General features: G+C 67.8%; 213 protein-coding genes and 2 tRNA genes (2 of these 215 cut by a window edge). 79 read left to right on the forward strand and 136 right to left on the reverse strand.

Translation table 11 applies throughout. The features are described 5' to 3' along the window. Positions 1-363, forward strand: partial view of a histidinol-phosphatase gene (gene hisN / locus ACW171_RS10775; RefSeq protein ID WP_492093187.1) — the 3' end only. It extends 423 nt beyond the left edge of the window; the window shows 363 of its 786 coding nt (coding positions 424-786); its start codon lies beyond the left edge, outside the window; its stop codon occupies positions 361-363. Between the two features lie 51 nt (positions 364-414). Here the strand turns inward: hisN and ACW171_RS10780 are convergent, their stop codons facing one another. After that, the gene (locus ACW171_RS10780; protein WP_492093188.1) at positions 415-1,029 is read right to left on the reverse strand and encodes a DUF1134 domain-containing protein; all 615 of its coding nucleotides are present in this window, start codon (positions 1,027-1,029) and stop codon (positions 415-417) included. A 124-nt stretch (positions 1,030-1,153) separates the two neighbouring features. Between ACW171_RS10780 and ACW171_RS10785 the strand changes: the two genes are divergently transcribed. Continuing rightward, positions 1,154-1,699, forward strand: coding sequence for a hypothetical protein (locus ACW171_RS10785; protein WP_492093189.1), 546 nt, complete (start codon positions 1,154-1,156; stop codon positions 1,697-1,699). A 187-nt stretch (positions 1,700-1,886) separates the two neighbouring features. Here ACW171_RS10785 and pheT read toward each other — a convergent pair whose 3' ends face one another. Genes pheT through pheS form a run of 5 tightly spaced genes read right to left on the reverse strand, consistent with a single transcriptional unit; the run spans position 1,887 to position 6,614 of the window. Further along, the gene (gene pheT, locus ACW171_RS10790) at positions 1,887-4,316 is read right to left on the reverse strand and encodes a phenylalanine--tRNA ligase subunit beta (protein WP_492093190.1); all 2,430 of its coding nucleotides are present in this window, start codon (positions 4,314-4,316) and stop codon (positions 1,887-1,889) included. A 4-nt stretch (positions 4,317-4,320) separates the two neighbouring features. Next, the gene (locus tag ACW171_RS10795) at positions 4,321-4,710 is read right to left on the reverse strand and encodes a hypothetical protein (protein WP_492093191.1); all 390 of its coding nucleotides are present in this window, start codon (positions 4,708-4,710) and stop codon (positions 4,321-4,323) included. Continuing rightward, positions 4,710-5,126, reverse strand: a complete 417-nt coding sequence (locus ACW171_RS10800) for a hypothetical protein (protein ID WP_492093192.1) — start codon at positions 5,124-5,126, stop codon at positions 4,710-4,712. The genes ACW171_RS10795 and ACW171_RS10800 overlap by 1 nt, the downstream gene beginning before the upstream one ends. Next, positions 5,123-5,533: a hypothetical protein gene (locus tag ACW171_RS10805; protein WP_492093193.1), complete on the reverse strand. Its 411-nt coding sequence runs from the start codon at positions 5,531-5,533 to the stop codon at positions 5,123-5,125. Before ACW171_RS10805 ends, ACW171_RS10800 begins: the two co-directional genes overlap by 4 nt. Before the next feature lie 4 nt (positions 5,534-5,537). Further along, entirely contained in the window at positions 5,538-6,614 is a 1,077-nt protein-coding gene (gene pheS / locus ACW171_RS10810; protein ID WP_492093194.1) for a phenylalanine--tRNA ligase subunit alpha, read from the reverse strand. Between the two features lie 108 nt (positions 6,615-6,722). Between pheS and ACW171_RS10815 the strand changes: the two genes are divergently transcribed. After that, positions 6,723-7,115, forward strand: a complete 393-nt coding sequence (locus ACW171_RS10815; RefSeq protein WP_492093195.1) for a RidA family protein — start codon at positions 6,723-6,725, stop codon at positions 7,113-7,115. A gap of 3 nt (positions 7,116-7,118) precedes the next feature. On the opposite strand, the gene ACW171_RS10820 is transcribed toward ACW171_RS10815, so the two are convergent. From ACW171_RS10820 to ACW171_RS10840, 5 genes are all read right to left on the reverse strand, one after another. After that, on the reverse strand, positions 7,119-8,135 hold the full coding sequence (locus ACW171_RS10820; protein ID WP_492093196.1) for a polysaccharide deacetylase family protein: 1,017 nt from the start codon (positions 8,133-8,135) through the stop codon (positions 7,119-7,121). 109 nt (positions 8,136-8,244) lie between these two features. Beyond that, a complete protein-coding gene (gene rplT / locus ACW171_RS10825) occupies positions 8,245-8,598 on the reverse strand; it encodes a 50S ribosomal protein L20 (RefSeq protein ID WP_309627258.1) in 354 nt (117 codons plus the stop codon). Positions 8,599-8,711: 113 nt separating this feature from the next. After that, positions 8,712-8,909 (reverse strand): 50S ribosomal protein L35, encoded by a 198-nt coding sequence (gene rpmI / locus ACW171_RS10830; RefSeq protein ID WP_003166435.1) that lies wholly within the window; start codon positions 8,907-8,909, stop codon positions 8,712-8,714. Between the two features lie 159 nt (positions 8,910-9,068). Continuing rightward, a complete protein-coding gene (locus ACW171_RS10835; protein ID WP_492093197.1) occupies positions 9,069-10,994 on the reverse strand; it encodes an alpha/beta hydrolase family protein in 1,926 nt (641 codons plus the stop codon). Positions 10,995-11,091: 97 nt separating this feature from the next. After that, complete coding sequence (locus tag ACW171_RS10840; RefSeq protein ID WP_492093198.1) at positions 11,092-12,357, reverse strand: MFS transporter; 1,266 nt, start codon at positions 12,355-12,357, stop codon at positions 11,092-11,094. A 168-nt stretch (positions 12,358-12,525) separates the two neighbouring features. Between ACW171_RS10840 and ACW171_RS10845 the strand changes: the two genes are divergently transcribed. Continuing rightward, positions 12,526-14,133: an ATP-binding protein gene (locus tag ACW171_RS10845; RefSeq protein WP_492093199.1), complete on the forward strand. Its 1,608-nt coding sequence runs from the start codon at positions 12,526-12,528 to the stop codon at positions 14,131-14,133. A 75-nt stretch (positions 14,134-14,208) separates the two neighbouring features. Here ACW171_RS10845 and infC read toward each other — a convergent pair whose 3' ends face one another. Both infC and ACW171_RS10855 read right to left on the reverse strand, forming a co-directional pair. Next, positions 14,209-14,730, reverse strand: coding sequence for a translation initiation factor IF-3 (infC, locus tag ACW171_RS10850; protein WP_492093200.1), 522 nt, complete (start codon positions 14,728-14,730; stop codon positions 14,209-14,211). Between the two features lie 122 nt (positions 14,731-14,852). Further along, positions 14,853-15,812 carry a glycosyltransferase family 9 protein gene (locus ACW171_RS10855; RefSeq protein ID WP_492093201.1) on the reverse strand — a complete coding sequence of 320 codons (960 nt, stop codon included), beginning with the start codon at positions 15,810-15,812 and terminating at the stop codon, positions 14,853-14,855. 153 nt (positions 15,813-15,965) lie between these two features. On the opposite strand from ACW171_RS10855, the gene ACW171_RS10860 reads away from it, so the two are divergent. Beyond that, positions 15,966-16,751, forward strand: a complete 786-nt coding sequence (locus ACW171_RS10860; RefSeq protein WP_492093202.1) for an alpha/beta fold hydrolase — start codon at positions 15,966-15,968, stop codon at positions 16,749-16,751. On the opposite strand, the gene ACW171_RS10865 is transcribed toward ACW171_RS10860, so the two are convergent. Continuing rightward, the gene (locus ACW171_RS10865) at positions 16,748-18,109 is read right to left on the reverse strand and encodes a M23 family metallopeptidase (protein WP_492093203.1); all 1,362 of its coding nucleotides are present in this window, start codon (positions 18,107-18,109) and stop codon (positions 16,748-16,750) included. The two genes, ACW171_RS10860 and ACW171_RS10865, sit on opposite strands and share 4 nt — an antisense overlap. Positions 18,110-18,504: 395 nt before the next feature. Here ACW171_RS10865 and ACW171_RS10870 point away from each other — a divergent pair, with 395 nt between their 5' ends. From ACW171_RS10870 to typA, 5 genes are all read left to right on the forward strand, one after another. Further along, complete coding sequence (locus ACW171_RS10870) at positions 18,505-21,681, forward strand: intermembrane phospholipid transport protein YdbH family protein (protein WP_492093204.1); 3,177 nt, start codon at positions 18,505-18,507, stop codon at positions 21,679-21,681. Positions 21,682-21,757: 76 nt separating this feature from the next. Continuing rightward, positions 21,758-21,955: a YnbE family lipoprotein gene (locus ACW171_RS10875; RefSeq protein ID WP_492093206.1), complete on the forward strand. Its 198-nt coding sequence runs from the start codon at positions 21,758-21,760 to the stop codon at positions 21,953-21,955. Beyond that, positions 21,955-22,332, forward strand: coding sequence for a YdbL family probable chaperone protein (locus ACW171_RS10880; protein ID WP_492093207.1), 378 nt, complete (start codon positions 21,955-21,957; stop codon positions 22,330-22,332). Before ACW171_RS10875 ends, ACW171_RS10880 begins: the two co-directional genes overlap by 1 nt. A 214-nt stretch (positions 22,333-22,546) precedes the next feature. Beyond that, positions 22,547-24,595: an OPT family oligopeptide transporter gene (locus tag ACW171_RS10885; RefSeq protein WP_492093208.1), complete on the forward strand. Its 2,049-nt coding sequence runs from the start codon at positions 22,547-22,549 to the stop codon at positions 24,593-24,595. 219 nt (positions 24,596-24,814) lie between these two features. Continuing rightward, positions 24,815-26,647: a translational GTPase TypA gene (gene typA / locus ACW171_RS10890; protein ID WP_492093209.1), complete on the forward strand. Its 1,833-nt coding sequence runs from the start codon at positions 24,815-24,817 to the stop codon at positions 26,645-26,647. Between the two features lie 107 nt (positions 26,648-26,754). Here the strand turns inward: typA and ACW171_RS10895 are convergent, their stop codons facing one another. Continuing rightward, positions 26,755-27,495 (reverse strand): HesA/MoeB/ThiF family protein, encoded by a 741-nt coding sequence (locus tag ACW171_RS10895; protein WP_492093211.1) that lies wholly within the window; start codon positions 27,493-27,495, stop codon positions 26,755-26,757. Between the two features lie 31 nt (positions 27,496-27,526). Beyond that, complete coding sequence (locus tag ACW171_RS10900) at positions 27,527-27,916, reverse strand: BLUF domain-containing protein (RefSeq protein ID WP_492093212.1); 390 nt, start codon at positions 27,914-27,916, stop codon at positions 27,527-27,529. A gap of 143 nt (positions 27,917-28,059) precedes the next feature. On the opposite strand from ACW171_RS10900, the gene hslV reads away from it, so the two are divergent. From hslV to hslU, 3 genes are all read left to right on the forward strand, one after another. Then, entirely contained in the window at positions 28,060-28,614 is a 555-nt protein-coding gene (gene hslV, locus ACW171_RS10905; RefSeq protein WP_492093213.1) for an ATP-dependent protease subunit HslV, read from the forward strand. A 137-nt stretch (positions 28,615-28,751) separates the two neighbouring features. Next, a complete protein-coding gene (locus tag ACW171_RS10910) occupies positions 28,752-29,606 on the forward strand; it encodes a DUF4440 domain-containing protein (RefSeq protein ID WP_492093215.1) in 855 nt (284 codons plus the stop codon). Positions 29,607-29,806: 200 nt separating this feature from the next. Next, entirely contained in the window at positions 29,807-31,105 is a 1,299-nt protein-coding gene (hslU, locus tag ACW171_RS10915) for an ATP-dependent protease ATPase subunit HslU (protein ID WP_492093216.1), read from the forward strand. Positions 31,106-31,136: 31 nt separating this feature from the next. On the opposite strand, the gene ACW171_RS10920 is transcribed toward hslU, so the two are convergent. The 3 genes from ACW171_RS10920 to ACW171_RS10930 form a co-directional block, all read right to left on the reverse strand. Continuing rightward, the gene (locus ACW171_RS10920) at positions 31,137-31,862 is read right to left on the reverse strand and encodes a M48 family metallopeptidase (protein ID WP_492093218.1); all 726 of its coding nucleotides are present in this window, start codon (positions 31,860-31,862) and stop codon (positions 31,137-31,139) included. Beyond that, entirely contained in the window at positions 31,816-33,096 is a 1,281-nt protein-coding gene (locus ACW171_RS10925) for a polyhydroxyalkanoate depolymerase (RefSeq protein ID WP_492093220.1), read from the reverse strand. Before ACW171_RS10925 ends, ACW171_RS10920 begins: the two co-directional genes overlap by 47 nt. Before the next feature lie 182 nt (positions 33,097-33,278). Further along, positions 33,279-33,902, reverse strand: coding sequence for an SCO family protein (locus ACW171_RS10930; RefSeq protein ID WP_492093222.1), 624 nt, complete (start codon positions 33,900-33,902; stop codon positions 33,279-33,281). A gap of 49 nt (positions 33,903-33,951) precedes the next feature. Here ACW171_RS10930 and ACW171_RS10935 point away from each other — a divergent pair, with 49 nt between their 5' ends. Both ACW171_RS10935 and ACW171_RS10940 read left to right on the forward strand, forming a co-directional pair. After that, entirely contained in the window at positions 33,952-35,427 is a 1,476-nt protein-coding gene (locus ACW171_RS10935; RefSeq protein ID WP_492093224.1) for an ActS/PrrB/RegB family redox-sensitive histidine kinase, read from the forward strand. Positions 35,428-35,553: 126 nt separating this feature from the next. Beyond that, a complete protein-coding gene (locus tag ACW171_RS10940; RefSeq protein ID WP_492096622.1) occupies positions 35,554-36,099 on the forward strand; it encodes an ActR/PrrA/RegA family redox response regulator transcription factor in 546 nt (181 codons plus the stop codon). Here ACW171_RS10940 and mmcB read toward each other — a convergent pair. Genes mmcB through thpR form a run of 3 tightly spaced genes read right to left on the reverse strand, consistent with a single transcriptional unit; the run spans position 36,096 to position 37,658 of the window. Beyond that, positions 36,096-36,542, reverse strand: coding sequence for a DNA repair putative endonuclease MmcB (mmcB, locus tag ACW171_RS10945; RefSeq protein WP_492093225.1), 447 nt, complete (start codon positions 36,540-36,542; stop codon positions 36,096-36,098). The two genes, ACW171_RS10940 and mmcB, sit on opposite strands and share 4 nt — an antisense overlap. A 31-nt stretch (positions 36,543-36,573) precedes the next feature. Further along, the gene (locus ACW171_RS10950) at positions 36,574-37,119 is read right to left on the reverse strand and encodes a GNAT family N-acetyltransferase (protein ID WP_492096623.1); all 546 of its coding nucleotides are present in this window, start codon (positions 37,117-37,119) and stop codon (positions 36,574-36,576) included. Positions 37,120-37,121: 2 nt separating this feature from the next. Beyond that, positions 37,122-37,658 carry an RNA 2',3'-cyclic phosphodiesterase gene (gene thpR / locus ACW171_RS10955; RefSeq protein WP_492093227.1) on the reverse strand — a complete coding sequence of 179 codons (537 nt, stop codon included), beginning with the start codon at positions 37,656-37,658 and terminating at the stop codon, positions 37,122-37,124. A gap of 149 nt (positions 37,659-37,807) precedes the next feature. Between thpR and ACW171_RS10960 the strand changes: the two genes are divergently transcribed. Then, positions 37,808-38,557 carry a Bax inhibitor-1/YccA family protein gene (locus ACW171_RS10960; protein WP_492093229.1) on the forward strand — a complete coding sequence of 250 codons (750 nt, stop codon included), beginning with the start codon at positions 37,808-37,810 and terminating at the stop codon, positions 38,555-38,557. A 58-nt stretch (positions 38,558-38,615) separates the two neighbouring features. On the opposite strand, the gene ACW171_RS10965 is transcribed toward ACW171_RS10960, so the two are convergent. The 4 genes from ACW171_RS10965 to ACW171_RS10980 form a co-directional block, all read right to left on the reverse strand. Continuing rightward, positions 38,616-38,957 carry a DUF2794 domain-containing protein gene (locus ACW171_RS10965; protein ID WP_492093231.1) on the reverse strand — a complete coding sequence of 114 codons (342 nt, stop codon included), beginning with the start codon at positions 38,955-38,957 and terminating at the stop codon, positions 38,616-38,618. 508 nt (positions 38,958-39,465) lie between these two features. Beyond that, positions 39,466-40,812: a trypsin-like peptidase domain-containing protein gene (locus tag ACW171_RS10970; protein ID WP_492093233.1), complete on the reverse strand. Its 1,347-nt coding sequence runs from the start codon at positions 40,810-40,812 to the stop codon at positions 39,466-39,468. Between the two features lie 31 nt (positions 40,813-40,843). Next, positions 40,844-42,292 (reverse strand): sensor histidine kinase, encoded by a 1,449-nt coding sequence (locus ACW171_RS10975; protein ID WP_492093235.1) that lies wholly within the window; start codon positions 42,290-42,292, stop codon positions 40,844-40,846. Beyond that, a complete protein-coding gene (locus ACW171_RS10980) occupies positions 42,289-43,098 on the reverse strand; it encodes a response regulator transcription factor (protein ID WP_492093237.1) in 810 nt (269 codons plus the stop codon). The genes ACW171_RS10975 and ACW171_RS10980 overlap by 4 nt, the downstream gene beginning before the upstream one ends. Before the next feature lie 187 nt (positions 43,099-43,285). Here ACW171_RS10980 and ACW171_RS10985 point away from each other — a divergent pair, with 187 nt between their 5' ends. Further along, a complete protein-coding gene (locus ACW171_RS10985; RefSeq protein ID WP_492093238.1) occupies positions 43,286-43,738 on the forward strand; it encodes a nuclear transport factor 2 family protein in 453 nt (150 codons plus the stop codon). A 15-nt stretch (positions 43,739-43,753) separates the two neighbouring features. On the opposite strand, the gene ACW171_RS10990 is transcribed toward ACW171_RS10985, so the two are convergent. Beyond that, a complete protein-coding gene (locus ACW171_RS10990; protein ID WP_492093239.1) occupies positions 43,754-44,599 on the reverse strand; it encodes an SAM-dependent methyltransferase in 846 nt (281 codons plus the stop codon). 90 nt (positions 44,600-44,689) lie between these two features. Beyond that, a complete protein-coding gene (locus ACW171_RS10995) occupies positions 44,690-45,880 on the reverse strand; it encodes an acyl-CoA dehydrogenase (RefSeq protein ID WP_492093240.1) in 1,191 nt (396 codons plus the stop codon). Positions 45,881-46,009: 129 nt separating this feature from the next. On the opposite strand from ACW171_RS10995, the gene ACW171_RS11000 reads away from it, so the two are divergent. Together ACW171_RS11000 and ACW171_RS11005 are read left to right on the forward strand one after the other, a co-directional pair. Further along, on the forward strand, positions 46,010-46,276 hold the full coding sequence (locus tag ACW171_RS11000) for a DUF6356 family protein (protein WP_492093242.1): 267 nt from the start codon (positions 46,010-46,012) through the stop codon (positions 46,274-46,276). A gap of 1 nt (position 46,277) precedes the next feature. Further along, complete coding sequence (locus ACW171_RS11005) at positions 46,278-47,468, forward strand: CaiB/BaiF CoA transferase family protein (RefSeq protein ID WP_492093243.1); 1,191 nt, start codon at positions 46,278-46,280, stop codon at positions 47,466-47,468. Positions 47,469-47,715: 247 nt separating this feature from the next. Here the strand turns inward: ACW171_RS11005 and odhB are convergent, their stop codons facing one another. The 9 genes from odhB to ACW171_RS11050 form a co-directional block, all read right to left on the reverse strand. After that, positions 47,716-49,251, reverse strand: a complete 1,536-nt coding sequence (odhB, locus tag ACW171_RS11010) for a 2-oxoglutarate dehydrogenase complex dihydrolipoyllysine-residue succinyltransferase (RefSeq protein ID WP_492093244.1) — start codon at positions 49,249-49,251, stop codon at positions 47,716-47,718. Between the two features lie 80 nt (positions 49,252-49,331). Further along, a complete protein-coding gene (locus ACW171_RS11015; RefSeq protein WP_492093245.1) occupies positions 49,332-52,337 on the reverse strand; it encodes a 2-oxoglutarate dehydrogenase E1 component in 3,006 nt (1,001 codons plus the stop codon). 354 nt (positions 52,338-52,691) lie between these two features. Beyond that, positions 52,692-53,594 (reverse strand): succinate--CoA ligase subunit alpha, encoded by a 903-nt coding sequence (sucD, locus tag ACW171_RS11020; protein ID WP_492093247.1) that lies wholly within the window; start codon positions 53,592-53,594, stop codon positions 52,692-52,694. Between the two features lie 13 nt (positions 53,595-53,607). After that, the gene (locus ACW171_RS11025) at positions 53,608-54,030 is read right to left on the reverse strand and encodes a PIN domain-containing protein (protein WP_492093249.1); all 423 of its coding nucleotides are present in this window, start codon (positions 54,028-54,030) and stop codon (positions 53,608-53,610) included. Beyond that, positions 54,014-54,271: a DUF6364 family protein gene (locus tag ACW171_RS11030; RefSeq protein ID WP_492093250.1), complete on the reverse strand. Its 258-nt coding sequence runs from the start codon at positions 54,269-54,271 to the stop codon at positions 54,014-54,016. Before ACW171_RS11030 ends, ACW171_RS11025 begins: the two co-directional genes overlap by 17 nt. Positions 54,272-54,333: 62 nt before the next feature. After that, on the reverse strand, positions 54,334-54,915 hold the full coding sequence (locus tag ACW171_RS11035) for a hypothetical protein (RefSeq protein ID WP_492093251.1): 582 nt from the start codon (positions 54,913-54,915) through the stop codon (positions 54,334-54,336). Then, positions 54,915-56,105, reverse strand: a complete 1,191-nt coding sequence (sucC, locus tag ACW171_RS11040; protein ID WP_492093252.1) for an ADP-forming succinate--CoA ligase subunit beta — start codon at positions 56,103-56,105, stop codon at positions 54,915-54,917. The genes ACW171_RS11035 and sucC overlap by 1 nt, the downstream gene beginning before the upstream one ends. A 236-nt stretch (positions 56,106-56,341) precedes the next feature. After that, complete coding sequence (locus ACW171_RS11045) at positions 56,342-57,847, reverse strand: spinster family MFS transporter (protein WP_492093254.1); 1,506 nt, start codon at positions 57,845-57,847, stop codon at positions 56,342-56,344. Between the two features lie 116 nt (positions 57,848-57,963). Further along, on the reverse strand, positions 57,964-60,168 hold the full coding sequence (locus ACW171_RS11050; RefSeq protein ID WP_492093255.1) for a TonB-dependent receptor: 2,205 nt from the start codon (positions 60,166-60,168) through the stop codon (positions 57,964-57,966). A gap of 181 nt (positions 60,169-60,349) precedes the next feature. Between ACW171_RS11050 and ACW171_RS11055 the strand changes: the two genes are divergently transcribed. Then, the gene (locus ACW171_RS11055; protein ID WP_492093257.1) at positions 60,350-61,072 is read left to right on the forward strand and encodes a TetR/AcrR family transcriptional regulator; all 723 of its coding nucleotides are present in this window, start codon (positions 60,350-60,352) and stop codon (positions 61,070-61,072) included. Here ACW171_RS11055 and ACW171_RS11060 read toward each other — a convergent pair. After that, the gene (locus ACW171_RS11060) at positions 61,069-61,461 is read right to left on the reverse strand and encodes a DUF2141 domain-containing protein (protein ID WP_492093258.1); all 393 of its coding nucleotides are present in this window, start codon (positions 61,459-61,461) and stop codon (positions 61,069-61,071) included. The two genes, ACW171_RS11055 and ACW171_RS11060, sit on opposite strands and share 4 nt — an antisense overlap. 98 nt (positions 61,462-61,559) lie before the next feature. On the opposite strand from ACW171_RS11060, the gene ACW171_RS11065 reads away from it, so the two are divergent. Further along, positions 61,560-62,336, forward strand: coding sequence for a LytTR family DNA-binding domain-containing protein (locus tag ACW171_RS11065; RefSeq protein WP_492093260.1), 777 nt, complete (start codon positions 61,560-61,562; stop codon positions 62,334-62,336). 27 nt (positions 62,337-62,363) lie between these two features. On the opposite strand, the gene ACW171_RS11070 is transcribed toward ACW171_RS11065, so the two are convergent. Together ACW171_RS11070 and ACW171_RS11075 are read right to left on the reverse strand one after the other, a co-directional pair. Continuing rightward, positions 62,364-63,830: a carotenoid oxygenase family protein gene (locus tag ACW171_RS11070; protein ID WP_492093262.1), complete on the reverse strand. Its 1,467-nt coding sequence runs from the start codon at positions 63,828-63,830 to the stop codon at positions 62,364-62,366. Positions 63,831-63,844: 14 nt separating this feature from the next. Further along, entirely contained in the window at positions 63,845-64,261 is a 417-nt protein-coding gene (locus ACW171_RS11075; protein ID WP_492093264.1) for a DUF2141 domain-containing protein, read from the reverse strand. Positions 64,262-64,523: 262 nt separating this feature from the next. On the opposite strand from ACW171_RS11075, the gene ACW171_RS11080 reads away from it, so the two are divergent. Together ACW171_RS11080 and ACW171_RS11085 are read left to right on the forward strand one after the other, a co-directional pair. Next, positions 64,524-64,766: a hypothetical protein gene (locus ACW171_RS11080; RefSeq protein WP_492093265.1), complete on the forward strand. Its 243-nt coding sequence runs from the start codon at positions 64,524-64,526 to the stop codon at positions 64,764-64,766. Positions 64,767-65,143: 377 nt separating this feature from the next. After that, on the forward strand, positions 65,144-66,307 hold the full coding sequence (locus ACW171_RS11085) for a zinc-dependent alcohol dehydrogenase (RefSeq protein ID WP_492093266.1): 1,164 nt from the start codon (positions 65,144-65,146) through the stop codon (positions 66,305-66,307). On the opposite strand, the gene ACW171_RS11090 is transcribed toward ACW171_RS11085, so the two are convergent. Together ACW171_RS11090 and ACW171_RS11095 are read right to left on the reverse strand one after the other, a co-directional pair. Next, on the reverse strand, positions 66,297-66,965 hold the full coding sequence (locus ACW171_RS11090; protein WP_492093267.1) for an SOS response-associated peptidase family protein: 669 nt from the start codon (positions 66,963-66,965) through the stop codon (positions 66,297-66,299). The two genes, ACW171_RS11085 and ACW171_RS11090, sit on opposite strands and share 11 nt — an antisense overlap. 45 nt (positions 66,966-67,010) lie before the next feature. Continuing rightward, positions 67,011-67,355 carry a GIY-YIG nuclease family protein gene (locus tag ACW171_RS11095; RefSeq protein WP_492093269.1) on the reverse strand — a complete coding sequence of 115 codons (345 nt, stop codon included), beginning with the start codon at positions 67,353-67,355 and terminating at the stop codon, positions 67,011-67,013. A gap of 237 nt (positions 67,356-67,592) precedes the next feature. Between ACW171_RS11095 and ACW171_RS11100 the strand changes: the two genes are divergently transcribed. Next, the gene (locus ACW171_RS11100; RefSeq protein WP_492093270.1) at positions 67,593-68,798 is read left to right on the forward strand and encodes a type I restriction endonuclease; all 1,206 of its coding nucleotides are present in this window, start codon (positions 67,593-67,595) and stop codon (positions 68,796-68,798) included. A 536-nt stretch (positions 68,799-69,334) separates the two neighbouring features. On the opposite strand, the gene clpB is transcribed toward ACW171_RS11100, so the two are convergent. After that, positions 69,335-71,920, reverse strand: a complete 2,586-nt coding sequence (gene clpB, locus ACW171_RS11105) for an ATP-dependent chaperone ClpB (RefSeq protein WP_492093271.1) — start codon at positions 71,918-71,920, stop codon at positions 69,335-69,337. A 125-nt stretch (positions 71,921-72,045) separates the two neighbouring features. On the opposite strand from clpB, the gene ACW171_RS11110 reads away from it, so the two are divergent. Further along, complete coding sequence (locus ACW171_RS11110; RefSeq protein ID WP_492093272.1) at positions 72,046-72,690, forward strand: LysE family translocator; 645 nt, start codon at positions 72,046-72,048, stop codon at positions 72,688-72,690. 16 nt (positions 72,691-72,706) lie between these two features. Here ACW171_RS11110 and ACW171_RS11115 read toward each other — a convergent pair whose 3' ends face one another. Further along, on the reverse strand, positions 72,707-75,025 hold the full coding sequence (locus ACW171_RS11115; protein WP_492093273.1) for a TonB-dependent receptor domain-containing protein: 2,319 nt from the start codon (positions 75,023-75,025) through the stop codon (positions 72,707-72,709). A gap of 363 nt (positions 75,026-75,388) precedes the next feature. Here ACW171_RS11115 and ACW171_RS11120 point away from each other — a divergent pair, with 363 nt between their 5' ends. Beyond that, complete coding sequence (locus ACW171_RS11120; RefSeq protein WP_492093274.1) at positions 75,389-77,290, forward strand: BCCT family transporter; 1,902 nt, start codon at positions 75,389-75,391, stop codon at positions 77,288-77,290. 47 nt (positions 77,291-77,337) lie between these two features. Next, entirely contained in the window at positions 77,338-78,987 is a 1,650-nt protein-coding gene (locus ACW171_RS11125; RefSeq protein WP_492093276.1) for a serine hydrolase, read from the forward strand. A gap of 165 nt (positions 78,988-79,152) precedes the next feature. Here the strand turns inward: ACW171_RS11125 and ACW171_RS11130 are convergent, their stop codons facing one another. The 9 genes from ACW171_RS11130 to ACW171_RS11170 are packed head-to-tail and all read right to left on the reverse strand — an operon-like array spanning position 79,153 to position 86,702. Then, the gene (locus ACW171_RS11130; protein ID WP_492093277.1) at positions 79,153-80,349 is read right to left on the reverse strand and encodes an FAD-dependent oxidoreductase; all 1,197 of its coding nucleotides are present in this window, start codon (positions 80,347-80,349) and stop codon (positions 79,153-79,155) included. Positions 80,350-80,351: 2 nt separating this feature from the next. Then, entirely contained in the window at positions 80,352-81,002 is a 651-nt protein-coding gene (locus ACW171_RS11135; protein ID WP_492093278.1) for a DUF4893 domain-containing protein, read from the reverse strand. 36 nt (positions 81,003-81,038) lie between these two features. Further along, on the reverse strand, positions 81,039-81,434 hold the full coding sequence (locus tag ACW171_RS11140) for a Tat pathway signal protein (RefSeq protein WP_492093279.1): 396 nt from the start codon (positions 81,432-81,434) through the stop codon (positions 81,039-81,041). Between the two features lie 53 nt (positions 81,435-81,487). Then, positions 81,488-82,405, reverse strand: a complete 918-nt coding sequence (locus ACW171_RS11145) for an aspartyl protease family protein (RefSeq protein WP_492093280.1) — start codon at positions 82,403-82,405, stop codon at positions 81,488-81,490. 10 nt (positions 82,406-82,415) lie between these two features. Further along, positions 82,416-83,753, reverse strand: a complete 1,338-nt coding sequence (locus tag ACW171_RS11150) for a metal-dependent hydrolase family protein (RefSeq protein ID WP_492093282.1) — start codon at positions 83,751-83,753, stop codon at positions 82,416-82,418. Between the two features lie 60 nt (positions 83,754-83,813). Beyond that, positions 83,814-84,101 (reverse strand): hypothetical protein, encoded by a 288-nt coding sequence (locus ACW171_RS11155; RefSeq protein WP_492093284.1) that lies wholly within the window; start codon positions 84,099-84,101, stop codon positions 83,814-83,816. Then, positions 84,073-84,297 carry a colicin E5-related ribonuclease gene (locus ACW171_RS11160; RefSeq protein WP_492093286.1) on the reverse strand — a complete coding sequence of 75 codons (225 nt, stop codon included), beginning with the start codon at positions 84,295-84,297 and terminating at the stop codon, positions 84,073-84,075. Before ACW171_RS11160 ends, ACW171_RS11155 begins: the two co-directional genes overlap by 29 nt. A 12-nt stretch (positions 84,298-84,309) precedes the next feature. Next, complete coding sequence (argJ, locus tag ACW171_RS11165; protein ID WP_492093288.1) at positions 84,310-85,713, reverse strand: bifunctional glutamate N-acetyltransferase/amino-acid acetyltransferase ArgJ; 1,404 nt, start codon at positions 85,711-85,713, stop codon at positions 84,310-84,312. After that, the gene (locus tag ACW171_RS11170) at positions 85,710-86,702 is read right to left on the reverse strand and encodes a peptidylprolyl isomerase (RefSeq protein WP_492093289.1); all 993 of its coding nucleotides are present in this window, start codon (positions 86,700-86,702) and stop codon (positions 85,710-85,712) included. The genes argJ and ACW171_RS11170 overlap by 4 nt, the downstream gene beginning before the upstream one ends. 232 nt (positions 86,703-86,934) lie before the next feature. Here ACW171_RS11170 and secA point away from each other — a divergent pair, with 232 nt between their 5' ends. The 4 genes from secA (at position 86,935) to ACW171_RS11190 (ending at position 91,595) form a co-directional block, all read left to right on the forward strand. Further along, on the forward strand, positions 86,935-89,790 hold the full coding sequence (secA, locus tag ACW171_RS11175; RefSeq protein WP_492093290.1) for a preprotein translocase subunit SecA: 2,856 nt from the start codon (positions 86,935-86,937) through the stop codon (positions 89,788-89,790). A gap of 72 nt (positions 89,791-89,862) precedes the next feature. Next, entirely contained in the window at positions 89,863-90,132 is a 270-nt protein-coding gene (locus ACW171_RS11180; RefSeq protein ID WP_492093292.1) for a hypothetical protein, read from the forward strand. Further along, a complete protein-coding gene (locus ACW171_RS11185; RefSeq protein ID WP_492093294.1) occupies positions 90,129-90,422 on the forward strand; it encodes a type II toxin-antitoxin system RelE/ParE family toxin in 294 nt (97 codons plus the stop codon). Before ACW171_RS11180 ends, ACW171_RS11185 begins: the two co-directional genes overlap by 4 nt. Before the next feature lie 6 nt (positions 90,423-90,428). Then, entirely contained in the window at positions 90,429-91,595 is a 1,167-nt protein-coding gene (locus ACW171_RS11190) for an aminotransferase class V-fold PLP-dependent enzyme (protein ID WP_492093295.1), read from the forward strand. A gap of 23 nt (positions 91,596-91,618) precedes the next feature. On the opposite strand, the gene ACW171_RS11195 is transcribed toward ACW171_RS11190, so the two are convergent. The 4 genes from ACW171_RS11195 to ACW171_RS11210 form a co-directional block, all read right to left on the reverse strand. Beyond that, positions 91,619-92,536, reverse strand: coding sequence for a hypothetical protein (locus tag ACW171_RS11195; protein ID WP_492093296.1), 918 nt, complete (start codon positions 92,534-92,536; stop codon positions 91,619-91,621). Positions 92,537-92,635: 99 nt separating this feature from the next. Beyond that, a complete protein-coding gene (locus ACW171_RS11200) occupies positions 92,636-94,138 on the reverse strand; it encodes a CoA-acylating methylmalonate-semialdehyde dehydrogenase (RefSeq protein WP_492093298.1) in 1,503 nt (500 codons plus the stop codon). A 106-nt stretch (positions 94,139-94,244) separates the two neighbouring features. Next, entirely contained in the window at positions 94,245-94,817 is a 573-nt protein-coding gene (locus tag ACW171_RS11205; RefSeq protein ID WP_492093300.1) for a cob(I)yrinic acid a,c-diamide adenosyltransferase, read from the reverse strand. Positions 94,818-94,821: 4 nt separating this feature from the next. Next, the gene (locus tag ACW171_RS11210) at positions 94,822-95,025 is read right to left on the reverse strand and encodes a twin transmembrane helix small protein (RefSeq protein ID WP_492093301.1); all 204 of its coding nucleotides are present in this window, start codon (positions 95,023-95,025) and stop codon (positions 94,822-94,824) included. A gap of 150 nt (positions 95,026-95,175) precedes the next feature. Between ACW171_RS11210 and ACW171_RS11215 the strand changes: the two genes are divergently transcribed. Continuing rightward, on the forward strand, positions 95,176-96,300 hold the full coding sequence (locus tag ACW171_RS11215) for a hypothetical protein (RefSeq protein ID WP_492093303.1): 1,125 nt from the start codon (positions 95,176-95,178) through the stop codon (positions 96,298-96,300). A gap of 3 nt (positions 96,301-96,303) precedes the next feature. On the opposite strand, the gene ACW171_RS11220 is transcribed toward ACW171_RS11215, so the two are convergent. The 8 genes from ACW171_RS11220 to ACW171_RS11255 form a co-directional block, all read right to left on the reverse strand. Next, entirely contained in the window at positions 96,304-98,082 is a 1,779-nt protein-coding gene (locus ACW171_RS11220; protein ID WP_492093304.1) for an SLC13 family permease, read from the reverse strand. Between the two features lie 163 nt (positions 98,083-98,245). Next, complete coding sequence (gene ahcY / locus ACW171_RS11225) at positions 98,246-99,637, reverse strand: adenosylhomocysteinase (protein WP_492093305.1); 1,392 nt, start codon at positions 99,635-99,637, stop codon at positions 98,246-98,248. Between the two features lie 105 nt (positions 99,638-99,742). Continuing rightward, a complete protein-coding gene (locus ACW171_RS11230; protein ID WP_492093307.1) occupies positions 99,743-100,105 on the reverse strand; it encodes a hypothetical protein in 363 nt (120 codons plus the stop codon). A 103-nt stretch (positions 100,106-100,208) separates the two neighbouring features. Continuing rightward, positions 100,209-100,994 (reverse strand): DUF3313 domain-containing protein, encoded by a 786-nt coding sequence (locus ACW171_RS11235; protein ID WP_492093309.1) that lies wholly within the window; start codon positions 100,992-100,994, stop codon positions 100,209-100,211. Between the two features lie 198 nt (positions 100,995-101,192). Beyond that, positions 101,193-102,350 carry a dual-specificity RNA methyltransferase RlmN gene (gene rlmN, locus ACW171_RS11240; RefSeq protein WP_492093311.1) on the reverse strand — a complete coding sequence of 386 codons (1,158 nt, stop codon included), beginning with the start codon at positions 102,348-102,350 and terminating at the stop codon, positions 101,193-101,195. 98 nt (positions 102,351-102,448) lie between these two features. Beyond that, positions 102,449-104,548, reverse strand: a complete 2,100-nt coding sequence (locus ACW171_RS11245) for a transglycosylase domain-containing protein (protein ID WP_492093312.1) — start codon at positions 104,546-104,548, stop codon at positions 102,449-102,451. Between the two features lie 142 nt (positions 104,549-104,690). Continuing rightward, entirely contained in the window at positions 104,691-105,302 is a 612-nt protein-coding gene (locus ACW171_RS11250) for a class I SAM-dependent methyltransferase (RefSeq protein WP_492093313.1), read from the reverse strand. Then, on the reverse strand, positions 105,299-106,252 hold the full coding sequence (locus ACW171_RS11255) for an alpha/beta fold hydrolase (protein ID WP_492093314.1): 954 nt from the start codon (positions 106,250-106,252) through the stop codon (positions 105,299-105,301). Before ACW171_RS11255 ends, ACW171_RS11250 begins: the two co-directional genes overlap by 4 nt. A 151-nt stretch (positions 106,253-106,403) precedes the next feature. On the opposite strand from ACW171_RS11255, the gene ACW171_RS11260 reads away from it, so the two are divergent. Further along, positions 106,404-107,531: a Rieske 2Fe-2S domain-containing protein gene (locus ACW171_RS11260; protein WP_492093315.1), complete on the forward strand. Its 1,128-nt coding sequence runs from the start codon at positions 106,404-106,406 to the stop codon at positions 107,529-107,531. An 18-nt stretch (positions 107,532-107,549) separates the two neighbouring features. Here the strand turns inward: ACW171_RS11260 and ACW171_RS11265 are convergent, their stop codons facing one another. Both ACW171_RS11265 and ACW171_RS11270 read right to left on the reverse strand, forming a co-directional pair. Next, positions 107,550-108,197 carry a TetR/AcrR family transcriptional regulator gene (locus ACW171_RS11265; RefSeq protein ID WP_492093317.1) on the reverse strand — a complete coding sequence of 216 codons (648 nt, stop codon included), beginning with the start codon at positions 108,195-108,197 and terminating at the stop codon, positions 107,550-107,552. Positions 108,198-108,384: 187 nt separating this feature from the next. Then, positions 108,385-110,226 carry a cation:proton antiporter domain-containing protein gene (locus ACW171_RS11270; RefSeq protein ID WP_492093319.1) on the reverse strand — a complete coding sequence of 614 codons (1,842 nt, stop codon included), beginning with the start codon at positions 110,224-110,226 and terminating at the stop codon, positions 108,385-108,387. Between the two features lie 167 nt (positions 110,227-110,393). On the opposite strand from ACW171_RS11270, the gene ACW171_RS11275 reads away from it, so the two are divergent. Together ACW171_RS11275 and ACW171_RS11280 are read left to right on the forward strand one after the other, a co-directional pair. Then, positions 110,394-112,514 (forward strand): M13 family metallopeptidase, encoded by a 2,121-nt coding sequence (locus ACW171_RS11275; protein WP_492093321.1) that lies wholly within the window; start codon positions 110,394-110,396, stop codon positions 112,512-112,514. An 845-nt stretch (positions 112,515-113,359) separates the two neighbouring features. Beyond that, positions 113,360-113,539, forward strand: a complete 180-nt coding sequence (locus ACW171_RS11280; protein ID WP_492093323.1) for a hypothetical protein — start codon at positions 113,360-113,362, stop codon at positions 113,537-113,539. A 218-nt stretch (positions 113,540-113,757) separates the two neighbouring features. On the opposite strand, the gene hisS is transcribed toward ACW171_RS11280, so the two are convergent. From hisS to ACW171_RS11305, 5 genes are all read right to left on the reverse strand, one after another. Further along, complete coding sequence (hisS, locus tag ACW171_RS11285; protein ID WP_492093325.1) at positions 113,758-115,242, reverse strand: histidine--tRNA ligase; 1,485 nt, start codon at positions 115,240-115,242, stop codon at positions 113,758-113,760. A gap of 96 nt (positions 115,243-115,338) precedes the next feature. Next, on the reverse strand, positions 115,339-116,583 hold the full coding sequence (locus tag ACW171_RS11290; protein ID WP_492093327.1) for a DUF418 domain-containing protein: 1,245 nt from the start codon (positions 116,581-116,583) through the stop codon (positions 115,339-115,341). 74 nt (positions 116,584-116,657) lie between these two features. Continuing rightward, positions 116,658-117,215: a phthalate transporter gene (locus ACW171_RS11295; RefSeq protein ID WP_492093329.1), complete on the reverse strand. Its 558-nt coding sequence runs from the start codon at positions 117,213-117,215 to the stop codon at positions 116,658-116,660. Then, positions 117,215-118,096, reverse strand: a complete 882-nt coding sequence (locus tag ACW171_RS11300; RefSeq protein WP_492093331.1) for a 3-hydroxybutyryl-CoA dehydrogenase — start codon at positions 118,094-118,096, stop codon at positions 117,215-117,217. The genes ACW171_RS11295 and ACW171_RS11300 overlap by 1 nt, the downstream gene beginning before the upstream one ends. Positions 118,097-118,206: 110 nt before the next feature. Beyond that, complete coding sequence (locus ACW171_RS11305) at positions 118,207-118,512, reverse strand: YggT family protein (protein WP_492093332.1); 306 nt, start codon at positions 118,510-118,512, stop codon at positions 118,207-118,209. A gap of 154 nt (positions 118,513-118,666) precedes the next feature. Here ACW171_RS11305 and ACW171_RS11310 point away from each other — a divergent pair. The 3 genes from ACW171_RS11310 to ACW171_RS11320 all read left to right on the forward strand — a co-directional run bounded on the left by ACW171_RS11310 (position 118,667) and on the right by ACW171_RS11320 (position 120,515). Beyond that, positions 118,667-118,742: transfer RNA gene (locus ACW171_RS11310), tRNA-Ala, on the forward strand. A gap of 73 nt (positions 118,743-118,815) precedes the next feature. Further along, complete coding sequence (trhO, locus tag ACW171_RS11315) at positions 118,816-119,805, forward strand: oxygen-dependent tRNA uridine(34) hydroxylase TrhO (protein WP_492093334.1); 990 nt, start codon at positions 118,816-118,818, stop codon at positions 119,803-119,805. Beyond that, entirely contained in the window at positions 119,802-120,515 is a 714-nt protein-coding gene (locus tag ACW171_RS11320; protein WP_492093336.1) for a RipA family octameric membrane protein, read from the forward strand. The genes trhO and ACW171_RS11320 overlap by 4 nt, the downstream gene beginning before the upstream one ends. Here ACW171_RS11320 and ACW171_RS11325 read toward each other — a convergent pair. The 5 genes from ACW171_RS11325 to chvI form a co-directional block, all read right to left on the reverse strand. Continuing rightward, positions 120,512-120,799: an HPr family phosphocarrier protein gene (locus ACW171_RS11325; protein WP_492093338.1), complete on the reverse strand. Its 288-nt coding sequence runs from the start codon at positions 120,797-120,799 to the stop codon at positions 120,512-120,514. The genes ACW171_RS11320 and ACW171_RS11325 overlap by 4 nt on opposite strands. A gap of 5 nt (positions 120,800-120,804) precedes the next feature. Further along, positions 120,805-121,209, reverse strand: coding sequence for a PTS sugar transporter subunit IIA (locus ACW171_RS11330; RefSeq protein WP_271084494.1), 405 nt, complete (start codon positions 121,207-121,209; stop codon positions 120,805-120,807). 109 nt (positions 121,210-121,318) lie between these two features. Further along, a complete protein-coding gene (locus ACW171_RS11335; protein WP_492093340.1) occupies positions 121,319-121,741 on the reverse strand; it encodes an HPr kinase/phosphorylase in 423 nt (140 codons plus the stop codon). 6 nt (positions 121,742-121,747) lie between these two features. Next, positions 121,748-123,373, reverse strand: coding sequence for a two-component sensor histidine kinase ChvG (chvG, locus tag ACW171_RS11340; protein WP_492093342.1), 1,626 nt, complete (start codon positions 123,371-123,373; stop codon positions 121,748-121,750). After that, positions 123,342-124,046 (reverse strand): two-component response regulator ChvI, encoded by a 705-nt coding sequence (gene chvI, locus ACW171_RS11345; protein ID WP_492093344.1) that lies wholly within the window; start codon positions 124,044-124,046, stop codon positions 123,342-123,344. The genes chvG and chvI overlap by 32 nt, the downstream gene beginning before the upstream one ends. Before the next feature lie 186 nt (positions 124,047-124,232). Here chvI and ACW171_RS11350 point away from each other — a divergent pair, with 186 nt between their 5' ends. After that, the gene (locus ACW171_RS11350) at positions 124,233-125,945 is read left to right on the forward strand and encodes a hypothetical protein (protein WP_492093346.1); all 1,713 of its coding nucleotides are present in this window, start codon (positions 124,233-124,235) and stop codon (positions 125,943-125,945) included. Between the two features lie 27 nt (positions 125,946-125,972). Here ACW171_RS11350 and ACW171_RS11355 read toward each other — a convergent pair whose 3' ends face one another. Both ACW171_RS11355 and ACW171_RS11360 read right to left on the reverse strand, forming a co-directional pair. Then, entirely contained in the window at positions 125,973-126,287 is a 315-nt protein-coding gene (locus ACW171_RS11355; RefSeq protein ID WP_492093348.1) for a TFIIB-type zinc ribbon-containing protein, read from the reverse strand. Positions 126,288-126,398: 111 nt separating this feature from the next. After that, positions 126,399-128,381 (reverse strand): CASTOR/POLLUX-related putative ion channel, encoded by a 1,983-nt coding sequence (locus tag ACW171_RS11360; RefSeq protein WP_492093350.1) that lies wholly within the window; start codon positions 128,379-128,381, stop codon positions 126,399-126,401. A gap of 176 nt (positions 128,382-128,557) precedes the next feature. Here ACW171_RS11360 and ACW171_RS11365 point away from each other — a divergent pair, with 176 nt between their 5' ends. The 4 genes from ACW171_RS11365 to ACW171_RS11380 are packed head-to-tail and all read left to right on the forward strand — an operon-like array spanning position 128,558 to position 133,783. Next, positions 128,558-128,998 (forward strand): VOC family protein, encoded by a 441-nt coding sequence (locus ACW171_RS11365; protein ID WP_492093352.1) that lies wholly within the window; start codon positions 128,558-128,560, stop codon positions 128,996-128,998. A gap of 2 nt (positions 128,999-129,000) precedes the next feature. Continuing rightward, positions 129,001-129,621, forward strand: a complete 621-nt coding sequence (locus tag ACW171_RS11370) for a DUF6655 family protein (protein ID WP_492093354.1) — start codon at positions 129,001-129,003, stop codon at positions 129,619-129,621. 54 nt (positions 129,622-129,675) lie between these two features. After that, on the forward strand, positions 129,676-132,597 hold the full coding sequence (polA, locus tag ACW171_RS11375) for a DNA polymerase I (protein ID WP_492093356.1): 2,922 nt from the start codon (positions 129,676-129,678) through the stop codon (positions 132,595-132,597). Further along, a complete protein-coding gene (locus tag ACW171_RS11380; RefSeq protein WP_492096624.1) occupies positions 132,593-133,783 on the forward strand; it encodes a BaiN/RdsA family NAD(P)/FAD-dependent oxidoreductase in 1,191 nt (396 codons plus the stop codon). Before polA ends, ACW171_RS11380 begins: the two co-directional genes overlap by 5 nt. Positions 133,784-133,786: 3 nt before the next feature. On the opposite strand, the gene ACW171_RS11385 is transcribed toward ACW171_RS11380, so the two are convergent. After that, positions 133,787-134,023, reverse strand: coding sequence for a zinc-finger domain-containing protein (locus ACW171_RS11385; protein WP_492093358.1), 237 nt, complete (start codon positions 134,021-134,023; stop codon positions 133,787-133,789). A 75-nt stretch (positions 134,024-134,098) separates the two neighbouring features. Here ACW171_RS11385 and ACW171_RS11390 point away from each other — a divergent pair, with 75 nt between their 5' ends. Continuing rightward, positions 134,099-135,073, forward strand: coding sequence for an ABC transporter ATP-binding protein (locus ACW171_RS11390; protein ID WP_492093360.1), 975 nt, complete (start codon positions 134,099-134,101; stop codon positions 135,071-135,073). Here ACW171_RS11390 and ACW171_RS11395 read toward each other — a convergent pair. Further along, a complete protein-coding gene (locus tag ACW171_RS11395; protein ID WP_492093362.1) occupies positions 135,054-135,947 on the reverse strand; it encodes a LysR substrate-binding domain-containing protein in 894 nt (297 codons plus the stop codon). The genes ACW171_RS11390 and ACW171_RS11395 overlap by 20 nt on opposite strands. Positions 135,948-136,043: 96 nt before the next feature. Here ACW171_RS11395 and bla point away from each other — a divergent pair, with 96 nt between their 5' ends. The 3 genes from bla (at position 136,044) to ACW171_RS11410 (ending at position 139,595) form a co-directional block, all read left to right on the forward strand. Continuing rightward, positions 136,044-136,970 (forward strand): subclass B3 metallo-beta-lactamase, encoded by a 927-nt coding sequence (bla, locus tag ACW171_RS11400; protein ID WP_492093364.1) that lies wholly within the window; start codon positions 136,044-136,046, stop codon positions 136,968-136,970. A 141-nt stretch (positions 136,971-137,111) separates the two neighbouring features. Then, positions 137,112-137,774 (forward strand): ribulose-phosphate 3-epimerase, encoded by a 663-nt coding sequence (gene rpe / locus ACW171_RS11405; protein WP_492093366.1) that lies wholly within the window; start codon positions 137,112-137,114, stop codon positions 137,772-137,774. After that, positions 137,775-139,595, forward strand: a complete 1,821-nt coding sequence (locus ACW171_RS11410) for a heparinase II/III family protein (protein WP_492093368.1) — start codon at positions 137,775-137,777, stop codon at positions 139,593-139,595. On the opposite strand, the gene ACW171_RS11415 is transcribed toward ACW171_RS11410, so the two are convergent. The 3 genes from ACW171_RS11415 to ftsY form a co-directional block, all read right to left on the reverse strand. Beyond that, complete coding sequence (locus ACW171_RS11415; protein WP_492093370.1) at positions 139,592-140,200, reverse strand: MarR family winged helix-turn-helix transcriptional regulator; 609 nt, start codon at positions 140,198-140,200, stop codon at positions 139,592-139,594. The two genes, ACW171_RS11410 and ACW171_RS11415, sit on opposite strands and share 4 nt — an antisense overlap. Positions 140,201-140,281: 81 nt before the next feature. After that, positions 140,282-140,968: an inner membrane-spanning protein YciB gene (locus ACW171_RS11420; protein WP_492093372.1), complete on the reverse strand. Its 687-nt coding sequence runs from the start codon at positions 140,966-140,968 to the stop codon at positions 140,282-140,284. A 3-nt stretch (positions 140,969-140,971) separates the two neighbouring features. After that, positions 140,972-141,925, reverse strand: coding sequence for a signal recognition particle-docking protein FtsY (ftsY, locus tag ACW171_RS11425; protein ID WP_492093374.1), 954 nt, complete (start codon positions 141,923-141,925; stop codon positions 140,972-140,974). A gap of 213 nt (positions 141,926-142,138) precedes the next feature. Between ftsY and ACW171_RS11430 the strand changes: the two genes are divergently transcribed. Together ACW171_RS11430 and ACW171_RS11435 are read left to right on the forward strand one after the other, a co-directional pair. Beyond that, positions 142,139-144,184, forward strand: coding sequence for an NAD(+) synthase (locus ACW171_RS11430; RefSeq protein WP_492093376.1), 2,046 nt, complete (start codon positions 142,139-142,141; stop codon positions 144,182-144,184). A gap of 9 nt (positions 144,185-144,193) precedes the next feature. Next, positions 144,194-144,418 (forward strand): alkylphosphonate utilization protein, encoded by a 225-nt coding sequence (locus ACW171_RS11435; RefSeq protein ID WP_298158631.1) that lies wholly within the window; start codon positions 144,194-144,196, stop codon positions 144,416-144,418. Here the strand turns inward: ACW171_RS11435 and ACW171_RS11440 are convergent. Together ACW171_RS11440 and ACW171_RS11445 are read right to left on the reverse strand one after the other, a co-directional pair. Continuing rightward, positions 144,415-145,287 carry an alpha/beta fold hydrolase gene (locus tag ACW171_RS11440; protein WP_492093379.1) on the reverse strand — a complete coding sequence of 291 codons (873 nt, stop codon included), beginning with the start codon at positions 145,285-145,287 and terminating at the stop codon, positions 144,415-144,417. The genes ACW171_RS11435 and ACW171_RS11440 overlap by 4 nt on opposite strands. A gap of 70 nt (positions 145,288-145,357) precedes the next feature. Further along, the gene (locus ACW171_RS11445; RefSeq protein WP_492093381.1) at positions 145,358-145,912 is read right to left on the reverse strand and encodes a D-glycero-alpha-D-manno-heptose-1,7-bisphosphate 7-phosphatase; all 555 of its coding nucleotides are present in this window, start codon (positions 145,910-145,912) and stop codon (positions 145,358-145,360) included. 131 nt (positions 145,913-146,043) lie between these two features. Between ACW171_RS11445 and ACW171_RS11450 the strand changes: the two genes are divergently transcribed. The 4 genes from ACW171_RS11450 to ACW171_RS11465 all read left to right on the forward strand — a co-directional run bounded on the left by ACW171_RS11450 (position 146,044) and on the right by ACW171_RS11465 (position 150,222). Beyond that, positions 146,044-147,204 carry a DegT/DnrJ/EryC1/StrS family aminotransferase gene (locus tag ACW171_RS11450; protein ID WP_492093383.1) on the forward strand — a complete coding sequence of 387 codons (1,161 nt, stop codon included), beginning with the start codon at positions 146,044-146,046 and terminating at the stop codon, positions 147,202-147,204. 4 nt (positions 147,205-147,208) lie between these two features. Beyond that, positions 147,209-148,147 carry a Gfo/Idh/MocA family protein gene (locus tag ACW171_RS11455; RefSeq protein ID WP_492093385.1) on the forward strand — a complete coding sequence of 313 codons (939 nt, stop codon included), beginning with the start codon at positions 147,209-147,211 and terminating at the stop codon, positions 148,145-148,147. Next, complete coding sequence (locus tag ACW171_RS11460) at positions 148,144-148,728, forward strand: GNAT family N-acetyltransferase (RefSeq protein WP_492093387.1); 585 nt, start codon at positions 148,144-148,146, stop codon at positions 148,726-148,728. Before ACW171_RS11455 ends, ACW171_RS11460 begins: the two co-directional genes overlap by 4 nt. Positions 148,729-148,827: 99 nt before the next feature. Continuing rightward, complete coding sequence (locus ACW171_RS11465; RefSeq protein WP_492093389.1) at positions 148,828-150,222, forward strand: NAD-dependent succinate-semialdehyde dehydrogenase; 1,395 nt, start codon at positions 148,828-148,830, stop codon at positions 150,220-150,222. Here ACW171_RS11465 and ACW171_RS11470 read toward each other — a convergent pair. The 3 genes from ACW171_RS11470 to ACW171_RS11480 are packed head-to-tail and all read right to left on the reverse strand — an operon-like array spanning position 150,219 to position 153,350. Continuing rightward, a complete protein-coding gene (locus ACW171_RS11470; RefSeq protein ID WP_492093391.1) occupies positions 150,219-151,874 on the reverse strand; it encodes an MHYT domain-containing protein in 1,656 nt (551 codons plus the stop codon). The two genes, ACW171_RS11465 and ACW171_RS11470, sit on opposite strands and share 4 nt — an antisense overlap. Positions 151,875-151,890: 16 nt before the next feature. After that, positions 151,891-152,346 carry a MaoC family dehydratase gene (locus tag ACW171_RS11475; RefSeq protein WP_492093393.1) on the reverse strand — a complete coding sequence of 152 codons (456 nt, stop codon included), beginning with the start codon at positions 152,344-152,346 and terminating at the stop codon, positions 151,891-151,893. After that, positions 152,343-153,350 (reverse strand): threonine ammonia-lyase, encoded by a 1,008-nt coding sequence (locus tag ACW171_RS11480; RefSeq protein ID WP_492093395.1) that lies wholly within the window; start codon positions 153,348-153,350, stop codon positions 152,343-152,345. The genes ACW171_RS11475 and ACW171_RS11480 overlap by 4 nt, the downstream gene beginning before the upstream one ends. A 49-nt stretch (positions 153,351-153,399) precedes the next feature. On the opposite strand from ACW171_RS11480, the gene glpK reads away from it, so the two are divergent. Continuing rightward, positions 153,400-154,914 (forward strand): glycerol kinase GlpK, encoded by a 1,515-nt coding sequence (gene glpK, locus ACW171_RS11485; RefSeq protein WP_492093397.1) that lies wholly within the window; start codon positions 153,400-153,402, stop codon positions 154,912-154,914. Next, positions 154,911-155,987 carry a phosphotransferase family protein gene (locus ACW171_RS11490; RefSeq protein WP_492093398.1) on the forward strand — a complete coding sequence of 359 codons (1,077 nt, stop codon included), beginning with the start codon at positions 154,911-154,913 and terminating at the stop codon, positions 155,985-155,987. The genes glpK and ACW171_RS11490 overlap by 4 nt, the downstream gene beginning before the upstream one ends. Positions 155,988-156,046: 59 nt before the next feature. On the opposite strand, the gene ACW171_RS11495 is transcribed toward ACW171_RS11490, so the two are convergent. From ACW171_RS11495 to ACW171_RS11520, 6 genes are all read right to left on the reverse strand, one after another. Then, complete coding sequence (locus tag ACW171_RS11495; protein WP_492093400.1) at positions 156,047-156,739, reverse strand: hypothetical protein; 693 nt, start codon at positions 156,737-156,739, stop codon at positions 156,047-156,049. Positions 156,740-156,865: 126 nt separating this feature from the next. Next, positions 156,866-157,612, reverse strand: a complete 747-nt coding sequence (locus ACW171_RS11500) for a DUF1223 domain-containing protein (protein WP_492093401.1) — start codon at positions 157,610-157,612, stop codon at positions 156,866-156,868. A gap of 59 nt (positions 157,613-157,671) precedes the next feature. After that, entirely contained in the window at positions 157,672-159,870 is a 2,199-nt protein-coding gene (locus ACW171_RS11505) for a prolyl oligopeptidase family serine peptidase (RefSeq protein WP_492093403.1), read from the reverse strand. A gap of 151 nt (positions 159,871-160,021) precedes the next feature. Next, positions 160,022-162,202: a prolyl oligopeptidase family serine peptidase gene (locus ACW171_RS11510; RefSeq protein ID WP_492093405.1), complete on the reverse strand. Its 2,181-nt coding sequence runs from the start codon at positions 162,200-162,202 to the stop codon at positions 160,022-160,024. 101 nt (positions 162,203-162,303) lie between these two features. Beyond that, positions 162,304-163,104 (reverse strand): potassium channel family protein, encoded by an 801-nt coding sequence (locus ACW171_RS11515; protein WP_492093407.1) that lies wholly within the window; start codon positions 163,102-163,104, stop codon positions 162,304-162,306. Between the two features lie 67 nt (positions 163,105-163,171). Further along, entirely contained in the window at positions 163,172-163,573 is a 402-nt protein-coding gene (locus ACW171_RS11520; RefSeq protein ID WP_492093409.1) for a host attachment family protein, read from the reverse strand. Positions 163,574-163,695: 122 nt separating this feature from the next. Between ACW171_RS11520 and dapF the strand changes: the two genes are divergently transcribed. Together dapF and ACW171_RS11530 are read left to right on the forward strand one after the other, a co-directional pair. After that, complete coding sequence (dapF, locus tag ACW171_RS11525; RefSeq protein ID WP_492093410.1) at positions 163,696-164,538, forward strand: diaminopimelate epimerase; 843 nt, start codon at positions 163,696-163,698, stop codon at positions 164,536-164,538. Between the two features lie 82 nt (positions 164,539-164,620). Beyond that, positions 164,621-166,981, forward strand: a complete 2,361-nt coding sequence (locus ACW171_RS11530; protein WP_492093412.1) for an NADP-dependent malic enzyme — start codon at positions 164,621-164,623, stop codon at positions 166,979-166,981. A 4-nt stretch (positions 166,982-166,985) separates the two neighbouring features. Here ACW171_RS11530 and ACW171_RS11535 read toward each other — a convergent pair whose 3' ends face one another. From ACW171_RS11535 to rdgB, 9 genes are all read right to left on the reverse strand, one after another. After that, a complete protein-coding gene (locus ACW171_RS11535) occupies positions 166,986-168,680 on the reverse strand; it encodes an AmpG family muropeptide MFS transporter (protein WP_492093413.1) in 1,695 nt (564 codons plus the stop codon). A 48-nt stretch (positions 168,681-168,728) separates the two neighbouring features. Beyond that, complete coding sequence (locus tag ACW171_RS11540; RefSeq protein ID WP_492093414.1) at positions 168,729-170,315, reverse strand: response regulator; 1,587 nt, start codon at positions 170,313-170,315, stop codon at positions 168,729-168,731. Positions 170,316-170,408: 93 nt separating this feature from the next. Continuing rightward, positions 170,409-171,986: a YifB family Mg chelatase-like AAA ATPase gene (locus tag ACW171_RS11545; protein ID WP_492093415.1), complete on the reverse strand. Its 1,578-nt coding sequence runs from the start codon at positions 171,984-171,986 to the stop codon at positions 170,409-170,411. A gap of 59 nt (positions 171,987-172,045) precedes the next feature. After that, the gene (gene gshB, locus ACW171_RS11550; RefSeq protein WP_492093416.1) at positions 172,046-172,996 is read right to left on the reverse strand and encodes a glutathione synthase; all 951 of its coding nucleotides are present in this window, start codon (positions 172,994-172,996) and stop codon (positions 172,046-172,048) included. A 190-nt stretch (positions 172,997-173,186) separates the two neighbouring features. Further along, entirely contained in the window at positions 173,187-174,002 is an 816-nt protein-coding gene (locus ACW171_RS11555) for a SirB1 family protein (RefSeq protein WP_492093417.1), read from the reverse strand. Positions 174,003-174,043: 41 nt separating this feature from the next. Then, on the reverse strand, positions 174,044-174,460 hold the full coding sequence (locus ACW171_RS11560) for a YraN family protein (RefSeq protein WP_492093419.1): 417 nt from the start codon (positions 174,458-174,460) through the stop codon (positions 174,044-174,046). Continuing rightward, complete coding sequence (gene rsmI, locus ACW171_RS11565; RefSeq protein ID WP_492093421.1) at positions 174,457-175,332, reverse strand: 16S rRNA (cytidine(1402)-2'-O)-methyltransferase; 876 nt, start codon at positions 175,330-175,332, stop codon at positions 174,457-174,459. Before rsmI ends, ACW171_RS11560 begins: the two co-directional genes overlap by 4 nt. A 26-nt stretch (positions 175,333-175,358) precedes the next feature. Next, positions 175,359-176,498 (reverse strand): radical SAM family heme chaperone HemW, encoded by a 1,140-nt coding sequence (hemW, locus tag ACW171_RS11570; protein WP_492093423.1) that lies wholly within the window; start codon positions 176,496-176,498, stop codon positions 175,359-175,361. Continuing rightward, the gene (gene rdgB / locus ACW171_RS11575) at positions 176,491-177,093 is read right to left on the reverse strand and encodes an RdgB/HAM1 family non-canonical purine NTP pyrophosphatase (RefSeq protein ID WP_492093425.1); all 603 of its coding nucleotides are present in this window, start codon (positions 177,091-177,093) and stop codon (positions 176,491-176,493) included. The genes hemW and rdgB overlap by 8 nt, the downstream gene beginning before the upstream one ends. Positions 177,094-177,661: 568 nt before the next feature. Here rdgB and ACW171_RS11580 point away from each other — a divergent pair. The 3 genes from ACW171_RS11580 to ACW171_RS11590 are packed head-to-tail and all read left to right on the forward strand — an operon-like array spanning position 177,662 to position 179,092. Then, a complete protein-coding gene (locus ACW171_RS11580; protein ID WP_492093427.1) occupies positions 177,662-178,270 on the forward strand; it encodes a DUF2975 domain-containing protein in 609 nt (202 codons plus the stop codon). Further along, a complete protein-coding gene (locus tag ACW171_RS11585; protein WP_492093428.1) occupies positions 178,270-178,509 on the forward strand; it encodes a helix-turn-helix domain-containing protein in 240 nt (79 codons plus the stop codon). Before ACW171_RS11580 ends, ACW171_RS11585 begins: the two co-directional genes overlap by 1 nt. 4 nt (positions 178,510-178,513) lie before the next feature. Continuing rightward, the gene (locus ACW171_RS11590; protein ID WP_492093430.1) at positions 178,514-179,092 is read left to right on the forward strand and encodes a Smr/MutS family protein; all 579 of its coding nucleotides are present in this window, start codon (positions 178,514-178,516) and stop codon (positions 179,090-179,092) included. A 217-nt stretch (positions 179,093-179,309) separates the two neighbouring features. Here the strand turns inward: ACW171_RS11590 and ACW171_RS11595 are convergent, their stop codons facing one another. Continuing rightward, positions 179,310-180,320: an adenosine kinase gene (locus ACW171_RS11595; protein ID WP_492093432.1), complete on the reverse strand. Its 1,011-nt coding sequence runs from the start codon at positions 180,318-180,320 to the stop codon at positions 179,310-179,312. An 82-nt stretch (positions 180,321-180,402) separates the two neighbouring features. Between ACW171_RS11595 and ACW171_RS11600 the strand changes: the two genes are divergently transcribed. Next, on the forward strand, positions 180,403-181,275 hold the full coding sequence (locus tag ACW171_RS11600; protein ID WP_492093434.1) for an ATP-grasp domain-containing protein: 873 nt from the start codon (positions 180,403-180,405) through the stop codon (positions 181,273-181,275). Here ACW171_RS11600 and nth read toward each other — a convergent pair. Then, on the reverse strand, positions 181,272-182,012 hold the full coding sequence (gene nth, locus ACW171_RS11605) for an endonuclease III (protein ID WP_492096625.1): 741 nt from the start codon (positions 182,010-182,012) through the stop codon (positions 181,272-181,274). The two genes, ACW171_RS11600 and nth, sit on opposite strands and share 4 nt — an antisense overlap. Then, positions 182,009-183,301 carry a flavin monoamine oxidase family protein gene (locus ACW171_RS11610; protein ID WP_492093435.1) on the reverse strand — a complete coding sequence of 431 codons (1,293 nt, stop codon included), beginning with the start codon at positions 183,299-183,301 and terminating at the stop codon, positions 182,009-182,011. The genes nth and ACW171_RS11610 overlap by 4 nt, the downstream gene beginning before the upstream one ends. A 139-nt stretch (positions 183,302-183,440) precedes the next feature. Between ACW171_RS11610 and ACW171_RS11615 the strand changes: the two genes are divergently transcribed. From ACW171_RS11615 to ACW171_RS11635, 5 genes are all read left to right on the forward strand, one after another. Continuing rightward, positions 183,441-184,553 carry an HlyD family secretion protein gene (locus ACW171_RS11615; protein ID WP_492093437.1) on the forward strand — a complete coding sequence of 371 codons (1,113 nt, stop codon included), beginning with the start codon at positions 183,441-183,443 and terminating at the stop codon, positions 184,551-184,553. Then, positions 184,550-186,139, forward strand: a complete 1,590-nt coding sequence (locus tag ACW171_RS11620) for a DHA2 family efflux MFS transporter permease subunit (protein ID WP_492093439.1) — start codon at positions 184,550-184,552, stop codon at positions 186,137-186,139. The genes ACW171_RS11615 and ACW171_RS11620 overlap by 4 nt, the downstream gene beginning before the upstream one ends. Continuing rightward, positions 186,139-186,732 (forward strand): TetR/AcrR family transcriptional regulator, encoded by a 594-nt coding sequence (locus ACW171_RS11625; protein ID WP_492093441.1) that lies wholly within the window; start codon positions 186,139-186,141, stop codon positions 186,730-186,732. The genes ACW171_RS11620 and ACW171_RS11625 overlap by 1 nt, the downstream gene beginning before the upstream one ends. A 74-nt stretch (positions 186,733-186,806) precedes the next feature. Then, positions 186,807-187,559, forward strand: a complete 753-nt coding sequence (locus ACW171_RS11630) for a creatininase family protein (protein ID WP_492093443.1) — start codon at positions 186,807-186,809, stop codon at positions 187,557-187,559. 23 nt (positions 187,560-187,582) lie between these two features. Continuing rightward, the gene (locus ACW171_RS11635; protein ID WP_492093445.1) at positions 187,583-188,086 is read left to right on the forward strand and encodes a phasin family protein; all 504 of its coding nucleotides are present in this window, start codon (positions 187,583-187,585) and stop codon (positions 188,084-188,086) included. Positions 188,087-188,098: 12 nt separating this feature from the next. Here the strand turns inward: ACW171_RS11635 and ACW171_RS11640 are convergent, their stop codons facing one another. The 3 genes from ACW171_RS11640 to tsaD are packed head-to-tail and all read right to left on the reverse strand — an operon-like array spanning position 188,099 to position 190,622. Continuing rightward, the gene (locus tag ACW171_RS11640; RefSeq protein WP_492093446.1) at positions 188,099-188,485 is read right to left on the reverse strand and encodes a Rieske (2Fe-2S) protein; all 387 of its coding nucleotides are present in this window, start codon (positions 188,483-188,485) and stop codon (positions 188,099-188,101) included. Further along, positions 188,482-189,480: an NAD(P)H-dependent glycerol-3-phosphate dehydrogenase gene (locus ACW171_RS11645; protein ID WP_492093448.1), complete on the reverse strand. Its 999-nt coding sequence runs from the start codon at positions 189,478-189,480 to the stop codon at positions 188,482-188,484. Before ACW171_RS11645 ends, ACW171_RS11640 begins: the two co-directional genes overlap by 4 nt. Positions 189,481-189,488: 8 nt before the next feature. After that, the gene (tsaD, locus tag ACW171_RS11650; protein ID WP_492096626.1) at positions 189,489-190,622 is read right to left on the reverse strand and encodes a tRNA (adenosine(37)-N6)-threonylcarbamoyltransferase complex transferase subunit TsaD; all 1,134 of its coding nucleotides are present in this window, start codon (positions 190,620-190,622) and stop codon (positions 189,489-189,491) included. A 43-nt stretch (positions 190,623-190,665) separates the two neighbouring features. Here tsaD and hemC point away from each other — a divergent pair, with 43 nt between their 5' ends. The 3 genes from hemC (at position 190,666) to ACW171_RS11665 (ending at position 192,398) form a co-directional block, all read left to right on the forward strand. Then, the gene (gene hemC / locus ACW171_RS11655; protein ID WP_492093449.1) at positions 190,666-191,595 is read left to right on the forward strand and encodes a hydroxymethylbilane synthase; all 930 of its coding nucleotides are present in this window, start codon (positions 190,666-190,668) and stop codon (positions 191,593-191,595) included. 1 nt (position 191,596) lies between these two features. After that, entirely contained in the window at positions 191,597-192,277 is a 681-nt protein-coding gene (locus ACW171_RS11660; protein ID WP_492093450.1) for a uroporphyrinogen-III synthase, read from the forward strand. Positions 192,278-192,322: 45 nt separating this feature from the next. Next, positions 192,323-192,398 (forward strand) — tRNA-Thr (locus ACW171_RS11665). Positions 192,399-192,454: 56 nt separating this feature from the next. Here ACW171_RS11665 and ACW171_RS11670 read toward each other — a convergent pair. Then, positions 192,455-193,039 (reverse strand): DUF922 domain-containing protein, encoded by a 585-nt coding sequence (locus ACW171_RS11670; protein ID WP_492093451.1) that lies wholly within the window; start codon positions 193,037-193,039, stop codon positions 192,455-192,457. Between the two features lie 164 nt (positions 193,040-193,203). Further along, positions 193,204-194,172 carry a TauD/TfdA family dioxygenase gene (locus tag ACW171_RS11675; protein ID WP_492093453.1) on the reverse strand — a complete coding sequence of 323 codons (969 nt, stop codon included), beginning with the start codon at positions 194,170-194,172 and terminating at the stop codon, positions 193,204-193,206. 90 nt (positions 194,173-194,262) lie between these two features. On the opposite strand from ACW171_RS11675, the gene ACW171_RS11680 reads away from it, so the two are divergent. The 4 genes from ACW171_RS11680 to trmB all read left to right on the forward strand — a co-directional run bounded on the left by ACW171_RS11680 (position 194,263) and on the right by trmB (position 197,913). Further along, entirely contained in the window at positions 194,263-195,300 is a 1,038-nt protein-coding gene (locus ACW171_RS11680; protein WP_492093454.1) for a hypothetical protein, read from the forward strand. A gap of 89 nt (positions 195,301-195,389) precedes the next feature. After that, positions 195,390-196,589, forward strand: coding sequence for a methionine adenosyltransferase (gene metK / locus ACW171_RS11685; RefSeq protein WP_492093455.1), 1,200 nt, complete (start codon positions 195,390-195,392; stop codon positions 196,587-196,589). A gap of 167 nt (positions 196,590-196,756) precedes the next feature. Then, entirely contained in the window at positions 196,757-197,122 is a 366-nt protein-coding gene (locus ACW171_RS11690; protein ID WP_492093457.1) for a hypothetical protein, read from the forward strand. 65 nt (positions 197,123-197,187) lie between these two features. Beyond that, positions 197,188-197,913: a tRNA (guanosine(46)-N7)-methyltransferase TrmB gene (gene trmB / locus ACW171_RS11695; RefSeq protein WP_492093459.1), complete on the forward strand. Its 726-nt coding sequence runs from the start codon at positions 197,188-197,190 to the stop codon at positions 197,911-197,913. A 75-nt stretch (positions 197,914-197,988) separates the two neighbouring features. On the opposite strand, the gene dapB is transcribed toward trmB, so the two are convergent. The 3 genes from dapB to dnaK all read right to left on the reverse strand — a co-directional run bounded on the left by dapB (position 197,989) and on the right by dnaK (position 202,025). Beyond that, positions 197,989-198,738 (reverse strand): 4-hydroxy-tetrahydrodipicolinate reductase, encoded by a 750-nt coding sequence (dapB, locus tag ACW171_RS11700; RefSeq protein WP_492093461.1) that lies wholly within the window; start codon positions 198,736-198,738, stop codon positions 197,989-197,991. A gap of 38 nt (positions 198,739-198,776) precedes the next feature. After that, positions 198,777-199,958, reverse strand: coding sequence for a molecular chaperone DnaJ (dnaJ, locus tag ACW171_RS11705; protein ID WP_492093463.1), 1,182 nt, complete (start codon positions 199,956-199,958; stop codon positions 198,777-198,779). 162 nt (positions 199,959-200,120) lie between these two features. After that, positions 200,121-202,025 carry a molecular chaperone DnaK gene (dnaK, locus tag ACW171_RS11710; RefSeq protein ID WP_492093464.1) on the reverse strand — a complete coding sequence of 635 codons (1,905 nt, stop codon included), beginning with the start codon at positions 202,023-202,025 and terminating at the stop codon, positions 200,121-200,123. Positions 202,026-202,347: 322 nt separating this feature from the next. Here dnaK and ACW171_RS11715 point away from each other — a divergent pair, with 322 nt between their 5' ends. The 3 genes from ACW171_RS11715 (at position 202,348) to ACW171_RS11725 (ending at position 204,377) form a co-directional block, all read left to right on the forward strand. Beyond that, positions 202,348-202,761, forward strand: coding sequence for a hypothetical protein (locus ACW171_RS11715; RefSeq protein ID WP_492093465.1), 414 nt, complete (start codon positions 202,348-202,350; stop codon positions 202,759-202,761). A 15-nt stretch (positions 202,762-202,776) separates the two neighbouring features. Continuing rightward, the gene (locus ACW171_RS11720; RefSeq protein WP_492093466.1) at positions 202,777-203,403 is read left to right on the forward strand and encodes an alpha-ketoglutarate-dependent dioxygenase AlkB; all 627 of its coding nucleotides are present in this window, start codon (positions 202,777-202,779) and stop codon (positions 203,401-203,403) included. Positions 203,404-203,477: 74 nt separating this feature from the next. Next, positions 203,478-204,377, forward strand: a complete 900-nt coding sequence (locus tag ACW171_RS11725) for a dienelactone hydrolase family protein (RefSeq protein ID WP_492093467.1) — start codon at positions 203,478-203,480, stop codon at positions 204,375-204,377. Positions 204,378-204,423: 46 nt separating this feature from the next. Here the strand turns inward: ACW171_RS11725 and grpE are convergent, their stop codons facing one another. Then, on the reverse strand, positions 204,424-205,047 hold the full coding sequence (gene grpE, locus ACW171_RS11730) for a nucleotide exchange factor GrpE (RefSeq protein ID WP_492093468.1): 624 nt from the start codon (positions 205,045-205,047) through the stop codon (positions 204,424-204,426). Further along, complete coding sequence (gene hrcA, locus ACW171_RS11735) at positions 205,044-206,114, reverse strand: heat-inducible transcriptional repressor HrcA (protein WP_492093470.1); 1,071 nt, start codon at positions 206,112-206,114, stop codon at positions 205,044-205,046. The genes grpE and hrcA overlap by 4 nt, the downstream gene beginning before the upstream one ends. A gap of 125 nt (positions 206,115-206,239) precedes the next feature. Between hrcA and rph the strand changes: the two genes are divergently transcribed. Together rph and ACW171_RS11745 are read left to right on the forward strand one after the other, a co-directional pair. Continuing rightward, entirely contained in the window at positions 206,240-206,974 is a 735-nt protein-coding gene (gene rph / locus ACW171_RS11740; RefSeq protein ID WP_492093472.1) for a ribonuclease PH, read from the forward strand. Between the two features lie 297 nt (positions 206,975-207,271). After that, a complete protein-coding gene (locus tag ACW171_RS11745; protein ID WP_492093474.1) occupies positions 207,272-207,664 on the forward strand; it encodes a hypothetical protein in 393 nt (130 codons plus the stop codon). Positions 207,665-207,736: 72 nt separating this feature from the next. On the opposite strand, the gene pnp is transcribed toward ACW171_RS11745, so the two are convergent. The 13 genes from pnp to coaBC all read right to left on the reverse strand — a co-directional run bounded on the left by pnp (position 207,737) and on the right by coaBC (position 221,926). Continuing rightward, complete coding sequence (pnp, locus tag ACW171_RS11750) at positions 207,737-209,971, reverse strand: polyribonucleotide nucleotidyltransferase (protein ID WP_492093475.1); 2,235 nt, start codon at positions 209,969-209,971, stop codon at positions 207,737-207,739. Positions 209,972-210,219: 248 nt separating this feature from the next. Further along, positions 210,220-210,489: a 30S ribosomal protein S15 gene (gene rpsO, locus ACW171_RS11755; protein ID WP_492093476.1), complete on the reverse strand. Its 270-nt coding sequence runs from the start codon at positions 210,487-210,489 to the stop codon at positions 210,220-210,222. Positions 210,490-210,522: 33 nt separating this feature from the next. Then, a complete protein-coding gene (gene truB, locus ACW171_RS11760; RefSeq protein ID WP_492093477.1) occupies positions 210,523-211,455 on the reverse strand; it encodes a tRNA pseudouridine(55) synthase TruB in 933 nt (310 codons plus the stop codon). 2 nt (positions 211,456-211,457) lie between these two features. After that, positions 211,458-211,913, reverse strand: coding sequence for a 30S ribosome-binding factor RbfA (gene rbfA / locus ACW171_RS11765; RefSeq protein WP_492093478.1), 456 nt, complete (start codon positions 211,911-211,913; stop codon positions 211,458-211,460). 170 nt (positions 211,914-212,083) lie between these two features. Further along, a complete protein-coding gene (locus ACW171_RS11770; RefSeq protein WP_492093480.1) occupies positions 212,084-212,791 on the reverse strand; it encodes a DUF2459 domain-containing protein in 708 nt (235 codons plus the stop codon). Continuing rightward, positions 212,791-213,288: a hypothetical protein gene (locus tag ACW171_RS11775; RefSeq protein ID WP_492093481.1), complete on the reverse strand. Its 498-nt coding sequence runs from the start codon at positions 213,286-213,288 to the stop codon at positions 212,791-212,793. Before ACW171_RS11775 ends, ACW171_RS11770 begins: the two co-directional genes overlap by 1 nt. Positions 213,289-213,420: 132 nt before the next feature. Beyond that, entirely contained in the window at positions 213,421-216,456 is a 3,036-nt protein-coding gene (gene infB / locus ACW171_RS11780) for a translation initiation factor IF-2 (protein WP_492093482.1), read from the reverse strand. A gap of 132 nt (positions 216,457-216,588) precedes the next feature. Beyond that, positions 216,589-217,269 (reverse strand): RNA-binding protein, encoded by a 681-nt coding sequence (locus ACW171_RS11785; RefSeq protein WP_492093483.1) that lies wholly within the window; start codon positions 217,267-217,269, stop codon positions 216,589-216,591. Between the two features lie 15 nt (positions 217,270-217,284). Further along, positions 217,285-219,036 (reverse strand): transcription termination factor NusA, encoded by a 1,752-nt coding sequence (gene nusA / locus ACW171_RS11790; protein WP_492093484.1) that lies wholly within the window; start codon positions 219,034-219,036, stop codon positions 217,285-217,287. After that, positions 219,036-219,629: a ribosome maturation factor RimP gene (gene rimP, locus ACW171_RS11795; RefSeq protein ID WP_492093485.1), complete on the reverse strand. Its 594-nt coding sequence runs from the start codon at positions 219,627-219,629 to the stop codon at positions 219,036-219,038. Before rimP ends, nusA begins: the two co-directional genes overlap by 1 nt. Before the next feature lie 154 nt (positions 219,630-219,783). Then, positions 219,784-220,152: a hypothetical protein gene (locus tag ACW171_RS11800; protein ID WP_492093486.1), complete on the reverse strand. Its 369-nt coding sequence runs from the start codon at positions 220,150-220,152 to the stop codon at positions 219,784-219,786. 83 nt (positions 220,153-220,235) lie between these two features. Then, positions 220,236-220,685, reverse strand: a complete 450-nt coding sequence (dut, locus tag ACW171_RS11805) for a dUTP diphosphatase (RefSeq protein ID WP_492093487.1) — start codon at positions 220,683-220,685, stop codon at positions 220,236-220,238. Positions 220,686-220,696: 11 nt separating this feature from the next. Beyond that, on the reverse strand, positions 220,697-221,926 hold the full coding sequence (gene coaBC, locus ACW171_RS11810; RefSeq protein ID WP_492093488.1) for a bifunctional phosphopantothenoylcysteine decarboxylase/phosphopantothenate--cysteine ligase CoaBC: 1,230 nt from the start codon (positions 221,924-221,926) through the stop codon (positions 220,697-220,699). Between the two features lie 110 nt (positions 221,927-222,036). On the opposite strand from coaBC, the gene ACW171_RS11815 reads away from it, so the two are divergent. Next, the gene (locus ACW171_RS11815; protein ID WP_492093489.1) at positions 222,037-222,537 is read left to right on the forward strand and encodes an S-type pyocin family protein; all 501 of its coding nucleotides are present in this window, start codon (positions 222,037-222,039) and stop codon (positions 222,535-222,537) included. A 104-nt stretch (positions 222,538-222,641) separates the two neighbouring features. Here the strand turns inward: ACW171_RS11815 and ACW171_RS11820 are convergent, their stop codons facing one another. The 6 genes from ACW171_RS11820 to miaB all read right to left on the reverse strand — a co-directional run. Beyond that, a complete protein-coding gene (locus ACW171_RS11820) occupies positions 222,642-223,049 on the reverse strand; it encodes a helix-turn-helix domain-containing protein (RefSeq protein WP_492093490.1) in 408 nt (135 codons plus the stop codon). Between the two features lie 135 nt (positions 223,050-223,184). Next, the gene (locus tag ACW171_RS11825) at positions 223,185-223,682 is read right to left on the reverse strand and encodes a helix-turn-helix domain-containing protein (RefSeq protein WP_492093492.1); all 498 of its coding nucleotides are present in this window, start codon (positions 223,680-223,682) and stop codon (positions 223,185-223,187) included. Continuing rightward, entirely contained in the window at positions 223,679-225,274 is a 1,596-nt protein-coding gene (gene lnt / locus ACW171_RS11830) for an apolipoprotein N-acyltransferase (protein ID WP_492093494.1), read from the reverse strand. The genes ACW171_RS11825 and lnt overlap by 4 nt, the downstream gene beginning before the upstream one ends. Then, the gene (gene ybeY, locus ACW171_RS11835; RefSeq protein WP_492096627.1) at positions 225,264-225,722 is read right to left on the reverse strand and encodes an rRNA maturation RNase YbeY; all 459 of its coding nucleotides are present in this window, start codon (positions 225,720-225,722) and stop codon (positions 225,264-225,266) included. Before ybeY ends, lnt begins: the two co-directional genes overlap by 11 nt. Before the next feature lie 11 nt (positions 225,723-225,733). Further along, positions 225,734-226,723 (reverse strand): PhoH family protein, encoded by a 990-nt coding sequence (locus ACW171_RS11840; RefSeq protein ID WP_492093496.1) that lies wholly within the window; start codon positions 226,721-226,723, stop codon positions 225,734-225,736. Then, positions 226,707-227,607: the 3' portion of a tRNA (N6-isopentenyl adenosine(37)-C2)-methylthiotransferase MiaB gene (gene miaB, locus ACW171_RS11845; RefSeq protein ID WP_492093498.1), read on the reverse strand. 497 nt of this gene lie beyond the right edge of the window; 901 of the gene's 1,398 nt are visible here — the last part of the coding sequence; the start codon falls outside the window, past its right edge — the gene reads right to left on this strand; the stop codon is at positions 226,707-226,709. Before miaB ends, ACW171_RS11840 begins: the two co-directional genes overlap by 17 nt.

Genomic DNA, 227,607 nt, shown 5'->3' on the forward strand with positions numbered 1-227,607 from the left:
CCCCTCCGCGTTCGGGCGTGCGAAAGGCTGACCGACGCGGTCATCGCCACCACGGCCCCTGAAATCTTCACCCCGCCGGAGTTCGGCGCCTGGACCCAGGTGATGGCGGCCGCGCGCCTGGCCCGATACGGGTGCGACGCCTACGCCTACGCCATGGTGGCCATGGGCAAGATCGACATGGTGGCCGAGACGGGCCTGAAGCTGTGGGACTGGTCCGCCCTGATCCCCGTGGTCGAGGCGGCCGGCGGCGAGGTCACCGACTGGCGCGGCGAGGCCGTGTCAGGCGATGGCCGCATCATCGCGGTCGGCGACCCCCGCGTGCGGGAACAGGCGCTGGTCGCGTTCCGACGGGGCGCTCAGTAACGCTTGTCATCCCGGCCGAAGCGAAGCGGAGAGCCGGGACGACAAGGCTGATCAGAACGGCAGGATGTTGCGCTGGCGGCTGTAGGACATCGTGCCGACATTGGCGCCGAGGCGCAGGCCCACGCCCGTGCGGACCGGGGCCAGGACGATGCCGTCGGCGCGCTGATAGTTCACGCCCAGACCCGCGATCAGATAGGCCGTGCCCTCCACGCCCGGATAGCGGCGATAGATCGCATCCGGCGCATAGAGGCCATAGACGAGGGTGAAGACGCGCGACGCGTTGCCGCCGACGTCCCAGCCGATCGAGGTTCCCTGCCAGAACACGTCCTGCGAGGCCGAATGATCCTTCATGTGCAGGGCGCCCCGGCCGTAGCGCAGGCCGATGACGGCGGCGCCGGCGCCCTCTTCGCCCGCGATATAGGCGGTGGGGGCATCGCCCTGATCGCGGAAGATGCGTTCGATGGCCGACCCCATGGCCTCGGCGGCGATGCCCAGCTCGCGCGAACCAGCGGCGACCAGTTCGTCGGCGGTATAGGCCTGGGCGTTGGCGTCCGAGGCGATCGGATAGTTCGGCTCGGTCGGCTGGCGCGGCTGGGTCGCGCAGGCGCCCAAGGCCGTCACGGAGGCGGCGGCGAAACCGGTCTGGATCAGTTGGCGGCGGTGCATGGCGGTGTCCCGAATGTCATGGCCCGTCCCTGTCGAGCGTGGCCGCAAGGTCGCCGGGCTTTGCGTCAGACTTGGGGCGTCAAGGTTAACGAGAGGTTGCGGTTTCGGACGCTATAGTGGACCGATGGAACTCCCCCTGATCCCCGACCGCGAATGCGGACCTTGCGTCGAATGCTGCCGGTTCATTCCGCTGGACCTGCCCGAGCTGTCGAAGCCGACCGGGAGCCTGTGCGGCTATTGCGTCGACGGGGCCGGGTGTTCGGTCCATGCCGTGCGACCCCAGACCTGCCGGACCTGGTTCTGCGTCTGGCGCGTGGTGGAGCTGGACGAGGCTTGGCGGCCGGATCTCAGCGGGATCATCGTGCGGCCGGATGGGCTGCTGACGGGCGAGATGACGCTGTATGTCGTGAGGCGGACGGACTTCCTGAACTCGGCCCTGCTGTTCGACACCGTGGCGCAGTGGCTGTCGGAGGGGCTGCGGCTGGCGATCAGCGTGCCGGGTCCGGTCGGGACATTGCCGGTGCGGGCGGAGGTCACCGACTACCTGCTGCCGGCGGTGGCTGCGGGGGATGAGGCGGGCTTTCAGCGATTGGTGGAGCGCTGCTTGACCGCGTTAGACGCCCATGACTTCGAGCCTGACGGAATCGAAGAGCGATACGCCGTCACGTGATCCCTCTCCCGGCGGGAGAGGGCTTGAGGCTCGCGGAGCGTTAGCGATGCGGCTTAGCCGAAAGGGTGAGGGGTTATGCCCTCACCGATTAGCGCCAGCCCCTCACCCTTTCGCGCAAGTCTGATCGCCCTGCCGGGCTATCAGGCGCTCAAGCCCTCTCCCGCCGGGAGAGGGAGAAGGTGAGCGATCAACTCCTGAGCGTCGCGCCCAGCTTGCCCGCCGCAGCCACGACCTTGGCCGACAGGGCCTCGATCTCGACCTCGGTCAGCGTCGCCTCGCGCGGTTGGACCACGACTTCGAGCGCCACCGACTTCGACCCATCCGGCACGCCGGCGCCGCGATAGACGTCGAACACCCGGACCTCGGCGATCAGAGCCTTGTCGGCGCCCTGGACGGCGCGGACGAGGTCGCCGGCCGCCTTGTCGTCCTCGACCACGAAGGCGAAGTCGCGGGTCAGAGGCATCAGGTTGGGCAGGTCCGCGACGCCCTTGGACTTGGTCGCGCCGGGCTTCGATTTAGGCTCGGGCACGGCGTCAAGGACAATCTCGAAGGCCAGGATCGGACCGTCGGCGTCCAGCGCCTTGAGCACGCGCGGATGGACGGCGCCGAACTCGGCGATGACGGTCTTGGGACCGAGTTGCAGGCGGGCCGAACGGCCGGGGTGCCACCAGTCGCGGTTCAACCCTTGCGCCAGTTGCAGCGAGGCGGTCGGCGCGCCGATGGCGTCGAGCACGGCGATCAGGTCGGCCTTGAGCGTGAACAGGGCGTCGTCGCCCTGGCCCGTCCAGCTACGGGCGGCTCTGGGGCTGATCAAACCGGCGATGACCGTGCGCTGGTCGTTCGGCTGGTCGCCCAGATAGATGGGGCCGATCTCGAACAGGGCGACGTCGCCGTGACCGCGCGCGGCGTTGCGAGCGGCGGCCTGGATCAGGTTCGGTAGGGCCGACGGCCGCATGCAGTCGAGGTCGGAGGCGATCGGGTTGTCGACGATCAGCCTATCGTCGCCGCCGCCGAACAGGACGGCGGTCTCCCGCTTCGTGAACGACCAGGTGACGGCCTCGGAATAGCCCAGGGCCGCGAGCGCGCGACGGGCGACGCGGACGCGGGCCTGACGCGGGCTGAGCACGCCTTTGGACGGCGCGCCCTGATCCGGAAGCGGGGTGTTGGGCAGGTGCTGGAAGCCGTGGATACGGGCGACCTCTTCGACCAGGTCGGCCTTGCCCTCGACGTCGCGACGCCAAGACGGCGGGGTGACGACCCAGGGCTTGTCCGAACCGACGGGCGCGGCGGTGACGAGGAAGCCGAGCTGGCCCAGGATGGTGCCGATGCGGTCGTCTTCGAGCGCCATGCCCGAGAGCTGTTTCACATAGGCCGGATCGAAGGTGAACGGCACTGGGTTGGCCGGATGCTCGCCGGCCAGGACGATCTCCGACGGCTCGCCGCCGCAGAGGTCGAGGATCAGCCGAGTGGCCAGCTCGATGCCGGGCACGACCGAAGCCGGATCGACGCCGCGCGCGAACCGGTACTGGGCATCCGAGCTGATGGTCAGGCTGCGGCCGGTCTGGGCCGTGACGATGGGGTCGAACCAGGCGGATTCGAGGAAGACGTCGGTCGTCTCCTCCGAACAGCCGGTGCTCTCGCCGCCCATGACGCCGCCGAGGCCGATGGGGCGTTCGCTGCCTGCATCGGCGACGACGCACATGGTCGGATCGACGGTGTAGGTCTTGCCGTCCAGCGCGATCAGATGCTCGTGCTCGCCAGTGTTGGCGGCGATCTGGCCCGTGCGGACGACGATCTCGGTCCCGACCAGCTTGGCCATATCATAGACATGCAGAGGCCGGGCGCGGTCGTAGGCGATCAGGTTGGTGACATCGACCAGACGGTTGATCGAGCGCAGGCCGATGGCGGTCAGACGGGTCTGGAGCCAGGCCGGCGACGGGCCGTTCTTCACGCCCCGAATGACGCGACCGGCGAAGACCGGGCACATCTCGGGCGCGTCGAGCCGCACCGAAATGGTCGATGGGAAGGCCCCGCGCACCGTGGCGACGTCATAGTGTTTCAGCTTGCCCACGCCGGCAGCGGCCAGGTCGCGGGCGATCCCGGCGACGCCCAGCCAGTCGGGGCGGTTGGGGGTGACCTCGAAGTCGATGACGGGCTCGGCACCGAACAGCTTGGCCACCGGGGTGCCGACGGGGATCTCGGGCGGGAGCTCTTGGATGCCGTCGCTTTCCTCGGACAGGTTCAGCTCGGAGGCCGAGCAGAGCATGCCGTTGGACACCACGCCGCGCACCGGCTTCTCGACCAGGGTGACGCCGAGCCCGGGCACATAGGCACCGATGGGGGCGTAGATGGTGGTCAGACCTGCGCGCGCGTTCGGGGCGCCGCAGACGATCTCCTTCATGCCGTCGACGGTCTCGACCTGGCAGACCTGAAGCCGGTCGGCGTTCGGGTGTTGGGCGGCCGAGACGATCTTCGCCACCGTGAACGGGGCCAGCGCGGCGGCCGGGTCGGCGACGTGCTCGACCTCCAGCCCGGCCATGGTCATGGCCTCGGCAATCGCATGCACGTCGGCGTCGGTCTCAAGGTGGTCCTTGAGCCAGGACAGGGTGAACTTCACGGGATCAGGCCTCGGGCGGGGTCAGTTTGTCGATCATCAGCTGGATATAGGCCTCGTCGCCGACGATGCCGACGCGCCGGAACAGGCAGCCGTCGAAGACCGCGTCGTTCAGCGGAACGCCGCCGATGATCCGTGGGCCGTGGGCGCGCAGGAACAGGTTCCGGGCGTCGCCGGCCCCATCGCCGAGGTTGCAGTTGATCAACTGGGTCTGGGCCGACATGACCACGACGGCCGGGCCGTCGATCACGCAGTCGACGAAGCGCAGGCCGGTCAGCGGCCGGTTGGCGGCCTCGTGGGCCTCGAACAGCCGTACGAGGGGGACCCGCACCTTTTCGTAGACGGTGCGCTGGCCCAGGTCGTCGGGGACCGGGCCGATGCTGGCGAGATCGAACATCAGCCCACCGCCTTGATAGCCAGGATTTCGCTGAGAATCTGTTCGTTGCCGGTGAAGCCCAGGGCGTGGAACTCGCAGTTCTGGAAGGTGCAGTTGATGACCGGGATGGCCCCGATGGCCATGTTCCGCACCGGCCGCAGGACCAGGTTGCCGATGTCGCCCTTGGACTCGCCGAAGTTCACCGCGTCGAAGGTGGTGCCCGGCAGGATCAGCATGATCGACGGCCCCTCGATGCGGCAGCCGGTGAAGCTGATGCCGTCCAGCATGGCGCGGCCGTGGCGCAGGTGGTGGGTGAACAGGTCGTAGAGCGCCATGTCCTCGTTGACGAAGGCGCGCTTGGACAGGTCGTCGGTGATATTCAGCGGACGGCCCAGGCCGGTCATCGGCATGCCGCGGGCGGGATCGATGAAGCTCATTGGCCGGAACCCTCCAGGTCGGTCAGGGTGGGCACGCCGGCGGCGAAGGACTGGCGGAAGCCTTCGCCCCCGACGAAGCCGACGAACAGGAAACGGCAGCGCACGAAGCGGCAGTCCGAGACGCCGATCACGCCCGTCACCAGGTCGCCGACCGGGGCCAGCAGCAGGTTTTCGGGTTTGGAGGCCGTGCCCATGTGGCAGGCTTCGAAAACGACGGTCGTGTCCGGCATCATCACGGCCGGACCCTCGATCAGGCAGTCGGTGAAGGTCTTGCCGCTGATCTGGGTGCGACCGGCGTTCAGGTGCTCGACGGCCAGGCGCGGCAGCCAGATGGACTGGCCGGCGAACTCGGTGCGGGCGACGTCGGGCGACGGTGCGGCGGCAGTGGAGGGTTTGATGTCGGTCATGATGTCAGCTCAGGCCGGAGGCCGGGTTGGGGGCGGCGAAGGCCGAGAAGCCGTAGTGGGCCAGCCAGCGGATATCGGCCTCGAACATGGGGCGCAGGTCGGGCACGCCGTATTTCAGCATGGCCATGCGATCGACACCCATGCCGAAGGCGAAGCCCTGCCACTCGTCCGGGTCGATGCCCGACTGGCGCAGCACATTGGGGTGGACCATGCCGCAGCCCAGGATCTCCAGCCAGTCGTCGCCTTCGTTGAGCACCAGCTTGCCGCCCGAGCGATCGCAGCGGATGTCCATCTCGGCCGAGGGTTCGGTGAAGGGGAAATGGTGCGGGCGGAAGCGGGCGTCGACGCCGTCCAGCTCGAAGAAGCGGGCGACGAAGGTTTCCAGGGTCGTCTTCAGGTGACCCATGTGGATGTCCTTGCCGATCACCAGACCCTCGATCTGGTGGAACATCGGAGTGTGGGTGGCGTCCGAATCCTTACGGAAGGTGCGGCCCGGCGCGATGATGCGGATCGGCGGCGACTGCGACAGCATGGTCCGGATCTGCACCGGCGAGGTGTGGGTGCGCAGGACCTTGCGCTCGCCCGTCTCCGGGTCGGGCTTCAGGAAGAAGGTGTCGTGCATCTCCCGCGCCGGATGCTTGGGCGGGAAGTTCAGGGCCGTGAAGTTGTGGAAGTCGTCCTCGATGTCCGGCCCTTCGGCGACGGCGAACCCCATCTCGGCGAACAGGGCGATCATCTCGTCCATGACCTGCATGGTCGGGTGGACCCCGCCCTTGCGACGCGGCCGCGCGGGGAGCGTCAGGTCGACCTTCTCGGACAGCAGGCGGGCGTCCAGTTCGGCGGCTTCGAGCTCGGCCTTCCTGTCGGCGATGGCGGCGGCGACCCGGTCGCGCAGGCCGTTGATCATCGGCCCCTGTTCGCGACGCTCGTCGGGGCTCATGGCGCCCATGCCCTTGAGCAGTCCCGAGACGGTCCCGGTCTTGCCGAGCGCGGCGACCCGCACGGCCTCGACCTCGGCGACGGTGGTCGCGGAGCCGATGGCGTTGATCAGTTCGAGTTCGAGGGTCGCGAGATCGGTCATGGTGCGGACCGTCTAGCGGCTGATGCGCGCTGCAAAAAGCCCCGAGCAGGTTTTCATCGCCGATCCGGCGCCCATCTGAAGCGCTCCCCCCGCTTTCGGATGCCTCCCATGACCCAGCGCGACGCCGTCTTCCCCGCCAAGCCCCATGCCCTCTATGAGCAGCATCGTTACTCGCCGGCGATCCGGTCGGGCGACCTGCTGTTCGTCTCGGGCCAGGTCGGCGCTCGCGAGGACGGATCGCCCGAGCCCGATCTGGCGGCCCAGGTGCAGCTGGCCTTCGACAACCTGAACGCCACGCTGAAGGCGGCGGGAGCAGACTTCACTGACGTGGTCGACGTGACCCTGTTCATGATCGACCCGGACGCGATCTTCGAGACCGTCTGGCCGGTGCTCGGCGCCAACTGGGGCGAGAAGCCCTATCCGAACATCACGGCCGTGGGCGTGACCTGGCTGGCCGGCTTCCAGTTCGAGATCAAGGTCATCGCCCGCATCCCGGCCTGAGGTTTAAGGGCGGGCGGGTCCCGCCGAGACGGCCCCTTCAATGGCGAGGGTCGCGGCGAGTTGCTCGACCGTCCCCTCGTTGGCCGCGACGATCCAGGCCGGCGGGTCCGGCTCCCAGCGGATCGGACGCCCGTCGGTCTGGGTCCAGCGATGCAGCCACGAGATGCCGTTGCGCCGCACATAGGTGTCGGCGTGGCTGTAGATCGGGTCTGCCAACGCCTGGTCCAGGGTGACGAAGCCATAGCCGCGCGCGCGGAACAGGGCGTCGATCCGGGGATACCAGTCGCGGTTCAGGCTGTTGGCATGCAGCAACAGGACCTGCGCCGGTTCGCGACCGCCCGTGATCTCGGCGCTGTAGGGCTCGAAATGGTCGAGCACCGTGGTCATGAAGGCGACATAGGCTTCGCCCACCCGCCGTTTCAGGGCTTCGTCGCCGAGCCGGTCGGCCTTGCGGTAGACGTCGGCGAACATCCAGTCGACGTTGTCGATCGTGACCGGAGCGACGATATAGCCGCGCTCTGCCAGACCCGCGACGATGGCGTCGTGCTTCTCCTGGGTGTCGCCGGTGAAGAGATACGGATGACGGAAGTAGCGCAGGCTGCGATCACGCGCTTCCAGCACCGCACGGATCGGAGGCGCGCCCGCATCGACGTCGGCCATATAGGCCTCGACCGTGTTCGAATGGATGTTGATGTGGTTGGCGGTGTGGTTGCCGAGATCGATGCCCGCATCCAGCCAGGCGTTGAGGATTTCCGGTAGCAGGGTCGCGGCTTGCGCCTCGCAGACCTTGCCCGCATTGACGAAGGCCGTCGCATGGCTGTCGAGCGGCTCCAGCATGGCGAGGAAATCGCGGGTCAGGGCCATGGCCTGGACCGGGTCGCACAGGGCCTCGGCCGAGGCCTGATACGGCAGATCGTCGAAGGTGACGGCGACGGTTCGGGCCAAAGTCGGAGTTTGGGCCGCGACCGGCCCGGCCATCAGGACGGCGCACAGGCCGAGGATCAGGCGTCTCAGGATCATTGGGCGCACTCCGGATAGGCAGCGATCCCTAGCGCGCTCCGGCGCAAACGAAAACGCCCGCCCCGGGGTCCGGGACGAGCGTTTCGAAAGTTTCAGACCTTGAGGGGTCTTACTTCAGGGCTTCGCGCACCTTGGCGGCGATGTCCGAGAAGCCGACGCCGTCCATGGCGATCGCGGCCAGGACCTTGCGGTCCAGCTCGATGCCGGCCTTGGACAGGCCGTGGATGAACTGCGAGTAGGTGAAGCCTTCCTGACGGGCGGCGGCGTTGATGCGCTGGATCCACAGGGCGCGGAAGTTACGCTTGTTCGTGCGACGGTCGCGATAGGCGTATTGCCCGGCGCGGTCGACGGCGGCCTTGGCCGTGCGGATGGTGTTCTTGCGGCGACCCGAGAAGCCCTTGGCCTGTTCGAGAACCTTCTTGTGACGGGCGTGCGAGACGACGCCCCTTTTTACGCGAGCCATTCTGTATTTCCTTCGGAAGGGTCCCTACCGCGCGCGCCGCGGGCGCTTGCTACTTGAGGGACGCCTGATTTCAAATTCGAGCGATGAAGTGTGGGTCTGCTGCCGAACTACGCTTACGCGTAGGGCATGTAGGACTTGATCTTCTTGGCGTCGGCGTCGGCCATGACCGAGGTGCCGCGGTTCTGGCGGATGTATTTGGAGTTGTGGCTGATCAAGCGGTGACGCTTGCCCGCAACACCGGCCTTGACCTTGCCCGTCGCGGTGAATTTGAAGCGCTTCTTGGCGCCCGACTTCGTCTTAAGCTTCGGCATTTTCTCTCTCTGTCTTTGAGAGGGCTACCGCCTATCGGCTACTTGAGCCCATGGGAGGTAACCCCGATTAAGAACCGCCCAGGCATGCCTGTTAGCCCGGCGGTTCGGTACGCGAAGGCGCGGCTAGTAGGGGAACCGGCGCGCAAAGGCAAGCAGAGTCTAGTCCGGCGGGTTGTTCGCCTCCAGGAAGGCGACCGTCTCGGACAGCATCTGCTGGCGCGTGGCGGCAGTGGACAGGAAGTGGTCCTCGCCCTCCAGGGCGACAAGGCGCGCCCGGCCGCCCATGGCCCTCGCCATGAGCTCGCTCTGGGCGAAGGGCACGACGGTGTCGTTGCGGCCGTGGATCAACAGGATCGGCCCCAGCACATTGGCAGCCTGACGCGCCGGCGAATAGGCGTCCAGGCTCGCGTCGTCGACCCCGCTCGCCCCCATGAACCGGCGCCAGTAGCGGATCGAGGCGTTGGCGTCGCCACGGGCGCCCTGGCGCTCTTCTTCCTGCAGCATGGCGCGCAGATCCGAGACCCCTGCGATCGAGACCGCACAGCGATAGACGCCCGGCTCCAGCGCCATGCCGGCCAGGGCGACGTAGCCGCCGTAGCTCCCGCCGACGACGCAGACGCGCGTCGGATCGATCGTGCCCCGCTCGGCGAGGAAACGGACGCCGTCCGAGACGTCGCTCTGCATCTTGCGCCCCCATTGACCGTATCCGGCCTCGAGCCACTCGACCCCGAGGCCGCTCGAGCCGCGGAACTGGGGCTGGAACACCGCGTAGCCGCGCGAAGCCAGGGCCTGGGCCCAGTAGTCGAACCCGGCCGTGTCACGCGACGCCGGTCCGCCGTGCGGCAGGGCGATCAGAGGCAGGTCCTGGGCGTCGCGGCCGGGCGGCAGGGTCAGATAGCCGAACAGCTGCATGCCGTCGGCCGCCTGATAGTTGACCACCCGGACTTCGGCGACGTTCTGGCCCGCAATGGCGGGGTAGGCCTTGCCGATCAGGGAGACCCGCCGGGCGGCGACGTCGAACTGGAAGTAGGACCCGGGCTCTCCGGTGCCCTCCATGTAGAAGACGATGATGTTGAAGTCGTCGCTGTAGGACGAAAGATACAGCTGACGGCCGGGCAGTGAGATCTTCAGCAGCGCCCAGGCCTGCGCCAGGACCGGGTTGAAGAACTCATAGTCCTGATAACGGGCCATGAAGCCGACGCCGACCATCGCGCCCTCCCTGTCCCGATAGATCCGGTTCGGGGTCGGGCCGAGATCGCCGCGCTCGGATCCGTCCGCGAGCGAGATTTCCCTCATGCGCCACTGACCGTCCACCTGCTCGCCCACGGCGATGGTGTCGGTCGACCGGCCGAAGCCGTAGAGACCGGGCTCGTCCAGCAGGGCGATGACGGCGTGGACATCCCGCCAGCCGCCGCCGCTGCGCGCCGAGGCCCGCCAGCGACCGTTCTCGGAGTTATAGGCCAGTCTTGCGGGGACCGACCCGTCGCGGCCCACGATATAGCCCCGGGTGTCGCTGTCGCCCTGGGCATGCCGCCGGCCCCGGCCGGTGTCCAGATCGATGCGGTAGAGGTCGAAAGTGAAAAGGCCCGGCGCCTCGGTCACGGCTTCCGCGAATAGCACCGGCTCTCCGCCGTAGACACCGCCGCGCCAGTTGAAGATCGCGTTGAAGGCCCGATGGTCTGCACCGTTCAGGGCGCGCACGACCCGGCGGTTGCGCACATTGACGATGTCCAGAACCTGAACCTCGGTCCGCGTGGCGAAGAAGCGCATCTTCTCCGTCGCGGCGGAGGCGATGACGATATGATCCGGCGATATCCACGAGACCCCGCGCACGCGACGATCCGAGGTGTCGACCGTCACCAGCGCCTCTCCCGTTCGCGACTGGGCCACCACTTCGGACTGGTCTCCCTGGTGGCGAACATAGACGAAGCTGAGACCGTCCGGGGAGACGTCGACGCTATTGATGGCGGGCAGGGCGCCATAGGCGCTGAGGGCGGGCGGGGCCGGGGTCTGCGCCCGCAGCACCGACGGCGACGTGCCGATACACAGGACGGTGGCCAGACAGGCGATCAGTCGAACGAACATGGGACTCGCCGAAAACTCCGCGACCGCGATGATCGCACCGCCTCGACCCTATACGGAGACGACCCTGGGGATCAACGACGGTTCAACCTTCGATTGCTCACCCTCGTCGCAACGCCCGTCCGGCGTTGATCGCGATGATCGCCGCCGGAACGGTCAGGGCCGCGCCGACCAGGAAGGGCCAGTCGTGGCCGAGGCCCGAGAACAGGGCGCCGGCGACCAGGGGGCCGAAGATCCGCGCGATCGAGCCCGTGGCCATGTTCAGCCCCAGCATGGCGCCCTGGCGATCCGGCGGGGTGGCGCGCGAGATCATGGCCGAGATGTTGGGCATGGCCATCGACATGCCGCAGGCCCCGAGGGCCATGATGATCGGAATGCTCCAGCCCTGGACGATCGGCAGGGTGAAGGTGCCGAGATCCAGCGACACGGCCGGAAACCAGGCGACGGGGGCCAGGACCTGGAGCACCAGGGAGGCGCCGAACAGCAGCATGCCGGTGGCCAGCACCCGGGTCTCGCCGAACCGCCGGGCCAGCCTGCCGGTGAAAACGCCCTGGTTCAGGGCCGAGACGATGCCGACGATCATGAAGCTGAGCCCCACCTCGCGCGCGCCCCAGGCGTAGCGATCCTCAGCCCAGAGGCCGAACACGCTCTCCATCGCCGAGAAGCCGGCCATATAGATGAGGGTGACCAGAAGCACCCGCGACACCACCGGGTCGGCGCGGGCGTCGTGCAGGCCAGACATGAAGCCGGGACGCGCCACGGCCGGATCGGCCTTGGCCCGGCTCTCCTTCAGGAAGACCACGACGCCGACGGCGGCCAGCGCCGCAAGCGCCGAGGCGACGAAGATCGGCAACTGGTAACCGAGATGCCCCAGCTGCGGCTGGGTCAGGATGCCGCCGAGACCGGGCCCGACGATGAAGCCCATGCCGAAGGCCGCGCCGATCATCCCCATCCGCCCGGCCCGCTCGGCCGGTGGCGTGACGTCGGCGACATAGCCCTGGACCGTCGAGATGTTTCCGGCGCCGAGGCCGGTGAACAGCCGCACCGCGACCGCCAGCCAGATATTCGGCACGAAGGCCAGGGCCAGATAGCCGACGGCATTGGAGACCAGGGTGATCAGGAGGACGGGTTTACGACCGATCCGGTCCGACAGCCGGCCCCAGAAGGGTTCGGCGAAGAACTGGCCCAACGAATAGGCCGAGAACATCACGGTGATCTGCCACGGCTCGGCGTCCAGGCTCTGGGCGAAGAAGGGCAGCAGCGGCACCACGAGGCCGAACCCGACCAGGTTGATGAAGACGATCAGGAACAGCATCGCCAGGGCCGGCGCCTTGGGTTTGGAGACGGAGGCGTTCGTGTCGGTCATGGTGCCTTCTAGCCGAGGCGGAGCCGCGCGGCGAGACACCTCCGTCTACGCAGGGAGAGCCATCCTTGTACGGATGTTTGTCGTTGAAAACGCAGCAAAAAATTCAAGAACGGCAAAGCCTGTATTAAGCACCGGCCGCTATCGCTCCCGTCCAGTTCAGGAGAGTTCATGGCCCGGATCGGCGAATATGTGGATGCGGTGGAGCCGGTCTCTCCCGATACCCTGGGCTCGGTGGTGTTCGACCGCTTCCAGGACGAGCCGAACACCCTGGCCATCGCCGTGGTCGATGCCGAACGGCGGCCGCTGGGCCTGATCGAACGCAACGCCTTCACCCTGAAGATGGCCGCCGAGTTCGGCCGCGCCCTGTATGCCCGCAGGCCGGTGTCCAGCCTGATGGACCCGAACCCGCCCTTCGCCGAGGCCTCCGCCGGCGCCGAGACCTTCTTCGCGGCCATCGACGCCGCCGAGATGAACACCCTGCTGCGCGGCTTCATCGTGGTCGAGGACGGCCGCTATGTCGGCGTCGGCGCAGGGGTGCAGATCCTGCGCGCGGGTTCGGCCCTTTATCGCGCCCGTGCCGAGGAGATGGGACTGCTGGCCCGCAACCTGGCGGTGGCAGAGGCCGAGGCCCAGGCCTCCAGCCGCGCCAAGTCCGAGTTCCTGGCGGTGATGAGCCATGAAATCCGCACGCCGTTGAACGGCGTCCTGGGCGTGGCCGGTCTGTTGCAGAGGAAGCTCCAGCAGGAGGATTTGCGGCCCTATGTCGACACCATTCTCGATTCCGGCCAGACCCTGCTGCGGCTGCTGACCGACGCGCTCGACATGTCGCGAGCCTCGGCCGGCATACTGACCCTTGATCCTGCGCCACTGCACATCGATGAGGTCGGGGCCGACCTGAAGGCGCTGTGGGCGCCGCGCGCAGAGGAGAAGGGGCTGGCCCTGACGATCATCTGCGACACCGCCGGGCACGACTGGGTCATGGCCGACGGGATGCGGGTCAAACAGCTGCTCAATAATCTGATCGGCAACGCGCTGAAGTTCACCCAGAGCGGCGAGGTGGTGGTGACCCTGAGCACAGGCTGGGTCGACGGCGCTGTGCGGCTGACGGCCGTGGTCGAGGATACGGGCCCCGGGGTTCCGGAGGGTGCGGCGGCGACCATATTCGAGCCCTTCAACACCGGCCAGGCGGGCCGCGAAGGCGCCGGAGCCGGCCTGGGCTTGGCCATCTGTCGTCAGATCGTGGACCGAATGGAGGGGACGATCGGTCTGGACCGTTCGCCCCGGGGCGGGGCGCGGTTCTATTTCACGCTCGACCTGACTTGCTGCGGGCCGGAAATGCGCGCGGCGACCGAAGTCGTGGTCGATCCGACGCCGCACGAGACCCTGCATGTGCTGGTCGCCGACGACAATCCAGCCAACCGCTTCGTCGCCTCCAACCTGCTGGAGATGTTCGGCTGCACCAGCGAGGTGGTGGAGGACGGAGCTCAGGCGCTGGAGGCGGCGAGCCTGCGGCCGTTCGACCTGATCCTGATGGACATCAAGATGCCGGTCATGGACGGGGTCGCCGCAACCCGCGCCATCCGCCGCCTGCCCGGACGGGCCGGCCGCACGCCGATCCTGGCCCTGACCGCCAACGCCGACGATCGCGATGCGGCCGAGTACACCGCCGCCGGCATGAACGGGGTCGCCCAGAAACCCATCCAGCCGAACGCCCTGCTGAACGCCATCAGATTGGCGCTGGGATCCGAAGCGATGACCGAGGCCGAAGCGGCCTGAACGCAAAACGCCCCGGGCGATGCCGGGGCGTTTCATCCTTGGTCGGCTGTCGCGCAGTCGCGCTGAGGCCTGTCGTTACTTCGGCGCCAGGATCATGATCATCTGGCGGCCTTCCATACGCGGGGCGTATTCGACCTTGGCGATCTCGTCGAAGTCTTCCTGGACCTTGTTGAGCAGTTTCATGCCCAGTTCCGGGTGAGCCATTTCCCGGCCACGGAAGCGCAGGGTGACTTTCACCTTGTCGCCTTCGTCGAAGAAGCGGTGCATCGCCTTGGTCTTCACCTCGTAGTCGTGGGTGTCGATGTTGGGACGAAGCTTGATCTCTTTCAGCTCGACGACCTTCTGGCGCTTGCGGGCCTCGGCCTTCTTCTTCTGCTCCTGGAAGCGGAATTTGCCGTAGTCGAGGATCTTGGCGACGGGCGGCTCCGACGTCGAGACGATCTGAACCAGATCCATGCCCGCCTCCTCGGCGGCCTCCAGCGCGGCCGAGGTCGGCATGACCCCCTGTTTCTCGCCGTTCTGATCGATGAGCAGAACGCGCGGCGCGCGGATATCTTGGTTCATGGGGGGGCCGTCCTTGGTGGGCGGCTGGTTCATCGGACGGCGAATGGGCGTCGTTTCCTTGTGTTTCTGAACGTCTTGAGGTCTAGCAAGGGTCAGCGCGCGGCTTCGCCCCGCGTTCCCCAAGGCGGGCTATATGCGCCCGAAACGCCCGTTCTTCAAGGCTTAGCGGTGCCGGGCGTCCCGATCCAGGCGTCATGGAGCGCGATCACGGCCTCGAAGACACGCTCGGTCGTCAGGGCCTCGATGGGGGCGAACTCGCCCCGCACCGGGTTGGAGGCGGCGATCGCGGTGCGCGGCCCGCGCGGGCCGTAGAGCCACCATTCGGTCGGGCCGAACAGGCCCAGCGTCGGCTTTCCGGCGGCGGCGGCCACATGCATCAGGCCGGAATCATTGCCCACGAACAGGGCCGCGCGGTCGATGGCGGCGGCTGAGGCCAGGATGTCCCCCTTGCCGACGAAGTCGATGGCCAAAGGTCCGGCGGCCTGGAGCGCCGGTGTCGCGGGCGGGCGGTCGCCAGGCCCGCCGACGGGCATGAAACGCCAACCGGCGAAGCGGGGTTCGGCCTTCAGCCTCTCGACCAGCTCGCCCCAGCGATCGGCAGGCCAGCTCTTGCCCGGCTGGTGGGCGATGGGGGCCAAGGCGATGATGGGACCGGGGGCGGTCGCCAGCGCAGGATCGATGATCGCGGCGGCCTCGGCGCGGGCGCGGTCGTCGATGAAGAGTTCGGGCTCGAGCGGAGCCGGCGCGCCCATCAACCGGGTCACCATGTCGACCTTGGCCAGGCCCGTCTCGTGGCTGCGGTTGTAGACGATGCGGCGATCCGCCTTCAGCAGATAGGCGAGCGCCGAGCCGCGGATGTCGATCACCAGGGCCCAATGGGTCCCGACGACCTGACGCCACAGGTCGAGCCAGTGGCCGGCCGCCTTCTTCTTGTCGAGCACGATGACCCGTTCCACGCCGGGTGCCGAGCGGAAGAAGGGCGCGGGCGGGCGCCCCGATGCGACGGTGATCTCCGCGCCGGGGATCTGACGGCTGATCTCGCGGATAACGCCCGACGAAATGACGCAGTCGCCGATACGGTTGGAGGTGACGAACAGGACCTTGTTGGACGGCACGCGGTTTCGCTTTCTCTGATTTTCTTCACCGTGCACCCCGGCCCACGGGTCTGGCCAGCGCCAGCCCGAGGATAAACTTCGGACCGGGGTCCAGATGGAAGACACCGGCGACGAAGGCAAGAAAGTCGTCGTTCGAACCCAGAGTTCTGTCTCGTGATCTGGACCCCGGCCTTCGCCGGGGTGCACGGTGGTGGAATGAGCGAAATACAATCTCTGACCCGTCCCGACGGCGAAACCATCGCCTACCGCCGCATCGTCGGCAGCGACCCGACCGTGGTCTGGATCGGCGGGTTCCGGTCGGACATGGAGGGAACCAAGGCCCTGGCGTTGGAGGCCGCCGCGATCGAACGCGGCTGGTCCTACGTCCGGTATGACCATTTCGCCCACGGTCAGTCGTCAGGCGACTGGCGTCAGGCCACGATCGGTCGCTGGCGCGAAGACGCCATCGGCCTGATCGACATGCTGGAGGGGCCGGTCATACCGGTGGGGTCGTCGATGGGCGGATGGGTCGCCCTGCTGCTGGCGCTGGCGCGGCCCGAGCGGATGCAGGGCCTGACCCTGATCAATCCGGCCCAGGATTTCACCGAGCGGCTGATGTGGCCGTCCCTCCCCGACCATGTGCGCCAGTCGATCCTGCGCGATGGCGAGGCCCTGATGGTCGAGGAAGGGCTGGGAGAATATGTGCTGACGCGGCGGATGTTCGAGGAGGCGCGCGACTGGCTCTTGCTCGATGGGCCGGTCGAGATCGCGGCTCCGGTTCACATCCTGCAAGGCCGGGCCGACGAGACGGTGCCGCAGGCGCATGCCCTGGCCCTGGCCGAGCGTCTGACGGGAGGCGACGTGACCCTGGACCTCATCGAGGGCGGCGATCATCGTCTGTCGACGCCGCGCGACCTGGCGCGACTGGTCGAGACGGTGGAGGAGCTGAGAGGCCTTTAGGTCGCGCGCGCGGCCGGACGCAGGCCTTCGACGCTGGCCTGAAGCACCGTCGGACGACGCTCTCCGCCGGCGGCGATGATCCTGTCGATGCGGGCCTTCTCGGCGCGGAAGGCGACGAGGTTGGCGCCTTCGAGGATGTTGGATTCATCCACGCGGACACTGGACGGATTGATCCGCTGGCCGTTGCGCCAGAGTTCGTAGTGCAGGTGCGGTCCGGTCGAGGCGCCGGTCGAACCGACATAGGCCACGACCTGGCCCTGCGAGACACGCTGGCCGGCGCGAATGCCCGAGCCATAGCGCGAGAGGTGTCCGTAGCCCGACTCGAGGCCTCCGGCGTGGCGGATGCGCAGCCAGTTGCCGTACCCGCCCCAGCGACGAGCCTCGACCACGACGCCGTCCGAAGGCGCGACGACCGGCGTGCCGGTGCCGGCCGCGAAGTCGATGCCCTGGTGCATCTTGCGATAGCCCGAGATCGGGTGGGTCCGGAAACCGAAGGACGACGAGACCCGGAAACCGCGATCCAGAGGCGTGCGCATCATCGAGGAACGCATGTTCTTGCCCGAGGCGTCGAAATACTGGACTTCGCGGGCGCCGGCGGGCTGGAAGCGATAGAAGACCACGCCCTTGAGTTCGGCGTACAGCAGGTCGCCCGTGTCCACGGTGCGGCCGTTCTCGGTGACCGAGCGATCGAAGACCAGGGTGAACTCGTCGGCGGCGCGGACGTCGCGGTCCAGGTCGAGCTTGTGGGCGAACAGCTGAGTCGCACGGCGGCGAACGGAGGCGTCCGCGCCCATGCGCTGGGCCGTGGCCGAGAGCGAACCGCGAACCTCGGATTTCAGGACGACGGTCTCGTGGGTGACGCGCTCTTCCAGAGCCCGCAGGCGCAGGGCGCCGTCGAAGCTGCGCGACACGGTCAGTTGGCTGGCCGGGCCGGTGCGCATCGTCAGGCCGATCAGGCGGGCGTCGCCCCGGCCGCCGCGCGGACGGGCGATCGCGGTCTCGAACTTCAGGCCCGCGCGCATCTGCGACACGTCGAAGGCGTTGGAGATGGTGGCGGCGACGGCCGAGGCGTCGGCGGCGCCGATGCCGGTGCGGCGGACGGCCTGTTCGAAGGTCTCGCCGCGACGGATCTGGACGGGAATGGCTTCGGGCGCGGTCAGACCGGCGGGAGTCCCCGCAGCGTCGAAGGCGCGGGCCTCAAGCGAAGCGATCTCAAGGGCGGTCAGTTCGGGAACGACTTCGGCCTGCGCGGGTTGGTAGACGCGGCCTGCAAGCATGGCCACCGTCACCGCGGCGGCTGCGGTCAGGAGATGCGGGGCAAAGCGCATCGGCTGACGTCGCGGATCGAACTGGGCCATCGGTCCCCGGCATATAACGACGCCAAGCGGCGCCCAATCACACTGAAAGCAAGGATCGCGCCCAAGTCCCCCCGGTCACGAAGCGCGTTCTATACCTTCTGCATCCCATCATGGGAAGACGGGTCGTTACAAATGATTAACCCCAGTGAAGCTTCTCGGTAATTGGAGGCGCATTTGGGTATTCCGACAGGTCTCGGGACAGTCTATCGCCAAGCTATGGTCGCCTGTGCTGTCGTTCCTGAATCACTGCGAGGCGCTCGCAGCGCCCGCTTCACTCTAAGTGACCCTGGCGCCACTGATTGTGGCGCGTTGGCAACGGCCGTTCCACGTTGCGACACCTTGGCGATGCTCACGCGACCAGCGGTCCAGATCCGGCACGGCGACGGGGTGAAGGCGTGAGCGCGACCGCAGCCGAGAAAGGTCGCGGGGCCGGGCGCCGCCTGTTGCGGATCGCCGGCGTCGGTCTGGGCGTCGCGCTCGTCCTGCTGTCGCTGGTTGTTGCGCTCACTTGGCTGAACCGTCGGGCGGCCGCGCGCGAAGTCCTGGTCGGCTGGCTGGACCAGCGCGGGATAGAGGCCGATGTCGAGATCGAACGACTGGAGCTGAACGGCTTCGTCGGCCGCGTCCGCATCGGCGACGAACGCAATCCCGATGTGACCATCGAGCGGGTCGAGGTCGATTATGCCCTGGGTCTGCCCTGGTCCTCGACCGGCCTGGGTGTGACGCCCAGCCGTATCCGGCTGGTGCGACCCGTGGCGCGGGCGATCTGGAAGGACGGCAGGCTGTCGTTCGGATCGCTCGATCCGCTGATCGAGGAATTCACCGGTCAGCCGCCGCGTCCCGACAGTCGAGGCCCCGTCGTCATCGTCGAGACCGGCCGCCTCAGGCTCGATACCGAATACGGCCCCCTGTCCCTGCTGGCCGATGCGCGGGTGGACGACGGCAAGCTGATGCGTCTGGCGGCCAGGATGCCAGCCGCCGCCTTGAAGAGCGGAGAGATCGAAGCCCGCGGGCTGCGCGGATCGCTGGACCTGACCACCACCGGCGACCGGGTGGCGGTGCGGGTCGATCTGGGCGCCGAGGCCTTTGCGGCGCCGGGTCTGGACGGGGACGGCGCGCGTCTGTCGGGGACCGCCGACCTGCCCTACCCCGACTTCAAGACGCGGCGCGGCGATGGCCGGGCTGTCGTCGACCTGGCCCTGTCCGGCGACCGGCTGGCGGTGGGGCAGGCGTCGGCGACCGGGGCGGTTCTGACCCTGGCGGCGAACGGACAGACCAGCGGCTGGATCGAGACCCTGGTCTTCAACGGGGCGGCGACGACGCGGCTGCGGGCCGCGAGCCTCACCGCGCCCGGCCTGAGCGCCCGGTCGGCGGATGTCTCCGCGACGCAGGCCAGGGTGGCCTTGCTGCGCCGGACCGACGGCTTCGACTGGAGCGTGGAAGGTCCGGCCCGACTGACCGCCGCGTCCGGCCGCGCCGGCGACCTGATCCTGACCGATGCGAACCTGACCTCCTCCCGCCTGGCGCTGAGCGGCACCGGCGGCGGCATCGAGGCGAGCGGCGCGCTTCAGGCCCGACTGGCGCGCGCGGCCTTCGACACCCTGCGACTAGACCAGACCACCGGACGGTTCGATCTCGACTTCGCCTCGGGGCGTCGTGACGCGCTGATTCTGACCGGGTCGCTGGCTTCGACGCGTGGGGCGTGGCCGCTGTTCGGGCCGATCACCAACGACGACGTGCCGGAGCTGGCGGAGATGAAGCGGGCGCTCGGCACCTTCGCGCTCGACGTTCCGGCCCTGCGCCTGACCAGCGGCGAAGCCGGGATGGCGCTGACCCTGCCCCGGGCCGCGCGACTGACCCCCGCCAACGGCGGCGCCCTGACGATCAATCCGGTGGCCACGCCGATCTTCGCCGCCCGGCCGGGCGAGCGGGGGGGCGGCGCGCTGAACGTCGTCGCCTCACGCGGCCAGGGCCTGCCCGAGGCGACCTTCGCCGTCCCGAACTGGAGACTGACCGCCGGAGGGTTCGAGGCCACGCTGGACGGGCGAGCGTCCCTCGACTTCGGTCTGGCGCGTGGCCTGAACGTGCGGACGCGAGGCGTCTTGGCCACCAATGCCGGACGCCTGACCTACACCGCCTCCGACTGCCTGACCTTCACGGCCGAGCGGCTGGAGCTGGACGCCAACGACGTCATGGACCTGTCCGGCGGCCTTTGCGCTTCGGGCGGACCGCTGGTGGTCTCGCAGGACGGCCGCTGGCGCGCGGGCGGGCGGCTCACCGATGTGAAGGCCTCGGCCCCCTTCCTGGCCATGACCTTCGACGCGATCCAGGGCACGGCGTTCGCCACCGGCTCGAAAGCCGGTCTCGGGCTGGAAGCGACCATCGCCTCGGCCAATGTCGAGGACGCCACCCGCCCGCGCCGGTTCAACCCGCTGACCGCTTCAGGCACGGCGCGACTGGCCGACGAACAATGGAGCGGCGTCTTCGACCTGGCCCGCAACGACATCGTGCTCGGTCAGCTGACCCTGGCCCACAACGGCCTGACCGGAGAGGGCGGCATCGTCATCGACGCTCCGTCGCTGGTCTTCGCCGAAGACGGCCTCCAGCCAGCCGACCTCAGCCCGCTGGCCGCCGACTTCGTCCAGTCACCCGCGACCGGTTCGGCCTCGTTCAACGGCCGCCTGAACTGGAACAACGACCCGAACGCCGGGACCAGCTCGGGCCGCCTCGTCATCCCGGGCCTCGACTTCACCAGCCCGGCGGGCGCTGTAAAGGGCCTGTCGGGCACGATCGAGTTCACCAACCTCGCCCCCCTGACCACCGCCCCGGACCAGACCCTGCGCATCGCGACGCTGGAATCGATCGACGACTTCACCGACCTGGACGTCACCTTCTCGCTCGACAAGGCGGCGCTGATGGTCGCGGGCGGAGACATCCAGGCGGCGGGCGGGACGGTCAGCGTCGAGCCCTTCTCCGTGCCCCTGGACCAACGGCCCTTCTCGGGCGTCATCGTGCTGGACCGGGTGCAACTCGGCGACCTGATCGCGGGCTCCGGCTTCGGCGACCGGGTCAAGCTGGACGCCGTGGTGTCGGGCCGCCTGCCGTTCACCTCCGATCCGGAGACGGGCGTGCGGATCGTGGGCGGAACCCTCTACGCCGCCCAGCCGGGACGTCTGTCGATCGCGCGCGAGGCCCTGTCGGACCTGCAGGCCGGCGGCGGCGGCGAGGTGCCGCCCAATACGGTCGAGGACCTGGCCTATCAGGCGATGGAGAACCTGGCCTTCGAGACCCTGACCGCCGACGTGGACAGTGCCGACGGAGGCCGCCTCGGTGTTCGCTTCCATATCGTCGGCCGCCATGACCCGCCTCAGCGTCAGGAGCTGCGCCTGACCCTGGCCGAGTTGATCAGCCGCGAGTTCCTGAACCGGACCCTGCTCCTTCCATCCGGAACGGGCATCGACCTGACGCTGGATACGACCCTGAACCTGAACCAGCTGGTCTCGGACCTCCTGGCCGTCAATCGAGCGCGCAACGGCGATCCCGATCCCCAAGCTGAAGAGGAACAGCCTTGACCGTTCAGAGCCCGTTCACGCGACAGGGCGCATCCCCTGTGCCAGTGAGAGCGTTGAAGACCCCGGAGACCACCCGATGACCCCACCATCCTCCCGCGCCGTCCACCTCGGACTGTTGGCCCTTGCGGCGTCCGCCATGCTGGGCGCCTGCACCCCGACGATCCGGCTGGAGGTCGCGCCGATCCAGATCTACGCAAAGCTCGACGCCGACGTGCGCGTGCGGCTGGATCAGGAACTGCAGAACCTGCTCGCCGAAAACCCCAATCTCTTCTGATGGAAAAAACCCCCGCCATGACCTTCCGCAAGCTGTTCGTTCTGGGCGCCGCCGTCGTGGCTCTGGGCGTCGCCGCCGGAGCCACCTTCGCTCAGACCCCCGCCCAGAAGTCGCTGATCGACGCGGCCAAGGCGCAAGGCGTCGTCGGCGAGCAGGCCGATGGCTACCTGGGCATCCGCACCACGGCCGATCCGGCGCTGCAGACCGCCGTCAACGTGACCAACAGCGCCCGTCGCCAGGTCTACGCCGCCTCAGCCGCCGATGTCGGCACCTCCACCGAGGTCGCCGCCGCCCGGATGTTCGAGGCCCAGCTTCTGCCGCGTATTTCCTCGGGCCAGTGGTACCGCAACGCCTCGGGCCAGTGGGTTCAGCGCTGACCTGATTTCCGCTCATCCCCGCGAAAGCGGGGACCCAGTGTTTTTGTGACGCACAGTGCTTGGGACTGCCGTCAGAGCATGACCGGTGCCGATGATCGCCGACAGAACTGGGTCCCCGCCTTCGCGGGGATGAGCGGACGGAGGCTTTCCGCCTCCTTGTTGCTAGCGGCGCCGTTTCGGGATTAGGTCTGCGGTTCTTCGAGGGGACCGCCTGATGACCGATACGCCCGCCGCCGCGCCCAAGAAGCGCGTCGAACTCACGATCCGCGCCCTGATCCTGGGCTGTCTGCTGGCGGTCGTCTTCACTGCGGCCAACACCTATCTGGGCCTGAAGGTCGGACTGACCTTTGCCTCGGCCATTCCGGCGGCGGTCATCTCCATGGCCATCCTCAGGGCCTTCAAGACCTCCACCATCTGGGAGAACATGACCGTCCAGACCGTCGCCTCGGTCGGCGGGGCCATGAGCTCGATCATCTTCGTCCTGCCGGGCCTGGTTATGGTCGGCTGGTGGCTGGAGTTCCCGTTCTGGGAATCGGTGCTGATCTGCGTGTTCGGCGGCATCCTGGGCGTCACCTTCTCGATCCCGCTGCGCCGCGCCCTCGTCGTCGAGGCCCAGCTGCCCTACCCCGAGGGCGTCGCCGCCGCCGAGGTCCTGACCGTCGGTTCGCGCGGCGCCGAACAGACCGAAAGCGCCGTGCGCGAGAACAAGGCCGGGCTGATGGTCGTCGTCGTCGGCGCGATCGTCTCGGCGGGTTACGCCCTGCTCGTGGCCGGCCGGGTGTTCGCGGCGGAAGCGGCCAGGTTCGTCAAACTGCCCGCGTCGCTGGGCGGCGGGGCGACCGGCATGGGCTTCGGTCTGCAGTTCGCCCTGCTCGGCGCCGGTCACCTGATCGGCCTGACCGTGGGTCTGGCCCAGTTGTTCGGCCTGATCGTCGCCTGGTTCATCTTCGTGCCGATCATGACCTCTCCCGACTTCGTGGCCTGGCTGGCGTCGCACGGCGTCGCTTCCATCGCCTCCACCCTCCCCGTCGGTGCCTCGGCCGAGGAACTCGCCGTCACCGTGTGGAGGAACGAGGTCCGCTTCATGGGGGCGGGCGTCATCGGTGTCGCCGCCATCTGGACCCTGATCAAGCTGGCCGGTCCGCTGATCGGCGGGCTGACCTCCGCCCTGTCCGCCAACGCCCGCCGCAACTCCGGCGAGGTCCTGGACCGCACCGAACAGGACATCCCGATCAATATCGTCGCCGGTCTGTCGGTCGCCTGCCTGATCGGCATCGGCGGCATCCTGGCCTGGTTCGCGCAGGGCAACCCGACCCTGGCCGGGTCGACGGCCCTGCTGGTCGCGGGCGGCCTGATCTACGTCGTCTTCATCGGTTTCGCGGTGGCCGCCATCTGCGGCTACATGGCCGGTCTGATCGGCTCGTCGAACAGCCCGGTGTCGGGCGTCGGCATCCTGGCCATCGTCATCGCCTCGGTCCTGATGCTGGGCGTCCTGGCCCTCGCCGGCCTGCCCGCAGATCCGTCGGTCGTGGCCTTCGCCCTGATCGTCACGGCGGTGGTCTTCGCCGTCGCCGTCATCGCCAACGACAACCTGCAGGACCTCAAGACCGGCCAGCTGGTCGAGGCCACGCCTTGGCGCCAGCAAGCCGCCCTGATGGTCGGCGTGGTCGCCGGCGCCATCGTCATTCCCCTGATCCTGAACCTTCTGAACCAGGCCTTCGGCTTCGAGGGCGGGCCCAAGGGCATCGCCGACGAGCCCCTCGCTGCCCCTCAGGCCACCCTGATCTCGGCCCTGGCGCGCGGCGTCATCGGCGGCGACCTGCGCTGGGACCTGATCGGCGTCGGTGCGGTGATCGGCGTGGTCGTCATCGTTCTGGACATGGTCCTGAACGCCTCGACCAAGGGCAAGGTGAAGTTGCCTCCCCTCGCCGTCGGCATCGGCTTCTATCTGCCGGCCGCCGTGACCACCATGCTGGTCATCGGGGCGATCGCGGGTTGGGTCTACGACCGCGCGATCAAGACGACCCGCTTCGCCGACGTCGGCCGTCGCATGGGCGTCCTGTTGGCCTCGGGTCTGATCGTGGGCGAGAGCCTGTTCCTGGTCATGACGGCCGGGGTCATCGTCGGCACCGGCAATGACGCGCCCTTCGCCATGCTGCCCGAGGGTTCGACCTTCCCGGCCATGACGGCGGCCATCATAGCCTTCGCCGTCCTCGTCGTCGCCCTCTACGCCTGGGTACGCAGCCGGTCGGCGAAGGTCTAGTCTCCGGTCCCTGTCGTCCCGGACGCCGCGTCGATCCGGAATGACGGGCTCGCGGTCGCCCCGAACGGCGGTCAGCGAGCATCGCATTGTCAAACCGTCGCCATCTTGGGTCGCTATGGCCTTTCGCGCGTCCAGCCTGTATGAGGCGCGCGCTCCCCGCATGACGCCCTAACGAGCGGCCCCCGCATCCTGTCGGCCGCCTATTCGCATTGAAACAGAATGAACCTTCGCAACGTCGCCATCATCGCCCACGTTGACCACGGCAAGACGACCCTGGTCGACCAACTCCTGGCCCAGTCGGGCGTGTTCCGAGCCAATGAGGCGACGACCGAGCGCGCCATGGACTCCAACGATCAGGAGAAGGAGCGCGGCATCACCATCCTGGCCAAGTGCACCTCCGTGCTCTGGAACGGCAAGGCCGGCGAAACCCGCATCAACATCATCGACACCCCCGGCCACGCCGACTTCGGCGGCGAGGTCGAGCGCATCCTGGGCATGGTGGATGGCTGCGTCATCCTGGTGGACGCCGAAGAGGGCGTCATGCCCCAGACCAAGTTCGTGCTGACCAAGGCCCTGAAGATGGGCCTGCGTCCGATCCTCTGCATCAACAAGGTCGACCGCGCCCACGCCGATCCCGACCGCGTCCACAACGAAACCTTCGACCTGTTCGCCGCCATCGGCGCGACGGACGAGCAGCTGGACTTCCCCCACATCTACGCCTCGGGCCGCAACGGCTGGGCGACGATGGATCTGAACCAGCCCAACGACAACCTGGCCCCGCTGTTCGACCTGATCGTCGACCACGTCCCGCCGCCCAAGGTTCAGGCCAACAAGGACAAGCCGTTCCAGATCCTGAACGTGCTGATCGAGTCCGATCCCTTCCTGGGCCGTCTGCTGACCGGCCGTATCGAGAGCGGCAAGGCCGTTCCCGGCATGGCGATCCACGCCCTGGACCGTGACGGCAAGGAAATCGAGCGCGGCCGGATCACCAAGGTCCTGGCCTTCCGCGGCCTGAAGCGCACGGCCCTGGACGAGGGTTCGGAAGCGGGCGACATCGTCGCCATCGCCGGCATGTCCAAGGCGACCGTGGCCGACACCCTGTGCGCCATGGAAGTCACCGACGCCCTGCCCGCCCAGCCGATCGATCCGCCGACCATCTCCATGACCGTCTCGGTCAACGACAGCCCTCTGGCCGGCCGCGAAGGCGACAAGGTCCAGTCGCGCGTCATCCGTGACCGTCTGCTGAAGGAAGCCGAAGCCAACGTCGCCATCCGCGTCACGACCACCGAAGGCGGCGACGCCTACGAAGTCGCCGGCCGTGGCGAACTGCAGCTCGGCGTTCTGATCGAGAACATGCGCCGCGAAGGCTTCGAGGTTTCGATCTCGCGTCCCCGCGTGGTCTTCCAGACCGGCGAGAACGGCGAGAAGCTGGAGCCGATCGAAGACGTCATGATCGACGTCGACGACGAGTTCTCGGGCATCGTCATCGAGAAGCTGTCGGCGCGTAAGGCCGAGATGACCGACATGGGTCCGTCGGGCGCCGGCAAGACCCGCATCCAGCTCAAATGCCCGTCGCGTTCGCTGATCGGCTACCAGGGTGAGTTCCTGACCGACACCCGCGGTTCGGGCGTGCTCAACCGCGTCTTCAGCCACTACGAAGGCTACAAGGGCGAGATCGCCGGCCGTCTGAAGGGCGTGCTGGTCTCCAACTCCGACGGCGACACCGCCGCCTTCGCCCTGTGGAACCTCGAGGACCGCGGCATCATGTTCGTCGGCGCCGGCGAGAAGACCTATGAGGGCATGATCATCGGCGAGAACGCCCGCTGGGACGACCTCGACGTCAACCCGATCAAGGGCAAGCAACTGACCAACGTCCGCGCCTCCGGCAAGGACGAGGCCGTTCGCCTGACCCCGCCGCGCCAGATGTCGCTGGAACAGGCCATCGCCTACATCGGCGACGACGAGCTGGTCGAGGTCACGCCCAAGTCGATCCGTCTGCGCAAGCAGATCCTGAACCCGTCGTTCCGCAAGAAGCGCGCGCGTCCGGAGTAAGCGCTTAGGGAGCAGGTCTTAGGGCTTTGGAGAAGGGGCGTACGAGCCGATCGTGCGCCCCTTTTTTCATCCGTGCATCCCGGGAAGGCCGGGGTTCACGGTGTCAGTCAGGCGTAACCGCACACCGGACAGTCCGGATCGGCCGTGACGGTCACGACCCGGCTGGTCGCCTTTAGACCATCGTACAGCATCAACCGCCCGGTCAGGGGCTCGCCCGCGCCGGTGATCAGCTTGATCGCCTCCAGCGCCGCCATCGCCCCGATCACCCCGGCCAGCGCCCCGACCACGCCGACGCGGGCGCAGGTCTCAGCATCCGGCGGGATATCGGGCACGAGGCAATGGTAGCAGGGCCGCCCCGCGAACACCGCGACCTGACCGGTCCAGCGACCCAGCGCCCCGGACACCAGCGGCACGCCCGCCGCGACGCAGGCCGCATTCACCCGATGCCGCGTCTCGAAGTCGTCCGTCCCGTCCAGCACGACATCCGCCCCGGCGATGACCGACGCGGCGTTCTCCGCCGTCAACGGATGATCCAGCGCCTCGACGCGCACATGAGGGTTGATGGCCTCCAGCCGCCCGGCCGCCGCCTCGACCTTGGGACGATCGAGGTCGCCGGTGTCGAACAGGATCTGACGCTGGAGGTTGGACAGGGAGACGGTGTCGCCGTCGATGATCCGCAGGGTCCCGACGCCTGCCGCCGCCAGATAGAGGGCGGCGGGCGAACCCACGCCGCCCGCACCGATGATGACCACAGTCGCGGCCTTCAGCCTCTGCTGACCCGGCCCGCCGACTTCGGCCAGGACCAGGTGGCGGGCGTAGCGCTCGACCTCTTCGGGGGAGAAACTCATCCGCCTCAATTAGGCGCGACGAGCTCCGGCGTCACGCCGCGTACTGCAGCTCGACGATGCGTTCGGCGTGGTTGGCGGTGATCTCGGCCAGATCGGCCAGATGGACGGCGGCCAGAGCGCCGCGAGGATCGTCGCAAAGGGTCATCGCTGCGGTGAACGAGCGCTCCGTGATCGGCTTGTCGGTCAGGACGCGCATATTCCTGAGGCGACGGTCTTCCCCCATGCGCCTCAGCAGACGGTCGATGTCGGCCCGACGGCCCTCGATGCCCTGGAGGCACCAGCCGTCCAGGAACATCACCCCGGTGGTGAGGTCGTCGCGCCGATTGTTGCGTTCCGACACGCCGAGAATCTGGGCGATGGAAAGAGTCGAAACGCCCGTCGACCCGACGGTTTCGGCGGCGATGATAACGCGATAGAGCAAGGTTTACCCCTAAAAACACCGGTTTCTCGACCTGATTGTGCCTTTGTAACGCGTTACATGGGTCAAAATATGGCTAATGCGGAACGTTGTTTTTGCAAAGCTTTCGTCTTGCCCCGCCGCATTTCGGTCGCCATCTGATCGGGATGAGCAGCACCCAATCCAACTTTCCCGACTGGCACGGCACCACCATTCTGGCGGTGCGCAAGGACGGGCGAACCGTCATCGCCGGTGACGGCCAGGTCTCGATGGGTCCGACCATCGTCAAGGGCGCGGCGCGCAAGGTGCGGACCTTGGCCGGTGGCAAGGTGCTGGCCGGCTTCGCCGGGGCCACGGCCGACGCCTTCACCCTGATCGAAAGGCTCGAGGCCAAGCTGGAACAGTATCCGGATCAGCTGGCGCGCGCCTGCGTCGACCTGGCCAAGGACTGGCGTACCGACCGCTACCTGCGGCGTCTTGAGGCCATGCTGCTGGTGGCCGACAAGGACGCGATCTTCACCGTCACCGGCGTCGGCGACGTGCTGGAGCCCGAATACGGCGTGGCCGCCGTCGGCTCCGGCGGCAACTATGCGCTCGCCGCCGCGCGCGCCCTGATCGACAACACCGACATGGACGCCGAAGCCGTCGCTCGCCGGGCGATGGCGATCGCGGCTGACATCTGTGTCTACACCAACGGCAATCTGACGGTGGAGCGGCTCTAGCTCCCGCTCGTTCATGCCACGGACGGCGGCGTGCTCAGGGGGAGCGATCAGGAACCGTCAGGCCGGACAGCCGGAATGCGGCACGATTTAACGGGACATCCATCCTGATCGCGGCATGACTGGAGGCTGGAGTTCCCATGCCTCGTCTTGTCCTTGTCGCCATGCTGTTGCTGACGCTTGTTCGTCCCGCGGCGGCTCAGCCCGCAGAGGCCTCGCACATCGTGGCGGCCGAGCGCGCCTTCGCGGCCGACGCCCTGGCGATGGGCGTCGACGCCGCGTTTCTGAAATGGTCGACCGAGGACGCGATCATGATCGCGGGCGGGGCGCCTCAGCGGGCGCACGACATTTTCGACGCGAACGCCGCCCTCGATCCGGCTGCGCCGTCGCTGACCTGGTGCCCGAACTGGGCCGGAATCTCGAAGTCGGGCGATCTAGGCTTCACCACCGGGGCCGTCGCCGTCGGGGGCGGCCGCACCGGCCACTATTTCACGATCTGGAAGCGACAGACCGACGGCGGGTGGAAGTGGATCTACGACGGCGGAACCGACGCGTCCTCGACCGGCGTCCCGGGTCCCGAGACCGAGCCCATGCTCTTGGCCACGTCCGTCCTCGGCGCGCCGAGCCCCGACGCGGCCATGTCGGAGGTTCGCACGGTGGAGGCGGTGCTGGCGGCGGGCGCCCTGCGCGATCAGAAACAGGCGCATAGCGCGCTGTTGGCCCCCGATGCACGCGTCCATGTCGCGCCTCTGCCGCCGGCCATCGGCGCCGAGGCCTTTCCCGCCGCGCTCGACGCCTGGCCACGCAGGCTCGAGCTCAGCCCCCCGTTCGGCGGCGGATCGTCGGAGGCCGGCGACATGGTCTGGACCTACGGCCGCGCCCTCTGGACCGGCGACGCCACGCCAGGCGCCGGCTACTACGTCCACTTTTGGCAGAAGCGCCTGATGGGCTGGATGCTGGTCTTCGCCCAGATCATCCCGGATCCTGGCGGTTGATGTGTTCGAACCAGTGAAGGTTCATCACAGCGAACACGGCGAGTTCACGGCGATCACGGCATAACAGACCCAGACGGCGAAGCCGTCCTCTGTGTCGATCGATCTCGCCGTGCCCGCTGTGCCTACGCTGTGTTCGCTGTGATGAGCCGGGTTTTCACCGCGCTCTCCCAAAACCCGCAACGACCCCCTATGTCACGCCAATGACCGACCTCTCCCCTCGCGAAATCGTCTCCGAACTCGACCGCTTCATCGTGGGCCAGCACGACGCCAAACGCGCCGTCGCCGTGGCCCTGAGGAACCGCTGGCGCAGGAAGCGCGTCCCCGACGACCTGCGCGACGAGGTCACGCCCAAGAACATCCTGATGATCGGCCCGACCGGCGTCGGCAAGACCGAGATCGCGAGACGCCTGGCCCGCCTGTCAGGCAGTCCCTTCCTGAAGGTGGAGGCGACCAAATTCACCGAGGTCGGCTACGTCGGTCGCGACGTCGACCAGATCATGCGCGACCTGGTCGAGGCGGCCCTGGTCATGGTCCGCGATACCCGCCGCGCCGGGGTCCGCGCCAAGGCCGAGGCCGCCGCCGAGGACCGAATCCTGGACGCCCTGGTCGGGCCGGGCTCACAGCCCGCGACGCGCGACGCCTTCCGCAGGAAGCTCCGCGCCGGCGAGATGGACGACAAGGAGATCGACATCGAACTGGCCGACACCGCCCCTCCGATCCAGGGGCTGGACGTCGGCGGGGCCAATGTGGGCCTGCTCAACCTGTCGGACATGCTGGGCAAGCTGGGCGGCGGGCGCACCAAGACGGTCAAGACCACGGTCAAGGACGCCGTGACGCCGCTCCTGGCCGAGGAAAGCGACAAGCTGCTGGACCAGGACAGCCTGACCCGGGAAGCACTTCTGCTGGCCGAGAACGAAGGCATCGTCTTCATCGACGAGATCGACAAGGTCGCTGGTCGGCAGGACCGCGGCGGCGCCGATGTGTCGCGCGAAGGCGTCCAGCGCGACCTGCTGCCCCTGATCGAGGGCACGACGGTCTCGACCAAATACGGGCCGGTGAAGTCCGACCACGTCCTGTTCATCGCCTCCGGAGCCTTCCACGTCGCCAAGCCGAGCGACCTGCTGCCCGAGCTTCAAGGCCGCCTGCCGATCCGCGTCGAACTGAAGGCCCTCACCCGTGACGACTTCGTGCGCATCCTGACCGAACCCGAGGCCAACCTGATCCGTCAGAACCAGGCCCTGCTGGCGACCGAGAACGTGACCCTGACCTTTACCCCCGACGCCGTCGAGGCTCTGGCCGATGCGGCCGTGGCTGCGAACGGAGCGGTCGAGAACATTGGCGCACGGCGTCTGGTGACCGTGATCGAGCGGGTGCTGGAGGAAACGTCGTTCAAGGCCTCGGACCTGGGCGGCCAGACCCTGACCTTCGACGGCGACGCCGTGCGCGAAAAGGTCGGCGACCTGGCGAAGAACGCCGACCTCAGCCGGTTCATTCTGTAGCGCCCCCTGCCCCCTCGGGGGACGGAGGCGTCTAGCGGCCCACCGCGTGCAGTGCGGCCCCATGCGCCCTGAGCCAGGCGCGGAACGGCCGGTGGTCGCCCACCAGTCGTTTCACCACCGCCCAATAGGCCGGGCTGTGGTCGGCATGGACCAGATGCGCCACCTCGTGGGCGGCCAGATAGTCCAACACCTCGGGGGGTGCCATGATCACGCGCCAGGAATAGCGGATCGAACGCGACATCGGGCTGCACGAGCCCCAGCGTGACCCGGCGTCATTGATCGAGATCGTCACCGGCCGCTGAGCCAGCGCCTGCAGGTGAACCTCGGTGCGGGCGGCCAGAGCCTCGCGCGCCAGCCGCTTGAGCAGATTGGTGACCCGCCGCGCAAAGGCCTCGCCCTCGCCGCCGGAAACGATGCGGAGACCGCCCAAGCCCTCGACCAGCCGGGCCGCGCCCGCGCCCCCGGTCGCCTCCAGCTGGATCGTCCCGCCGCGATAGGGGATGACGGCACCGGGCTCGAGCGCCGTGCCTTCCGTGCGCGACGCCAGTCGTTCGGCGATCCAGCCCGCCTTCGATCGCGCAAAGGCGACGGCATCCGCCAGCCGCCGCTCCGACGGGGCGATCGCCACCGCCTCACCCTTACGCGCGTCGATCCGGATCGAGATGCGCCGTGCGCGCGGATTGACGCTCAGACGGAGGGCGTGGCCGCCCTCAAGCGGCAGCCGCTGACCGGTCTGGTACTGCGCAGAGCTTTTCATTCGCCGCGATGAAGTCTCGGGTGCGGGTGTAGATTTCCTCGCGGAAACGTCGCCCGTTGAAGACGCCGTAGTGGCCGACGCCCGGCTGGACGTAAAGCACCCGTCGGTCGTCGGGGACATTGGTGCACAGGGTGTGGGCCGCCTGGGTCTGGCCGACACCCGAGATGTCGTCCTTCTCGCCCTCGACGGTCATCAGGCCGATGTCGGTGATCTTCGTCAGATCGACGCGCTCACCGCGATGTTCCAGCAGTCCACGCGGCAACAGGTGCGACTGGAAGACGATGTCGATGGTCTGGAGGTAGAACTCTTCGGTCAGGTCCAGCACCGACAGGTACTCGTCGTAGAATTCCTCGTGCTTTTCGACCCCGTCCCCATCGCCGGCGACCAGGTCGCGGAAATAGTCCCAGTGGGCGTCGGTGTGGCGCGCCTCGTTCATCGACATGAAGCTGTAGAGTTGCACGAAGCCCGGGTAGACCGCCCGGCCGAAGCCCGGATAGGGCCAGGGCACATTGTGGATCATGTTCGACTTGAACCAGGTGAAGGGCTTTTCCTCCGCCAGCTGGTTCGTCACGGTCGGCGACAGGCGCGCATCGATCGGCGAGCCCATGAAGGTCATGGAAGCCGGACGGTTCGGATCGTTCTCGGCCGCCATCACCGCAGCGGCGGCGAGCACCGGCGGGCCTGGCTGGCAGACGCCGACGACGTGGGCGCGCGGACCGATCTGGGCCAGCATGGTGCGGACGTGGTCGATGTAGTCGTAGAAGTCGAAGCGCCCCTCAAGCATCGGCACCTGACGGGCGTTGACCCAGTCGGTGACATAGACGTCGTGATCCTGAAGGAAGGTCTCGACCGTGCCGCGCAACAGGGTGGCGTAGTGGCCCGACAGCGGCGCGACGATCAGGACGCTGGGCGCCGCGACCGCCTTCTTGGCGCGCTTCACGTCGCCGACGTTGCGCGCGAACCGCACCAGCCGGACCCAGGGGCTCTGCCAGATGACCTGTTCGGTGGTGCGCACCGGCTGGTCGTTGATCGTGATGGTCTCAAGCCCCCACGCCGGCTTGCCGTAGCGACGCGTGACGCTCTCGAACAGCTCGGCCGAGGCATAGGCCGTGCGCCCGATCGCCGTTTGGGCGGCCGGATTGAGGGGAGAGGTCCAGAATTTGCGGGCGAACGACGCCCCGATCCGGAAAGGCTGCGCCGACTGATAGGCGAGCTCGTGAAGTGCGTAGAGCATGAGATCCTGTGATCGGCCCCGCCGAAGCGGTGATGCCATCATAGAACGCGCTGCACTGCAAAAGGATTTATTTTGGGGAGGCAGTAGGCAGTGGGCAGTAGGCAGTAGGGCTTAGTCGAGTCGGAAGGCGCGGCCTCGGCCCTATCTCTACTGCCTACTGCCTATTGCCTACTCACTAAACCCTATCCCCGCGCCATCACCCGCTTGATCAGCTGCGCCGACCGCTCCGGCCCCAGATCGTGACCCAGGGCCGAGCGGAACTGGCCGTCCGGGCCCACCAGATAGACGGTCAAAGAGTGGTTCATCGTATAGTCCTCGCCGTCCCCGACCTTCTGGAAGTAGGCGCGATAGACCTTGGCGGCGGCCGCCACCTGCTCGGGCGTGCCGGTCAGGCCGATGACGCCGGGCGGGAAGCCGTCGGACGACAGATAGTCCTTCAGCGCCTGGGGCGTGTCACGCTCGGGATCGATCGAGACGAAGACGATCTGCAGATCGTCGGCGTCCGCTCCCAGTTGCTGGCGCGTCGCCTCCAGCGAGGTCAGGGTCGTCGGGCAGTAGTCGGGGCAGTAGGTGAAGCCGAAGAAGACCAGGCTCCACTTGCCGTCCAGTAGGGTCTGATCGACCGCCTGACCGTCCTGATCAACCAGCTGGAACGCCCCCCCGACCGTCGGCTGGCCCGTCGTCGTGCCTTCGGCGATCGCATCCGCCCGCTCGCGTCCCTGGACCACGATGACCGTGACGGTCGCCAAGGCGGCGGCGATGGCGACGCAGGCGCCGGCGAACAGCAGGATGGAACGGCGTGGCATCGTGTCTCCCCGGGCCGACAGCGGCGCGAGACAGGTCTATAGACGCGGCGTGAGCCAGAGCGAAGACCAACCTCAGCGCGACGACCCCGTGTCGCAGTTCCCGCCCTCGGCGCCGAGCTGGGCCAGCCTGCCGCGTCGCAGCCGGGGTCTGTCCCTGCGCACCCTGATCATCCTGCGCTGGCTGGCCATCGTGGGTCAGACCGCGACCCTGATCGTGCTCGACACGGCCTTCCACTTCCCGCTCCCGCGTTGGCAGTGCCTGCTGGTCATCCTGGCCAGCGTCATCGTCAACCTCCTGGCCATGGGCCGGCTCCAGCGTGTCGACAGCCGCCTGCCGGACGGCCGCCAGACCGGCATCCACCTGGGCTTCGACATCCTTCAGCTATCGGCCCTGCTGGCCTTCACCGGCGGACTGGCCAACCCCTTCTGCCTGCTGCTCGTCGCCCCCGTGACGGTGGCGGCGGCCTCCCTGCCGGGGCGTCAGGCCCTCATCCTCGGCCTGATGGTGCTGGTCTCGACCACGGCCCTTTTCTACTGGTCCATGCCCCTGCCGTGGCAGCACGGGGCCGATATCGCCCTGCCGGTGCTCTACAAGTTCGGCGTCGGCCTGGCCCTGATCACCGGCGTGGTCTTCACCGCCGCCTACGCCTGGCGCGTGGCGGCGGACGCCGAGAAGCTCGAGCTGGCCCTGGCGACGACCCAGGACGTGCTGCAGCGCGAACAAAGGCTGGCGGCGCTCGGCGGTCTGGCGGCGGCGGCGGCGCATGAACTGGGCACGCCGCTGGCGACCATCCAGGTGGTGGCCAAGGAGCTGTTGCGCGCCTCGCCCGCCGACGGTCCGATCGCCGAGGACGCCCGCCTGATGCTGCAACAGGCCGAACGCTGCCGCGAGATCCTCAAGCGTCTGTCGCAACGGCCGGAGGACGGCGATCCCCTCTATACCGAGATCGGTCTCCAGGCCCTGCTGAACGAGGTGGTGGACGCGCATCTGGGCTTCGACCTCGACATCGACGTCGCCGTCCACACGCCCCAGGGCATGGAGGAGCCTCGCGTGAAACGGCTGGCCGAGGTGGTTCACGGCCTCTCGGCCCTCGTCGAGAACGCGGCGGATTTCGCGGCCTCCTCGGTGCGGGTCAGGGCGACGGCGGATGCGGACTGGATCACGATCGACGTACTGGACGACGGTCCGGGGTTCGCGCCCGACATTCTACCCCGCCTCGGCGAGCCCTATGTGACCAGCCGCCCACACGGGAAATCGCGCCAGGCCCTGGCCAAGCAACTGGCCGCTGCGGCCGCCGCCGCCCGCCCGGCGCGGCGTGGAAAGACGCCGCCGCCCCCACCCCCGCTGGAAGCCGAGATCGTCCCGAGCCAGGGCGGCATGGGGCTGGGCTTCTTCATCGCCCGCACCCTGTTGGAACGGACCGGCGGAAAGGTCGTGGTCGGCCACGGCGAGGGCGGACCGGGCATCAACCGGGGCGCGCGCGTCACCGTGCGCTGGGACCGGCGGGCGCTGGAAATGGCGTGAGTCCGGCAGGGCGGACCCATCGGCCGCATGCGCCCCTTCGCCGCACCGCTTGACGCTCGCGCTTGAGGAGCCGACTTGGTGGACAGGAGAAACTTCGCCATGACGACCGCCACCTCCACGACCCCGATGGAAGATCGCATCGCCGCGCTTCAGGATCGGACATTGTTCCTGCTCGACGACGACCAGGCCCTGCGCACCCGCATGGGGCGCGCGCTCGAGGCGCGCGGGTTCGAGGTCACGACGGCCGGGTCGGTCGGCGAAGCGACCGAGCTTCTGCGCACGCTTCAGCCCGCCTTCGCGGTCCTCGACATGCGGCTGGAGGACGGCAACGGCCTGAAGGTCGTCGAAGCCATCCGCGAGCGTCGCGACGACGCCCGCATCGTCATGCTGACCGGCTACGGCGCCATCGCCACGGCCGTCGCGGCGGTCAAGGCCGGCGCCGTCGACTATCTGTCCAAGCCCGCCGACGCCGACGACGTGGTCAAGGCCCTGCTCGCCACCGGCGACGCTCCCGAGCCGCCGGAAAACCCCATGAGCGCCGACCGGGTCCGCTGGGAGCATATCCAGCGCGTCTACGAGCTGTGCGACCACAATGTCTCGGAGACCGCACGTCGCCTCGGCATGCACCGCCGGACGCTGCAGCGCATCTTGGCCAAGCGGGCTCCGCGCTAGTCGCGCATCGTCCGCATCGCGGCCAGACGCCCGAACGCGATCGTCAGCGCCTTGCGCCTCGCCGGCGCCAACGGCGCCACCGGCGCATCCCGCACCACCGCCCCGCCGAATTGATCGGCGACGATCAGCCCCGGCTCGTCCGGCAGCACCCCGTCCGGAAACTCCGGGGCCACCGCGAAGAAGAAGGCGTCGCAGAACGGCGCGTACTCCGGCCATTTGCGGTCGACGCGATAGTCCTCGATCCCCGACTTGACCTCGACGATGACGATGTCGCCCTTGCGCCCCAAGGCCATGACGTCGGCGCGGCGCCCGTTCGGCAGACAGACCTCGAGCAGCGGTGCATAGCCCATATCGGCCAGCAGCCGTGCCGCGCCCCGCGTCACGCCCAGCGTGGTCTCGGGGCGGCTGAAGACGAGTTCGAGATGAACGGCGGCGGCGGGCATAGCGCCACTATGTTCCGCTTGTGTTCCGGCTTCAAGCGAAGCGTTTGCGGTTCTCGACCCAATCCGCCTTCGTCTGACCCCACAGATCGACACGGGCCGCCTCGAACGGCGCCGGCAGTCGCCCCGGTCCGCGATTGACCGACCCAAGCCGCACGGCAAGCGCCTTGGACGCCTCGTTGTCCGGATCGATGGAGTGGATCACGTCGTCCCACCCGAGCACGCCGAAGGCATAGTCCATGGTCGCCACGGCCGCCTCGAGCGCATAGCCCTTGCCCATGGCGTCCCGGTGCAGGCTCCAGCCCACCTCGGGTCCGGGCCAGCCGTGCGGATTCCAGGGACCGATCCGTCCGATCCACAGCCCGCTCGCCTTCTCGATGACCGAGAAGAAGCCTTCGCCCGTCAGGGCCCAGGCGCCGGCGACCGACATCATCGCGCGCCACACCTCGGCCGGGCTCTTCGGCCCGCCGATGAAGCGGGTCGTCTCGACATCGCCCTGGAAATCGCACCAGCGCTCGAAATCCTCCATCGCCGTGGGACGCAGGATCAGGCGGTCGGTCTCCAGCCTCGGGCCCAGCACGGTCACAGCGGATACTCCCGTTCCAGTTCGTAGAAACTGCCGTCGTCGGTCAGGGTGCTGGAATACAGGCCGAACCGATCGACCCGGATGGGCGGCGAGTGCAGCAGGTTGTGGTTGGCGATCCAGGCCCCGATCCGGTCGGGATTGGTCTGGGTCTTCAGATAGGCCAGCGTCAGGTGGGGCCGATAGAGGCGCGGCTCCATCCTCACCCCCGCCCGCTCGGCCGCCGACTTGCAGCGCCCGGCCAAGACGTTCAGCCGCTCCGACGGCTCCAGCCCCGCCCAGAGGGTGTGGCTGCGGTGCGCATCCCCGAACGCCCCCACGCCCTTCAGCTCGATGTCGAAGGCCCCGCCCGGAATCCGCGCCAGTTCGGCGGCCAGATCGTCGGCGCGGCGCTCGTCCACATCCCCATAGAAGGCCAGGGTGACGTGCAGCTGCTCGGCGCTTCGCCACTTCGCGCCGGGCAGGCCGGTCTGGCGGCGACCGAGCGTCTCGGCCACGTCGAAGGGGATCGGAACGGCGGTGAACAGACGCAGCATGCGACCGTTCGTAGCGCCTGGCGCGAAAGGCGCAAAGCCGCCGGAACCCCTGCGGCGATCGATCCCTTGCGCAGAGGGTTCCAGAGCCCGATATTTCAGACATCGGCGCGGGGTCTGGCCCGCCGCCTCAACAGGAGAAGACACTCGCGATGAGCGACTTCAGAAACGGCTATACGACGCCGGCTCCGGCCAAGGCCGACATGGCCGTGGACACGGGCCTGCGCAGCTTCATGCTGGGCGTCTACAACAAGCTCGCCCTCGGTCTCGTGGTCGCCGGCGTCCTGGCCTACGCCACCGGCAACGTCCCGGCTGTGCAGCAACTGCTGTTCGCCGTGGGACCGGACGGCCGCGTCGGCATGACGGTCCTGGGCATGGTCGTTCAGTTCCTGCCCCTGGTCCTGCTCTTCGGCTCCATGTTCTTCATGAAGAACCCCACGGCCGGCGGCGTGAACCTGCTCTACTGGGCGGTCGTCGCCTCGATCGGCGCGGGCATGGGCGTGCTCTTCCTGCGCTATACGGGCGGTTCGCTGGCCTCGACCTTCTTCGTCACGGCCGCCTCGTTCGGCGCGCTCAGCCTGATCGGCTACACGACCAAGAAGGACCTGACGGGCATGGGATCTTTCCTGATCATGGGCGTGATCGGCCTGATCATCGCCTCGGTCGTAAACATGTTCATGCAGTCCGGGACGCTCTACCTGATCATCTCGGGCCTGGGCGTGCTGATCTTCGCGGGCCTGATCGCCTACGACACCCAGCGCCTGAAGATGACCTACTACCAGCTGGGCGGCGACCAGCAGGCGATGGGCGTGGCCACCGGCTTCGGCGCGCTGAGCCTGTTCATCAACTTCGTGAACCTGTTCCAGTTCTTGCTGGCCTTCATGGGCGGCAACCGGAACTAAGGCCTTCGCGGGTTGAAAGATCGAGGGCCTCGGCGGAAACGCCGGGGCCCTTTATTTCTTATTCCACCACCTGGAATTTGCGGCTGTCGAACACCCTCAGCACCTGCGGCAGCTCACGTCCGCGTTTGAGAACCACCCCGCCCTCGCCGATGACCGACCATTGGCCCTGACGAGCCTGCAGCGACGGGCGTTTCTCGATACGATAGGCGGGCGCGTCGCCCGAGCGGCGGAAGACCGCGAACTCGGCCGCCTCCCTGCCGCCGACCATGGCGTAGTCCCGCCATTCGGCCTGGGCGACCATCCGGCCATAGACCCGCAGGATCAGGTCCAGCTCGCGCCGCTCGAAAAAGACGGAGGACGGCTGAGAACCGCTGTCGTTGGAGCCGGAATCGAAGGTCATCCCGATCAATCTAGGCGCGGTTCGGACAAACGCCAGTCGCCCCGACTGCACCGCGCGACGGCGAGAATCTCCACGACACGAAATGGCCCCGTTTCGGTCCTTCGTCGGCCCGTTTGGACAGCGAAACAGTCAGCGTCGGCCTGACGGAGTTTGGCAGCGTCCAGATCCTGAACAGCCCCCCCAGCCCCCTGGATGTTGCCGCGTTATGGCTTCGCCAGGCCGACGCTTCCTCCAAAGCGAGACCCCCGTCCTGCCCCCTCCCCCCTCCGGCACGGCGGGGGTTTTGCTGTCTGGCGTATGCCAGACAGCTTTTTGCTAGGGCGCTATCGCTCGCGACGCGGTCGCTCGCTGCTTGAGCGCGGACATCCCTCTCCGTGCACCCCGGCGAAGGCCGGGGTCCAGATCACGGATCCAGTCGGCAGGGATCGCTTACCGGGACCCAGTACATCCGCGGCATTCGCCATCTGGACCCCGGCCTTCGCCGGGGTGCACGGATGGAGAGACAGCCTCAGTCTGCGGCGGGAATGACGACTTCGACCGCTTCGCCATCGCGCTGAACCGTCAGGGTCGCGCCGCCGCCCGTCCCGAGCGCCCGGCCCAGGTCGCCGAAGCCCGAGACCGCCGTCCCGTTCACGGCCCTGACCAGATCGCCGGCGCGCAGATCCTGCTGGGCCGCCGGGGATCCGCCTTCGACCGCCACGACCAGGGCCCCCGCTTCGCTGAGGCCGTCCGACGGCTTCACGTCGCGGAAATTGGCGCCGTAGGCCTGGACCGAGGTGGCCCCGACCTGAACCGGATCGGTCGACAGGATCTCCACGTTCAGCGACGTCCTCGCCTCACGGCCGTCGCGCAGATAGATCAGGGTGATCGGCGTGCCAGGCGGCGCGATGCCGACCGTGGCCTGCACCGATCCGGCGTTGGCCACCGGCCGGTTCTGGATCCGGGTGATGATGTCGCCGCGCCGCAGGCCGGCGCGCTCGGCGGGCGATCCGGGCAGGATGTCCTCGACGATCGCGCCGCGGACGAAGCCCAGCCCCGCCTCGACGGCCCGTTCCGCATTGAGCGAGCCCAGGGTCGCGCCGATCCGGCCGCGCGTGACCTCGCCGTTGGCGCGCAGCTGCTCGACCACGAACATCAGGATGCGGGTCGGGACGGCGAAGGCGATGCCGTCGTTGCCGCCGTCGAAGCCGCCCGACAGGATCGAGGTGTTGATCCCGATCAGTCGCCCCCGGCTGTCCAGCAGCGGCCCGCCCGAGTTGCCCGAGTTCACGGCCGCGTCGGTCTGGATATAGTCCTCGACCGCATCGCCCATGCCCGACCGGCCCAGACCCGAGATCACCCCCATGGTCAGGGTTTGGTCCAGACCCAGCGGATAGCCGACCGCAAAGGCCAGGTCGCCGGTGCGCAGGGTGTCGGAATCGACCGTCTCCACCTGCGATAGGCCCGTGGCCTGGATCCGCAGCACCGCGATGTCGGTCGCCTTGTCCGATCCGATAAGGGTGGCGTCGACCAGACGTCCGTCGGTCATGTCGACGCGGAATTTCTGGCCGTCTTCGATGACGTGGTGGTTGGTGACGATGATGCCCTCGGCGGCGTCGATGATGACGCCCGATCCGCTGGAGACCGGCGTCGGCTCCGTCTCGCCGGTCGTCGGGCCATCGGACATGCCGAGCGTCGTGACCTGGACTACGGCCGGCAGCGACCGCTCCAGCCCGGTGGCGAAGCTGAACACACCGCGACGCGCGTCATAGGGCAGGGGGAAGTCCGGCGCGGTCTGGGCCTGCGCGGCTCCGGCGACGCCGACCAGCAGGGAAAGGGCGAGGGCCGAACCGGTCAGAAGGCGTAGGCGCGTCATCGGATGTTTCCCTGGATCAACTCGGGAAAGCCTAGCGTGTGAAACGGGCCGTGACGATGGCGCCCGGGCCTGCGTCATCAATCGTCATCCGGCCGCCATGGCGACGCAGGATGGCGCGCACGAAGGTCAGTCCCATGCCGTGGCTGTCGGGTCCGCGCGGCGCCGGCGAGGCTTCGGACATGCCCGGCCCCTGGTCGGCGATCGACAGGGCGGGGCCTTCCTCGGCGTCCCAGGCGCGCAGGGTCACGACTCCGCCGTCGGGCGAGAACTTGACCGCATTGTCCACCAGGTTGGCCACCGCCCGCTGCAACAGGGACCGCACGCCCAGCACGGAGACCGGCTCGCCCTCGGCCACGATTCGGATGTCCCTGGCGTCGGCGATGGGCTGGTAAAGTTCGACCGCCGCCTCGGCGAGGACATCCAGCCTGACGCTCTCGAACGTCCAGGCCTCGCCGTCGCGTAGCGCCATGGCCTCGGTCATGGCGCGGGTGATCTCGGCGATGTCGCGCCCGACCGCCTCGCCCAGCCTCTTGCGCTCGCCCGGATCCCCGGCCTCCATCAGCCGGTCCAGACGGGCCGAGGCGCGGGCCAGGGGCGTTCTGAAATCATGCGCCAACTGGTCGGCGGAATCCCGCAGCCAGCTCAGCAGTTCTTCCAGCCGGTCCAGCGTCCGGTTCACCTGGGTCGAGAGCTGGGTCAGTTCCGGCGCCACGGCGATATCGGGGGCCCGCCGCGAGAAGTCGCCCAGCGCCGCCCGGTCCAGAACCTGACTGACCTCGCCGATGGCGCTGGTCAGACGCTGGCGCGCGAACAGGGCCGCCGTCAGGCCGGACACCAGGATCAGCGCCCCGGTCAGGGCCACGGCCAGCACGGCCCAGCGCCAGGCCGCGCCCGACGGATCGACGACCCGGCCCACGATGATCGACAGGGATCCGACCGGTCGCTTGACCACGATGACCTCGACCCCACGCGTCGGACACAGCTGGCCAGGCTCCAGTCGGATCAGGAAGACCCCGTCCCCCAGGCCCGACAACCGTTCGGCCCGGCCGGTCTCCAGCGCCAGAAGGCCGGCCGGCTTCCCGACCGGCGCCCGGATGAATCGGACGCCCGCCCCGCCCTGGCCCGTGCGGCAGGTCTGTTCCAGGGTGGTGACGTTGCGCGTCGGCCCGTCCTGGAACGCGCTGAGGAAGGCGGACATATAGGCCGCGTCCCCTTCGGTCATGGACGAGGCGTCCATCATGGTGTCGGCCGGAAGCTTGGACGCCATGGCTCCGAAATCGGCCAGCGCGGACAGCGCCGCCTGCTGACGCTGATCCAGCCGGGCGGCGCGGCCCGTCACGATCAGCGATCCCGTCAGGGCGACGGCGGCCAGCACGGCCAGGCCCGAGGCGAGCTGGGTCAGGGTCCGCCGCGCCATCCAGGCCGTCAGGCCTTCGGGGCGAACCTTCCGCCAGATCGCGCCGAGCCCCGCCAGGATCACGCCGCGTCCAGATCCCTGAAGATCAGGCTCTGGCTGCGGGCCGAGACGATCAGGGGATGCAGGTCCTCGCCCAGCTCCGGCGCCTGTTCCTTCAGCCGGCGACGAAGGGCCGAGATGCGGGCGTCGATGATGTTGACGAAATTATCCGGCAGGAAGGTCCATTCGACCCAGCAGCGGTCCCACAGCATGGTCTTGGTCACCGGCTGGCCGCGTGCGGTCATCAGCTCCGACACGATGGCGAACTCCAAAGGCGACAGGTCGATCAGCCGCTCGCCGCCCTCGACGGTCATCTTCAGCGTCCGCGCGCCCGGCGACAGGCGGAACGGGCCGTTCGTCAGGTCCGAGTTGGCCGGTCGGGCGCGTCGGGCCACGCGGCGCAGCTGGGCCGCGATCCGGGCCAGAAGCTCCTCGTCGCCGATGGGCTTGGACAGATAGTCGTCGGCCCCGCCCAGCAGGCCCTCGACCCGCTGGCGTTCCCCGGTCAGGGCGGTCAGCATCAGGGCCGGCGCATCGTTGGACGGCCCCGCCGTCAGACGCAGACGTTTCAACGTCTCCAGCCCGTCCAGCCCCTTGGTCAGCCGGTCCAGGATCAGAATGTCATAGGCATGGGTCGCGGCCGCGCTCAGCGCCAGTTCCCCCGCATCCACGCAGTCCACCGCTTCGAACCCGGCGCGCAGCAGACGATCGGACACATGCTCGGCCAGGGCCGGGTCGTCCTCCAGCACCAGGGCGCGTCGTCCCGCGAACACCTCGGCCAGGGCCGCGAAGGGGTCGGCGGCCGCCTGTTCGATGTCCGTGGTGGTCATAGGCGTCGTCCCCCGACTTGCCCGACAGCTTAGTCCGCCCGGGCCCCGAGGCAATCCACTCGGCGGCTCGATCCATAGAGGGTCGCAGGAAAGACGCCGCTGATGCTTCCTGACGGCGCGCGGCTTGCCGGTCCCCGGCGCCGTGATAGCGTCGTTACGGGCGCGTCCGGCGCCGGGAGGAAACACCATGACGGTCCTGCTCGCCCTCGTCGCCGCCCTTCAGGCGACCACACCCGCCGACCCGAACTCGTCGGAGGCCCAGGCCGTCCTCGTACCGGTCAACGCCGTCTTCGCAGGCCTGGCCGCCAAGGACGGAGCCCTGATCACCCCGCATCTGGATCCCGAGGCCCGCATGACGGCCGTGGTCGCTCGACCCGAGGGGATGCAGGCCGTCGTGCGAATGAGCGGCGCCGAGTTCGCCTCAGGCCTTCAGCCCGGCGGCCCGGCGCTCGAGGAGGTCATGCCCGACCCCATCATCGCCATCGACGGCGACGTGGCCATGGTCTGGGGTCGCTACGTCTTCCGCATCGACGGCGCGATCTCGCACTGCGGCTCCAACCATTTCGACATGATCCGCAGGGACGGGGCCTGGAAGATCGCGGGGATCACCTGGAACCAGCGGACGGATGGGTGCGAGTAGGCGGGTCCGTGTTCGTCAAACGGGACGCAGGAAAACGATCACCTGGTAGGGGTCGTCGATGCTGACGTCGTGGCCTGCGATACTCCAGCCGACTGCGGCGTCCTCAAGCCAGGCAAGGCTCATCGACGTCTCGCCATAGGTCGTGTTGTTGCCGTCGACGTCCTGGGGGACGAAGGCGAATCCCCGGGCCCGATGGGCTGTCTCCATTTCCGAACGAGGGAAATCGGGATTGAATTCCTGCGACACCTTCCAGACCTCGATCGGGCGGATCGTCATCGCGAGCAGGCCGTCCGGCTGGATGTGTTTGCGCATCGCCGACAAGGCGGCCTTCGTGGCGTCTTCCGACGTGTGGGTGAAGATGGAGTAGGCGATCATCAGGTCGAACGCCCCATCGACCGGCAGATCGGTGGGTAGATACTCCGACTGCCTGACGGCTCCGATCACACCGTGGGCCGCGCAGATTTCCAGCGATCGCGCCCATGGATCGACCCCCGCGACCTCGTCGGTGAAACGAAGCATCATCCGCATCAGACGCCCCCATCCGCTTCCGAAATCCAGAATCCGCGCCCCGTTGAGATCCCGGCCCGTGATCGCCTGGACGCGCTGGTGGAGAAGATTGGTGAAGGCGACGGTCTGGCGCAGCAGAATGTAGCCCTCGCTCCCCGTCCAAAGAAGCTGGTCCTCGGCGGAGACCATTCCCGGAAGCATGCGTGACAGGTTGGGCAAGCCGGCGTCGGGCAGCGACCACATCAGCCAGCCGAAGTGAGCGACCGGCAACTGCCTCAGAATGGCGAGCGCCTCGCTTGCCGAGCCCGCCGCCTCGGCGTCCTCGTAGATCTTGCTGTGCATCTCAAGGCGCATGGCGGGCTCTCGTTCAGGTAGAGCCGGACTAGCGACGCCTTCGCCACCGCGCAACCTCGATCATCTGTGCAAGCCTTCGCTGAGAAGGCTCTAGAACGCGCTTTCGCCCGTAATCGCCCGGCCGAGGATCAGCGCGTGCACGTCATGGGCCCCCTCATAGGTGTTGACCGTCTCCAGGTTCATCACGTGGCGCATCACATGCAGCTCGCCGGTGATCCCTGCGCCGCCGTGCATGTCGCGGGCCTCGCGGGCGATGGCCAGGGCCTTGCCGCAGTTGTTGCGCTTCATCAGGGAGATGGCCTCGGGCGCCCAGACGCCGGCATCCAGCATCCGACCCAAGGCATAAGCCCCTTCGAAGCCGAGGAAGATCTCGGTCTGCATATCGGCCAGCTTCTTCTGCACCAGCTGGCGCGACGACAGTGGCCGGCCGAACAGCATCCGCTCCCCGACATAGTCGCGCGTCGCATGAAGGCAGAACTCGGCCGCGCCCATCGCGCCCCAGCTGATGCCGTAGCGGGCCTTGTTCAAACAGGAGAACGGCCCGCGCAGCCCCTTCACGCCCGGCAACAGATTGGCCTCCGGCACGAAGACGTCGTTCAACCCGATGTCGCCGGTGACCGAGGCGCGCAGGGACAGCTTGTCGCCGATCTTGCCCGTGGTGAACCCCTCCATGCCGCGCTCGACGATGAAGCCTCGGATCACGCCGTCGAGCTTGGCCCAGACCACGGCCAGGTCCGCGATCGGCGAGTTGGTGATCCAGTACTTCCCGCCGTTCAGACGATAGCCGCCGTCCACCGCCACCGCATTGGTCTTCATCGAGGCCGGGTCCGACCCGCCATCCGCCTCGGTCAGCCCGAAACAGCCGACCAGTTCGCCCGCCGCCATCCTCGGGAGGAATCGAAGTTTCTGCTCCTCCGACCCGAAGGCGTAGATCGGATACATGGCCAGCGACGACTGCACCGACATGGCCGAGCGATAGCCTGAGTCCACCGCCTCGATCTCGCGCGCGATCAGGCCATAGGCCACATGGCTGACGCCCGAGCCGCCGTACTGTTCGGGCAGCATGGCGCCGAGGAAGCCCATCTCGCCCATCTCGGTCATGATGGTCCGGTCGAACACCTCGTCGCGGAAGGCGGCGACGACGCGCGGCAGAAGCCGTTCGCGCGCATAGGACCGGGCCGCGTCGCGGATCGCGCGCTCGTCCTCGGTCAGCCGGCTCTCCATGTCGAACGGATCGTCCCACTTGAAGGTCTGGGTCACGGGTGCGGTGCCGTCGGCCATGGGAAACGTCCTCTGATCTGTCGGGCTTCTCACGCGAGCGTGACGCGCAGGCCCTGTTTCGAGCGCCGGTTTAGGCCAGAATGCGCGCGACGGGTAGAGACCCGGCCCGTCTCAAGCTAGGCTGTCAGGATGATCCGCGCCTTCAACCGTCTGTTCGTCGAGCACCCGCGTGAGGTGGACGAGAGCTATCTGCATCACATGGCCGCCTCGTCGCGGTTCGGGTTCCGCCTGCTGCGCCTGTCGGGCCTGGCCTTCCTCCACGCCGTCGTTCCCGGCGTGCACAAGTCCACGGTCTCGGGCGCCATCTGCCGCATGGCGGATGAGCTGGATGGTCGCGCGACCGAGGCGCGGGAATGCCGGATGCGCGACGCCGGGGTCTGGGATCCCGGCCTTTAGAATGTCCGCGCCCCAGGCCCTCGCGGGCGTCCGCGTCCTCGATCTGTCGCGCGTCCTGGCCGGCCCCTGGGCGACCCAGACCCTGGCCGATCTGGGCGCCGAGGTGATCAAGATCGAACGCCCCGGCCTCGGCGACGACACCCGCGCCTGGGGTCCGCCCTTCACGACCAGCACCGACGGCTCGCGCGGCGACAGCGCCTATTTCCTCTGCGCCAACCGGGGCAAGAAGTCCGTCGAACTGGATATCGCCTCGCCGGAGGGTGCCGAGACCATCCGTAAGCTGGCGGCGACCTCCGACGTGCTGGTCGAGAACTTCAAGGTCGGCGGCCTGGCGAAATACGGCCTCGACTACGCCTCCCTGTCGGCTGCCAATCCCAAGCTCGTCTATTGCTCGATCACCGGCTTCGGCCAGTCCGGACCTCGCGCGGGTCAGGCCGGCTACGACTACATGATCCAGGCCATGGGCGGCCTGATGAGCGTGACCGGCCAGCCGGACGGAGCCCCCGGCGCAGAGCCCATGAAGGTCGGGGTCGCCGTCGTAGATCTGGCGACAGGCCTCTACGCCTCCAACGCCATCCTCGCCGCCCTTCTGCACGCCCGGGCGACGGGACAGGGCCAGCACATCGACATCGCCCTGTTCGACGTCCAGGCGGCCATGCTGGCCAATCAGGCGACCAACTATTTCGTCTCGGGCGTGGCCCCCACCCGCATGGGCAACGCCCACCCGAACCTGGTGCCGTATCAGCCGTTTCCGTGCACGGACGGCATGGTGGTGATCGCGGTCGGCAATGACGGCCAGTATCGGACCCTCTGCGGCGTATTGAGCGCCGAGGCTCTGGCGACCGATCCCCGCTACGCAGCCAACGCCGGCCGCATCGAGCACCGCGCCGAACTGACGGCGGCCATCTCGGCCATCACCTCCGGCTGGACCATGGCCGGGCTCATCGCGCGGCTCGAGCCGGCCGGCGTCCCCTGCGGCCCGGTCAACACCATCGACCAGGTCTTCGACGAACCCCAGGCGAGGCATCGCGGGTTGGAGATCGCGCTGGAGCGGGATGACCTGTCGGCACCGACGAAAACGGTCGCCTCGCCGATAAGGCTGTCGCAAACGCCGGTGCGCTATGACACGGCGCCGCCCCGGCTGGGCGCGGATACCGCGGCGGTTTTAGCCGAGATTGAGCCATCGGCTTAGAAACAGCCGCAGCCGATCCGAAGGCGAAACGACAGGTGTGATCACGACAGCGTCGCCCACTCTGTGAAATCGAACCCGCTTCGTCGCAAACGCAAGGTCTCGCGGCAGAACCAGGATTTCATCGTCGCCTGAGCGGACGATCGTCGCCTTCATCATCTGTGCCATGAAGCATCATTGCTCTGCAGCGACCCGGACACAGCCTTTGATTGTTCGGGGCTTGGATGCTGCCGGGCGCTTAGGCCCGCCCTTACAGGTCCAGCAAGGCCCGCGCCGGATCTTCCAGCAGCTGCTTGACGCGGACGAGGAAGGTCACGGCTTCCTTGCCATCGACGATGCGGTGGTCGTAGCTGAGGGCGATGTACATCATCGGCCGGATCACCACCTGGCCGTCCACGGCCATCGGGCGCTGGACGATGTTGTGCATGCCCAGGATGCCCGACTGCGGCGCGTTCAGGATCGGCGTCGACATCAGCGAGCCATAGGTGCCGCCGTTGGTGATGGTGAAGGTGCCGCCCTGAAGCTGGTCCAGCGTCAGGTCGCCGTCGCGCGCGGCCTTGCCCAGCGCACCGATGCCCTTCTCGATGCCCGCCAGCGACAGCACGTCGGCGTCACGCAGGACCGGGACGACCAGGCCCTTGTCGGTGCCGACGGCGACGCCGATGTCATAGTGGTTCTTGTAGATGATGTCGGTGCCGTCGATCTCGGCGTTGACGGCCGGGATCTCCTTCAGGGCCGCGACGACCGCCTTGGTGAAGAAGGACATGAAGCCCAGCTTCACGCCGTGGCTCTTCTCGAAGGCTTCCTTGTACTGGTTCCGCAGGGCCATGACGTTGGTCATGTCCACCTCGTTGAAGGTGGTCAGCTGGGCGGCGGTGTTCTGCGATTCCTTCAGGCGGCGCGCGATGGTCTGGCGCAGGCGGGTCATCTTGACCCGCTCTTCCCGAGGCTGGTCGGCGCGCGGGGCGGCCGGAGCCGAGGCCGTCGGGGCCGGCGCCGGAGCGGCCGCGCCGATGGCGGCCAAGGCGTCGCCCTTGGTGATGTTGCCCTTCGGCCCGGTCGGGGCGATGGCCTTCGCATCGAGATTGTTCTCGGCCACCACGCGCTGGACGGCGGGCGACAGGGTGGCGTTGCCGACCTGAGCCGAGCCGGCGTTGGCCGAGGCGGCCGGAGCCGGAGCGGCGGCGGCAGGCGCAGGAGCCGCAGCGGCGCCCGAACCCGAGACCGAACCGATGACCTGACCCGGCGTGACCGTCGCGCCTTCGTCGACCGTGATGGTCAGGACGCCGTCGGCGGGAGAGGCGACTTCCAGGGCGACCTTGTCGGTCTCGATCTCGACCAGAACTTCATCCTTCTTGACCGTATCGCCGGACTTCTTCGACCATTTGCCGATCGCGCCTTCGGCGACGCTCTCGCCCATGACGGGGATGGTGATGTCGACCGAGGCGGACGCTGCGGCCGGAGCAGCAGCCGGGGCAGGAGCGGCGGTGGCCGGCGCGGCTTCAGCCTTCGCAGCTGGAGCAGGCGCGGCGGCCGGCTTCGATCCAGCGGCGCCTTCCGTGACCGAGCCCAGGATCGCGCCCGGCGTCACGGTGTCGCCTTCGCCGAACTTGATGTCGCCGAGCGTGCCGTCGACCGGCGAAACGACTTCCAGCGAGACCTTGTCGGTCTCCAGCTCGACCAGGACCTCGTCCTTCTTGACGGGATCGCCGACCTTCTTCGACCACTTGGCGATGCTCGCCTCGGAAACGGATTCGCCGAGGGCGGGGGTCAGGATGTCGGCCATGGATCGGTTCCGTGCTTCAGTCTGTATTGGTCATATAGGCGAGAACGACGACAGGCGGGAGACCGCCCGTCGTCGGCAGGTCAGGCGAAGGCCTCGGAGGTGAAGGCTTCGAGTTCCTTGAGGTGGCGGCTCATCAGTCCGGCGGCGGTGGACGCCGAGGCCGGACGACCGACATAGCGGGCGCGCTTGGCCTTGATCGACATCTTCTCCAGCGTCAGCTCGATCCACGGATCGACGAAGGTCCAGCCGCCCATGTTCTTCGGCTCTTCCTGGCACCAGACCAGTTCGGCGTTGGGGAAGCGGACCAGTTCGGTCGACAGCGACTTGATCGGCCACGGATAGAACTGTTCCAGGCGCAGGATGTAGACATCCGTGACGCCCTTCTTCTCGCGCGCGTCCAGCAGGTCGTAATAGACCTTGCCCGAGCAGACGATCACGCGACGGATATCCTTGTCGCCCTTGATCGTGATGCCCGAAACCTCGGGGCGGGTCTGGGCGTCGTCGTGCAGAACGCGGTGGAAGGACGAGCCCTCGGCCATGTCCTTCAGCGTCGAGACCGCCTTCTTGTGACGCAGCAGGCTCTTCGGCGTCATGATGATCAGGGGCTTCCTGAACGGCCGATGCATCTGGCGACGCAGGATGTGGAAATAGTTGGCCGGGGTCGTGCAGTTGGCGACCTGCATATTGTCCTCGGCGCACTGCTGCAGGAACCGCTCGAGGCGGGCCGAGGAGTGTTCCGGGCCCTGACCCTCGTAGCCGTGCGGCAGGAGCATGGTCAGACCGCACATGCGCAGCCACTTGCGTTCGCCCGACGAAATGAACTGGTCGATCACCACCTGGGCGCCGTTCACGAAGTCGCCGAACTGGGCTTCCCACATGACCATCGTATTGGGGTCCGACAGGGCATAGCCGTACTCGAAGCCCAGCACCGCCTCTTCCGACAGGGCCGAATCGATCACCTCGAAATGCGACTGGTCGCCGCCGAGATTGTTCAGCGGGACGTAGCGCTCCTCGGTCGTCTGGTCGACGATGCCCGAGTGGCGCTGCGAGAAGGTGCCGCGCACCGAATCCTGACCCGACAGACGGACCGGGAAGCCTTCGGCCACCAGGGAGGCGAAGGCCAGGCTCTCGGCCGTGGCCCAATCGATGTTCTGGCCGCTGTCGATCATCTCGCGGCGGGCCTCATAGACCCGCTTCAGCGTCTTGTGGATGTCGATCGAGTTCGGGATCGTCGTCAGACGGTGACCGAAGTCCTTCAGCTTCGCTTCGGCCACGGCCGTGTCGCCGCGCGCATCCTCGCCGTTCGGCAGGGTCTTGCCCTTCCACTCGCCGTCGAGCCAGTCGGCCTTCTCCGCCTTGAAGGTCTTGCCCGCCTCGAACTGCTCGTCGAGGAACTGCTCGAACCGCGCCAGTTCGGCGTCGACCTCGGCTTGAGTGATCACGCCCTCTTCGACCAGGCGCTTGGAGTAGATCTCGCGCGTCGACGGCAGGGACCGGATCTTCGCGTACATCAGCGGCTGGGTGAAGGTCGGGTCGTCGCCCTCGTTGTGACCGAAGCGGCGGTAGCAGAACATGTCCACCACCACGTCCTTCTTGAACTTCTGGCGGTATTCGGTGGCCACCTTGGCGGCGAAGACCACCGCTTCCGGATCATCGCCGTTGACGTGGAAGATCGGCGCCTGGACCATCAGGGCCACGTCCGACGGATAGGGCGTCGAGCGCGAGTTGCGCGGGCTCGTGGTGAAACCGATCTGGTTGTTGATGACGAAATGCATCGTCCCGCCGGTGCGGTAGCCCTTCAGCCCCATCAGGGCGAAGCATTCGGCGACCACGCCCTGGCCCGCAAAGGCCGCGTCCCCGTGGATCAGGACGGGCATGACCTTGGATCGGTCCAGCGCCCACTGGCTTTCCGGCAGGCCGGCGTTCGCCTCGCGGATGTCGAACGCCTGTTTGGCGCGCGCCTTGCCCAGGACGACCGGGTTGACGATCTCCAGGTGCGACGGGTTGGCAGTCAGGCTCAGGTGGACCTTCTTGTCGTCGAACTGCCGGTCCGAGGAAGCGCCCATGTGGTATTTGACGTCGCCGGACCCCTCGATGTCCGACGGCACCGACGATCCGCCCTGGAACTCGTGGAAGATGGTCTTGTAGGGCTTGCCCATCACGGCTGCGAGCATGTTCAGGCGGCCCCGGTGGGCCATGCCGAACACCATCTCGTCGACGCCCAGGGCGCCGCCGCGCTTGATCATCTGCTCCATGGCCGGGACCATGGCCTCGCCGCCGTCCAGGCCGAACCGCTTGGTGCCGGGGAAGCGCTTGTGCAGGAAGCGTTCGAAGCCCTCGGCCTCAATCAGCTTGTTCAGGATGGCGATCTTGCCTTCCTTGGTGAAACCGTTCTTCTCGAAGGCATCCTGGCCCTCGAACCGCTGCTGCAGCCAGGATTTCTCTTCCGGCTCGGCGATATGCATGAACTGGATGCCGATGTTGCCGCAGTAGGTGCGCTTCAGCACCGCCATGACTTCGCGGATCGTGCCGGTCTCCAGGCCCAGCACGCCGTCCAGATAGATCGGACGGTCCATATCGGCTTCGGTGAAGCCGTAAAACTCGGGCGTCAGCTCGGGATTATTGGTCGCGGTCTCGATGCCCAGCGGATCCAGCGTCGCCTGCAGGTGACCGCGCACGCGATAGCTGCGGATCAGCATCAGGACCCGGATCGAATCGTGCGCGGCGGCGCGGACGTCGGCGGCGCCCACAGCGGCGGCGGGCGTCGGGGATGCGGCGGGCGGGACCGGAGCAGCGCCCCTGGCCTTCGGATCGGGCTTGGGCGCAGGCCAGCGACCGTCGAACACGGCCGTCTGCTCGCTCGGTTCGGTGACCTGCGAGCGCCCCCAGGACCCGGCGGCGGAGGACGCCTGCACGGTCGCGGCGGTGTCGCGCAGTTGATCGAAGAAGCCGCGCCATTCGGCCGAGACGCTGGACGGATCGGCCGCCCATTTGTCGTGCAGGCCTTCGATGAAGGCGGCATTGGAGCCGTACAGGAAGCTGGTCTCGGCAAAGACCTGGTTCAGCCGACCGGCATCGTCCGCCATTGTATCGTCGTCCCGCTTCGGCCTCGGGTTTCTGAGCGGTCACATCCGCGTGAGGCCGGCGCGGATCATATAGGCGCTGTTTCCTTAGGGGTCATGACCGAACCGGGGCGAACGGCGAAGAAATTCGCTGAAACCCCAAAGAAAAACGCCCCCGATGCGAACCGGAGGCGTCTTCCATGTCATTTCGCCGCACGATCGATGCGCGGACGGCTCCATTTTCACCGTGCATCCCGGCGAAGGCCGGGATCCAGATGGAGAACTTGCTGATTGGATCAGCAGGACCGGTGCGAAATCCAGGCCGTCTGAGTCCGTGATCTGGACCCCGGCCTTCGCCGGGGTGAACGGAGACGAAAATCAGCCCTTCAGCACTTCCACCAGCGTCTTGCCGAGGCGAGCCGGCGACTCGGACATCTTGATGCCGGCGGCCTCCATGGCGGCGATCTTGGATTCCGCATCGCCCTTGCCGCCCGAGACCACGGCGCCGGCGTGACCCATGGTGCGGCCCTTCGGAGCGGTCCGACCGGCGATGAAGCCGGCCATCGGCTTCTTGCGGCCCTTCTTCGCTTCGTCGATCAGGAACTGCGCCGCGTCTTCTTCCGCCCCGCCGCCGATCTCGCCGATCATGATGATGGAGGTGGTTTCCGGATCGGCCAGGAACAGTTCCAGCATGTCGATGAACTCGGTGCCCTTGACCGGGTCGCCGCCGATGCCGACGGCCGTGGTCTGGCCGAGGCCCTCGTTGGTCGTCTGGAACACGGCCTCATAGGTCAGGGTGCCCGAACGCGAGACGATGCCGACCGAGCCCTTCTTGAAGATGGAGCCCGGCATGATGCCGATCTTGCACTCGTCCGGCGTCAGGATGCCGGGGCAGTTCGGGCCCAGCAGGCGCGACTTGGAGCCTTCCAGGTGACGCTTGACCTTGACCATGTCCTGCACCGGGATGCCTTCGGTGATGCAGGTGATGAAGGGGATCTCGGCGTCGATGGCTTCGATGATGGCGGCGGCGGCGCCCGACGGCGGCACATAGATCACGCTGGCGTCGGCGCCGGTGGCGTCCTTGGCTTCGGCGACCGAGGCGTAGATCGGCAGGGTCTCGCCGTGCGAGCCGGTCCAGGTCTGGCCGCCCTTGGACGGGTGCACGCCGCCGACCATCTGGGTGTTGTGATAGGCCAGCGCCTGTTCGGTGTGGAAGCCGCCGGTCTTGCCGGTCAGGCCCTGGACGATGATCTTGGTGTTCTTGTCGACGAGGATGGACATGAGGTCTCTCTGGTCAGGCGGGAAGGAAAGGGTTTTCGACGCGGACCGACCCATAGGTCTGCCCGTGGTTGAGGTCTTCGGAATAGAGCAGCTTGGCGCCCAGCCGTTCGGCGGCGGCGATGATGGCCCCGTCCCAATATGAAATCTGATAGCGGCGCGAGGTCTCGATCCCCGCTCTGATGACGTTGAAGTCCACGGGCTGGAACGCCTTCTTGGACAACCGCAGCACCCATTCCTTCGCCTCGTCCGCGGTCAAGGGGGTCGATCCCTTGCGCTGGGCGTTGACGTAGAATTCCGCCAGCACCTGGCCGGAGGTTCCGAATCGGGTGGTCAGTAGCTCGATCGCACGCTCGTTCTTGACCGGGTGATCGACCGAACCCATGGCGGCGTAGAGAAGGACGTTGGTGTCGAGGAAGACCTCAGTACTCGCGATCAAACCGAGGTTCCCCGCTGTAGGTCTCTTCGCGGCTGAACTTCCAGTCGCCCATACGGCCCTTGCTCTCACGGGCCAGTTTCAACAGCGCCTCGGTCGCCTCGTCATGCTCGCTCTCCTGCTCGACCAGCCGGGTCAGGAAGCCGCGCACCATCTCGTTGACGCTGGTCCGCTTCATCGCGGCCAGCACCCGCACCTTGTCGAGCAGGTCGTCGTCGATGGCGAGGGTCAGGTTGCGGGTCACGGCCTCGATTTACACGGGTTATGTGGAACACACAATCCGTGTGCCCGCATCAGGCAAACCGGTCAGTCGAGGCGAGGCAGGAAATACATCAGCGTCGAACCCCGGCCCGCGCGGTCCAGGCCGACCATCCGCATCTGGCCGGTGCCGGCCATGGCAAGGACCGTGCGGTCGCTGAGCTCTCGCGTCGGCACCCGGCCTTCCGGGGTCTGCAGCCAGGCGTAGGCCTCCATGCCGATGCCGGTCACGGGTGCGAAGCCCATGGTCTGGCGCAGCCGCTGATCCAGGGCACGGTGGTCGGTCGGTCTGACGGAGACGCCGCAGACCTCCATGACGATCCGTTCCCGACCCACGCGACGGTTCATCTTGCCGGTCATCACGAAGGCCACGTCCGTGCCGTTGGACTTCATGAAGGCCGCCTGTTCCGACGCATTGCGCAGGGGCGGGATCATCGAGGCCGGCATGGGCGAGAAACCGGCTTCCGCCGCCAGTTCCGCCGCCCGCACCGCATCGCCCTGGGCGGCGATGCAGACCGTGTCGAGCGTGGCGATCAGATCGACGGGTTCCGCAGACGACGAAGGCGGCGCAGTTTCCTGCGCCGCCCCTGTCATCAGGACGGCCGTCGCGAGAACGACCGTCAGAAGCATCAGCCGACCGCCGCGACGATCTTCTGGGCCGCGTCGTCCAGGTCGTCGGCGGCCTGGATGGTCAGGCCCGATTCGTTCAGGATTTTCTTGCCCAGTTCGGCGTTGGTGCCTTCGAGGCGCACGACCAGCGGCACCTTCAGGCCCACTTCCTTCACGGCCGCGACCACGCCTTCGGCGATGACGTCGCACTTCATGATGCCGCCGAAGATGTTGACCAGGATGCCCTGGACGGCCGGGTCGGCGGTGATGATCTTGAAGGCCGCCGCGACCTTCTCCTTGCCGGCGCCGCCGCCGACGTCGCAGAAGTTCGCCGGCTCCTTGCCGTACAGCTTGATGATGTCCATCGTCGCCATGGCCAGGCCTGCGCCGTTGACCATACAGCCGATGTTGCCGTCCAGGGCGACATAGGCGAGGTCCCACTCGGACGCCTCGATCTCCTTGGCGTCTTCCTCGGTCACGTCGCGCAGCGCCTTGATGTCGTCGTGACGGAACAGGGCGTTGCCGTCGAAGCTGACCTTGGCGTCCAGGACGCGCAGGTGGCCGTCCTTCATGACGATCAGGGGGTTCACCTCCAGCATGTCCATGTCCTTCTCGACGAAGGCCTTGTACAGGATGGGGAACAGCGTCTTGCCGTCTTCGGCGGCCGCACCGGTCAGGCCGTAAGCAGCGTTGATGGCGGCCACGTCGGCTTCGGTCACGCCCGTTTCCGGGTCGATGACGATGTTCTGGATCTTCTCGGGCGTGTCGTGGGCGACGGCTTCGATGTCCATGCCGCCCTCGGTCGAGACGACGAAGGCGATGCGGCCGTACTGGCGGTCGACCAGCAGCGAGCAATACAGCTCACGATCGATGTCGGCGCCGTCTTCGATGTACAGGCGGTTGACCTGTTTGCCCGCGTCGCCCGTCTGGGCGGTGACCAGGGTGTTGCCCAGCATTTCCCTGGCATGGGAAACGGCTTCCTCGACCGAGAAGGCCAGGCGAACGCCGCCCTTGGCATCGGGGCCCAGTTCCTTGAACTTGCCCTTGCCGCGCCCACCGGCGTGGATCTGCGACTTCACGACATAGAGCGGACCGGGCAGGGACTTCGCGGCGGCTTCGACTTCGTCGACCGAGGTGACGGCGACGCCGGCGGCGACCGGGGCTCCGAAGCCCTTGAGGACCTGCTTGGCCTGATATTCGTGAATGTTCATGGATGGGCCCAACGTCTATCGAGGAGGAATTGGCCGCGCTTATAGGCTTGGCCCCTTCGCGGGTGCAACCGTCTCGGGCGGCGGCCAGCGGTCTCGAATGCAGTCCTTGCGCCGCCGAACTGAAGTTTCTGGTCGATTTGCGACGTTTGCGGTAACCGAACTCGCCGAAACTGCAGTCCTTGCGTGGCCGAACTCACCGGATTTGGCGGTGATCGCCTCGTCGAAATCACCGCGAACTAGTCAATCCAGTCCTTCTTCAGCGTCCGCGACGCCCCGAACAGCAGGACCGCCGCCATCAGGTAGAAGCCCATCCCCGTGTAGATGGCCCAGCGCAGGCTTTCCTCGCCGAAACGGGGCGCCAGAAGGTCGCTCATCCAGCCGAAGTAGAAGAAGCCGACGGCGATGCCCAACAGGTTGTTGAACAGAAGAAATATGGCCGAGGCGGTCGAGCGCATGGGGGCCGGGGCGATGTGCTGGACCGCCGCCGTGATCGGGCCCAGCCAGGCCAGGTTCAGACCCGTGGGGATCAGGAAGATCAGGAAGGCCAGGATCAGCTGCGCCGCATTCGACCCGCCGCCCGGCAGGACCAGGCCGATCAGCCAGGGCGAGTTCATCGCCGCGATGAAACAGGGCGCCGAGATGATGAAGGCGATGGCCGGGACCAGCGGATAGGCGCCCTTGCCGCGCTTGGCCAGCTTGTCGGCGATCGAGCCGCCCAGCCAGATCCCCAGGATGCCGCCGATCAGGGCGATGCCGGAATAATACCAGCTGGTCTGGGCCAGGGTCAGGTCGAAGCTGCGCATGAAGAACAGCGGAAGCCAGCCCGCGACGCCGTAGCCGCACACCGAGGACGAGGCCGCGCCCAGCGCCAGCAGCCAGAAACTGGGCTTGGGCATGACGACCGAGGCCGTCTTCTTGGCGATCCAGAACGAGATGCCGATGACCATGGCCAGGAGACCGCCGAAGGCCAGCACCAGGGCGCTGCCGATCGCGACGCCCGCGAACTGGTTCAGCGCGGCCAGGATCAGGCAGCCGGATCCCAGGCCCAGCATCACCAGCGAGGCGATCCGTCCGACCTTGTCCGACACTGCGACGGGCTCGATCGGGGCGGCGTCGACGGCCACGATCTTGGCGGCGTCCGTCCCCCCGCGAACCGGGTCCTTGACGGTCAGACGCAGCAAGGGCGCGAGCAACAGGCCGATCAGGCCCACGGCGATGAAGGCCGTGCGCCAGCCGTAGGTGGCGGCCAGAAGCCCTCCCACCAGGGTGCCGGCGGCGGTGCCGAGCGGGATGCCGAAGGCGAACCCGGCGAGCGCCCGCGCGCGCTGGTTCGGGGGGAAGTAGTCGGCGATCAGGGAATAGGCCGGGGCCACGCCGCCCGCCTCGCCCACGCCCACCCCCATCCGGAACAGGAACAGCTGCCCGAACGAGCCTGCGACCCCGCACAGCGCCGTGAAGCCCGACCAGACGGCCAGGGCGCCGGTCATGATCCAGACGCGGCTGGCCCGGTCCGCCAGCGCCGCCAACGGAATGGCGAGGGTGGAATAGACCGAGGCGAAGGCGATGCCGCCCAGCAGCCCGAACTGGCTGTCCGAAAGCCCGAACTCCGCCTTCAGCGGCGCGGCCAGGATGCCGATGATCTGCCGGTCCAGGAAGTTCAGCATGTAGACCAGGATCAGGATCGCCAGGACGTAGTAGCGATAGCCCGGCTTCATCGGGACGGCTGCGGTCGCGTCGGTCATCTGGGTTTCCTCTGGACTCTCGTTCCTTGCCTTGACCGTAGCGGCGGCAAGACAGGCTGCAAAGAAAAAGGGCGGCGGCTCTGTCGAACCGCCGCCCCAGTCGCGTCATGCGTGGATCAGTATCGGACGGTGACCGACGCCGAGAAGGTGCGCGGCGGGCCGTAGAAGGCCGAGATCGAGTTGTTGAAGCTGGCGCCCGCGAAGTTGTAGCCGCCGACCTTGTACTCTTCGTCCGTCAGGTTCCGGCCGGTCAGAGCGACCTGGTAATGGCCGCTCGGCGCCGTCCAGATCGCGGCCAGATCGACCAGGGTGTAGGCGTCCTGATCCAGGATCGGATCGGGCGCGTCGAACAGGTGGTAGTCCGAGCGGTAGGAGATCGACGGCGTGATGTTCAGCTCGCCGCCCGCCAGATCGCCCGACCAGGTCACCGACCAGAAGCCCGACCATTCCGGCGAGTTCTGCGGCTCGCGGGTGCTCGAGATGTCCACCGGCACGCCGGTCACCCGCGTGATGAATTCATCGAACTCATTTTTCAGATAGCCCACCGAGAAGTTCGAGGTGAGGCTGTCGGTCAGGAAGGCGCGGCCTTCGAATTCAAAGCCGTAGATGGTCGAGGCGCCGGCGTTGTCGACCACCGAGGCGATGCCGACGGCCGGCAGGGTCGCGACCTGCTGGGTCGTGATCTGCTGGTCCTGGTAGTCCGAGTAGAAGGCGGCCGAGGCGAACGACAGGCGATCGTTGAAGGCGTTGCCCTTCAGGCCCAGCTCATAGGTGGTGACCGTCTCCGGCTGGTAGCCGTTGACCGTCTGAGGCACCAGGGCGGCGTCGCCGCGCATGTCCCAGCCGCCCGACTTGAAGCCTTCGGAGATCGAGGCGTAACCGGTCAGGTCGTCGCTCAGGTCGTAGGAAACGCTGACGCGCGGCGTGAACTTCTCGAAGGTATCATCGGCCGTGTAGTTGGTGCGGGTCGCGAAGATCGGACGGGCCGCGCCGCCGGTCAGGGGCGAGCGCGTGGCACCGAGGTAGAAGAACCGCTGAACCCCGGCGTCCTTCTCGTCCTTGGTGTAGCGGCCGCCGATCGAGGCGTGCAGGCGATCCGAGAAGTCGTAGCTGAAGTCCGCATAGGCCGAGAAGCTCTCGGTGTTGACGTATCCGGCGGCGGCGATCGACAGGCCGAGGTTTCCGGCGATGGTGTCGAAGACGCCCGAGGACTCGCCGTCGAGGTAGAACAGGCCCGCCACACCGGACCAGTTGTCGCCCGTGAACAGGGCCTGGAGCTCCTGGGTGAACTGTTCGTCGGCATAGATGGCCGGAACGTCCAGGAACGGCAGCGGCGTCTGATCGAAGTCGATGACCGTCGCCGTATCCCCGCTCCGCCAGGCCGAGATCGACTTTAGGGTCAGCATGTCGTTGACCGTGTATTCGACCGTGAGGGCCGTGCCCTGGGTCTCGACTTCCTGGTTGCCCTGGATGCCGGCGTTGGTGTCGTAGATCCCCGCCGGTGCGGTATAGCCGCCGGTCGTCGAGGTCACTTCGCGGTGGCCGTGACGCGGCGCCGAGTCGTCCTCGACACGGTCCCAGGCGTAGCGCACGAACAGGCGGTCGGTGGGGGTCCACTCGGCGCTCAGGCGATAGGCGGTGACGTCCTTGTCGTACTGCTCTTCGCCGGTGAACAGGTTGGAGCCGAAGCCGTCGCGGTCATATTTGGCGAAGGCGCCGCCGACGGCGAAGGTGTCGCCCAGGGGCAGGCTGGCCGAGACCAGGGCGTCGCGCTGATTGTAGCTGCCGACGGTCCCGCGACCCATGAACTCGAACTCATCGCCGAGACGCTTGGTCACGTACTTGATCGCGCCGCCGATGGTGTTGCGGCCGTAGAGCGTGCCCTGAGGGCCGCGCAGGACCTCGATGCGGCTCACGTCGAAGATGTCGAGCACGGCACCCTGGGGACGGGCGACATAGACATCGTCGATATAGAGGCCCACGCCCGGCTCGAAGCCCCAGAGAGGATCCTGCTGACCGACGCCACGGATGAAGGAGATCAGGGTCGAGTTGGAGCCGCGCGCGACCTGGACGGTGGCGTTCGGGGTCTGTTGCTGCAGGGCGGTGATGTCTGCGGCGCCGGTGTTTTCCAGCTGTTCGGCCGACAGGGCCGAGACGGCGACGGGTACGTCCTTCAGCTGTTCGTCGCGACGGCGAGCGGTGACGACGATGTCGTCCAGCGCGGTCTGTTCGGTCGACGGCACGTCCTGCGCCATAACCATGGTGGACGCGGCGCTCCAGGCGGCCCCGGCCAGCAGCACGCTCTTCATGACTCTGTTCATGCGAAACCCTCTTCCTATGATGTTTCCAGCCGTCGACGCTTTTATTCAGCGTTCGATGATTTTCGCGGAAACTGACCCCCTTTGGCCTCGCTGTCAAACGGCAGCGCTTCCCTGGCGGCACGTCGCGCCTCGGCTGTGGCGCCGTTGCACCGACGCCGATTTTCGTGGCTAGCTCGACCGCATGAGCAAGCTGGACGTTTCTCCGCCCGTTCCCGCCGCCCCGGCCCGTCGCGGTCGTCCGCCCAAGGTGAAGGCCGAAGGCGTCGGCGGCGATACCCGCGAGTCCATTCTGGATTCGGCCGAGGACCTGTTTTCCAAACACGGCTTCTATGGCGTCACCATCCGCGAGGTGGCGCGCGAGGCGGGGGTCGATACCGCCCTGGTCCACTATTATTTCGGAGCGAAACGCGACCTGTTCGACGCCGTCTTCCTGCGTCGGGCCGAGGTCTGGAACAACGAGCGGGTCGACGCCATCAATCGCTATGCCCTGGCCAATGTGGGCACGATGACGCTGGAAGGCCTGCTGCGCGCCTTCCTAGAGCCGCCCTTCCAGTGGTCGTTGAAGGGCGGACCGGGCTGGAAACACTATTCGGCGCTGGTGGCCCAGACCAACGCCAACCCGGCCTTCGGCGGCGAGACCATGGCCCGCTATTTCGACCCGGCGATCCGTCGGCTGATCGAGCTGGTCAAGGCGGTTCTGCCCGATGCGCGCGAGGTCGACCTCTACTGGGCCTATCACAACCTGTCGGGCGCCCTGACCCTGACGCTGGGCGAGACCGGGCGTCTGGACCGGCTGTCCGGGGGGCTGTGCCGGTCAGGCGATCTGGAGACCGCGTGCGACTATATGGTCCGGTTCGCCTCGGCCGGCTTCCGGGCCGTCTGTCCGGCCGAGCCGAAGGCTTAGCGCAGGTCGATCGCCTGGCGGGCGCCCGTCGCCGGCAGGTCGAAGGCGGCCGCGTCGAAGGCCGGCGGGCCGAACCGCCCCCGGGCGTTTCGCGAAAATCCGTAGGCCTCCCTCGGCAGGCCGATGGGCCACAGTGTCAGATCGCCGTTCCCGTCCGTGTCATGGAAGGCGGCGACGGCATAGCGACCGGGCGGCAGGCCGGGGATGCTGACCGAGGTCACCGCGCCTGTGCGCGCCACCATGCGCGAAACGACCGGTCCCTCGCCCCTGCGGAAGGCTTCGGCATCGCGATAGACGGCGACTGCGATCATGCCTCCGGAGGTGCGCGCGGACAGCTCCAGCGTCAGGTCGGCGGCCGTAGCGCCGGGCGCGAAACCAGTCAGAAACATCGCCAAAACGCCGGCCAGGATTGCCAACCTCATCAAAGCACCCTTTGGTCTGCGAAAGTCAGACCTACAGTCTACGCGCCGGAGCGCTTCGTCCACCCATGACTGCGACCGCCTCGCCTCCGCGTCCCAGACGCCCGATCACCCTGGGCCTCATGCGCGGCGTCATCATAGCGGCCGCGGCAGGCGTGGTGCTGGCCGTGGCGGGGGCGTTCGGCAGCATCAATGCCCCACTTTGGATCCGGCTGGTCTATTGGGTCCCGGTCATGATGGCGGGTGCGATGTGGGGCCACCTGTGCTCGCGGCTGATCGATCGCTGGGTCGACATGGACGAGCGGCCTTGGCTGGCCGTCGCCGCCCTGACGGCGGCCACCACCGGGCCGGTGACCCTGATGGTCTGGTTCGTGACCGGGGTGGTGTTCGAAGGCGAAGCCTATCCATTGTCGGTGCTGCCCTTCATGCTCGGGCCGGTGCTGACCATCACGGCGGTGATGAGCGCCATCAACGTCTTCCTGTCCAAAGCCCAGCCGGTCCAGACCCACGCGGCCCTCGTCGGCGCCGCCCCGGCCCGCTTCCACGATCGCCTGCCGATGAAGCTGCGTGGCGCCGCGATCCGGGCGGTACAGGCCGAGGACCACTATCTGCGCATCCACACCGATCGGGGCTCCGACCTCATCCTGATGCGCCTGTCCGACGCGCTCGATGAGCTCGAAGGCCTTGAGGGCTCCCAGACCCACCGCAGCTGGTGGGTGGCGAGGAACGCCGTCCGCGACGTGGTCCGAGGCGACGGGCGCGCGACCCTGACGCTGGAGGGCGGCGTGACCGTGCCGGTCAGTCGGCGTTACGCCCGGGCCTTGCGAGAAGCCGGCTGGTACTGACTGCCTCAGGGCTATCGCGCGGTCGCCCTACCCCCTCCAAGCGCCATGGAAGCCGGCCGGAAGGGCAACGTCGGCGCGCCAGGTCGCGACCGGTCCCCCCTCGACCGAGGCGACGTCGAAGACGTGCAGTTCGGTGACGCCCTCGGCCAGATTGATCGACGGCGCCACCAGCCAGGCGTCGCGTTCAGCGGTCGTCCCGGGCTTGGGCACGAAGACCGCCTCCTCCATGATCTGGGTGTCATCGAAGCTGAAGCCGTGGCTGCGACCCGTCTTCCAGTCCTGGACCGCCAGGCCGTTGGGCAGGGGCCGGCCGCCGCGTTCGCCCGCCACATGGACCGTCAGGCTGCGCTCCAGACCGGCCCGGCGCGGGTCGCCTTTCGGGAACTCGGCGGCGACGCCCGATGAGGTCATCTCGGCCCGGCCGCTCGGATGCAGGGTCACCAGCTTCAGCACGCTGGGCTGGCCCGGAACCGTCCCGCGACCGGCGATCAGGACACGGGCGCCCTCGACGGCGAAGGTGTTGTCGACGTTTGCGGCGACGTCGAAGCGGATCGTGCCGTCGGCCTCGGCCCAGGCGTCGCCCAAGTGGAAGAAGCCGAAGGTCGGAAGTTCGTAGATCCGGGTCGAGGTCAGGTCGGCCTTGTCGACGACCAGGATCTGGGTTCCCAGCTCGGGCTTCCACGCGAACTGGGTAAGATAAGGCATGCCCGCGTGGTCGAAGACCCAGGGCTGGAGCACGAAGATCAGGTGGCGGTCGGTGGCCGTGAAGTCGTGCAGATAGGAGGCGCGGGGCAGGACCACGACCTGGGCGTCGATCAGGGAGCCGTCGCCATTCAGATGCCAGACGATGACCTGGTCGCCGTTCGTGCCGACGTTCCAGATGGTTCCGTCGGGGGCGAAACGCGGGTGGGCCTGGAAGGGCATGCCCTTCAGGTCGTCGCGCAGGGTGACGAACCGTTCGGTCGCCAGGGTGGCGGCGTCCATGGCCAACGGCGACCCGCCTTCCCAGAGGGCCCAGACCTTGTCGCCTGTCACCATGACCGCCGTGTTGGCGGCGTTCGCGTCATCGTTCGAGCCGATCCGCGCGCGGCCGTCGCCGGCCGTGCCGAAGCCGGGGGTGACGACGGCGTCGAGCTCGGTCTCGGTGCGACGCTTGGGCGTGTCGGCGAAGCGGGCGGCCAGGGTCACGCCGCCGTCGGACATCGTGAACGACCGCATCAGGCCGTCACCGTCGAACCAGTGGGTGGCGCTGCCGCCGGCCCGCCGGAACTTGCCCGGTCCGTTGCGGAACAGGGTCCCCTCCAGCCCCGCCGGCGCGCGACCGTGGACCAACCGCATGGCGCGGGGTGCGATGTCGCCTTCAAGATCAGCGGTGGCCAGGGCCCAAGGGGCGGCGACCTCCTGGGCGATCGCGGCGCGGACCATCTCGGGCGTGGCGACGGCGGCGGACAGGGCGGCGGCGCCCATCAGGAAGTGGCGGCGGGAAGGGGTCATGTCGGCGGCCTCCCTTATCGGATGCTGATCGTCTGGGCGGCGGCGCCCGACACGCTGAACTTGGCGCGATCCCAGCTGGCGGGACCCATGTTGCCGACGGCGTTGTTGGAGAAGGCGTAGGGTTCGACCGGCATGCCGAAGGGGTTGGCGTCCATGCGGCCGTTGCCGTTCAGGTCGTGGAAGGCCTTCACGCCGTATTCGCCGGCAGGGATGCCTTCGAAGGTGACGCTGTGCTCGCCGGCGGCGACGTTGACGACGGCCGCGCGGATCGGCTGGCCGCCGGCATAGGTCGCTTCGTCGTAGAGGGCGACCATGACCGCGCCGGTCGCAGCGCCGGTGTCGAAGGTCAGGGCGAGGCTGGACGGGTCGGAAGCGAAGGCCGGGGCGGCGGTCAGGAGCGCGGCGGCGGCGATCAGGGCGGTGCGGATCATCATGGTCTTCCTTGTCTGGAGGAGGCGTCGGGTGAAGCCTCCTGGGGTGTCTCGATGTCCCGACCCTCGGCCCGCCCCGGTCCGGCGGCCAGCGGACTTGCGGCGATGCACGGCCCGGCTTCGTGAACGGCGGGGCCCGACCATCCACGATGCGTGAACGAACACCTGTCGCCGGCCGGGTTCGCGAACGGCCCTGTGGCCAGCGGACCCGTTTGGGCGCACCATGCGTTCCGGGGCTGTCCGCCAATCCGGAGATTCACCGATGACCGCGCGTATCCTGCTTCCTGCTCTCGTCCTGGGCGCCGCCCTGGCGACCGCCGCCTGTGCCAGCGGGCCGCGCTCCAACCCGACCTATGGCGACGAGCTCGACCAGCTGACCGCCGACTGCCGCGAGCGCGGCGGCATCCTCAGCCCGATCCCGGGCGGCCACAGCGGCCGGCCCCAGACCGACTACGTCTGCGAGATCCGGGGCGGAGCCAGCCGCCTGACCAGCCGCCCGAACTAGGCCTCCTACCTTGGACCCGGACGACCTGCGGGTTGCGGCCGGGACTCCAAAACACCGTACACTGAGTCCACTGAGTCCACTGAGTCCACTGAGTCCACTGCGTCCACTGCGTGCGGGTCGCCCCGGCCCGAGCAGGCGATGAGGCGCAGGCCGACAGCATACGCCCGTCCCCGACCCTGTCGAACATATCGCCGGCGCCCTTTGTAATCATTAGGGAAACAGGCGAAATCCGTGTCGAAGATTTTTTCGCGTGGAGCGTCGTGGGCACTTCAGACCCGCGTGAATGCCGACGGGAACCGCCCCCTGTGTCCATCGACCGACACAGGAACAGCCTCGGGCGCTGCGACTTCCCTCTCCTCAATCCGAAGGAGAGCGACATGAAGGCGTTGTGCTGGCACGGCAAGGGCGACATCCGCTGCGAGACCGTGGACGATCCAGAGATCCAGGACGGCCGCGACGCCATCATCCGGGTCACCTCCTGCGCCATCTGCGGCAGTGACCTGCACCTCTACGGCGGCTTCGTGCCGGGCATGAAATCCGGCGACGTCATGGGCCACGAAACGATGGGCGAGGTCGTCGCGGTCGGCAAGGACAACACCAGGCTGAAGGTCGGCGACCGCGTCGTGGTGCCCTTCACCATCTCCTGCGGCGAGTGCGACTACTGTCGCCGGGGCCTCTATTCCGTCTGCGAGCGCTCCAATCCCAACGGGGCGGAACAGGCCAAGTCGATCGGCTATCCGACCGCCGGCCTGTACGGCTACACCCACATGTACGGCGGCTTCCCCGGCGGCCAGGCCGAATACCTGCGCATCCCCTATGCCGACGTCGGCCCGATCGTGGTGCCGAACGGCCTGACCGACGACCAGGTCCTGTTCCTGTCCGACATCTTCCCGACCGGCTGGATGGCCGCCGAGAACGCCAACATCCAGCCGGGCCAGACCGTCCTCGTCTTCGGCTGCGGCCCGGTCGGACAGTTCGCTATCCGCAGCGCCTTCATGATGGGCGCCGAACGGGTCATCGCCGTCGATCAGGTCGAGGAGCGGCTGCGCCTCGCCGAGGCGGGCGGCGCCGAGACCATCGACTTCTCGGCCGTGAAGGGCGAGCTGCAGGACGAGATCCTGGCCATGACGAACGGCGTCGGCCCCGACGCGGTGATCGAGGCGGTAGGCCTGGAAAGCCACGGCTCGGGCGGCATGCTGGAAAAGGTCCAGGAGACGGTCGCCGGCAAGATGGAGCGCCCCTACGCCCTGAACCAGGCCATCATCGCCTGTCGCCCCGGCGGTACGATCAGCCTGCCCGGCGTCTTCGTCGGCCCCGTGCCGGTGATGATGGGCGCCGTCGTCGGCAAGGGCCTAACCCTCAAGACCGGCCAGACCCATGTGCAGAAATACCTCGAGCCCCTGATGCGCAAGATCGAGGAGGGCGAGATCGACCCGAGCTTCCTGATCACCCACAAGATCAAGCTGGAAGACGGCCCGGACGCCTACAAGATGTTCCAGGAGAAGAACGACGGCTGCATCAAGGTCGTCATCAACCCCTAGGCTGCGGGGGCGCGTCGAACAGATCGGGGGCTCCGGCGGCGACGTCGGGGCCCTTGGCGTCTCCGGGACGGGGCGCGGCACGGGCGGTCAGGGTCCCGGCGGGCGGCGGGATCAGCAGGTACTCGGACGGACGCCGGTCGAACAGCCAGTCGGCCCAGGCCGAGACCGGCAGGGGCAGGACGCCGCGCGAATGGTAGGGGGCGACGTCGGGACCGGGCTCGGCCGTCAGCAGCGAGAAGGCCTCGCCCGCCGGTCCCGCCCGCCACAGGGCCGCGAGCGCCAGCGGCTCACCGTCGGCGCCGGACAACAGCCAGCGGGTCTTGGGGTATTTGTCGCCGGTGAACTCATAGAAGCCCGAGACGGGGACCAGGGCGCGGCCGCTGGTCTCGCCGTTGACGAAGCGCCGTCCCTCGGAGCGGAAGTTTATCACCGGCGGCCGTTTCGGCGCCGGGGCCGGAAAGCCGAACCGCATGGGAACCAGCAGGGCGCTCGTCGCGTCCGGCCCGGCGCGGACCGCCAGCCCGGGATCGGTCGGCCGCACCTCGTCGACCGGCTCGATGTTCGGCAGGCCGCCCTCGAACCCCAGCGGCGCCTGCGCCTGTTCGAACAGCCGCACCAGCTGGGTGACGTTGAGCCGGGCCTGGTAGGAGGCGCACATGGGGCCAGGCTAGCGCGGGGTGTGGGGGTTGGCCATGGGTGTGGGTCAGTCGTCTTCCGTCGGCGGCTCCCAGTTCGGATCGTGAACCGGATACCATTCCGCCGCGAGATCGACCCACTTTGGGTTCTCCTTCTCGATCAGCGCCAGCTTCCAGTCGCGCAGCCATTTCTTGAGCCGCTTCTCGCGCCGGATCGCCTCGGTGACCAAGGCATGCTGTTCGTACCAGACGAGTTGATCGCAGCCGTGCTCGGCCGTGTAGCCGTCGTCGTAGGTCCCGTTCTTGTGCTTCCACACTCGCGCGCGGAGGTTCGAGGTCATCCCGACATAGACCCAGCCGTTCCGCCCGCTGGCCATGATGTAGGTCGCGATAAAGGTGCGATGAGTTGGCATCTGCACAACCTATGCGACGCATCGTTGTTCGTCATCCCCGCTCCGCCTGTTCCCTTCCTCTCGTCATCCTCCGGCGCAGCGAAGCGGAGACCGGGGGACGCAGCGGCGCCGAAGGCGATCTGTTCAGCCACGATATCGACCGCCTGTGTCTGCGACAGTTTGGCTGCTACGCGCCGCCCTTCGGGTCGCGCTCCCGCGCGCCGCTGCGTCCGCCGGTCTGCGCCGCGAAGGCGCGGCTTGCCGGAGGATGACAGAAGGAGGGGCGCTACAGCCATCCGTAGGCATCGGGCATCCAAGAACAATCACGGGTGGACGCGCCGTGTTGTTCAAGACAAAGATGCGCCCGAAAACGAACCTGGGGAGGGGCGTATGGACTTGGCGGCGCGGCTGGCGGAACTCCAGCAGAGAACCTTACAACATCGGGAAGTCTTGCTGACCGAAGAGGCAGCCAAGAACGCTTTGGTTATGCCGTTCATTCAGGCCATCGGGTACGACGTCTTCAACCCGTCCGAAGTCATTCCGGAATTCTGCGCCGATGTCGGGACCAAGAAGGGCGAGAAAGTCGATTACGCCATCTGCAAGGACGGCAAGGTCACCATTCTGGTGGAATGCAAACCGGCCTCGGTTGAACTCGGCATCAACCACGCCGGCCAACTGTTTCGCTATTTCAGCGTAACGGAAGCGCGGCTAGCGATCCTGACCAACGGCGTGATCTATCAGTTCTATTCGGACGTCGAGCGTCCCAACAAGATGGACGACAAGCCGTTCTTCACCTTCTCGATGGCCGCGCTCAAGGCGGGTGATGTGAAAACCATTGAGGCCTTCTCCAAGGCCACGTTTGATATCGAACGCATCGTCAAGGAAGCCGGAAATCTCAAGCTTCAGTCCCTGATCCGCAAGGAATTGGAACACGAGTTCGCCGAACCCTCGGACGAGTTCGTCGGCATGCTGGCCAAGCGGGTTCACGACGGCCGGGTCACCTCGGCGGTGAAGGACAATTTCGGCAAGCTGGTGGTCGCGTCCATCGCGTCGCTGGTGCGTGACCTGGTCAATGAGCGTCTGTCTTCGGCCCTGAACGCCTCCTCACCCAAGACCGACAGCGATGCGGACGGAGCCGCCGAGGTGGACGACATCGGTATCTCCACGACGGCCGAGGAAGTCTCCGGTTTCCACATCGTACAGGCCATCGCTTCACGCCATGTAGATCCGAAACGGATCATCATGCGGGACGCCAAATCCTACTGCGCGATCCTGCTCGACGACAACAACCGGCGCACGCTGGCGCGGCTGCATTTCAACGGCATCACGACCAAGTACCTCGGCACGTTCAAGGGCAAGGACGAGGAGCGGCATCTGCTCGGCGACCTGACGGACATCTACAAGTTCGAGGAGCAGATCAGCGCGCGAATCGCGGAGTTGGAGAGCGGCAAGGGGGAAGGCTAGCCTCTCCTTCCTTCGTCATCCTCCGGTGTAGCGAAGCGGAGACCGGGGGACGCAGCGGCGCCGAAGGCGATCTGTTCAGCCACGGTGTCCGCCGCCTGTGTCCGCGACAGTTTCGCGCTCACGCGCGCCGCTGCGTCCCCCGGTCTGCACCGCGAAGGCGCGGCTTGCCGGAGGATGACGAAAGGAAGAGAGGCGGTATCCGATCGCACCCTGAGGAATCACGAAGAGTCCACATGTGGTACGGTTGCGCGCGGTTTACCGCTTGATAACGACGCTGTGCGCAGGTTACCCGTTAGATAAGAGACAGCCCCAGCGGGGTGAACCGCCAGGGCTGAAAAGCTTAACAATCGCCCTCTGTCCCTTTTGGAAGGGGACTGCAGCTATGTTGTGTTCGGGGTGGAGCCCGAACCAATATATGGGGCGCAGATGCCTAACCAATGGTCAACGGGCTTGACGTCGGAATTCGTCTCGAATCACGCCCTGGTGGGGGATGAGCCTGTGCAAAAGCCGCGAACGCCGTTCGCGGCTTTCTTGCCTCAGTGAACCCTAGCCTTCCCGATCTCCAGCCCACCATCCCCCGCTGACACGGCGATCACCGAGCCGTCCTCCAGCTCTCCGGCCAGCAGCTTCTTGGCCATCGGGTCGACGAGGTCCTTCTGGATGACGCGCTTGAGGGGGCGGGCACCGTAGACCGGGTCGTAGCCCTTGTCCGCCAGCCAGGCCAAGGCGCCGTCGTCGATCGACAGGGTCAGGCGGCGGTCGGCCATCAGCTTTTCCAGACGCGACAGCTGGATGCGGACGATGCCGGCCATCTGGTCGCGGCCGAGGCGGCGGAACAGGATGATCTCGTCGATGCGGTTCAGGAACTCCGGGCGGAAGTGGGCGCGGACGGCCTCCATGACATGGGGGCGCACCCGCTCGACGTCGTCGCCCTCGCCCTGGTTGGCCAGGGCCTCGGAGCCCAGGTTGGAGGTCATGATGATCAGGGTGTTGCGGAAGTCGACGACCCTCCCTTGCCCGTCCGTCAGGCGGCCGTCGTCGAGCACCTGCAGCAGGACGTTGAAGACGTCGGGGTGGGCCTTTTCGACCTCGTCGAACAGGACGACCTGATAGGGGCGGCGGCGCACGGCCTCGGTCAGGGCGCCGCCCTCGTCATAGCCGACATAGCCCGGAGGGGCGCCGATCAGGCGGCTGACGCTGTGCTTCTCCATGTACTCCGACATGTCCATGCGGGTGATGGCGGTCTCGTCGTCGAACAGGAAGGCGGCCAGGGCCTTGGTCAGCTCGGTCTTGCCGACGCCGGTGGGGCCGAGGAACAGGAAGGAGCCGAGCGGGCGGTGGGGGTCGTTGAGGCCCGCGCGCGCCCGGCGGACGGCGTCGGCGACGGCTTCCAGCGCGGCGTCCTGACCGACGACGCGGCCGCGCAGGGCGTCCTCCATCGACAGCAGTTTCTCGCGCTCGCCCTCCAGCATCTTGTCGACCGGAACGCCGGTCCAGCGGGAGACGACGGCGGCGATCTGTTGGGCGTCGACGACCTCGGGCGTCAGGGGAGAGGCGGTCTTTTCGTCGGCCTCGGCCTGGGCGAGTTGTTTCTCGATCTGAGGGATCTGGCCGTAGGCGATCTCTGACGCGCGGCCGAGGTCGCCGTTGCGCTGGGCGGCGGCGAGTTCGGCGCGCAGGCGGTCGAGGGTTTCGCGCAGCTGGGCACCGGCGCCGACCTTGTCCTTCTCGGCCTTCCAGCGGGCGGTCAGGTCGTCGGACTGGCCTTCGAGGTCGGCGATCTCGTCTTCCAGCTTGTCGAGGCGCTGGACCGAGGCGTTGTCGGTCTCCTTCTTCAGGGCCTCGCGTTCGATCTTGAGCTGGACCAGGCGACGGTCGATTTCGTCGAGGGTCTCGGGCTTGGAATCGACGGCCATGCGCACGCGGCTGCCGGCCTCGTCGATCAGGTCGATGGCCTTGTCGGGCAGGAAGCGGTCGGTGATGTAGCGGTTGGACAGGGTGGCGGCGGCGACGATGGCGCTGTCGGAGATACGGACCCCGTGATGGACCTCGTACTTCTCCTTCAGGCCGCGCAGGATCGAGACGGTGTCCTCGACCGACGGCTCGTCGACGAAGACGGGCTGGAAGCGGCGGGCCAGGGCGGCGTCCTTCTCGACGTGCTTGCGGTATTCATCGAGCGTGGTGGCGCCGACGCAGTGCAGCTCGCCGCGCGCGAGGGCGGGCTTCAGCAGGTTCGACGCGTCCATGGCGCCGTCGCCCTTACCGGCGCCGACCAGGGTGTGCATCTCGTCGATGAAGAGGATGATCTGGCCCTCGGCGGCCGTGACCTCGCCCAGCACGGCCTTCAGCCGCTCCTCGAACTCGCCGCGGTATTTCGCGCCGGCGATGAGCGAGCCCATGTCGAGCGACATTACGGTCTTGTCCTTCAGGCTCTCGGGCACGTCGCCGTTGACGATGCGCAGGGCCAGGCCCTCGACGATGGCGGTCTTGCCGACGCCGGGCTCGCCGATCAGGACCGGGTTGTTCTTGGTGCGCCGGGCCAGGACCTGGATGGTGCGGCGGATCTCCTCGTCGCGGCCGATGACCGGGTCGATCTTCTGATCCCGCGCGGCCTGGGTCAGGTCACGGGCGTAGCGTTTCAAGGCGTCGTAGCCGTCCTCGGCGGCGGCTGAGTCGGCCGTCTTGCCCTTCCTGACATCGGCGACGGCGGCGTCGAGCTTGTCGGCCGTGACGCCGGCGGATTTCAGGGCGTCGCCGGCGGGGCCGCCTTCACGGGCGATGGCGGCGAGGATCCGTTCGGTGGTGACGAAGGCGTCGCCGGATTTCTTGGCGGCGGCCTCGGCATTGGCGAAGACGCGGGCGGTGGCGCCGTCGAGATAGAGCTGGCTGGTGGCGCTCTCGACCTGGGGCCGCTTCTTGAGCAGGGCCTCGGCGGCCTCGGAGGCTTTCGCGGGGTCGCCGCCGGCGGCGGTGATCAGGTTTCGGGCCAGGCCGTCGCGCTCCTCCAGCAGCACCTTCAACAGATGCTCGGGGGCGAACTGCTGGTGTTTGCGGGCGAGGGCCAGCGACTGGGCGGACTGAACGGCCTGTTTGGCGCGGTCGGAATAGAGGTCGAGATTCATTCGGGTTCCCCGTTACGGCGGACACGATCGCTGCGCCCTCGGTGAAAGCGACGCCTTGATCTGGGGCAAAGGTGGTCGCAGCGATCGTGGCGCACAAGGGGCGCGAACACGCCTAGAGTCCGCCCATGCCTCCTGTCGCCTGGCCCATCGACCCGACCGTGATCCTGCCCTTCCTGGTGGCGGTGTCGCTGATCGAGCTGACGCCGGGGCCGAACATGGGGTGGCTGGCGCTGGTCGCGCTGGGACGGGGGCGGATCGCCGGGATGGCGGCGGTCGTGGGGGTGACCCTGGGGCTGGCCGTGTGGATGGTGGCCGCGGCCTTCGGCCTGACCACGATCCTGCTGACGTTTCCTTGGCTGTACCAGGCGGTGCGCTGGGCGGGCGTCGCCTTCCTGCTGTGGCTCGCATGGGAGGCCTGGGCCGGGGCGGGCCAGGTCGCACCGGACGCGGAGCCGGACCGCCGCACCCTGGGCGGCCTGTTCCTGCGCGGCCTGACCGGCAATCTGTTGAACCCCAAGGCGGCGGTCTTCTATGTCGCCCTGCTGCCGACCTTCATCCGGCCGGATCGGGCATCTCCCCTGGCGCAGGCCCTGACGCTGGGCGGATTGCACCTGGTCGTGGCCGTGATCGTCCACACCCTCATCGTCCTGGGTGCGGCCTCGGCCGGGGGCGTGATGTTGCGCCGGATGCAGGGCCTCGCCGCCGGCCGGGCCATGGCGGCGGGGATCGCGGCCGTGGCCGCGTGGATGGCCTGGACCACGCGAACCTGAGCCGCCGCCCGGACGATCAGTTGCCGCTGGGCCCGCTCGAGAAGTCGAACTGAGGCTCCTGGCGACGCGGGCCGCTGCCGAGCGTCCAGGTCAGGCCGATGTAGAAGGCCCGCAGGCGGATATCCTGGCGCGACACCTCGCGGAACAGGGGGGTGTCGTAGACGGTCTCGCCGCCGAACGAGTTGAGGATGTCCCGGCCCGTGAACTGGAAGGACAGGGTGTCGTTCAGCTTCCTGCGATAGCCCAGATTGACCATGCCGCCGCTCTCGCGGGTTCCTTGCGCCAGCAGCTGGTCGCCCTGCCAGAAGCCGGACAGCTGGACGAAGTCTTTTTCGGTCGGCTGCCAGTTCAGGCTGAGACGACCGGAGACCAGTTCGCCCTCGCGGTCGCGCGCGCCCGGAAGACCGGCGGCGTCGATCTCCTGGCGGAAGGCATTGACGCTGGCGTTGTAGCGCAGGGTCGGATGCAGCCGGCCGCTGGCGGTCAGCTCGATGCCGAGGTCGCGACGGGCGCCGAGGTTCTCGGGACGATTCAGCAGGACACCGCCGCCGATGTCGGTCGCCACATCGGTGAAGGCCTTGGTCGTGTCGCGGTAGTAGGCCGTCGCCTGATAGAAGCTCTGGCCCCGACGCATCTGCCACATGGCCTCGAAGCTGTCGGTCTCCTGCGGCTCAAGGTTCGGGTTGCCCGAACTGACCGAGAACTGATTGCCGTAGGCGACGAAGGGGTTGAGCTGGCTCGGCTGAGGACGCTGAATACGGCGCGAATAGCTGGCGCGCAGAGTCTGGGTTTCGCTGAGCTTGTACTGGATGTGCCCTGTCGGATAGGCGCGGAAATAGTCCTGGGAGGCTCGGACGCCGTTGGTGACGTCCGCGACGTCGATCTCGGCCTGTTCCAGGCGCAGGCCCAACTGGGCCGACAGTTTGTCGCCGAACGGACGCTCGTAGGTGGCGTAGAAGGCGTGGACGGTCTGTTCGGCCTCGAACCGGTTCGTCAGGCTGGGCACAAGGACGACGCTTGCAGCGGTCGGACCGCGCCGGACGATGGTGTCGTTATCCGGCCGCTGGAGGTTCAGCTCATAGCCGAGGCGTAGTTTGGAGCCGTCATCCGCCGGCCGGGTGTAGGCGCTGGTGAAGCCGATCGTCTCCTGGGCGTTCAGCCACTGCTGCTGTTCGAAGAAGGTCGCGGGGGCCGGGAGGGTCGTGGCGTTGGCGACGAAGGAGGTGCTGCCGCCGTCGTTGTGATCGTAGCGCAGTTCGTTGGACCACTCGTGGCCCGAGGCATCGAACTGGTGCAGGACGCGGGCGGTCGCGCCCCAGGCCTCAGAAGTGAAGCCGCTCGTGCCGTTGCGGGTGAAGGCGTCGGTCACCGCGCCCGAGGCGTCGCGGACCTCGAACATGCCGAAGCTGTCGCCGCCGACGTCGAAGCTGCTGCCGCGCAGTTCGCCGGTCACCATGGTCTTGTCGGTCAGGCGGTATTCGACGGCGATCCGGCCGAAGACGCCGTCCTGATCGGACTGGCTGTTCTGGGTCGAAGTGGTGGTCGAGGTCACGGCCCCGGTAGTCGGGTTCAGCTGTTCGCGCAGTCGTTCGAACGCGAACTCGTTCTGATCATAGCGATAGCTGGCGTCGCCGGTCAGGGTCAGGCGGTCGCGCTGCCAGGTCCCGCCCGCGCCCAGATTCCAGCGGCCGTTGTCGCCGACGTTGGCGCGGATCGAGGCGGTGCGAGTGACCGTGGCCGGGGCGCCGGGCTGTCCGGCGGCAGCGGACGGCGTCGGTTTGGTGATCAGGTTGATGACGCCGCCCGATCCCTCGGGGCTGTAGGCGGCGGAGGGGTTGGTCATCACCTCGATCCGGGCATAGCGATCGGCCGGCAGCTGCAGGATCACGTCGCCTCGGTTGCCGCCCGACAGGATGGCCGAGGGGCGACCATCGACCAGGATGGTGACATTGCCGTCGCCGCGCAGGGAGACATTGCCCTGGGGATCGACATCGACCGAGGGCACGTTGCGCAAGGCGTCGGCCAGGGTGCCGGTCGTGGCCTGGAGGTCGTCGGCCAGGCTGTAGCTGATGGAATCGATCGAGGTGCGGATGTCGTTGCGACGCGCGGTCACCGTGACGTCACCGACGTCGGAGGCCTCCTCTTGCGCCTCCTCCTGCTGCTCCGCATCGTTCGGTCCGGCCGGGGGGGCCTGCGGCACCGGCGGCGGGATCCTGGTCTGCGCCGGGGCCGAAGCAGCCGGGATCGGCGCAGGTGGCTGAGTCTGGGCGGATGCGGCACCCGCGACAGCGGTCATGGCGACGCCTGCGAGAAGAAGCGCTTTGAAATGGGTCACGCCGGGAGGCTCCGTGAGGCGCGGCGAGGACTTTCCTCCCGTCAAGCGTCCTTGACTAACAGCGTCAGACATCAACCCAAAGTTACATCGAATCCACGTTGATGGCAGGAGCGGGACGAAGATGCCGCCGGCAGCGGCATTTTCATTCCGCGAGCTGACCTGTTCGACGGCCGCAAAAGCTTCGGATGTGCCGTTCCCGCCCGGCGATCACGACCGGTCGCGCGGGTCAGGTCCGCGCCATGACCTCAATCGGGCGGCTTCCAGGCGTGCCTGATCGCCGTGAAGGACGCAACCGAAACGGGCCGTCACACGTTTCCCACATCTTTCCTTGGAACTTCCAGCTGCGCCGTTCGCTTGGAGTCGATGCCGACGACCAAGATGAACCCCCGTGTCTTCTGGGGTGCCAGCGCGATTATCGCGCTCCTTCTCCTCCTCGCCGTCCTCGCCCCCGGGCAATCCGATCGCGTTTTCCAGTCGGTTCAGACTTGGGTGATCGCAACCTTCGGCTGGCTCTATATTGCTGCCGTGGCGGGCTTCCTCGGCCTGGTCCTGGTCCTCGCCGTGGGCCCGACCGGCGCCCTCAAACTGGGGCCCGACGACGCAGAGCCCGACTTTCCTTATCTGTCCTGGCTGGCCATGCTGTTCGCGGCCGGCATGGGGATCGGGCTCATGTATTTCGGGGTCGCCGAGCCGATCCAGCATTACATCAGCCCGCCCGAGGCGCAGTCGCGGACCTTCGCCGCCGCCCGCGAGGCCATGGGCATCACCTTCTTCCACTATGGGGCGCACGCCTGGGCCATCTACGCTCTTGTCGGGCTGAGCCTGGCCTTCTTCGCACACAGGAAGGGATTGCCGCTGACGCTGAGGTCCGGACTGTCGCCCCTGCTGGGCAAGCGGATCAACGGGCCGATCGGCGACGCGGTCGACATCTTCGCCATCTGGGGCACCGCCTTCGGCATCGCCACGTCGCTAGGCTTCGGCGTGTCGCAAATGAACAGCGGCCTGACCTATCTGATCGGCATACCGAACAACGCCTGGGTCCAGGTCGGATTGATCGCCGTGGTCATGGCAGCGGCCACTGTCTCGGTGATGACCGGCGTCGGCAAGGGGGTCCGTCGCCTGTCGGAGCTGAATCTGACACTGGCCGTCCTGCTGATGATCTTCGTGCTCGTGGTTGGGCCCACGGGCTTCCTGTTCAAGGCGCTGGTCCAGAATTTCGGCTTCTACCTCAGCCATTTCGTCGAACGAACCTTTACCCTCTACGCCTATGAGCCCCGGGCCTGGATGGCGGACTGGACCCTGTTCTACTGGGCCTGGTGGATCGCCTGGTCGCCGTTTGTGGGCATGTTCATCGCGCGTATCTCGCGTGGACGCACGGTGCGGGAGTTCATCCTGAACGTGCTGCTGGTCCCGGCAGGATTTACCTTCCTGTGGATGACGGTTTTCGGGAATACCGCCATCAGCCTGGACATGGGCGAGGCGGCTGGGGCCATCTCCGCCGCGGTGGCCACGGACCTGTCGACGGCCTTGTTCCGCTTCCTGGAGCAGTTGCCGGGCGCGGCCTTCACCTCGACGCTCGCGGTCGTGCTGGTGGCGGTCTTCTTCATCACCTCGGCGGATTCCGGAGCGCTGGTCATCGACACCATCGCCTCGGGAGGCGCGGACGACACGCCGCGCTGGCAGAGGGTCTACTGGTGCCTGCTTCTGGGGCTGATTGCGGCAGTTCTTTTGCTGGCCGGCGGACTCGGTGCGCTGCAGGCCGCGACCCTGGCGGCCGCCTTGCCTTTCGTCGTCATCATGGTGCTGTTGTCCATCGGCCTGGTTCGCCAGATGAACGCCGATGTCGAGGGAAGGATCATCGAGACCGAAGGGCCGCCTCTGACCGAGCAGTTGAAACGGATACTCGCTCCGGCAAGCCGGGGTGACATCGTCAACGAAATCGATCGTCACGGCCTGCCCGCGCTGGAAACAGTGCGGGTCGCCCTTGAGGCGGAGGAGCCAGATGCGGAGGTAGGCACCGACGACGGCACCGCCTGGATGACGATCCGGCATGGGGAGAGGACCTTTGTTTATCGGCTTGACGCCCGGTCGCGTCCGCGTCCCGCCATGACCCAGCGCGAGACGCCGGAAGGCGCGCGTCTTCTGGAGTGGCGACTGACAGCGCAGAGTGGCCCCGACATGAAACGGCACGACATCACCGGCTTCACCCGCGACCAGATCGTCGCCGACGTGCTCGAGCATCTGCAGCGCTGGCGACTGGCCTAGACCGTGTCGGAGGGCTAGCGTCCGCGGACCCTGACCGGAGACCGTCCATGTCGCTTCACCTGACCCGCCGTTCCGCCCTGTTCGCCTCCGGCGCGGCCGCCCTGCCCTCGACCGGCTGGGCTCGAGACGCCGCCAACGACGACGCCGGTCTGGCCGAGGCGATCGACGCCTATGTGAAGGCGGCCATGGCCGCCTGGCCCGATCAGCCGGCGCTGGGCGTCGCGGTGGTCAAGGACAATCGCGAGGTTTTGACCCGCGGCTATGGCGTCAAGGCGATGGGACAGCCCGACCGGGCCGACGAACACACCCTGTTCGCCATCGCGTCCAACTCCAAGAACGTGACCGCGGCCGCCCTCGCCATCCTGGTCGACGAGGGCAGGGTGAAGTGGGACGAGCCGGTGAAGACCTATCTGCCGGGCTTCACCCTGTCGGACCCCTATATCGGCGAGCACATCACGGTGCGCGACACGCTGAGCCACCGGGCGGGCTTCGGGCTCGGGGCCGGCGACCTGCTGTTCTGGCCCAATTCGACCCGCAGCCGCGCCGAGGTCCTGGCCCAGGTCCCCTTCGTGCCGATCGAGGACGGGTTCCGCGCCAACTACCACTACTGCAACCTGATGTTCGTGGTCGCCGGGGCGGTGCTGGAAGCGGTCTCGGGCATGACCTGGGAAGCCTTCGTCCAGACGCGGATCTTCGACCGGCTGGGGATGGGCGACAGCGTGCCGATGGCCAGTCTGGCGGACCCGGCGAAGTCGGCCCTGCCCCATGCGCGGGTCGGACCCCCGCTGCGCTATCAGGGCGAGATGACGAAGATCTCTGACAGCATCGTCGGCATCTGGGACTGGGATTCGGCGGCGGCGGCGGGCGGCATCTGCGCCTCGGCGGCGGACTGGGCAAAATGGATGATCCTGCGGCTCGGCAACGGAGCCATGCCGGACGGAACGCGGCTGTTCACCGAGGCGCGGGCGACCGAGATGTGGCGGCCGAACGTGATTATCTCCGGCACGCCGGGACCGACGGCGGAGCTGCCCGGCCGGGCCATCGCCTCGACCTACGCCATGGGTCATCAGGTACAGGACTATCGCGGCGAGCGGATCGTCAGCCACGGCGGCGGCTCGCCCGGTGGAAACTCGTTCACCGTCATGATCCCGGGCCGCAAGGCCGGGGTGTCGGTGTTCTCGAACGCCGAGGAGAATTTCCTGCTGCGGACCCTGCGCAGCGGCTTGGTCGACATCGTCATGGGCAAGACGGGCTTCGACTGGATCGCGGATTCGAAGACGCTCGAGGCCAAGGGGATCGAGGAATCACTCAAGGCCGCCGCCGAGATCGACGCCAAACAGGCGGCGGGCGCCCCGCCCTCCCTGGCGCTGAAGGACTATGGCGGGACCTGGCGCGATCCCTGGTATGGCGACATCGAGATCATCTGGGAGACGGACATCGCTCCGCCCGCCGGTCATCCGACGACGGACGGCGGCTGGCTCCGGGCGCGGTTCGTCCACAACCCCGCCCTTCAGGGGCCGATGGAGCCCTATGACGGCGACACCCTGAGAACCCGCTTCCCCGACAAGCGCGAGGAGGACGCGTTCTTCACCTTCGAGATGGTGGACGGCCGGCCGGTGCGGGCGACGGTCAAGGGCGTCAGCCCGGATATCGACTTCAGCTACGACTATCAGGACCTGAGGCTGACGAAGGTCTGACGGCCTGCGTCTCCCTCCCACTTGGGGGAGGGTCGTCGCGTAGCGACGGGGTGGGGGCGGCAGGGCGATGCGGATGCAGGCCTTAGGTGTTTTGCCTTGCCGCCCCACCCGGTCTCCGCTTCGCTCCGACCACGCTCCCCCGAGGGGGAGGGAGAGGCCTGCGTTCTATTTTCTCGGATCCAGCAGCACGCCCGACACCGTGGCCGCCAGGATTCGCGCCGCGAACGGCAGTCGCGCCAGCTTGCCCAGCATATGGTCGCGGATCCATGGCAGGGCCTGGCCGTCGGCCTGGTAGAAGGGGGTGAAGCCCAACGACAGCCCCTGATACAGGCGTACGTGCCAGCGGCGGAGGCGCGCGTAGGCCGCGAGCGCTTCATCGAGCTCGGTATGTGTGGCGAGGGCCTCGGCCAAGGTGAAGGCGTCGAGCAGCCCCATGTTCACGCCCTGGCCCAGTTGCGGACTGGTCGAGTGGGCGGCGTCGCCGACGACGGCCAGACGGTCGGCGATGGGCAGGGGCAAGGTGTGGTGGCCGTAGCGCGCCAGGGTCAGGGCCTCGACGTCCGGAATGGTCTCGAGCAGGCCGGCGACCTCGGGCCACAGGCCTCGCACCTCGGCCTTCCACCGCTCCATCCCGGCGCGCAGCCAGTAGTCGTGATCGGCGGGTTTCAGGCTCCAGAAGAAGGTGGCCAGACGGTCGGGGCGGCCCGGGCGGGCGCCGACGGGCAGGACGCCGATCATGCGGGAGGCGCCGCGATAGACCTGTTCCAGAGCGGTCGGATCGAAGGGTTCGCCGGGCCAGGGGACGGTGGCCCAGACGGCGCCCCACGCCAGTTCCTGACGGCGGCCATGCTGTCGGGCCAGCAGGTCGCGCGCGATCGCCGAGCGCGCGCCGGACGCATCGACGATCAGGTCGAAGGCCGGGCCGGTCGCCCCCTTCACGTCGGTCAGGCGGCCGTCGGCGGCGGAAGCGATTTCGCGCCGGGTTTCGAAGGCGACGCCCTCGGCGAGGCAGGCGTCGTAGAGGACCTGGAAGATCGCGGCGCGGTGGACGCCCAGGGCATTGACGCCGTCCGCGCGCGGCGACTTCAGGTCGGCGTATTTCACGTCCAGCACGATCCGACGACGACGCGCCTCCCGGCCGAAGATGTGTTCGAGCGGCTGGCCCAGCGCCTTGACCCGATCGGTCAGGCCGAGGTGATCCAGCACCGACAGGCCGGTCGGCTGAAGCATGAATCCGGCGCCGACCGGCCGGGGTTCGTCGAACCGTTCGTGGACGATGACGCGTCGGCCCTGACGGGTCAGCATCAGGGCCAGCGCCAGACCCGCGGGCCCCGCCCCGACGACAGCGACCGATGGCGGCACGGCTAGGCCGGGACCAGTTCGATCAGGTCGAGGTTGGACTCGTTCTGCGGCCAGGGAATGACCAGCCGCCAGCGGGCGTCGCCGATCCGCTCCAGCACCGCGACGATATCCCGCTCGGGACGCTGGCCGTACGAGTTGGCGGGCGGCTCGGCGGCCAGGGCAACGGAACCCAGCATGACCATCTGGCGGCCGTCTTCCGGGAAGAGCAGGCCCGAGGGGCGCTGGGAGCCGGTGGTCTTGGAGAATTTCAGGCCGCGCGGCGTCTGCTCTATGCGGCACTGGAACCAGTCGTAGACGACGAAGCCGAGGCCCGTCTCTCCGCCCTGGGAGCCCAGTTTGACGGTGCGGCAGCGATAGGTTCCGGGCGGGGGCGCCACGTTGTTTCGCGCCGCGTCCGGTTCGATCAGGTCGCCGAGGGAGCCCAGATCGCCAGAGCCACGCTGGCGTCGCGCCTGTTCCAGGGCCAGGCGCCAGGCGGCGTCGCGACGGGTGTAGCGGTCTCGGTCGCCGGCGGTGACGATGCTGCGCCAATCCCGCAGAACGGGCGCGCCGGGGGCGGACGGCGGCGGCGGAGGTGGAGGCGGCGTGCTCGCGCACCCCAGCAGGACGGGGGCGGCCAGCACAAGGACGGTCGAAAGGGTAAGAAGGCGCATGGCCGCAAGGGGCCTGACGCCTCGCCTGTCGTCAAGCTAGACGATCATCACCGTGCCGAGCAGCAGGCGGGCGCCGCGCTGGCCGAGGATGATGTTGGTGGCCGACTGGAGCTGAGCGGCCAGACGCTCGATGTTCGGGACGCCGCCGGGCAGCAGGGTGTTGGCCTCGCGCTGGACCAGGATGTTGAACACCGCCCGCATGCGGGGCTGGGACTGTTCGGCGCGCAGCTTGAGGGCGGCACTGGGGGCGTCCACCCCGGTCTCGACCGTCATGACGCCACGGCGGCCGTCGGGGCGCATCGTGGTGGCCGTGACCGTGGGATAGCGGACATAGCCGCCGGCCGCGCCTCCGCCGCCTCCACCGCCGCCCGAGGCCAGGGCGGGGGTTGCGGCGAGGGCGAGCGGGGCGATCAGAAGGGCGCGACGTTTCATGTGCCCTGTGTGGCACGGCGTCGGTTAAGGCCGGGTTTGCGGAATCGCCGGCTTCAGACCTCGAGCACCAGTTCGCGTCGCCGCAGGTCGATGATGACCGTCTTGAACCGCCCCAGCACGTCGACGCCCAGCAGCATGGCGGGACGATCGGCGAGGTCCCAGACGTCGAAAGTGTGGAAGTCCCCGACCAGGACCGGCGTGTTCCTGAGAGTCACGCCCGCGAAATGCAGCCTGGGCAACTGCATCGGGGTGGCGGTGACGCTGCGGCCCGTCGGGGAGGTGACGACGGCCACGCGCGATCCATTGTCCAGCACGATGGGCGTTGCGCCCGAGGCGCGGGCGAAGGCGCCGTTGACGATGGTGATGGCTGCGCCCGTGTCGATGATGGCCTTGCCGTCGGCGGCGGCCGAGCGGACGTCGATCATCAGAAGCCCCCCGTGCCGCTCCTCGGCCAAGGCTCGAAACCGCGCCATCTGGGGGGCCGGATCGAGCATGCCCCGCCCGGTCTGACGCGAGCGGGTGATCTCGGCGACGCCCTGGCCTTCGAACCGCATCACCAGGCGATGGTCGTTCAGCAGGTCCCGCCCGATCAGGCCGTCGGCGCCGTCCAGACCCGTGCGTGAGGCGAGCGCGAGGCGGGGCGCCGGCGCGTAGAGATTTCCCGAACGAAGCCGGGGCGCCGTGACCGTCTCCACGACTTCGCGCGCGATCAGGGTGTGCATGCCGATCGGGCCGGCGGGTGCCAGGCCCAACCTTGCGGCCACATCATCGGCGATCACCGAGGCGTTGGCGGCCGAATCCAGGGCGAAGGAAAAGGGACCCGCCTCGCCGATGAGGACGGGCACCGAAAGCCGACGGCCGCGCAGGCGTTCGGCGCTCTCCACCGTCGCGTCCTGCGCCAGGACCGGACGGGCGAAGGCGGGGGCCGCCAGGACCGATGCCGCGCCGAGCAGTCTGCGCCGGGACAGCATCGGTGGGTCTTCAGGGCGCTCCGTCATGACGATAGACCCGGCCGTCGCGCATGACGAAGCCGACCGATTTCAGGACGGCGACGTCGGTCAGCGGATCGCCCTCGACGGCGATCAGGTCGGCGCGCTTGCCGGGCTCCAGCGAACCGACTTCTGCGCTCAGACCCAACAGGTCCGCCGCGTTGACCGTGGCGGCCTGGATCGCCGCCATCGGGCTCATGCCGTACTGGACCATCAGCTCGAATTCGTCGGCGTTGCGGCCGTGCAGGGACACGCCCGCGTCGGTGCCGAAGGCGATGCGGACACCGGCCGGATAGGCCGCCTGCAAAGACTGGCCGGTGATCGAGATGCGCCACAGGATCTTGGGCAGGACCTCGGGCGGATAGGCGTTGGGATCGGCGGCGAGACGGCTGCGATAGCCGTTCACCGTCGACAGGGTCGGGACGTAGTAGGCGCCGCTTTCGCGGAACAGGCGGATGGTATTGTCGTCGAAGATCGTGCCGTGCTCGATCGAGTCCGCACCGAGCCGCAGGGCCAGGTCGATGCCGTCGGCCCCGTGGGCGTGAACGGCGACCTTCTTGCCGTACAGGTGGGCCGTCTCGATCAGGGCGCCGGCCTCGTCCTCGAACATCTGGGCGCCCAGGCCCGCGCCGATGCGGCTGTTGACCCCTCCAGTGGTGGCGATCTTGATGACGTCGGCGCCCCGCCCGACCTGGAGACGCACGGCCTCGCGGCAGCTCTCGACGCCGTTGCAGACGTTTTCCGGCTCGCCCATCATTTCGCGCACGTCGTCGGCGAGGCTGAGCCGGCCGTCCATATGGCCCGAGGTGGTCGAGATGGAGGTGGCGGCGTCGACGATGCGCGGCCCGGCGATCTCGTGCCGCGCGGTGGCGTCGCGCAGGGCCAGGGTCACGCCGTCGCCATCACCGAGGTTTCGGACCGTGGTGAAGCCGGCCATCAGGGTGTCGCGCGCGTTGCCGGCGGCTTCATAGGCGCGGGCCGGCAGGCTGTCGGTGAAGTCGGCGAGCAGGCCTGCCTGACCGGCGCGGTCGCTCGTCAAATGGACGTGGCTGTCGATCAGGCCGGGCAGGACGAACCGGTCGCGCAGGTCGACGACGGTCGCCCCGGGAAAGGCCTCCGTGCCGACGAAACCGTCCCGCACCGCCTCGACCTTGCCGTCGCGGATGACGACGGTGGAGGCGCCGCGCGGCGCCTGTCCCGGACGATCCAGCAGATGGCCCGCCTGGACCAGGGTGACGGCGACGGCAGCAGGCGCGGCGGTCCCGTCCTGGGCGTTGGCGACGGTCCCCATCAGCAGGGCGAAGATAGCCCCCGCGATCACAGATTTCATGAACTCACTCCCCTGATTTTGGGTGAGTTTAGGCATGGGGCGAGGCGGAGGGGAATGGTCTCAGCCGACCCGGCGGCGGGACGCCCATGAGCGCTCGTCGAAATGGGTGGCCTGGGCCACGGCGATCAGCGGCTGACCGTCTGCATCTCCCTGACGCCGTTCAGCCACGACAATGTCGCCCGGCTGGAAGCTCCAGCTTTCGTCCTCGGGCACGGCCTGTTCGGCGATCTGGTAGGTGGTCTCGCCCAGCCGAAGCGCGTCGACGGGTCTCCAGACATCCGTGCCTTCGTCCAGCAGGCGCACGAAGACGGTCGAGAGGTCAGTAGATGAAGCCGTCGCCGCCGACATGGATCACGTCTCCCGAGACATCCTCGATCACGACCGACCGGCCTGTCTCGGGGTGAATATAGCGCGTCGCGGCCTGTCCTGTCTCGTGATTGACGGCGGGGTGTCGTTCGCCGCGCTCGCGAGCCTCGACGATCTGTTCCGGCGTCCAGCCTCGCGCCGCCATCTGGCGAGCCAATCTGTCCGGCGACTTGACCATCTCGCCGGCTCGCTAGCTCCGGTAATCGCCGTTGATCTCAATGTAGCCCTTGGTCAGATCGCAGGTCCAGACGGTGGCGGAGGCGCGGCCCGAGCCGACGTCGACGGTGATGTCGATCTCGGCGTTCTTCATATAGGCGCTCATCTTGGCCTCGTCGTAGTGGGGCGAGACGGCGCCCTCGACGGCGGCGACGTGGGGGCCGAACTTGATGGCCAGGTGGTCGCGGTCGACCGGCTCCTCGGTCTTGCCGACGGCCATGACGACCCGGCCCCAGTTGGCGTCTTCGCCGGCGATCGCCGTCTTGACCAGGGGGCTGTCCGCGATCGACTTGGCCAGCTTGCGGGCCGAGGCGGGACTGGAGGCGCCGTCCACGGTGATGCGGACGAACTTGGATGCGCCCTCGCCGTCGCGGACCAGCTGGTGAGCGAGGTCGAGCATGACCTTGTCCAGGGCGGCGGAGAAGTCCTTGAGGCGGCGGTCGCCGACCCGGCCGATGCGCGGTGCGCCCGAGGCTCCCGTAGCGAACAACAGGCAGGTGTCGTTGGTCGAGGTGTCACCGTCGACGGTGACCGAGTTGAAGGTCGTGCGGACGTGCAGGCCCAGCAGCGCGCGCAGCACCGTCGGATGGATGTTGGCGTCGGTGACGATGAAGCCCAGCATGGTCGCCATGTCCGGCGCGATCATGCCGGAACCCTTGGCGATGCCGGCGATCCGAACCTTGAAGCCATCGATAGCGGTCTCGGCGTAGGACCCCTTGGGAAAGGTGTCGGTGGTCATGATGCCGAGACCGGCGGCGGCCCACTGTTCCGTCGGCGGGACGTCTGCATCGAGCCGGGTCTCGACCTCGTGCAGCCTGGCGGCGATCTTCTTGTCGTCGAGCAGGACGCCGATCACGCCGGTCGAGGCCAACATGACGTCGCGCTGGCGACAACCGAAGCGTTTGGCGACCTCCGAGGCCGTGCGGCGGGCAGCGTCGGCCCCCGCTTTTCCGGTAAAGGCGTTGGCGCAACCGGCGTTGACGACCAGGGCGCGCACGTCGAGACCGCCGCCCGGCGCGTCCAGGTGGCGACGGCACCAGTCCACCGGAGCCGAGCCGACCTTGTGGCGGGTGAAGACGCCGGCGCAGGTCGTGCCGCGCACGAAGCGGAACACCGTCAGGTCGTCGCGCTCGTGCTTGTAGAAGCCGGCGCGGGCCGTGGTGATCTCGACCCCGCCGATGGGCGGGATGGCCGGAAAGGATACGGCCAGGGGCGAGACCTTGAGGCCCGGCTTGCCCGGGGCGGCCGGAACCGGAGCGGGGGCAGGAGTCTGAGGCTGGGTCGCGCGCTTGATGGCCGAGGTCAGGGGATCGAAGGCTTTTTCGATCGCGTGTTCGATGGCCTTGCCGGTCGATCCGGGCTTTTTTGCTTCGCTCACTGGGCTGCGCCTTTGGCTGCGGGCGTCGGGGTGGCGACAGGGGGCGCGGCGGGGGCTGGAGCGGTGGTGGTCGGGGCCGTCGGGGTCGGGCTGGGCGCCGGGCGGGCCGGGACGGCGGATGCCGGCTCCTGGGGTGCGCCGCTCTCGGCGGTCAGAAGGACATCGACCTCGGCCTTGCCGCGCAGTTCCTCCAGCAACTGACGCACACCTTCGTAGGTCAGGTAGCGAACGATCTGGGGCCGGGCCTGATCCAGCGTCGGCGGGCTCTCGCGACGGCGATCCTCGACTCGCAGCACGGCCCAGCCGCCCTCGGTCTGGAACGGACCCACGGTCGAACCGGCGGCGGCGGTACGGAGCGCATTGGCATAGGCCTGGGGCATGACGTCGGCGGTCGAATAGCCGAGGTCTCCGCCCGAGAAGCGTGTCGCCTCGTCGATGGAGCGTTCCTGGGCCACGGCCTCGAAGCTGGCGCCCTGGGCCAGGATGCCGATGACGGCGTCGGCCTCGGTCTTGGTGCGCGACAGGATCAGGCGGACGCGGATCTCTTCCGAGGTCCGGGCGAGACGCAACTGCTCCTGATAGAGGGTCTCGACGGCCTGATCCGAGATGGCGCCGTTGACGACGTTCTCGACCAGCATGTCGCCGAGGATCCGCTCGCGCGTCGCCTCCAGCCGGCGCTGGGCCAGGGCGGAGTTGTCGAGGCCGCGACGTTCTGCCTCGCGGGCCAGCAGTTTCTGGTCGATGACTTCGTCCAGCACCCGGCGGAACAGGTCGGAGGTGACGTCCAGCGGTTCCCCCTCGCCCACCAGGCCTTGCGCCACGGCCTCGCGCTTGACGTCGGAGGCCCAGATGGTCTGGTCCTGCACCTTGGCGACCGCGCGGTCGCCCGGTTCAGGCGCGCTGTCGGAGCCTCCGCCGCGTCCGCAGGCGGCCAAGGTCAGGACCAGCGCCAGGCTGAGGAAAACCAAAGGGTTGCGCGAATGTCGCATCGGACGCTCCGTCCCGCGTGAAGGGGTCCAAACGCCGGGCCGCAAAGCCCCTCGCGTTGACAGGGGTATGGCCGGTGCTTAAGTCCCGCCTGCGCCCAAGTCGAGGGGTTTTCGTTTCGTTGCGCGGCGGGTTTCGCCGCCTCGCCCGGCAGCCTCTCTCGCGGCGTTCACCGCCGCCCCCTCAAGGGCAGACCCCAGAGCTCTAGACCGCTCGATCGTTACCGGATCGCCCATGCTCGGCTTCGCCAAGAAACTCTTCGGCTCTTCCAATGACCGCAAGGTCAAGGACTTCATGGGCCGGGTCCAGAAGATCAACGATCTGGAGCCCAAGTTCGCCGCCCTGTCGGTCGACGAGCTGCGGATGATGACCCAGACGTTCAAGGATCGGGTCGCGGCCGGCGAGACGCTCGACAAGATCATGAACGAGGCCTTCGCCGTCGCGCGTGAAGCGTCCAAGCGGGTCCTGGGTCAACGTCAGTACGACGTGCAGCTGACCGGCGGCATGATCCTGCACGACGGCGGCATCGCCGAGATGCGGACGGGTGAAGGCAAGACCCTGGTCGCCATCGCCCCCGCCTATCTGAACGCCCTGTCGGGCAAGGGCGTCCACGTCATCACCGTCAACGACTATCTGGCTCGCCGCGACGCCGAATGGATGGGTCGCGTCTATCGCTTCCTGGGCCTGGAAGTCGGCGTGATCGTCAACGGCCTGTCGTCGGGCCAGCGCCAGGCGTCCTATGCGGCCGACATCACCTACGGCACCAACAACGAGTTCGGCTTCGACTATCTGCGCGACAACCTGGTCTATGACCGGCGCGAGATGGTGCAGCGTCCGCACCATTTCGCCATCGTCGACGAGGTCGATTCCATCCTGATCGACGAGGCGCGCACGCCTTTGATCATCTCGGGCCCGACCGAGGACCGGTCGGATCTCTACAAGATCTGCGACGCCCTGATCAAAGAGCTGATCAAGGACGAGACGACCTACGACCTCGACGAGAAGCAGCGCCAGGCCCTGCTGACCGAAGAAGGCTCCGAGAAGGTCGAGCAGCTGCTGGAAGACGGCGGCCACTTCGCCGAGGACACCACCGGCCTCTATGACGCCGCCAACATCAGCCTGGTGCACCACATCAACCAGGCCCTGCGCGCCAACACCCTGTACACCAAGGACAAGGACTACATCCTCAAGGGCGGCGAGGTCGTCCTGATCGACGAGTTCACCGGCCGCATGATGACCGGCCGCCGCCTGTCCGAAGGCCTCCACCAGGCCATCGAGGCCAAGGAGGACGTCAAGATCCAGCCCGAGAACCAGACCCTGGCCTCGGTGACGATCCAGAACTATTTCCGTCTCTACGAGAAGCTGTCCGGCATGACCGGCACGGCCGCGACCGAGGCCCAGGAGTTCCTCGACATCTACAAGATGGACGTCCTGGAAGTGCCGACCAACCGTCCGGTCCAGCGCATCGACTATGACGACGAGGTCTACCGGACCTATGCCGAGAAGAACCTGGCCATCGCCAAACAGATCGCCGACTGCCGCGAGCGCGGTCAGCCGATCCTGGTCGGCACCGTCTCGATCGAGAAGTCCGAACAGCTGTCGGCCCTGCTCGACAAGTACGAGCACAAGGTTGAGGTCTCTCGGACCCTCAAGAAGGAATTCGTCGGCAAGGACAAGGAGGCCGCCAAGATCGGCGACGCCGCCTACGACATCGTCTGGAAGACCGCTTTCAAGGGCATTCCTCACAACGTCCTGAACGCCCGCCAGCACGAGCAGGAGGCCTTCATCGTGGCCGACGCCGGCCTGCCGGGCGCGGTGACCATCGCCACCAACATGGCCGGCCGCGGCACCGACATCCAGCTGGGCGGCAACCTCGAGATGCGTCTCGAGAAATACCGCCTCGACCAGCGCAACCTGGCCATTGAGGTTACGCCGGAGATGCTGAAGGCCGAAGAGGCGCGTCTGAAGGCCGATATCGCCGAGCAAAAGCAGATCGCGCTCGCCGCCGGCGGCCTGTTCGTCCTCGGCACGGAGCGTCACGAAAGCCGCCGCATCGACAACCAGCTGCGTGGCCGGACCGGCCGTCAGGGCGACCCGGGCACCTCCAAATTCTACCTGTCCTGCGAGGATGACCTGCTGCGCATCTTCGCCGGCGATCGTCTGGACTCGATCATGCGGTCCTTCGGCGTGGCCGAGGGCGAGGCCATCTCCCACCCCTGGCTGAACCGCGCCGTCGAGACCGCCCAGAAGCGCGTCGAGACCCGCAACTACGACATCCGCAAGAACCTGCTGAAGTACGACGACGTCGTGAACGACCAGCGCAAGGCCGTGTTCGAACAGCGCCAGGAGTTCATGGACTCCGAGGACCTGTCGGAACTGGTCGGCGAGTTCCGCCGCGACGTGGTGACCGACCTGGTCGACCGCTTCATGCCGCCCAAGGCCTATGCCGAACAGTGGGACATCGACGGCCTCGACGAGAAGGTGAAGTCGACGCTAGGCCTTGAGCTGCCTCTGCATGACTGGGCCGCCGAGGAAGGCGTGTCGAACGAGGAGGTCGAGGAGCGCATCCAGGCCGCCGCCGACGCCCGCGCCACAGAGCGCCTGGAACAACTGGGCGTGACCCAGACCCGGGGACTTGAGAAGCAGTTCCTGATGCAGATGATCGACATGCAGTGGCGCGAGCACCTGGTGCACCTGGACCACCTGCGCGGCGTCATCGGCCTGCGCGGCTATGGCCAACGCGATCCGCTGAACGAGTACAAGACCGAGGCCTTCTCGCTGTTCGAGACCCTGCTGCATGAGCTGCGCCACAATGTGACGCGCTGGCTGATGACGGTGGAGTTCCGCTTCGAGGCGCCCCCGGCGATGGAAATGCCCGAGTTCCAGGAGATCCACCTGAACCCCGGCACCGGCGTCAACGAGATGGCCGATCCGATGTCGCAGAACCCAGAGGGCCAGGTGACGGGCGACGACCGCTCGCGGATGCCCGTCGATCTGCTGCCGGCCGGCTGGGAACGGACGCCACGCAACGCCGACTGCCCCTGCCAGTCGGGTCGCAAGTTCAAGCACTGCCACGGGGCGCTGGTCTAGGGGCGCTACCGCTCGACCCTCTCTTGCATTGGATCGTGCCAAGGGCGATCTTGAGCGAGAGAGGTGGACGCCATGCCCCGTATCCAGATCGACCTTCCCGCGAGAGACCTCGAGGCCATCGAAGCCCAGACGGGCGATCCCGCCTGGCCGAGCTCTGAGGCGGCTATCCGCTATATGGTGGCGGACTGGCTTGAGATGCAGGCGCAGACGCCGGAGTATATCGCTTGGGTGAAGACCAAGCTGGCGGAAGCGGAGTGCGATCCCGGCGACACCATCGACATGGATGAGGTCTTCGACGAATTGGAGGCCCGGCTCTCTGGCCTGAACAGCAAAGCTTCGTGAACGTCAGGTTCACCCGCGCGGCGCAGACGGATATAGCCGAAATCGGCCTTCATATTGCGGGGAACAACTCACTAGCCGCCCACCGCTGGGTGGCGCGTCTGAGATCAAGGTGCCGCAGCTTGGGACGATTTCCACAGCGATGCCCGATCTTTTTCAACACGGATCCGCCCGTGCGGCGCGCCTCGGAAGGCGCGTACAACATCCTTTATACGGTTCAGGCCGACTACGTCCGCGTCGAGCGCATCGTTCACAGCGCCCGAGACGTTGACGAGTCCATTCTGCTGAACTGAGCCTCCATGACCTACAAACACCTCTTCTCCCGCGCGCTCAATCTCGACCCCGAGCGGCTGCATTTCGCGGCGCACAGCCATCACCTGTGGCCGGACGCCTCCTTTGACGGCCAGGTGAGGGCCTGGGTCGAGGCGAACCATTTCGCCGACGGGAAATGGGATCTGGTGTTCGGCGAGGTAGTCCCGGAGGCGCAGAAACATATCGCCAGCGAACTGGGCCTGCCGGACCCCGAGACGGTGGTCTTCGCGCCCAACACCCACGACTTCCTGATCCGCATCTTCTCCGGGTGGGAGACCAAGCCCGTTCGCATCCTGACCACGGACGGGGAGTTCCACGCCTTCCGCCGCCAGGCCGAGCGCTGGGAAGAGGCGGGCGAAGCCGTGGTCACACGCGTGGCGCTGGAGCCCTTCGAGACCTTCGACGCGCGCTTCACGGCGGCCGCGCAGGCCGGAGGTCACGACGTGATCGTGGTCAGCCAGGTCTTCTTCAAGACGGGCCAGGCTATCGGCTGCATCGAGGATCTGGCCGCGCTGGCGAAGCCGGAGGGCCCTTGGGTGATCGTCGACGGCTATCACGGCTTCATGGCCACCCCGACCGACCTGTCGGCTGTGGCGGACAGGATTTTCTATGTCTCGGGCGGCTACAAATACGCCATGACGGGCGAGGGGGCGGGGTTCCTTCATGCGCCCGACGGCTTCTGCGAACGGCCGGTCGTGACCGGCTGGTTCGCAGAGTTCGGCAATCTGATGGGGCCGCCCGAAGGCGTGCAGTACCGGGGCGACGCCGGCCGGTTCTGGGGAGCGACGTTCGACTCTACCCCGCTCTACCGTTTCAACGGCGTGCGGCGGATGCTGGAGGAACAAGGCCTGACGACGGCGGACGTCTCCGCCCATGCCGACCGCCTGCAGGCGCGGTTCGCGCAGGCCCTTGCGGCGGGCGACTGCGGGGCGCTGGGCGAGGCCGAGGTGCTGAACCCGATCGCCGGCGACAATCGCCCGCGCGCGCGGTTCCTGGCCCTCAAGCACAAGGACGCCCAGCGCTGGCGCGCACAGCTGCTGGAAGCCAACGTCGTGACCGACGTGCGCGACGAGGTCATCCGCTTCGGCTTCGGCCTGTATCAGACCGAAGAGGACGTGGAGCGTCTGATCGGCGTTTGCAAACGCCTGTTCTGACGGCTCGCTAGAAGGACGGGCCGCTAGAAGAAGGTCGTGTCTTCCTGCTGGGTCGGTTGGGGCGGTGCGGCCGGCCGGGTCGGGGTTCGCGGCGGTGTCTGGCTGGGCCGCGCGGGCGAGGGCGAGGGCGCGACGTTGGGCTGGGCCTGGCCCGTCGCTGGCGGGATGGTCTGACCGGCCGGAGGGATCGGGCCAAGGGTCGGATAGGGCAGGCTCTCCGGCGTGCCGTCGCCGAGCGTCGGAGCGGTCGGCGGGACGGCCGGACCCGCCTCGGGGACGCCAGACGGCGCGACCGCGTCGGGGGCCGAGAAGTCGTCGCGGATGAAGGCCCACGAGCGGCTGTCGGCACAGGCGCAGGCTTTCATGAAGCCGTCCCGGTCGCGCCAGATCACCAGCGGATAGCCCACGGGCGCTCCGGCGTCGCGCAGCAGGTCGTTCAACCGGGTGACGAACTGACGGCTGGCGTCGACCACGGCGGACCGGGCCAGGTTGCCGTCGGCGGCGGGAATGCCCGCAGCGGTCCAGTTGCGAGACGGCGTGGCAGTCCAGCGCTGGTAAAGGCTCCAGTCGCGGCTCAGCCACAGCTCGGCGACCGTGGCGCGCTCTGCCGGGGTTGACTGGACCTGGCCCTCGCGATCGGCCCGGGCGAAGACGATGGAGCGCAGCTCGACCCCGCCGGCGCGCAGCTTCTCGGCCTCCTCGCGCTCATAGCGCTGGGTCGAGGCGCTGTCGCGATAGCCGATGACGTAGAGGGGCTCCCCGCCACCGCCGCCGGACACCCACGAGGCCTCGTCCAGCAGGCGCTGGATCTCCGGCTGGTTGCGGCTGATCGTGACCGGCTGGAACCGGGCGTAGAAGTTCCAGTAGGCCCAGTAGCCGGCGCCGGCCAAGGCCAGGCCGATGACAACCGCCAGGGCGGACCAGATCAGAAAGCGACGCATGCGGGGGAGCGCTCCAGCTTCAGCATATCGGCGAGTTTAACGCTTAACACCGAATTGCGTCGCCTCGAACACCGGGCGGGGGAACTGACCCGGCTTCCGTCACCCCATGGTCGGGATGACGAAGCTCGAATCCGCGTGCTCCAGCTCGGAGTCCGGCCAGCGGGCGGTGACGGTCTTGACCTTGGTCCAGAACTTCACGCCTTCCATGCCGTGCTGGTTGGTGTCGCCGAAGGACGAGCGCTTCCAGCCGCCGAAGGTGTGATAGGCGACCGGCACCGGGATCGGGACGTTGATCCCGACCATGCCGACATTGACCCGGGCGGCGAAGTCGCGGGCCGCGCGGCCGTTCTGGGTGAAGATGGCGACGCCGTTGCCGTACTGGTGCTTGGACGGCAGCGACAGGGCCTCCTCGAACGAGGCGGCGCGGACGATCTGCAGCACGGGGCCGAAGATCTCCTCCTTGTAGGATTCCATCTCGGGCGTGACGTGGTCGAACAGGGACGGGCCAACGAAATAGCCCCTCTCGTGACCCTGCAGGGTGAAGCCGCGGCCGTCGACGACCAGTTCGGCGCCGTCCTTGACCCCCTGGTCGATCCAGCCTTCGACGCGGGCCTTGTGCTGGGCGGTGACGACGGGGCCATAGTGGGCGCCCGCGTCGGTCGAAACGCCGACGCGCATGGTCGGGATCTCGGCGACCATGCGCTCGCGCAGTTCGTCGGCGGTCTTCCTTCCGACGGGAACGACGACCGGAAGGGCCATGCACCGCTCGCCGGCCGAGCCGTAAGCGGCGCCCGACAGGTCCTTGATCACCTGGTCCATATCGGCGTCGGGCAGGACGATGCCGTGGTTCTTGGCCCCGCCCATGGCCTGGACCCGCTTATGGTTGGCGGCCCCGACCTGGTAGACATAGTGGGCGATGTCGGACGAGCCGACGAAGCTGACCGCGTGGACCAGCGGATGCTCGAGGATGGCGTCGACCGCGCCCTTGTCGCCGTGGACGACGTTCAGGACGCCTGCGGGAGCGCCGGCCTCCATCATCAGCTCGGCCAGGCGGACGGGCACGGACGGATCGCGCTCGGACGGCTTGAGGATGAAGGTGTTGCCGACCGCGATGGCCACGCCGAACATCCACATCGGGATCATGGCCGGGAAGTTGAAAGGCGTGATGCCCGAGACGACACCCAGCGGCTGGCGCATCGAATAGACGTCGATGCCGGGACCGGCGCCCCAGGTGTATTCGCCCTTCAGCGCATGCGGGATGCCGCAGGCGAACTCGATGACCTCCAGGCCGCGCTGGATGTCGCCCTTAGAGTCGGCGACGACCTTGCCGTGCTCGGACGACAGCAGTTCGGCCAGCTCGGTCATGTTCGCCTCGACCAGCCGCTTGAACTCGAACATCACCCGCGCACGGCGCTGGGGATTGGTCGAGGACCAGCCTTCGAAGGCGTTCTGGGCGGACTGGACCGCGCGATCCATCTCCTCGACGCTGGCCAGCTGAACGCGGGCCTGGACCTCACCGGTGTTGGGGTTGAACACATCGGCGAACCGGCCGGACGAGCCGGTGAAGGACGCGCCGTCGATGAAATGGTTGATGTCGCGCATGGCGGCGTTTCCCTGAAGCTGACTGTTCTTGTTTGGCGGCGGTTTAGCGCGTGCTAGCGAGAAACCCAATGCGCCTTCTCCCTCCCACTTGGGGGAGGGAAAGGTATTATCTGGTACCGCCCGGGACCCATTTCACGTCGCTCGCCCCGTTGGCATTCGCCCGACGCGCCGCGACGAACAGGTGGTCGGAGAGACGGTTCAGATAGCGGACGGCTTCGGGCGTCACCGGGGTTCCGGTCTCCACCAGGCGGATGGCGTCGCGCTCGGCGCGGCGGGCGACCGTGCGGGCCAGATGCAGATGCGCCGACAGGGGGGAGCCGCCGGGCAGGATGAAACTGTCCAAAGCTTTCAGGCTCTCGTTCATCCAGTCGATCTCGGCCTCGAGGCGGTCGATCTGGGACTGGACCATGCGCAGGGCCTCCCATGTCGGCGGCGGATCCAGCGGGGTGGCCAGGTCGGCGCCGAGGTCGAACAGCTCATTCTGGATCCGGGCCAGCATGGCGTCGATACGGTCGTTCTGGCCCGAGTGAAGGCGGGCGACGCCGATGACGGCGTTCAGCTCATCGACCGTGCCGTAGGCCTCGACGCGGGGATTGGACTTGGACACCCGGGCGCCGGACGCCAGGCCTGTGTCGCCCCCGTCGCCGGTGCGGGTGTAGATCTTGTTGAGGACGACCATGGACTCAGGCCCCGTGCGTGGATTTCCACCACAGACCGGCCATCAGAAGCACGATCGCGGTCGCCTGCAGCACGACCCGCAGCCGCATCAGCTTGTTGGAGTTGGTCCGGGCGTAGTCGCCGCCCCGGAACAGCGAATAGATGCCGAAGCCGAGGGTGATGGCGACCGCGCCGATGGCCAGGAGGACGAGGATGTCGAAGACGTTCATGCGATCAATCTAGGCCTCGCCGACGCCCGGCGCCAGCGACGCGTCAGCGCGGGCCATGGCGGACCGAACGGCGTTCACGTCCAGCTAACCCTGCCCCTCCGCGCGATCCTAACCTTTGCCATGGCATGGCGGTGTCCGTCAGGAGCCTGAATGACCGACCGCGCGATCCGCAATCTGGATAATCTGAGAACCTCAGCGTCGACGGCGCGAGTGCTCAATCTCTTGCGGGTCAGCCATGAACACGGGCGCAAGGACGGCTGGCGCGACGCGCCGATGTTCGAGAACCCGACGCTGAACAAGTGTCTGGTGATCAAGCACCGTCTGCGCCGCAACGAGATCGACGAGTTCCGGGTGCGCCGCTATGTGGCGACCAAGATCATCCTGCCGATCGACGGGTCGGACCTTCGCGTTGGCGGCCGCTATCTGTTCGTCGATCAGATCGGCTTCGACCCCATGCTGGAACGCGCCTTCGGCATCGGACCGACGCATCCGGATCGCCGGACCCTGTCGCTGATCGACGAGTTGCCGAGCCTGGACCCCTTCCTGCTCCGTGAGCAGTTGCGCCGCAACGGCCATGCGCCGGACCCCTGCTATTTCAACGTCTCGGAAGCGGATCTGCGTCGGATGGCGGAGTTCGTGGCCCAGGAGATCACGCCCTTGGTCGATCTTTCGATGGGGCCTGACGCCGATCTTGCGGCCGACAATCCGGTCGCGCGGCTGACCGGCAAGATCATGTCGAACTCGGCCGGCGAGGACATGAGCGCGCTCGGCCAGACCCTGATGCTGAAGCCGGAAGAGTATGAGGAAGGGATCTTCTGCTGGAAGGGTTTCCTCTATTACAAGTGGGCGCTTCAGGCGATCACGGGCGACATCGGCTGGGTCGTGGACAGCGTCCGCCGGGTCAAGCCCTGGGGCCGAACCGACGCCGAACAACACGCCAGTATCGACCGGGCCAAGGAACAGGTGCGCCGTCGTATCCTGCTGACCTGCGAGGCGACGTCGGACATGCTGCGCGTCTACGACGACGCCTTCCGCGGGCTGACCAAGGAAGGGCGGCCGACCGCGTTCCGGGACTTCCTGCGCGACGCCCCGATCCTGTTCGCCCGTCTCGGTGAGCGCCTGGGCGCCATCCAGCACATCATCAGCTTCTGGCGCTACCGGATGAGCGGTGACAAGGCTGCGCCGGGTGCGGAGGAGCTGCTCGACCTTCTCAACGACTTCGAGAACAGCCTGGCCGGACGTGAACGACCCGACTCGCTGGCCCTGGCCGCCTGAGCGTTACAGCGGCCAGAAGAACAGGATCAGCGGCGGTCCCGCGATCAACACCATCAGGCTGAGCGGCGCGCCCAGCCTTGGATAGTCGGCGAACCGGTAGCCGCCCGGTCCCATGACCAGGGTGTTGCACTGGTGACCGATCGGGGTGAGGAAGTCGCACGCCGCCCCCACCGCGACCGCCATCAGGAAGGCGTCGGGGTTGAAGCCCAGCCGCCCGGCCAGGGTCGCCCCGATCGGGGCTACGATCAGCACCGTCGCGGCATTGTTCAGGAACGGCGTCACCGCCATGGAGGCGCACAGCACCCCGGCCACCGCCACCACCCCGGGCAGGCCGGTGAAAACACCGGACAGAAGGCCGGCGATCAGGTCCGACCCGCCGGTCCGCTGGATCGCGTCAGACACCGGGATCAGGGCGGCGACCAGCACCAGAAGCGGCCCGTCAAGCGCCGCATAGGCCTCTCGCATCTTGAGGCCGCCCAGGGCCACGATCAGCACCGCCGCGCCGAAGAAGGCGATCGACACAGGAACCACACCGAAGCCGACCAGGGTCATGGCGATCGCCAGGACGACGACGGGCAGGAACCGCTTGCGAACCCCGCCCAGCCTCATCTCGCGCTCGGCGAGCGGCAGCAGGTCGAGCGCCTGGAGCGCCGTCGGCATCCGCGGCTCGGCGCCTTGCAACAGGACGATGTCGCCGGCGTTGAGCTTGGCCGTGCGGAGATGCTGCGACAGTTCGAAGCCCGAGCGCGAGACGCCCAAAAGGTTCACGCCGTGCTGACCATAGAGGTCGGAATCCTTCACCGACTGCCCCACCATGGGCGAGTTGCGGCCGATGACCGCCTCGATCACCGAGATGTCGTCGCTGGGGGCGTCCAGGGCGATGGGCCGGTCCTCACGCACCAGCTTGAGCCGGGCACGGGCGATGAAATCCTCCAGCGCCTCTTGGTCGCCCTCGAGCATGAGGACGTCACCGGGAAGCGCGACGATATTCCCGCGCGGCCTGGGCCTGCGTTTGCCGTCGCGGATCAGGGCCATGATCCGCACCCGGTCGCCGCCGCACTGGGTCGTCAGCTGGTGCAGGGTCAGGCGACCCAGAGACCAGTCCTCGGGCACTGACGCCTCGGTCAGATAGGCGTTGGCGGCCAGGGCGGCGCTCAAGCTGACCGCGCCCTGACGGTTCCTAGGCAGGAGCCGATAGCCGAAGGCGAGAAAGACCAGCGCCATTCCGGTCAGGGCCAGGCCCACCGGGGCATAGTCGAACATCGAAAAGGGTTCGCCGAGAATCTCCTGGCGCACCTCGGCGACGATGATGTTGGGCGCGGTCCCGACCAGGGTGACCATGCCGCCGGCCATGGCCCCGAAGGCCATCGGCATCAGCAGGCGCGACGGCGAGGTCCCGGTGCGGCGGGCGACCTGCAGCGCGACCGGCATCATGATGGCCAGGGCGCCGACGTTCTTGGTCACCATCGACAGCAGGGTGACGGCGGTGGTCAGGACCGGCGCCTGGGTGCGTTCGGTCTTCAGGTGCGGCATGATCCGGCGCAGGGCCAGTTCGGCGATGCCCGATCGGGCAAAGGCCGCCGACACGACCAGGGCGCAGGCGATGATGACGACGACATCATTGTTGAAGCCGTCAAACGCGGCGTCCGCCGGAATGACTCCGACCGCCACTCCGGCGAGCAGGGCGCAGACGGCGATCAGGTCGTAGCGAAACCGACCCCAGATGAAGGCGCCGATGGTCAGGCCGATAAGGCCGAAGGCCAGACCCTGTTGCAATGTCACGAGAAACCCCCAGCCAAGCCCGGCTCAACGCCCCGGAGAGGGCTTTGGCTGCAACGGTCATCTCACCGTCCGTGCAGACACAAAAAAGGGGCGACCGGATCGCCCGATCGCCCCTTCATGCCGCTCTACGCTCCGTCGGCTTCCGCCAACGCGAGCGAGGTCTTTAGTAGCGGTAGGCTTCCGGCTTGAACGGGCCTTCGGTCGGCACGCCGATGTAGGCGGCCTGTTCCTTGTTGAGCACGGTCAGCTTGGCGCCCAGCTTGGCCAGGTGAAGCATGGCGACCTTCTCGTCGAGGTGCTTGGGCAGGGTGTAGACCTGGTTCTCGTAGGCCTTGATGTTAGTCCAGAGTTCGATCTGGGCCAGGGTCTGGTTGGTGAAGGACGCCGACATCACGAACGAGGGGTGGCCCGTCGCATTGCCCAGGTTCACCAGACGGCCTTCCGACAGCAGGATGATCTTCTTGCCGTCCGGGAACTCGACGTGGTGCACCTGCGGCTTGATCTCGTCCCACTTGAAGTTCTTCAGGCCAGCGACCTGAATCTCCGAGTCGAAGTGGCCGATGTTGCAGACGATGGCGTTGTTCTTCATCGCGCGCATGTGCTCGACGGTCAGGACGTCCAGGTTGCCCGTGGCGGTGACGAAGATGTCGGCCTCGTGGGCCACGTCCTCGACGGTGACGACCTCATAGCCTTCCATCGCGGCCTGCAGGGCGCAGATCGGATCGACTTCCGTCACCTTAACGCGGGCGCCGCCCTGGCGCAGCGAGGCGGCCGAGCCCTTGCCCACGTCGCCGTAGCCGCAGACCACGGCGACCTTGCCCGACAGCATGACGTCGGTGCCGCGACGGATCGCGTCGACCAGGGATTCACGGCAGCCGTACAGGTTGTCGAACTTGGACTTGGTGACGCTGTCGTTGACGTTGATGGCGGGGAACGGCAGGTCGCCCTTCTTGGCCATTTCGTACAGGCGGTGGACGCCCGTGGTGGTTTCTTCCGACACGCCGCCGATGGCGTCGCGGATGGCCGAATAGAAGCCGGGCTTCTCGGCGATGTAGCGTTTCATGACCTTGAAGAGGGCTTCTTCTTCTTCGTTCTGCGGGTTGGCCAGCAGCGACAGGTCTTTTTCAGCCTTCGGGCCGAGTACGCACAGCAGGGTCGCGTCGCCGCCGTCGTCGAGGATCAGGTTCGGATAGCCGCCGTCGGCCCATTCGAAGATCTTGTGGGCATAGTCCCAGTATTCTTCCAGGGTCTCGCCCTTGGTGGCGAAGACCGGCGTGCCGTTGGCGGCGATCGCGGCCGCGGCGTGGTCCTGGGTCGAGAAGATGTTGCACGAGGCCCAACGGACGTCGGCGCCCAGGGCTTCCAGCGTCTGGATCAGCACGGCGGTCTGGATCGTCATGTGCAGCGAGCCGGCGATGCGGGCGCCCTTGAGGATCTGTTGCGCGCCGAACTCTTCGCGCAGCGCCATCAGGCCCGGCATTTCCGTTTCGGCGATGGCGATCTCTTTGTTGCCGAAGGGGGCGAGCGAGATGTCGCGGACGATATAATCGGTCATGGGGGGCGGCTCCTTGAGCGCGGCAGGGTTCGAAGATTGCGCGCGCCTATAGCCCGCAAAGGCCGTTAGAGCAACAATCGTATAAGGATGTCTTTATATGATGGGCTAGACTTTCGGCCGGCGCGCCGCCCGGGCGGCGAGTTGGCGCCAATAGGTCAGGGCGAGATAGGCGACGCTCGACGTCAGACACGACAGAGCGACGCCGCCGAGAAACGGCGCGCCGATCAGGAACCAGGAAGCACAGACGATTGGCGGACCGGCCAGCGCCAAAGCCCACGGAAATCTGTCGATCCACTTCGCGGCGAAAAAGATCACAGCTGCCAGCGTGACCAACCAGGGCACGGACAGAATGCCGCCAAGCAGAAGTCCCAGCACCCCGCCCGCCAAGTCGAAGCCTGCGGTCGTGCCTATCGTACCGGCCGTGCCCATGATCCACAGACCGATTGCGTGAGCCACCAGCACACGCATGCCTATCCGGGTACGAGGACTGAACGGTTCCATGCGCCAAACCTAGAGCCAGAAACGGGTCCGCGCTACGCGGCGCACCGCCAAGACTGATCGCGCTGGGAGCCTACTGCGGCGTCTGAGGCCGGACGCCCTGGGTCTGCGGCACATAGAGGCCCGTGACCGCCCGCGTGATGAAGCCGCCGGCCTGGTTGCGGGGGCCGAAGCGTTCGCAGGGGTCGGGCGTGGCGATGTCGCGGACCTTGCGATCCTTGGGCGCGAAGCTGTCCCCAACCTGGTCTCCGAACAGTTCGGCGAACTGCAGGGCGTCGCCGACGCGCGACAGGGACGGCGTGTCCATGCCCACGACATTGGCCGAGCGCGCCCAGGCCAGGGCGGCGACCTGGGTCCCACCCACGGCGATCAACTCGGCCTCGGCGGCCAAGGTCCCGGTCGTGCCGGGGGCGCGCACCCCGATCGGGCCGGGGATGAAGAAGTTCGCGACAGCGGCGGCGCCGGAGGCCGTCGGCTCGGTCGGGACGATCCGCGTCACGGCGGCGCGAATGCGGGCCGCGTCGGCGGTCGGCTCCGGCACGACGGTGAACCGCTCGCTGACCTCGTAGCAGACCTGACGATCCACCTCGCCCAGCACCATGGCGACATCGGCCGGAGCGATGCCGTCAGCCGCGCCGGCGGTCAGGACCGAGGGTTCGATGAAGACCCGCTCGATGGCTTCAGCCGCCGTGTCGTCGCGGCGATCGCGAACCGACACGCGCAGGGTCCCCTCCTTGCTCTGAAGCCCGTCGTAGCTCTGAAGGAAGCCGGCATTGGCGGCGGGCGCCGTCTGGCAGGCCGCGAGGGCGAGCGCGCTCACGAGGAGAACGGGGGCGGCGCGAACGAGGCGATGGGTCATGAGGAGGTGTCCGAAGAGAGTTGGCGGCTTAACACCACAGGGATCGAAAGGATCATCGCCATGGTGTCACAGCGTTCGAAGCCGACGGCGCGGTCTGCGCCCATTACCGAGACGGGCTGCAGAAGTTGGCGGCGTCAGCTGTCGACGTGCCCCGAAGATTGCAGTTCACCATGGCTCGATTTCAACAGCGTTTACGCTTCACGCCGCCGCCTGCTCGGCCTTCCGGATCGCGCTTGCCCGGACCTTCTCGCTCTCGGACTTCAGTTGGCCGCAGGCGGCGAGGATGTCGCGGCCGCGCGGGGTGCGGATGGGCGAGGCGTAGCCGGCCTTGTTCAGGATGGCGGCGAAGCGTTCGATCGTCTTCCAGTCCGAGCACTCGTAGTCCGTGCCGGGCCAAGGGTTGAACGGGATCAGGTTGACCTTGGCGGGGATGCCCTCGATCAGCTTCAGCAGGGCGCGAGCCTCGTCGGGGGAGTCGTTGACGCCCTTGAGCATCACATATTCGAACGTGACGCGGCGGGCGTTGGAGATGCCCGGATAGGCGCGGATGCCGTCCATCAGAGCTTCGAGATTGTACTTCTTGTTCAGCGGCACCAGGACGTCGCGCAGTTCGTCGTTGGTGGCGTGCAGGCTGATCGCCAGCATGGCCTGGGTGCGCGTGCCCAAGGCATCGAGCTGGGGCACGACGCCCGAAGTCGAGACCGTGATCCGGCGGCGCGACAGGGCGATGCCCTCGTTGTCACTGATGATGTCGATCGCGTCGGAGACGTGGTCGAGATTGTACAACGGCTCGCCCATGCCCATGAAGACGATGTTCGACAGGCGGCGGTCTTCCTTGGGCGACGGCCATTCGTTCAGATCGTCGCGGGCGACCTGGACCTGGGCCACGATCTCGGCGGCGGTCAGGTTGCGGACCAGCTTCTGGGTGCCCGTGTGGCAGAAGGTGCAGTTGAGCGTACAGCCGACCTGGGACGAGACGCACAGGGCGCCGGCGCGACCCACGTCGGGAATATAGACAGTCTCGATCTCGATGCCCGGCGCGGTGCGGATCAGCCATTTGCGCGTGCCGTCATTCGACACCTGACGCTCGACGATCTCGGGACGGGCCAGGGTGAAGGCGGCGGCCATGGCCTCCTGGGCCGAGCGGGCGATGTTGGTCATCGCCGCGAAGTCGGTGACGCCGTAGTGGTGGATCCAGCTCCAGACCTGGGACGCGCGCATCTTGGCCTTTTCGGGCGTGCAGATGTCGGCGTCGATCAGCGCCTGACGCAGACCGCTGCGCGTCAGACCGGACAGGTTGACGGGGGCCGGGGCGGCCGGTGCGGAGGTGCGCGACAGGTCGAGCGTAATGCTCACGGGCGATGATCCTGAGTGGAGGGAGGCCGCCCGCATAGCACGGATCGGGGCGGATTTTAAGGCGGGGCCGCCCTCCCCTTTCAGGAAGGAAGGACGGGTCAGAAGAACAGCGGGTTCTCTTTTTCCGGCGGCGGGGCCGGCTCGGGCCGCTGGTCGGGTGGATCGTCGCGACGCGGGCGCTCGGCGGGCGCGGGAGCCGGGTCGCGGCGTGGCTGTTCGACCGGTGCGGCGGGGTCGTAAGGGTCGCCCTGGCTGAGATCGACGCCGCCCGGCAGGACGGTGGAGTCGCCATACGGATCCTCGACGTCGCCGATCAGGTCGCTGACCGGATCGGGCGCGATCCAGCCTTCGGGCATCGGCGGGCCGTTGGGGATGGGCTGGACGTTCAGGCGCGGCAGGGCCGCCTCCATGAAGCCCTTCCAGATGGCCGCCGGGGCCGCGCCGCCGGTGACGCCACGCATGGCGGTGTTGTCGTCCTTGCCGACCCAGACGGCAGTGACGAAGCCGCCGGTGTAGCCGACGAACCAGGCGTCCTTGTAGTCCGAGGTCGTGCCCGTCTTGCCCGCGATGTCGCGGCCGGAGATGGCGGCGGCGCGCGCCGTGCCACCCGTGACCACGCCGCGCAGCATCTGGTTCATGTAGTAGAGCGACGGGTTGTTGATGGCCTGACCCGAGGCGGCGTCACGGGCACCGCGCTGGTAGATGACCCGGCCCTGGGGCGTGCGGATGCGGCTGATGCCATAGGCCTCGACCCGGCGTCCGCCGTTGGCGAAGGCGTCATAGGCCGTGGCCATGTCGATCGGCGACACCTCGACGGCGCCGAGCGCCATGGCGGGCTCGAGACCGATGCGCGAACTGATGCCGAGGCGGCGAGCGGCGCGGGCGACGCTGTCGCGACCGATCTGATCGGCGACATAGGCGGCGACCGTATTGGTCGACTGGGCCACGGCGTTGGCCAGGGTCATGTTGCCGGCGAAGGTGCCGGAGTAGTTGCGCGGGCTCCAGTTGCCGATGCGGACCGGCTCGTCGACCACCGGGGTCTCGGGGGTGTAGCCGGCCTCCATGGCCGCCAGATAGACGAAGGGCTTGAAGGCCGAACCGGCCTGACGGCGGGCGTCCACGGCGCGGTTGAACTGGCTGTCGGCATAGGAGGCGCCGCCGATCATGGCGCGCACTCGGCCGTCGCCGTCCAGGGCGACCAGAGCGGCCTGCTCCACCCCACGTCCGCCGTCGCGATCGAGGATGCGGCGGACGTTGCGTTCGGCGGCGGTCTGAAGCGTCAGGTCCAGGGTGGTCTCGACGATCATGTCCTCGGACGGTTCGCCGACCAGGCCGCGGATCTCCTTGTCCAGCCAGTCGATGAAATACTGGGCGTGCTGGGTGGCCAGGGTGCGCGAGACGCGGACCGGCTCGAGCACCGCAGCGGCACGTTGTTCGGCGGTGATGACGCCGGATTCTTCCATCTCGTCCAGCACCACCGTGGCGCGGGTCGCGGCGCGGGAGCTTTCCGATACCGGCGAATAGCGCGACGGCGCCTTCAACAGACCGGCCAGAAGCGCGGCCTCGCCGACGGTCAGGTCCTTGGCGGACTTGTCGAAATAGCGTTGCGACGCCGCCTCGATGCCATAGGCGCCGGCGCCGAAATAGACGCGGTTCAGATAGAGGGCGAGGATCTCTTCCTTGGAGAACTTCATCTCCAGCCAGACGGCCAGCATCAGCTCCTGCACCTTGCGGCGCATGTTCTGGTCAGGGGTCAGGAACAGGTTCTTGGCCAGCTGCTGGGTCAGGGTCGAGCCGCCCTGGACGATGCGGCCGGCGCGCATGTTGGCGGCCATGGCGCGGGTCATGCCGATCGGGTCGAAGCCCGGGTGCCAATAGAACCGCTGGTCCTCGATGGCGATGAAGGCGGCCGGCACATAGTCCGGCAGGGCGGCCAGGTCGGCGGGCGGCGCCTGTTGCGAACCCCGCGTGGCGATCAGGGCGCCGTTGCGGTCGAGGTAGGTGATCGAGGGCTGGCGATCGATATCGTAGAGGGCCGAGGTGTCGGGCAGGCCGCGCGCGAAGACGGCGAAGAAGACGACAAGGAAGATCAGGCCCCAGACGGCCAGAACCGAACCCCAATACAAGGCTTTCTGCAACCCGGTGCGCGCGGGTTTCGCAGCGCCACCACCCCTGTTTCCGTAACCCGGACCGGCCATCGACATCCTCAGAAGCTCAGGCCTTCATGGCCCTGCGTCGCCTGTTATCTAGAACGCCCCACCAAACGCATTTGTGGTGAACGGCACGTGAAGACTTCACGTCAGCGTGATGCGGCTTTCCGCCGAAACGATGGCGCGGGGGTTAACGCTCGTCCATCCGATGGGCGAGCCAGACTGATCCATCGTTGGCCCAGACACCCGTTTCAACGACAAACCCCTGGGAGGTGAGCAGGCTCTCATACTCCTGGGGTCCGAGGCTGCCGTGATAGAGCGGCTCTCCGCGCCAAGCGCCCACGACGACATCCTCGCGCGGGCCGGAAGAGAAGATGATCGTCGCGCGCGGGGCCGCATGGGCCAGGAGGCGCGGCAGGGCGATGCGCTGATCGTCGGGCGAGAGATGAAACAGGCTGTGCCAGGCGAGGATCCCGGCGAAGGTTTCTCCGAGGTCGAGCGTGCGCATGTCAGCCTGGAGAAACCGCCCCCCGGGCAGGTCGCCCGAGGCGTGGGCGATCAGACTGGCGGCCGAGTCCACGCCGGTGACGCGCAAGCCTCGCCCGATCAGGGCCGCCGCCATGGGGCGGCCCGAGCCGCAGCCGACGTCAAGGACCGCGTCGCCGGGCCGTAGGCGGGCGGTGAACTGGTCGAGCCAGGTCCGGTCGGCCTCGGTCAGGGTCTGGCCGCGATCGGCGACCCAGTCCGCCGCCCGCCGGTCGTAGAGATCGACGATGTCTGCGGCGTCCCCGGCGTCGCTCATTCAGCCAGGAAGGCGTCCAGATCGGCGTAGAAGGTCGCCGGTTGGTCCAGCATGATGAAGTGGGCGCTGTCGTCGATCCGCTTCAGCTCGACGTTCGGCAGACCGGCGAAGGAGGCACGATAGATCATGTCGGTGATCTCGTTGGTCATCCGGGCGTCGTTGAACTTGACGTAGAGCACCTCGGTCGGAGCCGTGATCTTCGGCAGTTCGGGGCGCAGGTCGGTCAGGATCAGTTCGCGGAACGAGCGGGACGAAACGCCCTGGTCGCTGGTCGCCGTGTCTTCCAGCGGGCCTGCGCGCAGGGATTCGGTGTTGATCATGCCGGTGACGGAGGCGGCTGCGCGGGCCTGATAGTCAGCCGGGGCGGCCGTCGCCATGCCCTGATAGACCTGCTCGGCGACGGGAGCGACGCTCTCTGCCGTGGTGCCCGAAGGGCCGAACATCGCGCCCATGAAGGGCACCATATCCACGACCATCAGCCGACCGACGGCCTCGGGATGACGGGCCGCCAGCATCATGCCGATCGTGCCGCCCATGGAGTGGCCGACGACGGCGGGCTTGTCGAGATTGTTCTCGGCGATGTAGCGAGCGATTTCCTCGGCCACGGGCGCGGCGACCGGGCCGTCCGCATTGCCCTCGACCGGAGCCCCGGCGAAGCCCTGGATGTGGATGCGGTGAACGCGCCAGCCGGCACCGAGGTGATCGACCGTGCCCTGCCAGATTTCCGGCGACGAGCTGAGACCGGGGATCAGGATGATGTCGCGGACCCCTGGACCCGCCTCGCCATCGACGCGGACGTGCAGCCTGTCCGAGGCGAAGTCGGCGTGTTGGTGGCCGTGGCCCTCCGCATGGGCCGAATGGCCGTCCTGGGCGCTCGCTGCGCCGACGAAGGCGAAGTTGGCCATCAGGCCGAGGGCGGCGATCACGCCGGTCAGGATCTGGCTGTTCACGGTGTTTCCTCGTCTCAGGTGGCGGGCCGGACGATACGCCGGCCTTCTGTCCATAGTGGCACAGCTTGGGTCATGGGATGCAGGACGCAAGCGCGGGACTTGAATTTCATCGAACCATGACGAACCGAGGGCGAGCCTCTATCATCGGATCATGAGCTCCGCAGACAGCCCCGCCCCCGACCTCGGTACCAAGGTTCCCGAAGCGAAAGCCCCGCCCGCCGCCTTCGGCAAGGGGTTTGTGCTCGACACCTGGTATTTCGCCGCACTGTCGCGCGACGTCGCCGAGGCCTCGCTGAAGCGCTACGAGCTGCTGGGCGAGCCAGTCCTGATCGGGCGTCGTCGTGACGGCCAGGTCTATGCGATGCGCGACATCTGTCCGCACCGTGCCGCGCCCCTGTCGGCCGGCCGGCTGGTGCAGAAGCCCGGCGAGCCCGAGACGGTTGAATGCCCCTATCACGGCTGGCGCTTCCGCACCGATGGGGTCTGCGCCGCCATTCCGTCCCTGGTCGACGAGCAGCCGTTCGAGACCGAGCGGGTCAGGGTCCGCTCCTATACTGTGGTCGAGAGCCAGGGGATGGTGTTCGTCTTCCTGCGCTCCGACCCGCGCTCCGATGCCGAGCCCGATCATCCGCCGCCGAGCTTCCCCGGCGTGGTCGGGGGGGATGCGAAACTGGTCGAGTGGATGGATTTCGACAGCCATATCGACCACGCGGTCGTCGGGTTGATGGATCCCGCCCACGGACCCTACGTCCATCAGCAATGGTGGTGGCGCTCGGAATATTCGATGCATGAGAAGTCCAAGGCCTTCGAGCCGCGGGAACTGGGCTTCGCCATGGTGCGGCATGCGCCGTCGTCGAACTCTCGCGCCTACAAGATTCTGGGCGGCGCGCCGGCGACGGAGATCACGTTCCGCCTCCCCGGCTATCGCTGGGAGCATATCGAGGTGGGCGCGAAACAGGTTCTGGCCCTGACCTGCCTGACGCCGATCACCGAGACCAAGACCCGCATCACCCAGATCTTCTGGTCCGACCACTGGGTGTTCGGGATCGCCAAGCCCTTCCTGCGGATGGGGGTCGTCGCCTTCCTGAAGCAGGACGGCGGGATGGTGAACCTGCAGAACGAGGGGCTGCGCTACGACCCCGCCCTGATCTGGATCGACGACGCCGACAAGCAGGCGAAATGGTACCAGCAGCTGAAGCGCGAATGGCAGAAAAGCCGCGCTGAACAGCGCGGCTTCTCCAATCCGGTCAAGCCGGCCGTCCTGAAGTGGAAGAGCTGAAGGCTCTTCCGAAGTCGATTACTTCGCGCTGACGCCGGCCAGCAGGGTGTCGACCTGGCGACCGATGTGGTCGGCCAGCTGATCCACGGTCCAGCCATCGTAGGCGGCGCGGCGGTAGTTCGACAGATAGGCGTCCCAGGTCAGCTCGGTCAGCAGGGCGATGTCGGCATCCTGCTTGATCTCCCCGGCGCCGATGCCCGAGCGCAGGATGTCGGAGATGACGTCGGTCAGGCCCTGCGTCGCGGCGCGCTGGCGCGTCTCGGCGGCGACGGGCTGGAACCACGACCGGGCGACGATGGCCTGGAACAGCGGCAGCTGATCGATCGAGCCGTGGTAGCCGGCGGTCAGGGCGTTCACCAGGCGATCACGCGTCGAGCCGTCGCCGGCGCCGTTCAGCATGACCTCGGCCAGCCCGGCCATGTCCTCGGTCAGGACGGCTTCGAACAGCTCGGCCTTGTCCTGGAAGTTGGCGAAGACGGCGCCCGTCGACATGCCCGCGCCCTTGGCGATGTCGCGGATGGTGGCGGGCTCATAGCCTCGCTCGGCGAACAGACCGCGAGCGGCGTCGAGCACCTTCTGACGGGTCCGGACCTTGGCGGCCTGACGGCGGTTCAGGCGGGGTTGCGTATCGGAGGCGGGGCTGACGGTCGACGCGGACTCACGCATGAACACGGATACTCTGTAGCTGACGCTTCGCGGCGGGGGATCCGCGAAACAGATGGACAGAAGGGCCTTAAGGCTGGATCGCGATCGCGGATAAACTGACGCGAGCGAGCGACCCGTGGAACGCCGGGCCCCGGGGGAAGCGGGGCTTTCATCACGGAACGATGACCAAAATGGGTCGTGTTTCGGGTTAAGGTTTCAGGCTGGCCCGAAGCGCGCGGGTCGCCCGATTGCGTCGGTCCTTGGGGATCGCGGCCTGGAACATGGCGCGGTACTCATCGCGCCGCTCGTGGATGGAGGCCAGGACCAGCCCCATCGGCACGCCCAGATCGACCAGGGTGTTCTCGGCCAGTTGCAGGCTGGCCTCGGTCGTCTCGGGCACGGCGTCGGTGACGCCCAGGCCATAGAGGCGTGCGGCGTGGCGGTCGTCGCGAGCACGGGCGATGACGATCAGGTCGTCGCGCTGGGCGCGGGCGGCGATGACGACCTCGTCCACCTTGGTCGGGGCATCCATGGTGACGACCAGGGCCTTGATGGTCGTGATTCCGCACAGGGACAGCATCTCGGCGCGGGCGGCGTCGCCGTAGGACACGTCGTAGCCGTCACGACGACCGGCCGCGACGGCGGTGGGGTCGGTGTCCACGGCGATGAAGGTCTGGTCGTGCTCCTTCAGCATCTCGGCGACGAGCCGGCCGACGCGGCCGAAGCCGACGATCAGGACCGAGGCCTCGGCGCGGTCGGTCTCGGGCTGCAGGCCCAATGCGGGATCGTCCGCGACAGGTATGGCGGCCGCCCGCGCGCCTGCGATCCGCTGACCCAGCATCGCCATCAGGGGCACCGAGAACATGCTGAGGGTCGCCGAGACCAGCACCCCTTGCGTGAAGCCGGGCGAGGCGATCCCCTCGACCATGCCGGTATTGAGGATGACGAAGGCGAACTCGCCCGCAGGGCCCAGAACAAGCGCGGTCTCGATGGCCGACCGTGCGCTGAGGCCCCAGAGCCGCGCCAGGCCGAAGATGAGCCCCGCCTTGATCGCGGTGATCGCCAGGGCGAGACCGAACACGCCGGCGGGATTCGCCGCCACGGCGTCGAGATCCAGTCCGATGCCGACCCCCACGAAGAAGACCCCGAGAAGGAGGCCCTTGAAGGGTTCGATATTGATCTCGATCTCGCGGCGATATTCCGTCTCGGCCAGAAGGAGACCGGCGATCAGGGCCCCGAGGCTCATCGAAAGACCGGCCGCCTGGGCCGCGACGCCGGCCCCGACCACGATCAGCAGGCAGAGGGCGACGAACAGCTCCTGACTGCCGCCGGCGGACTTCGACCGGCTCTTGGCGACCGACCTGAACAGGGGCCGCAGCAGCAGCCTGCCGCCCACCACGAGCACAGCCAGGCCGATGGCGGCCGGGGCGAGGGTCAAGAGCGCCGGGCGCAGGGCCTCGGGACGAAGGTCGCCGTTCGACTGGGCGAGCGTGGCCAGGACGGTCACGGTGATCAGGATCGGAGCGACGGCCAGATCCTGGGCGAGAAGGGCGGCGAAGGTGGATCGCCCGACGGCGCCCTTCATGCGGCCGCGTTCGGCCATGACGGGCAGGACCACGGCGGTCGAGGACAGCGCAAGCCCCATTCCCAGCACCGCCGCGCTGACCAGGGACTGACCCATCACCATGAAGGCCGCGGCCAGCACGGCCGTACAGACGGCGACCTGCATCATGCCGAAGCCGAAGACGAGCCGGCGCATGGCCTTCAGCCTTTCCCACGACAGCTCCAGCCCGATCATGAACAGGAGGAAGGCGACGCCCAGTTCTGAAAGCTGAGCCAGCTGGTCGGCATCGCTTATGGTCAGCCAGGCGAGCCAGGGGATCACATCGGCGAACCGGCCGAGCCCATCCGGCCCCAGCAGCACCCCGGCGGCGAGGAAGCCCAGGACGGGACTGATCTTCCAGCGATTGAACAGGGGCACGACCACGCCGGCCGCCGCCAGGAAGACCACCAGATCCTTGTAGTCGCCGCCGCCGTGTCCGCCCGCCATTCGATCTCCTTGTGGGATGATCGTCACCTTAAAGGCTCCGCTTGGCGAGACGCGCGCTGCGATTCATGAACTTTTTTTAAGGCGACAGCCCCGGGACCGGGCGTAGGGTCCGCGCCGAGTCCGCGTGAGACGCGCGGCGACGTCCGAACCTCAGGAAATTCCCCCTCATGAAGTCTCTGCTTATCGGCGCCGCCACGGCCGCGCTCCTTCTGCCCGCCGCCGCCTTCGCCCAGGATCACGACCACGGCTGCATCGACGAGGCCTGCACGATCCAGTCGATCTTCCAGGACGGCGACGCGCCCTTCACCGGCTATCGGGGCGTGGAGACGCCGCACTACGGGACCTGGGGCTTCGACACCACGGGCATGGACCGCTCGGTCCTGCCCGGCGACAACTTCAACCGCTTCGCCAACGGCGCGGCCCTGGACCGGACGGTGATCCCGGGTGACCGTTCGAGCTACGGCATCTCCTTCGGCCTGCTGCGCGAGCTGTCCGACAACCGCGTCAAGGCGATGATCGACACCCTGGCCGCCCGCAGCGACCTGCAGGCCGGCTCGGACGAGCAGAAGATCGCCGACGCCTACCGCTCCTACATGGACACCGCCCGGATCGAGGCGCTCGAAGCCCAGCCGCTGCAGCCCTATCTGACCGCCATCCGCGCCGCCGACAGCCACGAGGCGATGGCCGCCTATATGGGCCAGACCATCGGCGGCTTGGGCGGATCCTTCTTCGGCACCGGCATCACGACCGACCAAAAGAACCCCGACCGCTACGTCGTCTCGACCAGCCAGTCGGGTCTCGGCCTGCCCAATCGCGACTATTACCTGTCGCCGCTCTTCGCCGAGAAGAAGGCCAAGTATCAGGCCTATGTCGCCCAGATGCTGGAGATGATCGGCTGGGACGATCCGGTCGGAAACGCCGCCGCCATCGTGGCCATGGAAGACAAGATCGCCCAGGCCCACTGGACCCCGGCCGAGAGCCGCGACCGCGACCGGACCTATAACGAATACACGATCCAGCGCCTGGCCGCCGACGCGCCGGGCTTCGACTGGGCCGGCTATTTCGGCGCGGCGCGTCTGGGCGACATTCCCCGCCTGATCGTGCGCCAGAACACGGCCCTGCCGAAGATCGCCGCCATCTATGCCGAGACCCCCGTCTCGACGCTTCAGGCCTGGCAGGCGTTCCGCACCACAGACGGCGCCGCGTCGCGCCTGTCGCAGCGTTTCTCGGACGCCCAGTGGGAGTTCCGGTCGCGTGAGCTGTCCGGCGCCCTGGAACAGCGCAGCCGCGACAAGCGGGGCATCAGCTTCGCCGACGGTGCCCTGGGCGAGGCGGTCGGTCGCCAGTATGTCGCCGAGTATTTCCCGGCCGAATCCAAGGCCCAGATGGAGCAGCTGGTCGCCAACCTGCGCACCGCGCTGTCGCACCGCATCGAGACCTATACCTGGATGAGCGCCGAGACGAAGGCGGCGGCCCAGGCCAAGCTGGCCAAGTTCACCGTCAAGATCGCCTATCCCGACCGCTGGCGCGACTATTCGGACCTGGACATCCGCGCCGACGACCTGTTCGGCAACGGCGAGCGGGCTGCGAAATTCCGCTGGGAATACGACCTGGCCCGCCTGAACGCGCCGGTCGACAAGACCGAGTGGGGCATGACGCCCCAGACGGTGAACGCCTATTACAACTCGACCAACAACGAGATCGTCTTCCCGGCAGCCATCCTGCAGCCGCCCTTCTTCGATCCCGAGGCCGATCCGGCGATCAACTACGGCGGCATCGGCGCGGTGATCGGTCACGAGATCGGTCACGGCTTCGACGACCAGGGCCGGAAGTCCGACGGCGACGGCGTGCTGCGCGACTGGTGGACCCCCGCCGACGCGACCGCCTTCAACGCCCTGACCACCCGTCTGGGGGCCCAGTACGGCGCCTATGAGCCGATCGAAGGCCACTTCATCAACCCCGGCCTGACCATGGGCGAGAACATCGGCGACGCCTCTGGCGTGGCCGTGGGTCTGGAGGCCTATCACCTGTCGCTGAACGGAGCCGAGGCTCCGGTTCTGGACGGCTTCACCGGCGACCAGCGCTTCTTCCTCGGCTGGGCCCAGGTCTGGCAGGCGAAGTATCGTGACGACGCCCTGAAGAACCAGATCGCCACGGACAGCCACTCGCCGTCCGAGTTCCGGGTCATCGGTCCCCTGCGCAACGTCGACGCCTGGTATTCGGCTTTCGATGTCCAGCCCGGCACCCACTACTACCTGACGCCGGAAGAACGGGTCCGCATCTGGTAGTCGGCGCGCAGCGTCTGAAATGAGGAAGGCCGGGGCGGATCGCTCCGGCCTTTTTCGCATGGATCGAGCGGGGACGTCTCCCTCCCACTTGGGGGTCGACGAAGGATCGCATGCGATCCGAGGAGGTGGTCGCGTAGCGACCGGGTGGGGGCGGCGGGGTGATGCGGATGCGGGCCTGGGGGGATTTTGCCTTGCCGTCCCCACCCGACCTCGCTTCGCTCGGCCACCCTCCCCCGCGGGGGAGGGAGAAGACTGGGCACGCCTCATCGTCCTTCCGCTGCGAACGGGTGTGGGGAAGTCGACGGAGCCTGGGCGTTCGCCCGGAACCGAGGTGGCCCCCTGCTTTCGCGTTACGGGGACCGATTGATTGTGTTTTCGGCTCGCGCCGAGGCTCCGTCCCCGACCGGGTCCGCGAGCGTCGCCCAGCGGGTTTACGGATACCCCGGGGGGGCCTGCATCCCCGCCTCGGCGAAGACCGGCCACGAATCCCGGGTCCTTTGGACCCTTAGGCGATAGGCCCGCGACGGGCGGCAGGCTCAGGCCCGCCGGGCTCAGAGGTTTCACGCCCCCCGGACAATCCCGCTACGATCGGTCCCGCCGCACGTCCGGGTCCTGGGCCCAGGACGCCTTCCCCGACGACGGGATGGCTCCCATCATAAGGGATGTTCGAGGGGGCGCCGGTTCGGAGGGGTCTTAAAAGTTCGGGGTGTTGGAATCGTTGGAGGATTTGGACGATCCTTGGGCAAACTTGGACGTCTTTATCCGTGCACCCCGGCGAAGGCCGGGGTCCAGATCAAGCGCCCAGGCGGCCGGAATGGGGCGTCGGCGTGCTGCTTGGACCCTTGGTGACCTCCATCTGGACCCCGGCCTTCGCCGGGGTGCACGGTGAGGGAGAGCGGGTGCGACCCCTCACCCGCCCGCGCCAGGACGACGGCTGCGCCGCCGTGCGCGGCCTCCCCTCCTCGGGTCGCATGCGACCCTTCGTCGACCTGCAAGTGCTAGAGGGGCCTAGGTTCCAGACGTGAAAAAGCCCGCTGCGGGGGATACATCGCAGCGGGCTTTCACGCTCTCTAAGGAGCGGACGTTTCCTCCCCGAAACGCCTACGATCAGCGGCTGCGCCTTGTCAGCGCCGCGCCGTTCGAGTGAGACCAAATGACGCCTCGGGCCGGTCCAAGTCAATCAAACCACAAGCGAAAATAGCCGGTTTCCTGACTGAACATCGATAACTCATTCGTGAGCCGCTCAAGTTCTCGATGAAGCTTCGATAATGGCGCGAATGGTTCGCACCAGATCGCCGCGCGCCACTGCCTGCTGGCCGGGACGCTCGGCCTTCCAGGCCTCGTTGTCGGCGACGCCCGCCGCGGCGACGCGACCGGCGTCGAGATCCTTGATCGTGACCTGACCGGCGGCGATCTCGTCACCGCCCAGCATGACGGCGGCAGGGGCGTTGCGGCGGTCGGCGTATTTCATCTGGGCCTTCATGCCGGCCCGGCCGAGATAGAGTTCGGCGGCGATCCCGGCGGCGCGCAGTTCCGACACGGCGTCGAGATAGTGCTGCATGTCGTCCTGGGAGAAGACGATCACGACCGCCGGGCCGCGCGCGACCTCGCCCGCCCGGCCGGCCGCCCGCAGGGCCGAGGCCAGACGCGAGACGCCGAACGAGAAGCCGGTCGCCGGGGTCGACTGGCCCGTGAAGCGCGCCACCAGATCGTCATAGCGCCCGCCGCCGCCGATCGAGCCGAACCGGACCGGGCGGCCCCTGTCGTCGGTGGTGTCGAGCAGCAGCTCGGCCTCGAAGACGGCGCCGGTGTAGTATTCGAGCCCACGCACGATGGTCGGGTCGAAGCGGACCGTCGCCTGGTCCACCCGCATGGCGGTCAGGGCGCGGTCGATGCCGGCCAGTTCTTCCAGCGCCGCCTCGCCCGCCGCGCCCAGGCTGCCCGACCGGGCGATGGCGTCCAGGGTCTCGGCGCGCGTGCCCTGGGAGGCCGAGCCGAGGAAGGCCTCGATGGTCGCAGCGACGCCGAGCGGCAGATCAGCGCCCTTGGTATAGTCGCCGCTGTCGTCCAGACGGCCCTCGCCCAGGAGGGCGGCGACGCCCTCCCAGCCCAGGCGGTCGAACTTGTCGATGGCGCGAAGGGCGGTCAGGCGCTGGATCGGATCGGTGATACCGCCGGCCTCGAACAGGCCGTCGAAGAGCTTGCGGTTGGAGACGCGGACCACGGCCTGACCCTCCGCCAGCCCCGCCGCCTGCAGGCCCTCGCAGGCCATGGCGATGATCTCGGCGTCGGCCTCGGGACGGTCCGAGCCGACGGTGTCGGCGTCGCACTGGACGAACTCGCGGAAGCGGCCGGGGCCAGGCTTTTCGTTTCTCCACACCGGACCGAAGGCGTAGCGGCGATAGGGTTTGGGCAGGGTCTCCCAGTTCTGGGCCGCGAACCGGGCCAGAGGCGCGGTGTGGTCGTAGCGGAGCGCCATCCACTGTTCATCGTCATCCTGAAGCGCGAAGACGCCCTCGTTCGGACGGTCGGCATCGGGCAGGAATTTGCCGAGCGCGTCGGCGTATTCGAAGGCGCCCGTCTCAAGCGGCTCGAAGCCCCAACGCTCGTAGACCTCCGACACCTGGCGGACGATGCGGCGTTCCTGGGCGACCTCGGGGCCGCGGCGGTCGGCGAAGCCCCGGGGCGCGCGGGCTTCGGGGCGGATGGGGTCGGGCGTGTCGGTCATGCCGGGGCTTTTAGAGGGGCGAGGGGCGAGGGTCGAGGGGCGAGAAAAGCCCGTGCCGCACCGTCGCCTTCGTCCCTCGACCCTGGACCCTCGCCCCTATTTCCGGAGCGGCACCATCCGTCCGTAGGTCAGGCAGCGCCACACCCACTCGAACGGGCCCATGGAGAAGACCGACAGCCACAGCGGCGACCAGAGGATCTGGGCGACCCAGATGGCGCCGACCACCGCCCACATCTGGGCCGGGCCATGCTCGCCGAACCACATCGGACCCCAGGGCGCGTAGTAGAGGGTCATCATGATCAGGGTCTGGGTCAGGTAGTTGGTGAAGGCCATCCGCCCGACCGGCGCCAGCCAGGCGACCAGAGGTTTCAGCCCGAACCGGACCAGAAGGATCAGGACGGTGGCGTAGAAGAGGGTGATCAGGAAGGCGGAGCCTCCGGCGGCGGCGGCCAGGCCATTGGTCGGATCGGCCTCTCCGGCCATGACATCCTGCCAGCCCCAGACGGCCAGGGCGGCCAGAACGGCGCCTCCGGCCAGAAGGATCAGGCCATAGATCCACATCGGCGCGCGGCCATGCAGATAGCCGGACTTGAACAGGCCCAGGCCCAGCATCATCAGCGGCACGGTGACGGGGATGAGGAAGGGGCTGGCGAGAAGCTGGAAGGTCGCCCAGACCTTGAGATTCTCCATCAGGCCGCTGGGCCAGCCGATGCGATAGGCGGCGACGGCCTCGGCGATGGCTTGCGGCGTCGCGGCGGGACGACCGGCCTCCATCTGGGCGGCGATCTCGGGCGGAAGATTGGCCATGCCCCAGCCGGCGACGGAGGCGACGACGGCCCACAGCACCGTGACGGCACCGCCGGTCCACAGCAGGCGACGCGCGCTCCACGAACGCATCGTCATCATGATCAGGCCGCAGTAGGCATAGTGCAGCAGGATGTCGCCGTACCAGAGGAGCGCCCCGTGCAGCAGGCCGAACAGCCCCAGCCACAGCAGACGGCGCCACAGAAGCGCGCCCCGGCGGTCGTCGTCCTTATCGCCCCCGACCAGGAAGATCGACACGCCGAACAGCATGGAGAAGAGGGTGCGGAACTTGTCGTGGAAGAAGACGTCGACGACCCAGGTCCCGATCAGGTCGGCCGGGCCGGTCGCGCCGGGCGGCGGCGCCTCGGAGGCCATGACCTGAAAAGGCCAGGCGAAGGCGATGGCGTTGACGGCCAGGATGCCGAGGATCGCCCAGCCGCGCAGCATGTCGAGCTGGAAGATGCGATCGGCCGTGGCGGTGGGTGAAAGACCACCCGCGTTGGTGAGAGGCCGGGCCTCGAGTGCTGGCGTGGTCATGGCGCGCTTTCCCCCAAAAGCTGTCAGGGGAGCTTAGTCGAAAGACGCGGCAGGTAAACCGTCGAGAGGCTGCGTCAGCGGCCGAGAACGCCCAGCCGGTCCTTCACCTTCTCCGGCGCGCGCGCGAAGGCGATGAAGGCGGCGCAGAGCCCGGCCCAGAGGGCGTAGCTGACCCCCACCAGGATGGCGACCGGCAGGCCGGCGACGCCATAGATCAGAAGGGCGGTCTCGGTTGCGCCGATGCCTTGGAAGATGTCGCCGGACTGGACCCAGCCCCAGACCATCATGGCCAGGGCCAGAACGGTCTGGGCTGCGGCGGCGAGTAGGCCGCCGTAGAGCATGAAGCGCCAGACGACGCCCAGCCGCGAGCCGGGACGACCGCGACGATCCCGCTCGCGCCGGATGGCCCACAGACCTGTCGGCACGGCGATCAGGCCGATGGCCAGGACGGTCAGGCGCCAGTCGATCTCGCGGCCCGGCAGCCAGTTCTGGGGCGGCCAGATCAGCAGGGTCACGATCAGGGGCGGCCACAGGATGCCCGCGAGCGCCGCCAGCGGAATGGCCGCCCGCGTCTGGCGCCAGACGACGGGCGACTGTCCGGGCAGATCGGCGGGCGTGTCGAAGCGGGCCATCAGCGGGTCGGGACCGGGACGTCGCCCGAATAGTCGTAGAAGCCGCGCCCGGACTTGCGCCCCAGCCAGCCGGCCTCGACGTATTTCACCAGCAGAGGACAGGGGCGGTATTTCGAGTCCGCCAGGCCGTCGTACAGCACGTTCATGATGGCCAGGACCACGTCCAGCCCCATGAAATCGGCCAGTTCCAGCGGGCCCATCGGGTGGTTGGCGCCCAGCTTCAGCGCCTTGTCGATCGAGGCGACGTTCCCGACGCCCTCGTACAGGGTGTAGATCGCCTCGTTGATCATCGGCACCAGGATGCGGTTGACGATGAAGGCGGGGAAGTCCTCGGCATTGGTGGTGGTCTTGCCCAGGCTCTCGGCGAAGGCGACGGCGGTCTCGTAGGTCGAGGCCGAGGTGGCGATGCCGCGAATGATCTCGACCAGTTTCATCACCGGCGCCGGCTTCATGAAGTGCAGGCCGATGAACCGGTCCGGCCGGTCGGTCGACGAGGCCAGGCGGGTGATCGAGATGGAAGAGGTGTTGGAGGCCAGAAGCGTGTCGGCGCCCAGATGCGGGACCAGGTCGGCGAAGACCGCCTTCTTGACGGCCTCGTCCTCGACCGCCGCCTCGATGACCAGATCGGCCTTGGCCGCGTCGGCGAGACTTTCGACGCCGGAGATGTGGGCCAGGGCCGCATCGGCCTGGGCCGGGGTGATGGCCTCGCGCTCGACCTGGCGCGCCAGGGAGGCGCCGATGACCCCGAGGGCGATCGGCAGCCGCTCGGGCGCCACGTCGTACAGCCGCACCTGATACCCGCCCAGCGCCACGGCATGGGCGATGCCGACACCCATCTGGCCGGCACCGATCACGGCGACTGTTTTGATCGTGGAGGTCATGAAGTCGTGGTCAGCAACGGCGTCTCGCCCGGGCCGAGGCACCTTAAGAGCGTCTGTCCGCCGCGCAAGGCTGGAATGTCGCAGTGCGGCACCCGGGCCACGCTGTTCGGTTACCCGAGAACCGCGATGATCGGTCCGGCGGCCATGTTGTTGAAGGCGATCCGCGCGAAGTTGAGCAGCAGCAGAACCACGATCGGCGAGATGTCGATGCCGCCCAGCGGCGGGATGATCCGGCGGAAGGGCTCCATCAGCGGCCGGGTCACGGCGTCCAGGAAGCTGGCCAGCTGGTTCACGAAGCGATTGCGGTGGTTGATCACATCGAAGGCGAACAGCCAGCTGAGGATCGCCGAGCCGATGATGAACCAGGTCATCAGGCTGATGATGGCATTGATGAGCCAGACGATCGCCACGCCCATGCGTGAACTCCTTCGCGAAATGAAAGCCGCTTCTAGCGGGCGGAACGGCGAAGGCCAAGGATTCCCGGCGCGGGCATGTGCGGCCCGTTGACACCGCCGCTTTCGGCCGCCTATGTCCGCGCTCGCCTGTCACCCGGCTGTCCTGGGTATACGGGGGGCCGTAGCTCAGTTGGTAGAGCGCGTCGTTCGCAATGACGAGGTCAGGGGTTCGACTCCCCTCGGCTCCACCATCCTGCTTCGCGCTGACGCGCTTCGCAGGACAGGTCCCTTTCATTGTCGGGATCGCAACAGGATGCCCTTCTGGTGACCGTCCCTGAAATCCGCGTCGCCGCCCTCTATCGGTTCGCGTCGGTGCAAGACCCAGCCGCGTTGCGCGACAGGCTGGAAGATCTGTGCGGCTCCGATGTGCGCGGAACCCTGCTGGTCGCGCACGAGGGGGTGAACGGCACGATCGCCGGGCCGGCCGAGGCGATCGCGCGGGTGATCGAGGGACTGACCGCCCTGCCCGGGTTCGCCGGGACCGAGGTCAAGTATTCCTCCGCCGAGCGGATGCCCTTCCATCGGCTGAAGGTGCGGGTGAAGCCGGAGATCGTGACCCTGGGCCTGCCCGACCTGGAGCCGGCGGCGAACGCGGGGACCTATGTGGCGGCCGAGGACTGGAATGCCCTGATCGCCGATCCGGACACGATCGTGATCGACACGCGCAACGATTATGAGGGCGAGGTCGGGGCCTTCAGGGGCGCCGTGCAGCCGAACACGCGGTCGTTCCGAGACTTCCCCGACTGGTTCCGGACCGAGGGGCGGGCCCTGCTCGACCGACCGAATCCGCCGAAGGTCGCCATGTACTGCACCGGCGGGATCCGCTGCGAGAAGTCGACGGCCTTCCTGAAGTCGGAAGGGGTGACGGACGTCTTCCATCTGCAGGGCGGCATCCTGCGGTATCTGGAGACGGTCCCGGAAGCAGAGAGCCTGTGGAAAGGCGAATGCTTCGTCTTCGATGAGCGGGTCGCGGTCGGGCATGGGCTGGCCGAGGGGACCCATACCTTGTGCCGGGGATGCCGTATGCCGGTCAGTCCGGAGGGGCGGACGTCGCCGCATTACGTCGAGGGCGTCTGTTGCGAGCGCTGCCACAAGGCGCGCACGAACGATCAGAAGGCAGGTGCCGTCGAACGGGATCGTCAGGTCAAGATCGCCGAAGACCGGGGTGTCGCCCATATCGGCGCGAAGCAGGGCGGGGCGGAACAGGCGGCTGCGTTGCCTCCTCGCAGGGGGCAACGTAACGTCGTGCGATGACCTCCAACTACGATCTCGCCATCAAGTTTCCCGATCCGAAGGCAGGTGCCATCGAAAGTCCGCAGACCACCGCTCTGAAGCGGGCGCACGACCTGCGGAAATTCGAGATCGAGAATTACTGGAAGCGGGCGACATACTTCTGGGCGTTCCAACTCGCGGCGTTCGTCGCGGCTGGCTGGGGTGCCTCGGCAAAGCCCGCCCTGGCTCCGATCTTCTTCCTGCTGCCCTGCGGGCTCGGGGTGGTATCGGGGTTCGCCGCGTGGCTGTCGGCATGGGGCTCGAAATTCTGGCAAGAAAACTGGGAATCTCATGTTGATGCCTTAGAGCAGGACCTTGAGGGACGGCTGACACAGGTCATCCTGTACAAGGGCCGCCGCCCTCCCTCGGTCAGTCGGGCGAACGAAGCCTTCCTGCTGGTCCTGACGGCGGCGTGGGTGATAGCGTTCGTCTTCATCGCGCTCGGCTTCGATGCCGATGATGTTCTGAATATCTTCAAGACGCGTTGGCTGGCGGGCATCGGCGCGATCATTGCGCTTGCCGCGGTGCTGGCCTTCATCGGGTGGCGGTCATGGCCAAGATTCAAGGGGCTGACCGCCGACGCTCAGGATGCTGAGCGGTGGACACGGACCTCGGGAAAGAATTCGGGCGGCGTCATCCTACTCCGCGACACGATATTCGCGCCGGCCGAGGACCTGACCGGGAAGCCCTAATTGTCCTCGTCGAACTTCCGGGCCACGAGGTCGTTGAGGGCGTCGATGGCCTCTTGGGCGTCGGAGCCTTCGGCGGTGATCTCGATCGCGCAGCCGTTGCCGGCGCCGAGCATCAGAAGGCCCATGATCGAGCGGGCGTCGACGGTGACCCCGTCGCGCGTGACGTGGATTTCGGCCTCGAAGCTGGAGGCCAGTTTCACGAACTTGGCCGAGGCCCGGGCGTGCAGGCCGCGGGTGTTGCAGATGTTCGCGGTCGCCTGAACGGTCGGCATAGTCTGACCCATCGAAGCTACTTCTCGCCCGCCAGGACCCAGGAGGCCACGGAGATGTATTTGCGGCCCGCGTCCTGGGCGTGGGCGACGCAGGTCTCAAGCGTTTCGCGCCCGCGCACGCTGGCCAGCTTGATCAGCATGGGCAGGTTGAGGCCGGCGATGACCTCGGCATGGGTCTGTTCCATGACCGAGATGGCCAGGTTGGAGGGGGTGCCGCCGAACATGTCGGTCAAAAGGATCACGCCCGAGCCGTCGTCGACGGCGGCGGCGGCGTCGACGATGTCGCGACGGCGGCGCTCCATGTCGTCCTCGGGGCCGATGCAGATGGCCGCGACGCCGCGCTGCGGGCCGACCACATGCTCCATGGCGGACAGGAATTCGGACGCGAGCCCCCCGTGGGTGACGATCACGAGGCCGATCATGCCGAGCCGTTCCTGGAAAGCGTCTGCAACGCGACTTATCCCCTATGCCGTGGATCGGAGGCCGCCGCCCCGGTCCAAGCGGGCCTAGATAGGCCAAACCGATGCGCGATTAAAGCCGGTCGATGGCGAGGCCCAGAACCACCGCCGCGGAGGCCGGCCGGATGTCCAGCGTCAGGTGCGGCAAGGGGACGCCGGCGACGGTCTCCCACCGGGGTTCCGGCAGGCGTTCGGCAGCCGTCTGGACGCAATCGACGACCAGGGCGATCCGAGTAGAGGGTCTGTATCCAACGGACAGGATGTCGAGGCCCCGCGCCTCGATCCGGCCGGCGATCTGATCGGGCGGGGCGGCGTAGACCGCGCCGTCGCACGCCCAGAGGTTGGCATAGTCATCGGCGACGAGCCGCCAGCCCGCGTCGATGAGGCGCAGCGCCAGGTCGCTCTTGCCCGCGCCGGACGGCCCGGACAGCAGGACGCCGCGCCAGCCGTCGCGGCCCCGCCGGGCGACTACGGTGCAGTGTCGAGGCTGTGTCATGGCGACCTAGGGCCTGCGACCGACGGCCGGCAGGGCCACTTCGAAGCGGGCGCCCTCGACCGCGCCGGAGGCGCCCAGACGGTTGGCGGCCGAGACCACCCCGCCATGCGCTTCCACGATCTGTCGCACGATCGACAGGCCGAGGCCGGAGTTGGAGCCGAAGGCCGCGCCGCGCGGACGCGAGGTGTAGAAGCGTTGGAACACCGTCTCCAGGTTCTCGGGCGGGATGCCGGGGCCGTCGTCCTCGACCACGATCCGCACCGGCAAGGCGTCCGTATCGTCGCGACGGACAGAGACCCGCACATCCCGGCCCGCCGGGCTGAAGGACCGGGCGTTGTCGATCAGGTTGCGGAACACCTGACCCAGGGGCCCGTCGCGGCCCATGACGCGGACGGGCCCTTCCTGTCGCAGGTCCAGTCTTACCGGGGCCTCGCCGGGCTTTCCGGTCGTCTCGTAGATGCCGACGATGTCGGTCAGGAGGATGGCGAGGTCGACGGGGCGCGGGCGGTCGCGCGACAACTCGGCATCCAGTCGCGAGGCGTTGGAGATGTCGGTGATCAGCCGGTCGAGACGCCGCACATCCTGTTGCAGGACGGCGGTCAGACGGTCGCGCTTGTCCTGGTCCTTGACCAGATCCAGGGTTTCCAGCGCCGAGCGGATGGAGGTCAGGGGGTTCTTGATCTCGTGCGAGACGTCGGCGGCGAACCGCTCGATGGCGTCCATCCGCGTCGACAGGGTGTCGGTCATGGATTCCAGCGATCGGGCCAGGTCGCCGATCTCGTCGCGGCGGTCCTCGAGGTCGGGCAGGGAGATGGCGCGCGCGCGCTGCAGACGCACCTGATCCGCCGCCGCCGACAGACGCATAACCGGCCGCGCCACGAACAGATGAAGCAGGAGGGACGCCAGCAGGTTCACCCCCAGGGCCACCAGGGCGAAGGGGATCAGGGCGCGGCGCTGGGCGTCCAGGATCTCGTCGACGTCGTTGGCCTCCAGGGTCAGGACGCCGAGCACCTGCTGCACATGGCGAATGGGCAGGGAGACGGAGACGACGCGCTCGCCGTTCTCCGAGCGCCGGACGGTCGATTGAGGATCGCCCGCCAGGGCCGCAAGGATTTCGTCGCCCAGGGCGATGTTTGCGCTTTCGAGCGTGGCGGCGGCCTTTTCCGCTCCCTTGTCCGGCGGCGCCGGCGTGCCGGCCGGGTAGGCCGGCGGCAGGGGCTGACCCTCGATCGTGTCGGAGACGTCGAAACTGTCGACCAGCAGAACACCGTCACGGTCGAAGATGCGTGCACGCTGTCCGGCGGGCACGAACCGGTCGATCAGCACCTTGGCCGACTGATCGCGGTTGAGTTCGGGGACGGGCGTACCCCGGGTGTAGTCCTCGTCGGACAGCACCTTGGAGAGCAGTTCGGCCTGACCCAGCAGGCTTTCCTGACGCGCCTGGACGAGGCCCGTGCGCCACTCATTGAGCGCCAGGGCCCCGCCGAGCAGGATCAGAAGACTGATCAGATTCAGGACGAGGATCAGCCCGCCCAGCCGCGATCCGCCGAAGCGGATCAGACGGCGGCGCGGGGAGGCGTCCTCGGACGTCTCCGACGGTTCAGCTCTCGCGGTATCGATAACCGACGCCATACAGGGTCTCGATGGCGTCGAAGTCGTTGTCCACGACGCGGAACTTCTTGCGCATCCGCTTGACGTGGCTGTCGATGGTGCGGTCGTCGACATAGACCTGATCGTCGTAGGCGGCGTCCATCAGGTTGTCGCGGCTCTTCACGAAGCCGGGGCGCTGGGCCAGGGCCTGGAGCAGCAGAAACTCGGTCACGGTCAGCTTGACCGCCTTGCCGTCCCAAGTGCTCTCGTGGCGCGCCGGGTCCATGACCAGCTTGCCGCGACGGATGGCCTTGCCGCTGATTTCGGCCGAGGGCTCGGGCTCGCCGCCATCGCCGCCAGAGCGGCGCAGCAGGGCCTTGACCCGCTCGATCAGCAGGCGCTGCGAGAACGGCTTGTGGATATAGTCGTCGGCGCCGAGGTTGAAGCCGAGGATCTCGTCGATCTCCTCGTCCTTCGAAGTCAGCATGATGACCGGGATCTGGGAGGTCTGACGCAGGCGACGCAGCACCTCCATCCCGTCCATGCGGGGCATCTTCACGTCCAGGATGGCCAGGTCCGGCGGCGAGGCCTCCAGCGCCTCGAGGCCGGTGGCCCCGTCGTGGTACGCGACCACCTTGTGGCCGTGGCTCTCCAGAGCCAGCGACACGGAAGCGACGATGTTCTCGTCGTCATCCACCAGGGTGATATTGGCCAATAGAAGGTCTCCTCGTCTGATCCCTGACAGAAGTCGGGAGCGTCTGAACGCACGACAAGCGTAACCGTTCGCCCGCGATAGCGGTGACTTTACGGCCACAGTCGGGCCGTGACCAGATTTCGTTCGTGAAACCGGACCTTAAAGCCTCTGCCCTAGTCTGACGGCCAGACCGCAGAAAGCGAGCGCATGGCCGGCCCCGTCCACTACGAGCTTTATATCCGCAAGACCGCGCCCTCGCCGTGGACGCTGATGCTCGCGACCGAAGAGCGAAAACACGCCGTCGACAGCGCCGAAGAAATCCTGAAGGACAAGCGGGCCGTGGCCGTACGGGTCACCAAGGAGACGCTCGATCCCGACACGATGGAGTTCGCCAGCGCGACCATCCTGACGCGGGGCGCACCCGAACCGCCGAAGAAACGTCTGGTGTCCGACGAGGACAGACAGTCGAACTGCCTGGGCCCGCAGGACCTCTATACGCCCCACGCCCGCGAACTGATCGGGCGGGTGCTGGAGGACTGGCTGATGCGCCAGGGCGCGACCGCGTTCGAACTGCTGCACCGTCCCGACCTGGTCGAGAAGCTGGAAGCGTCGGGCGTCGAGCTGCAGCATGCCCTGCAGAAGGTCGCCATCCCCGAGAGCCAGGCCACGGGTCAGGCCTCCCACGACTTGATCCGCCACTATCAGAAGCTGGCCGGACAGGCGATGGAGCGGGTCATCTCCGCCGGTCGCAAGGGGACCTTCCCCGATCTCGCCAACCGGTCGCTGGCCGATGTCGCCCAGAGGCTGGCCGGAGCCGCCGACCGCGGCTTCGTGATGGGCGGCGTGGTGGCGGGCGCCCTGGCTGGACTTCGCGGCGCCCGGCCGCGCCTGGACCGTCTGATGGACCTGGCCGACCGCGCGCCCCCCGACGGCGGGCCGCGCGCCATGGTGATGGTCGCCATCGAACAGATTCTCTGCGAAATGCTCGCCTCGCGGACGAACCTGTCGGAGGTCCTCGGCCCGGCGCTGGATCAGGGCGGCAGCCTTGCCGCCGTGGTGCGGATGGTCGCCCCGCGCGAGATCGAGATGCTGATCCGCCACGACCCGCGCATGGCCCTGCTGATGCCGTCCGTCGATGGACCGGCGGCGCGTCTGGGCAAGCGACTGGAGGCGGGGGAGTTCCCGCTTCTGGCGGCTGCCCTGGCCAGGATGGTCCTGCGGGAGCTGATGGGGCAGCGCCGCCTGCGTCCTAATGATGCGCCGGGCGAGATCGATATCCTGCGCACCCTCGCCATGTCGCTGACGGCGACGGCTGGTCGATTGCTGACGCTGGAAGAGGTGCAGACCGCCTTCACCGAACGCTCCAAGAGTCTGATCACCGCCGACTTCGTCCAGGCCTATGTCGTGCCGTGCGAGACCGTGCTGTGCGAGGCCGAGCAGCTGACCCGCCTGTGCGAGAACGTCACCGGCAATGCGAACAAGCGCTCAGCCGCCCGCTGGCTGGCCGCCTGCGTCACCTCCCTCCGGTTCGAGAGCGAGATGCGGATCAGCACGGTGTCGGCGTCGAAGAAGCTGATGGTGCTGGCGACCCTGACCCGTTCGGTGAAGGCCTCCGCCCTGTCGGAGAACGATACGGATCAGATCATGGCCGCCATCGGCAATGTCGGGGGCGTGATCGAGGCCGAGGCCAAGCTGACCGCCAGCCTGGCACGCGCACCGGCGCCCGTACCGCAGAAGCTGACCGCCCTGCTCAGGCTCGCGGCCGGAGAGACGGCGCCCCTGGGTCCGGTCTCGGAACGCGCCAAGGCCGAGGCGATCAGGCTTTTCCGCGCGCCCGAAGCGAGGGCGGCGCTGAGCGCGGCGCCCGAGACCATCGCGCCGCTGAAGGGGCTGATGAAGGCGGCAGGGCTGGCGGCTTGACGTAGCGGGCTACCGCTCGCGACGCGGTCAGTCGAAGATGTCGAAGATACTGTCGCGCTTCTTCTTCTTGTAGCGGTAGTCGTCATCGTCGCGATAGCGCGGCTGCTCGCGATACTGCGGCTGTTGCGGGGCCTGACCCCAGGGGGCGCTCGGTTGCTGCGGCGGCGGGGCGTAGGCCTGAGGCGCCGGGGCGGCGTTGGCGGCTGCGCCCGCCATCAGCTTCTCGAGCTCGCCGCGATCCAGCCACACGCCGCGGCAGGTCGGGCACATGTCGAACTGGACGCCGTCGCGGTCCAGGGTCGTCATCTGGGCGTTGTCGTTTGGGCACATCAGAAGGGGCAAACGGGGTCTCCTCGCTCTAGGTCTGGGCGGCGGGTCTGGCTCCGAGATGGCGCCCCTGCGTCAACGCGCCAAGCGGGGCGGGGTGTCGCAGCCCCGCCCTCTCGTCTCCGATCAGTCTTCGGCCAGAACGATGACACGGTCTTCCGGCAGATAGTCCAGCGCTTCGGCCTTGTTCGGATTGACCACCACCCCGCCCATGTTGCGGCCATCGTCGTCGGCGGCCTCGCGCTTCCTGCGATAGCCGATGGCGGTCTCGCCGCGCTGACGAGCGGCCTCGGCAATGGTGTAGAAGGTCACCGGGCCGGACAGGTCCACATAGTCGCCGACGGGGCGCATGTAGATTTCCGAACCGTCCTCATCCAGCAGGTCGTCGAAGATGGAGGACAGGTATTCGTTCTCGGACGCCTGGGCCAGCATCAGGCTGACGAGCTTGTTGGACACCACGAAGTCGTCGGCGCGGGTGACCTCGGCCAGTTCGCGGTTCCGGATGTCGATCATCTCCGACACCACCGAGATATGGGTGCCGAGGCGTTCGGACAGTTTCCTCAGATGCAACAGGGTGATCAGCGTGCGGGTATCGGCGGACTGGGCCTCCATCGTGTCGGAATAGCCCAGCACCATGATCGAGTCGTAAGAGACCGGGTCCAGCGCCTCGATCGAGGCCGAGTGGCTGGTGTCGATCGTCTTGGACGTGACCTTCATATTGGTCGAACCCAGCGGCATGGCGGCGATCTCTTCCGCGAAGCCGGGAGTGTCGGCGGCTATGGTCAGGACCGAGCCCGGACGGACGTATTTCGACAGCTCATAGGCGATCATCGGACCGCGACGGTTCCAGCCGATGATCAGGGTGCGTTCGGCCTTGCGGCGCACGGCCTTGGGCTTGCGAATGGCCGAGGCGTCGGCAGCGTCATCGGCCAGGGGCGTCATTTTGATGGAGGCGTCGTCCTCGGCGATGATGATGGCGCGCGCGCCCTCGGGGATCACCGTATCCATCGGCGGGTTCATCTTCACCGTGCCGTCGGCATAGCGCAGGCCGATCAGGGCCGAATCCTCATAGCCCATGACGGCGTCGCCATAGGTCACGCCGACCAGTTCCTCGAGTTCGGTCGTGTAGATTTCGCAGCCGTCGAAATCGAGCAGCTCGGAATAGACGGCGGACAGGCCGGCCTGACGCGACGACTGGACCACGATGCGCGAGATCAGGTCGTCGGCGAGAACCAGCTGGACCTCGTCGCCGCCGACGATGCGGGCGACCTCGGCGTTCTTGGCGTCGCGGAGTTCGGCTGCGATCAGATAGCGCTCCTCGCGGCGCTTGGGATCGTTGGTCAGGGCGAGAACCGTCTTGATGACCTGGCTGTCGGGATCGTCCACGCCCTCCGGCGACACGACGATGATCGAGCGACAGGCCTGGGGGTTGACGATCGACAGGTCGAACAGGTCGGTCGGGTCGCCCGAGCGGCAGATGATCCGGGTGTTCTTGAGATCGGCGACCTTGTCGGCGATCTCGTCCTCCATCTCGACCTTGTCCTTGTTGGCCATGATGACGATGCGCGGATTCTTCCGGCTTTCGTTGGCGATGACCAGTTCGGAGATGATGTCGAAGATCGAGGCCGACCAGTTCAGGATGATGGTGTGGTCGGTCTCCAGAACGCGCGAGCGACCCTTCCTGGCCTCGTCGATCTTGGAGTCCAGACCCGCCGAGATGACAGAAATCAGGGCCGAGAAGACCAGGATGCCCATGGCCGTGACGAACAGGTTCAGGCCCCGGAAGGCCCAGCCCGCGTCGCCCGCGACCGTGCCGGCGTCGGTGGTCCGCATCAGCGACTGCCACAGGGCTTCGATGAAACTCCAGCCGCCGTCGGGACCCCAGCGCGTCAGGGACAGGATGGTCGCCGCGAACAGGATGGTGATCAGGGTCACCAGACCCAGCCAGCCGACCAGGGCCATGGCGCCGCCCGACATCGACTTGTCGAACCCGTACTTGAGCCGCTCGCCGAGACTGACCTCGCCGACTTGCTGGCCCTTGGTGGTGGTGGCCTTTGCGGCGCCCTTGGCGGCGTTGCGCGCGGCGTTTGCGCGAGTGAGCGATCCCATGAAGGTTTCGATATCCCCTGAATTCCCGTCGGTCCCCCTGACCAACGACTCCGCTCAATGCGACAATTTGTGCGTGAACGGTGTTCCGGCCACGCTTAGTGGGCTTTTCATGCCTTTGGAACCTGACGATTCCCGACTAGAAGGCAGGCCTTCCCTTTCGCTGCCTGAGGTTTCTCATGCGCTATCTGCACACCATGGTCCGGGTCGCCGACCTGGACGCCTCGCTCCATTTCTGGACGACCCAGCTGGGTCTGGAAGAAGTGCGCCGCCTCGAGAACGAGAAAGGCCGGTTCACCCTGGTCTTCCTGGCCGCGCCCAAGGACAAGGACCGCTCGGCCGCCGAACGGTCGCCCGAGGTCGAACTGACCTACAACTGGGATCCCGAGGTCTATACCGGCGGGCGCAACTTCGGCCACCTCGCCTATCGCGTGGACGACATCTACGCGACCTGCCAGCACCTGATGGATAGCGGCGTGGTCATCAACCGCCCGCCCCGCGACGGCAACATGGCCTTCGTGAAATCGCCGGACGGCATCTCCATCGAACTGCTGCAGGAAGGCCCGGCGCTGGAGCCGGCCGAACCCTGGCTGTCGATGCCCAACACCGGGACCTGGTAAACGTGCGTCCGGCCCTGATCGGCGTCGCCGCCCTGGCGCTTGCCCAGACCCTGGCGGGCTGCGCCTCGACATCGGAGAGCAATCCCGGCCGCACCGCGACCGAACAGCTTCTGATGGCCCGCGCCGCCGATCGGGCCGTCGACGGCCTGCGCCTGCCGATCCCGCCCGGGTCGCGCGTCTTCGTCGAGAGCCGATACTTCCAGGGTGAGGGCTCGGCCTATGCCACCTCCGCCGTGCGCGGTGCCCTGTCCGAGGCCGGCTACGCCCTGGCCGAAGAGAAATCGCAGGCGGACGCGGTGTTCGAGCTGCGGGCCGGGGCGCTGTCCCTGGAGCAGATGCGGCGGGTCGTGGGCCTGCCGCCGCTGGCCGTGCCGATCAACGAGAACTTCAACGTCGTCTCCATGCCGGAGCTCAGCCTCTACAGCCGCCGGGACCGCGTCGGCGTCGCCGAGTTCTCGGGTTTCGTCTACGACGCCCGCACCGGCGCCCCCCTGGGCGCCGTCAGCCCCATGGTCGGCGAATACCGGATCCGCAGCCACAAGCTTCTGATGATGGTGACCTGGGGTCAGCAATCGGCCCGCCCCAATGAGCGCGACCCCGGCGACAGTTGGCGCGAGTTCTAGGCTCCCGCCGTTTCGACCGGTGACGGGCGCGGCGGCCCCGCCTATGTTCGCACCATGTCCGATACCGCCGCGCCCGAAGTCCCCGAAGCCGATCGTCCCCTGACCCAGGACGGCCCCGCCGTGCGGCTGTGGCTGATCGACGCCTCGGCCTACATCTTCCGCGCTTATCACGCCCTCCCGCCCCTGACGCGCAAGTCCGACGGCCTGCCGGTGGGGGCGGTCCAGGGCTACTGCAACATGCTGTGGAAGCTCTTGAAGGACATGAAGGGCGCCGACGGGCCGACGCACCTGGCCGCCATCTTCGACCATTCGGAGAAGACGTTCCGCAACACCCTGTACGACAAGTACAAGGCCAACCGTTCGGCGCCGCCCGAGGATCTGATCCCGCAGTTTCCGCTGGTGCGGGAGGCGACGGCGGCGTTCGGGGTCCACTGCGTCGAGCTGCCCGGCTACGAGGCCGACGACCTGATCGCCACCTATGCCTGCAAGGTCAGGGACGCGGGCGGGGAATGCGTCATCGTCTCGTCCGACAAGGACCTGATGCAGCTGATCGGTCCCTCGGTCGTGATGTGGGATCCGATGAAGGACCGTCGCCTGGCCGAGGAGGCGGTGATGGAGAAGTTCGGCGTGACGCCGGACAAGATGATCGACCTTCAGGCCCTGATCGGCGACAGCGTCGACAACGTGCCCGGCGCGCCGGGGATCGGGCCCAAGACGGCGGCCCAGCTGCTCGGCGAATACGGCGATCTCGACACCCTGCTGGAGCGGGCAGGCGAGATCAAACAGCCCAAGCGGCGCGAGACCCTGATCAATTTCAAGGACCAGATCCTGCTGAGCCGCCAGCTGGTCCGGCTGACCTGCGACGCGCCGGCGCCCGAGGCAATCGACGACTTCAGGATGCGCGATCCCGATCCGGCGGTGCTGGCGAACTTCCTGGAGACGATGGAGTTCCGGTCGCTGCTGCGCCGGGTCGGCGACGGCAAGCTGGAGGGGCACGACGGGTCCGCCTTCGCCCCCGCCCGGCCCGCGCCCCTGACCGCGCCGGTCATCAGCCCCCGCTATGCGCCCCAGGCCATCTCCGAGGACGTCGAGAAACAGACGATCGACACCGAGGCCTATCGCTGCATCCAGACGCTGGAAGAGCTCGACGCCTATATCGAAAGGGTCCGGGAGGCCGGGGTGGTCGGTTTCGACACCGAGACCGACGCCCTGTCGGCGACCCATGCGGGACTGTGCGGCGTCTCGCTGGCCATCGGGCCGAACGATGCCTGCTATATCCCACTGACCCACGAGCACGAGCCGGTCGCGGGCGGCGGCGGGCTGGACTTCGGCGACGCGGTCGAGACGCGCGAACCCCTGACCCAGCTGGACAAGCCGACCGTGCTGGCCCGGCTCAAGGTCCTGCTCGAAGACCCGTCGGTCCTGAAGGTCGTCCAGAACGGCAAGTACGATCAGGCGGTCATGGCGCGGCGGGGCATCCGCGTCGCTCCGACCGACGACACCTTGCTGATCTCCTATGTGCTCGAAGGCGGCCTGCATGGCCACGGCATGGACGAGCTCAGCCGCCTGCATCTCGGGCACGACCCGATCCCGTTCAAATCGGTGGCCGGCACGGGCAAGGCGCAGAAATCGTTCAAGCACGTCGAGCTGAAACCGGCGACCTGCTACGCCGCCGAGGACGCGGACGTGACCCTGCGTCTGTGGCGCATCCTCAAGCCCCGACTGGCGGCAGAAGGGTTGGCGACCGTCTATGAGACGCTGGAACGCCCCCTGCCCGCCGTCCTCGCCGACATGGAGCGCGAGGGCATCCGCGTCGATCCGGCCCGCCTTCGTCGTCTGTCGTCGGAGTTCGGCCTGCGCATGGCCGAGCTGGAAGCCCAGGCCCACGAGATCGCCGGCCGGCCCTTCACCATCTCCAGCCCCAAACAGATCGGCGAGCTCCTGTTCGGCGAGATGAACCTGACCGGCGGCAAGAAGACCGCCTCGGGCCAGTGGGAGACCGGCGCCGCCACGCTGGAGACCCTGGCCGAGACCCACCCCCTGCCCCGCGCCATCCTGGACTGGCGCCAACTGGCCAAGCTGAAGGGCACCTATACCGACGCCCTGGTCGCGGCCATGGACGAGACCACCGACCGCGTCCACACCAGCTATCAGCTGGCCGCCGCCACCACCGGCCGCCTCGCCTCCTCCGACCCGAACCTGCAGAACATACCGATCCGCACGGAGACCGGCCGCCAGATCCGCCAGGCCTTCATCGCCCGCGACGGCCACGTCCTGATCAGCGCCGACTATTCCCAGATCGAGCTGCGGCTTCTGGCCCACATCGGCGACATTCCCGAGCTGAAACGCGCCTTCAAGGCCGGGATCGACATCCACACGGCCACGGCGTCCGAGATGTTCGGCGTCCCCGTCGACCAGATGGACCCCGAAACCCGCCGCCGCGCCAAGGCCATCAACTTCGGCATCGTCTACGGCATCTCGGCCTTCGGCCTGTCGAACCAGCTGGGCATCGACCAATCCGAGGCCGGGGCCTACATCAAGACCTATTTCGAGCGCTTCCCCGGCATCCGCGACTACATGGACGCGACCAAGGCCGAGGTGCGCCAGGCGGGCTTCGTCTCCACCGTCTTCGGGCGGCGCATTCACATCCCGGCCATCCATTCCAAGTCGGGAGCCGAGCGTCAGTTCGGCGAGCGCGCCGCCATCAACGCCCCCATCCAGGGCGCCGCCGCCGACATCATCCGTCGCGCCATGATCCGCATGCCGGGCGCACTGGAGGCGGCCGGTCTGTTGGACGTCAAGATGCTGCTCCAGGTCCACGACGAACTGGTCTTCGAATGCCCGGAAGCCCTGGTCGAGACCGCGATCCCGCTTATCCGCCGGGTGATGGAGGGCGCCGCCGAACCGGCCGTGGCGCTGAGCGTGCCGCTGGTGGTCGAGGCCAAGGCCGCTAAGAACTGGGACGAAGCCCATTAGGACCGAGGCATTCGATGTCGTCGTCGTCGGCGCGGGCGCGGCCGGGATGATGGCGGCGGCGGAAGCGGGGCGTCGGGGACGGCGCGTGCTGGTCCTCGCTCATGCCGCCAAGCCCGGCGAGAAGATCCGCATCTCCGGCGGGGGACGGTGCAATTTCACCAACACCGGGACGACGGTCGCCAATTTCCTGGGCGAGAACCCTCGCTTCGCCGCCTCGGCGCTGGGTCGGTTCACCGTCAAGGACTTCGTGGGGCGCGTGGACCGGGCGGGCATCGCCTGGCACGAGAAGACCCTGGGCCAGCTGTTCTGCGACGACAGCGCCAAACAGATCGTGGCCATGCTGACAGGGGCGATGCGGGAGGCGGGCGTGACCGTGCGCCTCAACACCGGCGTGGCCTCGGTGGCGCGCGAGGGCGACGGGTTCGGCCTGATCCTGTCGGACGGCGCGGCGGTGCGCTGCGCATCGCTGGTCGTGGCGACGGGCGGCAAGTCGATCCCCAAGATGGGGGCGACGGGGTGGGGCTATGACCTCGCGCGCCAGTTCGGGCTGAGGGTCACCGAGACGCGGCCGGCGCTGGTGCCCTTGACGTTCGAGGCGGGGCTGCTGGAACAGACGACACCGCTGGCGGGGGTGGCGGTGGATGCGGTCGTCTCGGCGGGCAAGACGAAGTTCGAGGAGGCGATGCTGTTCACGCACCGGGGCCTGAGCGGCCCGTCGATCCTGCAGATCAGTTCCTACTGGCGCGAGGGGGAGGGGATCACGGTCAAGATGGCGCCGGGCATCGACGTGCTGGCGCGGCTGAAGGCGGCGAAGAATGAGAACGGCGGGAAACAGGCGGTGCACACGGCGCTGGGCCATATCGTGCCGCGCCGGCTGGCCGAGGTGCTGACCGCACGCGAGAACGCCAACGGCAAGCTGGCCGAGGTCGGGGACAAGGTGCTGGCGCGGCTGGATCAGGCGGTGAACGCCTGGACCGTCAAGCCGGTGGGATCAGAGGGGTATCGGACGGCCGAGGTGACCCTGGGCGGGGTGGCGACGGACCAGCTGGATCAGACGACGATGGAGACGAAATCCGTGCCCGGCCTCTATTTCATCGGCGAGGTCGTCGACATCACCGGCTGGCTCGGCGGGTATAATTTCCAGTGGGCCTGGTCGTCGGGCTGGGCCGCCGGACAGGCCGCCTGAGCCTCAATGCGTCTCGGGCGGCCTAGCCGCCGGGTCGAGGTAGTCGCTCTCGGCATGATGGTGGGCCGAGAGGACGAAGCGGCGGTCGCAGTAGCCGCACTCGACGAAGTTTTCGCCGCCCATGTCGAGATAGACCAGCGGATGGCCCAGGACGCCGCCGCCGTCGCAGGCCACGCGCTTGGTGGCGACCGTGATTTCCTCGGGCGGGAGGACGAGTTGATCGGGGTGGCGCGGCGGCATTGATCGGTCCGTGGTCTTGGCGCGAGAGGGTGCGACGCCTAGTTAGACGGCGAAGCGTCACGCCGAAAGCCCCGAATGACCAATACCGAAGCCCTGCCCGTCAACGCCATCGAGGTGCGCGGGCTGGAAAAGACCTACGCAGGCTCCAAGAAGTCGCCGCCGAAGACGGCTCTGCGCGGGGTCGATCTGATCATTCCGCGTGGGTCGATGTTCGGCCTGCTGGGTCCGAACGGGGCCGGCAAGTCGACGTTGATCAACATCCTGGCGGGGATCGTCAACAAGACCGGCGGGACCGCCGCCATCTGGGGTCGCGACATCGACGAACGGCCGCGTGATGCGCGCGCCGCCCTGGGCGTCGTGCCGCAGGAGATCGTGGCCGACGTCTTCTTCACTCCGCGCGAGGCGCTGGAGGTGCAGGCCGGCTTCTATGGCGTGCCGAAGGACGAGCGGCGCTCGGACGAGCTGCTGGCCGCGCTGGGCCTGTCGGACAAGGCCAACGCCTACGTGCGGGCCCTGTCGGGCGGGATGAAGCGGCGACTGATGGTGGCCAAGGCGCTCGTTCACAATCCGCCGATCCTGATCCTTGACGAACCGACGGCCGGGGTGGACGTCGAGCTGCGTCGCCAGCTGTGGGAATACGTGCGCCGCATCAACGCCGAGGGCGTGACCATCCTTCTGACCACCCACTATCTGGAGGAGGCGCAGGAGCTCTGCGACACCATCGCCATCATGAACCGGGGCGAGGTCGTGGCCTGCGAGCCGACGCCGCAGCTGTTGCGCCGGCTGGATACCAGGAACGTTGTGGTGACGCCCGAGCATCCGCTGGACGGCGTGCCGACGGTGGCCGGGTTCGACGTGGTGGCGCGGGCCAACGGTGCCTTCGCCATCACCTACAAGAAAGGCCAATCGTCGGTCGAACAGGTGCTGGCGGCCGTGCGCGCGGCGGGGATCACCATCTCGGACATCACCACCGAGGACCCGGACCTGGAAGACGTCTTCCTGGCCTTGACCTATGGCGACGCGAACGCGGTCAGTCCGACGAAGGATTGATCGGGGCGTTACCCATCTCTTCCATCAGCCAGCCCTGAAAGCGTCGCATGGCGGAGGTTTCAGGACGCGAGATCAGGCGGGTGAGCCAGTAGCGGCCGACATCGACCTCGACCGCGAAGGGCTGGACCAGCAGTTCCGCCGCCAGCTCGCGGGTGAACATGGCGGGCGGCGCGAGCGCCACGCCGAGACCGGCGGCGGCGGCGGACGCCATCAGGGCCGAACTGTCGAAGATCGGTCCGCGCAGGATCGGCGCGGCCACTCCTGCGGCGTCGAACCACAGGGCCCACTCATCCGGCCGGTAGGAACGCAATAGCCGTTCGTGGACGAGGTCGGCGGGGGATTTGAGCCTTGCGGCGATGGCCGGGGCGCAGACCGGCGTCATGGGCGCGGCGAACAGCGGCTCGGCATGGGCACCGTGCCAGGCGCCGTCGCCGAAGCGGATCGCGAAATCGAGCGCCTCGGCGACCAGATCGACGCGGTTGTTATTGGTCGAGATGCGCAGGTCGATCGACGGATGGGCGCGGGCGAAGGCGTCCAGGCGCGGCAGCAGCCAACCCGTCGCGAAGGTGCCGACGACGCCGACCTTCAACTGTTCGCGGAAACGGCCTTCGCCATACTGGTCGAGCGTCGCGGCGATGCGGTCGAACATCTCGGCGAGGACGGGAACCAGGGCCTGACCCTCGTCGGTCAGGGCGATGCCGCGCGGAAGCCGGTGGAATAGGCGGGTGTCCAGACGGCGTTCGAGCTGGGCGACGTGATGGCTGACGGCCCCCTGGCTGACGCAGAGCTCGATCGCCGCGCGGGTGAAGTTGAGATGGCGCGCCGACGCCTCAAAGGCGCGCAGGGCATTGAGCGGGAGCTGGGCGCGGTCCATCCCCTACCCTCAAATATTCTCATGGCTCTGTCGAGAAATCATGCTTTGTCGCCGAGGCGGTCGCTCGTCATTCCTTGGGCTACGAAGGGAAACACGATGATCAAACTGATGACGGTTGCAGCCTGGTTGGCGGCGAGCGCCCTGCCGACGTGCAATCCGCAGGACGCCCATGAACACGCCGTCGCGGATGCGGGGGCCGGAACCACGCAGAGCGCGGACGATCCGCTGACGCGACCGATGGCGACAGAGCGCGCCGAACGGTGGCTCGCGCCCGTCGCGCCCGAGAAGATCTTCGGGAACACCTATCTGGTCGGGTTCGGCGGCCTGAGCGTCGGCCTGATCGACACGGGCGCGGGCCTGGTGCTGATCGACGGGGCCCTGCCTCAGGGGGCGCCGATGATCCTGGCCAATGTCCGGCGCCTGGGGTTCGACCCTACAGACATCAAATTTATTCTAAGCACCGAACCCCACTATGATCACAGCGGCGGCCTCGCAGCCCTGGCCCGCGACACGGGGGCGACCGTGGTGGCGAGCGCGCGCGGCGCCGACGGATTGCGGGCGGGGGCAATGCTGGAGGACGATCCCCAGCTGGCCTACGGCGGTGTCTGGCCCGCCGTGGCGCATGTCCGGGTCGTGGCGGACGGCGAGGTGATTCAGCTTGGAGATACGGCGATCACGGCCCGCGCCACCCCAGGACATACGCTGGGCAGTATGAGCTGGACCTGGCAGGCGTGCGAGGGCGGGACCTGCAAGGCCATCGTCTTCGCGTCGAGCTTCAACCCCGTCTCCGCCGACGGCTATCGCTTCACCGCACCGTCGAGCGCCCCGATCCTCGAGGGGTTCGCGGCGACCTACAGGCTCATGGACGGACTGGCGTGCGACGTGCTGATCTCACCCCACCCGGATAATGCGGGCGCTGGGCGATACGACGCCCGGCCGGGCGCGTGTCGGACCTATGTCGAGCGGTCACGCGGTCTGCTGGCGACCCGGCTGGCCAATGAGCGCAACGGCACGGCGAAATAGGCTAGAGCCTGATCGGCATCGGAGTTTGCCGGACCTCGGGTCCTGGTGACCGGAAAGGTCTCGGAGCTGTCGTGAAATCCGGGCGGGGGGTTTTGGCCCTCGCGCCTTGCCCATAACGTCATCCCGCCTTATCCCCGGCTCATGCCGAACACGCCCCTGATCTGCCCTTCCATCCTGGCCTCGGACTTCGCCAAACTGGGCGAGGAGATCAGGGCGCTGGAAACCGCCGGCGCCGACTGGATCCATGTCGATGTGATGGACGGCCATTTCGTGCCGAACATCACCATCGGCCCGGACGTGGTGAAGGCGCTGCGGCCCCATACCTCGCTGCCGTTCGACGTGCATCTGATGGTCGCGCCGGTCGATCCGTGGCTGGAGGCCTATCGCGAGGCGGGCGCCGACATCCTGACCGTCCATCCCGAGAGCGGACCGCACCTGCACCGGACGCTCGGCCGGATCCGCCAGCTGGGCGCCAAGGCCGGCGTCGTGCTGAACCCCGGCACGCCCCTGTCGGTGCTGGAGGAGGTGGTCGATCTGGTGGATCTGGTGCTGTTGATGTCGGTCAACCCGGGCTTCGGCGGCCAGTCCTTCATTCCCTCGACCCTGAAGAAGATCGAAAAGACCCGCGCCATCCTGGATGCTGCGGGGTCCAAGGCGCATCTGCAGATCGACGGCGGGGTGACGGCCCTGAACGCCGGGTCCTGCGTCGCCGCCGGCGCCGACGCTCTGGTGGCCGGAACCGCCGTCTTCAAGGGCGGGCCGGACGCATATGCGGCCAATATCGCCGCCATCAAGAGCGCATAAATGAGCCCGATCGGGCCCTTCGCGGACCGCAACCCGTCGACGCCGAGCGTGGGCGAGGGCTCGATTCCGGGCTTGCGAGGCGCACCGGTGCGGACGCCGGTCCGCTCCAGCGGCGTAACGACCGGCCCGGCCCTGTGGCCCGCCATCGCCGGACGGGTTCTGACGCGCCAGATGTGGATCGAGCTCTATGGCCTGCCCGGCTATGGCGCGACCCTGGGCCTCGGCAAGGCCGTCGCCTTCGCCGCGACGCCGCGCGATTTCCGCCCCGCCGACATCAATCTCGGCAAGGCCGTTCTGGGCGGGCGTTTCCCCCTGGCCGGATCCAACATGGAGGCCGAGGTGCCGGCCGATCCGTGGAACCGTCCGAGCCCGTCGAAGGCCTTCGCCGTCGACCTGCACGCCTTCGTCTGGATGCCCGGCCTCATGCTTCAGGGCGAGCGGGGCGCGCGCGAGGCGCTGCGGCTGACCCTGGCCTGGGCCGATGCGTTTTCGCGCTGGTCGCCCTTCGCCTGGGAGCCGCAGATCCTGGCGCGGCGGACCTACAATCTGGCCTGCGCCGCCAAGAAGATGGGCGCGGTGGCGTCCGAGGTCGATCGTCTGAAGCTGGCCGATACGCTGGGGCGTCAGGCGCGTCAGCTGTTGCGTCCGCCCGGCGGTCTGGCGGGCAAGGCCGAGCGGCTGGTCGCCGCGGCCGTGGCCGGATGCGTGCTGGCGGGTCCCGCGGGATCGAGCATCCGAAAGACGGCGCTGGGGCGTCTGCCGGGCGCGCTGAGGGTCACCGTGGCCGGTGACGGAGGCCATGCGTCGCGCTCTCCCGAAGCCGGGATGGAGCTGTTGCTCGACCTGCTGACGCTCGACGACGCCCTGTCGCAACTGTCGGAGCCGGCGCCCGAAGCCATGGGCGGGGCGATCATCCGCCTGACCACGGCCCTGAGACTACAGGTCCTGCCCGACGGACGGCTGGCGGGATTCCAGGGCGGCGGGCCGTCGACCCCGGCGCGGGTCGCGGCGGCACGGGCCCACGACGAACATGCCGAGGCGACGGCCGGGGCGGTCGGGACCGTCGGCGGACTGAACCGCATCCGCTCGCCCTTGTTGACCATCGTCACCGACGCCGGGTCGCCCGGCAAGGGCGCCTGGTCCGAGGCGGCCTGCGCCCAGCCCCTGGCGTTGGAAATCGTCTGCGGCAAGGACCGGATCGTCACCGGCTGCGGCTGGACGCCCCGCGCGGCCGACCGGCAGGGACTGCGCCTCACGCCCGGCCATTCGACCCTGACCCTGGGGGAACAGTCCTTCGCCGAACCCCTGGGCGGCTGGAAGGGCGAGCTTCTGGGGCCGCGCCTGTTCGGCCGGCCCTATCATGTGACGTCCGAACGCCGCGACGGCGACGGGGCGGTCTGGCTGGAGGTCGAGCACGACGCCTGGGCCCAGCCCTTCGGCCTGATGCACCAGCGCCGCCTCTATCTGGACCAGCGTCTGGACGAACTGCGGGCCGAGGAGCGGCTGCATCCGTCGTCGACCCACCGCGACGTCGTCCGCGTCATCGCCGCCCCCTATGCGGTACGCTTCCATCTGGAGCCGGGGGTGCAGGCCTCATTGGCGCGCGATCGCCGCTCGATCCTTCTGCGCGGACATTCCGGGCGGGGATGGTGGTTCAGGACCGATGGTCCGGACGTGGCCATCGAACCGTCCGTGCACATCGACGAGGGCCTGACGCGGCGATCGCTGCAGGTCGTGGTGCGGGGTTCGGCCCGAACCGACGCCGAGACCAAGATTCGCTGGAAGCTGAGCCCGGCTGGGGCGACCGGCGATCCAACCTAGATGGCCGGTTCGGCGACCTTGGCCTTCTTGGGTTTGGGCGGCTTGGCGGCCTTCTTCGGTTTTGACGCTTTCTCCAGCGCCTTCTCGGCCTTGCGGGCCTCCTTGGCGGCCTTCTTAAGCTGCTTGGCCTCTGCCTTTTCGGCATCAGGGGCGGCGTCGGCGGCGGCGGCGATCTCGGCCAGCATGTCGAGGAAGCCGTCGCGCTTGGCCTTGGGCAGCAGGCCCATGATCCGCTTGTCGGCGGCCTCGACCTTGGGCCGAGCGGCGTCCAGCAGGGCCTGGCCCTCCGCCGACAGACGCACGGCCTTGGCGCGGGCGTCGAGCGTCGAGCGTTCTCGCGACAGCAGCCCCTTAGTGGTCATGCGGGCGACGAGGTCGGCCAGGGTCGAGCGGTCGATGCCGGTGGCGCGGACCAGTTCGGTCTGGGTCAGGCCTTCCTTGACGGACACGGCCTCCATGACGGCGAACTGACGCTGGGTCGGACCACCCTCGCCGGCCTCTTCGGAATAGATGTCGAGCGCCAGCTGCAGGGCGCGATGCATCAGATGGCTGGGAGATTCGGCGAGCGTGCCGGACCGTCGCGCCTGTTTGCCGGACTTGACCATTACTAGAATCCCCTTGCCGTATGCGGAGGATTATCAGCCAAGCCTTACGGTTTAGCGACAGTGGTATGTCAGCCGCGAAGGTTAGGGCGCCGTGTCCGGACGAGCCGGGGCTGACGCATCCACGGCGTCGTCCGAGACCAGGTTCTTCATGATCAGCGGCACCTGCGACAGACCGAAGACCGAGGAGGCGATCCAGAGCACGCCGCGGAAGCTGACCCAGACGTCGGCGGGATCGACGTGGGCATACCCCATTCGCGTCGCGGCCCAGCCGACCAGGGCCTCGGACCGCACCAGTTCGTTGACGATGGCGACGGCGCCGAAATACAGGCCGTAGCGGAACGTCAGCTTCCGCCAGGCGTCGTCGTTCACCGGGATGACCGTGCCGAGCAGAGCCTTCAGCGGCTGTTTCTTGAGGTAGAGACCGCCGAGCAGTGCGATGCAGAGCGAGGCGTTCAGCACCGTCACCTTCAGCTTCACGAACAGGTCGTCGTTGAAGACGATGGTCAGGACGCCGAACACCAGGGCGAAGCCGCCGACCAGCAGAGGCATCAAGGCCAGACGCTTCTCGACCATCAGACCGACAACGACTGCGACGACCGAACCGGCCACCAGCCCCCAGGTCGCGTGGACCAGGGCCTCGTCGCCCGGCAGGCCACGCAGGCGGAAGAAGATGAAGGTCGCCGCGAAGGCGGCCAGGGCGCCGAAATCGACGACCTGACGGATCCAGGTCGGCGGCTTCTTGTGCGCGGTCTCGGGGGTGTCGGTCATGATCTAGTCCTCGAGGCCGACGAGCGAGCGGGAGAAGGCGCGGGCGTCGAAGGGTTGCAGGTCCTCGATCCCCTCGCCCACCCCGATCAGCTTGATGGGGGCGTCGGAGGCCTGGGCTACGGGCACCAGCACCCCGCCGCGCGCCGTGCCGTCCAGCTTGGTCATGACCAAGCCCGAGACGAAGGCGGTGCGGCCGAAGATCTGTTCCTGGGACAGGGCGTTGCGGCCGACGGTGGCGTCGAGCACCAGAAGGGTCTCATGCGGGGCGTCCGGATCAGTCTTCTTCAGCACCCGCACGATCTTGAGCAGCTCGTCCATCAGGGCGGACTTGTTCTGGAGCCGGCCGGCGGTGTCGATCAGAACGACGTCGTAGTCTTCCGCCTTGGCCTTGGCGTAGGCGTCGAAGGCCAGGCCGGCCGCATCGGCGCCGTCGCGACGGCTTTCGAAATGAGCCCCGGCGCGGTCGGCCCAGACCTTGAGCTGTTCGCGGGCGGCGGCGCGGAAGGTGTCGCCGGCCACGATCATCACCTTGGCGCCCTTGCCCGTCAGGTCGGCGGCGATCTTGCCGAGCGTCGTCGTCTTGCCCGAGCCGTTCACCCCGACGAACAGGACGACATAGGGTTTGATCCCGCCGCCGACGCCGTCCGGGCCAAGCGGGTCGAAGGTCGCCTGACGCGGAAGCAGCTCGGCGGCGACGGCCTCGGCCAGGGCCTCCTTGACCTCGCGCTCGGAGGACGCGCCGCCGAAGCTCAGGTCGCGGAAGCGGGCGACGATCCGGTCGGTGGCGGCGGGGCCGAGGTCGCTCTCCAGCAAATGCTCCTCGAGACCCTCGAGGGCGGCCTCGCTGAGAGGCTCCTTCACGAAGGCGGAGACGACCTGTTCGGTCATCTGCTGGCTGGAGCGGGCCAGTCCCTGGCTGAGGCGCTGGAACCAGCCCTTCTTGGGCGTATCGGTCATGGGAGGGCTTTAGCGGGGCGAAGCGGCGGCGTCATCCATTCTCCGTGCACCCCGGCGAAGGCCGGGGTCCAGATCACACGTCGGGCGCTCGCCCGTCAGTCCCACCATGATATCTGAATCTGGATCCCGGCCTTCGCCGAGATGCACGGGAGGGGTAGGTTGGGAACGAGGGCCTTTGGCTCTATATGAGCATAACCCATTGAGGACCGCGCCTTGGCCAAGATCCACGCCTTCAACTCGCCGCGCACCCACGGCTTCGTCCGCGTGGCGGCGGCGACGCCGGTGGTCCACATCGCCGACCCGAAGGCGAACGCCGAGGAACACATCGCCCTGATCCAACAGGCGGGCGAACAGGGTGTCGATCTGATCGTCTTCCCCGAGTTGTCCCTCAGCGGCTACGCCATCGACGATCTGCACATGCAGGCGGCTCTGCTGGACGAGGTTGAGCGGCAGATCGAGGTCATCGCCGAAGCCGCCGACGAGGCCGGGCTGGTCGCCGTGGTCGGGGCGCCGATCTGGAACGGCGACGCCCTGTTCAACTGCGCGGTTGTGCTGGGCGGCGGAGGGGTTCTGGGGGTCGTGCCCAAGACCTATCTGCCGAACTACCGCGAATACTACGAGAAGCGCTGGTTCGCGCCGGCGGCCTCGCGCGGCGAGGATGCGGTCACCCTGAGCGGCGAAAGCGTGGACTTCGCGCCGGGATTGATCTTCGAGGCGACCAACCGGCCTGGCTTCGTCTTCGCGGTCGAGATCTGCGAGGACTTCTGGGCGCCGTTGCCGCCCTCGACGCGGGCGGCGCTGGCGGGGGCACGCATCCTGCTGAACCTATCGGCGTCCAACATTGTCATCGGCAAGGCGGACGAACGCGCGGTGCTGTGCGCCAGCCAGTCGGCGCGGACCCTGTCGGCCTATGTCTTCACCGCCTCAGGCTGGGGCGAGAGCACCACCGATCTTGCCTGGGACGGACAGGCGACGATCCACGAACTGGGCGCGAAACTGGCCGAGGGCGAACGGTTTTCGATGACCTCGCACATGACGGTCTCGGACCTAGACGTCGACCGCATCGGCATGGACCGGCTGCGGAACGGCACCTTCTCCGACTGCGCGCGAATCGAGGGCGAGGCGGCGACGGTGATCCCGTTCGAGGCGGCCGAGGATCGGGATACAGGCGCCCTGATCCGCCCGCTGGACCGCTTCCCCTTCGTGCCGGACGATCCCAAGCGGCTGGACCAGGACTGTTTCGAGGCCTTCAACATCCAGGTGCAGGGGCTGATGCGCCGGATGACGGCGACGGGCGCCGAGCGGCTGTGCATCGGGGTCTCGGGAGGGCTGGATTCGACCCAGGCCCTGCTGGTGGCGTGCGGAGCGTTCGACCGGCTGAAGCTGCCGAGGACGAACATCCTCGCCTACACCATGCCGGGGTTCGCGACTTCGGACGGAACCAAGGGCAATGCCTGGGCCCTGATGACGGCTCTGGGCGTCACGGGCGAGGAGATCGACATCCGTCCGGCCGCCGAGCGGATGCTGGCCGACATCAAGCATCCCTATGCGGACGGCCAGCCCGTCCACGACATCACCTTCGAGAACGTGCAGGCGGGTCTGAGGACCGACTACCTGTTCCGGCTGGCGAACCAGAACAAGGCCTTCGTCCTGGGGACCGGCGACCTGTCGGAACTGGCCCTGGGCTGGGCGACCTATGGCGTCGGCGACCACATGAGCCATTACAACGTCAACGGCGGGGTGGCGAAGACCCTGATCCGGCACCTGATCCGCTGGGTCGCGGGGCGTGACGACATGAGCCCGGCGGCAAGCGTCCTGCACGCCATTCTGGACACGGAGATTTCGCCCGAGCTGGTGCCTGCGGGGGCGGACGGAAAGATCCAGTCGACGGAGGGGACGGTCGGTCCCTATGCGCTGAACGACTTCTTCCTGTTCCACATCACCCGCTTCGGCATGAGCCCGTCGAAGGTCGCATACCTTTGCCATCAGGCCTGGGGCGACGCCTCGCGCGGCGACTGGCCGGCGCATCATCCGAACGCGGATCGGGTCGAATACGATCTGGCGACGATCAGATTCTGGCTGCGGAAATTCCTCGTGCGGTTCTTCCAGACCAGCCAGTTCAAGCGGTCGGCCCTGCCGAACGGGCCCAAGGTGGTGACGGGCGGATCGCTGTCGCCGCGTGGGGACTGGCGGGCGCCGTCGGACGGAAACGCGCGGGTCTGGCTCGATGAGTTGGACGCGAACGTGCCGGACGCCTAGACAGCGCCCATGACCGACGCCCCCACCAAAGATTCCAACGGCAACATCCTGTCGGACGGCGACAGCGTGACCCTGATCAAGGACCTGAAGGTCAAGGGATCGGGCGGGGTGACGCTGAAGCGCGGGACCCTGGTCAAGAATATCCGTCTGACCGACGACACCGACGAGATCGAGGCCAATGTCGACAAGGTGCGCGGCCTGGTTCTGCGGACGGAGTTCGTGCGGAAGGCTTAAGGCACGTCCCGCAGGAACTCGAAGATCGCGGCCTTGGATTCCGGCTCGTCCAGCATGGGAGCGTGGCCGATGTCGGGGATTTCGGCGTAGCGCATCTCGGGCGCGGCCTTCTGCATCTTGGCGGCGATATCCGCGCCGAGCAGGTCGGAGGTCCCGCCCCGGATCAGTAGGGTCGGGCGCTTCTTCGCCAGCCGACGGAAGTAGGGCCACAGGTTGGGGACCAGGGCCTTGGCGCCGGCGGCCTTGATCGGGACCGAGATGTCGGGGTCATAGTTCAGGATCGGAGACCCTTCGGTCCCCTCCTTGAAAATCCGGCGGGCGAAGGCGTCCCAGTCGGCGTCGCCATAGTGGGGAAAGGCGACCGAGTTGATCCGGCGCGCATAGTCGGCGGCGGCGGCCCAGGTCGGGGTGTCGACCGGTTGGCCGGAATAGGCGGCAATGCGGGCCAGGCCTTCGGGCGATACGGACGGCCCGATGTCGTTGAGGATGGCGGCGGCCACGACGCGGCTCTTCAGCGCCGAGATCGCCATGGTGATCAGCCCGCCCATGGAGGTGCCGAGGAAGACGGCGCGGTCGATACCGGCGACCTCCAGCAGGCCCAGGACGTCCTTGGCGTAGATCGGCGGCTGATAGGTCATGGGGTCGGTCGCGCGATCCGACTGGCCGCGCCCCCGGACGTCGAGCGCCAGGACCCGGCGGCCGCTGCGGGCAATCAAGGGGGCGATGGCGTCGAAGTCGGCGCTGTTCCGCGTCAGGCCGTGGATGGCGATGACGGGCTGCTGGGCCGGACCGTCCGCCCCTGGATAGTCGCGCGCGAACAGGCTCAATCCATCGGACGAGGTCCAGCGACGCTCGGAATAGTCGGCCATGCAGCAGGCTCCCTGACCACGACGCCCCCGCGTCGGCCGCGAGCTTATTTCATCGCCGACGGAATTGCGATCAGCCGCCCAGCAGATCGCGGACGAAGTGATCCAGGTCGCCGCCCTCGAACAGGAAGCCCGGCATTCCGGCGCGGCGCGCGGCCTCCAGGTCCGAGGGGCGGTCGCCGATCAGGAAGGAGCGGGCCGGATCGATGTCGTGATCGGCGATGGCGCGCAGGATCATGCCCGGGTTGGGCTTTCGGTCCGGATGGTCAGGGTGGAAATAGGCCGGATCCTCGGCGTCCTTGTGGAAGGGGCAGGCGTAGACGGCGCCGATGCGCGCGCCCTTGGCGGCGATCTTGCGGACCAGCGAATCGTTGAAGGCGTTCATCTGGCTTTCGGTGAAATAGCCCCGAGCCACGCCCGACTGATTGGTGACGATGACCACCAGATAGCCGAGCATGTTCAGGCGGCGCACGGCCTCGGCGGCGCCGGGCATCAGGACCAGATGCTCCTCCAGGTGAGGATAGCCGCTGTCGGGGATCAGAACGCCGTCGCGGTCGAGGAAGACGGCGGGATGGGTCGTCGGTGCGGTGTTCAAGGCGTCTGGCTCCGTGCGGACGGCGTCTGGCATAGGCAGGACCGTTGCAAGGCGCAACGCGAAGTGACCCCCTTGTGTTTGGCGTTGCAGCGATGGGCGGGCTAGACCGCCCCCACCTTACGAAGGCGGCTGTCGGTCGCCGAGTCCTTGAGAGGTCCCCCGACATGAGCATCGCCTTCATCGACCTTCAGGCCCAGCGCCGCCGTCTGGGCGGCAAGATTGAGGCCGCCATGATGGCCGCCGTCGAGAGCGGCGCCTATGTCATGGGCCCGCCGGTGCGCGAGTTCGAGACGGCGCTCGCCGCATTCGGCGGGGCCAAACATGCCTTGGGCTGCGCCAACGGCACCGAGGCCCTGGCCCTGCCGCTGATGGCCTGGGGCCTGCGGCCGGGGGACGCGGTCTTCGTTCCCAGCTTCACCTTCTGCGCCACCGCAGAGGTCGTGCCATGGCTGGGCGCGACGCCGGTCTTCATCGACATCGACCCGCGCACCTACAACATCGATCCGGCCCACCTCGAGGCGGCCATTGAGGCGACGATCGCCGAGGGTCGACTGCGGCCCCGTGTGGTCATCGCCGTCGACCTGTTCGGCCAGCCCGCCGACTATCCGGCCATCAAGGCCATCTGCGACAGGCACGGGCTGAAGCTGATCGCGGATTCGGCGCAAGGGTTCGGGTGCACCATCGACGGCGAGCATCCGCTGAAATGGGCCGATGTGACGACCACCAGCTTCTTCCCGGCCAAGCCGCTGGGCTGCTACGGCGACGGCGGCGCGGTGCTGACCGACGACGACGACCTGGCTCAGGAGATCGACAGCTATCGGGTGCACGGCAAGGCGGTGGCCAAGGATCTGGTCGGTCGAACCTTCGAGCACGACACCAAATATCTGAACATGCGGGTCGGGATGAACTCGCGTCTGGACACGGTGCAGGCCGCCGTCCTGATCGAGAAGCTGAAGGTCTTCCCGCAGGAAATCGAATGGCGGATGCGGATCGCCGCCCGTTACAATGAGCTTCTGGCGCCGCACGTCGCGGCCGTACCGCATCTGCCCGCCGGCAATGTCTCGAACTGGGCCCAGTATACGATCGAGCATCCGGACCGGGATGGTCTGGCGGTTCACCTGCGCGAACAGGGCGTGCCGTCGGCGGTCTATTATCCGATCCCGCTGCACCTTCAGCCGGCCTATGACATGCACCCGCGCGGTCCGCAGGGTCTGCCGGTGACCGAGGCCAAGATGAAGACGGTCATCAGCCTGCCGATGCACTCCGATCTGGACGAGGCGACCCAGGACCGGATCGTCGCCGCCGTCGCGTCTTACAAGGGCTGATCCGATGAACCCGACCCACCTGCACGACCCGATCCGCACCGGCGTCGCCGGCGCCGGCGTCATGGGACGCAACCACGCCCGCGTCCTGTCCGAGATGCGCGAGATCGACCTGGCCCTGGTGTTCGACCCGGACGCCGTTGTGGCCGAAGGTGTCGCCGCCGCTTACGGAGCGCAGGCCGTGACGACCGCCGCCGACTTCGTCGCGGGCGGGCTGGAAGCCGCCGTCATCGCCACCCCGAACCGCCACCACGCCGACCTGGGCGTCGCCCTGCTGGAAGCGGGGGTCCATGTGCTGGTCGAGAAGCCGATCGCCGCGACCGTGGCCGACGCCCAGCGGATGATCGACGCCGCCAAGGCCAACGACCGTGTGCTGATGGTCGGTCAGGTCGAGCGGTTCAACCCGGCGGTGGAGGCAGTCAAGCGCGCCATCGAGGGCGAGGACGTCATCTCCATCCAGATCACCCGCGTTGGTCCCTTCCCGCCGCGCATGGGCGAGGTCGGGGTGGTCATCGACTTGGCGGTGCACGACATCGACATCATCCGTCACCTGACGGGTTCTGAAATCGCCGAGGTCCAGCCGCAGCTCGCCCGCACTCGCGCCGACCGCGAGGACACCGCCCTGCTTCAGTTCCGGCTGGAGAACGGGGTGATCGCCCACATCACCACCAACTGGGTCACGCCCTACAAGACCCGCACCCTGCAGGTGGCGACGGGATCCAAGTTCGTCGTCGCCGACCTGATGACGCGCCAGGTCACCGAATATTTCGGCCAGCAGCCGGACGGCTCCTACTCCACGCGCGGCGTGATGAGCTGGCCGAACGAGCCGCTGAAGAAGGAGCTGGAGGCCTTCGCCCACGCGATCCGCACGGGCGAGACGCCCGCGGTGACGGGCGAGGACGGACTGCGCAACCTCGAGGTCGCCCTGAGGTGTCTCGGCGAATGAATCTGACGGCGGCGGTTCTGGAGAACGACTTCGTCCGGCTGGAGCCATTCGAGGAGCGTCACAAGGAGCCGCTGAGGCTGGCCTGCGACGCCGATCCGGCGCTGTGGCCGGCCTTCTACTACATGTCGCTGGGCGGGGCCGAGTTCGACGCGGGCTGGGCCAGCTTGCGAGCACAGCAGGCGGCCGGGACGCGGATTCCGTTCGCGGTGATCCATGATGGCGATGTCGTCGGCTGCTCCACCTATATCGGCAGCCAGCCGGAGAACCGGTCGCTGGAGATCGGCACCACCTACTATCGCCCGTCGTCGCGCGGCGGGGCGGTGAATCCGGCGGCCAAGCGGCTGCTGCTCGACCACGCCTTCGCCTGCGGAGCCGTGCGGGTGGTGTTCCAGGTCGACGCCATCAACGCGCGCAGCCGGGCCGCCATGACCAAGCTGGGCGCGGTCGAGGAAGGCCTGATGCGTGACGACAAGATCACCTGGACCGGGCGGGTGCGAAGCTCGGTGATCTTCTCCATCCTGGCCGCAGAATGGCCGGTGGTGCGGGCGAGGCTGGACGCGCGGTTGGCGACGTTTCGCTGAGGGCCTTGCCGGTTTCGTGATCGACGCTGTTGCGGATGACGTGAACCCTGCAGGCTGGGCGACGTTGGGCTATCTCCGCGACACAGAAAGCCCCTCCCCATGGCCTACAGAACCCTGAACCCCTTCACCGAAGAGCGGATCAAGGACTATCCCGAGCACACCGATGTGCAGGTCGAGAGGGCCCTGGCCACGGCCGACGCCCTGTTCCGGTCCGACTGGTCGCGCGGCGATATCGCGCCTCGGCTGAAGGTGCTGTCGCGGATGTCGGAACTGCTGACCGAACGGTCCGACGTTCTGGCTGAGGCGATGGCGACCGAGATGGGCAAGCTGGTCGAACAGGGCGCCGGCGAGATCGAACTGTGCGCCGGGATCGCGGCCTATTATGCCGCCAACGCCGAGGAATTCCTCAAGCCCGAACAGGTCGACAGCGACCTGGGCGAGGCCTGGGTCCAGCATCAGCCGATCGGGGTGCTGCTGGCCGTCGAGCCTTGGAACTTCCCGATCTACCAGCTGATCCGCGTCATCGCCCCGGCCATCGCGGTCGGCAATCCGGTGATGTTCAAACACGCCGGCATCGTACCCCACTGTGCCGAGTTGTTCGCCCAGCTGGTCCGCGACGCGGGCGCGCCGGAGGGGGCGGTGACCAATCTCTATATCTCGTCCGACAAGGTGGCTGAACTGATCGGCGACGACCGGATCCAGGGCGTGGCCCTGACCGGCTCCGAGGACGCCGGCAGCAAGGTGGCGTCGCGGGCGTCCGAGAAGCTGAAGAAATCCACGCTGGAACTGGGCGGGGCGGATGTCTTCGTCGTGCTAGACAACGCCGACATCAAGGCGGCGGCGGAGGTCGGGACGCAGGCGCGGTTGGCCAACGCCGGACAGGTATGCACCGCCGCCAAGCGGTTCATCCTGCATGAGGCGATCGCCGACGAATTCCTGGCGGCATTCCAGGCCAACATGACGGCGGCCGTGTTGGGCGATCCGCTGGACGCGAAGACGACGTTGGGTCCGCTGTCGTCCGAGGACGCGCTCAAGGGGTTGACGAAACAGGTGGACGAAGCCGTCGCGGCGGGGGCCACGATCGTCGTCGGCGGCAAGCGGCCGGAGCGGACCGGTTTCTTCTTCGAACCGACCATCCTGACCGACATCGCCCGCGACAACCCGGCCTATTTCCAGGAATTCTTCGGCCCCGTCGCCATGGTCCATGTGGCTGAGGACGACGACGACATCGTCCGCCTGGCCAACGATTCCCACTATGGCCTGGGCGGTTCGATCTTCGCGGGCGACATCGACCGGGCGCGGACGCTGGCGACCCGGATCGAGACCGGGATGGTGTTCATCAACACCGCCACGACCAGTATGCCCGAACTGCCCTTCGGCGGGGTCAAACGCTCTGGCTACGGCCGCGAGCTCGGCGATGTCGGCATCAAGGAGTTCGTGAACCGCAAGCTGGTCGTCGTCTCGTCCGGCGGGGCGTCGCAGACGGTGGGCTAGGACCGCGCTTGAGGCCGGAACACGAGGTTGGCCCTCAGGCCGTCGGGGGCATAGTCGAGCTCGCCCGAGCCGCTGAGATCGCCCTTGAGACTGGTGGCGATCAGACGCGAACCGAAGCCGGTGCGGGTGGGCTTCGCGACCGGCGGACCGCCGGTTTCCACCCAATCCAGCAGGGTGCGGCCGTCCGCGTCGGGCGCCGACCACGACACCGAGACGCATCCTTCAGGGGTGCTGAGGGCGCCGTGCTTGGCCGCGTTGGTGGCCAGTTCATGGACGATCATCCCCATGGCCAGGGCCTGAGGCGCGTCGAACAGGACGTCGGGGCCCTCCAGACGGAACTGTTCCGGCGAATAAGGCTGCATCTCCTTGGTCAGCAGGTCGGTGAGCGTCGCCTGCTCCCAGCCCGAGGCGGTCAGCAGGTTGTGGGTGGCGGACAGGGCCATCAATCGGGCTTCGAACAGGGTCGAGAACTCCTCAACCGAGCCGGCGCGGCGCGCGGTCAGGGTCGCGATCGACTGCAGGGTGGCGAGGGTGTTCTTCACCCGGTGATTGAGCTCGTTGATGAGCAGTTTCTGGCGCCGCTCGCTGGTCTCCAGGGCCTCGAAGGCGCGGCGTCGATCCGTGATGTCGGAGACCACCCCGGCCAGTTTCAGGGGGCGGCCGGAGCGAGACCGGATCAGACTGCCACGAGACTGGACCCACCGGTCGGTACCGGCGATCGGATATTCGACGTCGTACTCGGCTTCACCGGCAATGGCGGCGTCGAGCGCAGCCTTTCGTCTGGCAAGGTGCTCGTCGTCCTCCACCCAGGCCGGATTCATCACGTCGCCGTCCGGTCGATCCCTGGGCAGGGCGATCAGTTCGCGAGCACGGGGCGACAGGGTGAAGCTGCGGTCTTTCAGATTGACTTCCCAATAGCCCACGCCGGCGGCGGCAAGGGTCGAAACCAATCGCGATCGCTCATCGGCCATGGAGGCGGCCAGGGCCATGAACAGGATGACGGCGGTGACGGCGGCGATGCTGACGGCGATGGCCAGCGGCGGGGCCCCGCTGTCATGCGCCACACCGTGCACGGACTGGAGATCGAGCGCGGCCATGCCGGTGTAGTGCATGCCGACCACGGCGAGGCCCAGAATGGCCGCCGCCGTCGCGCGCCAGCCGAGCGAGCTCTCGCGACGGGACGCCCAGAGCGCGGCGATCGAGGCGGCGATGGCGATCCCAACCGAGACGGCGACCATGTCCCAGCGCCACCCGACGGCGGCGGCGGTGTGCATCGCCGCCATGCCGACGTAGTGCATGGCGGCGATGGCCAGTCCCATGGCGACGCCGGCGACCGGGATTCGGCCCCTGCCGAGCTGTTCCCGGGCGGCGGCGAAGAAGGCGCCTGCCGTTCCCGCCACCGCCAGCAGGAAGGACAAAAGCGTCAGCCCGGGGTCGTAGCTGACCGGCGCGCCCGGATCGAAGCCGAGCATGGCGATGAAATGCATCGCCCAGACGCCCCCGCCCATGGAGAGCGCGGCCGCCGCCAGCCAGGGCGCACGGTCCCGCCCCTCGCGTCCTTTCAGACGCTGGAACAGGTCGAGCGCGGTCCAGGCCGCCAGGACCGCGACCGTATAGGCCAGAACGATGAAGGTCGCGCCGTGATGGTGCAAGACGGTCTCCGTACCGTCAGCCGCCGACCATCTGCATGCCCAGCCATTCGGCGATCAGGGCGGGCTTGTCGGCGGCTTCGATCTCGACGGTCAGTTCGTGCTTGAGCAGCCAGCGGCCGCCACCCTTGTCCTCGGCCGAGAGCAGCTTGAACCGCCCGCGGATGTTCGACCCGGCGGGGACGGGGGCCAGGAAGCGAACCTTGTCGAACCCGTAGTTCACGCCCATCACCACCCCGTCCAGCGGGGCCACGGCGTCATAGGACATGGCCGAGGCGAGGCTGAGGGTCAGGAAGCCGTGCGCGATCGTGCCGCCGAACGGGGTCTGTTTGGCCGCGACCGGATCGATGTGGATGAACTGACGGTCCTCGGTGATCTCGGCGAAGGCGTCGATGCGGGCCTGATCGACCAGGATCCATTTCGAGACGCCGATTTCGGTTCCGATCAGGGACTGGAGGTCTGCGGGTTTGGTCATGCGGCGGCTCCTTCTTGGGTCGCCGGGACGAACCGGCCTTCGATGATGTCGGCGAACAGGCCGGGGTCGATATTGCCCCCGGACAGGATGACGGCGGTGGTCCGGCCCCGGGTCTCGATCTTGCCGGCGAGGACGGCGGCCAGGGCCGCGGCCCCGCCCGGCTCGACGACCAGCTTCAGGGTGCGGAAGGCGTAGGCCACCGCCTCGGCCGCCTCCATGTCCGAGATCGACAGGGCGCCGGAAAGGACACGCTGGTTGATGGGAAAGGTCAGGACGCCGGGAATGGGCGTCTGGAGCGCGTCGCAGATCGAGGGCGGGCCGGACGGGTGGCCCGTCCGTTCGCCAGCGGCCAGAGAGCGGGCGGTGTCGTCATAGGCCTCGGGCTCCACGGCCCAGGTTTTCGTCGTCGGACTGCGGGCCTCCATGACCAGATTGATGCCGGCCATCAGCCCGCCGCCGGAACAGCAGCAGATCAACTGATCGATCGGCCCGTCCGCCTGATCCAGCAGTTCCAACGCCGTGGTGCCCTGCCCCTCGATGACATAGGGATCGTCGAACGGGGGGACGAGGACGGAGCCGCGATCCCTGGCGACCTGGGCGCCGATCTCCTCGCGGCTCTCGGTCCAGCGATCGTAGAGGCGGACCTCGCCGCCGAAGGCCTTCACGCCCGCGATCTTGATGGCCGGACTGTCGGCCGGCATGACGATGGTCGCATGGGCGCCCATCAGCCTCGCCGCCGCCGCCACGCCCTGGGCATGGTTGCCGGACGAGAAGGCGACGACGCCCGACGCCAGTTCGGCCGTGCTCAGGCGGCTGATCCGGTTGTAGGCGCCCCGGAACTTGAAGGCGCCGGCGACCTGCATCGTCTCGGCCTTAAGCAGGACCCGGCCACCCATGCGTTCGTTGAGCGCCGGGCTCTCGATCAGGGGGGTGCGGACCGCCGCCGGGGCGATCTGGCGGGCGGCGTCGAGGACGCCTTCATACGATGCGGTGCGGTCGGACATGAGAGGCACTTAACCCGATCCCGTTCGTCCGCGTAAGGTGGCGAAAACGATGGAAACGCCCGGAGACGCCATGACGACCTGCATCCTCGCCATCGACCAGGGCACGACCTCGACCCGCGCCATCGCCTTCGAACTGCGCGAGGACCAGGGGCTGCATCCCGTGGCGGTCAGCCAGATCGAGCTTGAACAGCACTTCCCTCGCTCGGGCTGGGTTGAGCATGACGCCGCCGAGATCTGGGCCGCGACGCTGCAGACCTGTCGCGAGGTGATCAAGAAGGCCGGCGGCGTCGGGCGGTTCGCCGCCATCGGCATCACCAATCAGAGGGAAACCTCGGTGCTCTGGGACACCGAGACCGGCGAGCCGCTGCATCACGCCATCGTCTGGCAGGACCGGCGCACCGCCGATGTCTCGGCGCGGATGGCGACGGAGGGTCATGAGGCCATGGTTCAGGCGGCGACCGGCCTCATCCTCGATCCCTATTTCTCGGCGACCAAGTTCGCCTGGCTGCTGGACCAGGTTCCGGGTGCACGCGAGCGGGCGGCGAAGGGCGAGGTGAAGCTCGGGACCATCGACAGCTGGCTGGTGTGGAAGCTGACGAACGGGGCCAGCCACGTCACCGATGCGACCAATGCCAGCCGCACCTCGTTGATGGAGCTGAAGACACGGGCGTGGCGCGACGACCTGTGCGACCTGTTCAAGGTTCCCAAGGCTGCCCTGCCCCGGATCGTCGGCTGCGCCGAAATCATGGGCGAAAGCGAGCCGGTCCTGTTCGGACGCGCCCTGCCGATCGCGGGATCGGCGGGGGACCAGCAGGCCGCCCTGGTCGGACACGGCGCGCTGAAGCCCGGCGACGCCAAGATCACCTACGGCACCGGCGCCTTCCTCGTCGCCAATGTCGGGGCCGAGCCGGTGGCTTCATCGAGCCGGTTGCTGGGTACGCTCGGCTATCAGGTCGGTGAGACGGCCGCCTATGCGCTGGAAGGGTCGATCTTCTCGGCGGGGTCGGCGATCCAGTGGCTGAGGGACGGGGTCGGGATGATCTCCGACAGCCGCCAGTCCGAGGCGGTGGCGCAGGGGCTGAAGGACAATGGCGGCGTCTATCTGGTTCCCGGATTCACGGGTCTGGGCGCGCCGTGGTGGGAGCCGGATGCGCGGGGCGCGGTCATCGGGCTGACGCGGGATACCAAGCCTGCGCATTTCGTCCGGGCGGCGCTGGAGGCCCTGGCCTTTCAGACGCGCGACCTGCTGGATGCCCTGGCCAAGGACGGGGCGCCGAAGTTCAGCGTGCTGAAGGTCGACGGCGGCGTGACCGCCAACGCCTTCGCCATGCAGTTCGTCGCCGACATTTGCGAGGTCACGGTCGAGCGGCCGGCCTTCCAGGAGATGACGGCCCTGGGGGCGGCCCGGCTGGCGGCGCTGGGGGTCGGCCTGATCGACGATCTGGAGCCTCGCAACGAGGAGGCGCCGGCGGTGTGGAAACCCCGGATGTCAGCGGATCAGCGCGAAGCTCTGCTGGGGGGCTGGCATCGCGCGATCAAGGCCGCCATTGTCGCCGCACGATGACCGACAGCTCGAACGATCCGCAGGCCGCCTTTTCCGGAACCCGGGAGGTCGATCCCCGATACCGGCTCGACGAAGCCGCACTGGACGCCTGGATGGCGGCGAACGTCGAGGGCTATGCCGGCCCGCTGACGATCCGCCAGTTCAAGGGCGGCCAGTCGAACCCGACCTATGAGCTGACGACGCCCGGCAAAGCCTATGTGCTGCGTCGCAAGCCGCCGGGGGTGTTGTTGCCATCGGCCCACGCGGTGGACCGCGAGTTCACCGTGATCTCGGCCCTGTCGAAACAGGGATATCCGGTCGCCAGGCCTCATGCTCTGTGTACGGACGATACCGTCATCGGTTCGATGTTCTACGTCATGGACAAGGTCGAGGGCCGCGTTCTCTGGGACCTGAAACTGCCCGCGATGGAGCCGGCCGAGCGCCGCGCCATCTTCGAGGCCCAGACCGACGCCCTGGCCGATCTGCACCGGTTCGATCCATCGGCGATCGGTCTCGGCGACTACGGCAAGCCGGGCAACTACTTCGCGCGTCAGGTCGGGCGCTGGACCAAACAGTACAAGGCGTCCGAAATCGATCCGATCCCGGAGATGGATCGGCTGATCGCCTTCCTGCCGCAGAGCCTGCCGGCCGAGGGGCCGGTCAGCATCGTCCACGGCGACTTCCGGCTCGACAACCTGATGATGGCGCCGGACGCCCCCGAGGTCCGGGCGGTGCTGGACTGGGAGCTGTCGACGCTGGGCGATCCGATGGCGGACTTTTCCTATCTGCTGATCGGCTGGGTCCTGCCGCCGACGGTGCGGAACGGTCTGGCGGGACTGGACCTGCCCGCGCTCGGCATTCCGACGATCGAGGAGACGGTCGAACGGTATGAGGCGCGCACGGGTCGCAAGGGGCCGGAGAACCTCGACTGGCTGATGGCCTACAACCTGTTCCGGCTGGCCGCGATCTGCCAGGGCATCGCCGGCCGCGTCCGCGACGGCACGGCGGCCTCGGCCCATGCGGTCGAGACGGCGAAACAGGTCGTGCCGCTGGCGAAGGCGGCGATGATGTTCGGGATGAAGGCGGGCGCCTGACCGGCTCGCACCCACCCGCGCTCAAGCAGCGAGCGACCGCGTCGCGAGTGTTAGCGCCCCTAGTTCGTCAAAATCTGCACCCGCGACCAGACCTCGCCGCGGTTGACGATCTCGATGCGGATCGGGCCGACCTGTGGTCGCGAAACGGTGCAGACCGGATAGTGGTCCCGCGAGCTGTCGGCGCAGATGACGGCGCCGCTCTGATCCTTCAGGGCCAGGTCGATATTGGTGTCGCCATCGCCGATGGCGGCTACGCGCAGCACCTCGTTGCGACGCGCCTCGATGGTGAAGGCATAGGTCTCGCGCGCGCGCAGGCGTCGCACCACGACGATGGGTCCCGCGCCGAAGGGCGAGGCCCGGACGCCCTTGTTCGGGGACCGCTCGCGTGAAATCTCGTCGAGCAGGTCGCGGTCGCCGGCGGCGAAGCTCTCGGCCTCGTCCAGCAGGCTCCTCTGGGTCAGGAAGGGTTCGTCGCCGTTTTCGCGCCGGGTGCGGATGTCGCCCAGCATACGGGCGGCGACGATCATGGCGCGGGCGTCGCGGCGGGCGCGGGCCCAGTCCGCAACCTCGGCGGCGGTGACCATCTGGGTGATGGCGCGCGCCTCGGCATCGGGGTCGGGCGAAGGCGCCGGCCGGATTTGCGACCCGGCCGGCGCCGCCGTCAGGCCCAGGGCCAGAACGACGGTAGCGATGACGAGCGTGGTGGCGATAGGGGTCTGTCCCCCGACGACCCGAACCCCGCGCTCAACCATCTTCGCTCCCCCGCGAGCCGCCTCAGGAGGGCGGCGGATCGTCTTTAACGACGATTGTTTCGCGGCGGACAGTGACCGAAACTGACATGCACAACAAGGGTTTGCCACATGCCTCGAACAGAGGCGTCAGCGCGTGGCGGCGCTCAGGATACGGCGATCGCCGCGCGACTGGACCATCACGACCACCTTGTCCTGGGGATCGGCGGCCTCGGGCAGGTCGAGCAGGATCGGACGGCCGGTCCATTGCCCCAGACGGGTCAGGCTCTGGACCACATTGACGTGGCGCACGGCGCGACCACGATTGTCGCCTCCGGCCACGGCGACGGTCTGGAGACCCGGACGATAGGTGACGGCCCAGACGTCGGCGCCGGACGAGGGCGCACGACCCGAGCCCACGCCGACGGCGTCGCCGCTTTCGCGGAACTGGACCTGGGGCGGGAAGACGCGGCGGGCGGCCTCTTCGTCGACGGCGGTCTGCACGGCCTCGCCTTCGGCACCCGAGACCTGACGGCGGCCGTCGATCACGACCTGCGGCGTATAGACATTCCTGAGGCGCATGGCGGCCTGATAGGCGCGCTGGCGCTGGGCGAACTCGGGCTTGGCGAAGGTGTCGGGCCAACCGAGGTAATCCCAGTAGTCGACGGCGTAGGTCAGGGCGATGACGCCCGGCTCCTCGGCCAGGCCCTCGACCACCTGGTTGGCGGCCGGACAGCCGGAACAGCCCTGGGCGGTGAACAGCTCGACCACCACCGGCTCGGTCGTCGTCACGGACAGGCGGACGGGTCGCACGCCTGCGGACTGGGCGGTCGAACCGACCGCGCCCAGCAGGCCGAGCGCCGCGACGCCCGCGATGATGAAGCCCCTCGCGTTCATGAGCTAGACTCCTAGCCGGGCCGCCGGTCGCGCGCGCCTCATTTTCGCGTGAAGGGGGATCAGTCCATGAGCTGCTGGGAAAGATAGACGTAGTGCCGGGCCCAGCGCCGCGCATTGGCGACCGGATCGGCGTCGTTTGAGTGACCGCCCGAGGTCTCCTCGTAATAGAGATGATCGTAGCCGAGATCGCCCAGGCGGGCGGCGAACTTGCGGGCATGGCCCGGATGGACGCGGTCGTCGCGGGTGTTGGTGGTGATGTAGAGGCGCGGATACTCCGCATCCGGACGCAGGCGCTGGTAGGCCGAATACTGGCTGATGAAGGCGGCGTCGCCGGGGATGCGCGGGTCGCCGTATTCGCCGATCCACGACGCGCCGGCCGGCAGGTCCTGATAGCGGAGCATGTCGATCAGGGGGCTCTCGATCACGGCGGCGTTGTACAGCTCAGGATGCTGGGTGATCGAGACCGAGGTCAGGACCCCGCCGTTGGAGCGGCCATAGATGCCGAGGCGGCGCGCCGAGGTCACGCCGCGCTGTTCCAGATCGCGGGCCACCGAGGCGAAGTCGTCGAAGGCGCGCTGGCGGTTCTCGCGCAGGGCCGCCTGGTGCCAGGCCGGGCCGAACTCGCCGCCGCCCCGGATATTGGCCACGACATAGGCCCCGCCGTTCTCGAGCCACAGCTTGCCCAGTTCGGGCTTGTAGGCGGGCGGGAAGGAGACCTGGAAGCCGCCGTAGCCGAACATGATGGTCGGGGTGGAGCCGTCCATCGGGGCGTTCGCGGGGCGGACGAGGAAATAGGGAACCTTGGTTCCGTCCGTGGACGTCGCCTCGAACTGTTCGACGACGTGAGTGGAGGCATCGAACATGGCCGGGGCCTGTTTGATCGTCTCACCCGCGATGCTCGGCTCCGGCGCGGGAGTCGGGGACGGCAGACCGGGCGCGATCTGACCGGGCTCCGCAAGCAGCAGGGTCGCAGGCGTAAGGAAGCCTTGATAGCTGTAGAACATGCGACCGCTACCCCGGCTGGCGTCGCCGATATTCACGGCGACGTTTTCCGGCGTCTCGATGGTTCCTCGCGGCCAACCCCATTCGCCGCGGTCCGTGAAGACGATGACCCGGCCGCGCACGTTATCGAGCACCGAGGCGACGACCTGCCTATCGAAGACCACGACGTCCTGCACCGATTGGCGATCGGTCGGCGCAAAGATGATCGTCGCACCATGGGAAGGGGCTGGATCCGGCGATCCAAGCTGGCCCAGATGCAGCGCCGCCAGCGAGCCAGCTGGAATTTCACTGCCCAGCCAGGACCATTTTTCTTCGGCCGTGAAGACCAGCCGACCCTGGATCACGCCGTGCACCGAAACCCGCTCCGGCAGGTTCAGCTTGACCACCGTGCCGCCGTTCAGCCGCCAGGTCTCGGAACGGAAGGTGTCGAGCGGGCGGTTGACGATGACGGCCTGGACCGCGCCCGCACCGTCGCGGAACACCGTCGGGCTGACGCCGTAGCCGCCGTCGGAGATGTCGCCGCGATAGAGCTCGGTCGCATCGGCCAGGGTCTGGCCCCGCTTCAGACGTTTGACGATGAAGGGATAGCCGCTCTCGGTCAGGGTGCCGGGGCCGAAGTCGGTGGCGAGCAGGAGGGTGTCGACGTCGAACCACTCCAGCCGGTGCTTGCCCTCGGGCAGGACGAAGCCGTCGGCGACGAACTGTTTGGTCGTGGTGTCGAACTCGCGCACGACCACGGCGTCCTTGCCGCCTTCGGACAGGGAGATCAGGCAGCGGGTCTCGTCGGGAGCCAGGCAACGCGCCCCCTTCCACACCCAGTCCTTGCCTTCCGCGCGCGACAGGGCGTCGAGGTCGATCAGGGTCTCCCAGTCCGGCGTGTCGGTGCGGTAGCTGTCCAGCGAGGTCCGCCGCCAGACACCCTTCGGATTGGTCGCGTCCTGCCAAAAATTGCCGATGCCGGAGCCGAGGAAGCTCGGTCCCGGAATGCGGGCGGTCGAGGACAGGATGTCGAAGGCCTGGGATCGGAAGGTCTCGTAGCGACGGTCGCCGGTCAGGGCAGCCAGCGACGCCGCGTTGGAGGCGCGCACGAAGGCCATGGCCTCGGTCCCTTCGACCTCCTCCAGCGCCAGATGATCGTCGGCGGCGCGGACGCCGGCCGGGGTCAGGTCCGCGGGCAGGTGCGGCAGGGTCTGGGCCCAGGCGGGAGCCGCGAAGGCCATCAGGGCCGTGGCGGCCATCAAGGTTTGGAGACGCATCGACACTCTCTGCTCATCCCCGCGAAGGCGGGACCCAGTCCTGTGGGCGATCGGCGCCGCCCAAGGGGAGAAGAAGCTCGATCCCAGCCGCCGATGCTTCACGAAAGCACTGGGTCCCCGCTTTCGCGGGGATGAGCGGTCTTGTTACGACCTATTCCTGCGCCGGCACGTCCATCAGGCGGCGGGTCAGATAGGTGTATTCCAGTGCGATGCGGCGGGCCGTTTCACGCAGGTTGGCGCCGGCCGCGTGGCCGCCGTCGGTGTTCTCGTAGAACAGGACCGGATAGCCAAGTTCCTCCAGACGCGCCGCCGCCTTCCGGGCATGGCCCGGATGGACGCGGTCGTCCTTGGTCGAGGTGTGGATGAAGACCTCGGGGTAGGGCTGGCCGGCGCGCAGATTCTGGTAGGGCGAATATTCGGCGATCCAGGCGCGCTGTTCCGGGATGTCCGGGTCACCGTATTCCGCCCGCCACGAGGCGCCGGCGAGCAGGCGGTGGAAGCGGAACATGTCGAACAGGGGCACCTGGATGACCGCCGCATTGATCAGGTCCGGACGCTGGGTCAGCATCGCCCCCATGAACAGGCCACCCTGCGATCCGCCCATGACGCCGAGGTGCGGCTGGGACGTGATGTTGCGGGCGATCAGGTCCGAGGCCACGGCCTGGAAGTCCTCGTGGGCGCGCTGGCGGTTCTGCTGGCGGGCGGCCTCGTGCCAGTTGGGGCCGAACTCGCCGCCGCCGCGCACATTGGCGACGACATAGACGCCGCCGCGTTCCAGCCACAGCTTGCCGACCGTCGGCGAATAGCCGGGCAGTTGCGACACCTGGAAGCCGCCGTAGCCGTACAGGAGGGTGGCGTTGGAGCCGTCCAGCGGCATGTCATCCTTATGCACCACGAAATAGGGGATCATGGTGCCGTCGGCCGAGCGGGCCTCATGCTGTTCGACCGTCATGCCCGTGGCGTCGAACTTGGCCGGGATCGACTTGACCTCGGCCATCTGGCCCGTCGCCGCATCGACCAGCGACAGGGTCGAGGGCGACAGGTAGCCGGCGACGCTGACGAAGATCCGGTCGTCCTGCTCCGAGGCCGAACCCAGACCCACGGTCGAGTTGGCGGGCAGCTCAAGCCGCGTCCGGGCCCATTCGCCCGACGGGTTCGGCGTATAGACATAGGCCGCGCCGCGCACGTTTTCGTACAGGGCCACGACCAGCTTGTTGCGGGTGGCGTTGATGCTCTCGACCGACTCGCGAGCGCCCGGACGGATGATCATTTGGGCCGGCGTGGCGGGATCGGCCAGCCAGGCGTCGAGGTTCCAGGCGAAGACGTCGCCGGTCTTGAATTCCTGTCCCGACGGCGCGGTCCAGTCCTGGTTGGTGGTCACGACCAGCTGGCCCTGGACCAGGGCGTTGATGTCCGACTTGGCCGGCAGTTGCAGCTGGGTCGTCGTCCCGTCCGCGTTCAGGACGTGGGTCTCGCCTTCGTAGAAGTTGACGCCGCGATTGATCAGGATCGCCTTGATGACCCCGTCGGCGTCACGGAGCGCACCGCCGCCGACCGAGACGTCCGAGGGCTGGCCGGTGAAGATCGTCTCGGCCTGGTCGATCGACTGGCCGCGCTTCAGGCGTTTGACGATCATCGGATAGCCCGAGGAGGTCAGGGTGCCCGGGCCGAAGTCGCGTGAGATCAGCAGGGTGTCGGCATCGACCCAGGATGCGCCGCCCTTGGACTCGGGCAGTTCGAACCCGCCCTCTACGAAGGTGCGCGACACGCTGTCGAACTCGCGCACGACCACGGCGTCCTTGCCGCCGTCGGACAGGGAGATCAGGCACAGGCGTTCTTCAGGCGGCAGGCAGGACGAGCCCTTGTAGACCCAGTTCTTGCCCTCGGCCGTCGACAGGGCGTCGATGTCGAGGATGGTCTCCCAGTTCGGCGTGTCGGTGCGGTAGCTGTCGATCGTCGTCCGCCGCCAGATGCCGCGCACATGGGTCGCGTCCTGCCAGAAATTGTCGATGTGGCCGTCGTGGGTGAAGCCGGGCGCCGGGATGCGGTCGCGGGCCTGGACCAGGGCCAGAGCCTGTTCGTGCAGGCCTTCGTAGCGCGGGTCGCCCTGAAGCACGCCCAGGGAGCGGGTGTTGTGCTCGTTGACCCAGGCCATGGCGCGCTCGCCCTCGACCTCTTCCAGCCAGATATAGGGGTCGGTCGCGTCGGAGGTGGCGAAGCCGCCCTCGACCAGGGGCGGGTTGGGCGGGGTGCGGGCGGTCTGGGCCAGGGCGGGGGCTCCGATGATCGTGGAGGCGAGAAGGGCGGCCGTGAGGCTCAGCGAACGACGCATGCGGGGGCGCTCCGAAATAAGGACGGGGCACCTTAGTCGCGAAGGGCGGGTCGGCAAGACGGCGAACCTTACCGTTTTGTCACATCCGACAGCGTGGCGGATCAGTGGGACCCTTCGTCGGGGATGCAAAGCAGATTGCCGCACGCCTTGCAGTGGACGGCGTCTGGATCATGAACCTGAAGACCGCACTTCTCGCACGGATAGCGGACCTTGTGCGGACGCAGCAGGGTCTGGCCCAAGCGCACGAACAGCGTCACCCCGACCAGCATGATGATGATCGAGACGATCCGCCCCCACATGCCGGGCAGCAGGATGTCCCCGTATCCGGTCGTGGTCAGGCTGGTGACCGTGAAATAAAGGGCGTCGACATAGCCGCTGATGCCTTCGTAACGCCCCATGAAGCCGGTGTAGACGAAGCCTGTCGCCACGAAGACGAAGGTGACCAGGGCGACCAGGGCCTTGGTGGTATCCTCGACACGGGTGTCATCGTATTTGCGGCCGACCGTCGTCCAGAAGAAGTCCGAGTTGACGAGGGTCCACAGGCGAATGACGCGCAGGAAGCCCAGGTTGAACAGCCAGGCCGGGAACAGCAGCGTCGCCAGGATGAACAGGTCGACCCAGACGATCGGTCGCTTCAGCCAGTCCCTGATGTCGGAATAGGCCAGGGCGCGCGCGGCGAGATCGGCCGCCAGCAGCGCGGCGACCACATAGTCCACGATGTAGAAGGCCAGGCCTATGTGCTTCAGCACCGGCGCGGCGATGAAGAAGGCGACGATGATCAGGTCGATGGTCAGGACCGCCAGCCTGAACCGGACAGCCGTGGTCGATGCGCCGTGATACAGGGCGCGGAGACGGGCGCGGAGGCGGAGGCCGCGGGGCGGGACCCGCTCGGTCGCTGTCATGTCCCTCCTCTAGCCGCGCAATCGCCGGAGCGCCACGGCCCGGAACGCCGGACCGTGGCCAGCACCGTCAGGCCTTGGAGATGGCGGCGGCGATCTGGTCGGACGAATGACCGGTCAGATCCTTGGAGATTTCGCCCACCAGGCGCGACGAAAGCTCCTTGTGCCAATGCTTGCGCAGCTCGCCGAGCGTCTTGGGCGCTGCGATGACCAGAAGCTTGTCGACCTTGCCGTTCAGCACCCATTTGTTGAGCACCTCGGCCACGCCCATGGCGAAACCGTCCTCGGCCTGGGTGTCGTTGTCGGGATTGGCTTCGCTGGAGATGCGGCCGGCCGAGCCGGACACGCGCTCCTCGATCGCCGGGACCGGCTGGGCGGTCAGGGAGACGTCGCCGCCATTGCCGGTGTTCTTGAACAGGGCCAGCTTCTCGCCGTCGACGACCGCCACCATCGCGCCATTGGGAAGATTCATGGGAAAAGCCTCGTCGTCTGTTTCAGGGGACAGGCTAACGGGCCGCGGCCGGGGACGTTGCGTGAGTGCGACTATGGAGACGCCCATTTCGGAGGCGCGGCCGACGTGACTATATGACGCCCATGAGCGCCGCGACCCCCAGACCCTTCGTCAAGATGAACGGCGCCGGCAACGACTTCGTCGTCGTCAATGCGCTCGACCGTCCCTTCGCGCCCGGTCCCGACGCCGTGCGCGCCCTGGGCGATCGCAAGACCGGCGAAGGCTTCGACCAGCTGATCGCCATCGAGCCCTCGGACAGCGCCGACGCCTTCATGCGGGTGTGGAACGCTGACGGAGGCGTGGTCGAGACCTGCGGCAATGCGCTTCGCTGCGTCGGCTGGATGCTGATGCAGGCGAACGGCACGGATCGGGTGACCATCGACACGCTCGGCGGCCCGGCGATTGCGCGGCGCGCTGGACCGGAGCGGATCACCGTCGACATGGGTCCGCCCCGGCTGAACTGGCGCGAAATCCCCCTGGCCGAGGAGATGGACACCCGCGGCATCGAGCTGCAGGTCGGCCCCATCGACGATCCCGTCGTGCACACCCCGGGCGCCGTCTCCATGGGCAATCCGCATGTGGTCTTCTTCACCGACCGCCAGGACGACGCCTTCGTCATCGGCACGGGGTCGCTGATCGAGCACCACCCCCTGTTTCCGGAAGGGGTCAATGTCGGCTTCGCCAATGTCCTGGCCCCCGACCGCATCCGCCTGCGGGTGTTCGAACGCGGTGCCGGGCTGACGAAGGCCTGCGGCACCGGCGCCTGCGCGGCCCTGGTCGCCTGCGCGCGGCGCGGTCTGACAGAGCGCAAGGCGACGGTGATCGTGGACGGAGGCGAACTGGTCATCGACTGGGATGAGGCGACCGGCCACGTCTTCATGACCGGCCCGGTCGAGGTCGAGCGGACCGGAACCTTGACCGTCTGACGCTCGCCCACCCGGCGTCGACGGTTGTCCCGACGGAAACCCGCAGCTAGACCGGACGCGCCCGCGACCGTCAGAGACACCGATGCCCGATCAGACCGACAAACAGACCTTCTCCGACCAGGAAGCGCTCGATTTCCACCGGCTGCCGAACCCCGGCAAGATCTCCATGGCGCCGATCAAGCCCATGGCGACCCAGCGCGACCTGTCGCTGGCCTATTCGCCGGGCGTCGCCGTGCCGGTCCGCGCCATCGCCGACAATCCCGACGCCGCCTATGACTACACGTCCAAGGGCAATCTGGTCGCCGTGATCTCGAACGGCACGGCCATCCTGGGCATGGGCAACCTCGGCCATCTGGCGTCCAAGCCGGTGATGGAGGGCAAGGCCGTCCTGTTCAAACGCTTCGCCGACGTCGACAGCTTCGACATCGAGGTCAAGACCACCGACCCGGATGAGTTCATCACCGTCGTCAAGAACATCGGCGACAGCTGGGGCGGCATCAATCTGGAGGATATCAAGTCCCCGGAATGCTTCGTCATCGAAAGCGAGCTTCAGGACCTGCTGGACATCCCCGTCTTCCATGACGACCAGCATGGCACGGCCATCATCTCCACCGCCGGCCTGATCAACGCCTGCCATCTGACGGGCCGCAAGTTCGAGGACGTGAAGATGGTCCTGGTCGGCGCGGGCGCCGCCGGCCTGTCGTCGCTCAGCCTGATGAAGTCCCTGGGCGTGAAGCCCGAGAACGCCACGGTCGTCGACCTGCACGGCGTCATCTACCGCGGCCGCACCGAGGGCATGGACCAGTGGAAGTCGGTCCACGCCATCGACACCGACAAGCGCACCCTGGCCGAGGCCATGGTCGGCGCCGACGTGGTCCTGGGCCTGTCCGCCAAGGGCGCCATCACGCCCGAGATGGTGGCCACCATGGCGCCCCGCCCGATCATCTTCGCCATGGCCAACCCCGACCCGGAGATCACCCCGGAACAGGTCCACGCCGTGCGCAAGGACGCCATCGTCGCCACCGGCCGCTCGGACTATGTGAACCAGGTCAACAACGTCCTGGCCTTCCCCTATCTGTTCCGGGGCGCCCTCGACGTGCGCGCCCGCCGGATCAATCACGAGATGAAGATCGCCTGCGCCCACGCCCTGGCCCAGCTGGCCCGCGAGGACGTGCCGGACGAGGTGGCCGTGGCCTATCGCGGTCGCAAGCTGAAGTTCGGCCCGGACTACATCATCCCGACGCCGTTCGATCCGCGCCTGATCTGGTACATCCCGCCCTTCGTGGCCAAGGCCGCGATGGACACAGGCGTGTCGCGCGTCTCCATCGACGACATGGACGAATACCGCGCCCAGCTGCGCGAGCGCGTCGATCCGTCCGCCGCCCTGATGCAGAAGATCTCGTCCGCCGTGCGCGCCGCCCCGAACAAGCGGGTGGTCTTCGCCGAGGGCGAGGAATCGACCGTGATCCGCGCCGCCTGGGCCTTCAAACAGGCCGAGCTGGGCACGCCGATCCTGATCGGCCGCGAGGATCTGGTGCGTAAGAACGCCGCCGAGGCCGGCCTCGACTTCGAGGCCATGGGCATCGAGATCGTCAACGCCCGCGTCTCCGAGCGGAACGTCGAATACACCGACTTCCTCTACGACAAGCTGCAGCGCCGGGGTTACCTGCGTCGCGATGTCCAGCGGATGATCAACCAGGACCGCAACTATTTCGCCGCCGCCATGCTGGCGCGCGGTCAGGCCGACGCCATGGTCACGGGCACGACCCGGAACTTCAACATGGTGCTGAAGGAGGTCCGGCGGGTGCTGGACGTCGAGGACAGCCTGATCGGCCTTTCCATCGTCCTGGCCAAGGGCCGGACGATCTTCGTCGCCGACACCTCGATCCATGAACTGCCCGGCGCCGAAGAACTGGCCGACATCGCCATCCAGGCCGCTGCGGCCGTGCGCAAACTGGGCCGCACCCCGCGCGTGGCCTTCCTCAGCTATTCGACCTTCGGCAACCCTCCCGGAGAACGCGGCGACAAGGTGCGCGAGGCGATCCGCATCCTCGACCAGAAGGGCGTCGATTTCGAGTACGAGGGCGAGATGCCGCCCGAACTGGCGCTCGATCCGGCCCTGCGCACCAACTATCCCTTCATGCGCCTGAGCCGCGAGGCCAATGTGCTGGTCATGCCGGCGCTGCATTCCGCCGCCATCTCGACCCAGCTGGTCCAGGCCCTGGGCGGGGCGACGGTGATCGGCCCGCTGCTGGTGGGGCTGGAGAAGTCGGTTCAGATCGTCTCCCTGGGCGCCCAGGTGTCCGAGATCATCACGGCCGCCACCTTCGCCGCCTACGAACAGGGTGTCAGCGTCGAGTTCGAACCCGAAGACGAGGACGTCGCCCCGCACCCCAGCGCGGCGGCCGAGCGGTCGATGACGGCGGTGCCGCCGACCGTCTGAGCGATCAGACGGTCGGGACACCCTCGCGAGCGATCCGGCGGGCCTCGAAGCCCAGCCGGATCCACTCGATCACGACGAAGACGATGGCGATCACCCCCATCCAGGCAGCGATGACGAACATCGGCGCATAGCCCTGGGCGTCGACCAGCTCGCCGAGCGCGCCGCGCCCCAGCGTGCCGATCAGCAGGGCCAGCGAGATGAAGACCGCGAACTGGACCGCGCCGAAGGTCCGGTTCGACAGGGCCGAGAGATAGGCCACAAAGGCCGCGCCGGCGAAGCCGCCGGCGATGTTCTCGCCCGCGATGGCCATCATCAGCCGGGCCAGAGCCTCATGGACGCCGATGCCGTTGAACACAGAATAGAGGCCGGTCGCCGACATGAAGGCGCCGACGTTGGGCGCTCCCAGGGCCAGGTCCATGAACAGCAGATTGGTCGCGGCAGTCAGGACGGCGCCGATCAGCAGGCTCCACATCCGGCCGATGACCAGCAGCGCCCAGCCGCCCAGCGCGATGCCGACGATGGTCATGATCACCCCGAAGGTCTTGGACGCCAGCGCCACCTCGGCCGCCGTGTGACCCAGGGCTCCGCCCGTGTCGCCCATGTAGAAGGGAAAGGCGAACGGCCCCCAGACGCCGTCGGTGATCCGATAGGTCAGGATCAGGCCCAGCACCACCACCGCCCCCCAGCCCAGGCGGCCCATCAGCTCGACGAGGGGGGCCAGGATGGCGTCGTAGAAGGTATCGGCCAGCTTGGGCGCCGCCGTGGTTTCGGCCTCGGTCGGGCTTCGGCCCTTCCAGACGATGAGGCCGGCGAGGGCGGCGGGCAAGACGACGGTCGCGCCCACGATCCATGGGCCCCAGGCGGCGGTGAAGGTTCCGGCGCTCGGCGCAGGCGAGGTCGTCAGGGCGATGACCATGAAGCGGACCAGCATGAACGCCGCCCAGCCCCAGGCCGCCAGGGTCGCCACCAGAACGGCCAGGCGCAGACTGGGCGAACCGCGACGCTGTTTCGCCACGGCGGCCTGCGACGACGGGATCGGTTCGGGCGCGATCAGCGTGCCGACGATCCCCAGGCCCATCAGCAGGGCTGCGGTGAAGAAGACGCCCGGCCAGCCGAGCACTTCGGACAGGAGCAGGGACCCGGCCCCGCCCGCCAACGCCGCCGTGCGATAGCCGAGCTGATAGATGGTCGACAACAGATCGATGGGCGTCTTTTCGTCGGCCACCTCGATCCGCCAGGCGTCGATGACGATGTCCTGTGTGGCGAAGGCGAAGGCGCCGAGCGTCGCGCCCAGGGCCAATGGCCCCAGCACCCCGGCGCTCGGGTTCGACAGGGCGACGAGGCCCAGCGCAACGGCGATGATGACCTGAAGCACCAGGAGCCAGCTGCGCCGGCGGCCCAGCCGTTTGCCCAGGCCCGGCGGGGTCCAGCTGACGGCGGGAGACCACAGGAAGCGGAAGGCGCCGAACAGGCCGATCCAGCTGAGGATGCCGATGGTGGCGACCGGGATCTGCGCCTCGGTCAGCCAGGCGTTCAGGGTGCCGATCAGCATGGCGAACGGCAGGCCCGCCGAGAAGCCCAGCAGCAGCATGGCCAGGGTGCGCCGCTCGCGGAAGGCGACCTTCAGAACCGCCAGACCCTTGGGCTTCACGTCGATTTCAGCCGGCGCTGCGGGGGGCGCTGGTGGGGTCTGGGTCATGCAGGCGGCCTCTGTCTCGAAGGGCGGCCCGATCTGACGCCGGTGACCCTATCCGAAGGCGACCTTGGCGCGGATGTCGCCGCTCGTCCAGCGGGCCAGGGCCGAGCGCAGGGCCTCCGGCTCCAGCGGCTTGACCAGGTGGTCGTCCATGCCCGCTTCCAGACAGGCCTGCCGGTCCTCGGTGAAGGCGTTGGCGGTCAGGGCGACGATCGGGGTGCGATCCCCGGCGGCGCGCAGGGCCCGGGTCGCGGACGGTCCGTCCATGCCGGGCATGCGCATGTCCATGAAGACCAGATCGTAACGGGCGCGCTTCATGGCGGCGATCGCCTCGTCGCCGGTGGCGGCGGTCTCGACCACACAGCCCTCGCGGCGCAGCAGGGTCTTGGCCAGAAGTGCGCCGACCGGATTGTCCTCGACCAGCAGCACCCGGGTTCCGGCGAAGCGGACGGGCAGGACGCGGTCGTCCTCGGGCGGCAGGCCGCGCGGGGCGATCGGCGTCTCGCCGGCCGTGGCGGCGGCGATCACGCGTTCGACCAGCGAGGCGCGACGGAGGGGCTTGATCAGATAGCCGTGGAAGCCGACCGATCGGTAGCGGGCGATCAGCTCGCGCTCCGACGGTTTGAGCAGAACGATGCCACGCCCGACCTCGGGCAGGGCGGCGAGCGGCCGGCCGGAGGCGGCGGCTTCGGCGTGGTCGACCAGGGTGACCGGGGCCGCCTCCTTGGCAAGGCCGTCGGCGGGGCAAACCGAGCCGCCGGACGCGGCGATCTGGGCCTCGGCGGCGGCGCGGACGAAGGTGTCCGGGGTGCGGACGGCGACGGCGCGGTCGGTCAGGGGACGGGCGCGCGGCTCCGCGTCGGCGACCGCGTCGAACACGGCCTCGAACACGAAGCGGGACCCGGTCGCGCCCTTGGGGCCGGGCCTGTCCTCGACGCGAACGGTTCCGCCCATGGCCACGGCCAGTTTCTGGACCACGGCCAGCCCCAGGCCGGCGCCGCCGTGACGGGTGGCGTCCGACGCGTCGACATGGCCGAACTCCTCGAAGATGCGGGCGCGCGCCTCGACCGGCACGCCGGGACCGGTGTCGTCGATGATGAAAGCCAGCTTCGGCCGCTTGTCGGATCCCCCATTCCTCCCCGGCGCGCGTTCGACGGCGATGCGGACGCCGCCGGCCTCGGTGAACTTCACGGCGTTTCCGGCGAGATTGAACAGGACCTGACGCAACCGACCTTCGTCGGCCAGGACGTCGGGGGCGTCCGGCGAGACTGACCAGACGATCTCCAGTCCCTTGTCGTGAGCGCGCGGGCTGAGGAGTTCGGCGACGCCGCGCACCAGACCCTCGAGCTCGACCGGCGCCGGATCGAACTCCAGCTTGCCGGCCTCCAGCCGCGCATAGTCGAGCAGGTCGTTGACCAGACCCAGAAGGTGTTCGGCACTGTCGCGCGCGGCCTCGGCATAGGACCTCTGGGCGCCGTCCAGACGGGTGCGGGTCAACAGACCCAACATGCCGATCACGCCGTTCAGAGGCGTCCTCATCTCGTGGCTCATGAGGCGCAGGAAGGGGTCGGCCCCGCCCGCGCGGACGGCCTCTCCGGTATCGTTACTCGCCGCCTGATCCGTATTACGCCGCGCCATGCCCGTCTCCGCCCCCGTCCCGGGGATGGGACGCACCCTGCGGGAGCAGGCGTTAAGGACGGCTCAACCGACGATGGACGCCATCACCAGCCATCACCAGGCGGGCAGACTGGATCGGGCACCCCGCTGGCGTTCGAACTGTTCCTTGGCGCCGACCGTGGTGCGGCGATAGATCAGGGCCTCGGCGATATGGCGGCGCAGGACCCCGTTCGATCCTTCCAGATCCGCGATGGTCCGGGCCAGTCGCAGCGACCGGGTCCAGCCCCGGGCCGTCAATCCGCCCGCCTCCCCCGCCCGCATCAGAAGCGCCCGCCCCGCCTCGTCCGGCGTCGCGAACCGTTCGAGCACGTCGCCGGAGGATCTCGCGTTCAGCGCCTGGCGCGGATCGAGGCCGGCCTCGCGCACCCGGTCGTCCTGCATGCCTCGGGCGACGGCGACGCGGGCGGCGGCCTCGGCCGTGCCCTCGGCCGGACTGGGCAGGGCCATGTCGGCGGCGGTGACCGGCGGCGTCTCCACCGTCAGGTCGATGCGGTCGAACATCGGGCCGGAGATACGGTTCTGATAGTCGCGCTGGCAGCGGGGCGCCTTGCCGCACGCCCCCTTGCCCGCCCCGCCGAGCCCGCAGCGGCAGGGGTTCATGGCCGCGACCAGTTGGAACCGCGCCGGATAGCGGACGTGGGCGTTGGCCCGCGCCACGACGATCTCGCCGGTCTCCAACGGTGCCCGCAGGCTGTCCAGAGCCTGGGCCGAATATTCGGGCAGTTCATCCAGGAACAGGACGCCGTTGTGAGCGAGCGAGGCCTCGCCCGGCTTGGCCCGGTAGCCGCCGCCGGTCAGGGCGGCCATGGAGGCCGAGTGGTGGGGCGACCGGAACGGCCGGTCGCGGGTCAGGGCGCCCCGCTCGATCAGCCCGGCCACCGACCAGACCATGGAGGTTTCCAGAAGCTCCTGCGGCGTCAGGGGCGGCAGCAGACCGGGCAGACGCTGCGCCATCATCGACTTGCCCGACCCCGGCGGGCCGACGAACAGGATGTTGTGTCCCCCGGCGGCGGCCACCTCCAAGGCCCGCTTGGCGCTCTCCTGTCCCTTGACGTCGCGCAGGTCAGCCGAGGTCCCCGCCATCGTCACCGGCCCCGGCTCGGGCGCGCGCAGGATGGTCGTGCCCTTGAAATGGTTGATCAGCCCGATCAGCGACCGGGGTGCGAGAAGCCGCACGTCTCCGGCCCAGGCCGCCTCGGGTCCGTTGGCTTCGGGACAGATCAGGCCGAGCCCCATGGAGGCGGCGGCGACGGCGGCCGGAAGCGTCCCGCCGACCGGCTGAATTCGTCCATCCAGCCCAAGCTCGCCCAGCGCCGCCCAGCCCTCAAGCGCATCCGGCTGGATCACCCCCAGAGACGCCAGCAAGGCCAGGGCGATGGGCAGGTCGAAATGGCTGCCCTCCTTGGGCAGGTCGGCCGGAGCCAGGTTGGCGATGATCCGCTTGGCCGGCAGGGCCAGCCCTATGCCCGCAAAGGCGCCGCGCACCCTCTCCCGGCTCTCGGCCACCGCCTTGTCCGGCAGGCCGACGATCGAAAAGATCGTCTCGCCGTCACGACCGACCAGCTGAACCTCGACGGTCACCCGCCGCGCCTCGACCCCCTCGAACGCCACCGTCGCGATACTGGCCAGCATGATCGTCCTCCACTCGATGGAGAACGAACCATGAACTCACTCAGATTGCAAGCGCGCCGTCATGCACTCGGAACGTGTTTCGCCTCGATGACGTCCCACAGGATGGCGGCAGCGTCGATGCCGGTGAACTCTTTCAGCTGCACCGCGCCGGTCGGCGACGTGACGTTGATCTCGGTCAGGTAGTCGCCGATCACGTCGATGCCGACGAACAACAGGCCCCGCGCCTTCAGCTCCGGGCCGATGATGGCGCAGATCTCCAGGTCGCGCGGGGTCAGCTCGACGGGCGCGGCCGTTCCGCCGACGCGCAGGTTCGACCGCACCTGACCCTCGGCCGGAACGCGGTTGATGGCGCCGACCGGCTCGCCGTCGATCAGGATGATGCGTTTGTCGCCCTTCGAGACCGCCGGAATGAATTTCTGGATCACCAGCGGGTCGCGCGAGCCCGTCATGTGAATCTCGATCAGGGCCTCCAGGTTCGGGTCGCCGGCCTTCAGGCGGACGACGCCCGAGCCCGCCGCGCCGTGCAGGGGCTTCAGCACCACATCGCCATGACGTTCATGGAAGTCGACCAGGGCGACGGGGTCTGAGGAGATCAGGGTCGGCGGCTGGACGCCCTCGAACCGGGTGGCGAACAGCTTCTCGGGGGCGGAGCGGACCTCGGCCGGGTCGTTGACGACCAGGGTGCGGGGATGGACCGTCTCCAGCAGATAGGTGGCGGTGACATAGGCCATGTCGAAGGGCGGATCCTGGCGCATCAGGATGACGTCGACGTCACGGCCCAGATCCAGCTTCACCTCGTCGCCCAGGGTGACGTGGTCGCCGAAGACCTGACGGATCAGGGCCGGGCGCGCGCGGCAGAACAGGGAGCCGTCCTCCAGCGCCAGGGTGCGGAAGTCGTAGACCCAGAGCGGATGGCCGCGCTGTTGCGCCTCCATGGCCAGGAAGAAGGTCGTGTCCGAGGCGATGTTGACCGCCTCGATGGGGTCCATCTGAATGGCGACTTTGAGCATGGGAGGGGGCTTCCTTGTTGCGCTATCGCTCGGCGCGCGGCGCCTCACTGCTTGAGCGCGTTCGCGCGTTCGAGAGCTTGGGTAATGGGCAAGGCCGGGCGCGGGCGCAAGGTCAGGTGTTGGGGAGCAGGTCTTGGGGCTTGGAGAGACGCTGCGGCCTTCCTACGACCTCGGCCCTACCCACGACCTCCTAGTTGAGCCTCATCCTCAACCGGTCGGCAGCCATCTGGTGCATCCGGTCGTCCTGGCCGGCGACGGCGCGGGCGCGGCGCAGGGCCTCGAGCGCGCCGGTCAGGGCGCCCTGTTTCTCCCGCGCGGCGGCGACGTCCAGCCAGGGCCGGTGATCCTCGGGATCCAGCAGGGCGCGGCGGACGGCCGAGCGTTCGGCGCAGAGGTAGTCCTCGGCCTTGATCGCCCGACTGAACAAGACGTTCTGCAGCCGGATCAGGGCCTCGCGGTCGCTGACCGGGGCCATCAGCACGTCCAGCCGGTCGGCGACATGCGGCGTCAGCCCGGCCCGCAGCGCCCGGCGGGTCAGTTCCGACGGCATGACCACCCGACCCTGACTGAAGGGATCCAGAGCCACCGGACCGGCCGGGGTCTCGACGCGCAGCAGGAAGTGGTTGGGGAAGTCGACGCCCTGCGCCTTCACCCCCGCCCGGCGCGCCGCGTCGAGATAGAAGACCGCCAGGGCCGCCGACAGGCCGCGCCGCCGCTCGGCCACATCGAGAATGTCGGTGTTGGCCGGGTCGTCATAGTGGAGCAGGTCGCCGTTGAGCCGCAGGTCCGCGGCCATCGTCTCCGCCAGAGCGTCGTCCGCGCTCTCGCCGCCGATCCGCTCGGCCAGCCGTTCGGCGGCGGCATCGGCCAGGACGCGCGCGGGCGAGGGATCGCGGAACGGGTAGTCGTGCAGGGCGCAGGCGATGGCGGCGTCCAGCAGCGGGAACGCATCATCCTCGGCCCGACCGGCCTCTTCCAGAACGATTTCCGCTTCTTCCCGCGTCACAGTTCCGTCCCCCGACGCCCCGTCTCCGCCCGCCGGCGGAACTATAGATTGCGACGATGACGCGGAATTCGCCTGGGTGCCAGCGCTACCGTGTCGATTCGCATCTCGAGACCGGCCAAGCTGGGTCTTTGGCGCAACAGTGCGGCGCCGGCGGACCGCAATCGTTCCAGCTGTTGAGAATCCACGGCATTTAGCGCCGCTTCGAGCGTGGCGCGACGTTTGACCTCGACGACGACGACCGTCCTGCCCTGTCTGGCCAGGATGTCAATCTCGACCCCGCGCGTCTTCAGACGGAAGCCCAGGATCTGGTAGCCCTTGAGCATCAGCCAGGCGGCGGCCAGCCATTCGGCGCCGTGACCTTCGCGGAACGCCTGTCCGCCCCGGGCTTGCCGCCAGGCCGCCTTGGGCCTGGCCGGAAGGACGGCGCGGACCCTTTCAGGCTTCGGAGGCCGTTTCACCCCTTGCCCTGAAGTTCCAGCGCGCGGCGGTAGAGGGCCTTTCTCGGCAGGTCGAAGGTCTCGGCCACCTCCGAGGCGGCCTCGCCGGTGGACAGGCGGGCCAGGGCCTCGGTGAGGGCGGCGTCCACGTCGGCTTCCGAGGCGACCTCGACCGCGCCGGGGCCGATGACGATGACGATTTCGCCCTTGGGCGCATCGCAGCGGGGGTCGACGGCCAGTTCGGCCAGGGTCCCCCGGATCGCCTCCTCATAGAGTTTGGTCAGTTCGCGCGTCACGGCGGCGGGGCGCGGCCCCAGGACCTCGGCCATGTCGGCCAGACTGGCGGCCAGGCGCGGGCCGCTCTCGAAGAAGACCAGGGTCTGGCGCGCCGCCTTGACCTCGCTCAGGGCCGTCTTCCTCGCTCCGGACTTGGGCGGCAGGAAGCCGGCGAACAGGAACCGGTCGGACGGCTGACCCGCGATGCACAGGGCGGCCAACAGGCTGGAGGCCCCCGGGATCGGATGAACCGGCAGGTCGGCGGCGATGAAGGCGCGCGCCACGACGAAGCCGGGGTCCGAGATCACCGGCGTCCCCGCATCGGACACCAGGGCCACGACCTGACCCTCGCGAACGCGCTCGATGGCGATCTCGGCCGCGCGGGCCGAGGCGTGGTCGTCGCAGCGTTCCAGCTTTGCCTTAAGGCCGTAGGCGCTCAGCAGCTTGGCGGTGACCCGTGTGTCCTCGGCCAGGACCAGGTCGGCGGCAGCCAGGACGTCGAGCGCCCGCAGCGTCATGTCGCGCAGGTTCCCGATCGGCGTCGCCACCAGATAGAGGCCCGGCGTCACCAGGCGCGGCGGCGGGGCGGTCGGGGGAAAGGGGCCGGGTTCGCTCATCGTCCCTCCGTGCCACAGACCGGGCGTCAGGTCAGCAAAGCCTTGAGCACGGCGTCGAGCACTGGCCGCCCCTTCGCCGTCGCCGCCACCCGGCCATCGGCGAAGGCGAGAAATCCGTCCTCGACCAGATCCTCCACGCGCCCGGTCAAGTCCAGCGCCGCCAGATCGTCCACGGCCACGCCCTCGACGGTGCGCAGGCCCAGCAGCAGCCTCTCCTCGGCGGCGGCGCGGGGGGCCAGCGCCTCCTGATCCGACCACGGCGTTCCCGCCGCGACGCCCTCGACATACGGACCGATCCTCTTGTGAGCGACGGTGGCGGTTCGCACGCCGTCCAGCGTCAGCCGCCCATGAGCGCCGGGGCCAACCCCGACATAGTCTCCGCCCCGCCAGACATGCAGGTTGTGCGCCGACCGGGCCTCGACAGTCCGGGCGTGGTTCGACACCTCATAGGCCTCGAACCCCGCCGCCCCCAGAACGGTCTGCGTCGCCTCATAGAGGTCTGCGGCCGTGTCCTCGTCCGGCGGGACCAGCGCCCCCCGCTCGGTCGCACGGGCGAAGGCGGTGCCTTCGGCGATGGTCAGTTGATAGGGCGAGACATGCTCGAACCCCATGTCGAGCGCCTCCATCATCGCCGCCGTCCAGCCCGCGACCGTCTGGCCGGGCAGGGCATAGATCAGGTCGATCGACAGCCGGTCGAAGACGCCTGCCGCCACGGCGATCGCTCGGCGCGCCTCGTCCGCCGAATGGTTACGGCCGAGGAACCTCAGCTGCGCGTCGTCCAGCGACTGGACCCCCAGCGACAAGCGATTGACCCCGGCCTCTCTCAGCGCGGCGAAATGAGCGGCCTCGGCGTCGGTGGGATTGGCCTCCAGCGTGATCTCGACGTCTCCGGCGGGGAACAGGGCCCGCGCCCGTTCGATCACGCGCCCTACGTCCTCGGCCCGCATCAGCGACGGCGTGCCCCCGCCGAAGAAGATCGAGGCCAGCGGTCGCTCCCCGATCAGGCCGGCCTGCGCCTCCAGGTCGCACAGGATGGCCTCGACCAGCACCGCCTGTTCCTCTCGCCAGCCCCGGTCGCGCACGACATTGAAGTCGCAGTAGGGACAGATGCGGGCGCAGTAGGGCCAGTGGACGTAGAGCGCCACCGCTTCGCCGGTATCAGTCAATCAGGGCCGCCTTCAGCATGGCGAAGGCCCGGGTGCGGTGGCTCATGCTCTCCTTCACCACGGGGTCCATCTCGCCGAAGGTCTGGTCGTAGCCTTCGAGGATGAAGATGGGATCATAGCCGAAGCCCCGGTCTCCGCGCGGCGGGAAGGTGACGACGCCGTCGACCCGCCCTTCGACCACCACGCACGGCCCATCCGGCCAGGCCACGGCCAGGGCAGACGTGAACCAGGCGGACCGGTCCGACGATCCCAGCTCGTCCAGCCGGGTCTCGATCTTCTTCATCGCCGAGACGAAGTCCCGCTCGGGCCCGCCCCAGCGCGCCGAAAAGATCCCGGGCGCTCCGTCCAGGGCCGCGACCGAGAGGCCGGAATCATCGGCCAGGCTGACCTCGCCCGAGAACTGGGCCGCATGCCGCGCCTTCAACATGGCGTTGCCGACAAATGTGGTCTCGGTTTCGGCCGGTTCGGGCAGATTCAACTCTCCGGCCGTGACCACCGTGTAATGTCCGTCCAGCAGAGCATGGATTTCACGCGCCTTGCCGGCGTTGTGAGTCGCCGCCACCAGCCGCATCCCCTTGATAAGCTTCAACTTCATCCCCGATCACGCGCGTGAAACATTTCATTGCTCAATTTTAATATCGTTAAACGATATGTAACATGACTTCCCAATCCGCACGTCCTATCTATGATCTCAAGAACGGCGGCCACAACGTTCCCCGGAAATACCCAGAAGGGCAAATCCGAACCCCGTGGCGCACATAATCGGGCATTAATGACCCGCCTCAGGATCGAAAGACTAGAACGATGAACACGATGAACGCCTCGCTGATGATGGACAAGGTCGGCGCGCTGCTGATCAACGCCGCCCTGCTCGCCGCCCTGCCGACCGCCCTGGTCGCCATCCTGCTGCAAGCCTTCTGATATAGGTGTCGCTATCGCTCGCGACGCGGTCGCTCACGACTTGAGCGACGAAATCCGGGCTCTCTCAATCCCCTGGTTGCCGCTACGGCGAGGCTCACCGAGCCGAGCGACGGCAACCAAGAACGAAGAGGCTTTTGACGCCGTTGAAGACAATCGCGATGTATAAGGCCGCGTAGGGGTTCTTCGAACCCCGCGCGGCCTCCGCGACCAGCCCTCCGGTCCCGATATTTTCCGAGCCCACGATGTCCCTCAACCGGCCCGAGCTGCGCCTGCCGAAGATGCCCAGAGGCATTCGCGCGCCGTTCCGGATCCCGTTCCTGAGGACCCTCGGGCCCGGCTCCGTTTCCAGCCTGCTGAAGATCGCGCTGGACGTGGCCTATGTGCTTTTGATGATCATCACGGCGGTGCTGCTCCTGGTCTTCCTGGCCTCGATTTTCATTCCGCTGACCGATCTCAATATCACGGTATCCAACGACACCGGCGGCACCCAGCAGCCGCTGACCCGGCCCCTTCTGCTGTTCGGCGTGGGCGCCCTGACCGCCTATTTCGGCGGCTTCCTGCTGATCCTGCGAAATCTGCGGATGATCTTCCGCACCCTGACCATCGGCGATCCGTTCCGGCCCGAGAATGTGCGCCGCCTGCGCCAGATCGGTCTGATCCTCGCTGTCGTCACCGGCGCCGTCTGGCTGGTCCAGGGACTGGTCGCCGCGCGCCTGGCGCCCGGGGTGATGGATTCGCAAGGGGTGGGCGAGCTATTGACCCCTATCTTCTCGGTCCTGGTCGTTTTCGTCTTGGCCGAGGTGTTCAAGGAAGGCGCCCGTCTGCGCCGTGAATCCGAGCTTACGATCTGATGGCGATACGGGTTCAACTCGATAAAATCCTCGTGGAGCGACGCATGTCGCTGACCGAGCTGGCGGACCGCGTGGGGGTGACCCTGGCCAATCTGTCCATCCTCAAGACCGGCAAGGCGCGGGCCGTGCGCTTCTCGACCCTCTACGCCCTGTGCCGCGAGCTGGACTGCCAGCCGGGCGACCTGCTGGTCTACGAGCCCGGCCCGCCCGAGTCGGACGCCGACGGCGAAGACGCCTGATCCCGTGGCGCGGCGACCGCCTCCCGATCTGACGACCGAGGACCGCCGCATCTGGGCCCGCGTGTCCGGCTCGGTGACCCCGCCCAAGGCCCGCAAGGCCGCGCGCGTCACGCCGGGCGCCATCCTGCCCGACGAGCCTCTGAAGCCCGAGACGATCAAGGCCCCCCGACCGCCGATCGTCGGCAAGCCGAAGACCTCGACCAAGATCCGCGCGGCCTCCGCCGTTTCCGCCAAGACCCCGCCTGCACCCACCCCTCGCTCGGTTCCCGAAGAGCTGGAGCCGCGCCGCCAGCGCCGCCTGTCGCGCGAACGCGATCCGATCGAGGCCACCATCGACCTGCACGGCTTCGGCCGCTTCGAGGCCGAGGACCAGCTGCGCGCCTTCCTGACCCAGTCGCAGGCGCGGGGCCTCAAGGCGGTTCTGGTCGTGACCGGACAGGGGCGGCGGGGCGGGGGAATCATCCGCGCCTCGATCCACGAATGGCTTCAGGGTCACGCCCTGCGCGGCGTCGTCTCCGGCTTCGCCATGGCCCACCGTCGCCACGGCGGCGACGGCGCGATCTACGTCACATTGAAACGCTAGTCCGAAGGCGCAGAACGCTCGGACTTAACATCGGACCCGGACTCAAGCCCTTGTTTCGGCGAGACTTACTCGCCGCTTCCACCTGAATGTCTAACACGATCCACCGCCGTGATAGACTGTGGGCTGGTCTTTGACATGACGGCGCAGTCCGGGTCCCGATCCGCACTCTTCGGACGCTTCGGACGCTTCGGACGGTGTTTGAGAGTCCAGTGAACGATCAGGCCGTCAGGGTCAGACCGTTCTCGGCGGCCAGGTCGGCCAGCTTAACCATGGGGCGCGGTCCCCAGTGGGCGATGACTTCCGAGGCGGCCAGCGAGCCCAGCTTGCCCGACTGCTCCAGCGTCAGGCCGCGCGCGACGCCCAGCAGGAAGCCTGCGGCGTACTGATCGCCAGCGCCCGTGGTGTCCTGGACCTTGGCGACCGGATAGGCGGCCACCGAGACGCGCTGATCGCCCGAGATGATGACCGAGCCGTGCTCGCCGCGCGTGACGGCGGCGACCTCGACCATGGAGGCCAGCTGCGAGGCGGCGGCGTCGAAATCCTCGGTCTCGAACAGGGCGGCCAGTTCGCCTTCGTTGGCCAGAACGATGTCCGCCGAAGCCTCGATGAAGGCCAGCAGTTCGGCGCGCCAGCGGGCGACGACGAAGGTGTCCGACAGTGTGATGGCGACCTTGCGGCCCGCCTTGTGCGCGGCGGCGGCGGCGGCCTCGAAGGCGGCGCGGGCCGGAGCCGGGTCGAACAGATAGCCCTCCAGATAGACGATGGCGCTGGATCCGATCAGGTCGGCGTCGATGTCTTCGACACCCAGCTGGTTCGCCGCGCCCAGGAAAGTGCACATGGTGCGCTGGCCGTCCGGCGTGACGTTGATCAGGCAACGGCCCGTTCCGGCTCCGCCTTCCAGAACCGGGGTGTCGAAGTGGACGCCCGAGGCGCGGATGTCGTGGCTGAAGACGCCGCCCAGCGTATCGGGGGCAACCTTGCCCACATACGCCGCCCGCCCGCCGAACGAGCCGACGCCTGCCACGGTGTTCCCGGCCGAGCCGCCCGAGGCCTCGACGCCCGCCGCCATGGCGTCGTACAGGGCCGCGCTCTGGGTCTCGTCGACCAGTTGCATGGAGCCCGGCGTCAGGCCTTGCGCGGTCAGGAAGGCGTCGTCGCACGGGCTCAGCACGTCGACGATGGCGTTGCCGACGGCGCAGACGTCGTAGGTGGCGGTGTTCTGGGTCATGGCGGGGCCATAGCCGCAGAGGCCGCGCCGCGCCAGTCCCGCGTCTTACGCCGGACCGGGAAAACGATTACGGACGGGCCCAATGACCCAGATCGCCATCCTCACGCCCGCCGCCGACGACCCCGCCTACAAGAGCCACTGGCCCGTGGTGCTGGAGCGGCTGTCGACCGCGTTGGCCATGGCGGACGTCACCGCCGTCCCGACCGCCTGGACCGACCATATCGAGGATGCGTCCGGCCTGACCGGCTATCCGCTGGTCCTCGGCGTCCTCACCTGGGGCTATTACGAGCGCCACGCCGACTGGCTGGCGGCGACCAAACTGTGGGGCGAAGCGGGCGTCCGGATCGCCAATCCGGCCTCGGTGCTGGGCTGGAACTCGGACAAATCCTATCTGCGCCGACTGGAAGCCGCCGGGATCGCCATTCCGCCGACCGCCTGGAGCGATCAGGTGACGCAAGCCGAGGTCGACGCGGCCTTCGACCGGTTCGGGACCGACATCCTCGTGGTCAAGCCGACCGTCTCTGGCGGGGCCTGGAAGACGGCGAAGGTCTCGCGCGGCGAGGCTCTGACGGACGCGCCGGACGGCTCGGCCATGATCCAGCCCTTCCTGCCGGAGCTGGTCGCCGACGGCGAGCTGTCCCTGCTGTTCTTCGGCGGCCGGTTCAGCCATGCGGTGCTGAAGACGCCCAAGGCCGGGGATTTCCGCATCCAGTCGCAGTACGGCGGGACCTATTCGCACGTCGCCGAGCCTCCGGCAGGGGCGGTCGAACTGGCGACGCGGGTTCTTGCCACAATCGAGGAGCCGCTTCTCTACGCCCGGATCGACATGGTCAGATCCGGATCGAACTGGGTCTTGATGGAAGCGGAACTGGTCGAACCCGATTTCTACCTGTCGCAGGCGCCAGATGGCGGTCGTCTGTTCGCCGAGGCGGTCAGGACGCGACTTGACGCCTAGAGCGCGACCATCAGTCCCCGCGACGGGCACAGATCGTTGACGATGCAGCCGGCGCAGTTCGGCTTTCGCGCCGTGCAGGTGTAGCGCCCGTGCAGGATCAGCCAGTGGTGGGCCTTATGCAGGAAGGTCTCGGGCACGATCCGGTGCAGTTGGTTCTCGACCTTGTCCGGCGTCGCGGCATTGGCCAGGCCCAGCCGGTGCGAGACGCGGAACACATGGGTGTCAACCGCGATGGCCGGCTCGATTCCGAGCTCGTTCAGGACGACGCTGGCCGTCTTTCGCCCGACCCCAGGCAGAGCCTGCAGGTCCGTGCGGTTCAAGGGCACGACCCCGCCGTGCTGTTCCAGCACGATCCGGCTCAGGGCGATGACGTTCTTGGCCTTGCCGCGATACAGGCCGATGGAGGCGATGAAGGGGACCAGACCCTCCTCCCCGAGCGCCAGCATCTTCGCCGGCGTGTCGGCGACCTTGAACAGCTTGTCAGTGGCCTTGTTGACCGAGACGTCGGTCGCCTGAGCCGACAGCGCGACGGCGACGACGAGGGTGAAGGGGTCGGTGAAGTTCAGCTCGGTCTTGGGCTCCGGCATGACGCGGGCCAGGCGGGTGAAAATGTCCTCGACCCGGTCCTCGTCCGGCGGAAAGGCGAACATCGGAATCGGGGCGCCGGTCATGATGCTGCCGGGCTTGCGGGCGGGTGTAGCCTTGAGTTTCGCCTTGATCGCCTTGGCCACCCTCAGCCCGCCTCGGCAGCGGACAGGCGCGGGTCGATGCCCAGCGCCGTGATCGCTTCCACCGCCGCCCGCTCGCCTTCCTCCCAGGCCCCATGACAGGTGCCGTAGAAGCCGCCCGATGTCGCCTCGCCGGCGATGAAGATCCGGTCTTCGATCGGGCGTCTCAGCCGCGCCCGCGCCCCGGTTTCACGGTCGCCCAGCCCCGGCAGGACGTGCGAATAGGCGCCCCTCGAAAACGGCTCGGCGCCCCACATTGAGGTCGACAGGGCCCGCAGCCGCCTGGGGAAACTCGACCCAAGCAGGTCGCCCAGCTCCGAACAGGCGAAGTCGAAGAAGGCCGCCTCGCCCTCCGCCTCTAGCCCCCAGGCCAGGTCGCCGCCGAAATAACCCTCGATGATCGGCCGCCCGAAGGGTCTCAAGTGATAGCCGGCGGTCTGGGCGGTGTCGGTGCGGCCCCACAGCTGGCTGTCCTTGGGAAACTCCTCCCAGCCTTCGACCGCCATGTGCAACTTGGACGCCAGCCCCAGGGGCGCACCCGCCGCCGCCTCGATCAGGTCCGGCAGAGGTGGGTCGAACCGCACAGCCTCGGAGGCCAGCACCGAGGTCGGCAGGGTCAGGATCAGGGACTTCGCCTCGATCGTCCCGCGCGCCGTCTCGATCGTCAGCCGAGCGCCCGACCGGTCGATCCGTTCGACCGGGCAGTTCAGCACCACCGGCACGTCCGCGCCCAGGGCGGCGATGAGCGCGCCATAGCCCTCGGCCACCCGATGATTGACGCCGGTATCCACGTAGGCGTCGTAGTCGAGGGTCGAGACCTCGGCGAACTTCGCCCCGTTCAGAGCGCCCGAGATGGCGTCCATGTGCGCGGCCCAGCGGTCGCCGGGAACGAACAGGCGCGATGCCGCGTGATCGTCGCCCGCCTTCGCCGCTTCGGCCACCCGTTCGTCGAAGGCGTCGAAGGCCGCGCCGAACTCGGCCCGTTCCGCAGGGCTCAGGCCCAGGTCGAACGCCTGCTGGTCCCACGGAGGCGGGGTTTCGTCGATGGTGAAGCCGGCTTCGCGACCGATCTCGCAAAGGACGTTCCGGTCCGCCGAATGAAGCCAGCCGCAACCGAGATCCAGAGGCATGCCCTCGCGCAGCAGCGTATGGGCGCGCCCGCCGATCCGTTCGCGCGCCTCCAGGACCACGACGGCCGCGCCCGCGCGGGCCAGGCGCCGCGCGGCCGATATCCCGGCGGACCCGGCTCCGATGACGGCGACATCAATAAAAGAAGGCAGGGAAATCGGACGGCTCATTCAGACAGGGTGAACAGCCCGAAACATGACGTGTTCCATTCCTGCGGCAAGGGGATTGATTTCTGGACGATCGGGTCCATTTTACAGGCGTCGATTTGACGCATCCTCCCAAACGTCTCCCCATCCAAGAGTTCTTTCGATGGCCCTCTCGCCCGCCGTGCAGAAGCGTCTGCCCCTCATCGTCGGCGGCGTCGTCGCCATCGGCCTGATCATCGGCGCCGCCGTCTGGTGGCAGAACAAGCAGAGGTGGGAGACCACCGACAACGCCTTCGTCCAGGCCGACGTCACCCTCGTCAGTCCCCAGATCGACGGTTACGTCGCCGAGGTCCTGGTGACCGACAACCAGCGCGTCCAGGCCGGCCAGATTCTGGTCCGTCTCGACGATGCGGACGCCAAGGCCGAACTGGCCTCGGCCGAGGCCAACCTCGCCGCCCTGCTGGCCGCCGTCGACAATGTCGACGCCCGCGCCGCCCAGGAACAGGCCATGATCGCCTCGCGCGCCGCCGGTGTCGCCCAGGCCCGCGCCCAGGCCAATCTCGCCCAGGCCCAGGTCAATCGCTACACCGCGCTCCAGCGTCAGGGCTGGGTCTCGCAGCAGCGGATCGAGACCGAGACAGCCGGCGCCCAGACCGCCGCCGCCTCGGTCGCAGAGGCCCAGGCCGCCCTGGTCGCCGAACAGCGCACCGCCGGCGTCCTCGGCTCGACCCGCACGCAGAGCCTGGCCGCGGTCGATCAGGCTCGCGCCGCCGTCGAACAGGCCCGAACCAATCTGGACCGCACCGTGATCCGCGCCCCCGCCGCCGGCGTCGTCGGCGCGCGCGGCGTCCGCGCCGGCCAGTACGTCCGTCCGGGCGGCCAGCTGCTGTCGCTCGTGCCACTGGGCGAGACCTATATCGTGGCCAACTTCAAGGAGACCCAGCTGGATGGCCTGCGGCTCGGCCAGACCGTCCACATCGAGGCCGACGCCTTCCCGGGCCAGGACCTGACCGGCCGCATCGACAGCTTCGCCCCGGCCACCGGGTCGGAGTTCGCCCTGATCCCGGTTGAGAACGCCACCGGCAACTTCACCAAGATCACCCAGCGCGTGCCCGTGCGCATCCTGGTCGATCGCGCCAATGGCGGTCTGGCCCTGCGTCCTGGCCTGTCGGTCGAGGTCAAGGTGGATCTGAAAAGCGAGGGCGGCGCCTCCTTCGCCGAAGCCGCCACCGGGCAGACGCGCCTGGCCGACGCCGGAACCGCGAGCGCGGAATGACCGCGGCCGTCATCGACGGTTCGGCTCCAGCGGCGGCCGAGCCCAAGATCAACTGGACCTTCCTGATCCTGGGCTTCGCCGGGATGGTCATCGGCCAGTTCATGGCGATCCTGGACATCCAGATCGTCGCCGCTTCCCTGCCCCAGATCCAGTCGGGCATCGGCGCCTCGGCCGACGAGATCAGCTGGATCCAGACCGCCTATCTGATCCCCGAGGTCGTGATGATCCCCCTGTCGGGGTACCTGTCGCGGCTATGGGGGACCCAGAAGGTTTTCCTGTTCAGCTGCGGCGGCTTCGTGCTGATGAGCATCGCCGTCGGTCTGTCGTCCTCGGTCGAGGTGATGATCTTCTTCCGGGCCATCCAGGGCTTCGTCGGCGGCGCCATGATTCCGACCGTCTTCGCCGTGGCCTTCACCGCCTTCCCACCGTCCAAGCGCGTCACGGCGTCGGTCTTCATCGGCCTGATCGTCACCCTCGCCCCGACCGTGGGTCCGACCCTGGGCGGTCACCTGACGGAGATGGCCAGCTGGCGCTGGCTGTTCTTCATCAACGTCCCGTTCGGCCTCCTGTCCTTCTTCCTCGTCTGGCGCTTCGCTGATTTCGACAAGGGCGACCCCAGCCTGTCAAAGGGCTTCGACTGGATGGGTCTGGGCCTCATGGCCGCCTTCTTGATGAGCATGCAGTTCGTGCTCGAGGAGGGGTCCAAGAACGACTGGTTCGCCGACGACCAGATCCTGCTGCTGGCGGTGGTCGCCGCCATCTGCGGTCCAGCCTTCATCTGGCGGTCGCTGAGCTACTACAACCCGGTGGTCGAGCTGCGCGCCTTCAACAACCGCAACTTCCTCGTGGGGGTCGTGATGACCTTCACCGTAGGCGCGGCTCTGTTCGGGGGCACCTTCCTCTTGCCGCTGTTCCTGGCCCGGGTGCGCGATTATTCGCCGGCCGAGGTGGGCACGACCATGGTGGTTTCGGGTCTGGCCATGTTCCTGACCGGGCCATTCGCGGGACGGCTGGTGCGGATCCTCGACCTCAGGATCCTGATGTTCGGGGGCTTCATGCTGTGCGCCTGGGGCATGTGGGATGCCCATGCCGTCACGCCGGAGTGGGGCTTCTGGGAGTTTGCAGGGGTCCAGGCCTTGCGCGGCGTGGGCGTCATGATGGCCATGATCGCGGCTCAGCAGGTGACCATGTCGACCCTGCCGCCGCACATGGTCAAGAACGCCTCGGGCCTGGTAAACCTGTTCCGCAACGTCGGCGGCGCCTTCGGCCTGGCCTTCCTGAACACCTCCCTGACGACCAATACCGCCCTGCACATGAGCGAACTGACCCAGGCCATCCCCCAGACCGATGCGCGGATGCAGGAGATGCTGACCGGCATGGCCTCCATGATGTCCGGCTCGGTCGATCCGGACGGGGCGGCGATGAAAGCGGTTTACGGCCTGCTCCAGCGCCAGGCGACGACCCTGGCCTTCGGCGACGCGTTTGCCATGCTCGCGCTCGGCTGCGCAGCCTGCGCCTTCCTGACGCTCCTGGCCAAACCGGTGAAGCCGGGAACCGGGACACCGCCCCCGACCGACGCCCACTGATGCCTCGCATCGCGGGTCAGATCGACGAGAAGAAGTCGGAGGCGATCCTCGACGCCGCCATGGCGCTGTTCGCCGAAAAGGGCGGGGCAGCTTCGATGGAGCAGATCGCGCGCCGGGCGGGAGTCTCGAAACAGACCCTCTACAACCGCTACGCCAGCAAGGTGGAGATCGGCCGGGCCATGGCCGAACGTCGTTCGGAGACCATCACCGCCCCCCTTCGGACAGGCGGCGAACCGGTCGAGGTCCTGACTGCCTTGGCCCAGGTCATGCTCGACAAACTCTGCACGGCGGAGGGGCGCTCGGCGATGCGCGGCGTCGCCCTGATCTCGCCTCAGGCACCGGATCTGGCCCAGGCCGTCTATCACGCCGGGCCCGGCGAGAGCCTGCGCCGCCTGTCGTTGTGGCTGACCGAGCAGGACGCCAAGGCGACCTTGCGTGTGCCCGACCCGATGGCGGCGGCCGAGATGTTCACCGGTATGACCATGGGTCACGGCTATCTGCGCGGCATCCTCGGCGTCGCCGAACCGGACATCGATCAGGGCCGGCGCGCCCGCGAGACGGCCGAACGCTTCATCCGGGCTTTCGCGCCCTGACCGACCGGGCGTAAGGACGGCGCTCAAGCAGCGAGCGACCGCGTCGCGAGCGATAGCGCCCAAGAAAGAGTCCCATGCTGATCGCCTATTCCTCATGGCCCGAGATCGACGCCCGTCTGAAGACGACCAAGACGATCATCGTCCCCATCGGCTCCAACGAACAGCACGGCCCGACCGGGCTTCTCGGCACCGACTGGATGTGCCCCGAGATCATCGCTCACGCCGCCGAGAAGGCCGACGACAGCCTGATCGTCGCCCCGACCTTCAACATCGGCATGGCCCAGCACCACCTGGCCTTCCCCGGCACCATCTCCCTGCGCCCCTCGACCTTCATGAGCGCGATCACCGACTGGGTGTCGTCGCTCAGCCGCCACGGCTTCGAGCGGATCTACTTCCTCAACGGCCACGGCGGCAACGTCGCCACCATCGAGGCAACCTTCTCGGAGATCTACGCCGAATGGTCGTTCGTCGAGGAGCAGCCGCCCATGCTGCTGAAGCTGAAGAACTGGTGGGACCTGCCGGGCGTCATGGGGGTCTGCAACCAGCTGTTCCCGACCGGCCACGGCATGCACGCTACGCCATCGGAGATCGCGGTGACACAGGCCGCCTATCCGGACCGGATCAAGACGGCCGACTATTCTCCGAAGATCGCGCCCACCGGCCCGATCCGCGACGCCCTCGACTACCGCGCCCGCTTCCCCGACGGCCGTATCGGCTCCGATCCGGGCCAGGCGAGCCCCGAAAAGGGTCAGAAGATCATCGACGCCGCTGTGCCCGCCCTAATCCGCGACGTGGCCGCCTTCGCCGATGAAGTCTTGCCCGGCTGAGGAAAGCGGCCCAAGCCCTTCGCATGACCATGCTCGACAAGGCCCTCCGCGACGGCAAACGCCTGAACCGCAACGCGACATCGGCCGCCATGACCGCGGCGAGCGGGGGCGAGATGCTGCGCGCGGCCTCCGACGTCATCGCCGCCCGCCTCAACATCATGGCCGAGGGAATGGCCAATCCGATGAAGGCCGATATGGCCGAGATGCATCTGATGAGCACCGAGAAGGTCGAGGCCATGAGCGCCTCGGCCACCGCCATTGCGAGCAATATGGGCGATCTCGCCGCCCGCGTCTCGAAATCGGCCATGGACGAGGTCGGACATGCCCAGCGCGCAGCCTCGGCCATGGCCTCCGCCGCGAGCCCGGCCGGAGCGGCGACGGCCCAGTTCAACTACGCGGTCGGCTGGTGGGGGCGGGCGGCGGGCCAGATGCTGACCCTCAACACCGAACTGCTGAAGGCCCAGGCCGATGCGCTGAAGCCGATCCATTCGGCCGCCGTCGCCAACGCGAAACGTCTCAAAAAGTAAGACGCCGGGACCTCAGGCTGGGGCGGCCGTCCTGATGATCCCGTCCTCGACCCTCAACGGCCAAGACGTCAGTTTTCCACCCGCGCAGGGTCCGCCCACGCAGGTCCCCGACAGCGGCTCGAACACCGCCCCGTGCCAGCCGCACAGGATCAGCGACCCGTCCGGCGTCAGATAGCGATCCATCTCGATGGCGATCGGAAACCCCTGATGCGGGCAGCGATCGACCCATCCGGCGACCTGCCCGTCCTTGCGCACCACGAAGCCGTGGAAGAAGGCCTCGCCGATCTGCAGCACGAACCCGCGCGAGCCCGGCTCGGCGATGTCGTCGAGCGCGCACAGGGCCACGTTCGGCGGCGTGGTCCAGACACGTTTGCGCTCGGCCGCAGCTGTGTCGGTCATTCCCGCTCGGCCTTGAGCGGCCGGGACAGCAGGGCCTCGATCATGGCGTCCACCGTCGTCTCGCCCGCCAGCAGGGCTGCCGTGGCCTCACAGATCGGCATCTCCACGCCCATCTTCCTGGCCAGTTCACTCACGGCCGGCGCGCTCTCATAGCCCTCGGCCACCGACCGTTTACCCGCCAACGCCTGTTCGATCGTCTGGCCTTCGCCGAGCGCCAGACCCAGGCTCATATTCCTCGACTGCGGGCTGGAGCAGGTCAGGACCAGATCGCCCAGACCGCAAAGCCCCGCCACCGTCTCCGGCTCTCCGCCCAAGGCCACGCCCAGCCGCGTCATCTCCGCGAAGCCGCGCGTGATCAGGGCGGCATGGGCCGACTTGCCCAGTTTGCGCCCCTCCGAAAGCCCGCAGGCGATGGCCAGCACATTCTTGATTGCCCCGCCGACCTCTGCGCCGATCAGGTCGGTCGCCAGATAGGGCCGGAAAGCTGGACCGGAGAGTGTCTCCATCAGCGCCTCGCCCAGCACGGCGTCCTCACAGGCCAGGGTCACGGCCGTCGGCAGGCCTCTGGACACATCGGCAGCGAAACTGGGTCCCGACAGAACGGCCGCAGGTGCATCCGGGATGGTCTCGGCCAGCACCTCGGTCATCAGCTTCAGCGAGCCGCGCTCGATCCCCTTCGAGCAGAGGACGATCGGCGCGCCCGGCTTGTGATGCGGGGCATAGGCCGCCAGCGTCGAGCGCATGAACTGGGCCGGCGGCACGGCCAGCACCAGATCGCACTCCGACAGGCCCGACAGCTCCGCCGTCACCGAAATCCGATCGTCCAGAACCACGCCCGGCAGGAAGGCCTCATTGATGCGGCGTTTGGAGACGCTCTCGACCACCTCGGGCTCGCGGGCCTGCAGGATGACGTCCAGCCCGGCGCGGGCGCAGACCAGGGCCAGGGCCGTTCCCCAGGCCCCTGCGCCGATGACTCCCGCAGTGCGATAGGCCATTCGTTCCCTCAAGCTTTCGCGCCCTTGCGCCCGGTCGGATGGACAGGATCGGCCAGCGCGCGCGCCTCGTCCAGCGGCCATCGCGGACGGGCGGGCGCATCGATGTCCGAAACCAGCCCCAGCTGAAGCCGTTCCGCCCCCGCCAGTGCGATCATCGCCGCGTTGTCGGTACAATAGGCCATGGGCGGCGCCAGGAACGAAAACCCGCGCTTCGCCGCCGTCGCCTCCAGCACCCGCCGCACCGTCTTGTTCGCGGCCACACCGCCGGCGACCACAAAGAGCCGGTGCTCATGCTTCTCGGAGTAGTCGGCCATGGCCCGATCCGAGCGTTCCGAAAGCTGGCGCGCGATGGCATTCTGCACCGCATCGGCCAGATCGGCCCGCTCCTGATCGGTCTCGCAAGTCTGGGCCAGCCGCGACGCCGCCGTCTTCAGCCCCGAGAACGAGAAGTCACAGTCCTTGCGCCCCAGCAGCGCTCTCGGCAGGTCGAAGCGCGACCCGTCGCCGCCCTCGGCCATTTTTTCCAGCGCCGGTCCGCCGGGGTAGCCCAATCCCATGGCCTTGGCGATCTTGTCGAAGGCCTCGCCCGCCGCATCGTCGATGGTCGTGCCCAGCCGGCTCATGTCGCCGATCCCACGCACCTCCAGCAGCTGGCAATGGCCGCCCGAGACCAGCAGCAGCAGGAAGGGGTATTCCACCTTCGCCCCCAGCCGCGCCGAGACCGCGTGGCCCTCCAGATGGTTGACGGCCACCAGAGGCAGGCCGCGCGCCAAGGCCACGGCCTTGCCGAACCCCAGCCCCACCATGACCCCGCCGACCAGACCCGGGCCCGCCGTCGCCGCCACCCCGTCCAGCCCGTCGTAGCCAAGCCCCGCTTCGGACATGGCCCGGCGCACGACGCCGTCGATCATCTCGACGTGGCTACGCGCCGCGATCTCGGGCACCACCCCGCCGAAGGCGGCATGATCGTCGATCTGGGAGTGGACGACCGAGGACAGCACCGTCGCCACGCCATCCGGCGTCAGCCGCACGACCGAGGCCGCCGTTTCGTCGCAGCTCGTCTCAAGGCCCAGGACGGTCAGGTCGCCCGCCTTCGCCGCCCTGGTTGTCGCCCCGGTCTCGCTGCTGTAGTCCGCGCCCATACTCATCGGGTCGAGGTAGCGACCCTGCCGGACCCGCGCAACCATGGCCCCCCTGATCCGCATCGGCACCCGTCGTTCCGCCCTGGCGCTCGCCCAGTCCGGCATGATGCAGCGCGCCATCGCCGCCGCCATGGATCTGACCCTCGAACAGGTCGTCCTGGTCGAGATCGTCACCACCGGCGACCGCATCCAGGACCGCCGCCTGATGGAGGTCGGGGGCAAGGCCCTGTTCACCAAGGAGATCGAGGAGGCCCTGATCGACGGCCGCATCGACATCGCCGTCCATTCGATGAAGGACGTGCCCGCCGACCAGCCGCCCGGCCTGACCATCGCCGCCATCCCGGAGCGGGAAGACGCCCGCGACGCCTTCATCAGCCGCGACTGGGACGGCTTCGACGCCTTGCCCCTCGGTGCCCGCCTCGGCACGGCCTCCCTGCGGCGCCAGGCCCAGGCCCTGGCGCTTCGTCCGGACCTGCAGATCGAGATGCTGCGCGGTAACATCGACACCCGCCTGCGCCGCGCCGGCGAAGGCGAGTTCGACGCCATCCTGCTGGCCGCCGCCGGGCTCAACCGTCTCGGTCGGACCGAGGCGGTGCGCGAATACCTGTCGCTCGACACCTTCCTGCCCGCCCCCGGCCAGGGCGCTCTGGCGCTCCAGACCCGCGAGGACGACATCGACCACGCCTGGGTCGCCGCGCTGAACCATGCGGACACGTCCCTGGCCATCGCCGCCGAACGCGGCGCCATGGTCGCGCTGGAAGGCTCCTGCCGCACCGCCGTCGGCGCCCACGCTATCCTCGACAACGACCACCTGGCCCTGACCACCGAGATGCTGGCCCCCGACGGCACGGCCCGCTGGCGCCGGGCAGGAGCCCTGGCCGTGATCGAGGGCGAGGCTGCCGCCCGCACGCTCGGCGAACAGCTCGGCCATCAGGTCCACCTCGCGGCGGGCGACCAGACGTTCGACGTCTGACATGGCTGGGGTTCAGACCGTCTGGGTCACCCGCGCCCATCCGGGCGCCGAGCGGACCGCCGAGCGGCTGACGGCCATGCGGCTGACGCCGGTGGTCGTCCCGCTTCTGACTCTGCAACCTCTGAACGTCCGGCCCGTCCTGACCGGCATCGAGGCGCTCGCCTTCACCAGCCGGAACGGAGTGGCGGCATTTGCCGAATGCTCCCCGGTTCCAGCCCTGCCCGTCTTCGCAGTCGGGGACGCCACCGCCGCCGCCGCGCGCGACGCGGGCTTCACCGATGTCCGCTCCGCCGGAGGCGACTTGTACGCCCTCGCCGCCCTGATCCGAGCGGAGGCGACGGGCCTGTCCGTCCTGCATCCCGCCGCAACGGAACCGGCGGGCGACCTCGCCGCCCTTGTCGGCGACACCGCCCGTATCGAGACACTGGCCGTCTATGAAGCGCGAGAAACCGGCGCCGCGCCGCCCGAAACCTGGGACGCCGTCATGATCCATTCGCCCCGCGCGGCCCGCGCCCTGAGCGCCGGCCTCCTGTTCGCGCCCGGAGACCGGATCGCGGTCGCCATCTCGACCGCCGCCGCCGAGCCGTTGGCGTCGCTCGGCTTCGCGGAAATCCGCGTGGCCTCCGCCCCAACCGAAACGAGCCTTCTCGCAGCGCTTGGCAAGCCGCGGGTCAGCGTATAAAGAGCCGCTTCCTCCGTCGCGGCCTCCGGGCCGCCTCGCGACAGGGCCGCTTTAGCTCAGCTGGTAGAGCACATCATTCGTAATGATGGGGTCAGGTGTTCGAGTCACCTAAGCGGCACCACTTCTTCCCGGATCATCACCCGATACCGACAGGCGCGCGGCACCCCTGACGTCGCGTCAGTAGACGGCGCCTTCGGTGCGGCCGTGGCCGGTCAGGCGGTCGTACTCCGCGCTCGCGGCGGAGACGGTCTGGATTTCCCTGGCGGCCACCGCACGCGCCGTCTCGCAATCCGGGGCCGCCCGCATGGTGCTCTGGATTCCCCGCGCGCCCGCCTCGGCGATCCGGATGTGGTTGCTCTCGTGGGTCGTAAGGGCGGCGAAATAGGCTTCCCAGGCGGCCCTGTCGCCGCGCGAAAGCCGATCGACCCCGGCCAGATCCGGCATGACCACCACGATCGAATGGCTCACTACGCTCCGGGCCGGATCGCACCGACCGTTCGCGCCGCCCATCTGATAGCTGTAGCGCCAGCGGGTGACAGCGTCGTGGCGCGCTCCGGAAGCGGTCGCAGGCCTGGCCGCGTTCATCGCCGTCCGGATGGACCGTTTGCTGCGGCCGGTCACCTCGTATCCCTCCAGGGTGACATTGGCCCATCCGGCGATGACGGGGACCGCCGCGCGCAGGCGGTCTGACGCGGGCGAGGCTTCAGACGCCGCGTTCGCCTGGATCAGAGCCGCGATCATCAGGGTCGCCGGGAGTGTCATGCTTGGCCTGAATCGAGGAGTTTGGACCACTCTAGAGGCAGGGACGGGCCTTCGCCAAATCCTGGATCGCCTGCAGGGCCGACGAGATGGACGGAGGGCTGGGCTTTGCGCTCGCACGGTTCAGCCCTCCGTCCGTTCCTGCAGCTCGGGGCCTTCAGACGCCTTTAGGCCCGCATCGCGACAGGCGCCGTCGGCGGGCGGAACATGGCCTTGCGCCAGGGCGGATCGGCCGGCTCCTCCGGATCGGGGGCGACGTCCCGCAGGTAGCCGAAGTAGGAGGCGATCAGCCGGTTGTCGGCATCGAGGATGGCGCGGCGGCCGTGCATGATCCTGCTGTTGTCCAGCATGATCAGATCGCCCTGGCGCCAGGGAATGGGCGCGGTAATCGGTCCTGCGGCCTGGCGCACCGCCTCCATCCAGTCGTCCGGAACCCTCTGTCCGTTGTCCATGACCGGGAAGTTGGGCAGGCCCAGATAGTCCCGGGCGAACAGCAGGAAGTTCCCGAAGGCGGGAGCGCCTCCGAACCGTGTGGCGTGCAGCATGGGCCGGCTGAAGACCCTGAGGATCCCGGCCGGCGACCGCACGAAACGATAGGGGCTGGACTTCGGCTGGTCCGCCAGTTGCGCGTCGGAAGGCGTCGGCGCCCCCAGCCAGTAGGTCAGGGTCTCCGGCGAGGCGGGCTGGACGTAGAGCAGCCGACGCCGGCTCATCGCCTCACGGATCTCGGCGGGCAGACGCCGGACGATCTCGGCCCCGTCGCACACCGTCGTCTCGCCCCCCGAGACGGGCGGCTGCAGGCACAGGAAGAAGCAGACGTCGGGCTTCCATGGCTCACGCGACAGCTCGGGATGCAGGGGGAAGGGGTCCGAGCCCCCGTTCACCGACTGAATGTTGTGGGCCTGGTCCAGCAGTCGCCGGTCCGGACTTTCATTGAACACCGAGCTGACGCACCAGGCGTCGGTGAAGGCCTTGAACGCCTCCAGCCCCGCCGGAAACCCCCGCAGCAGGACGGCGCCGTGGCGGCGGAACAGCACCCCGACAGTTTCGGCCGGAACCGCCTCCAGCCGTTCGCCCTTACCGGCGACCACGATCGCATAGGGTGTCTCGGAAGTCGGAAGCAGGATTTCGGCCATCGGTTTCCGCTTGCGGCATGATGCGGGAGGACGTTCATAGCGCGGCGTCGCACGCCGTGCGACCGCAAGATGGCACGGAACGGAGACGCCATGCAGTTCGGTCTCAGGGATCTGATGGCCTCGCCGGATCACTATCTGTTCGCCTTCGAGGGCGGCCAGGCGACCGTGATGCCGATGGACCGGGCCGCCTATGGCCGATCCATCTTTCTGGATCGCCGGATCTCGCCCGCCGGCCGGCAGACGGCCCAGGTGGATGTTGCCCAGCTCGCGGCCATACTGGATCGCGGCCAGAGCCCGATCCCGGAAACCGGCTGGATCTTCCACGTCGCCCACTGCGGCTCGACGCTTCTGGCGCGGGCGCTGGATGTTCCGGGCGACCTGGTGCTGCGTGAGCCGGTTCCCCTGCGCCAGCTGGCGATCGAGGCGGTCGGAGGACCGCGCGACGAGGCCTGGCGGTCGCGGCTACGGCTGGCCTTGCGGATGATGGGGCGGCGCTACGCCCCGGACGCTCCGGTCGTCGTCAAGGCGAACGTCCCGGTCAACTTCATCGTCGATGACATGATGGCCGAGCGCCCCACAGCTCCCGCCGTCTTCCTCTACTATCCGCTGGAGACCTATCTCCTGGCGATCCTGCGGTCCGACAATCACCGCGCCTGGGTCATGAGCGTCACCACCGAACTGGCGCGAGAACTGGATCGCCGCGAGCCCTCCGCGACGCCGATGGCCAGTCCGGCCCTAGCGGCGGCCCGGCTTTGGCTGGCCCAGATCCGCATCTACGCCGACGCCCTGGCCCGATATCCCCGGGCTGTCAGCCTCGATGCCGCGACCCTCTTCGCCAGACCCGCAGAGGTGCTGGAGGCCGCCGCCCGACACTTTGGCGTGTCGGTCTCGGCCGAGGCCGTGGCGACGACGGTCGCCGGCCCCCTGTTCTCGACCTATTCGAAGAACCCCGGCATGGCCTTCGACAATGCGGCCAGGCTGGCGCGCGAGGCCGAGCAGCGCGCCTTGCTGGGCCAGGAACTGGCCGTCGCGACCGACTGGGTCCGAGCGCGTCTCGACGAAGCCCCCATCCCTTCGCGGCTCGACCGCCCGCTCGTGGGTCCCGCGCCCGCCTTGATCGGATCCTGAACCCGACACCGCTCTCTTGAACATATAAGCATATCTTTATATGTCTCCGGCAAACCCCGCCCTTTCAGGGCTGCTCGGAGCGAACCCCTTTGTCCCGTTCTTCCTTCCTCTTCACCTCGGAAAGCGTTTCCGAGGGTCACCCCGACAAGGTCGCGGACCGTATCTCTGACACGGTCGTAGATCTGTTCCTGTCTAAGGATCCCTACGCCCGCGTGGCGTGCGAGACCCTGACGACGACGAACCTGGTGGTGTTGGCCGGCGAGATCCGGGGCAACGGCATCATGGACACCGCCGGCGAATGGGCTCCGGGCGTCCAGGACGAGATCGAGGCCGCCGTGCGCGCGGCGGTCAAGGACATCGGCTATGAACAGGCCGGCTTCCACTGGGACAGGTTCGAGTTCATCAACCGACTGCACGGCCAGTCGGCCGACATCGCCGTCGGCGTCGACGCCGCCGGCAACAAGGATGAAGGCGCAGGCGACCAGGGCATCATGTTCGGCTACGCCTCGAACGAGACGCCGGAACTGATGCCGGCCACCCTGCAATACAGCCACAACATCCTGAAGCGCCTGGCCGAGGTCCGCCACGGCGGCGACAAGCGCCTGGAGCCCGATGCCAAGTCCCAGGTCACCATCCAGTACGAGGACGGTGTGCCTGTCCGCGCCACCTCCATCGTCCTGTCGACCCAGCACGCCGCCGGCCTGTCGTCGGAACAGGTGGCCGAGATCGTCAAGCCCTACATCCTCGAAGTTCTGCCGGAAGGCTTCACCGACGAGAACACCGTCTGGCACATCAACCCGACCGGCATCTTCGAGATCGGCGGACCCGACGGCGACGCGGGCGTGACCGGCCGCAAGATCATCGTCGACACCTACGGCGGCGCGGCGCCCCACGGCGGCGGCGCCTTCTCGGGCAAGGACCCGACCAAGGTCGACCGTTCGGCCGCCTACGCCTGCCGCTACCTGGCCAAGAACGTCGTCGCGGCCGGTCTGGCTGATCGCTGCACCATCCAGATCTCCTACGCCATCGGCGTGGCCAAGCCCCAGTCGATCCACGTCGACCTGCACGGCACCGGCAAGGGTTCGGTCACCGAGGCCGTTCTGGAAGACAAGATCCTGGGCCTGATCGGCGGCGCCACTCCCCGCGCGATCCGCGAGCACCTGGGCTTGAACAAGCCGATCTACGCCCGCACCTCCGCCTACGGCCACTTCGGCCGCACGCCGGACGCGGACGGCGGCTTCAGCTGGGAAAAGACCGATCTGGTCGATCAGTTGAAGGCCCTCGCCTAAACCCGGTCGAAGATCTCCGGATACGGGCGGGGCCTCGCGGTTCCGCCCGTTTTCATGCCAGGTGATCGTTCCTGACAGTCGCGCCGCCGGGCGTTGACGCGGCACAGGCCTTGTTCTCAATACCCTCGAGGTCCGGCGATGTCTGTCGGATCGGGGGACTACGAGACATGAAGACCTTTGTGACGGGCGCCCTGGCCGCCCTCGCCATGCTGGCCTGCGCCGCACCGGCATCGGCCGTTCCGAAACAGGACGGCGACTACTACACCTTCACCCTGGTCAACGGCACGCCCTGGACCATCCTGACCTTCCACACCGGCGAGCCGAACGGCACCTACAGCCGCGACTGGATGCCGACGCGTATCCTGGCCTCGGGGGACGACGTCGCCATGCGCTTCTACGATTCCGAGGATGCCTGCGAATACTACGTCAAGATCGTCTTCGAGGACGGCGACGCGTGGGAACAGAAGCTGGACTTCTGCGCATTGGAATATGTGGTGGTGAACGAAGACGGCACCATCGAAGGCATCGAGTAGCCGACATCCTGTCACCGGCCGTCGCCGAGGGGCGCGGCCGGTGATTTTGCGGTATAGGCCCGCAAATGCCCGCTTCCCGACCCAAGAAACCCGGCGATCCCCTGCATCCGCGCGCCACGGGACCGTTACGCTCGTTCGGCCGCATCAAGTCGCGGGTGATCAAACCGCTGCAAGCGGCCCTGTTCGACAGTCTTCTGCCATCCATCGCCGTACCCGACCCGGCGCTCGGCCCGATCGACCTCGAGACCCTGATGCCCGGGGCGACGGAGGTCTGGCTGGAGATCGGCTTCGGCGGCGGCGAGCATCTGGCCGCCCAGGCCGCGCGCCACCCCGACGCCCTGATGATCGGCTGCGAGCCCTTCCTCAACGGCGTGGCCTCGGCCCTGCGTCACGTCGAGGAGGGCGAGCTCAAGAACGTCCGCCTCCACGCCGACGACGCCCGGGCGGTGGTTCAGGCTCTGCCCGACGGCTCGCTCGACCGGATCATGATCCTGTTCCCCGACCCCTGGCACAAGGCACGCCACAACAAGCGCCGCCTGATCCAGCCCGCCTTCGCCGCCGAACTGGCCTCGAAGCTCAAGCCGGGCGGCCGGCTGCGGTTCGTCACCGACTGGAAGGACTATGCGGGCTGGGCGCTGGAGCGGTTCCTGGCGACGCCCGGCCTCGTGTGGTTGGCCGACGAAACGGCAGACTGGAAGGTCGCGCCCGAGGACCACGTCGTGACCCGCTACGAGGAGAAACGCCTCGGCGACACCGATCCGCTGTTCCTGGAGTTCGAGAGGGTCGTCTGACCCCAGACACCCATCGCGCTCAAGCAGCGAGGCTCCGCGAGCCGAGCGTTAGCGCGTCGCGATGCGACACAGGCGTTATGCCTGCCTGAACCCCAGCACGTCCTGCATGTCGTAGAGGCCAGGCCTGCGCGTCCGCACCCAGGCGGCGGCCGCCACAGCGCCCTTGGCGAACAGGGACCGGTCGATGGCCGAGTGGCTCAGCGTCAGGACCTCATCGTCCGAGGCGAACAGCACGGTGTGCTCGCCCACGATCCCGCCCGCGCGGATTGAGGAGAAGCCGATCGTGCCCGCCTTACGTTCTTCCGAGATCCCATCGTAGGGGGCGCTGCGGAGCGCCTCGAGGTCATGCCCCCGTCCGTTAGCCGCCGCCTCGCCCAGCATCAGGGCGGTGCCGGACGGGGCGTCGATCTTCTTCCGGTGATGGGCCTCTGTGATCTCGATGTCCCAGTCGCGGGCGTCCAGACGCAAGGCCGCATGCTCGACCAGGCCGATCAGGATGTTGACGCCCAGGGAGAAGTTGCCGCTGCGCACGATGGCGACCTTTTCGGCCGCCGTCTGAAGCGCCGCTTCCTGCTCCGGCGAGAAGCCCGTCGAGCCGATCACCAGGGCCGGCCCCCCGCGCTCGGCGCAGGCTGTCGCGAGGGCCACCGAGGCTTCCGCAGTCGAGAAGTCGATGACCACGTCGCACAGGCTCAGGTCCGGCGTCTCGCCCCAGTCGAACCGGACCGAGACCATGACGTCTTCGCGGGCATCCAGCGCCTGGGAGACGGCCCGGCCCATCCGGCCGCGTGCGCCGGAAATCCCGACGTGGAACAGTTCGCTCAAGTCTCAGGCCCCCTCTGGCTGCAAGGCCAGTGATGTCTTTACTGCGTCGTTTCGCGCGTGTCTTCCGAACCCAGAATATCCGCCCAGAACCGCTTGGCCTTGCCGGCGAAGCTGGAATTCCTCGGGTTCTGGCTCTCGCCGAATGAGGCGGCCAGTTCCTGCATCAGCTCCTTCTGACGGGGCGTCAGGTCGGTCGGGGTCTCGACGAACAGCTCCACCACCAGATCACCGCGCTGGCGACCGTTCAGATGGGGCATGCCCTTGCCGCGGATGCGGATAGTCTTGCCGGTCTGGGCGCCCGCAGGCACCGACACGGGGGCCTTGCACTCGCCGTCGCAGGCCGTGGACGTCAGACAGGGTGCCTCGATGTCGCCGCCCAGGGCCGCGACCGTCATCGGCACCGGAACGGTGCAGAGCAGATCCAGATTGTCGCGCTCGAACAGCTCGTGCGGCGTCACCGACAGGAAGACATAGAGGTCGCCGCGCGGACCGCCTCGCGTTCCGGCGTCGCCCTCGCCCGACAGGCGGATGCGCGAGCCGTCGTCGACTCCGGCCGGCACCTTGAGGCTGAGCTTGCGCGTCTTGCGGACCTGACCGTGACCCCGGCAGGTGGTGCAGGTATCGGCCTCGGACAGGCGCTGGCCCTGGCCGCCGCACGACGGGCAGGTGCGTTCGACCTGGAAGAAGCCGTTGGCCTGGCGCACGCGTCCCGCGCCCTGGCAGGTCGAGCAGGTCGTCGGCTTGGCGCCGTTCTTTGCGCCCGATCCTTCGCAGGTGTCGCAGGTGGCCGTCGTGGGCACGGCGATATCGACGTCGGCGCCCTGATAGGCCTGCTCAAGCGTGATCTCGAGGTCGTAGCGCAGGTCCGAGCCGCGTCGCGGGCCGTTCGACTGTCGGCGTCCGCCGCCGCCGAAGACGTCTCCGAACGCGTCGCCGAAGACTTGGGAGAAGATGTCGTTGACGTCGTGGAAGCCCTGCTGGCCACCGCCCCCGCCGCCGTTCACGCCCGCATGGCCGTACCGGTCATAGGCGGCGCGCTTCTGATCGTCCGACAGGACCGTATAGGCCTCGGAGATTTCCTTGAACTTGGCCATCGACTCTTCGGAGCCGCCGTTGCGGTCCGGATGGTGCTCCATCGCCAGCTTGCGATAGGCGGATTTCAGGCCGGCGGCGTCGATGGTCCGCTCGACCGACAGCACCTCGTAATAATCACGCGCCATAGACAGACGTCCCTAAGCCAGCCCCGAACATTCCGATCACGTCTCTTATTCCAAGGCGCAAGCGGAACAGCGACCCATGCAGGACATGGGCGCCGGATGGCCTGATGCAAGTTTCATGAAAGCCACGGTCCTCCCCTGGATCACAGGGGAGGACCATGACGCTTAGGCGCTCTTTTTCTCTTCGTCGTCGCCCGAGACTTCCTCGAACTCCGCGTCGACCACGCCGTCATCGGCGGTCGCCGTGGCGTCGTCTCCAGAGCCGGCGCTCTGGGCGTACATCGCCTCGCCCAGCTTCATCGAAGCCTGCACCAGGGTGTTGGTCTTGGTCCGGATGTCTTCCGGATCCGTGCCGTCGCGAGCGGTCTTCAGCTCGGCCAGGCCGGTTTCGATCGCCGATTTCTCGTCCGCGCCGACCTTGTCGCCGTGTTCGGCTAGGGCCTTCTCGGTGGAGTTGATCAGGCTGTCGGCAGCGTTCTGAGCCTCGACCAAATCCTTGCGGATCTTGTCGGAGGCGGCGTTGGCCTCGGCTTCCTTGACCATCTTGTCGATGTCGGCGTCCGACAGGCCGCCGTTGGCCTGAATGCGGATCGACTGTTCCTTGTTGGTCGCCTTGTCCTTGGCCGAGACGTTGACGATGCCGTTCGCGTCGATGTCGAAGGCCACCTCGATCTGCGGCATGCCGCGCGGCGAGGGCGGAATGCCCATCAGGTCGAACTGACCCAGCATCTTGTTGTCGGCGGCCATCGGACGTTCGCCCTGGAAGACCCGGATGGTCACGGCCGACTGATTGTCGTCGGCGGTCGAGAAGACCTGCGACTTCTTGGTCGGGATCGTGGTGTTGCGTTCGATCAGCGGGGTGAAGACGCCGCCCAGGGTCTCGATGCCGAGGGTCAGGGGGGTCACGTCCAGCAGCAGCACATCCTTGACGTCGCCTTGCAGCACGCCGGCCTGAACGGCGGCGCCCAGGGCGACGACCTCGTCAGGGTTCACGCCCTTGTGCGGCTCCTTGCCGAAGAAGGCCTTCACGGCCTCCTGCACCTTGGGCATGCGGGTCATGCCGCCGACCAGGACGACTTCGTCGATGTCGGAGGCCTTCAGACCGGCATCCTTCAGCGCCTTGGCGCAGGGCTCGATCGTGCGCTGGATCAGGTCGTCGACCAGGGCTTCCAGCTTGGCGCGCGACAGCTTGATGTTCAGGTGCAGCGGACCCGACGCATTCATGGTGATGAACGGCAGGTTGACCTCGTACTGGGTCACCGAGGACAGTTCCTTCTTGGCCTTTTCGGCCTCTTCACGAAGGCGCTGCAGGGCCAGCTTGTCCTGGCGCAGGTCGACGCCCTGTTCCTTCTTGAACTCGTCGGCCAGATAGTCGGCCAGACGGACGTCGAAGTCCTCACCGCCCAGGAAGGTGTCGCCGTTGGTCGACTTCACCTCGAACACGCCGTCGCCGATCTCCAGGATCGAGACGTCGAAGGTGCCGCCGCCGAGGTCATAGACGGCGATCTTCTGGCCGTCGTTCTTGTCCAGGCCATAGGCCAGGGCCGCGGCGGTCGGCTCGTTGATGATGCGCAGGACTTCGAGGCCGGCGATCTTGCCGGCGTCCTTGGTCGCCTGACGCTGGCTGTCGTTGAAGTAGGCGGGCACCGTGATGACGGCCTGGGTGACCTTGTCGCCCAGATAGGCCTCGGCGGCCTCCTTCATCTTGATCAGGGTGAAGGCCGAGATCTGTTGCGGGGAATAGTCCTTGCCGTTGGCGCGCACCCAGGCGTCACCGTTCGGACCCTTGACGATCTCGTAGGGCACCATGCCCTTGTCCTTAGCCACGACGGGGTCGTCGAAGTTGCGGCCGATCAGGCGCTTGATGGCGAAGAATGTGTTGGCGGGGTTGGTCACCGCCTGGCGACGGGCAGGCTGACCCACCAGGGTCTCGCCGCCGTCCTGGATCGCGACCACCGACGGGGTGGTGCGGTTGCCCTCGGCGTTCTCGATGACCTTGGGGTTCTTGCCGTCCATGACGGCCACGCACGAATTGGTGGTGCCGAGGTCGATACCGATAATCTTGGCCATGAGCCTTATGTCTCTCCGTCTGGCGGGCGATGCGGCGGCCTTATCAGAAAAGCGCCGCGCGTGACCGCCCCCGTTTTGTTTGCGCCGTTCCGCGGGGGCGCGGACACGGCAGGTTGGGATCAATTACCGTGAAACCCCACGGATCGCGGGGTCTCTCGGGCTGGTCGGGATATGGGAAAGTCACCACCCCCTGCAAGGGCTTGATGCGCCGACAAGGCCGAATCAGCCGGAGTCAGGCGTCATCAGGTGCATCGCGGCCGTCGCTGGGGCAGTCTGGAAGACTATTGCGGGTCACGGGCCCGCCCGTACCAGGACCCCGACGATGCCCTCCCCGGCTCGCAAGCTCCACCACCGTCTCCCGGCCCTGTGCGCCGGACCCGTCGTGCTGGGCCTCGTCTTGAGCCTGACCGGCGCGCCTGTCTCGGCGGAACCTCAGGCCAAGCGACGGGCGCCGGCGGTCAGCCGCCAGTCGAACGACGCCTACAATCGCGAGGTCCGGATCCACAACCAGACGGGCTGGTCGATGACCTATCTCTACGCCTCCTCGGGCGGGGACTGGAGCGGCGATCTTCTCGGCTCCGGCACCCTGTCGCCGGGCCAGAGCGTGGTGGTCCGTATCGACGACGGTTCGGGCGCCTGTCGCTATTCCCTGCGCGGCGAGTTCGACAACGGCCAGAGCCTTCAGCGCAACGGCGTCAACGCCTGCCAGGTCGCGGACTACTATTTCACGCGCTAGGCGTTCTTGTCGGCCATGGCTTCCTACTTCAGCCCGATGCAGCCCTTCCCCGACCTTCCCGGATTTCACTACTGGCCCGGCCGGCTGGACGAAGCCGCACAGGCCGCCCTGCTGGCCGAAATCGAGGCCGCCCTCCAGATCGCGCCCCTCTACCGACCGGTGACGCCGGGCGGACAGCCCTTCTCCGTCCAGATGAGCAATCTCGGGCCGCTGGGCTGGGTCTCGGACCGCGCGGGTTATCGCTATCAGCGGACCCATCCCGAGACCGGCGCGCCCTGGCCGTCGATTCCGCCCGTCCTGACCAATCTGTGGCGCGAGCTGACGGACTGGCCCTCGCCGCCCGACGCCTGCCTGGTCAACCTCTACCGCGAGGACGCCCGCATGGGCCTGCATCAGGACAAGGACGAGGCGGACCTCGGCGCACCCGTCCTGTCCGTCTCGCTCGGCGACACCGCCGTCTTCCGCATCGGCCCTGCGGGCAAGGGACCGACCCGGTCGCTGAAACTCGCCTCCGGCGACGTCTGCGCCCTGACCGGCCCGGCCCGCCTCGCCCGCCACGGCGTCGATCGGCTGCTGGTCGGATCGTCGCGGCTGATCCCCGGCGGCGGACGCATCAACCTGACGCTGAGACGTGCGACATAGGTTCACGGCTCGGTGACTCGACGGCGCTCGGTTGCCCGGTCACAGTCCGCCCGAAAATCGAGAAGGAAGCGCCCATGACCGTCCTGATCCGCCCCGAAGGCCAGACCGCCGACGACTTCCGCTTCTCGCGCCGATCCCTCGCAGGACTGACCGCCGGAGCCATGTTCACCGGCTACGCCGTCGCCGCCCTGGCCCAGGAGGCCCAGCCGGTCACGACGTCGTCCGACGGGCTGGCGACCGAGATGGTCTCCTATCCTTCAGCCGACGGCTTCGACCTGCCGGCCTATGTGGCCCGGCCCGAGGGCCAAGGCCCCTTCCCGGTCGTGATCGTGGTGTCGGAGATCTTCGGCCTGCACGCCTATATCCAGGACGTCTGCCGCCGCCTGGCCAAGGCCGGCTATGCGGCGATCGCTCCGGCCTTCTTCGTGCGCGTCGAGGACCCGGCCCCGCTCGCCGACATGCAGCGCATCCAGGCCATCGTCGCCGCCGCCGGCTATGAACAGGTCATGGGCGACATCAACGCCACCCTGGAATGGGCCTCGGGCCAGCTCTGGGCCAATGTCGACAAGGTCGGCATCACCGGCTTCTGCTGGGGCGGCAAGGTGGTCTGGCAGGCCGCGGCCCGTTTCGCCGCCATCGACGCCGGCGTCGCCTGGTACGGCCGCCTGGCCCCGTCCCCGACCGCCACGGCGGAACAGATCGAGGCCGGCCGCCCCTACCCCGTCGACCTCGCCAAGGACCTCAAGGGCGTGGTCATCGGCAACTACGGCGGCCAGGACCAGGGCATCCCCAACGACACGGTCGCCGCCATGCAGGAGGCGCTCGTCGAAGCCGGCGCCACCGAGAGCGGCGTCAAACTGTACCCGGACGCCCCGCACGGCTTCCACGCCGACTACCGGGCTTCCTACCGCCCGACCGAGGCCGCTGACGGCTGGGCGCGACTGCTGGCGTTGTTTGAAGCCAAGCTGAAATAGGGTTTCCGCTCATCCCTGCTTTCGCGGGGATGAGCGGCCTTTAGGCTCAGGCCTGGCCGTCGAAGGTTCCGCCGTTCGAGCCCGGCGCCGCGCCATAGGGGTTCGACCCTTGCGGCCCCGATCCCTTGGCGGCCACGACCACCATGGCCGGCCGCACGGTGCGGCCGAACAGTTCGTAGCCGGCCTGCATGGTCTGGAGCACCGTCCCGCCCGGGACCTCGGTCGAGGGCTGTTCCATCATCGCCTGATGCAGGTGCGGATCGAAGGCGTCGCCCGGACCCGGCGCCACGCGCTTCAGACCATTGGTCTCGAACGCCTGCAGCAGCGACTTCTGCGTCAACTCCAGACCGGTCACCAGCCCCGCCTCGCCCGCGTCAGCGTTCTTGGGGGCCGCCTGAAGCGCGCGCTCCAGGTTGTCGGCCACGCCCAGCAGATCCTTGGCGAAGCGCTGGATGGCGAAAGCCCGGGCGTCGTTCATCTGGGTCTCGGTGCGACGGCGGACATTGTCGGCCTCGGCTGCGGCCCGCATGGCGCGGTCCTTCCACTCATCACGCTCGGCGATGATCTGGTCCAGCGGCAGCAGGCTTTCCGGATCGGAATCCAGGCCGTGCTCGGCATTGGCCTCGGCCTCGTCCAGGGCTTCGTAGTTCGGGTCTTGCGTATCGGTCACGTGTCTTGTCCGTCCAGGATGCGCCCCAGCACCCGGGCGGTGTAGTCCACCAACGGGATGATGCGGGCGTAGTTCAGTCTCGCGGGTCCGATCACGCCGATGGCGCCCAGGACCCTTTGGCCGCCCGTCATATAGGGCGCCGCGACGACGGCGGAACCCGAAAGCGAAAACAGTCGCGTTTCCGCGCCGATAAAGATGCGCACGCCTTGGGCTGCGTCGACCCCGTCGAGCAGGCCGATCAGCTGTTCCTTCTGCTCCAGGTCGTCGAACAGGACCCGGACCTTCTCCAGGTCCTCGGCCGCCCCCGCATCCTGCAACAGATTGGCCCGGCCCCGCACGATCAGCGACCGCTCCCGGTCCGCCCCGCCCGACCAGGCCGCCAGCCCGTCCTCGACCAGCCGCGCGGCGGCGGCGTCCAGCTCTGAGCGCGCGGCCGCCAGCTCGGCCCCCATCTCCTGACGCGCCTCGGACAGCAGCCGGCCCTTCATCCGCGCCGAGAGGAAGTTCGACGCCTCCTGCAGGATCGACGGCGTCACTCCGGCCGCCAGCGGCATCAGCCGGTTCTCGACCGTGCCGTCGTCGGCGACCAGCACCGCCAAGGCCTGGCCGGAGCCGAGGGCCACGAACTCCACATGTTTGACGCCCGCGTCCCGCACGGGACTAGCCACGATGCCCGCGCCCCCCGCCAGGCCTGACAGCAGGGCCGAGGCCTCGTTCAGCGCCTCCTCGAAGCCGCGCCCGCGTCCGGCGAGGCGGGCGTCGATCTCGCGCCGCTCTTCCTTGCCGATGTCCCCGATCTCCAGCAGGCCGTCGACGAACAGCCGCAAGCCGGCATGCGTCGGTATCCGCCCCGCCGAAGTGTGGGGTGCCGCCAGCAGGCCCGCCAGCGTCAGATCCTGCATCGTGTTGCGGATCGAGGCGGGCGACAGGTGCACGCCCCCCTTGGACACCGTGCGCGACCCGACCGGCTCCCCGGTCTCCAGATAGGTCTCGACCACGCTGCGGAAGATGTCCCGCGCCCGCTGGTCGAGTGTGGTCAAGCTCGTGGAGCCGTAGAGGAGCGTCATAACGTGCCCTCCCGGCGGATCGGCCTCGGCGTCACAGGAATGTCGGGGGCATACAGGCTCACCCTTTCAGGATAAGCACCGCCGCTCGATACGCCAACGCAATACCGATCTTCAGGACCTCCGCCATGCGCCCCTCCGAACGCACCCCCGAACAGCTCCGCGCCGTCACGTTGGAAACGGGCGTCAACCGCTACGCCGAGGGCTCCTGCCTGGTCTCGTTCGGCCACACCAAGGTCCTGGTCACCGCCTCGATCGAGGAAAAGGTGCCGGGCTGGATGCGCAACACCGGCCAGGGCTGGGTCACGGCCGAATACGGCATGCTGCCTCGCGCCACCCACACGCGCGGCCGTCGTGAAGCCGCCGCCGGCAAGCAATCGGGCCGCACCCAGGAAATCCAGCGCCTGATCGGCCGCTCCTTGCGCGCCGTCGTCGACCTGAAGGCCCTGGGCGAACGTCAGGTCCTGATCGACTGCGACGTCATCCAGGCCGACGGGGGCACCCGCACCGCCTCGATCACCGGCGCCTGGGTCGCGATGGCCACCGCGCTCGGCTACCTGCGCGCCGAGGATGTGCTGAAGGCCGATCCCATCGTCGACCAGGTCGCCGCCATTTCCTGCGGCATCTTCAACGACACCCCGGTCGCCGACCTCGACTACGAGGAGGATTCCAACGCCGAGGCCGATGGAAACTTCGTCCTGACCGGCTCGGGGACCATCGTCGAGATCCAGGCCACGGGCGAGAAGCGCGGCTTCTCCCGCCCCGAGTTCGACCGGCTGTTCCAACTGGCCGAGGCCGGCTGCAACGACCTGTTCAAGCTGCAGAAGGCCGCCGTGGACGAGGCCCTCGCCCGCCAACGCTGAGGATAACCCTGCGGCGGTGTGAATTTATTCTTTCTCCACCCCTTGCCAAGGGGCCGGAGAACCCCAGATCTGTCGACCGGGTCTTTGACAATTCAGCCGCCGTTTCACCCCTGATGTCCGACACCCGCATCGGCTGTCTCGGGACCGGGACGACAAACCATTGATTACACGGGGCATCGGCAACGGCTTCGTCCGTAATGTCCGAAATGTCAGGGTGTTTTCGCGGACATAACGGGCTTTCCAGACGCGCGGAACACCGCCATCGTCGCGCTTTCCAGAACGATCGGAGACGCCGCCATGGTCCGTGTTCCCCCCGCCCTCGCCCTCATCAGCCTGATGGCGCTTTCCCTGGCCGCCTGCGGTTCTCCCGAGCCCCCCGCCGCGCCGGAGCAGACCGCCGTCGCGGAACCCATCGCCGAACAGCCTCCGGTCATGCCGGACGACGCTCCGCCTCAGGAAGAGGAAGCCGCTCCAGAGGGTGAAAACCTGGGGGCCGCCGACCGGACCTGCACGGACAGCATCGGCGAAGCCGCCGCGGTCCGGCTGGCGGAACGCTGCACCATGGTCAGCCCGGCCAGCCATCCGCCGTGCAACCCCGCCAACGCCTGCGCCCTGATCCAGGACGAGATCGACCGCTCCTGCGCCATGTACGGCCCCGGCGAGACCAAGCCGGAAGAGTGCGCAGCCTGATCTGACGGCAGAATGAAAAAAGGCCCCGCTGTCGCCAGCGGGGCCCATTCGTTTCAGCGGTAGCCCTGTCGACTAGTCGCGGCGCGGACGACGACCGCGGTCACCGCCGCCGCCTTCGCGCTTCTTGCCGCCGCCGCCGGTGTCTTCCGTCAGAGGCTCTTCGCCACGCTCGGCGCGTTCGGCGTTGATCTTGGCCGTCAGGTCTTCACCCGTGGCCTGATCGACGACCTTCATCGACAGCTTGGTCTTGCCGCGATCGTCGAAGCCCAGGAACTTGACCTTGACCTCTTGGCCTTCCGACAGGACGTCGGCCGGGTTGGCGACGCGTTCCAGCGAGATCTGCGACACGTGGACCAGACCGTCCTTCGCGCCGAAGAAGTTCACGAAGGCACCGAAGTCGACGACCTTCACGACCTTGCCGGAGTAGATCATGCCGGGCTCGGGCTCGGACACGATCGACGAGATCCAGTTCTTGGCGGCGTCGATCTTCTCTTGATCCGAGGCAGCGATCTTCACCGTGCCGTCGTCCTCGATGTTGATCTTGGCGCCGGTCTTTTCGACGATCTCGCGGATGATCTTGCCGCCGGTGCCGATGATGTCGCGGATCTTGTCGACCGGGACCTTGATGGATTCGATCTTCGGAGCGTACTCGCCGAGCTCGGTGCGGGCACCGTCGATGGCCTTGTCCATCTCGTCGAGGATGTGAAGACGACCGGCCGACGCCTGGGCGATGGCCTTCTTCATGATCTCTTCGGTGATGCCGGCGACCTTGATGTCCATCTGCAGCGAGGTGATGCCTTCACGGGTGCCGGCGACCTTGAAATCCATGTCGCCCAGGTGATCTTCGTCACCCAGGATGTCCGACAGGATCGCGAACTCGCCCGACGGCTCCAGGATCAGGCCCATGGCGATGCCCGAGACGGGCTTCTTCAGGGGCACGCCCGCATCCATCAGCGCCAGCGAGGCGCCGCAGACCGAAGCCATGGAGGACGAACCGTTGGACTCGGTGATCTCCGACACGATGCGGATCGTGTAGGGGAAGTCTTCCGCCGACGGCAGCATCGGACGGATCGCGCGCCAGGCCAGCTTGCCGTGACCGATTTCGCGACGGCCCGCACCGCCCATACGACCGGTCTCACCGACCGAGTAGGGAGGGAAGTTGTAGTGCAGCAGGAACTTCTCTTTGTAGGTGCCTGCGAGCGAGTCGACGTATTGCTCGTCTTCGCCGGTGCCGAGGGTGGCGACCACGATGGCTTGGGTCTCACCACGGGTGAACAGGGCCGAACCGTGGGTGCGCGGGAAGACGCCGACTTCCGAGACGATGTCGCGGACCTTGTCCAGGGCGCGGCCGTCAACGCGATGCGCGTTGTCGATGATGTCGCGACGCAGGACGTGGGCTTCGCATTCCTTCCAGGCGACGCCGAACTTGGCGCCGTCGACGCCGTCCGGGTTCTCGTCGGTCTTCACCAGAGCGGCCGAGGCCTTCTTCTTGGCGGCGCCGACGGCCTCATGGCGAGCATGCTTGCCGGGGTGCGTATAGGCGGCCTTGATGTCCTCGCCGACCAGGGACTGGATCTGGGTGACGACGTCCGAGTGGTCCTCGGCGGTGAAGTCGAACGGATCCTTGGCGGCGTGCTCGGCCATTTCGATGATGGCGTCGATCACCGGCTGCATGCCGCGGTGGGCGAACATCAGGGCGTCCAGCATGACCTGCTCGGACAGTTCCTTGGCTTCGGACTCGACCATCATCAGGGCGTCCTTGGTGCCGGCGACGACCAGGTCCAGCTGCGAGTCAGGCAGTTGATCCAGCGTCGGGTTCAGCACGAACTCACCGTCGATGTAGCCGACGCGCGCGGCGCCGATCGGACCCATGAAGGGCACGCCCGACAGGGTCAGGGCGGCCGAGGTGGCGACCATGCCGACGATGTCGGGATCGTTCTCGAGATCGTGCTGCAGCACGGTGATGACGACCTGGGTCTCGTTCTTGAAGCCCTTGACGAACAGCGGGCGGATCGGACGGTCGATCAGGCGGCTGACCAGGGTTTCCTTCTCGGTAGGACGACCTTCACGCTTGAAATAGCCGCCCGGGATCTTGCCGGCAGCGAAGGTCTTTTCCTGGTAGTTGACGGTCAGCGGGAAGAAATCCAGGCCCGGCTTGGGCGCGCGACCGTAGACGACGGTGGCCAGGACGATGGTCTCGCCATAGGTGGCCAGGACGGCACCGTCGGCCTGGCGGGCGATACGGCCCGTTTCCAGGGTCAGCGGGCGGCCGGCCCAATCGATCGTCTTGCGTTTGATATCGAACATGTTTCGTCTTTCGTAGCCCGGGCGGCGTATTCCGCGCGGGGTCCCATCAGTGGGTCTGGATGCGTCGGGCGTTCAGTCCTTCGATCCATGGACCGTCGCCCCATGGCGATCGATCCGGGAGTATTGAGGACCATTATCGAGCCCTCGCGTCTGCGCAGTTACAAAACCGCTGCGCGCGGCCGGTCTGTTAGATACGGAAAGAGGCGCGGACGTGGCCCGCGCCTCGAAACCGTTGTCGTGGACAGCGCTTAGCGGCGCAGGCCCAGCTTGGTGATCAGGGCGGTGTAACGCTCCTTATCGACCTTGGTCAGGTGGTCCAGAAGGCGACGACGCTGCGAGACCATCTTGAGCAGGCCGCGGCGCGAGTGGTTGTCCTTCTTGTGGGTCTTGAAGTGCTCGGTGAGGTTGGCGATGCGCTCCGACAGGATCGCGACCTGGACCTCGGCCGAACCGGTGTCGCCAGCGGTGCGGGCGTTCTCGGCGATGACTTCGTTCTTGCGTTCAGCAGTAATCGACATCGGAATTCTCCAGTTGGAGTCCCCCAACCGAAGTCAGGGAAGATTGAAAACGCGGTCGGGTTCTAGCCGGCCGGCCCGCATCTGACCGAGAGCGACGAGGGTCTGGCCCTGAAAGGCGGAAACGGTGCGAGAACCGTCCCGAAGGCGGCTCTTCAGCGTCTCGACCTGTCGGGGGAGCAGAACGATCGGTCGTCCCTGACGAAGCGAGAAGGCGTCCTGGTCCGTGACGGCCAGCTCCGGGATGTCGTCCAGGGCGGTCGCTACGGGCAGTAGGCCTTCAAAGGCGGCGTCCCTATGCACCAGATCGGTCAGGAAATCCAGCGTGACGGCGTTCTCGACCGAAAACGGTCCCACCCGCTCGCGTCGCAGGGCCGAGACATGCCCTTCGGCGCCCAGCATGACCGCCAGATCGCGCGCCAGGGATCGCACATAGACGCCCTTGCCCGTGCGGATCGTCAGTTCGACATGGTCGGCGTCGGGGGCATCGGTGACCTCGGCCTCATGGATGGTCACGCGCCGGCTTTCCAGCTCGAAGTCCGCACCCTCACGCGCCAGATCATAGGCGCGCTGGCCATCGACCTTGATGGCGCTGAAGCGGGGGGGCGTCTGGTCGATCTCACCGACGAATCTCGGCAGGACCGCGCGCACGGCCTCGACCGAGGGACGCACGTCGGAGCGACCGACGATCTCGCCCTCGCGATCGACGCTGTCCGTCGAGACGCCCCAGTTGATGGTGAAGCGATAGACCTTTTCGGCCTCCATCATGAAAGGCACGGTCTTTGTCGCCTCGCCGAGCGCGATCGGCAGGATACCGGACGCAAGCGGGTCCAGCGTCCCGGCATGTCCCGCCTTCTGGGCGTCGAACAGGCGGCGGACCTTGGACACGGCATCGGTCGATCCGAGCTCGAACGGCTTGTCCAGGCAAACCCAGCCGTTGACGACGAGGCCCTTCTTCTTGCGACCCACGCCTAGTTCTCGTCTTCGTCTTCGATCGGCGGCACGAAGGAGTCCGCGCGGACGCGGGGATCGTCCAACAGCCGGTTCAGCCGTTCGGCGGCGGCGAAACTCTCGTCGTGGCGGAAACGCAGGTCGGGGGTGAAGCGCATATCGATATGGCGACCCAGGGCCCCGCGCAGGAACTTGGCGTGGGCGTTCAGGGCCTTGACGATCTCGTCGATATGGCCCGCCGTGTCCGAGGTCTCGATGCCGGCCCCGAGCGGCTCAACGAAACAGGTCGCGTGTTTCAGGTCCGGCGACAGCCGCACCTCGGTCACCGTCACGGAGACGCCCACCAGGGCCTCGTCGCGGATTTCGTTCTCGCGCATGACCTCGACCAGGGCGTGGCGGATCATCTCGGAGGCGCGCAGCTGGCGCTGGCTGACAAGGCCTGCGGTAGCCTTGGATTTCGAGTTGCGATTGCTCATGGAGTTCGTCCTGTTCGCCCCCGGGGATCGGACCCGGCCGGAGCGACGCCGCGTTCGCGGCGAATTTCGAAGAGCGGGCGGTCTAGTCCCCTCAGGGCCGCCTGTCCAATTCAGGCGGTCAGGACGGCAGGCCCGCCCCCGAGACGGCTGAGCGGAGGACGGCGGCCTCTTCACATCCGGTGAGCTGTGGCAACGGCCTGCGGAGACCGGACCCGGTCGGCGCGGTCGAGCGCCGCGATGACCTCACCGGCAGTCACCGAACGTGCCGGACGGACAGGCAGTCCCGCTGCGTTCAAGACCCTGGCCGTCCAACTGTTGCATAGGTAGCCGATCCAGAAATGCTCGCGACTGGCGAAGAAGTGTGCGCCGTCGCCGTTCCGAGCGGTCGAGAGACGCGGCTCTCCCTCGCTCAGGACCAGCGAAGCCTGCACTCGTCCTCGTAGACCGGCGAAGGCCTCGGGCGACAGGATCAGGGTGCGACGACTTTCCGGATCAAAGCGTCGGGCCGGGTCGCCCGTCTCCGGGTCCAGCATCACGACCGAGACGTTCCCGGGTCGAAAGAAGGCGCGCAGCCCATCGAGAATTCGGTCCTCCATGGGCGACTGATCGACGAAGAATTTCGCGTCGCCCCAGCCGATCAGGATCCAGTCGCCTGCGCCGACCGAGCGTGAGGCGTGGGCCAGGGGACCGTCGCCCGCCTCCAGCGCGAGACGGGGTACGGCGATATCGGTGTGGAAGCCGTTGTTGAGGATGTGGACCGCGACGCCGGGATCGCTGGCTGGGAGGAGGAGCGTCGGATCGCCCGGACGCGTCCAGGTCCACAGGCCGGCGATCAGTCCCAGTAGTCCCGCCAGCAGTATCGCCCCCGCGGTCCGCATCAATCGACGTCTGTGGAAGAGGCGCGAGGCGGCAGGCTCCATTCGCCCCTGTAGTCGTAGGAGAGGGTCACGCAGTGCCGATAGGCGCCGTCGGGCCAGCGTCCGGCCCCATGCATGACGACCCCCCGCCCGGCACGGACCCGCCCGAGCACAAGGAAGGTCGCCTCTGCGCCCGGGCACAGGGCGCGGGCCAGTCCCCGTCCGTCGCCTTCCTGGGCGATGGAATAGACGGTGCTTTCGTCCGCGCCCTCGGGCAGGACGCGTCGGGCCTCGTCCGGGCCGCCGCGTGAAATGGTCGCCGAGCCCCTTGCCGTAGTGGAGATGATCCGCCGCACGCTGACCGCGCCGAACCAACCGCGTTCGATCTCCAGGGTGACACCCCGCGTCAAGGCGCGGGTGACCCGGTCCGACGGGTTGAAGGCCAAATAGCGGATGTCCGCCGCCGCTGGCGTGGCCATGGCGATCAGAGTCAGAACGGCGATCAAACGGTGAAGCATGGCGTAACTTCTACCCCGACTTGCGGCGGAAGGGAGGCGTCGTCCCGAAACGAAAGGGGGCGGCCTTGCGGCCGCCCCCTGGTTCTTAGCGCTCAAGCAGCGAGACGCCGCGCGTCGAGCGGTAGCGCTCTACTAGAGCGTGCGCTTGACCTCTTCGACGGTGAAGCACTCGATGTAGTCGCCGACCTTGATGTCCTGGAAGCCCTGGAAGTGCATGCCGCATTCCTGGCCCGACGGAACTTCGTTGACCTCGTCCTTGAAGCGCTTGAGCGTCTGCAGGGTGCCCAGTTCCAGGACGACGATGTCGTCGCGGATGATCCGGACCTTGGCGCCCTTGCGGACCACGCCTTCGGACACCCGGCAACCGGCGATCTTGCCGGTCTTGGAGATATCGAAGACCTGAAGCACGGCGGCGTTGCCGAGGAAGGTTTCCCGTTGGAGCGGAGCCAGCATGCCCGAGAGCACGCCCTTCATGTCATCCAGCAGGTCGTAGATGATCGAATAGTAGCGGATCTCCACGCCCTCGCGCTCGGCGAGGTCGCGGGCCTGTTTCGAGGCGCGGACGTTGAAGCCCAGGATCGGGGCGCTGGCCGACTTGGCCAGTTGGACGTCCGACTCGGTGATACCGCCGGCGCCCGAATAGACGACGCGGGCGCGGACCTCGTCGTTGCCCATCTTCTCCAGCGAGCCCTGAATGGCCTCGCCCGAGCCCTGGACGTCGGACTTGATGATAACCGGCAGTTCCGAGATCTTCTTGGATCCCAGCTTGGACATCATGTCGACCAGCGAGACCTGGTTGATGCCGCCAGTCGCCTTCTCGCGCTTCACGCGGGCACGATACTCGGTCAGTTCGCGCGCGCGGGCCTCGGATTCCACGACGGCGAGCGGCTCACCGGGCGACGGCGCCTCGTCCAGGCCAAGGATCTCAACCGGGACCGACGGACCGGCCTCGCTCAGCTGTTCGTTGCGTTCGTTCAGCAGGGCGCGAACCTTGCCCCAGGCGGAGCCGGCCACGACGATGTCGCCACGACGAAGGGTGCCGCGCTTGACCAGAACGGTGGCGACGGGACCGCGTCCCTTGTCCAGCTTGGCCTCGATGACCACGCCTTCCGGCGAGCGATCCGGGTCGGCCTTCAGGTCCATGACCTCGGCTTGAAGAAGGATGGCCTCGATCAAGCCATCCAGGTTGGTGCGCGCCTTGGCCGAGACCTCGACGATCTGGGTATCGCCGCCCAGGGCTTCACCAATGATTTCGTATTGCAGCAGTTCGTTGACGACCTTCTGCGGATCGGCATCCGGCTTGTCGATCTTGTTGACGGCCACGATGATCGGAGCGCCGGCCGCCTTCGCGTGCTGAATGCTTTCGATCGTCTGCGGCATCACGCCGTCGTCGGCCGCCACTACCAGGATGACGATGTCGGTGACGTTGGCGCCACGGGTCCGCATGGCGCTGAACGCCGCGTGGCCTGGGGTATCGAGGAAGGTGACCGCGTCACCGCCCGGCGTTCGCACCTGATAGGCACCGATATGCTGGGTGATGCCGCCGGCTTCTCCGCCCGCCACGTCGGTGGTCCGCAGCGCGTCGAGCAGAGACGTCTTGCCGTGGTCGACGTGCCCCATGATGGCCACGACCGGTGCCCGCGGCGTGACCGCCTGGTCGTCGATAGCGTCGGACAGGAAGCCAGTTTCAATATCGGAATCGGAGACGCGCTTGACCGTCATGCCGTATTCGTCGGCAATCAGTTCGGCCGTGTCCGTGTCGATCACGTCCGTGATCTTGACCATCATGCCCTGACGCATCAGGAATTTGACGATGTCGACGCCGCGCACGGCCATACGGTTGGCCAGGTCGCCCACGGTGATGACGTCGGGGATGACGACCTCGCGCGGACGATTGGGCGCGTCGGTGGAGCCGCCCTTGCGCTTCTCTTTTTCACGTTCACGAGCACGGCGGACCGAGGCCAACGATCGCATCCGCTCGGCCGTATCGCCGTCGCCGGCCACGGATTGGATGGTCAGGCGGCCTTCGCGGCGCTTGGGCTCTCCGCGCGTGCGGCTGACGGCCTTGCCGGCGTCGGAGAAACGCTTGTCGCGATCGTCCTCGGGCTTCAGCGGCTTGGCGAAGCCGCCGCCAGGCGCGCGAGCCGGACGCAGAACATTGGCCTCGGCAGGAGGCGCGTTCGGGGCCGGACGGCCGCCGGGGCCGGTGCGGGCACCGCCGGGACGCGCTGCGCCGGGCACCGGACGCGGGGTGAGGGCCGAGTAACGGACGGGCTCGGCCGGGCGCGCAGGAGCCCCGGTCGGACGGGCGTTCGCGGGACGGTCGGAATAGGATTTCTCACCGCCGCCCATGGCCTCTTCGCGCGCCGAACGGGCGCCGAAGGCAGGACGGTCGATGGGCGCACGAGCCGGGTTCGGGGCTTTCGGCACGCGCTGACCGAAGTTGACCACCGGGCGAGCCGGCGGGGCCGGACGGGCCGGGGCCACAGGAGCGGGCGTGGGCGTGGGCGTGGGCGCAGCGGCGACCGGAGCGACCGGTTCCGGGGCCGGAGCCGGGATCGGCGCGACGGGCTTGGGAGCCAGGGGTGCGCGGGCGGCCGGCTTTCCGGTCGGGACGGGCGCGGCGGCGGCCAGTTTGGCGGCCTCGGCGCGAGCGTTCTCGGCGGCGGCGCGAGCGGCGGCGGCTTCGGCCTGAGCAGCACTGGCGGCGGCGGCGGTCGCGGCGGCGGCGTCACGCGCGGCGGCGTCGCGACGCGCCTGTTCTGCGGCGGCCGCTGCGGCGCGCTCGGCCTGAGCCTGCGTCGCCGTCTCGATGGCGCGACGACGGGCTTCCTGCTCTTCGTTGGAGAGGCGACCACCGGCGGGCTGCTGCATCGGCGGACGCGGAGCCGGGGCCTGCGAGGCGGGGGCGTCGGTGCGTGGACGCGCGACATCGAAGCCTGCCGGACGCTGATGGCCACCGGCCGGCGCGCCCGGACGACGCTTGATCTCGACCGCCACAGTCTTGGTTCGGCCGTGGCTGAAGCTCTGACGCACGGTGCCGGTCGGGACCGATCCCACAGCGCGCGGCTTCAGGCTCAGCGGCGCCCGCGGTCCCGTGGTCGACGGAGTTCCGGTGGGGGCCTGAGGCTGTTGGCCGTCGTTCGTCTTGTCGTTCTCGTCGCTCATCCGGTCGCTTTACTCGTGGGCGGAGAAGTCCGCCGCGTCTCAGTCAAAAATCGTCTCGTCACGCCCAAAAAGCCTTCGGAACGCAAAAAGCCGTGCGGCGTCCGCCCCTCGAAAGAGGCCTGACCCCGCCCGTCAATCCGCCCGTTCAGGCTCATCCTTCGGGTCCTCGTCCGACCCCTTCCCGCCGCCGGCGCCCGGATGATCCAGGTCCCAGGCCGCAGGCCGAAGCGATCGAAATCCCGCCAGTCGTTCGACCTCGATGGTCCAGCGATCGGCTCTGCCGCCATGCAGCAGGACGGCGTGTATCGCATTTTCCAGCCCGAGGGCCAAACTCAAATCATCAGCGCTGAATGCGCCGCAAACCTTGGTGGTCTGATGTCGGGCCAGGGCGACGAGTTTTCCGCGTCCATCGGACGACCCGTCTGCGGCCTCGACCAGCCACGCGGCCTTACCCGAGCGGATCGCCGCAGCTGATTTCTCGAACCCTGAGATAAGCACGCCTTCGCGCCGGGCAAGGCCCAGTTGGTCCAGACAACGCCGGATCAGCAGGGTTTCGACCGTATCCGACAGCTCGGCCGTCGATTTCAGCTGGGCCTTGGCCGAGCGGGAGAACAGGTTCTTCTTCACGGCGGCGTCGACGGAGGCGCGTGACGCCTCCACCCACATGCCGCGACCGGGCAGTTTCCTGCCCAGGTCGGGAGCGACGGCGCCGTCCGGCCCGGCGACGAAACGGATCAGTCGAGATTCATCCATGGCCTGGTGGGTCACCAGGTCCCGGCGCTCTCTATCGATCGTCGCGTCGCGAAGGCTCATGGACGGCGGTTTCCATCACGCGTCGCGGGTCGGCTCGAGGTCGTCTTCGACCTCGGCGTCATCGGCGGCGACTTCAGCTTCGGCGTCGCCCTCGGGGGCGGCGTCGAACACGGCCTCGGGGTCGTATTCGCCTTCAGCGAATTCTTCCTCGTATTCCGGTTCCGGCTCAGGCTGCGGCAGTTCCGACGCGTCGATCCAGCCGGCGGCGACACGGGCCTGAAGGATCAGCAGCTCGGCGTCTTCCTGGGCCAGGTTGAAGCTTTCCAGCACGCCGGCGACCTTGGTGCGCTCGCCGTTCTTCATCTCGTAGCCGCCGCGGATTTCGTCGGTGGCCAGATCGGCGAGGTCCTCTACCGTCTTCACGCCGCCCTCGCCCAGGGCGACGGCGATCGGCAGGGTCACGCCCGGAACGGCCATGACCTCGTCCAGCACGCCCAATTCGACGCGCTTGGCGTCGAGGATGGCCGATTGCTTCTCGAGATAGTCGCGGGCGCGGGCCTGCAGTTCCTCGGCGGTGTCTTCGTCGAAGCCTTCGATCTCGGCGACTTCGTAGTTCTCCACGAAGGCCAGATCCTCGACCGTGGCGAAGCCTTCGGTGACCAGCAGCTGGGCGATAACCTCATCGACGTCCAAGGCTTCCTGGAACAGCAGGGTGCGTTCCGAGAATTCGCGCTGGCGACGCTCGGAGTCCTGGGACTCGGTGATGATGTCGATCTGCCAGCCGGTCAGTTGCGACGCGAGGCGCACGTTCTGGCCGCGACGGCCGATGGCCAGCGACAGCTGTTCGTCGGGCACGACGACTTCGACGCGGTCGGCCTCTTCGTCGAGCACGACCTTGGAGACTTCGGCGGGCGCGAGCGCGTTCACGATGAAGGTCGGCTCATCCGGGTTCCACTGGATGATGTCGATCTTCTCGCCCTGCAGCTCGGCCACGACCGCCTGAACCCGCGAGCCGCGCATACCGACGCAGGCCCCGACGGGATCGATGGAGCTGTCGTTCGAAAGCACGGCCATCTTGGCGCGCGAACCGGCGTCGCGGGCCGCGGCCCGGATCTCGATCACGCCGTCGTAAACTTCCGGCACTTCCTGGGCGAACAGCTTGGCCATGAAGCCGGGGTGTGCCCGCGACAGCATGATCTGCGGGCCCTTGGCCTCCGGGCGGACGTCGTAGATGTAGGTGCGGATCCGGTCGCCGATGTTGAACACCTCGCGCGGGATCGACTGGTCGCGGCGCATGATGCCCTCGCCCCGGCCCAGATCGACGATGGTGTTGCCGTACTCGACGCGCTTGACGGTGCCGTTGACGATCTCGCCGACACGGTCCTTGAACTCTTCGTACTGGTTGGCGCGCTCGGCCTCGCGGACCTTACCGGTGATGACCTGACGAGCCATCTGGGTCTGGACGCGGCCGAACTCGAACGGCGGCAGATCCTCGACGTATTCCTTGCCGACCACGGCCTCGGCGTCACGCTTCGACGCGTCGGTCAGGCGGACCATGGCGCTGTCGTTGAACTCTTCCAGCTCGTCTTCCGGCATCCAGTCGTCTTCGACGATGGTGACGTGACGGGTCAGGGCCAGTTCGCCCGTCTTCGGGTCGATCTTGGCGCGGATGTCGTGATGGGCACCATAGCGCGACTTGGCGCCCTTCTGGATGGCTTCTTCCAGCGCCTCGATGACGATCTCGCGGTCGATGTTCTTTTCCTGCGCGACCGCGTTGGCGATCTGGAGCAGTTCCAGGCGATTGGCGGAAATACCGGTCACGGCCATCAGGCGTCGTCCTCAGAAGTCTTGGCGTTGTTTTGGTCTTCAGGCGCACCTTCCGGCAGGCCGTCGTCTTCGGGTTCGCCCCGCGCGGCGCGGATCGCGGCCCCACGCTTCAACAAGGCGTCGTTCATGACCAGCTTGGCGTCCACCAGCCAATCGAAGGGGATCAGGGCGGTGTCTTCCTCGCCGTCGAGGTCGATGGCGACATTGTCTCCATCGGTCCCGGCCACGATGCCTTTGAAGCGTTTGCGCCCCTCGATCATCCGGTCGGATTCCAGACGCGCCTCGAAACCCTCGAACAGGTCGAAATCCTTCAACCGGGTCAGGGGACGGTCGATGCCGGGAGACGAAACTTCAAGCAGGTACTCGCCGGCGATCGGGTCGGCGGCATCGAGAACCTCGGACATGGCGCGGCTCAGACGGGCGCATTCCCCGACGTCGATGTCGTTGTCGCTTGGACGCTCGGCCATGACCTGAAGGCGGCGACGCAGGGTCCCGCCCATCAGGCGAACGCGCACGATGTCCAAACCGATCGATTCCGCAACGGGATCGATCAGTTCAAGGATCTGGCGGTCTTCGACGGTCTTGGCGCGCAAGGGCTTTGGGTCTCAGGCAAAAAGAAAAGCGGTCGGCCTCCTCGGCCGCCGCTTTGAACGACGCCGTTGGACGCCGGTCTAACGATGTGAGGGCCATATAGACCCCAAACGCCGAAAGTAAAAGGGCGGACGCCAACGTCCGCCCTGGGACTCTTCAATGCACGTGCGCCCGGCGATGATAACGGCCGCCGCCAAGCAGCGTCTTGATGAAGTAGAAGACGGCGATGACGATCGCATAGCCGAGGAACAGGGCAAACCGGGTCATCCAGAAGCTCATCTCGGTCAGGGGCGGCAGGGCGAAGGCACCGCCGTCCAGCACGGGACGCAGCACCTCGACAAGGGTATGGACCAGGACAGCACCCACCGCGCCCGACCACAGCCCGCGCCACGAGCCAACCAGAAACAAACCGAACACAGCGGCAATGATCAGGCCGATCACCTGATTCACCCCGTCGAAGCCTGAGTCCGCCAAGGCGAACAACCCCTTCAGGAGGGCGCCCAGCTGGGCGAAGAACTCTTCCATCACGCGCCTCCGGTATTGACTGTCAGCGACCCAGCTTGGCCGTCGGCAGGGTTAACGCCGGTTCGCGGGAGTTGGATGCGAGTCTATCTTCCGGTCGATCCGAAGCCGCCCGCGCCCCGCGCCGTGTCGTCCAGCGTCTCGACCTCGACCACAGTCGCCTGTGCGACGGCCGCGATGACCATCTGGGCGATGCGTTCGCCGCGTTTGATGACGAACGGTTCCTGGCCGAGGTTGATCAGGATGACCCCGACCTCGCCGCGATAGTCGCTGTCGATCGTGCCCGGAGTGTTCGGCGCGCTGATGCCGTGCTTGAGCGCCAGACCCGAACGCGGCCGGATCTGCGCCTCCCACCCCTGTTCCAGCGCGATCTTCAGGCCCGTCGGCACCAGCGCTCGCGCACCCGGCTCCAGCGTCATGGGCGCGTCCTCCGGCACGGCTGCCCGAAGATCCATGCCCGCCGAACCGGCGGTCTCGTAGGCAGGCAGGGCCAGGCCCTCGGCGTGGGGAAGACGCAGGATGCGAAGGGTGCTCAAGGCAAAGGCTCTCAGGCTTTCGGGGAGAACTGTTCGGCGATGCGGTCAGCCAGGCGTGCGGCCACCTCGGTCTTCGACAGGCGCGGCCAGGCGTCGGCACCGTCCCGGGTGACCAGGAGCACCGTGTTCCCATCCGCCCCGAAGACATCGGCGGAGACGTCGTTGCCGACGATCCAGTCGCAGCCTTTGCGCGACAGTTTCGACCGCGCGTTGGCTTCGAGGTCCGTCGTTTCGGCGGCGAAACCGATCACGAGTGCAGGCCGCTTTGGCCCCGGCTTAGCGATGCCCGCCAGGATGTCGGGGTTTTCGATCAGGCTCAGCATCGGAGGGCCGCCGGGGGCCTTCTTGATCTTGCCGCCGGCGACCGTGTCCACGCGCCAGTCCGCTACGGCGGCGCTGAGCACAGCGATATCCGCCGGCAAGGCCGCTTCGGTCGCCGCCTTCATCTCCATGGCCGTCTCGACATCAATCCTGGTCACGCCGACGGGCACGACCAAACCCGTCGGCCCCGACACCAGCGTCACCTCGGCCCCGCGCGCGGCCAGGGCGGCGGCGATCGCATACCCCTGCTTTCCGCTCGATCGGTTGGTCAAGCCCCGGACCGGGTCGATCGGCTCGAACGTCGGACCCGCCGTGACGACGGCCTTTCGACCCGCCAACGCCCGACCGTCCGGCCCGGCCAGCAGTTCAGTAATCGCCGAAAGGATCGCCGCCGGTTCCGCCATCCGTCCGGGGCCGAACTCTCCGCAGGCCATCTCGCCCTCGTCGGGACCCACCACAGCCATGCCGTGGAAACCGCCTAAGCCCTTGAGCCGCGCAACGTTCGCCTGCACTGCCGGGTGGAGCCACATCCGTACATTCATCGCCGGAGCCAGCAGCGTCTTCTTGTCCGTCGCCAGAAGGGTCGTGGAAGCGAGGTCGTCCGCCATCCCGTTCGCCGCCTTGGCGATCAGCCCCGCCGTAGCCGGCGCCACCACTACCAGGTCGGCCCAGCGCGACAGCTCGATATGGCCCATGGCCGTCTCTTCGTCGGGATGGAACAGCCCCATCCGCACCGGATGGCCGGTCAGGGCCGCCAGCGACAGGGGGGTGACGAACTCGGCCCCGCTCTGGGTCAGGATCGCCTGCACCTCGCAGCCCGATTTCTTCAGCAGCCGCACAAGCTCAAGAGCCTTGTAGGCGGCGATGCCGCCGCCGACGATCAGCAGGATTTTCCGGTTTGTCAGGGCGGTGCTGGACATGACGCCGGTCTAGCCGCCACCGCGCCCGGCGTCGAGACGACGAAAAAGAACATTGCCGGAACAAACAACCTGTGGCTTATTCCAATCAGCGGGTTCACTTGGAGGGTGTGATGAAGGTTTCGATGACGACGGGCGTCGCGCTCGTGGCGGCTCTGGCACTGACGGCGTGCGGCAACGGGGATTCAGCCGTCGAGACACGCGATCGATCGGCGGATGGCGGTACGGTGGCCCTGACATCGACGGCGGCTGCGGCGACGCCGGCCGCGACGGAGGGCGCGTCGAAGACCGTTCTGACCGCCAACCGGCGCGAGACTGTCGATGAGAAGATTCAGCGACTCTACGAGCGCAATGGGTCCGACTTCGACGCGCGGTCGGCCGAGGACTTCCTGGACAAGGTCACGGTCTTCACCACGCGAACGCCGTCCGGAACGGAGACGGCGTCGAGGCCGAACGGCGACACCCTGCTCTACCAGGCGTCGACCAACACTTTCGCTGTCGTGGCGCGGGACGGCACGCCCCGGACCATGTTCAAGCCGAGCGACGGCCCGACCTATTGGGCAGAACAAAAGGCCGCAGCCCCGACCTTCGGCCAGAGGCGGTCGCAGAACTGATCGGAGAGGTGCCGGGGATCGCCCGGTTCGGAATTGAGCCACGCTCAAGCAGCAAGCGACCGCGTCGCGAGCGATAGCGCATCTAAATGATGCGGATGAGGCGCTCAGGCCTCGTCAGGCTTGCCGGTCATCTCGCGGATCATGTCGAGCGCCAGTTTCTGCTGACGGCTGGACAGTTGCGGCGCGAGGCGAGCCATCTCGATCGTGTATCGGGTCGAGGGGAAGTCGTGATCGAAGGTCGCGGATTCGCCCTCTGCCATGCCGGGTTGACCCCCCAGGCCCTGGAAGAAGTATCCGACATCCACCTTGAAGAAGCGGGCAATGTCCCACAGCTTCGAGGCCGAGATACGGTTGGCGCCCTTCTCGTATTTCTGGATCTGCTGGAAAGTCAGACCGAGAGCGCGGCCAAGGTCGCTTTGGTTGTATCCAAGACTGATCCGCTTCTCGCAGACCCGTCGCCCGACGTGACGGTCAACCGGATGGGGTCCATCCTCACCAACGCCTCTAACCATGTCGTGTCGTCGCCGCCATAAGCTGAAAAATCCGCGATCTCATGCGCTCGTCCTGCGAAACTGTCACCACAAATATGGGAAACACCCATTACGCTGCGGCGAGCAAAGCGGACGCAGGCTTCGACAAGCACTTAGTCATCGTCGCAGACCCTTGGCCGTCCTGATCAGAAACGCACGGTCCTCGGGGGGCAGTTTGCTCACGGCACGACCCAGGTCCGCGAGATCGTCGCGGAGCGATCCTTCGGGGTCTAAGCCCCAAGACGGCTCGCCCAGGCCTGAGAACCCGGCCTTATATCGCGGCACCTCCTGATCACCGGCGTCGGCGACCGGATGCGTCTTCAGTTCCCGGATCTTTTCGAAGTCTGCCTTGGTTCGATAGATATGGCTGGGCAAGCCAGCGAAGACGTCAGCGATCTCGATGCCGGTCGCGCCGCAAATCTGCCAGAGCTGGGATGCGGTCATGCGGGCCACCCCTTCCTCAGCGTTCTGGAGCGTTGCGTCGGGTATGCCCAGAAGCCGGGCGACATCCGCGCGGGTGAAGCCGCGCGCATTGTGCAGCCTTTCGACACGAGGCCCAAGCCGCTCGTCGATGTGTCGGGTGCGCCAGTTCTGGTCTGCTTTAAGGCCCGTCATCCACGCGCCCGTCTCAACCGGGCGAAGCCGGCCGGCGCCAAACCAGCCAGCACCATCAGCCAAAACAACAGGTCGCCGACGCGACCGTAGGGGGTGATCCCGACCGGCTCCGGCAACAGGATGTCGATCACGCCGCTCTCGCCGGGATCGAGCCGGGCGCCGTCGATCACCCGACCCCAGGGATCGATCATGGCCGAGACACCTGTCGGCGTGGCGCGCACCACGGGCAGGCCCGTCTCGACGGCGCGGTAGCTGGCCAGGTTCAGATGCTGGATCGGCCCCGACGTCGCTCCGAACCAGGCGTCGTTGGAGACATTGGCGATCCATTCCGGTCGCCCGACGCCGCCGGGGGTGAAGCCCGGATACAGGCTCTCGTAACAGATCAGGGGCTGGACGCGCGGCGCATTGGGCAGGTCGATCGGCGTCGGACGCGGGCCGGGACTGAAATCGGCCGGCATATGCACCAGGCTCCGCACCCCGATCGCGCTCATCAGCCCGCCCAAGGGCAGGAACTCGCCGAACGGCACGAGCCGGTATTTGTCGTAGACGGCTGTGACCCGCAGACCCGCCGCGCCCTCATCGGCCATGGCGAACAGGCTGTTGTAGTAGCGAACCTGTCCGTCCGGTCCCGCCTCGCCACGAGCCAGACCCATCAGCAGGGTCTGTCCGGGCTGCACAGCGCGGGCAATGGCCGGGCCGTCGGGCGAGGCCGGATCGAAGACGGTGTTGAAACTGGCCGGCAGAGCCCCTTCGGGCCAGACGATCACGTCCGGCTGGGCGGTTCCGGGCCGGGCCGTCAGGTTCACATAGCGATCGACGATGGAGCGATAGGTCTCCGGCGACCATTTGGACTCCTGCTGCACATCGGCCTGGACGATGCGGATCAGGGTGTCGGTATCGCGCACATTCGCCCCGGCCAGCCGCACGGTTCCACCGATGATCAGGGCCGCCAGCACGACGATACCCGTCAGGGCCACGCCGACACGCGCCTTGCGTTTTCCCTGTCCGGCGAGCGGCGCCAAGGCGCAAACCGCCGCCACGGTGACGAACCCCAGGCCATAGACGCCCACCACCGCTGCGAACTGCGACGCCGCCGAGCCCGCCCCCCAGCTGGCCCCGGCCGGATTCCACGGGAAGCCCGTCAGCACATGGCCCCGCAGCCATTCCAGCAGGGCGAAGCAGGCAGGGAAGAACAGGACCCGGAGAAACCCTTCGGGCGCAAACCGGCGATACAGCGCCGTTGCCGCGCCCCAGAACAGGCCGATCCCTGCAGGCAGCAAACTTCCTGCGATGGGCGCCATCCAGGCTTGATCAGGATTGACCAGGAAAGCTTCGGCCACCCACCAGCACCCGACGCCGAAATAACCGAAGCCCGCCAGCCACCCCATCCAGAAGGCGCCGCGCGTCGATCCCGATCGTTCAGCCAGAAGCATCAGAAGGGGGTAGCCGAGCAACCCTGGCAGAAAGCCGAAGGGCGGATGGGCCAGGGCCGTTGCGATCCCGGCGACCAGCGCCAGACCGATCCGGGCCAGGCGCCCGTCCAGAGCCCAGTTCAGGGTCTCGTTCGATTTTCCAACAAACTCAGCCGTCATGCGGGAGCGTGTATGGGTCCGATACGCCCAGGCTGGCAAGCACCGCCCGTTCCTCCCCCTCCATCGCCTCGGCCTCCGCGTCGTCCTCGTGGTCGCGGCCTAGGAGGTGCAGCACCCCGTGCACGACCAGATGGGTCAAATGGTTGCGCAGTGTCTTGGACTGTTCCTCGGCCTCGCTCGCGCAGACGCCAAAGGCCAGAACGATGTCACCGAGCGGCTGTGGATCTGCGCCCGGCATTTCTGCCGCCGGGAAGGACAACACATTGGTCGGCCTGTCCTTGCCCCGGAACCGGTCATTCAGGTCGCGCACCGTTTCGTCGTCGGTCAGCAGGATGACGACCCCGCCCGACGCCATTCCCAGCGCTGCGACGGCCGCTCGTTCCACCACGGCCTCAACGTCATCGATGGCGTCGGTCCAGGCCTCCGCCTCGACCTCGACTTCGATCATCGAGCCGGGGTTCATCGCGCCGGGTCTTCGAGATCGGGCGCGGGCCGGCCAGCCGACGCGTCGGCGTCATAGGCGCGCACGATCCGCTCGACCATGGCGTGGCGCACCACGTCCTGGGCCTCGAACTCCAGCACCCCGACCCCCTTGACGTCACGCAGGATGCGCAGCGCGTGAGCGAGACCCGAGTCTCTGGGATTCAGCAGGTCGATCTGCGACGGGTCGCCGGTGACCACCATCCGGGCCCCCTCCCCCAGCCGGGTCAGGACCATCTTCATCTGCAGGCGCGATGTGTTCTGCGCCTCGTCGACGATGACGAAGGCATGGCTGAGCGTCCGGCCGCGCATGAAGGCGATGGGGGCGGCTTCGATCTCGCCCTTGTCGCGACGGCGTTGCACGTCCTCGGCGCCGAGGATGTCGTTCAGCGCCTCCCAGATGGGGGCCAGATAAGGATCGACCTTCTCGTTCAGGTCTCCAGGCAGGAAGCCCAACTTCTCGCCCGCCTCGACTGCCGGGCGGGTGATCACCAACCGGTCGACCTGCCCGCGGCGCAGCAGGGATGCGCCATAGGCGGCGGCCAGGAAAGTCTTGCCCGTCCCCGCCGGCCCGACGCCGAAGCTGAGTTCGTGGTTGGCCAAGGTGTCGAGATAGCGGGCCTGAGCGTCGGTCTTGGGCACGATGGCGCCGCGCTTGCCGATCGGCAGGGCCATGGGGTCGACGCGACGCCCCCCGCCGGTCACGCCGGTCCGGGCCGAGCCGATCAGGGCGCGCACGTCCGCCTCGTTGACGTCGGCGCCCTTGCCGGAGCGGGTCGCCAGACCCTCGATCACCTGTTTCGCATTGGCCCGATCACGGGCGCCGCCGTTGATCGAGACCCCGCCGCCGGGCGCCTCGATCAGCACCTTGAACGCGTCCTCGATCAGGGCGACGTGGCGGCTGTTCGGACCGATGACGGCCCGCAGGGCGTCGTCGTCCAGTGCTAGAAACTCAGATGCTCGCGCCAATCAGGCTGCCTTTCAGACTGTTCTGGTTGCCCTGTTCGATCTGGACCGGAACGATCTGGCCGAGCAGATGATCCGCGCCATCGACGTGGACGGATTGCAGATATGGGGATCGACCTATCGCCTGCCCAGCGTGGCGGCCCTTCTTCTCGAACAGGACGTTCAGCGTCCGGCCCGCCTGCGCCGCATTGAAAGCGACCTGCTGTTCGAACAGCAGGTCTTGCAGCGCCTTGAGACGTTCTTTCATCACCTCGGCAGGGACCTGGCCCGGCATGGTCGCGGCGGGCGTGCCCGGCCGGGGCGAATACATGAAGGAGAAGCAGGCGGCGTAGTTCACCTGACGCACCAGATCGAGCGTGTCCTCGAACTCGCGATCCGTCTCGCCGGGGAAGCCGACGATCATGTCGCCCGCGAGCGCCAGATCGGGTCGCGCCTCGCGGATGCGGCCGATCAGGTCGATGTATTTCTGACGCCCGTGCTTCCGGTTCATCAGCCGCAGGATCCGGTCCGACCCCGCCTGAACCGGGAGGTGCAGATAGGGCATCAAAGCGTCCACCTCGGCATGGGCCGCGATCAGATCGTCGGACATGTCGTTGGCGTGGCTGGTCGTATAGCGGATGCGGTCCAGCCCGGGGATTTCCGCGAGGGCCCGCGCCAGTCTGGCCAGAGACCAGACCGACCCGTCGGGGCTCTGGCCGTCATAGGCGTTGACGTTCTGGCCCAGCAGGGTGACCTCGCGCACGCCCTGCATCGCCAGTCCCCTGGCCTCGGCCAGGACGCCTTCGACCGGTCGGGACCATTCCGCCCCGCGCGTATAAGGCACCACACAGAAGCTGCAGAACTTGTCGCATCCCTCCTGCACGGTCAGGAAGGCGGTGTAGCCGCTC

It is taken from the genome of Brevundimonas sp. FV1ye28 (assembly GCF_058681135.1).

Coding starts and splice junctions, on each gene's coding strand:
- ACW171_RS10920 (WP_492093218.1), bottom strand. CDS start 31,862: ATGAAAAGCTCTGCGCAGTACCAGACCGGTCAGCGGCTGCCGCTTGAG.
- ACW171_RS11660 (WP_492093450.1), top strand. CDS start 191,597: ATGGCTGGGGTTCAGACCGTCTGGGTCACCCGCGCCCATCCGGGCGCC.
- ACW171_RS11455 (WP_492093385.1), top strand. CDS start 147,209: ATGAACCCGACCCACCTGCACGACCCGATCCGCACCGGCGTCGCCGGC.
- ACW171_RS11205 (WP_492093300.1), bottom strand. CDS start 94,817: ATGGTCGTCCTCAACAAGATCTACACCCGCACCGGCGACGGGGGCGAC.
- ACW171_RS11475 (WP_492093393.1), bottom strand. CDS start 152,346: ATGACCAAACCCGCAGACCTCCAGTCCCTGATCGGAACCGAAATCGGC.
- ACW171_RS11140 (WP_492093279.1), bottom strand. CDS start 81,434: ATGAAACGTCGCGCCCTTCTGATCGCCCCGCTCGCCCTCGCCGCAACC.
- ACW171_RS11620 (WP_492093439.1), top strand. CDS start 184,550: ATGACCGCGGCCGTCATCGACGGTTCGGCTCCAGCGGCGGCCGAGCCC.
- ACW171_RS11775 (WP_492093481.1), bottom strand. CDS start 213,288: ATGCTTCACCGTTTGATCGCCGTTCTGACTCTGATCGCCATGGCCACG.
- ACW171_RS11360 (WP_492093350.1), bottom strand. CDS start 128,381: ATGGGATCGCTCACTCGCGCAAACGCCGCGCGCAACGCCGCCAAGGGC.
- ACW171_RS11480 (WP_492093395.1), bottom strand. CDS start 153,350: ATGTCCGACCGCACCGCATCGTATGAAGGCGTCCTCGACGCCGCCCGC.
- ACW171_RS10795 (WP_492093191.1), bottom strand. CDS start 4,710: ATGTTCGATCTCGCCAGCATCGGCCCGGTCCCCGACGACCTGGGCCAG.
- ybeY (WP_492096627.1), bottom strand. CDS start 225,722: ATGATCGAAGTCGAGGTCGAGGCGGAGGCCTGGACCGACGCCATCGAT.
- ACW171_RS11510 (WP_492093405.1), bottom strand. CDS start 162,202: ATGCGTCGTTCGCTGAGCCTCACGGCCGCCCTTCTCGCCTCCACGATC.
- ACW171_RS11000 (WP_492093242.1), top strand. CDS start 46,010: ATGATCCGCGCCTTCAACCGTCTGTTCGTCGAGCACCCGCGTGAGGTG.
- ACW171_RS11230 (WP_492093307.1), bottom strand. CDS start 100,105: ATGCGTGTGCTGGTGGCTCACGCAATCGGTCTGTGGATCATGGGCACG.
- ACW171_RS11490 (WP_492093398.1), top strand. CDS start 154,911: ATGACCGACAGCTCGAACGATCCGCAGGCCGCCTTTTCCGGAACCCGG.
- pnp (WP_492093475.1), bottom strand. CDS start 209,971: ATGTTCGATATCAAACGCAAGACGATCGATTGGGCCGGCCGCCCGCTG.
- dnaJ (WP_492093463.1), bottom strand. CDS start 199,958: ATGGCGCGTGATTATTACGAGGTGCTGTCGGTCGAGCGGACCATCGAC.
- ACW171_RS11680 (WP_492093454.1), top strand. CDS start 194,263: ATGCAGTTCGGTCTCAGGGATCTGATGGCCTCGCCGGATCACTATCTG.
- hslV (WP_492093213.1), top strand. CDS start 28,060: ATGAGCAGCACCCAATCCAACTTTCCCGACTGGCACGGCACCACCATT.
- ACW171_RS11420 (WP_492093372.1), bottom strand. CDS start 140,968: ATGACCGACACCCCCGAGACCGCGCACAAGAAGCCGCCGACCTGGATC.
- ACW171_RS10925 (WP_492093220.1), bottom strand. CDS start 33,096: ATGCTCTACGCACTTCACGAGCTCGCCTATCAGTCGGCGCAGCCTTTC.
- ACW171_RS11160 (WP_492093286.1), bottom strand. CDS start 84,297: ATGGTCAAGTCGCCGGACAGATTGGCTCGCCAGATGGCGGCGCGAGGC.
- odhB (WP_492093244.1), bottom strand. CDS start 49,251: ATGGCCGACATCCTGACCCCCGCCCTCGGCGAATCCGTTTCCGAGGCG.
- ACW171_RS11110 (WP_492093272.1), top strand. CDS start 72,046: ATGCCTCCTGTCGCCTGGCCCATCGACCCGACCGTGATCCTGCCCTTC.
- ACW171_RS11600 (WP_492093434.1), top strand. CDS start 180,403: ATGACCCAGATCGCCATCCTCACGCCCGCCGCCGACGACCCCGCCTAC.
- ACW171_RS11365 (WP_492093352.1), top strand. CDS start 128,558: ATGCGCTATCTGCACACCATGGTCCGGGTCGCCGACCTGGACGCCTCG.
- ACW171_RS10800 (WP_492093192.1), bottom strand. CDS start 5,126: ATGAGCTTCATCGATCCCGCCCGCGGCATGCCGATGACCGGCCTGGGC.
- ACW171_RS11580 (WP_492093427.1), top strand. CDS start 177,662: ATGTCCCTCAACCGGCCCGAGCTGCGCCTGCCGAAGATGCCCAGAGGC.
- ACW171_RS11675 (WP_492093453.1), bottom strand. CDS start 194,172: ATGGCCGAAATCCTGCTTCCGACTTCCGAGACACCCTATGCGATCGTG.
- ACW171_RS11770 (WP_492093480.1), bottom strand. CDS start 212,791: ATGCGGACCGCGGGGGCGATACTGCTGGCGGGACTACTGGGACTGATC.
- hemC (WP_492093449.1), top strand. CDS start 190,666: ATGGCCCCCCTGATCCGCATCGGCACCCGTCGTTCCGCCCTGGCGCTC.
- ACW171_RS11190 (WP_492093295.1), top strand. CDS start 90,429: ATGACCTACAAACACCTCTTCTCCCGCGCGCTCAATCTCGACCCCGAG.
- ACW171_RS11135 (WP_492093278.1), bottom strand. CDS start 81,002: ATGCGCCTTCTTACCCTTTCGACCGTCCTTGTGCTGGCCGCCCCCGTC.
- ACW171_RS11500 (WP_492093401.1), bottom strand. CDS start 157,612: ATGAACGCGAGGGGCTTCATCATCGCGGGCGTCGCGGCGCTCGGCCTG.
- rph (WP_492093472.1), top strand. CDS start 206,240: ATGCGCCCCTCCGAACGCACCCCCGAACAGCTCCGCGCCGTCACGTTG.
- ACW171_RS11325 (WP_492093338.1), bottom strand. CDS start 120,799: ATGGGTCAGACTATGCCGACCGTTCAGGCGACCGCGAACATCTGCAAC.
- bla (WP_492093364.1), top strand. CDS start 136,044: ATGATCAAACTGATGACGGTTGCAGCCTGGTTGGCGGCGAGCGCCCTG.
- ACW171_RS11035 (WP_492093251.1), bottom strand. CDS start 54,915: ATGCTTCTGACGGTCGTTCTCGCGACGGCCGTCCTGATGACAGGGGCG.
- chvG (WP_492093342.1), bottom strand. CDS start 123,373: ATGGCGTCGGTTATCGATACCGCGAGAGCTGAACCGTCGGAGACGTCC.
- ACW171_RS11800 (WP_492093486.1), bottom strand. CDS start 220,152: ATGGAAGAGTTCTTCGCCCAGCTGGGCGCCCTCCTGAAGGGGTTGTTC.
- ACW171_RS10885 (WP_492093208.1), top strand. CDS start 22,547: ATGACCGATACGCCCGCCGCCGCGCCCAAGAAGCGCGTCGAACTCACG.
- lnt (WP_492093494.1), bottom strand. CDS start 225,274: ATGACGGCTGAGTTTGTTGGAAAATCGAACGAGACCCTGAACTGGGCT.
- ACW171_RS11350 (WP_492093346.1), top strand. CDS start 124,233: ATGGCCGGCCCCGTCCACTACGAGCTTTATATCCGCAAGACCGCGCCC.
- ACW171_RS11065 (WP_492093260.1), top strand. CDS start 61,560: ATGACTGCGACCGCCTCGCCTCCGCGTCCCAGACGCCCGATCACCCTG.
- ACW171_RS11150 (WP_492093282.1), bottom strand. CDS start 83,753: ATGAAATCTGTGATCGCGGGGGCTATCTTCGCCCTGCTGATGGGGACC.
- ACW171_RS11520 (WP_492093409.1), bottom strand. CDS start 163,573: ATGAATCTTCCCAATGGCGCGATGGTGGCGGTCGTCGACGGCGAGAAG.
- ACW171_RS11330 (WP_271084494.1), bottom strand. CDS start 121,209: ATGATCGGCCTCGTGATCGTCACCCACGGGGGGCTCGCGTCCGAATTC.
- ACW171_RS10880 (WP_492093207.1), top strand. CDS start 21,955: ATGGAAAAAACCCCCGCCATGACCTTCCGCAAGCTGTTCGTTCTGGGC.
- ACW171_RS10960 (WP_492093229.1), top strand. CDS start 37,808: ATGAGCGACTTCAGAAACGGCTATACGACGCCGGCTCCGGCCAAGGCC.
- ACW171_RS11410 (WP_492093368.1), top strand. CDS start 137,775: ATGAGCCCGATCGGGCCCTTCGCGGACCGCAACCCGTCGACGCCGAGC.
- polA (WP_492093356.1), top strand. CDS start 129,676: ATGTCCGATACCGCCGCGCCCGAAGTCCCCGAAGCCGATCGTCCCCTG.
- ACW171_RS11625 (WP_492093441.1), top strand. CDS start 186,139: ATGCCTCGCATCGCGGGTCAGATCGACGAGAAGAAGTCGGAGGCGATC.
- ACW171_RS11450 (WP_492093383.1), top strand. CDS start 146,044: ATGAGCATCGCCTTCATCGACCTTCAGGCCCAGCGCCGCCGTCTGGGC.
- ACW171_RS11645 (WP_492093448.1), bottom strand. CDS start 189,480: ATGGCCTATCGCACTGCGGGAGTCATCGGCGCAGGGGCCTGGGGAACG.
- ACW171_RS11055 (WP_492093257.1), top strand. CDS start 60,350: ATGAGCAAGCTGGACGTTTCTCCGCCCGTTCCCGCCGCCCCGGCCCGT.
- ACW171_RS11825 (WP_492093492.1), bottom strand. CDS start 223,682: ATGACGGGCCTTAAAGCAGACCAGAACTGGCGCACCCGACACATCGAC.
- ACW171_RS11615 (WP_492093437.1), top strand. CDS start 183,441: ATGGCCCTCTCGCCCGCCGTGCAGAAGCGTCTGCCCCTCATCGTCGGC.
- ahcY (WP_492093305.1), bottom strand. CDS start 99,637: ATGACCGATTATATCGTCCGCGACATCTCGCTCGCCCCCTTCGGCAAC.
- coaBC (WP_492093488.1), bottom strand. CDS start 221,926: ATGTCCAGCACCGCCCTGACAAACCGGAAAATCCTGCTGATCGTCGGC.
- ACW171_RS10780 (WP_492093188.1), bottom strand. CDS start 1,029: ATGCACCGCCGCCAACTGATCCAGACCGGTTTCGCCGCCGCCTCCGTG.
- hrcA (WP_492093470.1), bottom strand. CDS start 206,114: ATGACGCTCCTCTACGGCTCCACGAGCTTGACCACACTCGACCAGCGG.
- ACW171_RS11460 (WP_492093387.1), top strand. CDS start 148,144: ATGAATCTGACGGCGGCGGTTCTGGAGAACGACTTCGTCCGGCTGGAG.
- ACW171_RS11725 (WP_492093467.1), top strand. CDS start 203,478: ATGACCGTCCTGATCCGCCCCGAAGGCCAGACCGCCGACGACTTCCGC.
- ACW171_RS11585 (WP_492093428.1), top strand. CDS start 178,270: ATGGCGATACGGGTTCAACTCGATAAAATCCTCGTGGAGCGACGCATG.
- rplT (WP_309627258.1), bottom strand. CDS start 8,598: ATGGCTCGCGTAAAAAGGGGCGTCGTCTCGCACGCCCGTCACAAGAAG.
- rpsO (WP_492093476.1), bottom strand. CDS start 210,489: ATGTCGATTACTGCTGAACGCAAGAACGAAGTCATCGCCGAGAACGCC.
- ACW171_RS11715 (WP_492093465.1), top strand. CDS start 202,348: ATGCCCTCCCCGGCTCGCAAGCTCCACCACCGTCTCCCGGCCCTGTGC.
- ACW171_RS11515 (WP_492093407.1), bottom strand. CDS start 163,104: ATGACAGCGACCGAGCGGGTCCCGCCCCGCGGCCTCCGCCTCCGCGCC.
- ACW171_RS10970 (WP_492093233.1), bottom strand. CDS start 40,812: ATGACGCGCCTACGCCTTCTGACCGGTTCGGCCCTCGCCCTTTCCCTG.
- dapF (WP_492093410.1), top strand. CDS start 163,696: ATGAGCGCCGCGACCCCCAGACCCTTCGTCAAGATGAACGGCGCCGGC.
- ACW171_RS11785 (WP_492093483.1), bottom strand. CDS start 217,269: ATGAGCCTTCGCGACGCGACGATCGATAGAGAGCGCCGGGACCTGGTG.
- ACW171_RS10875 (WP_492093206.1), top strand. CDS start 21,758: ATGACCCCACCATCCTCCCGCGCCGTCCACCTCGGACTGTTGGCCCTT.
- ACW171_RS11745 (WP_492093474.1), top strand. CDS start 207,272: ATGGTCCGTGTTCCCCCCGCCCTCGCCCTCATCAGCCTGATGGCGCTT.
- ACW171_RS10835 (WP_492093197.1), bottom strand. CDS start 10,994: ATGTTCGTTCGACTGATCGCCTGTCTGGCCACCGTCCTGTGTATCGGC.
- ACW171_RS11250 (WP_492093313.1), bottom strand. CDS start 105,302: ATGAGCGACGCCGGGGACGCCGCAGACATCGTCGATCTCTACGACCGG.
- secA (WP_492093290.1), top strand. CDS start 86,935: ATGCTCGGCTTCGCCAAGAAACTCTTCGGCTCTTCCAATGACCGCAAG.
- ACW171_RS11215 (WP_492093303.1), top strand. CDS start 95,176: ATGACCGACCGCGCGATCCGCAATCTGGATAATCTGAGAACCTCAGCG.
- ACW171_RS11090 (WP_492093267.1), bottom strand. CDS start 66,965: ATGTGCGCCTCCTACCAGGCCCGGCTCAACGTCACCCAGCTGGTGCGG.
- ACW171_RS11540 (WP_492093414.1), bottom strand. CDS start 170,315: ATGGCGCGGCGTAATACGGATCAGGCGGCGAGTAACGATACCGGAGAG.
- ACW171_RS11720 (WP_492093466.1), top strand. CDS start 202,777: ATGGCTTCCTACTTCAGCCCGATGCAGCCCTTCCCCGACCTTCCCGGA.
- ACW171_RS11395 (WP_492093362.1), bottom strand. CDS start 135,947: ATGGACCGCGCCCAGCTCCCGCTCAATGCCCTGCGCGCCTTTGAGGCG.
- nusA (WP_492093484.1), bottom strand. CDS start 219,036: ATGGCCGTGACCGGTATTTCCGCCAATCGCCTGGAACTGCTCCAGATC.
- ACW171_RS10815 (WP_492093195.1), top strand. CDS start 6,723: ATGACCCAGCGCGACGCCGTCTTCCCCGCCAAGCCCCATGCCCTCTAT.
- ACW171_RS11610 (WP_492093435.1), bottom strand. CDS start 183,301: ATGAGCCGTCCGATTTCCCTGCCTTCTTTTATTGATGTCGCCGTCATC.
- ACW171_RS11820 (WP_492093490.1), bottom strand. CDS start 223,049: ATGGTTAGAGGCGTTGGTGAGGATGGACCCCATCCGGTTGACCGTCAC.
- ACW171_RS11295 (WP_492093329.1), bottom strand. CDS start 117,215: ATGGCCCGCTTCGACACGCCCGCCGATCTGCCCGGACAGTCGCCCGTC.
- ACW171_RS11270 (WP_492093319.1), bottom strand. CDS start 110,226: ATGGCGGGCGGACACGGCGGCGGCGACTACAAGGATCTGGTGGTCTTC.
- ACW171_RS11195 (WP_492093296.1), bottom strand. CDS start 92,536: ATGCGTCGCTTTCTGATCTGGTCCGCCCTGGCGGTTGTCATCGGCCTG.
- ACW171_RS11335 (WP_492093340.1), bottom strand. CDS start 121,741: ATGACACAGCCTCGACACTGCACCGTAGTCGCCCGGCGGGGCCGCGAC.
- ACW171_RS11085 (WP_492093266.1), top strand. CDS start 65,144: ATGAAGGCGTTGTGCTGGCACGGCAAGGGCGACATCCGCTGCGAGACC.
- ACW171_RS11155 (WP_492093284.1), bottom strand. CDS start 84,101: ATGTCGGCGGCGACGGCTTCATCTACTGACCTCTCGACCGTCTTCGTG.
- ACW171_RS10820 (WP_492093196.1), bottom strand. CDS start 8,135: ATGATCCTGAGACGCCTGATCCTCGGCCTGTGCGCCGTCCTGATGGCC.
- rbfA (WP_492093478.1), bottom strand. CDS start 211,913: ATGAGCAATCGCAACTCGAAATCCAAGGCTACCGCAGGCCTTGTCAGC.
- ACW171_RS11300 (WP_492093331.1), bottom strand. CDS start 118,096: ATGACCTCCACGATCAAAACAGTCGCCGTGATCGGTGCCGGCCAGATG.
- thpR (WP_492093227.1), bottom strand. CDS start 37,658: ATGCTGCGTCTGTTCACCGCCGTTCCGATCCCCTTCGACGTGGCCGAG.
- ACW171_RS10980 (WP_492093237.1), bottom strand. CDS start 43,098: ATGACCACCACGGACATCGAACAGGCGGCCGCCGACCCCTTCGCGGCC.
- ACW171_RS10930 (WP_492093222.1), bottom strand. CDS start 33,902: ATGCCACGCCGTTCCATCCTGCTGTTCGCCGGCGCCTGCGTCGCCATC.
- ACW171_RS11045 (WP_492093254.1), bottom strand. CDS start 57,847: ATGACCGACGCGACCGCAGCCGTCCCGATGAAGCCGGGCTATCGCTAC.
- ACW171_RS11690 (WP_492093457.1), top strand. CDS start 196,757: ATGAAGACCTTTGTGACGGGCGCCCTGGCCGCCCTCGCCATGCTGGCC.
- ACW171_RS10965 (WP_492093231.1), bottom strand. CDS start 38,957: ATGACCTTCGATTCCGGCTCCAACGACAGCGGTTCTCAGCCGTCCTCC.
- ACW171_RS11290 (WP_492093327.1), bottom strand. CDS start 116,583: ATGACCACGCCAGCACTCGAGGCCCGGCCTCTCACCAACGCGGGTGGT.
- ACW171_RS11200 (WP_492093298.1), bottom strand. CDS start 94,138: ATGCGCGACATCAACCATTTCATCGACGGCGCGTCCTTCACCGGCTCG.
- ACW171_RS11440 (WP_492093379.1), bottom strand. CDS start 145,287: ATGGCCGACTATTCCGAGCGTCGCTGGACCTCGTCCGATGGATTGAGC.
- ACW171_RS10805 (WP_492093193.1), bottom strand. CDS start 5,533: ATGACCGACATCAAACCCTCCACTGCCGCCGCACCGTCGCCCGACGTC.
- ACW171_RS11265 (WP_492093317.1), bottom strand. CDS start 108,197: ATGCGTGAGTCCGCGTCGACCGTCAGCCCCGCCTCCGATACGCAACCC.
- ACW171_RS11260 (WP_492093315.1), top strand. CDS start 106,404: ATGAGCTCCGCAGACAGCCCCGCCCCCGACCTCGGTACCAAGGTTCCC.
- ACW171_RS11120 (WP_492093274.1), top strand. CDS start 75,389: ATGCCGACGACCAAGATGAACCCCCGTGTCTTCTGGGGTGCCAGCGCG.
- ACW171_RS11815 (WP_492093489.1), top strand. CDS start 222,037: ATGAAGGTTTCGATGACGACGGGCGTCGCGCTCGTGGCGGCTCTGGCA.
- gshB (WP_492093416.1), bottom strand. CDS start 172,996: ATGCTCAAAGTCGCCATTCAGATGGACCCCATCGAGGCGGTCAACATC.
- ACW171_RS11015 (WP_492093245.1), bottom strand. CDS start 52,337: ATGGCGGACGATGCCGGTCGGCTGAACCAGGTCTTTGCCGAGACCAGC.
- hisS (WP_492093325.1), bottom strand. CDS start 115,242: ATGACCGACACGCCCGACCCCATCCGCCCCGAAGCCCGCGCGCCCCGG.
- ACW171_RS11305 (WP_492093332.1), bottom strand. CDS start 118,512: ATGGGCGTGGCGATCGTCTGGCTCATCAATGCCATCATCAGCCTGATG.
- ACW171_RS11005 (WP_492093243.1), top strand. CDS start 46,278: ATGTCCGCGCCCCAGGCCCTCGCGGGCGTCCGCGTCCTCGATCTGTCG.
- ACW171_RS11635 (WP_492093445.1), top strand. CDS start 187,583: ATGACCATGCTCGACAAGGCCCTCCGCGACGGCAAACGCCTGAACCGC.
- ACW171_RS10910 (WP_492093215.1), top strand. CDS start 28,752: ATGCCTCGTCTTGTCCTTGTCGCCATGCTGTTGCTGACGCTTGTTCGT.
- ACW171_RS10985 (WP_492093238.1), top strand. CDS start 43,286: ATGACGGTCCTGCTCGCCCTCGTCGCCGCCCTTCAGGCGACCACACCC.
- infB (WP_492093482.1), bottom strand. CDS start 216,456: ATGAGCGACGAGAACGACAAGACGAACGACGGCCAACAGCCTCAGGCC.
- rsmI (WP_492093421.1), bottom strand. CDS start 175,332: ATGAGCGAACCCGGCCCCTTTCCCCCGACCGCCCCGCCGCCGCGCCTG.
- clpB (WP_492093271.1), bottom strand. CDS start 71,920: ATGAATCTCGACCTCTATTCCGACCGCGCCAAACAGGCCGTTCAGTCC.
- ftsY (WP_492093374.1), bottom strand. CDS start 141,925: ATGACCGATACGCCCAAGAAGGGCTGGTTCCAGCGCCTCAGCCAGGGA.
- ACW171_RS11385 (WP_492093358.1), bottom strand. CDS start 134,023: ATGCCGCCGCGCCACCCCGATCAACTCGTCCTCCCGCCCGAGGAAATC.
- ACW171_RS11390 (WP_492093360.1), top strand. CDS start 134,099: ATGACCAATACCGAAGCCCTGCCCGTCAACGCCATCGAGGTGCGCGGG.
- ACW171_RS11070 (WP_492093262.1), bottom strand. CDS start 63,830: ATGACCCCTTCCCGCCGCCACTTCCTGATGGGCGCCGCCGCCCTGTCC.
- ACW171_RS11060 (WP_492093258.1), bottom strand. CDS start 61,461: ATGTTTCTGACTGGTTTCGCGCCCGGCGCTACGGCCGCCGACCTGACG.
- ACW171_RS11495 (WP_492093400.1), bottom strand. CDS start 156,739: ATGGTTGAGCGCGGGGTTCGGGTCGTCGGGGGACAGACCCCTATCGCC.
- ACW171_RS11465 (WP_492093389.1), top strand. CDS start 148,828: ATGGCCTACAGAACCCTGAACCCCTTCACCGAAGAGCGGATCAAGGAC.
- ACW171_RS11180 (WP_492093292.1), top strand. CDS start 89,863: ATGCCCCGTATCCAGATCGACCTTCCCGCGAGAGACCTCGAGGCCATC.
- hslU (WP_492093216.1), top strand. CDS start 29,807: ATGACCGACCTCTCCCCTCGCGAAATCGTCTCCGAACTCGACCGCTTC.
- ACW171_RS11095 (WP_492093269.1), bottom strand. CDS start 67,355: ATGCCAACTCATCGCACCTTTATCGCGACCTACATCATGGCCAGCGGG.
- ACW171_RS11530 (WP_492093412.1), top strand. CDS start 164,621: ATGCCCGATCAGACCGACAAACAGACCTTCTCCGACCAGGAAGCGCTC.
- ACW171_RS11145 (WP_492093280.1), bottom strand. CDS start 82,405: ATGCTGTCCCGGCGCAGACTGCTCGGCGCGGCATCGGTCCTGGCGGCC.
- ACW171_RS11505 (WP_492093403.1), bottom strand. CDS start 159,870: ATGCGTCTCCAAACCTTGATGGCCGCCACGGCCCTGATGGCCTTCGCG.
- typA (WP_492093209.1), top strand. CDS start 24,815: ATGAACCTTCGCAACGTCGCCATCATCGCCCACGTTGACCACGGCAAG.
- ACW171_RS11235 (WP_492093309.1), bottom strand. CDS start 100,994: ATGACCCATCGCCTCGTTCGCGCCGCCCCCGTTCTCCTCGTGAGCGCG.
- ACW171_RS10785 (WP_492093189.1), top strand. CDS start 1,154: ATGGAACTCCCCCTGATCCCCGACCGCGAATGCGGACCTTGCGTCGAA.
- ACW171_RS11050 (WP_492093255.1), bottom strand. CDS start 60,168: ATGAACAGAGTCATGAAGAGCGTGCTGCTGGCCGGGGCCGCCTGGAGC.
- ACW171_RS11080 (WP_492093265.1), top strand. CDS start 64,524: ATGACCGCGCGTATCCTGCTTCCTGCTCTCGTCCTGGGCGCCGCCCTG.
- ACW171_RS11445 (WP_492093381.1), bottom strand. CDS start 145,912: ATGCCAGACGCCGTCCGCACGGAGCCAGACGCCTTGAACACCGCACCG.
- ACW171_RS10845 (WP_492093199.1), top strand. CDS start 12,526: ATGGCCCGGATCGGCGAATATGTGGATGCGGTGGAGCCGGTCTCTCCC.
- ACW171_RS11435 (WP_298158631.1), top strand. CDS start 144,194: ATGACCGACGCCCCCACCAAAGATTCCAACGGCAACATCCTGTCGGAC.
- rdgB (WP_492093425.1), bottom strand. CDS start 177,093: ATGAAGTTGAAGCTTATCAAGGGGATGCGGCTGGTGGCGGCGACTCAC.
- rpmI (WP_003166435.1), bottom strand. CDS start 8,909: ATGCCGAAGCTTAAGACGAAGTCGGGCGCCAAGAAGCGCTTCAAATTC.
- ACW171_RS11275 (WP_492093321.1), top strand. CDS start 110,394: ATGAAGTCTCTGCTTATCGGCGCCGCCACGGCCGCGCTCCTTCTGCCC.
- ACW171_RS11170 (WP_492093289.1), bottom strand. CDS start 86,702: ATGCGACATTCGCGCAACCCTTTGGTTTTCCTCAGCCTGGCGCTGGTC.
- sucC (WP_492093252.1), bottom strand. CDS start 56,105: ATGAACATTCACGAATATCAGGCCAAGCAGGTCCTCAAGGGCTTCGGA.
- sucD (WP_492093247.1), bottom strand. CDS start 53,594: ATGTCCATCCTCGTCGACAAGAACACCAAGATCATCGTCCAGGGCCTG.
- pheS (WP_492093194.1), bottom strand. CDS start 6,614: ATGACCGATCTCGCGACCCTCGAACTCGAACTGATCAACGCCATCGGC.
- ACW171_RS11075 (WP_492093264.1), bottom strand. CDS start 64,261: ATGATCCGCACCGCCCTGATCGCCGCCGCCGCGCTCCTGACCGCCGCC.
- ACW171_RS11545 (WP_492093415.1), bottom strand. CDS start 171,986: ATGCTGGCCAGTATCGCGACGGTGGCGTTCGAGGGGGTCGAGGCGCGG.
- ACW171_RS10940 (WP_492096622.1), top strand. CDS start 35,554: ATGGAAGATCGCATCGCCGCGCTTCAGGATCGGACATTGTTCCTGCTC.
- mmcB (WP_492093225.1), bottom strand. CDS start 36,542: ATGCCCGCCGCCGCCGTTCATCTCGAACTCGTCTTCAGCCGCCCCGAG.
- ACW171_RS11640 (WP_492093446.1), bottom strand. CDS start 188,485: ATGACCGACACAGCTGCGGCCGAGCGCAAACGTGTCTGGACCACGCCG.
- ACW171_RS11535 (WP_492093413.1), bottom strand. CDS start 168,680: ATGACCCAGACCCCACCAGCGCCCCCCGCAGCGCCGGCTGAAATCGAC.
- tsaD (WP_492096626.1), bottom strand. CDS start 190,622: ATGGGCGCGGACTACAGCAGCGAGACCGGGGCGACAACCAGGGCGGCG.
- ACW171_RS11415 (WP_492093370.1), bottom strand. CDS start 140,200: ATGGTCAAGTCCGGCAAACAGGCGCGACGGTCCGGCACGCTCGCCGAA.
- infC (WP_492093200.1), bottom strand. CDS start 14,730: ATGAACCAGCCGCCCACCAAGGACGGCCCCCCCATGAACCAAGATATC.
- ACW171_RS11245 (WP_492093312.1), bottom strand. CDS start 104,548: ATGGCCGGTCCGGGTTACGGAAACAGGGGTGGTGGCGCTGCGAAACCC.
- trmB (WP_492093459.1), top strand. CDS start 197,188: ATGCCCGCTTCCCGACCCAAGAAACCCGGCGATCCCCTGCATCCGCGC.
- ACW171_RS11320 (WP_492093336.1), top strand. CDS start 119,802: ATGACCTCCAACTACGATCTCGCCATCAAGTTTCCCGATCCGAAGGCA.
- ACW171_RS10865 (WP_492093203.1), bottom strand. CDS start 18,109: ATGGCCCAGTTCGATCCGCGACGTCAGCCGATGCGCTTTGCCCCGCAT.
- ACW171_RS11125 (WP_492093276.1), top strand. CDS start 77,338: ATGTCGCTTCACCTGACCCGCCGTTCCGCCCTGTTCGCCTCCGGCGCG.
- glpK (WP_492093397.1), top strand. CDS start 153,400: ATGGAAACGCCCGGAGACGCCATGACGACCTGCATCCTCGCCATCGAC.
- ACW171_RS11670 (WP_492093451.1), bottom strand. CDS start 193,039: ATGACACTCCCGGCGACCCTGATGATCGCGGCTCTGATCCAGGCGAAC.
- dnaK (WP_492093464.1), bottom strand. CDS start 202,025: ATGGCCAAGATTATCGGTATCGACCTCGGCACCACCAATTCGTGCGTG.
- ACW171_RS10840 (WP_492093198.1), bottom strand. CDS start 12,357: ATGACCGACACGAACGCCTCCGTCTCCAAACCCAAGGCGCCGGCCCTG.
- ACW171_RS11595 (WP_492093432.1), bottom strand. CDS start 180,320: ATGACCCAGAACACCGCCACCTACGACGTCTGCGCCGTCGGCAACGCC.
- ACW171_RS11210 (WP_492093301.1), bottom strand. CDS start 95,025: ATGAACGTCTTCGACATCCTCGTCCTCCTGGCCATCGGCGCGGTCGCC.
- ACW171_RS10995 (WP_492093240.1), bottom strand. CDS start 45,880: ATGGCCGACGGCACCGCACCCGTGACCCAGACCTTCAAGTGGGACGAT.
- ACW171_RS10990 (WP_492093239.1), bottom strand. CDS start 44,599: ATGCGCCTTGAGATGCACAGCAAGATCTACGAGGACGCCGAGGCGGCG.
- rpe (WP_492093366.1), top strand. CDS start 137,112: ATGCCGAACACGCCCCTGATCTGCCCTTCCATCCTGGCCTCGGACTTC.
- ACW171_RS11630 (WP_492093443.1), top strand. CDS start 186,807: ATGCTGATCGCCTATTCCTCATGGCCCGAGATCGACGCCCGTCTGAAG.
- ACW171_RS10895 (WP_492093211.1), bottom strand. CDS start 27,495: ATGAGTTTCTCCCCCGAAGAGGTCGAGCGCTACGCCCGCCACCTGGTC.